We start from the raw sequence: 230,686 nt of genomic DNA on the forward strand, positions 1-230,686 counted from the left end.
ACCCGATAATGGCTGCCGGTACAACGGCTGCGCCGCTGCGGAGCGCAAAGCTTGCCGCCCCTTTCTTGGCTGAACCGGAATCGGAATTCCGCGTTCCTTCCGGGAAGATGCCCATTACATGTCCGCTGCGGAGCGTGTTAAGGGACGTCTTAATGGATTCTTTGCTTACGCCGCCACGTTTGACAGGAAAAGCGCCCACTTTCTTAATGAGCCAGCCCAGCACCGGAACGTCGAACAATTCCGCCTTGGCCATGTATCTTACCTGTCGTTTCAGCTTAATGCCGAGCGTCATGGGATCAAGCAGGCTGATGTGATTCGCGCAGAGCAGGACCCCGCCCTCCTTCGGCACATTGTCTCTTCCCACAATCTTAAGCGGGAACAGAATGGCATAAATCAGGCGAAGCAAGGCAACGCAAATGGCATAAATCATAGCTAATTTCTCTCCCCGTCAACATAAGTTCTGCAGTGGGAGACGATGGCTTCCACGGCCTGATGAATATCCATATGTGTCGTATCCAGAAGAATGGCATCTTCGGCACGGCACAGCGGTGAAATCTCACGGCCTTCATCAAGCCGGTCCCGCGCTGCGATATCGTGTTCAAGCTGCTGGAGAGTCACTGTTTCCGTATCCTTCAGTTCCTTATAACGACGGAGAGCACGCTCCTCCACACTTGCCGTCATGAAAATCTTCACTTCGGCATCCGGCAGTACGGTCGTACCGATATCCCGGCCATCCATTACGACTCCCTTGCGGAGCGCCATCTGGCGCTGCAATTGACTCAGTCTGGATCTTACACCTTCAATCTTAGCATACTGCGACACTTGGCCGCTGACCTGAAGACTGCGGATATGCGGGGTCATGTCTTCCCCATTAATCAGCACCTTCTGCACATCTTTCTCCGGGAGAAGCTCAATCACCATGCCCTGGACCTTCCGGTCCACCAGCTCATGCTCCTCCGCAGCTATGCCTTCACGAATCATATACCAGGTGATTGCCCGGTACATCGCACCCGTGTCAACATAGATGTAAGACAGCTCCCGTGCTACCAATCGGGCTACAGTGCTCTTGCCTGCCCCGGCAGGTCCGTCGATGGCGACGTTAATTCTGTCGTTAGTATGTGTACCCTGCCTGTCCAACGGGGCATTCCTCCTCAACTACTCTTCCGCAGGAAATATGCCTATCGACATGTCTCTCTAGGAACTTGCTGATATTATCAAGAAAAAAGCAGGCATTGCCTGCGACTTATAAAATTATACCACAGTTTAACACTCAGTGCAAAATGACTGTGAGGTTTTTTGGGGAGAAAAAAGCTTATATTGATGCCTTTTGAAGATTCCCGCGCAGCGGATCAGCGGTTGCGGAAATCAAATTGGCGTTCAAAACAATACCGGATAATTTTTTGGCGTTCCGCATCGGAAATTGCCGAGAATTTAACCATGACCAGATTCCGCCCGGTATCCAGCGGTTTCATCCGCACAATCTCCCCTTCAAAATGAACATGCTCTGTACTTCCGTTGCGGTAGGATACGAGCAGCCAGCAGACCAGCTTATCCGCCACCTTCAAAGTAATCTTGGCATCGCTTAAGAATGACGTTCCTCCGCCGCCGATATCCTCGGTACGCACCAGAAACCGGCTGCCCATGGCATCCTTCACAGCAAGCTCCAGTTCGGCATTGACACGGAAAAAGCTGCGCCGCTGAATTTTGAAGATGGATTCCGCCGCAGGCTTGCGCAGCCGGACCATCCGGATAACCTCTTCCTTGAACCCGGTCACATGGGTATTGAAGTAATTCTTGATGCCGCCCTCAGTAATGAAATAGACCGACAGCTCGTCACCGACGAACAGCTTCTTGAGCCGTCCGTTGCCCTCCTGCATAGGGATTTCTATAAGAAAGCTCTCATCCTCCATGTCGGCAATCCGCGCCCGGTACTCAGTCTCAGACTCCGCTGCATCGCTGGATGCTACCTGAAGGTATAAATATTCGTTGATTTTGGGATACAAACCAGTCACCGCCGCTTGAGTTAGTAATTAATGCTAAACCGATTATAGCATGGCCCCTCGCGGCTGGTCCTTATAATTTATAAAAGGCGCATTCCCGCAACCGGAAATACGCCAGTTCTATAGCATAGCTTGTCTCGCCGGGACGAAGAGCCCGGTTATTTATCCTGCGCTCCCGAAGAGGTTCGCACCTGCTCTACAGCTTCCTCATTACCGTCATCGGCATTCAGATAGATCCTGAACTGCGAGCCGTTGATTTTGCCGCCGAATTCATAAGTGAGCAGCTCCACCGCATCTTCATTCTCAATCCAGGCCAGCCGGTTGTACAACTCCTCGAACTCCGGATTAAGCATCGCTCTGGCTTCAGCCAGGGACAGCTTCGGCTTCGGCAATACACGCTTCTCCTTATGCTCCTGCACATAATCGCTGGCCTGGAAGCCTGTAGCTTCACCTGTGTCCAGCCCGACGCGCACGGTCATTTTCTCGGGATAGATCAGAACGCCGTCCTGGCTGCTGACGAAGGTCAGATTGCCCAGATTATCATATCTGTCCGCACTGACTGCGGTCATGCCGGGGTATCCCTTCTTCTTCAGGAAGCTGCCCGCCTTCTCCACCGCCTGCTTCATGGACACCTTGGCCGGACCCACCTCCCGGTTGTCGTTGTAAGAGATCAGCAGGCCGCCTTCCGCCGTGAAATCCATGGAGACCGGTTCCTTATGGTCACTGGATGTTACAGTGGCAGTATAAGAGGCCCACTCGGTTCCTTTGCCGTTCTCCTGAATCTTCACCTGAGCTTTCCCGCCCAGCCCGGCGAATTTCAGCGCCTTGGCTTTGACCTGCTCCCCTGTAACGGGCTTGCCGCCCAGCTTCTTCACCGAACGCTTGTCATAGATGCTCGCCACTGAAGGGCCATAATCCAGTTCCGGATAAGCCGCCACGCGTTTGTCAACGGTTTTGAACCCGTCTATAATCGTATTGTCTTCAGCCTTCTCCTCTGTGGCGAGTGCTGTCTCGACATCCATCCAGCGCAGCTTCTTGCCGATTACCTTGTCCTGAACCTTCTGCAGGTCCCTGGAGATTTCGGCGGAATTCTCGTAGAGTGTCTTCAGATTCGCCATCTCGCCCTCTGAGAGCGGCTTCTTGGTGAAATCACGTACCGCCGCCTTGTAAGAGAAATTTGCGATTTTGGAGAGGAATTCCTCCGTCTCACTGAACGGCAGCAATGTCAGCGGCAGCTGGTTAATCTCGTTCTGTGCCTCGCTGGTAATCCGCCATACATTGACCAGTCCCTTACGGTGCATTCCGTTGGAGGTGGTATTCACCGCAAGCGTATTCCCCAGCTCCCCGTGCAGCCGCTCCACATGAAAGGACAGATCATGGAACGCACGCTGATACTGATTCTCCGCCTTGATCAGAATAGAGTTCTTCTCCTGATTCTCCTGATACCCCCAGACCAGCGCTCCAAGCAGCAAGAGTGCGGTAAGCGGGAACATTATGGCACTTAATCTTTTGTACATAGGTCCGCATAACTCCTTTCGGTAGCTTATTGCCGTTAGTTTGACAATAACTGAGAAGTCTTATGCACCCGCTGTACCCAATAAAGGAAGTGAATACTTCCCACTTACACCCGTTCCTCGATTTCGAAGCCGCTAACACTGCTGCACAAACACTGCTTGAAGCCGGTCTGGATAACCCCCTGCTCCTTATTTCCTCTTAATATGTAGGTTTCACCGCACTGCTTGCAGACAATCCGAACTTTTACGCGCAAAAAAAGACACCTCTCTCCTTTCTGGAATTCCTGGCCTAACGGAACTGCCCTGTAGGATTAAGTGTGTCCATCTGTTTTATAGGTTAACCTCTTCCTCACGCTTCAAAAAACGAAACGGGGAACGGCTGTTGGCCCGCGCTACCTTCCCCATGCCTCCGTACCATAAGACGGCCATCAGAGGCACGATAAACCAGATCCAGTAGTTCGCTGTGGTGACCAGCAGAAAATCATAGATTCCATGCCACAGCCAAGGCAGCAGCAAGGAAATCAGCAGTATTCTTCTTGTCTTGACCCCGCCCGAAAACTTGGCTCTCCCCATATGATATCCCATAATCACGCCAAACATGGCATGTCCGGAGACCGGGAGCAGTGCCCTCAAAATCATGGAGCCGATTGAAGCATTGCTGTACCATGCATACATTACATTCTCTATCGTTGCGAAACCGAGCGAAATCGCTACGGCATATAGTATTCCATCATAAGGCTCGTCAAATTCGGTATGATTGTAAATCATATGGTACAGCACGAACCACTTCAGGGCTTCCTCCACACCGGCTGAGATCAAAAAGGAATCCACATACGGACCGCCGTCCAGACCAAGCACAAGGCCTCTCTGGATGATCATCACGGGGAAAACAACAAGCAGGCCAAGCAAAAACACCTTCAGCACCATATGGAGCGGTTCCTGATCATACTTGTCTTTCAGATAGAAAAAAGTCAGCAGCGCGAGTCCCGGTGCTACTGCTGACGAAATGACCGATAACAAAAGCACCGAATAGCCTCCCCTGCGCTAAAACCTGATTTTCTGCTGAATGGGGTTAAGAACCGCCCCGCCTATTCCTGGCGCTTAAAATGAGTGCATAACAGCTGTATGGCATTCTCCGCCATCACTGTCTTGCCGTATTCAGCCAGCACGGCCTGGGTCACCGGAGATGCATCTCCGAACTCTGCAAGCACGCCTACCAGCCCTGATAAGGCTGATTCTTCAAATTCCTTCGGGTCGAAGTAGAGGTACCATTTATCATTATAAGAATACAGTTGTCCTTGAGAAGTAATATTGCCGATGAGTACGTGAGCCGCTTCCACCAGAACCTCGAAATCGCGGAATGCATATACAATGGAGTCGCTTTGTTCAAGAGTAACTTCCATTTCGTAAATCTCTTCAGGCAATTCATCTTCCCCGGCCCCACCGTACTGATGGTGATCATATTTCCCCCGGGTCACTATAACGACCATGCCTTGCGCGGGCAATGCGAACACTTCCACGGCAAGCGGACCTGTGGCGTCAAATCCAAGCTCACTGTACGCCTGATCCATCATTTCCGTAAAAAGGTCGTGCACCTTGGGAACCTCCTGCCACATGTCTTCCTTCTGGATGCCCCGCTCGCTCAGGTCGTCAAAAGTGAGGAAAATCCGTATCTTATCTTGACTTAATCGCTCTATTCTCATGACAGGATCCTCCTTTTGCAAGCTCATTTAATATTAATGTATGATGAGTCCCGAGTAATGAGCCAAAAATGGTTACTATGTATGTATGTTATCATTTTGACGCTACAAATGCACGTAAATAAATATAGATTAGGCCCGATTTGCCGCCCATTATATGTAAAGCGGGACCGTTGAACTAAAAAAAAGAATCACTCCGGCGATGCCAGCATCGCCAAAATGATTCTGCAGCGGCTAAATCCGGTTACAAACCCGGTATGGCTGTATGAGTGTCTTTGAGAATCTGTTCTACCTCATGCTTCACATCGGGATTGCTGCGGATGAAATCCTTCAGCATGTTCAAATTCGATTCTTTGGACTTAAGGGATTCCTCTTTATGGGCGCTGCCGCCGGATACATGTGAGCCTGAAGGTTCATGGCTGCTGCCCGCAGCAGTGCTTCCGAAGCCCGTCATGGCCATTCCCATAATTTTATCCTTGGCTTTATCCGCTGCATTGTGGGAAGAACCGTTCGAGTTGAGCAGAGCAGACATCATGGCGCTGCGTTTTTTGGACATAATCATACTGGCGGCTGCCCCCATCAGCACTCCGCACAGAAATGACGAAGTATTCATATCTCTAACCTCCTTGTATGGTAAAATCATGCTTAGTGTTCGCGGAAAGACAGCGGCTCATACAGCCAAACAACAAGAAAGCGAGATGAAAAAAGTGGGTAAAGCAACAATAACGCTGCTCCTTGCAGCTTGTCTGCTGTCAGCTTGCAGCAGCGGCGGAAATTCGGGCAACCAATCCGCAGAGAATGATCCTAAGACTTCGGCAACCCAGCAGCCGGCGGCGGCTACGGCAACTACGGAAGCGTCACCGGAGGCAACTGCTTCGCCAGGCGCAACTGCATCGCCGGAGGCCGCACCTTCCGCCTCCAGTGAGGTGAACAGCCCCGCCGCACAGCCGACAACGGCAGCCAGCGCTGAAGAGGTACCGCTGCTGTACCATATGAACAAGAATTACGACATCATCCCGAACGATGCTGCCACTAACAAAAAGGTAGTCCTGCTGACCTTCGATGACGGGCCGAAGGAAGCGGAATTAATCAATCCGCTGATGGATACGCTGGACAAGCATAAGGCCAAAGCTATTTTCTTCGTCAACGGTTACCGGGTGAAGGAGCATCCCGAGCTGCTGGAGCTGATTCACAACCGGGGCGGCATTCTCGGCAATCATAGCTGGGATCACATTGTGCTGAAGGACAAGTCTGAAGCCGAAGTGAAGAAGCAGATTGAGGATGTTCAGAATATCGTCAAGGAGATTACCGGAGAGACGCCACACTTCTTCCGTCCGCCGCACGGCGCTGGCGGTGATGTAGGCAAGAAGATCGCTGCTGAGAACGGCATGCTCTATATGACCTGGTCCGTCGGTTCACTGGACTGGGAGATGAAGGCCAAGGACACGGGCAAAACGGAGAAGCTGATCACTAATGTGACCAGCCAGCTCCATTCCGGCAGCAACATTCTGATGCATGAGCTGCCCTGGACCGTGGAGGCGCTTGATACCCTGCTGACCACGCTTGAGGGCAAGGGGTACAGCTTTGTCGATCCTCGCAGTATTGAGCTGAAGATGCGCTAAGCTCTTCTGAATACGTCTGATAAGCTGGAAGAAACGGCTGTCCCGCAGGGGGCAGCCGTTTCTTCATGTCCGCTTGTATGTAGCTCTGCATTACACAGAATGTTGTTTCTCCCCGCTGCGCAGGGTCAGCACATGCATCTCGGCGGGACTGCCCCAGCGCAGCGGCAGATGTGCGGTGCCGTACCCCCGGCTGATCAGCATCTTCAGCGGCGGGAGGGCGGACTCTCCGGCCCGGGGAATTTCGTACATCCCCGCATTATATTTACGGTAGAACTCATCGGTATGTCTATTCCTCAGCAAGGGCAGAACGACCTGCCCGCCATGCGTGTGTCCGGCCAGAATCAGATCTGCAGGCACTTCCTGCTGCCGGGACAGCCAGAGCGGATCATGGACCAGGATCATCCGGAAAGCTCCGGCATCCTCTTCAGACACGCCGGGCAGAGACGAATAGGCCATCTTGCCCCCTTTTCGCGGAAAATCAACCCCCGTAAGGATAAGCCGTGCTCCGGCCCGCTCCATGGAATGGTTCTCGTCCTCCAGCAGCATGGCGCCGCTGCCCCGGATCATACGGTCCACCAGCGTGATATTCGCCCGGTAATCATGATTGCCGTGAACCGCATACACAGGCGCAATCGAGGCGGCCAGCGTCAGATTGTCCAGCAGGCGCTCGATGGGGCTGCCCTTCTCTGTCAGGTCACCGCCCAGCAGAACAGCGTCCACCTTCCCCCGCAGCGGGTTCAGCATATCCTCCGGAAGCCGGCGGCGGTGAATATCGGTGATGAACAGAATCCGGAAGCCGTCGAACGCGGCAGGAAGCCGTTCCAGCACAATATCCTCGGCTATAATCTGTTTCTTGAAGGCGGCAGCAACCATCAGGATGCCCATAACCCCCGCCACTCCCAGACACACGGCCAAGAGAATGAGCAGCCAGGTCAATTCCATAATTTTCTCAGTTCAGGTGCCCCCGCAAATCCCCACCAGAGCAGGAACCCGAGCAGCATAAGAAACAGGACAATCAGTGAATTCACGAACATTTTGCTGAAGCGGATTCGTTCCGACGGATAACTCTGCGTACGCGACGGGGTATCCTCCCCTTCCTGCTGCACCGCCTCACGCTCCGGCCTTCTGGAGGCCCTGCGGCCTGATAAGCGGTCCTTTCTGGACAAGGTTCCTGCCGCGACCACCGGATTGTCCGTCCGTTCTGCAGCTGTATTAGAAGCAGGGGTTCTTTTATTCGTTTGGACTGGAGGTTGTTCTTCACGCTTACGCTGTTTCTGGCGGGACCTCACCCGGCTTAATTGTTCTGTCATGATACCCTCCTGTAACGAATGACCATACCGGAGAACAAATCTATAAGGAAATGGCACAAGATCGGTGCCCACAGACTGCCCGAATGGATATAAATAAGCCCGAGACCATAGCTGCTGAGGAATACCCAGCCTGTAGGAAGCCAGTGGCGCAGATAACGGACATGAATAACGGCAAACAGAATACTGGTCCAATACGGTCCGAGGGAATGCTGGATCGCTCCGCGGAACAAAAGCTCCTCACAGACTGCCACCACCGCAGAAATGACAATAATATGCCACAAAGGCCGTTTGCCGAACAAAAGTTCATTAATTCCCCCGTCATCCATGGCATCCTCAGGAACAATATGGGTCAACAGGAAATCAACGGCAAGCATAATTACCGCAAGGCCAAGGCCCCAATACACGAAATGTAGACTCTCCGGAAAATTTAATATGTGAATAGGATTTCTTTTCTGCAATAATATCCATATCAAACCGATAAATAAGGTAAGGCCCTGCGTAATATACAGATTAATGAGTAACAGCTTGTCTGTTAACTGCTGTGGATCGGCCTTTTTAATTTTGATTTCACCCAATTTGAATTTTTTCATTATAACCTGCCTGTTCTATAAATGTTTTGACATAAGATAATTTACCTATACGAAGGAGCACCTAATCATGAACAGCCGTACCTCCCGCACTCAAATGTTGTACACACTAGGTTTTTTGTTTTTTCTAATATCCGCATTCGCTTCATTTTTTACGGGAGTAAAGGTTGGAGCAGACAAGACCGAGGCTAAATATGCACAGCTGGCCGGCGACAAAAGTGCCGAGGAATTCTCCGGCTCCTACCAGCAGCAGGATCTTGTTACCTTTTATCATAACGTATTTTTGCCGTATCGGGAATTCAAGCGCAATTGGAACGATCAGGTGGACAGTCTTGCACGCAGCACAGACGAACGCCAGAACGCGGCCACGCTGAAGAACCTGGGTCTTCTGGCAGACAAGCAGTATGACAAGGTGACCCAGGATTCGCTCTTCACCAATTCTCCGCTGCTCTATGAATCACAGCTGAATATTCTTAAGAGTCTCACGCTCTTCTCCCAGGCCTCGGGCAAGGTATCGGCAGGTGCTTCCGGCGCGGAAGCCGCCAAAATACTGAGAAGCGACAACTTCACCACCAGCGCCGTGAAGTTCGGCCTGCTGGCACAGAAGAACTTCTATGACTCCATGCTCAAATGGGGGTCAAAGACCAGCCCGGCCATTCCGCAGAAGTCCGGCGGACAGAAGACGCTCACCTTCATCCAGTGGAAAAAAATGCCGCTGCTGCTGAAGAATGCATCCATCGCCGACATGATGCTGAACCGCGGCATCTATGCCAGCTACGATCCCCAGGATATAACCGCCAAGATTGACGATATGATCTATTCCGGGACAGCCAGTTCGCTGAGACTGAATGATATTCAGTCCTCGGTCACCCTGCTCATCTCAACCGGTGCGGTGCAGGAGCAGGACTTCATCAAATGGCGGGAACAATATTACGGCAAGGAAATCATGCCGCAGCTCCCGTTCTTCTATGAGTAGGACCAGTTATTGCATCATAACGAAAAACACGGTTCACTTCAAGGCAGCACGAAACGGAAGAATAGTATTGACACACTTGGCATCACCATGTTACATTATGACAAATTAATCAAGCAAAACCGATGATGGAACAAAGATTACTTGCAGTCTTCAGAGAGCCGGTGGGTGGTGAGAACCGGTGGCGGACATTAATCTTTAGCGCTCCTGAGATATTGTATTGAACCTTGAGTAGATACAATCGGATCACTCCGTTACCAGTGTGGCCTTTGCAGGCCAATGAGGCTGCTTCTTAACCGATGCAGTGAATTAGGGTGGTACCACGACAACTCTCGTCCCTTACTACGGCAGTAGTATGGGGTTGGGAGTTTTTTTATTGCCCTATAGCGCCCGAATCAGGCATTTCTGCACGCTTTTTCTTTTATGCGACAGCGCGTTACTTCAGTGTTAAGCTAGGATCAGCACTTGTAAGATCAGGTACTGCGGATTACCCTACCGGGCAATCCTTGGCATATATATTAGCTTTCCCATTTGAAGGAGGACAAGAGACCATGTACAAAGTATTAGTATCGGACCCGATCAGCGATTTGGGTATTCAGCAATTGATGGACGCAAGCGATGTGACTGTAGACAAAAAAACAGGACTTAGTGAAGATGAGCTTATTGCAATCATTGGCGAATATGACGGCTTACTCGTTCGCAGCCAGACTACCGTAACGGACAAAATTATCGCAGCCGGTACTAATCTCAAGGTTATCGGCCGTGCCGGAGTGGGCGTAGACAATATCAAGCTGGAGGCAGCCACACAGCGCGGTGTAGTCGTTATTAATGCCCCGGACGGCAATACGATTACAACCTGTGAACATGCTTTTGCCATGATGATGGCCTTGGCCCGCCATATTCCTCAAGCTTATGCCAAGACAATCTCCGGCGTATGGGACAGAAAGACCTTCCTTGGCGTAGAGCTGCGCGGCAAAACACTGGGCGTGCTCGGAATGGGCCGGATCGGCAGCGAAGTGGCGAAACGCGCCAAAGCCTTCGGCATGGACATTCTGGCCTACGATCCGTTCCTCACGGCAGACCGTGCAGAGAAAATGGAAGTGAAGCTGGCCTCGGTGGACGACATTGTGCGCGGAGCAGATTTCATTACCGTTCATACCCCGCTGACCCCGGAGACCCGCCACATGATCTCGCGCCCGCAATTTGAAGTCATGAAAAAAGGCATGCGCATCATCAACTGTGCCCGTGGCGGTATCATTGATGAAATGGCTCTGGTTGAAGCGATTGACAGCGGCATTGTAGCCGGCGCCGCCTTCGATGTATTCGAGAAGGAGCCGCCAGCGGCGGATCATCCGTTCCTTACGCATTCTAAGATCATCGTAACTCCGCATCTGGGTGCCTCCACGATAGAAGCCCAGGAGAATGTGGCTATTGATGTATCGGAGCAGGTGCTCCATATCCTGCGTAATGAGCCGTTCATCAACGCGGTCAACATTCCGCCGGTTGCTCCAAGTGTGATGAACAAGCTGCAACCGTACTTCACGCTCGGCGAGAAGCTGGGCAGCTTCGCTACCCAGCTTACAGACGGAGCAATCCGTGAGATCCATGTCGAATATGCCGGCGATCTCTCGGATGTGGACACCCAGCCATTGACCCGTTATGTCGTTAAAGGTGTTCTCACCCGCCACTTCGCTGGTGATGTGAACATCGTCAACTCCATGCATCTGGCGAAGACCCGTGATGTGAACGTGGTAGTGACTAAGGCTTCCAAAACCAAAGGCTTCACGAATCTCATTACCGTGACGCTCAAGGCTGAGCATGACGAAGAGCGTCTGGTAGCCGGTACCCTGCTGCAGGGCTACGGCGAACGGATTGTACAGGTCAACAAATTCCCGGTGGATATCGCTCCTGAAGGGCATCAGATTGTAATCTCCCATAATGACAAGCCGGGGATTATCGGACTGGTCGGCACTCTGCTCGGGGAGAACAACGTCAATATCGCTTCCATGCAGGTGGGCCGTAAAATCGTCGGGGGAGCAGCCATTATGCTGCTGACCGTTGACAAGGCTGTTCCGAAGGAGGTCCTGGTTAAGCTGGCCGGACTGCCGGAGATCAACACCGCAGAGGAAATCATTCTGCTCTAGAACGCTCTAATATATCTTTTATGTACTATTAAGTAAAACACTCTAAAGGAGTACCGGCAGAAGCCGGTCACCCCTCTAGAGTGTTTTCTTTCTTTTAACCGGAAATGCGGAATGCCGGAACCTTCCGGCCGTCAATATCCGTAAAGCCGTATTTCTCCGCCAGGTCGCCTACTCTCTGGGGAATCCCCGTTATGGTCATCACTTCAGGATCAGCAGCGAGCGCGGCGGCTGCGCGTCCGACATAGGCTGTAGATTCGGTAGTCTGAAGCCCCTCCTTCTCCTGCCAGTGCGCTTCGTCTGTACCGAAGCTCTCCAGGACCAGCTCCGTCCGCATCCAGCCCGGAGACAGGGGAATCACCGCGATGCTATCCGCAGCCAGTTCAATGGATAACCCGTAGGCCATACGCACCAGCGCATTTTTGGACAGATCATAATAGAAGTTCCCCGTGTACTTGTACTCATCCCAGAAGGTGGTATGAAGAATCAGCCCCGTCCCTGCCCTTTGGCTGCGCATCAGCGGGATAGCGTAATAATTGGTCATCAGCTGTGCCCTGACACCTGCAGTGAACATGTTGTCCCAATGCTCAGGAGCCTGCTCCCAGAACGGGTCGTTCAGGATGGGCAGGTTATTACCTCCCCAGACGTTGTTGACCAGAATATCCAGTCTGCCCTGCTCTGCAGCAATCTGTCTGATGGCCGCCTCTGTCTCACCATCCTTCGTATGGTCACAGCGAATCGCTGCACCCGACCCGCCTGAACGCTGAATTTCGTCCAGCACACCTGCAAGAGTCCGCTCGCCAGCCCCCTGGGGTGTGCCGGCATTCCTGCCCGTAATATATACATAGGCGCCTGCTTCGGCCAGTTCCAGCGCGATCCCCCTGCCTGCCCCTCTGCTCCCTCCGGTTACTAGTGCGATTTTGCCCTGAAGATTAGTCATATGATTCGCTCCTCTCACTTGCTTCATTTCGTAATCATTATTAATATATACCTTATATATGACAACAACTGACATATATAATGAATCTATTCAGGAGGCAACCCATGAGAGCTGACCGTTTATTATCTATTCTGCTGCTGTTGCAGAGCCGCGGGAAAATCAGCTCCAGGGAGCTGGCGCAGACTCTGGAGGTATCCGAACGGACGATCTTCCGGGATATGGAGGCCCTTAGCTTCTCCGGCATTCCGGTTCTGGCTGAACGCGGCCGTGAAGGCGGCTGGAAGCTGGCAGAAGGCTACCGGACCTCCCTGACCGGCATGAACCCCAAAGAGATTGCAGCGCTTCTCCTGCCCGCTGATCCGGCGATTCTGCGGGCTCTGGGAATCCAGGAGGAATTCTCCTCGGCTGCCCGCAAGCTGCAGGCTGCCGCTACGAGACAGCTGGTCACTCCCTTCAGCTTCCTCAGCCAGCGGATTCATATCGACGGTGCGGGCTGGCATCCTTGCGGGTACGGTCGCTTCCTCTCTGCGTGAGGCTGCAGCATTATATGATTTCTTACAATAGACCAATTGCACTATTATCCCCTATAATATTACAATACACATCATTATTATTTAGGGGGAACTTACCATTATGGACTGGATGAACAAGCTGCCGTTGAAACAAAAGATTGTTACCGGCTGTTACCTGGTTGCCGCTCTATTCGCTGTCCCGGTGTTAATTACGCTGATTATCATGGACAGGCTGCTCATCGGCATCATTCTCGTGGCGATCCTGGCCGCACTGACTTACCCGCTTGCACGCTTCATTGAGAGAACGCTTACATCTTCGTTCGAGGACATTTCCAATGTGACGCACACGATTGCCAAAGGTGACTTCACCAGCCGTGCCGACGAGAGCGGCTCCATGGGAGACATCAGCCGTTCGTTCAACACCATGATTGATAAATTAAAAAAAATCCTCACCGACGCCTCCCAGATTACCCGCCAGGTGATGGATGCCAGCCGCGGGATTGAAGACAAGAATCAGAACCTGAAGTTTGTAATGGCACAGGTGGCCTCCTCCTCTAATGAGCTGGCACTGGGCGCCAATGAAATCTCAACCGATATCGCCGAGATGACAGAATCCATCAAGGATATTGAAACCAAAGTCTCCAACTATACCAATTCCACCAAAGAAATGAACAAACGCTCCGTACATACGCTGGAATTGGTCGAAAAGGGTCGGCAATCGGTAGATACTCAGGCAGAAGGCATGCGGAAGAATATTCAGGCTACCCAAAAGGTGGCGGATACCATTGAAGCCCTCTCCCAGAATGCCCGCGGGATTACGATGATTACCAAGACGATCACCGAGATTGCGGAACAGACCAATCTATTGTCGCTGAATGCTTCGATTGAAGCAGCCCGTGCAGGCGAGCATGGCCGCGGCTTCGCTGTAGTAGCCCAGGAGGTCCGCAAGCTGGCTGAGGAATCAACCGCTTCGACCAAAGAAGTATTCGGACTGGTCCGCAGCATTGAGGCGGATATCAAGCAGGCCATTGATAACATCGCTATCAACGAAGAGGTTGTTCAGGTACAGAATGAGATGATTACGGAGACGGCCCATATCTTTGCTCAGATCGTACATAGTGTCCAATACATAACCGAGCAGATCTCCTCCTTCTCAGCAGAGAGTGACCTCATGCTGGAGAGCGCACTTAAGATCTCCGGGGCGATTGAGAATATCTCAGCCATTACCCAGGAGACGGCCGCAGGCACGGAAGAGGTATCCGCAGCGATGAATGAACAGATTCACGCCCTGCAATCCGTAGCCGACGAGACGGAGAAGATGACCTCAGCGGTGTTCAATCTGCAAAAAACAATTCATATTTTCAAATTCTAGCATTCCCGAAGAGAGGCACGCCTGCAGAATTTTTTGCGGGAGGTGTCTCTTTTTTCAACAAAATAAAAGATTGTTATGTAATATTCACAAATTGTTGAAATTGTGCATAAGGCCTAAAATACAGCTTTGCACTTCTTTACAATTGATGCTTTATAACCAGATTCCGGCTGTTCATTCGTTTTTCAAGCGTTGTAATTCTTAAGACCTATTGGAGAATACTTCAGCCCTGTAATTCTAAACTATCCATGTCTCTTAGCAGCAATAGACGGATGCAATAAGTCTTTGGACTCAACCCGTACAATTTCAGCGGTTATTGCCTATTTGCATTTTAAGACTTTAGTCTTCCAGACGTACCCATTTTCAAAAGTTTGAAAATCTAAATATTTATCGGTTTTTTGATCTGAATATTCGTCAAATTCCGAGTTTCTTCTCCCAGGGGTTATTGACAAAAGCAGAGCGAGGAATATATTGTAAAGGAAAATTCTCCATTCATTGATTTATAACAACATACCGGGCAAAATTCTCCGAAAGGGAATGACGCAAAGCCATGGATCTACAGTCTCATTTCTATTAGGTGAGATCATGACTGCCAGGTTGCTGAAAAACTGTGAACGCCTGATTTTTGCGTTTTTTATGGTGCTTCGTGCAACAGACCTGTGCTCCTACTTTGAGTACAGGTTTTCTATTGCTGGCATAAACAAATAACAACTTGCGGGGTGGATGTTCTGAAGACAGTTGCAGATTTTATGGCGGAAGCATTACGTAATCTAGGAGTAACCCATTCTTTTGGAATCATAGGCAAATCTATTTGCCCCATCGCTTTGAAACTGGTTGACTATGGTATTGAGTTTATTCCCGGCCGGCATGAGGCGAGCTCGGGTTTTGAAGCCGGCGGTTATGCGCTAAAAACCGGCAGTCTCGGGGTTGCCTTCGGCACCTCCGGTCCGGGCGGAACGAATCTGCTTACCGCAGCAGCACACGCCAAGGCCAATAATCTCCCGGTCCTCTTTATTACCGGGCATCAATCCATTAAGGAGCTAGGCATTCCCCAATGCCAGGACTCCACTTCCTATCTGGCGGATTTGGCTGAAATGTTCAGACCCGCCACCCTCTTCAGCAAGCTGGTTGAACGCGGCGACCATTTCAGCACCATTTTCAATCATGCCCTGTCGATCGCCCTCGGTGACCGCAAAGGCCCCGTCCATCTGTGTATGCCGTTTGATGTCCAGACAGAGCGGCTTGAAGAATGCCGGATTGTTCTGCCGGAACGCAGTAAGCTCGTAAGCTATCAGAACTATGAACGGATTACTTCAGCGATCAATGCTTCAACCAGACCGCTCATCATTGCCGGCAAGGGGGTCAACCGCTCCGGCGCACATCAGGAATTAGTTCAATTCGCCGAGACCTTCAACATTCCTGTGGTTACCTCTCCCGGAGGCAAAGGGGCGATTGCTTATGATCATCCGCTCTACCATGGTCCGGTCGGAGTAGGAGGCTCTACACACGGGGATGAGCTCATGAACAACAGCGATCTGTTTATCGTCATGGGTTCCCGTCTCAGCGATATGACCATCTGTAATCTGAAGCCGGAGAATCACCCGCAGCAGTTAATCCAGTTCGATGTAGATCCGACCTTTGTCGGCAAAATCCTCACCTCACCGACCCTCGCTGTCGGCGGGGATGTACGGGACAACCTGGCGCTATATCTTCAGCTGGTGGACCCCTCAGCGGTAACCAGACATGAATTAGCGGTTCCTAACGATTACAATGATGAGCTGCCCGTGCTGACAGGACTCTCGCTGGCTTCGGTATTGAGCACGATGAGCGATTTGATTCCTTACAACAGCAGCGTGTTTGTTGATGACGGCAGCCATGGCTTCAATGCTGTGAAATGGTTCAATGTGAAGAAGCCCGGCAGTTTTATCTTCGATGCCTACTTTGCCTGTATGGGCAACTCCATTGGCATGGCGATCGGTGCCAAGGTTGCCGCTCCGGAGGAGACAGTCTTCTGCATTACCGGGGACGGCTGTTTTATGATGCTCGGAACTGAAATAAACACAGCTGTTTGCAAGGACATTCCGGTTATTTTCATCGTTGTGAACAATATGCAGTTGGATATGGCCCTCAAAGGGATGGAGAAAACAACCGGCAGAATTGATGGTACGATCTTCGAGGTCCCGGTAGATGCCGTGAAGTTCGCCGAGTCTCTTGGTGCAGCCGGCTTCCGCTGTGAGACTCAGGTCGAGTTCGCCGCTGCGATTAGCGAGGCTGTCGCCCTTAACCGGGTAGCCGTGATCGAGCTGCTGACCGACCGTGATGAAATGCCTCCTACGGCCCATCGCACACTGGATCTCACATAAGCCGTAGTATCATACAGAAGTCCTTAACTTACTATCAGGAGGCAGACGCGTGAACAAGAACATGAACAGCGGACTTGAACATTTCTCTAATCTTTCAGGGGATTATGGGGCCAAAGCCCTAGCACCAATCAAAGAGCATTTTCCGGAATTAGCCGAGTATATCATGGGCAATGCCTATGGTGATATTTTTCAGCGGACCACTATCGGATCGGATTGGAAAGAGATTGCTGTGATCTCTTCGCTGATTACGATGGGTCAGTATGAACAGCTCGGAGTGCATTATGTAATGGCGCTGCGGGTAGGCATGACCGTTGAGCAGATCAAAGGCGTGCTGCTTCATCTCGTCCCTTGTGTGGGGGCTCCACGGGTGATTTCAGCCTTCAATGTCCTGCTGGAGACCCTGGAGGAAGTGAGATAATCATCTGCACGATTTTACAAATTTCGACTTTCAGGTTGCACATTTAAGAATTATCTGGCAATGTTTTTAGGGTATCACCACTTACAATTAGGGAGAGATAAACAACATGGGACAATTTATTTTGAAGACTGACACTGCGAAGAAAGTAATCAATATCGAGCTGGAGGGAACCTTTTCTAACGAGGACGGGCTCAAATCCATACAGGCTTACCAGCAGACCATCAACCCGATTACCCCTGCTGAATATGCACTGGATATCGACTGCCGCAAGCTGAATGTAACCGCACCTGATGTTGTGCCGCTGCTTGAAGGCTGCTTCATCATGTTCAAGTCTGACGGCTTCCAGAAAGTAAGTCTTACACTGGAGAACAACCCGATCCTCAAAATGCAGCTGGCACGCCTGGGCCGCAAAGCGGGACTCGAAAACCTGGAAATCACTTCGACGACACAAGCTTGATTAACTAACTTGATTAACTAAAATTAAACCAAAATCAGCAGCTTGAAACGCATGACTTGGTTCATAACAGCAACTTCATGAGAAGTATCGCTAACCATACTTTTAGGAGGTTTACTATGGCAGGGATTCGCATTAAGGATATTGATATCTACCATCCAGGCAAAAGAATCGGCAATGATTTTTTCATTCAGCATTTTGACTACAAGGGTATTGATATCCGTGGACTGCTGGCTACTCTGGGCCGTGAGAACCGCTACAGCATCGACAGCCCGGATGAGAACTCCCTGACTATGGCTTTTGAAGCCGCGAGCAATGTTCTGGAGAAGACCGGACTTACCGGTCCTGATATTGATCTGATCGCTTACGCAAGCCAGACTCCTGAATATATATTCCCGACGAACTCATTGATGATTCACCGCTTAATTAACGGAGCTTCGCATACGATCTGTATTGACAGCAATGCCAACTGTGCAGGAATGACCGCTTCAGTTGAACAGGTCAGCCGCCAGATGATGGCGAACCCAAGAATCCGCCGCGCCCTGGTCATCGGCTCTGATTACGTTGCACCTCATGCCAATAAGAATGATCCGGTCTATTATGCGAACTTCGGTGATGCTGCTGCCGCGCTCATTCTGGAACGCGATGAGAATGCGGTGGGCTTCATTGACTCCATCTACCAGACGGACACCTGTGTGTACGGTAACTCTCTTTTCCCGGCAGAAGGCTTGGCACAGCTTGGGCGCACCGGTGTCGCTGCAGGAGAGTTCAACGTGAAGTTCATTCCGTTCGATGATTCCATCTGTGTGGACGCCGCTTCTGAATCCATCAACACCTTGCTTAGTAATAACGGAATCGCTCCTGAGTCGGTCAAGGCAGCCTGCTTCTCACAGCTGTCCCTCCCGAACATCAAGGCGGTCTCCGGCAAAACCGGCATTAACCCGGAGGCAGCAGTCTACATCGGCGATGAATTCGGCTACACCTCAACCAGCAGCCCGTTCATTGCCCTCCACAGAGCCGTCACCACCGGACAGCTTGAACGCGGAGACAAGGTCCTCTTCTGGACGGTAGGCGCGGGCTGGCAGAATGTCGCGTTCGTAATGGTGTACTAATCTTCTTCTAATTGAGATATGCAAACGGCCCGCAGCAGATTTCTGCCAGCGGGCCATTTGTGTTAGAGGGTACATTATGATTATCTTGCGTCTGCTTCAGGCTCCGTCCTGCTGCTTGCCTGCGTGCTTCTCCCAGCCCATAGTACGCGATACAGCATCCTGCCAGGCGTTGTAGCGGCGTTCGCGCTCTTCCGGCTCCATCTGCGGTGAGAACACCTTCTCGGCCTTGTTGAAGCTCTCCAGCTGCTCACGGGTCCAGACCCCCGAGGTCAGTCCGGCCAGCAGTGCGGCGCCAAGGGCTGTAGTCTCCGAATAGGTAGTACGTGTCACATCGCTGCCAAGAATATCTGCCTGGAACTGCATGAGCAGATTGTTGCGTACCGCACCGCCGTCCACTCTCAGGCCGGTGAGGGGCATCCCTGCATCCTTTTCCATCGCTCCGATCACATCACGGGACTGGAAGGCCAGCGATTCCAGCGTCGCCCGCACCAGATGTCCGGACGTTGTGCCCCGCGTCAAACCGAAGATCGCCCCCCGAGCGTACATATCCCAATAAGGCGCGCCCAGTCCGGTAAAGGCCGGCACCACCACAACCCCTTCGCTCTCCTCCACCTCACTGGCCTTCTCCTCCGAGTCTGCGGGAGCAACGATGAGCCCGAGCCCCTCCTGCAGCCACTGCACTGCCGCTCCAGCCACAAACACACTGCCTTCCAGCGCGTAATAGAGCTCATCACCCATGCCCCAGGCTATCGTGGTCAACAGACCGTGGCTGGACGCAACGGCTTCCGTCCCTGTATTCATCAGGATGAAGCAGCCCGTTCCATAAGTATTCTTGGCGCTGCCGGCTTCTAAGCAGGTATGTCCAAACAGCGCCGCCTGCTGATCGCCCAGCACAGACCGGATGGGGATCTCCAGGCCGAACCACTGCTTATCACATGCTCCAAAGTCTCCGCCGGACATCCTTACCTCCGGCAGAATGGAGCGCGGAATGCGCAGCGCATCCATCAGCCCTTCATCCCATTTGCGCTCATGCAGGTTGTACAGCATAGTCCGTGAAGCATTGGTAACGTCTGTCGCGTGTACAGTGCCTCCGGTTAGCTTCCAGATCAGCCACGTGTCTATCGTTCCCGCCAGCAGTTCCCCTTTAGCCGCCCGGTCTCTTGCCCCTGGTACATGGTCCAGAATCCACGCCAGCTTGGTCGCCGAGAAATACGCGTCGATGACAAGCCCCGTCTTGTCCGCAATCACTCCGGCCATTCCCCGGGACTTCAGCTCCTCACATTGCTCTGCAGTCCGCCGGTCCTGCCAGACAATCGCCGGATAGATCGGTTCTCCTGTCACTCTGTCCCAGATCAGCGCAGTCTCCCGCTGGTTGGTAATCCCGATAGCCGTAATCTGTTCAGCCGGTGCAGAGCTTGCTTCAATGGCGTCTCTGGCTGCAGCAAGCTGACTCTCCCAGATTTGCTCCGGGTCATGCTCAACCCAGCCCGGACGGGGGAAGGACTGCTTAATCTCATATTGCCCCTGCGAGACTGTTTCCGCCTCTTCATTGAAGAGAATCGCCCGTGAGCTGGTGGTACCTTGGTCTAAGGATAAGATCATAATGCCCAGCCTCCTGCAAGCCTTAGCTTGAAATATATGTTCCACGATGAACAAGATTAATGTAGTGGTTTCAACAAAAAGCACCTCTGCTCTCAGAGGCGCTGTCATGCATGGTCTCAGTTTACTGTTTTTCGACAGGAAGCCGCAGGGTAAATGTCGTGCCTTCTCCAAGCTTGCTGGAGGCGTAAATACTGCCGCGATGCGATTCGACGATATTCTTCACAATGGCAAGTCCAAGCCCGGTACCGCCCGTCTCCCCGCGCAGGCGGGCTTTGTCGGCTTTGTAGAACCTTTCGAAGATAAACGGCAGATCCTCGGGGTTAATGCCTGCCCCCTGGTCTCTGATCTGTATCTCTACATAACTCCGGCCTTCCAGCGTAGCAGTGTCCGCAAGGATGGAGATCCTCCGGTCCGCCGGGGTATGGCGGAAGGCATTATCCAGCAGATTGGTCAGCACCTGCTCCAGCTTGTCTTCGTCAGCAGCCTTAAGGAGCAGCTCCCGTTCAGGTAACTTCAGTTCAAGCATAATATCCCTTTCCTTGGCCCGGACCGAGAACTTGCGGTACACCCGTTCCAGCAATTCTCCCACATCCACCTGTGCCTTCAGAATGTCGGTATGTCCCGCTTCCATGCGGGCCAGATCCAGCAGATCCTTAACCAGACGTCCCATACGCAACGATTCATCGTGAATGACCTGAACCAGCTCGCTGCTCTCCTCCGGAGAGGAGGCCATTCCGTCCAGCAGCGCTTCGCTGTAGCCCTGCATCATGGAGAGCGGAGTGCGGATCTCATGCGATACATTGGCAACGAAATCGCGCCGCATCTTCTCCAGACGCACCTCCTCTGTCACATCACGCAGAACAGCAACGGCACCGCGCAGATTATCTTCGGAATAGAGCGGCGCCATGTGCACAGACCATACCCCTTGCCGGACATGGATATTGGAGCGCTCATCGCCCCCGCCCCTCAGTGTGCTGAAGAACAGCGGACGCAGCGGCGGCGGCACCTCACTCGAGGCGGCGCCCGGCGGCAATAGCCCGCTCTCCTCTTCCTGCTCCCAGGCAAGATCACTCCAGGTTTCCAGCAGGGTCTGTCCATGAGGATTGGTAAGAATGATCCGTCCTTCAATATCAAAGGTGATCACCGCATCGCTCATGCTGCGCAGGACACTGGATAAATGGCCTTTCTCGTTATTCAGACTGCGTATATTCTCTTCCAGCTCTGCAGCCATGTGGTTAAATGAGGTGGCCAGCTGGCCGATCTCATCGCTTGTAACCAGTGTCAGTCTGGTTCCGTATTCGCCGCGGCGGATATCGTTAGCAGCTTCAATGACTTGCTGCATCGGCTGTGTGATCTTCGTAAACAGGAATAATGCAAAGAAGGTCGTTAATGAAAACCCGATCATGCAGGTATACATGAACAATCGCTTAATCGCCCCGGAATTGGTGAAATTACTGTCGATATAAGGCAGCAGAAACAGCCCGAGTGTTATGAGCACGACAGCAACCAGACAGATGATCGTGATCCACAGCTTACCGACAAGGCTTCTCCAGAAGTTCACTTATTTAGGCACCTCAAGCTTATAGCCGACTCCCCATACCGTTGTGATCATAGCTGCCGATTCCGGGGATACCTTATTTAGTTTTTCGCGGAGACGCTTGACATGGGTATCCACGGTACGCAGATCTCCGAAGAACTCATAATTCCATACATCCTTAAGCAGTTCCTCACGCGAAAATACCTTGTCCGGTGAGATAGCCAGGTAATGCAGCAGCTCATATTCCTTGGGAGTCAGACTTACCTCCTGGCCGCCTGCGCTTACGCGGTGGGCATCATGCTCAATAATCAGGAACGGGAACACGATATTGTTGCTGGAATTGCTCTCTTTGGACAGAAATGCGGTTGCGGAAGAACGGCGCATAATCGCCTTGACCCGGTAGATCACTTCGCGCGGACTGAATGGCTTGACGACATAGTCATCTGCCCCCATCTCAAAGCCCTGTACCCGGTTAATCTCTTCACCCTTGGCTGTAAGCATCAGGACAGGGGTAGACTTCACCCCTCTGAGTCTGGTCAGCACTTCAATCCCGTCGATGCCCGGCAGCATGACATCCAGCAGAATCAGACCATAATCGTTCGCGGTTGCTTTGCGCAGGGCGATCTCCCCGTCTTCCGCCTCATCAATCTCATAGCCTTCTTTTTCAAGATACATTTTGAGCAGGCGGCGGATACGTTCTTCGTCATCCACCACCAGAATTCTATTCAAGTGCTCAGCCATTTACACAACAACCCCTTCATCAAATACAGTAGAACGTCACCCTGGATCATACGCGTGCCCGGAGAAGCAAAGGCTCATCAGTCCGTTCCCGCATATGAATGAAGTCCGGCAATCACCAGATTAACACCGACCAGGGTAAACATTACGATTAGAAAGCCGAGTACAGCGAGCCAGGCAGACTTGCGCCCCTGCCATCCGCGGGCCAGCCGCAAATGGAGATAAGCACTGTAGAACAGCCAGGTGACGAGTGCCCAGACCTCCTTGGGGTCCCAGCCCCAGAATCTGCCCCAAGCCACTTGCGCCCATATCATTGCAAAAATCAAAGCCCCCAGGGTGAAAATCGGAAACCCGATGGCTATCGCCCTGTAGGTAATTTCATCAAGATCATTCTCATCAATTCCATCAAGTACCGGATGAATGGCCTTGCCGAGCGGCTTACGCACGGCCAGCCGAAGAATACCATAGAGAAGCAACCCGGACAGCAGTGACCAGATCACGGTATTGAACTTGCGTCCTGCATTGACGCCGTTCATCCAGGAGGGCGCTTCAAACAAAGGCTTCTGCAACCCCAGAAACGGCTGGAAGCTCTCAATTTCACTATGGTAAGGTGCCACAATCGGCGGCATTTTATAACTCACTTTCTCTATTGTACTATCTTCCTGCCCGGGGCTGTCAATCGTTACGTTCGTACGGACAAAAATAGATTCATAGCCCGCACCGCGGAAGGCAAAAACAGATCCAAGAAACCCAATTATAACAATGATCGAGAACAGAGTAAATTCGATCAGCCGCTGCTGCTTGCGGTCACTGCGTTCCTTGCTGTCGAAATTCACAGTCCGCAGAAGGTACATCAGCCCGGCCGCGAAGCCGACAGCGAAGAAGGACTCCCCGAGCGCGGCAAGCGTGACATGAATATTCAGATAGATCGACTTGAGCGAAGGAATGAGCGGCTGCACTTCCTGTGGGAATACCGCCGCATAGGCCATCACAATAATCGAGATTGGAACCGCGAATACCCCGAGGATAATTTTGCGGTAGATCGCGAAGATCACAGTGAAGGCAACCATCACCATCATTGATAAAAAGGTCATGAACTCATACATATTACTTACCGGAATATGTCCGGCACCCATCCAGCGGGTAATGAAGTAAGCCATATGGCACAGCAGCCCGAGCGAGGAGGCGATAAAAGCAATTCTTCCCCACCTTGCGGTATGCTCCTCCGGCTTCCTGCCCGACCATCTGCGGCCCATGATAGCAATGGTGAACAACATGAAGGCACCGCTGTATAAGAAGAATGCGGCTATAAAGACGTCACTGCTGAAATCGAGTAAGCTCATGCCAGGCCTCCTCCGTTGTCCAATGATTTTTCATCGACTGTCATGTCTACCTTCTCCAGAATGGAAACGAGCTCACGGCGGAAGCCGAACCAGTTCTTGTTCGTATGGCCTCCCAGCACCAGTCGCCCGCCTTCAACGATCAGCCAGATACGTCTATGCTGCCAATAGAAGCCAAGAATCAGCCCCAGCATGACAATCCCCGCACCGATCCAGACAAAAGGCATAGCCCGGTCCACCCGCACATTGAGATAGGTCGTGGATTCCGAGAAATCAACATCACTCATGCTGCCGACCTCAAGCTCCAGGAACCGCGTACTGCCTCCAAGCTTGTCGTTGATAGCAGCCTGCTGGAATTGCTCCTTGTCTATCTGTTTCGGGAAATAGAAGTACTGTTGCCCTCCCGCCGGCAGTTCAGGCCCGCTTATAAGAAACAGAAACGCCGGAGCATTCGGATAAGGCGATTTGGATACCGGACGGCCTTCGTCATTCAATCCGAAATCCATATATTTCTCCTTAAGCTCAAGGGTATACGGTCCGGCCTTGAAGCTGCGCTCCGGGTTCTTCATATCCAGCTTGAACTTGCCATAGCTCTCTCCGGTCGCCTTATTCACCAGATAAGGCTGCACTGAACGCAGCACAGGCGTCAGATCATAGTCAAACTGATACGCTTTCAATCCTTTATAGCTGAGCGGAGAATTCACCTGAATATCATGCCTGGCCACTTCCGCAAGCTGTGGCTCCTTGGAGGGGTCGCCGCAATCAGCAGTACATTCATAGAGAACCGCCTTCGTCTCGTAGAGCTTCGGGAGAACCTTCCTGTCCCGGAATTCTTCGGGCATCTCTTCTGCGGTATAGAATTCTGCAGTGAACTTCTCATTCTTAAGGTACAGGCTGGTATCCGGTATCCTCACCGTCTCTCCCTGCGGAAAGGCAAGATGCTGGTCCATATTCAGTCCGGGAAGTCCCCTAGCAAGCACTGCGAGTAAAAAAATAATCAGGCCAATATGTATTACATAAGGTCCCCAGCGGCTGAAACGGTGTTTCTCGGCCAGTAAAGCGCCGCCATCCGTCCGGACGCGGTACCCTTTCTTCCTGAGCGGCTGCACTATTCGTGCCACCCATTCCTCCGGCTCCTGCTCAACCTCTGTACTCAGCGTCAGCTTTTGACGGGTCAGGAATTGGCGGTGCTTGCGGATCTTTTGCCGGGTTAAGGCCTTGTAGAGCGGAAGCACGCGGTCCAAGCTGCAAATGACCAGAGAAGCTCCGATCATGACAAGCAGGGTCACGAACCACCAGGATTCATAGGTATGCGAAAGGCCGAGTCTATAATATATATTCCCGGCTGTTCCATACTTTTCTTGATAATAGGTTGAAGCGTCAATATTCAGAAAGGTGCTCTCTTGCGGAAAAATCGTACCGAGCATCGCACCCAGCAGCGTCAGCACGATCAGGTAGATGGCTATTTTGACTGATGAAAAAAAGTTCCAGACCTTATCAATTACCCCCGGACTTACACGCTGGGAACGGCGGGCAACCCCATCGTAGCGCATCTCCAGGTTTTCGGAGGAATTCCATTCCTTCTCGTCCAGCGGCTTGCCGCAGGCTTCACAGAGAACAGTCCCAACAGGATTCTGATGACCGCATTCGCATTTGGTGTTACTGATCAGCGGCACATGCTCCTTCATCGTCCCACCAGCTTTCCGATTTGCTCCTCAAGCGAACTCAGATCCAGCTGGCCGATATGAATATTGTCCACCTTGCCCTTCGTATTAATGAAGAAGGTGGTGGGCAGCGGCGAAATCCCGTAGCTGCGGACAGCATCACGATTCTTATCCATCACAACCGGAAAATCAATGTCCACGAGCTTCACGAAATTGTCCACTGTCATCTGATCCTCGCCTACATTAACGCCTAATACCACTACGCCCTGATCTTTCCACTTCTCCCATTGTGCCTGCAGGGCAGGCATTTCCTTCACGCAGGGAGCACACCAGGAACCCCAGAAGTTAAGCACCACTGACTTCCCTTTGTATTCCTCCAGCGTATGGGTCTTGCCGTCCAGTCCGAGCAGTTCAAAGTTTGGCGCTTTTCCGCCTTCCTTGGGTTTGCCGTCCCCCCCGAACACCGAGGAGCTGATCGCATAACCCCCAAGCAGAACAATTAACAATAGTATCACGATTTGGATTGGCTTCCTGGCTTTGCCCATACAAGGGTGCCCCCTTCTGTGACGCAACTCATTACTTTAGTTGTCAGGTGTGAACATCCTATGAACATTATAACGAATATTGTCACAGTTTTAGGAGGGTTAATTGTGAACTTTATGTGTCTTTGCGCGTCTGATTGTCCCGCAGCATTCCGGCTTTGGCAATTTGCTGCAGATGATTGATCTCATCCTTGGTCAAATGGCGGTAGGAGCCGCGCTTAAGATTCTGGAGCATGATGTCTCCAAAAGAGATCCGCTTCAGACGGAGAACCGGATGCGACACCGCTTCAAACATCCGCCGGACCTGACGGTTGCGGCCTTCGTGAATGGTAATGCTGATAACCGCTTCCTTGTTGGCTTCATCAATATCCTTGTATTCGACCTCCGCCGGAGCGGTCATGCCGTCTTCCAGCTTAATGCCTGCCTTCAGCTTGTCCAGCGCTGTGCCGTGCGGCACACCCTTGACCGTGGCCAGATACGTCTTGGGCACATGATGCTTCGGATGCGTGAGCAGGTTGGCAAACTCACCGTCATTCGTCAGCAGCAGCAGCCCTTCCGTATCGTAATCCAGACGGCCTACAGGGTACACGCGCTCTGTAATGCCTTTCAGGTAATCCGTTACAACCTTGCGGCCCTTGTCATCCGAGGCGCTTGTAATTACGCCCTTGGGCTTGTTGAACATGATGTAGATCTTATTCTCGCCCCGGATCAGTCTGCCCGAGACTTTGATGATATCTGTTGCGGGGTCCGCCTTCGTGCCAAGCGTAGTTACGAGTTCCCCGTTGACTTCCACTTTACCGGCCAAAATCATTTCTTCACATTTGCGTCTGGACGCCACGCCTGCTTGCGCCAATATTTTCTGTAATCTTTCCATTTTCGACTACTCACCTCAGGTTAATGATAACCATCGGAGGCATAAATCACAAGATCATTCCATGGAAAAAATGCGCCGGGGCAAGTTTGGCTATGCGGCTCAACGACCAAAGGCGACATTTGATAACGTCCGGCCAGCTCCAGAATGAGTTTTCCTGCGGCAAATAACTGCTGCTGGCGTTCCGGAAGCTGCGGCATCTGGTCCGCCTCACCGTAGTTGCCTTCTAGACAAATATGAATATGCTCGGGGTCTGTCAGCAGCGGTGCAGCATAGACCGCCCCGCCCAGCCCGACCCAGAAGTCAAATCCTTTGCCGTTGATGGACGGACAGCGGGAATGATGCAGAATAAAGCCTTTGTATTCCACCCTTTGTCAGCCTCCCTCCGTTTGCTGAAATAGCATATGAAGGGAGGGGGCGGCGGGTGAGGATTGTTTGTTAAAATGTTTGGGGCGGCTGGGAGCCAAAGAAAGGGCGTTGACTAATCGTAACTCCGAGGAATGTTTGGACTTCCGGCCGCTGTTGTCTGCAGATTTCCTGATTAGACCGCTGTAAGCGGTTGAAATCCGCAGACAAAGGCGGTCGCTGACGCTCCTACAGTTCCAAAATCCCTCTCCGTTCCTCCGTCCACGCACGGGTAGACCTAATCACAAAAAGTCCTCACCTCCAGGTGGGGGTGAGGACTGTAGGGCAAGAGCAAGAGCAAGGGCAGGGACAAGGCAAGCGGCTGCCGGGCTGCGCTTGGGAATGAGCACTACCTTTATCAGGTGCATTAATACCCTTCATTTGCTCATCGGGCCGACTTTTGCTGGAATCAGGTGCATTAATACCCTTCATCTACCCATCGGGCCGACTTTTGCTGGAATCAGGTGCATTAATACCCTTCATCTGCTCATCGGGCCGACTTTTGCTGGAATCAGGTGCATTAATACCCTTCATTTACTCTCTCCTGAAGGCCAACAATTGGAAAAACGTATCTTAATTTATTAGTTTCGGGGAAATACGGGGAAGCAGGTGGAAAAAGAGCATTTAATTTGTTCAATTTACCAGCTCCATAAAGAAATACGAATAATTAAGTGTTGTTTATACAACTGCTGTTGCAGCAACGTGCATTTGTTAATCAGCAAGTGGAGGAATTCCAACTAATTTACTTCACTTATCTAGTTATCTAGCTACCCGAACACCAGCAGACATACAGCGATCGCCGCGATGAAGCCGACAATATCCGAGAACAAGCCTACCTTAAGAGCATAACGGCCGTTACGGATGCCTACGGCGCCGAAATAGACGGTCAGTACATATAAGGTTGTATCCGTGCTGCCCTGTATAGTAGAAGCAATCATTCCGATCAGGGAGTCCGGGCCATGGACGCGGATCAGATCCGTGGTATAGGCAAGTGATCCAGTGCCCGTCAGCGGGCGCAAGAGACCGAGCGGAAGAACTTCAGACGGAATACCAAGCCCCTGCATCAGAGGGCTTACAAAGCCCATGAGGAAGTCCAGCGCACCCGAAGCCCGAAAGACGCTGATCGCCACCAGCATACCTACCAGATGAGGGATAATAGCAATCGCTGTACCGAATCCGTCCTTCGCACCTTCAACGAACGATTCATAGACCGGAACCTTGCGGGTGAAGGCATACAGCGGGATAAAGGTAACCATTACCGGGATCGCCCAGGCAGAGATAAGACTGATCAGTTGTAACAAGGACGCCTCACCCCTTCACAGAAGAATGCGGGAGCGCCCCGCTCCCGTTCGCTGCCGCCGTGCCGTTCCTTAGGTGCGGCGGCGGTCCGGGCGGCCTGCGCAGCAGAGCCAGGCGGCGGCACAGCCTGTCCGCCGCAACAGCGGCAAGGGTAGCCACCGCGGTCGCCGCCAGCGTGGTACCCACAATGGCTGCCGGGTCCGCCGATCCGTAATTCAGCCGGATGGCAATCAGGGTCGCCGGTATCAGCGTGATGCTGGCGGTGTTCAGAGCGAGCAGCGTACACATGGCCGGCGTCGCGGTCTCCTTATCCGGATTAAGTGTCTGCAGCTCCTGCATCGCCTTAATCCCCATCGGTGTAGCCGCATTTCCGAGTCCGAGCAGGTTGGCGCTCATATTGGAGAGGATATAGCCGATGGCCGGATGGCCTTTGGGCACATCCGGGAATAGAAAGGATACTACCGGGCCCAGCACTCTGGCGATTTTTTTCAGCAGGTCGGCATCCTCCGCAATCCGCATGATTCCCAGCCAGAACACCAGCACGCTAATCAGCCCGAAGCTTACGGTAACTCCGCTCTTCGCACCGTCGAATACGGCGGCGGTGAATTCATTCATCCGCCCGTTGACCGCTGCGAATACGAACCCGATCAGGATCATCCCCAGCCAGATTCCATTTAACATACCTATCCCCTCCCCCGGTTCATTCTGAATACTGTTTATCTGTCTATCCGTTATTTCCGCTCAGTAGCAAGGCTCGCAGCGCGCTGCCGAATGCCTGCAGCCAGTTGCCCGCCGGATAAGCCAAGGCACTGGCCGAACTGTATTTTTTCACATACGCCGAAGTTTCCGGCGGCAGCTGATCCGGGGTATACACCGGAACCCGGCCGATCTCCTTGCCGCCCAGCTGGAGGATAATCACACCCTTTAGCCCGAAGCTAGTGCCGCCAGTATTGCCGCCCTTATTTACCCCGTCACCGCCGCTTGCTCCTGCTTTACCGCGCGTATCTGTAGCCGCTCCGTTACCAGCTTGCGTACCCGCTGCCCCATGCTCCCCGCTCAATACCAGCTTGTTGACAAGCCTTGCCTCTTCCCCTGCTCCGAGCGGATAAGCAAAGTCCTTGCCGGTCACCAGACTGTAGCCTTTGACGCCTTCTCCCCGCTCTACCAGCGTCTTCAGCGGATAATGGTTGAATCCGAAGTCCAGCAGCGAGGAATGGTCATTCCAGTCATTGCCGTCGTTCAGCGTAACGGCCACAAGCTGCTGCCCGTCACGTGTAGCGGAGCTGACCAGGCAGCGCAGCGCTTTTTTGGTATACCCCGTCTTCACCCCGTCTGCCCCTTCGTAGAGACGCAGCATTTTATTCTTGTTGCTCCACTTGTAGTCCCATTTCTCATAGGGATTGTCCGCCGTCTTCTCTTTGGTGGCTACAATCTCCTTGAACACCGGGTTATGCATCGCATACGCAGTCAGTACGGCCAGATCATTCGCGCTGGAATAATGGCCTTCGGCATCAAGCCCGTGCGGGTTGGCGAAATGGGTATTGGTCAAATTCAGCTCCTGTGCCTTGGCATTCATCAGATAGACGAATCCCTGCTCCGAGCCGCCGACATGTTCGGCAATGGCGGTTGCAGCATCGTTGCCGGAGCGCAGCATCAGCCCGTACAGCATATCTTTCAGCGTCATTTCTTCGCCCAGCTTCAGATACAGCGAGGAGCCCTCCTTGGCAAAAGCATTTTTGCCGACCTTGACCTTTGACGTAATGTCGCCGTTCTCTATTGCCACAAGTGCAGTCATTATTTTGGTCAGACTGGCAATCAGCATAGGCTCATCCCCGCGGCTGCTGTAGAGGATTCTTCCGGATGCTACATCAATCAGCGACGCCGCCCTGGCATGGGTAGAGATCGAAGTGTTCTCAGCCCGGATGGATGGCACCGGCACCAGCGCAAGCAGCAGCACGCACAATAGTAAGGACAGCAAAGATTTTCGGGTTAGTGTCTTCATGTTCATCCTCCGGCTTCTTATCCGTTCCTGGGGTAACGGTTCTTCAGTCTTGCCTGGTTGTACAAGTGTATGCGGGTCATGGGGCAGGTATGTCCTATCCTCTATTTGCCCCAAAAAAAGGGATACCACCCTGTAAGGTGATACCCCAAATATTTATACTCTATGGTTGGTTGCCCGTGAGCGAGTACCGGTTAGTGGGTGGACGGCTCGGTCTCCACTACCGTTTTGGTCACTTTGGCGCTGTGCACCTCTGCCCCCGCAGGAATGCCGCTGGGCTGGAACATATTCTGGATTTTATCAATCAGGTTAGGAGTGGCATCAATAATTTTCTCGAACAGATGGGTTTGATTATCGAGCGGCACAATATGTACCCCTTCCCTGCCAACGACCAGAAATGCGATCGGACGAATAGACACGCCGCCCCCGCTACCGCCACCGAAAGGAAGCATTTTGACACCGGACCCGCTGCCGTTTACGCCTGGAGCATCGTCCTCCACTCTGTAGTCACTGCCGCCTGCAGCGAACCCGAACGCCACCTTGCTGATTGGCAGAATGACACTGCCATCCGGCGTTTCTACAGGATCTCCAACAATTGTATTCACATCAACCATGCCTTTGATATTTTCCATTGCGGTCTGCATGAGACCTTGAATCGGATGATCTGACATTGTTTTTCTCCTCCTCGTGTGTATATAAATGTACCTGCAGTATTTATCTTGCCCACAATGGAATGGAGTATGTAGTTTTTTTATGAACGCTCCCGGCTCAGTAGTTTCTTCCACCGGCCCAGGCCGCCTTCTACCTTGGAGACACGGCGCAGCAGTAGCAGCCCTGCATACATGGCATATCCGGCCGAAAGCTTGCCTGTGCATACCGCTTCCGTTGCAAACGAAGGCTCATCCCGAAATACAGGTGCCACAAACATTCTCGGATTATGCAGCAGTCTGACGAAGGGCGATACCCAGCCGATCATCGTCCACTTGAGTCCCCAGAGTGCCCCTACCGCCGTTGCGGTTGCCGCAGCATCCCCCAGGGAGAAATCCGTTGACCAGTCCAGCTTGGTAATCTTCACATGGGATAAGGTGTCCTTCAACCATTTTTTGAGTCCCCGGGTGGCTTGCAACGCGGTACGTATATTTTTCAACCATTCCGTTACAGATTCCTTATCAACCTGGCTTTCCTTGTCACTGTCCAGCTTCACCGGGGCAATTCCGCTTTTTTCGACTTTGACCTTGATCCCCTGTTCGAGACTTTCAAATACCAGCGTCGGCACTTCATAATGAAATTTAACCAGCCCGAATACAGCCTTGATGTCAAATTCGATACGGTCATCCTTGCCCAGCCTGCATAAACGGAAATGAAAATGGATCGATGACGCCAGAACCAGCAGTAACAGCAGAATCACAAGCAACAGCAGGATTAATGGTATTCCCAGCCATAACGTCACAAGCTTAACCTCCAAGCAGCCTATAGAGTAATGTAATGTGGTGCCTCTGGATTAGTATGGCAATTGTGGCTGGATAAAATTCGGCTATTTCGCAAACATCTCCAAGAAAGTATATCTGTCTCCCCAAAAAATAAATGCCGCTGTCCCGGCGGGACAACGGCATATCTGTACAGCGGCAGTGCGCTGCGGTTATTCTTCCGGTTCATCAAAGGTCATCTGGCTGTCCAGCTTGCTGAACAGCAGCTGGGTTTCTTCTTCGAGACCTTCGGAGGTATCGAAGCTCGACGGCTCCGGCAGCTCCTTCAGACTGGCCAGCCCGAAGCTGTCGAGGAAGGATTTGGTCGTGCCGTACAGGATCGGACGCCCGACAGCCTCAGCCCGGCCCACTTCATGGATCAGATCCTTGTTGCCCAGTGTGTGAATCGCCCGTTCGGATTTCACACCGCGGATCTCTTCAATCTCCACTCTCGTAATGGGCTGGCGGTAAGCCACAATGGCGAGTGTCTCAAGCGCCGCCTGGGACAGCGATGACCTTGAAGGCGAATACGCCAGACGTTCGAAATATTGCGCATGCTCAGGAAGTGTCGCCAGCCGGTAATTACCGGCAATCTGCACCACCTGAAGGCCGCGGCTCTGCGAGAGGTAATCCTCCTTCAGGTCATCCAGTGCCCTTGTAGCCAGATCGGGCCGCTGCTCGGTAATCTCGGCAATCTGCCGGACCGACAGACCTTCATCGCCGGAGAGAAACAGCAGACCTTCAATAATTGATTTCAGCGTGTTGTAGTCCATTGACATCCTCTCCTCCTCTCCACTCCATTACAATATCGTCAAATAATTTCTCCTGATAGCAGAGAATAGCCTTCATCTTCATCAGCTCCAGGATCGCCAGGAAGGTAGCGACAATCTCATGCCGGTCCATCTCCTCATGCAGCAGGGACGAGAACCGCAGTCTGCCGCCCGTACCTTTGCGCTGCAACGCTTCCGATACTTCGCGAATCCGGTCCTTGACCGAAATCTCATCCCGGGTAATCCGCTGATAGGAGGTTCTCCGGGCGGCCTTGCTGAGTGCCTTGCGGAACGCAGCGATCAGGTCGGCGGTATGCAGACCCTTCAGCGTATGGTCAGTCTGCGCAGGAACAAAGGGGCCCAGATCCTCCGGCTCCTTCGTAAAAATTAGACTGCGCTCACTCTCCATATCCAGCAGCTGCACAGCAATGCTCTTGAACTTGCGGTATTCAATCAGTCGCTGCACCAGCTCTGCACGCGGATCATAGCCGTCATCCTCATAATAATCGAAATCCTCGATTTCAATTACCGGCGGCTTCGGCAGCAGCAGCTTGCTCTTAATCGACAAGAGGGTGGCAGCCATTACCAGAAATTCGCTGGTGATATCAAGTTCAAGCTCCTGCATCCCCTGCAGGTATTCCATATACTGCTCCGTGATCTCGCTGACCGGAATGTCCTGGATGTCGATTTCCGCTTTGTCAATCAGATGCAAGAGCAGATCGAGCGGACCTTCGAACGTCTCCAGCTTGTACAATACAGTCACGCGGTTTCCTCCAGCCCAAAAAAAGTAAAGTGCAGCGCCGCACGGACGCTACACAAGTAGAAAGATCTATGTTCATGCTTTCTTCTCATACCTATAAATAAGCACGACTTAGGCTGATCCGTCAAGAGGGGGATTATTTGAAAAGCTTGTTCAGGTTTGCCATTTCAATAGCGGCAGTCGCTGCATCCCAGCCTTTGTTGCCCGCTTTGGTCCCGGAACGTTCAATGGCCTGTTCAATATTCTCGGTAGTGACTACACCAAAAATCGTCGGCACACCGGTCTTGAGATTAATGGCCGCAACCCCTTTGGCCACTTCATTGCACACATAATCATAATGTGTTGTAGAACCGCGAATCACCGTACCGAGTGTGATTACCGCATCGTATTTGCCGCTTTCGGCCATTTTTTGAGCGATCAGCGGAATTTCAAATACCCCCGGGACCCAGGCAACATCCACTTCATCATCGGCTGCACCATGGCGTTTGAACGCATCGAGTGCGCCTGAGAGCAGCTTGCTGGTAATGAACTCATTGAAACGTCCAACGACAACCCCGTATTTCAAACCCTCAGATACTAAGTGTCCTTCAAAATAATTCGGCATAATACTCATCAACCCTTCGTGTATAGGATAGGTAATCTATGATTAAATTTTGGTATTCTCATTTTGTTCGATCTTGTCAAAATTCAGCAGATGGCCAAGCTTGGCCTGCTTCGTATGCAGATACTTGGTGTTGTCCTTGTTCTCCGGCATCTGGATTGCTACGCGCTCCACCACCTCAAGGCCGTAACCTTCCAGCCCCTTAATCTTGCGCGGATTGTTGGTCAGGAGCCGAATCTGGCGTATCCCCAGATCCTTGAGAATCTGTGCGCCGATGCCGTAATCCCGCAGGTCAGCCGCGAAGCCCAGCTTCAGGTTGGCATCCACGGTATCCAGCCCTTCTTCCTGCAGCTTGTAGGCGCGCAGCTTATTGATCAGGCCGATTCCTCTGCCTTCCTGGCGCATATAGAGAAGAACGCCTCTGCCGGCCTCTTCAATCTGGCGCAGCGCCGCTTCGAACTGCGGCCCGCAGTCGCAGCGGTGCGAATGGAACACATCGCCGGTCAGGCACTCGGAATGCACACGCACCAATACCGGCTCGCTACCAGAGATATCGCCCTTGACCAGGGCAACATGCTCCTTGTCATCCACTTCGTTAGTATAGGCAATGGTCTGGAAATCCCCGAAATCCGTCGGCAGATTCACCGCTACCTCGCGGGTAACCAGATGCTCCTTCTCATTGCGGTAGTGAATGAGGTCTTTGATGCTGATCAGCTTCAGATCGTGCTTCTCGGCGATCTCAATCAGGTCAGGCAGGCGGGCCATGGTACCGTCCACCTTCACAACTTCGCAGATGACGCCTGCCGGATAAGCCCCGCACATACGGGCCAGATCAACAGCAGCTTCGGTGTGGCCGGAACGCCGCAGGACTCCGCCCTTCTTGGCAATCAGCGGGAACATATGCCCCGGTCTGCGGAAGTCGGCCGGCTTCGCATTCGGGTCCAGCATCGCCTTAATGGTCTGGGACCGTTCTCCGGCAGAGATACCAGTAGTCGTATCTGCATGATCCACAGAAACGGTAAACGCGGTGCCGTGATTATCGGTATTCTGGCTAACCATCGGGTGCAGGTCCAATTCTTCAGCACGTTCCGCCGTAATCGGTACGCAGACCAGGCCGCGTCCTTCGGTAATCATGAAGTTAATAACCTCAGGTGTGGCACGCTCCGCCAGAGCGACGAAGTCTCCTTCATTCTCACGGTCCTCATCATCCACCACGATGACGACCTTACCGCGCATCAAATCATAGATCGCATCCTCAATCGGGTCCAGGACACTGTCCTTATTATTTTGCTGGCTCATATTGCTGTCCTCCTGATGGCTATACGCCGCCTGACGGCTGCCGTATGCCTAATCTATAAATTATACGAACCCGTTGGCCGCCAGAAAGTCATGGCTGATCTTCGAGCTTCCTGCATCGTCCTCATTGCCTGCTCGCGAACCGTAATGGAGCAGATGATCCACGTATTTACCCAGCACATCGCATTCGATATTCACACGGTCCCCCGGACGCTTGTGGGCCAGCACCGTTTCACCCAGCGTGTGCGGGATAATCGACACGGTAAACGTTCCGGCTTCCGTCATCACAACCGTTAGGCTGATGCCATCTATTGTAATGGAGCCTTTGGGAATAATGAATTTGAACAAGGCTCTGTGGTCCGGCGCAATCTCGAACACGACTGCATTCTGGTCACGCCTCACGCTGCGGATCTCGCCGGTTCCATCCACATGCCCTTGGACAATATGTCCCCCGAAGCGTCCGCCGGCAGCCATCGCGCGTTCCAGATTCAGTTTGCCCCCGGTGCGCAGCTCTTTGAGCGTGCTGTTGCGGTAAGTCTCGGGCATGACGTCAACGGTGAAGTGATGGTCTCCGAGTGAGGTTGCCGTGAGACAGACACCATTAACAGCCACACTGTCGCCGATCTTCAGATCTCCCATAATAAGCGAGGCTCCGATATTCAGCACCATCATCTCCCCGCCGCTAGTGACGCTGCGGAGGACACCCACCTCTTCTATCAAGCCGGTGAACATACCATCCCTCCTTCATAAATTGCTGTAATGTTAACGTACCGGAACACCGCTGATACACACATTATCTCCGAGCACTTCCACTTCCAATCCTTCAAGCGTAACCGCATCGCGCATCCGTTCCACACCGCTGAAATCGAATGCTCCCGCCGCATCCGCGCCGCCGCCTACAATCTTCGGAGCGAAGAAAAGCACGACCCGGTCAATAAGCCCCTGCTCCAGCATCGCCCCGTTCAGCGTACCGCCGCCTTCAAGCAGAATCGAACCAATCTCCATCGCTCCAAGCGCAGCCATTGCAGCCTGCAGATCAACCCGGGGACCGCTCCCTGCGGCAATCACCTGTACCCCTGCTGCAAGCAGCGCCGCTCTGCGGGCAGGATCGGCTGCTTCTGTAGTTACAACCACCGTGGGAGCCAGCCCGTCAGTGACTACAGCGCTGTCCGGCGGAAGCCGCAGCGAAGAGTCAATAATGATCCGGAGCGGGTTCAGTCCCGGCACATTCAGCCTCGTCGTCAGCGAAGGGTTATCGGCAATCACTGTATTCACCCCGACCATAATCCCCTGATGGCGGTGACGCAGGGTATGTACAAGCTCCCGGGCTTCAGCATTCGAGATCCATTTGCTGTCACCGGTCCGGGTGGCGATTTTGCCGTCCAGTGTGCTGGCACTCTTCAGGGTCACGAACGGCTGCTTCGTCAAAATATACTTGATAAACTTCTCGTTCAGCCGGGCAGCACGGCCCCGCAGCAGACCGACTTCGACGTCAATCCCCTGTTCGCGCAGCATCTCAATGCCCCGGCCTGCCACCTGAGGATTAGGGTCCTCACAGGCGACTACCACTCTTGCCACACCTTCGTCAATCAGACGCTGGCTGCAGGGCGGCGTAATGCCGTAATGGCTGCAGGGTTCGAGCGTAACATATGCCGTACTGCCTTTCGCTTTACCCGCCGCCATATTCAGGGCATGAACCTCGGCGTGTCCGGTCCCGCGCTGCAGATGGGTTCCAATACCGATCATGACGCCATCCTTCACGACTACGCAGCCGACCACCGGATTAATGCCGGTCTGTCCCTGTGCCCTCTCCGCCATATCCAGCGCAAGGGACATATAGAACTCATCATTCATCTTATCCATGTCTTGCCTCCTATCCCTGGCTGTATTCTCTATAATGTGTACAATCCAAACAGAAAAACCCGCCTTAATCTCCAGGAGGAGTTCAAGACGGGATATACGAGAGGTAACGGCAGCTAGAGTAAAAATATGCGTAAATAAACGCCTGGTCCCAGGCATTGTGAAAGTTCGCACATAATAATCGAAAACACTGCAGTCCGGCCGCCTACGAAGCGCGGCACGTGAATCTCTCCTTCTTCCATCCAGACTATACTGTCGGTCCCGGAATTGCACCGGGTCCACCGTCCGTATGAAGCTCATACGAATCGGGTAGCGGACTAAGCGTCAGAATCGGCTATACTCAGCCAGATCCAGCAGCATCACCGCCGGTAGGGAATCACACCCTGCCCTGAAGGATTGATCTATTCAGTTGAGTAACAAGTTTTGCCTACAACAAAATTATCACTTCGCTGCGTGAAATGCAAGTGTGTTTCGGAAATTTACTATATTTATGTAACTTAGTTCCCCTACATTCCTGACTCCCGCTGCTTGTCCGTTCTCAGCAGATCACGGATTTCTGTCAGCAGGACTACCTCAGGTGCCGGAGCAGGTGTCTCTACCACTTCAACTTTGACCGTTTCCTTGCGTCTGAACCGGCTGCTCAGCTTCACTACCATGAAGATCGAGAAGGAAATAATGAAGAAGTCCAGCACGGTTTGCAGGAACAGTCCATACTTCACATTGGCATCCCCGATTCCGAAGCTCAGCCCCTTCAGATCAACGCCCCCACTAATCAGGCCGATCAGCGGCATAATGATATCAGCCACCAAAGAGGTTACAATTTTGCCGAACGCTGCTCCAATGACCACTGCTACCGCCAGATCCAGCACATTGCCTTTCATGGCGAAGCTTTTAAATTCTTTCCACATCACGATGCTCCCTCCGAAACTTTGAATTTGAAATTATTATAGCATTTATAGATTGGTTTAAACACGCTGATGCGGAAAGTTTCCTTCCGCCGAACCAAAAGGAGTATGCCGGAGAATAGTCTGCGAGGGTGGCGCTCCCTGCTACAGCAACAGTCCTGCCACCGCAACAGTAACCTGCTTCTGCAAGTAAATGGAATAATGTATCTTAATTCGCCGCTTTTTGAAGAAGAGGCCTTAGCAAGTGGAAAAACAGCATCTGTTACTCGGAGTTTACTCAACTTCGGAAGAAGTGGGATGATTTAAGCTGCATTTTTCCAACTACTGTTTCACCAAAGCCCATTCCTCCATCAGCAAGTGGACAAAATCCAACTGCTATTTCCGGTCTCTTGCCAACTAAGCCTAGTCAGCCGTTCTCAACTCTATTTAAGACACACTTAAGATTTGAACCTGAAGCTTCATCGTCACTACGGTGAACATTTGGACTTTCGGCCGCTGTTTCTCCTGATTTCTTGATTGTAGAAACGACTATGCCGTCCTTCAAAAGCGCAGCATCCGCTTCCGCTTCAGTGAGAAAGATAAAAAAGCAGGCATACGAACGCGTACCGTCCGTATACCTGCTGCTAATCATGTCTATCTTTGGTTAACCTCTGGTCAATCGCTGATCTATCTCTGGTCAATCGCTGATCTATCTCTGGTCTATCTCCGGTCTGCCCTAATCCTGTTTGCGTGTTCTGCGGAATACCCGGCTGAGTATGAAGCCTGCGAGAATCAGGCCCATCCCTGTCAGGTAGATCGGCAGCGGGCTGCTCTCCCCTGTCTGGGGCAGCGTACCGCTACCATCTGTACTGGAGAGGGTTCCCTTAGGGACATCCTCATCTTCAGCGTCCACAGTGCCGAGCGGGAGGTCCTCATCAATAGCTGTCTCCGTCTCAGTTACAGTCGGCGCTGGAGTAGCTGACGCTGCCGGAGCCGATGGCTGCGCTGTTCCAGGCAGGCCCGGGCCGGCTGGAATCTCAGCATCGTCAATGATAATGCCTGGCGTAGACGTACCTGCCGGTGTAGGAACTGGTGTAAACACAGGGCCAATCGGCGGTGCTGTAGGAGCAGGAGTAACCCCTGGACCCACTGTATCTGTCGGCACTGGCGACGGAACTGTTGTCGGAACTGGAGTCTCTACCGGTGTATCCGTTGGTACCGGTGTGACTGCCGGTGTCGGCGTAGCGGTCGGCTGAGCCGCAAGTGTATTATACAGCGTCAGATTCAGAACGGCTGACGAGCCAATAGTCACCGGATGCTCGGTAGTATCCAGCACATAGCCCGCAGGCGCTACTGTTTCAATCAGGATATAGCTTCCCAGCCATATGTTGTTGAATACAGCACTGCCTGCCGCATCCGTGGTACGGGTATTCACCAGCACCCGGTCGCTTCCATTCAGGCGGTAGAGCTCATAGGTTGCTCCGGCCAGTGATTTGGTTGTGTCGCCTGCATCCAGCTTATGAATGTTCAGCGTACCTCTGACCCCGCTGCCGGTTCCAGATCCGCTGGATACACCTACAATAACCTCTGTAGTGGTATCCTTGTTGACAAGCTTAACGTTATTGCCGCTGAAGTTAACACTGTTGACCAATTTATCCCCTGTGTTCGCTACGATCAGCGATTGATATTCAAGCACATAAGCGGAATGAATATCCTGGAGGAAGCTAAGGACAAATGTCTGCTTGCCTTGTGCATCCGCACTTATATTCAAGCTGTAATCCGTATCCTTCACCAGCTTGTCGCCGCTCTTCGTGATCTCCCCGTTCGCGGATGTTACTGTGCGGTACAGTTGGAAGCTGTCAGGCAACAGGATCTGATTCGTGCTAGGTACGTCAGTAATAACGGCATTCTTGACATGGGACTGGGTGCGGTTGATCGCAATCGTCCAGTTCAGCTTATCTCCGTTCTGCACACCTTTTTTGAACACATATTCGTCCCCATGCGGGATGTCTACCACAGCCTTCAAGTCTTTGGAGACCTGCTTCGTGCCATCCAGCAGCTTCGCCGTATTGGCTACCTTGGTTCCAATCAGTTGTCCTGCCAGGCTGGTCTTGAATACCACATAATAAGGCGAATTAATGGCGTTGGCAAAATCAACCTTCAGCTCATTGTTACTGCCCACGCTATAGCTGTACTCATTCCCGTTAACCTCAGCACCGGGGCTATGGCTTCCGTCCTTCGCAATGTTCATCTTGAAGACCTTGAGTGAACCCGGCACCAGGGACTGTCCGTCGCCCAGTACATCCGTGACCCCGGGATCAGCGATGGCTTTGCTGTTGTAATTGACGCCCACAGTCCAGGTCAGCTCTTTGGAGGAAGCATCATAGGTCCCGGATTTGAACCCATTGTTCTTCACCTCAGGATTAGGAATGAACTTCCCGCTGGCTTCCGTCCACTGTGCTTTGTTCTGAGCGTCCTTCCAGTCAATCCGTGCGACATTGATGAAATCATTCGTATTGCCGGTAAGCCAGTCATTGCTGAATTCTGTCTGATAACTAATCGTATAAGTTCCAGTAACTGGTGAGTTGAACTTCACCTTGAAGCCATCGTTGGGCTTAACCGGCGAATTCACAAGCAGGGTATAGGCCGAAGGGTTAACCACTGTACCGGATAGGGTACGGACTACCAGTGAACCCGGGATAACTTTCTGTCCGCCCTGCGGAAAACTGTCGGTAACCACCACTTCGTTCATCGGATAATTATCGCCGTTGAATGTGATTTTCCAGTCTGTGGTGTGTGTATTGTAATTCACGCCGGACAGATTCTTATAGATAATAATAGGCCGGATCAGTTGAGTCGCCTTGCTGCTGTAGGTACTGTCAGAGACCGTGTTGGTGATCTTGGTATCGCTGAACACACGGTCTGCGGCTTTGGTCGTATATTCGATCAGATAAGCCGATTTCACTGTATTCTTGAACTCCAGTCTGAATCCATTGCCGGATGCGTCAGTAACAGGGGTTACAGTGTAGTCTGTACCTGCGGTCAGAGCCGTGCCTTTGGCTGCTTCTCCCGCTGAATTCAGGGTAACAGGATAAATCTTGACCGAATTCTCGACCAGCAGCTGGGAAGGATTGAACACATCCGTCAAAACCGCATTCTCCGGGGAGATCGTCCGGTTATTGTAATTGTATTCGATAGCCCAGTTAATGGTCTGAGTGCCCCAGTCATAGCGGACTGCTTTTTTGTTAAGGCTGCCGCCGCGTTCTATGACGACCGTATCCGAAGCGCTTACCGGGTCACGGCCATCTCCTGTGAAGGCTGCCGTATTGGTGAAGCTGGACAAGTTGTCATTGACTACCTGTGTCGTATAGGCAATGCGGTATGCTCCTGTAATCACGGGGTCTGTGAACCGGAGTGTCAGAGCTCCCCCGGAGATGTCCGCAGTGTATTTGCTGCTGTCTACAAGCTGGCCTTGCGTTACCGTGCCGTCTAGCAGAACATTCAGCTGGTACACTGCAAGGGTAGCCGTGCTGTCCAAGGACAGCCCTGCCGGGATCGGGTCGGTCACAGCCGCATGGCTGACCGGCTCCAGTCTTTTGTTAACATCGACCGTCCAGGAAATATGATCTGCGTTGAAGCCGCTGGAGATCCCCTTCTTGGCAATAGTCGAACCTACTGTAGGCTTGAACGATACCGTAATCGTCTGCACACCGCCGTTCACCGGGAACAGGATCTGCTGGACGATGCTGCCGCTGATCACTTTTTTATCAAATTGGGTATTAATACGTAAGGTGCCCTGAATATTGGCATGACTCTCAATGTAGTCGTTGAAGGTCATCACTACCTGATGTGTGGACTGGTTGACTGTGAAGGTACCTACACTCCCGTCCTCCGATTCCAGTCCGCCCTGAATATCATTGAACAGCTGGAATTGCTCAGGAAGCTGGAAGGTGAAGCTGTCTCCCTGGTTATAGCCATGGTCGTTCGGAAGCGCCCAGGTATAATCCAGCACCACTGTCGAATCCACATCGTAGACGCTGCCGGTCACCGTCTGGCCATCCGGACCATATACCGCCATGGACACACTGGTAATAATGTCCCTGTCCTGTTCAATCGCCGCCGCTGTAACCTGCTGGGTAAACCCCAGCCCATAGGCAAACTGTACAAATAACATCATCAGGACCACTGCCAGGCTTGTTCTTTTTTTTACCATTTTCCTATAATCCCCCGTTCTTTCGTTTGTTCTGAAGCAAGCATGCTAAAAAGATGGCTGTACGCACCGGTAAAGACACACTCCACCTGAAGTCTCGTTATGTATACGGGCTTAGAGTCCATCTTATGTAAATAAACCAGTAAACTTGACTTTTCTGTCCATTACATACGATATATACTTATATCACCTAAGAGTAGAACTTTAGAATCAGATATAATTAAATTTAAGCAAAAATATGTTTGGTAATTTATCTCAGGATTCAAGGAGAGATTCCAGTGAACCGGAATTTATTTTGGGACCGTCCCCATGACAGCGATTTCGTAATGCTCTCAGCCTCACATCTCATTGCCCTGTCTGTGATTGCCCTGTGCTGCCTGATGCTCTTCGCAGCCCGCTTCGCACTGCGCCGGCATTCCGGCCTGCGGCTATTCGTACGCCTGCTGCTGATCCTGCTGCTGGCCGCTTCCGAGACAGGCCTGCATGTCTGGTATCTCTCTCAGGATAGCTGGAGCCGCAGCTCCTCCCTGCCGCTGGAACTATGCGGGATTACCCTGCTCTTATCCATAATCATGCTGCTCACACGCAGCAGGCTGCTGTACAGCTTTCTTTATTTTGCCGGGATCGGCGGTGCATTCATCGCTCTGCTTACGCCTAATCTGGTCTATCCGTTCCCGCATTTCCGCTTCCTGCTGTTCTTCATCGCCCACGGTTCGATTATTCTCGCGTCCCTGTATATGACCTGGGTGGAAGGATACAGGCCTACCTGGCGGTCGCTGCTGTTCACTATGCTCTGCCTGAACCTTGTCGCCGCCTGTGTGTATGCCGCCAACGTACTGCTGGACTCCAACTATATGTTCCTGATGCGCAAGCCCAGCACCTTCTCGGTGCTCGATTATTTCGGCCCTTATCCCTACTATCTGCTGGTGGAAGAAGGCTTCGCCTTGGTCATCTTCCTCCTGATGTTTCTGATTTTCTTCAAGCTGCCGGAGCTGTACACCGCCCGCCGCGCCCACGCAGGGAGAAGAACCTTGTAGAGTTGGTTGTCCCGCTTCACGCCTACCTCCAGCGATACCAGAGGAATTAGCACCCAAAAAAGCACCCGGCTGGATAACCCAGCCGGGTGCTTTGGCGATACCGAGGAGAGAATAAATCTCCCCTTCGGCCTCTATAGCTTACTTGTATTATACTTCTACAACTTCAACGGTCACCATCTTGTCGCGGCCTTTGAAGGCGTCAACCTGGTCCATACCTTCAACCACTTTGCCGAATACAGTGTGTACTCCGTCCAGGTGAGGCTGTGGAGCATAAGCGATATAGAACTGGCTTCCGCCTGTGTTCTTGCCGGCATGGGCCATAGCCAGGGAGCCGCGCTCATGCTTGTTAGGGTTGATCTCACAGTTGATGGTGTATCCCGGGCCGCCGGCGCCGGTTCCGTTAGGGCAGCCGCCTTGTGCTACGAAGCCAGGGATGACACGGTGGAACAACAATCCGTTGTAGAAACCGTCTTTAGCCAGCTTCTCAAAGTTTGCTACTGTATTAGGCGCATCCTGATCGAACAAATCAATCAGTACCACGCCGCCGTTTTCGAGTGTAATTTTCGCTTGCTTAGCCATATGTAAATGACCCCTTTCGAAATGACAGATGTAGAACACTTTTATTAGTTTACTATGAAACGGGTCACAAAGCAAAGCAAGCGGGAAGTCTTCCCGCTTGCGGCTATAGGACTGCCCCTGCGGGCTTATTTGGCAACGGCCTGTTTGGCAATACGTGCAGGTACAAGGTCATTGGCCACGATATCCTGATGGGTCTCGCGGCGCACAACCAGATCACTCTGCCCGTTCTGTACGAACACTACCGCCGGACGGCGGATGCGGTTATAGTTGCTGGCCATGGAGTAATTGTAGGCGCCTGTGCAGGCAACAGCCAGCAAATCGCCGCTCTCCACCTTGGGCAGCTCTACATCCCAGATAAGCATATCTCCGCTCTCGCAGCACTTGCCGGCAATGGATACAGTCTCCTCGTTCGGCTCCGTCGCACGGCTCGCCAGCAGCGCTTCGTACTTGGATTCATACAAGGCCGGACGCGGATTATCCGTCATGCCGCCATCGACGGCTACATATTTGCGTACACCCGGGATCTCCTTGCTGGTCCCCACCGTATACAGGGTCGTTCCGGCATCGCCTACGATGCTCCGGCCCGGCTCCACCCAGATCTGCGGCAGCGCATCGCCAATGCCGGTGAAGTACGTCTTCACTGCCTCTGTAATCGCTGCGACATATTCCGACACTTCCAGCGGTGTATCGCCATCCACATAACGGATTCCGAAGCCGCCGCCCAGGTTGACTACAGGGAAGCTGATCCCCAGCTCTTCCTTGACTTTACGCGTGAATTCAGCGATCCGTTCAATGGCAAGCTGGAAGCCCTCAGTCTCAAAAATCTGCGAACCGATATGGGAGTGAACCCCCAGCAGGTTCAGATTGGCCTGGCTGTCTGCCTGTCTGACCGCTTCACTCGCCGAACCGTTGCCGATATCGAAGCCGAATTTGGAATCGGTCTGTCCCGTAGAAGCATACGCATGATGGGCATGGGCTTCCACCCCAGGTGTGACGCGCAGCAGAATGTCGACGGTCACTTCCTTGCGGGCAGCAATGGCCTGCAGCAGACGGAGTTCTACCAGATTATCGACGACAAAGCAGCCGATCCCCGCATCAATGGCCATTTCAATCTCATCCGGTGTCTTGTTGTTGCCGTGGAAGTGAATGCGTTCTGCCGGGAATCCGGCTTGCAGTGCGGTGTACAGCTCTCCATCGGAAACGACGTCCAGCGACAGCCCTTCCTCATCGGCCAGACGGCACATAGCCATCGTTGAAAAAGCTTTGCTGGCGTATGCCACCTGGAAGCCAAGACCCGACGCGGTAAATGCCTCCATGTATTCACGGCAACGGCGACGGACTAATTGCTCGTCCACTATATATAGCGGTGTACCGTACTCCGCTTTCAATTCTGTTACATCACATCCGCCGATCTCCAAATGTCCTGCATCGTTAATTCGGCTCGTCCCGTGTAAAAACATTGCGCAATCCTCCAGTTTCTGTGGAATGATCTGTTCCACCCTGTCTATTATATGTTTTGGAGCCCCGCAGCGTTCCTGAAAAAGGTCTCCAGAAATGAGATCCGGCTTATTACGGGGCTATTAAGTATATTCAGTATAACAGACAATGGGAACTCCATAGAATGGACTAATTTGCAGTTGTTTTGTATTTTCCTACGACTTGTGCTCATCTTCCTTGACAGGAGCCATACGGGTATTATCCCTTGTTTTGTTAAAGGATGGCCTTGTTTTGGAGCTGAGCACCGGCTGGCGCAGGAGAATTTCAGCCATGGCCTTTGCATTAAACGGTATAAACGGCCACATATAAGGAGAATTGTAGGAGCGGTGAGTGGTCAGCAGCACCACCAGCAGCGTCGTCCCGATCATGAAGCCGGGAATGCCAAAAGCAGCCACCGCGAGCAGCAGCCCCAGACGGACAATCCGGTTGGCCAGCCCCAGCTCATAGCTCGGTGTTGCGAACATCCCTATCGAAGCTACCGCCATGTAGAGCACCACTTCGTTCACGAACAATCCGGTCTGTACAGCGATATCACCGACCAGGATCGCTGCAATGAGCCCCATCGCGGAACCGAGCGGAGTCGGGGTATGCACCGCAGCCATCCGCAGCAGATCCACCCCCAGCTCAACGATCAGAAACTGGGCAATGAGCGGGAGGTTAGCCGACTTTTGCGGACCGATAAAGTCCAGCATGGGCGGCTTAAGCTCCGGATGAAGAACCATCAGCATCCATAGCGGAAGCAGGAACATCGAGGCAAAGATACCCAGGAAACGTACCCAGCGCAGATAACTTCCCATAAAAGGGGTCTGGCGGTTCTCTTCCGCATGCTGGCAGAGATCGAAGAAGGTTGTCGGCAGAACCATAACACTCGGAGAGGTATCGACAAAAACAACCACCCGCCCCTCCAGCAGATGGGAGGCCACAATATCCGGCCGTTCCGAATAGCGGACCAGCGGATAAGGGTTCCAGCCGCCGCCGACAATGGCCTCCTCAAGCTGCTTGTCCGCCAGGGGAATGCCGTCGAGATTGACGCTTTTCAGCTTATCGGTCACCGCCTGCACCTGGGTTTTGTCCACAATATCGTCGATATAGGCTAAGCAGACATCCGTCCGCGTCCGCCGTCCAATCTGGTGCATCTCCAGCTTCAGCCCGGGGTCGCGGATACGTCTCCGGACCAGGGCGATATTGCTCAGCAGTGTCTCCGTGAAGCCGTCTCTTGCTCCGCGGACCACCCGTTCAATCGTCGGTTCATCCGGGCTCCGGGAGGGATACGAACGGGTATCCATGATGATGACCTGCGTCTCCCCTTCAATGAAGAACACGCTCATGCCGGATAACACTTTGTTGATGCTCTCGCTGAGCAGCTCGCCTTTCTCAACCTGGACATGGGGAATATACTCGCTCATGAAGCTGGCGAACACATCGGTCGATAGATTATCCGGGGTCAAATAAGTCAGGCGCTTCAGAATTTCATCAATAATCGTGTCCTTGGCGAACCCGCTGATGCAGAGCAGCGCCGCACGGCGGCCGGCAAACGACATTTCCCTGAAGACGATATCAAAAGAGGAGCCTAGGCCCATGACCTCGGTCAGCGTTCTGTGGTTATCCTCCAGCACCGGCGAGATTTTGTCATGGCCCTGCCAGTACTTAATGGACTCCTCCAGAGAGTCGGACCGTTCATTGTCCCGTTTCTGCTGCAATAGATCCTGGGACTTGCTTGCGGAATCCGCGCCCCGTTTGGATTCGGCCTTCTTCGGGGCCGGCTTCTCCGGCTGCCTTGGCTGGCTGTTACGCTCCAGCTCGTCCTCTTCATTCTCCGGCTCTTCCTCATCATCCCCGAATAATCTGGCAAAAAAGCCTTTGTGGCTCTTGTCCTCCGTCTGCGCGCCCAGCTCATCCGAGGCTTCCGTATCCTGTTCCTGGTCTCCGGGAGCGGCAGAATCCCCAGAGTTATCTGCAGCCTGCTGCGAATCGTCTGCCGCTTGGCCTTCAGACCCGGCTTCAGCGGAATCTTCCTGCTGCTGACCGGACTTGCCCAGCTCATCTCCGGCTTCCAACTCCTGATGCTGTCCGTCCTCATTCCCGGAGCCGTTCCCAGCCTCTTCCTGCGCCCCGGCGTCATCTCCAAACAGACTGCTGAAGAACCCTTTGACACCTCCGCCGGACGCTGCCTGATCGTCATTACTTCCGGCAGCGTCACCTGTCCCGCTCGCAGCACTGGCCTCATCTTCGGCAGCAGCGTCACCTGTAATTGAGCTGTCCTTCGCGCCTGCGGCATCTGACCGATGTCCGGCGCTTGCCGCACCACCTCCGGCTTTCTTCCCGCCTTCAGCCCGTGCTGCACCAGCCCCACCGCTTCCGTCAGCATCTGTGCTGGCGTAGGCCGTGCTCTCCTCCGCGCCTACGGCATCAGCACTATGCCCCTCGCTCTCCTCGCCACCCACAGCATCAGCGAGATGTCCCTCGCTCTTCTCGCCACCCGCGGCATCTGCCTCATCTCCAGCGCTTGCCGCCCCGTCTCCGGATTCCTCGCCGCCTTCAGCCCTTACTGCATCTGCTCCGGCGCTGCCGGGATCTGACGCAGCATCCAGGCCCGATGGGCTCTCCTGCCCGCCCTCAATCGGGCGGGTCACGGCTTCAAGCTCCGCCGATGCCTCCATCTCCTGACCCCGGCCGCTCTTAGCCACCGGTGAAGGGTCGGCCTGCTCCGGCGCCTGCTCCTGTCTCTTTTCCAGCGCCGGCTTGCCTTGCTGTGAATCCGCCTTCACCTGATCACCGCTATGAATATACCTAACCACCCCGCCGCCTCCTTTTACTGTTGATAGACAAACCAGTCGAACAACGATCCCGCCACCTTGCCGCATACCATCGCCATCAGCAGGCCGAACAACATATGGGTCATATTCAGGCGTTTGGCCAATATAGGCAGGACGTTCAGCACCTCCGTCAGCGCAGCAGCCAGCATGCCGATGAATACTCCGTCGAACAGGCCGACCCCCAGCTCGATGAGAGGCCCCGCCGACATTTTCCAGTTCCAGAAATCACTCATGGTCCCCAGCAGCGAACCCCCGACCATGGCTCCTTCATACCAGTGAACCTTGTCGTAGGAAGAGGTCAGCTGCGCCAGCCGGGGAACCATATCCAGCACGATGAATAACGCGATCACCCCGCCGCCCACAGCAATCCCTCCGGCAATGCCGAGCAGCAGATGAAGTCCGAGCGATAATTGTGCAGTCATGCTCACTCCCCCTGGTTACCGGAGGTGCCGTCTCCGCGCCGCTGTGTTTTTCTGTACTCCTCATTGACTACATATTGGTCGATATTCTTCTGATACAGGAACATCTCCACCTCAAGGGGGGTCGGCTCCTCATTCCATTTCTTTTTGAACAGATGATTGAAAAAAATCACCATCCCAAACCCGATGCCCAGCGAGTAGGCGATCTGAAACACATAAGGATGCTCGTCCCTGCGGCCGGTCAGCATCTCCACAATCCGGATCTGCACCTCCTGCATGCTGACATCGGCATGGAAATTCATAATCGTCAGCGCCGAGCCGAAGAACAGCAGCAGCCACACTAATACGAACAGAGCCAGGGAAGGCTTGCTTGCCGTCGCAGGACCTTCAATCTGTACAATCGTCCGCCCTTCGCCGATCGGCTGAATCTCCGCATGGGGGAACAGCTCATGAATCCGCGGAATGACAGTCATCAGATCAATCAGAATCAGATTGCCGTCACTTTGCTGCGGCTGGATCAGAAGCAGCGAATATAGCGGCTCCCGCCACTCCGGCTCAGTGATCAGATAAGCTACATCACGCAGCATCACCCCATGGCCTTTGGGCACCGTAACCCGGTTCTTAAGCTGGATATAAATGACTGGAGCCGTGTGGTCAGGGTTCATCTGCGGCGCCTCCTCTAGTTAGGGTGTGAAGTAGGTGAAACGGGAAGAATAACGGTAGTATGGGAGAAAAGGCTTATTTTTACTCTTGAAGTCTGCAATTCATCTATACTTTGGGGACAAGCGAAACTTTTTCTGCAACCGGACCGTCTATATTAACAGTTATTTACATAGAGAGGATGGAAGTCCAATGACAAAGACATGGCGTGGTCCGTTACGGATGGTTATTACTGCATCTATGCTTCTGGCGTTCGTATCACCGCTTACCGCACATGCAGCAGAAGAGATTTATGTATACGATTCCTATACCAGCAAGAGCAGCGGTGTCCGGCTGTATTCGGTGAGTCAGGTAGACGGGGACAAGTACATCAATGCAGTCATTGCCCGGCAGCCGGACGGGACGTACGCCAAGTGGCAGGAGCCTTTTCAATATTTCCGGAAGAATGACAAAGGAATGTTGCAGTTAACGGGGAAGGATGATCCGGAGCAAGCTTATATGTACGATACACAGAGCCAGTCCATTGTGCGGCAAAGCGACTACACCCTCTCACCTGACGGCCGCTGGGGGATTCTGGAGCGTTCACGTTACGCGCGGGTTCCGGCTAATACATCAGACACCCTATATGAATACACAGCTAAATTTAATGATCAGTATCTGAGAAATACGGCAACCGGCAAAGTATCCGTCTATCATTCCACCACGAGCTACTATCATGCCTTATGGATTAACCACCATACCCTGCTTGAGAGCGGATATAATGAGGCTGCCAGGCAGAATGTAATCAGCACTTATGACCCGTCCACCGGGAAGCGGCACGAGCTGCTGAAGGGTACCCTGAACAACTGGAACCTGACGAAGGGCATCCTCCAATATGTCAAAAACGAACCAAAACGTCAGCCGTGGATCTACAGCCTGAAGGACGGATCATCACGGCTGGTCAAAGACTCTAGCGAACTAGAAGTCCTGTTCCCTGTCTCTCCATCCCCGAAGCCGGAAGCCTCCTTGCCGCAGGATATGGTGCTGAAGGACCTGCCTGTCATGGAGATGCCCATCACTTTAGCCTATGAATATAATGTGAATCTGGACGGGGCAAGTGTCGATGTATCCACGATATTCTCCAAGGGCGGACAAGACTGGATACCCGTGAAGCCGCTTGCCGCCGCCCTAGGCTGGAAGCTGGAAGTGATGAATATTACCCAGACGGGCGATCCTTCTGCCGCTTACATCTATAAGATTACGAACAACGGCAGAGCTGCGGTTCTTACGCCTGTGAACAGCTTCAATTTGGCCAGCAGGCTGTATATCGCACCGGCGCAGTTGAAGGAGCTCGGCTACAAGAGCATCAAGTTAACGCCTTACTTGAAGTAATAACGCGTTTCACTAGAGCATGAGTGTAATGACTCTATAGACTTACCCCTGTCTCCATAGCAAAAAGAGGATGTTCCCGGACGGCGCGGCCGTATAGGAACATCCTCTTTGTAGTGTGGCAAAGTCCTGGGGTCTGTCCCCTCAGACTGCGGCCATTCGGAATTTAGTTAGGTTTGAGTGTCTCCATCTGGCCCCTCTGCTGGTTGGAGATGAAGAACAGAGCCGTCCAAATTAAGGCGAAGCCAATGATCTGCGGCAGGGTCACGAGCTGGTGATATACTACCCAGTTGATCAGAATCCCTGTCATCGGGAAGCTAAGTTCGGCCAGCGTGGCTACCGAAGCCTTGGTGGTGTTCAGTCCCTTGTAGTAGAGCAGCATACTGAGCAGTCCGGGCAGCAATGCCTGCAGCAGCAGATTAATGGCTACAGCAGCCGAACTGCCGATTCCGCCGGTCATCTGCCACGGGGCGCCCTCCATGCTGGTAATCACGAACAATAACGGCAGCGCAAGAATGAAGCGCAGCGAGGTTACCGTCTCGTATTTCATCGAACCGAGCAGATAACGGCCCATTACCGTGGAGCCGCCCCATAAGGCGGCAGCGCCAAGCGCCATAAGACTGCCTACGCCCATGAAGCTGTTCACATGGCCGAAGGGAATCGTCCAGCCGAAGGTCAGCAGATAGGTTCCGGCCAAGGCAACGATAATCAGCGGTGCGAAGTTACGCGGCAGGCGCTCTTTAAGAATAACAGCGGCAAGACCAATGGCGAACAGGGGCTGAAGCTTTTGCAGCAGCAGCACGGCATTGAAGTCTCCGCTGGATAAAGCCTTGGTGAACAGAATCGTAGCTACGGCTGAGCCGCCCCATGATACAACGAGCAGCGCCGCAGTCTGGCGCAGGCGGACGCCCTTCAGCTCGGCGCGGTTGCGCCAGAGTACCGGAGCGGCCACCAGGAAGAGCACGACATGCTCAAGCAGCACGATCTGGGAGGAGGTCAGCGATTTCAGCAGGATAATCCGGAACAGCGGGTCAACACCCCATAACGCCGCTCCCAGAACCACCAGCCAGAACCCGCTGCGCACCGGTGCGGTGCGGACTCCTTGGGATGAAGCAGATACATTACTCATCGTTCATTCTCCTTGTCGATACAAACCCTCGATAAGAGACCAAAAGCCCCCGTGTCTCCTGGAAACAGGACAAACATCGGGGGCCATTATCAATAAAGACAAACGGAATACACCCGTCGCCTTTATCTTATGATCCTCTCCCATCCGGACTTTACCGTCGGCTCTGGATTGTCACCAGATCAGTCGCTCCTCTTGTGATAGAGTAACGAGTCGCGGGCTTAGTTCGCTTGAACATCACCGCCGGTCAGGAATTTCACCTTACCCCGAGAATCTTGTATTCTGTTATTATTTTCACAACCTCAGGATAACTCCGTTTCTTCATTTCGTCCAGCTTTTTATGAAAAAACATCAGAGTTTTTCATTTCACAATCATTCCAAGAACCATATTCTGCTTCATTTGGCAGAGACGCAGGCTTATTGTAGAATAGATCAGGATTGAATGCATTATCCTTAAGATCACTAATTGGCTTGGAGGTCACTGTGAAAAGATCATTTCTGACTAATCTGCTCTATTCCATTCTTGCCCTGGCCGGAATCGCCATTACCGGCTTCATCGCTTATGTTATCGCTTCATTTACCGGCGGGATGCTCTTCTATGCTCCGCTTGTACTGGTCATTGCTTCTGGACTGGCCTTATTCGCCGTGATCACTATCTTCGGCCTGTTCAGCAGGCGGCTGCGCCTGATCGTCCTGGCCGCTTTTGCCGGAATCTGTGTCCTGGCAGCTGCAGGCCATGAGATCAGAGAGTCTTATGTGAACAGCCTTGCTGAAGTAAGAGAGCCGGAGGTGGACCTGCACCAGTATGCGCCTTTTGAGGTGAATACCAAAGCTGCTGCCCTGGACCATAAGGCATCCTACCAGCTCACAGAGCAAATGCCCCGTCTGGATGGAGCGACTGCGCTGTATCCTCTGTATTCCGCTTTTGCACAGGCCGTGTATCCGCAGGATACCTATAACTCCAGCATCGAGCTTACCGGGAATGATCTCGTCCTGTGTACCAGCACCTCTGAGGCTTATAAGCGGTTGATCGCGGGCAACGCCGATATTATCTTTGCCGCTGCCCCTTCACTCGCCCAGACGAAACAGGCGAAGCTGGCGGGCCGTGAGCTGAAGCTGACCCCGATCGGGCGTGAAGCGTTCGTCTTCTTCGTCAACAAGCGCAATCCGGTGAACACCCTGACGACGGAGCAGATTAAGGATATCTATTCCGGCACCTTGACCAATTGGAAGCAGGTCGGCGGCAAGAAGGCATCCATCCGGGCCTTTCAACGCGAGGAGAATAGCGGCAGCCAGTCTATGCTGGAGCGGATCATGGAGGACCGCCAGCTCATGAATCCCCCGAAGGACAATGTTGCAGACGTTATGAGCGGAATTATCAGCCTCACGGCCAGCTACCGCAATTACAATAATGCGCTGGGCTTCAGCTTCCTGTTCTATGCCTCGCAGATGAATGCCAGCGATGAGATCAAGCTGCTGGAGATTGATAATGTCCCGCCTTCCAAGGAAAGCATCCGCAGCGGTGAATACCCGCTCACTACTGAGTTCTACGCAGTAACGGCAGGAAACACCAACCCGAATATCGAACCGTTCCTGGACTGGATCCAGTCTGCTGAAGGGCAGGAGCTGGTCGAGAAGACAGGGTATACTCCGGTGAAATAACGGACAGAGTACAAATCCCCTCTGCAACAAACAAGTGGAGAAAGGTATCCTAATTTATATGCTTTCCGAAATCGCAAGCAAGCAAGTGGAAAAACAACATTTAATCTTGTTGGTTTGGCCTCATTCGCTTAATTCTGCTTGTTTAAGTGCCATTTATCCATCTGTTATCCCGCCAGAGTTCATTCGTGCATCAGCAAGTGTATAAAATCCATCTAGTATCGGCTTGCATAGCCAATAAGCAGCAGACCCTCCGGGAAGTCTTTTCCGGTGAAGGGGCTGCTGCTTGTGCAAGGTGCTGCTATTCTATCAGGAATGATCACTCACCCTCTGTAATACTCAAAAATCCGTCTGCGCTTCGCTTCGTCCGGATCTTCCACTACATGTGACACCTTATCAAACACCATCGTAGCACGCTTCTCCGGTGTATACTGCGGCCAATCAAGCTCCGGCACAGCCGGATCTCCATGGTGGGCGAAGGCCGTCCAGGCCGCCCTCATCGCTTCCGCGACTTTGGCCATTTCCGGTGTCACACTCAGGCCGTATTGCTTCAGCAGCGGGAGATTATTGAAGACATACAGAATCTCCGCGCCGTGAATGGCCTTCTCCAGCAACGGATGTCCCGGGACCGTCCAATCGAACCGGTACATCCATACGGGAGCATGATCCAGCTGCTTCTCCGCGAACAAAATCGAGCTGGCCCAGAAGAACAGGTCGGTCAGCACCTCCGCCTGCCCTTCCCAGGTATGGCTGTAATCCGAAGTCAGCTCGGAGAGGTCCTCAATACCCATCAGCTGCTCCAGGGATTTGAGGGAACGCTCAAAGCTGTCGCCTCCCTGCCCCTCACGGAAGAACAGATTTCCTTCGTGCAGATTCGTTCCGATCAGTACCGGAATGCCGCTGGCGGCGCCTTCAACAATAGCCTGTGCCGGTTCAACCGGCAGGGTGGCCTGCTCAACTACCGGCTGGAAATACATGCTCATCGAGTCTCCGGACAGCTTATATGCCATCCGGGCTGCAGCTTCCATAATCTCCGCAGCCGGGAGTGTATGCAGCGGCTGCGTGTCACCGCCAGGCTGAAGGCCCAGCTCTGCCAGGAAGGCGGCTGCGATCTGTTCTCCCTGCTGGCTACTTAAGGTCTGTGCCGCCCCGCTCTCCATGATCGCCTGTGAGAAAAGTCCCTTCGCCGCAGGCATCGCCAGCAGTGCGGCAATGCTCATGCTGCCTGCCGACTCTCCGAACACCGTGACGCGCCCCGGATCACCGCCGAATGCGGCAATATTCTGCTGCACCCATTCCAGAGCGGCAATCTGGTCCAGGAGACCCAGATTGGAGCCTAGCCCCGCGCCCAGCGGGGACAGGTGCATGAATCCGAGCGGGCCGAGCCGGTAATTGACCGTAACCAGCACTACCCGACCGCTGGCGGCCATGCAGGTCCCGTCGAACATCGGCTGGCTGCCCGCACCGGTGACGAAGGTGCCCCCATGAATCCAGACCATGACCGGCAAGGCATCCTCCTGCTCTGTTGCCGGGGACCAGACATTGAGGTACAGGCAATCTTCGGAATATACCGGATTGCTGCCGCCAAACCGCGTACTGCTGGTGCTCACCGGCTGTAGGCTGACCGGCCCGAAGGACGTCGCCTCCCGCACCCCTTCCCAGGATTCCGGCGGCTGCGGCCCGCGGAAGCGCAGCTCCCCGACAGGCGGGGCAGCAAACGGGATGCCGCGCCAGACAGTCACTCCGCTGCCCTGTTCCCCCTTCAGTTGCCCATAGGCTGTATCCACCAGTTGTCCTGTCATTGCACTCATCCTTTTCGCTTTATTCCTCAGCTTTTTCTTCAACCACTACCTTGTAGAGCCCTGAGCGGAAGCGGAACCACTGAAAGATATGGGTCACAACCACTTTAAGCACGGCATAGCCCGGAACCGCAAGAATGATACCGAGTACACCGAACATTTTACCGGCAAAAATAATAACAAAAATAATCGTAATCGGGTGAATCTTCAGCGATTTGCCCATGATCTGCGGCGAGATAAACTTCCCTTCGATCAGCTGGACGGCAGTCCAGACAATCACCATCTTCAGCAGCATAAACGGCGAGGTTACCATCGCTACTACCAGCGCAGGTGTAATCGCTATAGCCGGTCCCAGATAAGGGACTACCGCCGTACATGCGGCAACGATAGCCAGTACCAGGGAATACTCCAGCCCGATAATCAGGTACCCGATATACAGCAGCGCACCGATACAACAGCTTACAATAATCTGACCGCGGATATACGAGGCCACCTGGCTATTCATTTCCTGCATGACCATCCGGGACTGCGGCTGCAGAGCGGTAGGAATGAATTTCATGAGGTAATCCGGCAATCTTTTGCCGTCGCGCAGCAGATAGAAGAGAATGAAGGGTGTAGTCACTACGGCCAGCACAATTTCGGTCAGCGTTCCTACGAAGTTGCCCACACCGCTGGCGGCATTATTCAGGAAGGTAGTGCCCCAGGCCGTCACTTTGCCGGTGATATCACTGAGATCCGTGCCTACACTACTCTGAATCTTGTTGAATAGCTCACTGCCTGTGAGCTGGAGGAACTCCTCCTGAATTTGCGTACTGTATTGAGGGAAATTGTCGATCAGTCCCATCAATTGGGTACGGATAATGGGAATCACCATAAGCAGGATCAGCGTGATAATTCCGGCAATGACGAGGTACATGATTACAATGCCGTAAGCGCGCTTCAGCTTGCTTTTCCGCTCCATACGGTCAACCAGCGGATTCAGCAGATAATAGGCGATCCCCGAGAGCAGCAGCGGTGCTGCCACCGTATGCAGAAGCACAGACAGAGGTTTGAACACAAACGGAATCTTTGAGAATATGAGCACCGTCAAACCAATCAGCAGCGCAATCAGAAGCCCCACCACAAACTTGTTGTTCAGAAAAAACCTTTTGAATTTATTCGGCCATACTTGCCGTCTCTCCATATCCTGCCGCCCCCTTGCTGCAACACTTACCTGTTTAAGTGTGATTAAATGCACTATGTATAAGCATAGTAATCCGGTGCCTGCAAGTCAAATTTCCGGCCTGTTCCTCCGGTTCCCCGCCCGCCAGACGCTTCAACGTAAATAACAGCCATTGTTAATATCAAAAGTCGCTCCGGTGTACGCCCTGGCTCTGCTGCTCAGCATAAAAGTTACCGTACCTGCAATATCCTCCGCCAGCAGCGGCTCCGGGGTTAATTGATGCTCCCGGTATTCCTGCTGCCTCCAGGCGGGGATATGATCCATCATGGGCGTGCTGGTCATCGTCGGGGCCACGGCATTCACGCGGATATAAGGGGCAAAGTTCATGGCGCAGCTTTTGGTCAATCCGAGGACTGCCGCCTTCGTCAAGCCATACACGGCATCGGAGCTGCCTTCCTGGCCGGATACGGAGGACATGTTGAGGATAACCCCCTGACGCTTCCGCTCCAGCAGCAGGCGCCCGAAGCCCTGCGAGCAATAGACATATCCTTTGATGTTGATATCCATCACTCTGTCAATCTCCTCCGGGGAATACTCCAGCAGACTGCGACCCAGATAGATGCCTGCATTATTGACCAGACCGCCCACATCAACATGCTCCTGCTGTATGTATCCGAAGAAGGCTTCCACCTCCACGTAATTGCTCACATCCAGCCGGTAGGTGTACAGCTTGTCTGAATCCAATTCAGCACGCAGCTCCTCCAGACGCGGACCATCCAGATCGCACGCAATCACTTCAGCCCCTTCCTGCAAGCTGAGCTTAACAATCGCCTTGCCGATCCCGGAAGCGGCTCCCGTCACAATCATCTTCATTCCCTGCAGCATCCATTAACTCTCCTTCATCTGATAATCCTCTCTAAATTAACCCCTTAATGAAACCGCAAATCTGCAATACTGCCTGTCCGCTTGAAGCCAATCGACTGATAGACCTTGTTGGAATCCGGGTTAGCGGCATCGGCATAGAGCATAGGGGTAAGGCCACTATTAAGCAGCTCTGCACATAATTCCGCTACAACCGCGCTGGCATAGCCTTGCTTACGGAATTCATGGGGAGTAAAGACCTCATTAATCCGCCCGTGTCTGAACGATTGATGGGCCAGATTCGCCATCGACACTGCCCGGCCCTGATCGATCCACAAACGTAGCTTACCAGAGTCTGTAACCTCTTTGGCATGGCCGAGGAAGTTCTCCGGTGCACTCTCTGTACCGAACACATCCTCCACAAAACGGGCCAAATACTCAGCAATTACCGGGATGTAACTCTCATCCGCTTGCACAAGCCTACCGCTGACATTATGCGGATTCTGCACTTGAGGGCAATGATAGGCTTCCATCAACATATGGACGCGGGCTTGCTTGCCGGTTCTCCTGGAGTAAGCCTCCGCAAATAGCCTGCCCGTCTCCGGGGTACCCGTAACTCCAGGGAATTCCCGGTCCGGCAGACTCTCCAACAGTTGCTGAACAAGGGAATTACGCTTCCCCGCGTCCATCTCTGCCGAGATCCACAGCCAGGGATTGAACCCCGCCGCATGGGCGAAGATCAGATCATCCTCGACCGTCTTGATCCGTAGCGCTTCCTTGTTCCCCGCGATCAGATGAATGAGATTATACTCCGCCTCTTCCTGCATGAATGCCTTGCTGTGCAGCACACTGTCATCCGGCCCAAAGCTTACAAACATCCGGCTTCCCCCTCTTACAGCTTTTCTATCTATTCTAAAGCTCCCCTTGGAAAAAATAAACAGCCCGCGCTGAATTATTCCAGCGGGCTGCATTAATCCTGCACTATCACTTCTTCTTCTTACCCTTTGCCCCCTTGGGCGTTGCGGCCTGAAGGCCTTCCTCATACGTATAGAGCAGGTTCTCTTCGAGCTGTTCTCCCTTTAGGACTTTACGTACCAGGCTTTTGGCAGATTTGGGGGTGATATCCCTGTACCATACACCTTCCGGGTAAGCAATTACGACACATGCATCCGAGCATCTTCCATTGCAGCGGGTGACTGTCGTATGAATCAGAGCATCTGCTCCCTGCTTCGTGATCTCATCCTCTATCGCTTCAGCGACCTCTTCTCCCTTGTGCTTCTTGCAGTCGCTTCCGTTACAGATCAGCAGATGGCTGACCGTTCCTTGCAGATTCCAAGTCGTCATGGACTTCCCGCTCCCCTCTACTACAACTATACCCTGCTTGTCTGTAACCCTAAACTTACCGCCCTTTTAGAGGATCGTCAATAGAAGGAAAGGCTGTTATACTAATATTGAGAATGATTATCAACTATGAAAAGAGTGACTCCCAACATGCACACGCCACATTCCGGAAGTACATTGCCCAATCCTCACAGCTTCTACATACCTGTACGTGTTACGGCGCTGGATAAGGCTACTTCTAGTCGGGAGGAGGCCAGCCGGCCCTGCTCTTCCCTGCTGGTTGTAGTTACCGGAGGCAGCGGGATGATCGAGCTGGACGGAGAACGGATTCGTCTGTCCGGCGGCCAGATCTTATGCAGTGACCGCTCTGCACAGATTATTCTGCCGCATAAGCTGCAGGGCGTGTGGATCGAATATGCCGTGATCCCCGGCAGCAGCAGCCACCGCTCCAGCCCGCTAAATAGCGGTGAACCGCTCCGCAGTTGTCCGCCCCATATTGGCGCACTGGCTGCACGGCTGCTGAGCGACTGGAACCAGCCGGAGCAGAACCCGCCGTTCGCTTTGCAGTACCTTTTCACGGAGCTGCTCTCGGAGCTATATAACAGTAATCCGGAATACACAGAACAGGCGGTCCACTGGCTTGACCTTGTGCTGCAATATATAGAGTCCCATTATAATGAGGATTTGACAAGAGGACAGGCCGCCGAGCTTGCCGGAGTGAGCCCGGAGCACTTCTCCCGCGCATTCCGTAAATCCACCGGCCAGACCTTTAATGAATATGTAACCCTGCTGCGCATCCGCAAGGCCCAGCAGCGTATCCTTACAGGTGCGCCGAATCTGAGCAGCCTTGCGCTTGAAGTCGGTTACAGCGAAGGAACTTATTTGAGCCGCAAGTTCAAGCAGGTCGTAGGAATCTCTCCTGCCGCCTACCACCGCAAGAACAAATCCGTAGTCTCGCTGAACTTCAATCACACCGCCAGCCTTCAGGCACTTGAAGTGGTTCCCCGTCTCGGTGCCTATTCGGCCTGGATGGAGAGAAGGCTGCCTGTTCCCTCAGGGCACAAGCTCCAGGATGAAGGCAGCAGCTCCACAGGTCTATACGACCGCTTATCCTCAGCCCGGCCGGATGTGATAATCAGCTACTCCTTGCCTGACAAGAACAAGCAGCTCCTGTCCGTAGCACCGGTTATTGAGATTCCCTTCATGCAGATGAACTGGCGCGAGCAGTTCCGGCTGATTGCCGAAGTAACCGGCCGTAAGCCGCAGGCGGATGCCTGGCTAAATCTCTATGATGAGCAATGCCACCAGGCTAACCAGCAGCTTGACCGCAGGATAGGCGGCCGGGGAACCGCAATCGTCTGGGAGCTTGGTGCAGAAGCAGCTTACTGCTTCAGCAGCAGCTATGGACGCGGAACACAGATTCTGTATGATGATCTGGGCTTCCGGCCACCGCTCAGCCTCGTTGCGGAGGGACTCGTGGATAAGGGGTACCTGGAGCTTGCCTTCACCGACATCGCCCGCTATCCAGCTGACCACATCTTTATTACCTCCAGTGCCGGAGCTGCGGAAGCGCTGGAGCCGCTCCGTTCCTTTCTTCACCCAGCTGACCATCGGCATATGGATGGCACTTCAGGCAGGAAGATCTACTTCCTGAATCAGCCGGCCATGTTCTACGGCTTCGACCCGCTCTCCTCTGAGGCCCAGCTCAAGGTGCTCCTGCAGGCGCTGACATCATAAATTTACATGGCAGGACATCACATTCAGCCATAGTGTAAATAGAGCAAACTCTGTAAAGTGTTATTGAGAATGATAATCGTTCTACATAAGGAGGCTACATCTTGAACCATCCCTATTCACGCAGTATTCATCTGAAACATTGGCTGTTCCTTCCGCTACTGCTGGCACTGACGCTAACAGCCTCGGCTTGTGGAAACAACACCTCTAACCCAAGTAACGGCGCTGCTGGAGCTCAGGCTACCGGGGCACCCGCTTCCTCCACGCAGCCTGACCAAGCTGAAGCCACAGCAGCTCCCGCGTTCCATACAGTGAAGACTGTTAATGGGGATATTGAAGTGCCTACTGCACCAAAGCGGATTGTCGCAGAAGAATATCTGGGCAGCCTGATTGCACTGGATACTATTCCAGTCGGCGCTCCCGGACTGACGCTTGAGAATATCTACTTCAAAGAGTCCCTCGCGGGAGTCGCGGATACCGGTACATACGGAAAAATGTCACCGGAGAATATCCTCGCGCTGAACCCGGACCTGATTATCTCCGGTAACGCAGACAGCTACGCGGCACTCAGCCAGATTGCCCCTACGGTCATTGTGCCGTACGGCGATTTGAAGAATGCCCATGAGGAGCTGACCTATTTCGGCAAGCTGCTGGGCAAGGAGCAGGAAGCTGCAGCCTGGCTGGCCGATTATGATAAGCGCATCGCCGATGCCAAGGCCCGGGTGGATGCTGCCATTCCCGCCGGTGCCACCTTCAGTATTCTGGAGCATTCTGACAAGTCCACCTGGGTCTACGGAGACAACTTCGGACGCGGAGGACAGCCGGTCTACCAGGCACTGGGACGCAAGCCGCCGGCAGAAGTGGCCGCTGAAATTATGGAGAAGCAGTGGGCTGAGTTATCCGCCGAGACGCTGGGAAAATACGCAGGTGATTATCTGGTCGTAACCGATAACACACAGACTGTGGAAGACTTCCAGGCAGACCCGATCTGGGGCAGTCTGCCGGCGGTCAAGAAGGGCAACCTCTATGTATGGAAGGAAGAGCGTTCCTGGTACTATGATCCGATAGCCGTTCTGGCTCAGACGGAAGAGCTGGCCGACTGGCTGACTTCGGCACAGTAAGAGAGTGATAATCAAGCTGTACGGAGGCCTTGAACGGCTTCCGGCAGCTTTTTTTGTTGTTTACCCTATCCATTATTGGAGATAATACCTGTAGCCCGCCTGCCGGACCCGGCAAATCAGCCTTGCGGAGCCTGAAGGAGATCGCCTCATGAAGATTATCAGCATCTATGCCCTGTTCGCTGTGCTTACTCTCTCCATGATTACACTGATTGATGTAATAGCGGGAATCCGCGTGACTGAATCCATTCACTCCCTCTCGACCATCTTTGCCACAACCACACTGCAGGAATTCATATGTATCATGATCTTCCTCATTCTCCCGTTCATTCAGGTTGCCGTTCACGCCTACTACCAGCGCCACCCGCGCCGCAAACCGTCCCAATAATGCTACCCGGTTAACGGTATAGGCCGAATCTGCGCCGGACCAGATGAATCAGCAGCAGCAGGATCGGGATAACCGCACAGAACACCGGCAGAATAGTCTCCAGAAAAGCCTTCCCGTCATTCATATGCTCCGAGTAATTCTGCGCGCTCACAAAAGAGCTGAACAGCATGACAACGCCTGCCGGAATCACCAGCCTCCTTGTGTCAGTAACCTTGAACAGATCGCTGGCTACAGCTACGGCGGCATAGCAGTAGACCGTCAGCTTGAAGAATACCCCGATAATCAGGGTAAGCATGACAAGCGCATCCAGGCGCTGGACGAAGTTGGCCACATTCACCAGGGTGATCGTAGTAAACATCGGAAAGGTTGTCCGGCTGTACAGATTCTCTCCAAGTACAGCCATTTCAATGGCATGTGTGAAGCTGAGCAGACAACCGCTTATGATGACAGCCACCATTCCGGTTTTCTTAACCTTCCGCGATCTGCTGAATTGGGGCAGGATCGTTGTGAAGCACATCAGTTCTCCGAACGGAAAGATCCAGATGCTGGGGTAAGCGGAATCCAGCGCTTCCACATAGTCACTCATATGTAGAGGGAACAGATTCTTGTACTCCACCAGCCCCGCAGCAATCACGGCAAGAATACAGATGCACCCCATAATAATTACGATCCACAGGAAAATCTCGGCAGTCCTGGCGAATACCTCAATCCCTTTGTTCAGGATGTACATTACAGCAATAATCATGATGGAATTAATGATAAGAATCGGTGTTTTGTCATAGGATGCCGTAATCAGCAAATCCCCGGCTTCCCGGAGATTTCTCGAGCCGTTATAGAGCAGCACCGGCAGAAACAGCAGACTTACCGGCCAGCCCAGCCAAGGTCCGAGAATAGTACGTGTATACCCGCTGATAATCTGGCCCGGGAACTGGAGATAGAGATGTGCGAACACCAGATAGAGCAAGACTCCTCCAGGAAGTGCAAACAGAACAGAGAGCCAGACCGCATGTCCGCTCTCAAGGCCAATAGGGACAAGTACGGCTGTCCCCAGCTCAAACAGAATAATCATCGCAAGCAGCTGGCTTGGGCCGACCACTTCTTTTCTCATACACCATTCACCTTATCTCTGCATTCAAGCTGCTTATTTACCTTCGGGAATATAGGGCTTCAGACTCATGCCTGTACTGCGGATATACCCTTTGATATGGAGGTCCAGTCTGCCTTGAGCGAAGAGCCTGCCCCAGTCTTTGTCAAGCGTCGCCCATACCTGAGGATTCTTCCGCTTCAGCTCGTTGCCGAAATTGAAAATATCACTTTCCAGCTCCTGCGCCTTCTGAAAAGCCTGCATCACTTCATCCCGCGTTTGCTTCTCAAGCTCCCGTTCGAGCTTCAAGATCTCTTCTCTGTTGCCGAGGTCCACGAAGCTGTCCGTTTCATTGACACTCCCTTCTTCAGCAATCGTCACATGGAAGACCGGAAGTCCGCCCTCCATGCTGGTCCGTACCTCCGTTCTTGAATAGATGACATTGACGGCGATGGATTCTTTTTTATACTCTGAATCAATGTTGATCACCGTTTCTTCTATTTTATCAAGCAGCCACTCCGTTCCCCGTGCTTCCGAATCCTTCATCCAATAGAGCAGCTTGCCTTGTCTGAACACCCCAAGCCCATTCATCATCGTCTTGGTAGGCGTCTCGGATTGCTCCAGATTGCTGTTTTTCTTCCCCTCTTCAGCATCGCCATTGATCTTCACCGCGTTGATCGTCAGATCTCCTTCACCTGTGATGCCTTTAATTACATCGAATACGCTGATGGTCCGGTTCTCTCCCCATACCCGGGAGGTATTTTGAGTTTTTTTGACCAGCCCCAGAGCCGGCAGACTCTCCACAGCCGTCAGCAGCTTCATCACAGATGCGGCATCGCTGCCACGGGCGACCAATATTGCCGAATTCAGGCGCAGCTCATGGGAACGCTCGAAGATATCGAACACATCGTTAATTCCACTCCGCGCCAAGCTCTCCCCCAGAACAATAAGCTGGGTATGGGCGAAAAAAAGCTGGCGCGTCACATGCTTGGAGGCCCGCCGCAAGGCGCCGAACATGGTTTTGTCTGTGGCAGATACGACGACAACACCAGGCTTCCCGCTGCCCGGTGACGCACTCGTCGCCGTTGAGGTAGGATTGACCAATTGAAAGGTCACCCGGTATTCATCAGTCTCCGGCACAAGGTCCATTCCTATGCCGCTCACCACGGCCAGTTCATTCAATTCCCGGCTGTTCCAGCATCCGCCGAGCGGCATTAGAATTACCGCTATGGCTATCAGGCGCAGCAGTCCCTTAGCGTTCATCGGATTTCCTCTTGGAGGCTCCTTTGGGAGAGGCGGAAGTGCTGCCGGTGTTGGTCTGCAGGCGTTTTCTCAGCTTCATGAAGCTGATGGGCGAGCGGATGAAGGTATCCTTCAGGTTCTCGGGCACAAACGGACCCATAGGTATCATGTAAGGCACTCCGAGGGAACGCAGGCTGCATAGATGGGCAATCAGCATAATCGTAAAAATAGCGATGCCATACAGTCCCATAAAGGCGGCGATGCCCATGATCACAAACCGCAGCATCCGGATGGAAAGTGCCATGTTGAAGGCGGGAGTGGCGAAGCTGGAGATCCCGGTAAGGGAGACCACAATGACCATAGCCGGGGAGACGATCCCCGCCTGAACTGCCGCCGTCCCAAGCACCAGACCCCCGATGATGGACACCGTCTGCCCGATCGGGGAAGGCATACGCACCCCCGCTTCACGGATAATCTCAAAGGTAATCTCCATCATGACCGCTTCTACAAAGGCAGGAAAAGGGACTCCCTCCCGCTGTGAAGCCAGATTGATCAGCAGCGGTGTCGGAATCATCTCCTGATGGAAGTTGAGCGCGGCGACGAAGATCGCCGGGCCATACATGGAAATAATCAGGCACACGAACCGGAGCATCCTTATCAGCGAAGAGATATCATACCGCTGATAATAATCCTCCACCGTGTGAAAGAACATGAAGAAGGTCGTCGGGGCAATCAGCACAAACGGAGTGCCGTCCACAAAGATCGCAATCCGTCCATCCAGCAGATTTCCGGCCACGCTATCAGGCCGCTCCGTATTATACAGCGTTGGAAACGGGGAATACTTGTTGTCTTCAACGATCTGTTCAATGTAGCCCGATTCGAGAATGGAATCGACCTTGATCTCCTGAAGCTTTTTTTTGAACACCTTAATCGTCTCTTCGTCTGCCACCCCATGGATATACATAATAGTGATATCAGTATGGGTGATATCGCCCAGCTTCATCGTTTCGGTCCAGAGATCGGGGTTCTTAATGATTTTGCGGACCAGGGCGATATTCGTGCTGATGGTCTCTGTGAAGCTTTCTTTGGAGCCGCGGATAGCGACCTGGGTCCCCGCCTCCGTAACGGGTCTGACCTCACCGCCGCAGGTGCTTCCGCTAACCCCTTCCCCCAGCCCGTTGATCAGAATAACCGTGTCTCCTGACAGCAGCGCTTCAAGCAGCCCGTTGATATCCTTAACCAGCTTCTCCTTGCCGATGCTGAGGGCATTCTCTTTGATATAGCTGTGCACTTCCTCCGGGGTTACCGCAAGCATCGCACCGTCATTCAAGGCTTGAAAGGACATTACATGGGAGATGAAGTCCTCCACCATTCCTCGGTCTGTAATGCCGGTCATATATACAGCAGCCACACGGGCTGATCTATTAATTAAATCATAAGTGCGTACAACCAGATCCGGACTGTTCCCCAGTCTGGCTTGAATCATGCGGATTGTCTCTTCCAGCTGAGTGGAGATCGGCGCATTATTGGCCTGCTGGCTAGTGCTGCCTGCCGTTTGTGCAGCATCAGCGGATTGTTGTGTACGGTTATCCATATCTGCACCTCCTGCCCTTACTATTCGCCCCCTATCCTTTTTTTATACAGCATATGGAATGTGTAAGAGAGGGCTGCTCTCATGCACAAATAAGCTGTCCCTCCTACGGAATAATCCGTGTAAGGGACAGCTTATGCAGGGGCTAACTAGGGGGATAACTAGTGGTTATCTGCTACGCCAAGCGCTTTATTCTTCTCCTTGAACCGGTCATTATGCGAAGAGACATAGGCTACCTTCTCAGCGTTAGGGTCAATATAGAGCTTCGCACTGTTCAGGGCAAGCACCGCATCCGTGAACGTTCCGGCAATCAGTCTCACCTTGCTCTCATAATCCACGAAGTCCCCGGCAGCGAAGACACCGGGCAGATTCGTCTCCAGCTTCCCGCTGACATTGGCGCACCACTCGCCCATATCCAGCCCCCAGTCCTTCAGCGGACCGAAGTCGCTCCGGAGTCCATGGTTGACAATAACGGCATCCACCTCAAGCTGCTCATGCTCACCGGTCTGAAGATGGCAGACGGTCACCTGATTAATCTGCTCGCCGTCGCTGCTGTGCAGCTGGCTTACCGCACACGGCACACGCACATCCACAGAGGAAGCCTTCATCCGGGCAATGTTCTTCTCATGTCCGCCGAATTGCTCCCGGCGGTGCACCACCGCTACACTTGCGGCAATCCCCTCCAGCTCATTCGCCCAGTCCACTGCGGAATCACCGCCGCCCGAGATCAGTACCCGCTTGCCGCGGAACGGCTCCAGCTCCTGCACGGTATAGTGCAGGTTCGTCACTTCGTAACGGTCCGCCCCCTCAATCTCCAGCTTCGCCATCTTCAGAATTCCGTATCCGATGGTGAGAATAACGGTCCGTGTCCAGTGCTGCTCGCCTGTTGCCGAAGTCAGGATGTAAGTTCCGTCCTCCTGCCGGGCCTGATGTACAATCTGCTGCCCGAATACAATGGTAGGATCGAAGGTGCGGGCCTGCTCCGCAAGCTGATCTATTAACTGGCGGCAGAGAATGGGCGTTACTCCTCCGACATCCCAGATCATTTTCTCAGGATAGATCAGCATTCTTCCGCCCAGCTCTTCCTTCGCTTCAATCAACTTCGTCTTCAGATCCCTCATCCCGCTGTAGAATGCCGTGTACATCCCTGCGGGGCCTCCGCCAATAATCGTCACATCGTACAGTTCCATTGATTCGTTCATATATTATCCCTCCAAGGTCTAGGTGTATTTAAGATTTGGTACGGGCCAGAAGATAGAGAAAATACGGAGCGCCGATCACCGCCACCACGATACCGGTAGGAATCTCGGACGGCTGCAGAATCCGGCGCCCGATCGTATCGGCCGCCACGACAAGCAGCGCACCGATCAGGGCCGACGCAGGCAGCATCAGCTGATGCTTCGGCCCCACCAGCCGTCTGGCCAGATGCGGGCCGACCAGCCCGACGAAGCCGATGCCTCCGCTTACGGCTACGCTGGATGCCGCAAGCCCGACCGCCGCCGCCAGCAGGCGGAACTGCTCTCTGCTCACATGGGCACCGAGTCCGGTAGCCGTCTGCTCACCCAGGTTAAGCACATTCATTACCCGTGCCTTATAGAAGACGTAAGGCAGGAGAATGACGATCCAGGGAAGCAGGGACAAGACAAACTTCCAGCTTGTTCCCCAGATACTGCCCGCCAGCCAGGTGGCGACGAACTGATATTTGTCCGGGTCGAGGCGCAGAGTCAGCACGATCATCGCGGCACTCATCCCTGCGGCCACTGCAACACCGGTAAGCAGCAGGCGGATCGGGGCAATGCCCTGATGCCGCTTGTAGGCAAGGGTATAGATCAGAGCGGCAGTACATGCCGCCCCGACAAAGGCAACGACAGGCAGCAGATAGACTGGTGCGGCCGAGGTCGTCGGATAGAATGACACCATCAGCATGACCATCAGTCCGGCTCCGGCATTGATGCCGAGAATTCCCGGGTCCGCCAGATCATTGCGGAAGACCCCCTGCATTACCGCACCGGAGACGGCAAGGGCTGTACCGATCAGAAGGGAGATTACAATCCGCGGCAGGCGGAATTGGAACAGGATCAGCTCCTGCTTATCCGTCCCCTTGCCGAGCAGCGTATCCAGCAGCTCAGACGGAGTTAATCGTATGTATCCTGTATTCATACTTATAATGAACATCATAATAATCAGAATGGCCAGCACGCCGAGTATCGTCAGGCCACGCTTACGCTTTGCCACTTCTGAGGAAGTCAGCTTATGACTCTGCATCCTTACAGCTCCCTTCTTTCTTTGCGGGCCAGATACAGGAAGAACGGCACCCCAATCAGTGCGATAATCGCGCCTACCGGCGTTTCATGCGGCGGATTGATCATCCGGGCAGTCAGATCGCCCCCCACAACCAGCAGCGCACCCAGCACCGCCGAGCAAGGAATGATCCATCTGTAATCCACCCCTACGAGGTAACGCGTCAGATGGGGAATGATCAGACCGACAAACCCTACGGCTCCTACTATAGCTACCGAGGCACCGGCCAGAATCAGAACAATCAGGGTACCGGCCAGCTTCACCAGCCCGGTACGTTGTCCAAGCCCCCGGGCAATATCCTCACCCAGGCTGAGCATCGTAATGGAACGGGAGAGAACAATGGCTCCGAGGATTGCCGCGCCCACCCATGGGGACATGATCTGGAGCTGTAGCCACTTGGTTCCGGCTAAGCCGCCTGCATACCAGAAGGCGAGATCCTGTCCGATTTTGAAATACAGCGCGATGCCTTCACTCAGCGCCGAGAGCAGCGCACTGAGCGCAGCGCCTGCCAATACCAGCCGGGCTGGGGTAAGTCCGCCCTTCGCCAGCGAACCTACGCCGTAGACAATACCTGCTCCGGCTCCCGCCCCGATGAAGGAATACAGAATAAGATACATGAACGACAGATTCGGAAAAAAGGCAAAGCAGACGGCGAGCGCAAAGCCTGCTCCAGAGTTAATGCCCATCAGTCCCGAATCCGCCAGCGGATTGCGGGTCATTCCCTGCATAATTGCCCCTGCCACAGCAAAGCTGGCTCCAACCATCACTCCGCCAAGCACACGCGGCAGCCTTAGCTCACGGATAATCTGATGTTCTGTAATATCGGGATTGAAATGAAAGACGGCGGTCCATACGACAGAAAGCTTAATATCTGCCGCCCCAAACGATACTGAAACAGCGACGCCCAGCGCCAGCGCAATCAGACCGCCAATTAGAATTAATGTTGCCGCCCAGGGACGGGACCGCAGCTTCAGCGGTTCTGCCTTCCGGTCCAGTCCGCTCCCGGACACTGCCTGATGATTCATGTTGGTCACCTGTTTCCGTGAAATTGATTCTCATTCTCATTATCATATTGTAAAGGAACAGGCCACTATTGGCAATGGACAAATGAAAAATAACAACAGCCTATCCTCCTGAACACATCCTGTTAAAGATGCACCGGGAGCATAGGCTGCCAATTGGACTTGCTGACATATAAGGGCAATGCCGGAAGGAAGGTATTATACCTTCTGAAGCGTGCCGCCGAATAATTTGCGTATAACGCCCTGCAGCTTGCCGATATGCGGCACGAAGAGGCTTTTGTCATATACATAATTGGATTGGGTCACCAGCTGTGAATAGATCAGGAACAGGTTCGAAGCGAGTTCCCGGTCAATCTGCCGCTCATGCCCGATCAGCAGACAGATCTCATCCAGTACCTCGTACAGCTCAAGCAGAGCTGCTTCGTTAATGGTTTTAAGACGCAGCGGTTCAAGGATTTCCGTGGCAATCGTGTCTATCCGCAGAATAAGGGCTGCCAGTCTATCGTTCACACGATCTCCTCCTGCAGTAACAGAAATAGTAAAAGCGCTTGCTTATTACCATCCTATGTCTGCCGGATGCCGGGCATGACTGTAGCGGCGAATGTCTATCTGTTATATTAATTTGGAGATCACGGTTCCGGCCAGCAGCTCCCCGAGTGTCTTGTCCAGCGGCAGCGACTTGTTGCCCAGACAGGTTCTGAGCGCGGTCAGCAGCACCCGGACATCATATTTACTCGGATGGACGGGAATCACTTCTTTCTCCAGCGCGAGCAGATTATATACTGCCATCATCGCGGAACGTACCGAATATTCCACAGTGAAGACGCAGTCGTCCGGCACTTCGGCGAACTGGCCGAGGAAGGCCAGATTCATGCTTCCCTGCGGTACAACCTGCGGACGGTCACCCGCCACGCGCGGCATGAACTGGGAGGTGATATAAGGCATCATGCAAGGGATCACGTTCGTGGTATGCTCCAGAATCTCCGGGATGCGGTCCTTCAGCCCCATATGATAACACAGCTCCTCCAGCAGCTCGCGGCCGGTACAATCGCTCATTTTCTTCTTAATATAGTCGCCTTCGGCATCCGGGAACAGGCCATACGCCCAGAGCACCTTGACGTTATCCGGCTGGTTGATGAAATGCGGCTGCTTCGGTGCGGTCCAGGACATCATCCAGCTGGAGTCCTTGATCGTCACTACCCCGCCCATTCCGGGAGCATCACCCGTGAGCTCAAGCAGATGCGGGAAGACAATCTCGTCATCGGTGAAGGTCATCGTGAAGGACAGCCATTTCGACTTGTCGATGTCTCCGCAGAATACCTCGGGATGGCCGAAATCAGGGGATTTGGCGGCCAGCTTCTCCCATAGACTCCAACAGCCACGCTCTGTGACGGACCGGTTCAGCACGGCCGGATGGTCCATATCGCCCAGGGTAGAATTCTCTGTCATTGAGCCGTTCGTAACCATCACCAGATCTCCGCGTGCTGTTGAAATAGTCTTAGGCGATCCGTTCACCAGGAGCTGAATCGCGGTTACCACCTTCTCGCCGCCGCTGAAATCAAGCTCCAGATCGGTTACCTGGTGACCCTTGTCGAAATGAACGCCTTCACGCTCCAGCCATTTCATCAGCGGCAGAATCAGCGAATCGAACTGGTTGTATTCGGTATGCAGAATGCCCTTTAACTGGTTCATGCCGGAGATCAGGTGCATAAACCGCTCCATGTAACGCTTAACCTCAACTACGCTGTGCCAATTCTCGAAGGCGAACATCGAACGCCAGAAATACCAGAAATTCGTCTCCAGGAAGCTCGGGTCAAGAAACTGCTCAATCGTCACCGCGCCAAGTCTGTCTTCAGTGGCAAGGGTCAGCTTGCCCAGCTGCAGCGCGTGTGCCGTTGAGAGTCCAAGCGTAGAGAAGTCTGCAGGTGTGCCTTCTTTCTCTACCAGGCGGCAATGCGATTCAATCGGTTCTGCCAGATTCAGCTCACGGAACTCATCCAGGACTGTCCGGTCCGGGTTGGTCAATGATGGAATGAAGCCGAACAGCTCCATGAAGCATTCAAAATGCTCCTCAATCTCGCGTCCGCCCCGGGCGCTGTAGCCGTCCTTCGCATTGCCTGCCCCGTCCATCGAACCGCCATATACTGCCGATTGCTCCAGAATGTGAATATTCCGGCCGGGCATGTGGCCGTCACGGATCAGGAATGCCGCTGCCGACAGGGAGCCGATCCCGCCTCCAACCAGATAAGCCTTGCGCGAAGCGATGCCTTCCTGAACCTGCGGATGTATTCTTTGATATGTACCCATGTGTCCTCTTCCTTCCTTGATGTGGGATAAGTGCCTGCTAACTGCCTTCACTATACCCACGGTGATCAATGAATTCTATGGACAGCTTGGAGTGACTGTATAGGGATTACACATCCGCCGGACATTGTGTCATTACTTGGCTGAATGAACAGCCGACTGATAATGCGCAAGCCCCCGGGCAATACTTCCATCCATAATCCGCGACACCTTGTCTACAATCACGGCCGGGTCTGTGTTCGCGCCTGCTCTGAGCCAGTGGATGATCTGTTCGAGGATCGCCAGTGTGTAGAAATCGGCTATATCCAGTCTGGCCTGTTCACGCACTTGCTCCGGAATCAGCTCTTGTCCCGGCCATTCCTGCGCGTCCAGCTCTTCCACTACCCGGATCATAACGCTATAGATTACCCCGTACAGGAACGTCTCCAGATGCTCGCGCCCAAGCGAATGGAAGGTGTTCAGACAGATGGTTTTGTTATTCACTGTGTATCGCAGGACACTAAGGAATCCTTGCTTCCAACCGGCCCAGCAGCAATATTGCTCAAGCCCTTCAATCACTTCGGACTTATAGATCCACCCGAGCAGCTCATAGATATCCTGAAAATGGTTATAAAACGTATGACGGGTCACCCCGCAGTCTGCGGTAAGCTGCTGGATCGTTATTTTGTTCAGCGGCTTAGTGAGCATAAGCTTTTTGAGTGACCGGGCCAAAGCGTTCTTCGTTAAAAGTGAATTGGACATCTCTTCCTCCTGGACTCTGGATTTGATATTCCAATTATAACCAATTATATCCCGGATTTCACCCTTACGACTCCGCCGCCTTAGTCAGTCACGCTCGCCGAACCGGACGGAATAGGTCTTATACCCGGTTTCATGAATCTCCAGGCAGTTCAATTGTTCCCCATATACGCAGCCGCCGTCTATTCCAATCTTATCCCCGAGCGGGCTGAACCAGACACCTGCCCCATCCTGCAAATCGAGTGTAGAGGTATGTCCGAATACGACCGTCTTCACAGTAGAAGTCACGGGATGATTATAGAAGGGCTCACGTATCCATATAAAATCATACTCCCGCTGGCTCCTCCAGTCCGCAAGCGAAGGATCGATCCCGGCATGTACGAACAGATGGGTGTCCGTCTCATAATAGAAAGGCAGCGAGCTTAAGAATTCCAAATGCTCTTTATATTCACTGCGCATATATTCCTTTATCTCCGCGTAATCCTTCCAGCCGGAATCCGGGTGCAGCAGGACCGACTCCCGGCCTCCGCAATAACTCAGCAGGGTATGGAAGCCCCCGCCCGTCATCCAGTGGGTATCCCGCTTATCATCTTCCCCCGTCAGCGCATCGCACGCCATCTGGTCATGATTACCCCGCAATACGATGGCTCCATGGTCTTCGGCGAGACGTTTCACCTGCTCAACCACCGCTCTGCTATCCGGCCCTCTGTCCACATAGTCGCCCAGCAGAATTAACTGATCCTCGGCGGGTCTGTAATTGGCCCTGCGCAGCAGCAGGTTGAATTCCTGTACACAGCCATGAATGTCACTGATCACTAATGTTCGGATAGCCGCTCCCCCTCTGCTTAGATTTCTTAGGCTCAGAGTAATCATTATACTTATAAAAGCGGAGCTCTGCATGGTCCGGCTGCTGAATTTGCGTATGGGCCGACTGCTGAAGGTATGTTTGCAGGCTGTTTTTTGCATGTTATTTGGCTTGCGGCGGATGTGGTTTGTATGGAAACTGAGGACCTCTGACCAATTTGGCAGAATGAGGTGCACTTTTGCTCCTCTTGGTCGACCGCTGCCCACTTTTGGCTGAATGAGGGGCACTTTTGCTCCTCCTGGCTGACCTCCGCCCACTTTTGGCAGGATGAGGTGCACTTTTGCTCCTCTTGGTCGACCGCTGCCCACTTTTGGCAGGATGAGGTGCACTTTTGCTCCTCTTGGTCGACCGCTGCCCACTTTTGGCTGAATGAGGGGCACTTTTGCTCCTCCTAGCCTACCTCCGCTCACTTTTGGCAGAATGAGGTGCACTTTTGCTCCTCCTCGCCGACCACCGACCACTTTTAGCAGAATGAGGTGCACTTTTGCTCCTCCTGTTCGACCACCGACTACTTTTGGCAGAATGAGGGGCACTTTTGCTCCTCCTCGCCGACCACTGCCTGAGGTGTACAAATCCCTTACTCTGGAGGAATCAGAGGGATTATTCCCTTTGATTTACTCGTATCTCCTGCTTCCGGAGGAATCAGAGGGATTTCTCCCTTTGATTTCCTCGCATCTCTTACTTCCGGAGGAATCAGAGGGATTTCTCCCTTTGATTTCCTCGTATCGCCTGCCCAGCCTGTGCCCAGAGTTTTCACTATGGAATGAATGGGGTGAAGGCTGTTTCCAGACTATCCCATGTATACTTATGAGTGTTCCATAAGGGTCCAATTTTCTATCCCCACCCAAACACCAAAGAAGCTCCCCAGCTTCGAATTAGCCGGGAAACCTCTTTGGATATTGCACTATTTGGATATCGCTCTATTTGGACATCGCTCTATTTGGACATCGCACTATTCCGTTTGTGTGGAAGTATGGTTGTGCACAGGCCGCCCGGCAGTGCTGTCCCAGCGCCATGACGCCTCATGCCCCTGCATATGCAGGCCACCATACCATTCGTCTACTCCTTGTACTTTTACCCGGTCAGCGTTTCCGGCCAACACCTGCTCTCCAAGCGGAGTCAGCATAACCGGGCGGCTCAGGAATTCAGGTACTTCCCTGTAGTCTGTCACTTCTGCCGTACCATCAATCACCAGCAGCGGATGCTCCCCGGCCGTCAGTGTGCGCAGAACTTTCCAATATTCAGTATCGCCCATCCCCAGCCGGTGCAGTTCATCCGTAACCTGGCGGAACAGCTTAAGCGGTGTATCCACTCCGTCCGCTACAGCTTGAAGGGTTGTCTGCTCAACAATACCGAGGCCGTTCTCTACCGAAGGCAGCCGTGAGAGATGGGCCTTGAAGGCATCATAGGCAAAAGAAAGCGCACCCTCCCCAAGCTCATCCCTTCTCTCCTCCAGCAATGCTGCCAGCTTCCCGGGATCTGCTGAGGCGTAAGCCTCCCACAGCAGGCTCCCGAGCTGAAGCTCCTTCTTGCCAAGGTTCTGCCAGGTCCCGGACAAGGTGCTAAGCTGATCCTTCGTAAGCTGTCCCAGACCATGGAACGGCTCAATTCCAGGGAATTCGCCGATGCAGAGCAGACTCAGCTTGGTGCGGCCAAGCTTGCGCCCCTTGAACCAATGCAGCAGATAGGCCAGCATACTCTGGTCAAACAGATCATGCTCGAACCACAGCACCACCTCATCATAACCGTGGAATCCGCCGACAATCCGCTCCTGCTCCGCACATCCTGTCATATACTCAGCCGCCGGAATGCCCAGTGTGGCCTCCAGAACCTCCGCCCGCACCCGCCGCTCCTGCTCTGAGGACAGATCTATGAATATCGGCCCGGCCGAATAGATTTCCCTCCAGACGAGCACATCTCCCTGGACAATCCCCTGCTTCAGCTTATCTCCAACCGAATCCCCATTCACAATATGCAGCATACGTTGTCCTCCCTCTTGTAACAGATGAAATGCAGCGGCAAGATCAGCAACGGGAAAAGCCCCCTTCAGCTTGCGTCTGCCGTCGTGCAGCCGTTTCTTCAGCGTCCCTGGCGGTATTCCCAAATACACGGAAATCTCCTGAAGCGAATAGCCGTAGAAATAGAACAACTGCAGCGGTACCCGCAGCTTAGCGGATAACTCTGCCACGGAGCTGTGCAGCACCCGGGTCCATTCTTTGCGTTCGGCAATTTCCGCAACGCCGGGAGTAGACTCCGCGACATGTGCAGCAGCCTCCATAGGCAGAAGTGCCAGGCGCTCACGCCTCAGCTGCCGGTGACACTGCCTGACTACAATCGTTTTGAACCATCCCGGAAACGCCGCCGGCTCCTGCAGGCTGCCAAGGTTCATATAGGCCTCAAGGAACGCTTCCTGCACCGCGTCTTCAGCAAGCTGTACATCTCCAAGCATGTCATAGGCCACAACGTAAGCCATCCCCCGGACATGCCCGCTAAGCTCCCGGAATGCCTCGGCATTTCCCTTCTGCGCTTCTTCAATCCACTGCAGCATAGGTCTCCCGAACCTCATTTCTGTATGTTTTAGATGGTTCTAATAATAAGTGCCCTTCCGGAGGCAAAAGGTTACATGATTTTATCACGATTTTGTCCCGCAGCTGGAACCGTCGATCCCCTCCACCCTCCCTTTATTTATTGACCAGTGGCAGGTTTATATTTTGGTAAATTTAATTTACATTAATTAAATTTAATTCGATTAATTTTTAATAGATTATGATACTATTATTTCATTTAGCAAGATTGTACAGGCCAAAACTGCTGCCGGGAGGATCTTTAGCACACCCCATGGCCTTATTCACCGGAGACAAAACCAATTTCAGGAGGCGCAACATTGAATCATACACCCGGCAAGCTTTTTCTCTCCACTCTAATGATCGTTACTGCACTTTACACTTCAGCAGGAACCGCCACGGTCAGTGCAGCACCTTCACTAACAGGCATTACAGGCCACTGGGCACAGGACGAAATTACGGATTGGATGGACAAAGGGTTCATTCAGGGATACGCCGACGGCAGCTTCAAGCCGGATAATAGTCTGAAAAGAGCAGAATTCATGGCGCTGATTAACCGTGCCTTCGGCTTCACTGAAGCTGCTCCTGTCTCCTATAAGGATCTCTCTTCAAGCAACTGGGCCTATGCCGAGGTTGCCAAAGCAGTGAAAGCAGGATATATCAAAGGGTACTCCGATGGTACAATCGGCAGCGGCAAGACCATCAGCAGGCAAGAGGCTGCTGTAATCATCAACCGGTTATTGAAGCTGGATGCAGGGAAGACCGGTACTCTTTTCTCCGATTCCAGGGAGATTGCTCCGTGGGCCTTAAGCTCTGTACATGCAGTTACCTCTACAGGAGTCATGAAAGGGTATTCCGAGGATAACAGCTTCAGACCCGGCAGAGATATCACCCGCGCGGAAGCGGTAGTCTCCTTGACACGGACCAAGGCCATTGAGGCCGCCCCTTCCAGTACCCCGGGCATTGACGATGCGGGCACGCCTTCGGCGACAGCTTCTCCTACAGCCAGTCCTACAGCTACCCCCACTGCCACTCCTACACCTGTATACAACGTATACGAGCCTTCTCTCCCAACGCCTACTCCTACACCAATACCTACAACAGTACCGGAACCTACTCCTATAGCGACACCGGCACCCACACCAGAACCGGTAGATCCGGGAGATACCTCCGCCCCTCTGCTAACCAGCGTAACTCATGGAGCGGTTTCTGTCGGAGATAATGTCTATGGCACAAGCAATGAAGCGGGTTATTTGTATCTTGTTCCTGCCACTGTGACTGTGACCACGGCGGGCTTGGAGAATTCCGTCCTTGCTGCTCAAGGTAAAAAGCTTGCAGTAACCGCCTCCGTCTACTCTTCACTGAACACGCAGGGCCTGCCCGCCGATGATTATGTGCTGTACGCTGTAGACAGCTCCGGCAATATTTCGGCCCCTTCCAGCACAATTGAGCTTACAGCAATTGAACTGACCATAGGTCTCCCTGTCTCCTTGACAGAGTCCAAAATCTATGATGGCACAGCTACAGCAGCAGTAACGGCGGCTTCGCCGCTTGGTATACTGAGCGGTGACGAAGTCGAAGTCCATGCCTCTGCTTCCTACGACAGCGCAGCACTTGGGGTGAACAAGGCGATCACCGTGATCTATACCTTAAGCGGAGCACAGGCAGCGAGTTATATTGCGCCCACTCCAACTATCGTAAATACGGGAAGTATCACGCTCAATCAGTTGACTATCGAGACCCCTGATTTGACCTTGGCGAAGTTCAAGGATGGAACTACGGCAGCGGCGGTAACCCCAGGCCAGCTCATCGGGATAGTCTTCGGGGATGATGTCAGTGTGAGCGCAATTGCCAATTATGATACCTCCGCAGTGGGTATGAATAAGACGATAACTGTAGTCTATACACTAAGCGGAGCCGACGCAGGGAATTATATTGCACCTGTGAACTACGTGGTCACCACTGGAGAGATTGACCGTGATCAGATCACCCGGACCAGAGTCTATGACGGAACTACGGCGGCGGCGGTGACTGCCGGTGCGGTTACCGGCATTTTCCCTGGGGATGATGTAACTGTACATGCTGCGGGCACCTATAGCGATGCCAACGTAGGCGTGAACAAACTCATTACCATCTCCTATTCCCTGACGGGGTTAGATGCGGGCAACTACTATCCGCCTGCCAGCTATACTATAAGTACCGGTATCATCACTGCATTGCAGTTGAACATTACCGCACCAGTTATCACGGAGTCCAAGCTCTTTGATGGAACCAGATCCGCTCAAGTCACTCCGGGCACGCTAAACGGAATTATTCCGGGGGATGATGTAACGGTCAGCGCAACAGCCACCTATAGCGATGCTGCTGCGGGGAGCGGCAAACTTATCACCGTGGTCTACACCTTATCCGGCAACGATGCCGGCAACTATCGGGCACCGGGGAATGATATGATCTCTACGGGTGTGATTGTAGCACCTTAGGTCAATAGGAAGTAACAAGGAATACACGGGTGAACGGAAGCAGCCTCGCCAGCCTTTTGAAGGACGCGGTACCGTTTCTGTAAATTATATTTAAATAAAAGCGTCCCGCGAGCCGTTGAATGGCTGGCTGGGACGCTTTTTGTGGTTGGGAAGCAAATACGGTAATAAAGAGCATCCGTGCAGCGGAGCTGCGCTGGGGATCAGGATAAATTTCATCTCGGTACGGACGGCTGTGGGTCTGGGATGAATTCCGGGGGGATGTAGTCTGCTAACCAGATATTATGATTGCCGTGGTAGAATTTAATCCCTTCAGCTGCTGCACGCCCGGCATCAATGGTTAAGATTACAGGTCTGGAATCCTTTCGTGCACCAACCAGTTTTGCTGTATCCGTGTCCACCGAGAAATGAACGTACTGCCTCTTCATCGGTTTCAGGCCTTCATGCAGAATCGTCTCCACCCATTGTCTGGCAGTCCCGTGATACAGTACCGGGGGCGGAGTCTCATTCTTCTTGGCGATCTTCTGGGGCACAGAGTGGCCGTACAGCGCCCTGATCTTGCCTTCCACCATCTCATGCCGTTGTTTAGCCGATGCTTCTATCATCTTAGCCAGATCCTCAGCCGTAACGGAGTTCCACTGCTGATCAAGGTGCAAGGCATTGAGCAACTGTCCGATCTCTACGAAGCCCTCAGGATCTAATTCCAGTTCATATTCCCAAGGCGCATGACGCAGCGCATAAGAAACCTCTTTACTGAGCTTTGAATAATCCATGGCCAGTCCCCTCACTAAAATGTCTTATTGGTGCCAAAAACAACCTATATGATTACGTATGTTTAAGAGTGTATCACATATTACGATGCCAACATAACACTGAGACATAACACTGAGAAGGCCATTAATGATCCTTTTGTAAGCGGGGCGGCTTGAAATTCAGTTACAGGTTTCGGTTACAGCAGTTACAGCTATCAGTTACAGGTGCTGCTACCAGTTACAGCAGTTGCAACTTTCGGTTACAGGTGCAGCTATCAGTTACAGCAGTTGCAACTTTCGGTTACAGGTGCAGCTATCAGTTACAGTAAGTGGAAAAGTGTATCTTAATTTACTCCTTTTTCCGGAATGGACCGAAGCAAGTGGAAAAACAGCATCTAATTTATTCGTTTTCGTGACTTCGGGTGAAATGGGCGAATTTAAGTGCCATTTTTCCAACTGCTGTTGTAGCAGGCCTCTATTCCCCATCAGTAAGTGGAGGAAATCCATCTATTCCCGGATCTCATAACCTCTGATTTGTTCGGATCAGCGAGAGTTTGTTCGGATCGCCAAAAGTTTGTTTCGATCATCAGAAATAGAAGGATAATTGATCGTGTGAGTGTAAGTATGAGTGTGAACATATCAATTCACTTCACGCGTCTATTCTTTACGCGCAAAAAACCGCCCCGGAAGGGGCGGTCCCTGCTGCTTCACATACACCTTGCCGTTCCTTGCACCCGTCACTGTACATCACATACTTGAATCACGCTCAAACCTTACTGGTAATCCTGCCCTCCGGTGGCTACCGCCAGCAGAGGGTGCTTGACCGCTGCACCGCTACCTTCGCTCTACTGCTGCATCCGACCGCCGCACCCGCGCTACTGCGCAATCTGCTCCCGGATGTTCGCGAGGATCTTCTTCTCCAGCCGCGACACCTGCACCTGCGAGATGCCAAGGCGGCTGGCGACTTCGGACTGGGTCTGATCGCGGTAATAACGCAGGTATACGATCAGGCGCTCCCGCTCGGTCAAGGCACCGATGGCCTCGTTCAAGGCCAGCTTGTCGAACCAGCGCTCCTGCGACTCGTCGGCAATCTGGTCGATCAGCGTGATCGGATCGCCGTCGTTCTCGAAGACGGTCTCGTGAATGGAGGTCGGCGGCTTGTTGGCCTCTTGGGCGAAGACGATTTCTTCGGGTGTCACGCCCAGCGCTTCGGCCACTTCACCGATGGTCGGCAGACGGTCGAGTGTCTTGGACATCTCATCCTTCATCTTGCGCACCTTGTTGGCCATTTCCTTCAGCGAGCGGCTGACCTTGAGCGTGCCGTCATCGCGGAGGAAGCGCTGGATCTCGCCGATAATCATCGGCACCGCATAGGTGGAGAACTTGACCTCATAGCTGAGGTCGAATTTATCAACGGACTTCAGCAGCCCGATACAGCCGATCTGGAACAAATCATCCGGTTCATATCCGCGGTTCATAAACCGCTGTACCACCGACCAGACGAGTCGGATATTGCAATTCACCAGCGTATCGCGGGCCGTATGGTCCCCGGCCTGACTGAGTGCGATTAGACGTTTGACCTCCGCATCGTCCAAATAGGTCGGCGGAGCTTTTTTTGACCCTGCATCCATGGCTCCAACCCCTAATTGTATAAAGCTTTTTTCGAAACGATGGTTTTCTTCATCGAGATGGAGGTCCCGCGTCCCGGCTCGCTGGTGACCTCGAATTCATCCATGAAGTTCTCCATAATGGTGAACCCCATACCCGACCGCTCCAGCTCCGGCTTCGAGGTATACAGCGGCTGCTGGGCCAGCTCCAGATCCTCAATCCCCCGGCCCTGATCCTCAATGGTCAGATGTACGGTCTCATTGTCAAGGGAAGCGGATATCGTGACAACGCCTGAGGGATCACTGTCATATCCGTGGATAATACAGTTGGTAACCGCCTCAGAGACTACGGTTTTCAGGTCATTCAGCTCCTCCATCGTCGGATCGAGCCGGGAGACAAACGCAGCCACCACTACACGTGCGAACGATTCATTCTCCGACAGTGCGGCAAACTGGACACTCATGAAGTTACGAGCTTCGCTACTAGTCATAACGCAACCTCCAAATCCGAGAGTGCGGCGCTCTCGTCGTCATATAGGGGCATGATTTTGAACAGGCCCGACATTTCCAGCAGGCGCTTCACGGGTGCGGTGGCATCGCAGACTGCCATTTTTCCGCCCTTGCTGCGGATCAGCTTGTACCTTCCGAGAATGACACCCAGCCCTGAGCTGTCCATGAACTGCAGGTCTCTCAGACTGAGGATCAGATGCTCCACCTGGCCCCGCATTATTGCTTCATCCATATCCATACGTACATAATCGGCTGCGTGATGATCCAGTTCCCCGGACAACCGGACAATCAGCACACCCCGGTGATGCTCCATCTCCACATGAGAATTCATACTTGCCACTCTCCTCTTCGTTGCTTGGACAACCGCCCTGTAACTTTTTAACTTTCCCCTACAAGGACAAGGTTTCTACACCGCAATTGAGGATTCCTGCCTCACGACAAAACTAGAAGAAAACCCCTAAGAACTTACACAAAGCACGCGATCAATCTACAAAATGCAAGAAATTAATCATTCGTAAACATAGAGCCCGTTGCCCGCTTGAACAGCTTCCACCAGCCTGCCTTGGCTACTGTTTCGCCTGCCTTCAGCTCATATTCCTTCAGAATACCGGTTCCCTGGTAGACTACCAGCTTGCCGACCGTCTGGCCTTCGGCCACCGGAGCCTTCACATGCTCATCCAGCACCAGCTCATGACGGATACCCTCCTGGGTAATTCCTTTGCGGAGCAGCACACTATAGTTCTCCTTCGCCACCAGCGGCAATTGCGTCTTCACGCCCTTCTCGATCCTTACCGTACCGATGGTGTCGCCTTCCTTGTGAATCGTATGCAATTTATATTGGGAAAAGAGGTAGTCGAACATCGCCGATACTTCACTGTTGCGGGTTTTGGTGTTCGGCTCGCCCAGCACCACCGCCACAGCACGCAGTCCGTCCCGGGCCGCTGTCGCGGACAGGCAGAACTTCGCTTCAGAGGTATAGCCTGTCTTCAGACCGTCAGCCCCTGTATAGAACCGCACCAGCTTGTTCGTATTGACGAGCCAGAACGGCTTGGGTGAATCCTTGCGCAGGTAATCCTGATAAGAGCCGGTGTATTTGATAATCTGCTCATGCTTCAGCAGCTCCCGGCTAATTACGGCAATGTCATGCGCGGAGGAATAATGATTCGCAGCCGGCAGGCCGTTGCAGTTGGCGAAGTGAGTATCTTTGAGGCCCAAGGCCTCGGCCTTCTGGTTCATCAGATCCACAAAGGCGCTCTCCGAGCCGGCGATTTTCTCCGCCATGGCTACAGAAGCGTCATTGCCGGAGGCCATCGCGATACCCTTCAGCATATCGTCTACCGTCATTTCTTCACCCGGCTCCAGAAAAATCTGCGAACCGCCCATCGACGCCGCATACTCACTGGTCCGTACTTTGTCGGTGAGCTGCAGCTTGCCTTCGTCCAGCGCCTCCACGGTCAGCAGCATCGTCATAATCTTGGTAATACTGGCCGGCGGAAGTTTATCATGGCTGTTCTTCTCGTAGATAACGGTGCCTGTATCGGCATCCATGAGAATGGCAGAACGCGCCCCCGGCGCCAGTTCAGCAGCGGCAGCCCCTCCGGCATTGCCGGAATTAGCGGTGCCTTTGGCTTTTTCCTCCGCCCAGGCTCCTGTTGCTCCTCCCAAAACCGATACAGCGATGCACAGCACAAGCATAATATAACGAATTTTCCTCACAATAGTTCCCCTCCTGAACATTAACCTTCATTTCACAGGTACTGTGTTCCAGTTTCGTCAGAAAGGCAGGAAATTATTCCATTTCACGCACAAAAAAAAGGGCTTCCCCCGGTATCTTCACAGATACTTGAGAAAGCCCCTTTCCGGTAAGGCTATGAATAGCTTAGCCGCCGATAGCCAAAGCGCTGAAAATAACAGGTCCCACCACTGTAGCAACGGAGCCGACATCCTGGTTCTCTACAATCAGCTGATAGTTCTGGACACCGGCCGGGACATTGATATCTACCATATGCAGCGAAATAATGCCGTCATCATTGAAAGTCTCCTCCAGCTCTACCCGTGCATAGAAGATTTCGGTGCCTGCCCGCCAGATGCGGACCAGCACATTGGGCGTATCCAGCGTAACATCCACGCCGATGGTGGCTTTCAGTTCAACCTTATTGGGGAAATGTCCTGGAACTGCGGGATCAATATAAACCGATGTTCCTGCAATCTGTATACCTGCCGGAGAAATAGGGACGGGGATGGAGACCCCGTTAGTAATAGGTGTAACTACGGATGCGTTATAATCCAAAAGTGTTTTGACCATGCGTTATCACTCCTTTTCATATTCTACTAAAGTATATGAAAGATATGAAAAAGAGCTTGTGCATTTCTATCACTAGTTTCACCTATTTTTTAGCGTGCGTTGCTATAATTCACGGCCGGACGGCTGCCGCCCTTATGCCCCAGATAGAGTCTGGACAATAAAGGAGAACGCACCGCCCAATTGGCGGCCAGCAGCGGCACCCCCACTCCAATCAGCGTAAAGGGCAACAGCCCGTAATCCGCCCCGAGGAGATATTTGAGCCCGTAATTCAACGGCAAATGCAGGTACATGATCGCAATGGAGTTACGTCCCAGGCTGCCCATCCAGTCCAGCGGAACAAGCTTCGAGAGACGGTACACCGCAGCGCAGATCGTCAATGAGATGAGCAGCGGCACGGCCAGATCGAGCAGCAGGGAAGTATATTCCTTGTATTTCATATTCAGGCTGTAGTGAAGCACACCTGACCGCTCCAGCAGCAGCACAAGAGCACATAGCGGAAGAAGCACCGGCAACGCCGAATAGCGGCGGATCAGCGCAGGGATCACCTGTTTGCCGTAGAATCCGATCGCATAATAAGTAATGGCGAGCAGGGACACATCTGCATTCCAGGGAAGATTGAAGTTCCTGAGCGCAGTCAGGGAGATGAGATGTGACAGGAGGTAAGCAGAAGCGATCAGGAGAAATTGCGTGCGGCGGGAATAACGGACAATGTATCCGAAGAGCAGCTGGGTGAACAGCAGGCAGGTGATGAACCAGAACACCCCGTAAGGGCCCGTGAGCGACAATCCCCCGTAGAGCAGTCTCGCTACATTCTCGGCGAATCCCCGTACACTGAAGTTGAACAGCAGCAGCACGGAAGCAATCAGGAGTCCGTAGGCAAAATAGGGAGTCATCAGCCCCTTGGTCCGTTTGGCCGCCCAGCCCAAATACCGTCCAGGTTCAACCGGCTTAAATACCAGTCCGCTCAGCATGAAGAACAAAGGCATCCGGAACCAGGACAGATAATGATTCGCTGCCGCATCGCCGGAGTGGCCCATTACTACAAATATAATACTGAATCCCTTGGCGGCATCAATCCATAATTGTCGTGGTTTGTTCACGTTCTCCTCCCATCTCCTCCCAAATCAGTTTTAATTTAATACAATTATAGAAGGGTTTATTTTTCTTTTCAAACTTACATGAAAAATTTCATCGGTATTCCTGAAAGTAAATTCACTTAACAACGCGGAACACTCTGCAAAAATAAGACGTTGTTCCTAGACGTGGGACACTGCCCCATCCGGGCTTCTCAATAGGGCTAAAGTCTGCGGTACGGTTCGGTTTTCCGATTACATTTGACCTACGCGGTGCACCCAGTCCAATTGTGTTCAGTTTTTCGATTACATTTGATCTACGCGGTGCACCCAGTCCAATTGTGTTTGGTTTTCCGTTAATGTTTGTTTTCGTATCCGATACAAGCAAAGGGCCACCCGCTGCCGGATGGCCCTAGTCACTGCAACTATGATTAATACAAATGGCAGGCCGCCTGATGGCCCGGACCCAGCTCCCGCAGCACTGGAGCCTCTGACTTGCAGCGGTCCATCGCATACGGACAGCGGGGATGGAAGGCACAGCCCGTAGGCGGCGTCTCCGGGTTCGGAACATCCCCGCTCAGAACGATGCGCTGCTTCTTCAGTCCCGGATTCGGCACCGGAACGGCTGACATTAATGCCTGTGTATACGGATGCAGCGGCTTGGCGAACAGCTCCTTGGTCGGCGCCAGCTCGACAATCCGCCCAAGATACATCACGGCCACGCGGTCGCTGATGAATTTGACGACTGACAGATCATGGGAAATGAACATATAGGTAAGGCCGTATTGCTCCTGCAGATCCTGCATCAGATTCAGCACCTGGGCCTGGATGGAGACATCGAGGGCAGATACCGGCTCATCGCAGACAATGAATTTCGGATTCAGCGCAAGCGCCCGGGCGATCCCGATCCGCTGCCGCTGGCCGCCGGAGAATTCATGGGGATAGCGGTGGGCCTGATAGGGGGACAAGCCCACCACCTCCATCAGCTGCTCGACCCTGCTTGTCAGCTCACCGGCGGGAGCAGAACCGTGGGTACGGAGCGGCTCCTCCAGAATACGCTGGACCGTCCAGCGGGGGTCGAGTGAAGCATAGGGGTCCTGGAACACCATTTGCATATCCGTACGGAACCGGCGCAACTGCTCGGTATTCAGGCTGCGCACATCGGTGCCGCCGAATATAATCTCGCCTTCCGTCGGCTCGATGAGCCGCAGGATGGCCCGGCCGGTCGTGGATTTCCCGCAGCCGGATTCGCCGACCACAGCAAGGGTCTCCCCTTGCTCCACGGATAACGTAATGCCGTCCACGGCTTTTACAGCACCGACCTGCTTCGAGAAGAAGCCTTTGCGGACGGGATAATGCTTCTTCAGATTGCGGACTTCCAGTAATGTGGTCATAATACCCCCTCCTGCTGCAGGATACAGCGGCATATATGGCCCGGCTGCACCTCTAGCAGCTCCGGAAGCTGCTCCCGGCAGCGGTCCACCGCTACCGGGCAACGCGGCGCGAACCGGCAGCCGGACGGCAGGTTGGCCGGATTAGGCACCTGCCCCGGGATCGAGCTGAGCCGCTCCTCGTCTCCCGCAAGCTGGGGCAGGGAAGCCAGCAGCCCGCGGGTGTAAGGATGCAGCGGATTGCTGTACAGAGTAGCCACATCCGTCTCCTCGACGATCTGACCGGCATACATAATGACAACCCGGTCACACATCTCGGCAACGACGCCCAGATCATGCGTGATCATCAGAATCGACATGCCTTCATTCTTTTGCAGATCCCGCATCAGATCGAGGATCTGCGCCTGAATCGTCACATCCAGCGCCGTAGTAGGCTCATCGGCAATCAGCAGCTGGGGATTACAGACCATCGCCATTGCAATCATAACCCGCTGCCGCATCCCGCCGGAGAGCTGATGGGCATACTGCTGCGCAATTTTTTCCGGCCGGGGAATCCCCACCTTGCGCAGCATCTCCACCGCCCGCTCAGCCGCCTCCTTCTTGCTCAGCTTCAGATGGTAGCGTGCGGATTCGGAGATCTGGCGGCCGATCTTGAACACCGGATTCAGCGAGGTCATGGGCTCCTGAAAAATCATCGCAATCCGGTTCCCCCGGATATTCCGCACCTCATTCATCGACATCTCCAGCATATCCTTGCCTTCAAAACGGATATGGCCGGAAGCAATCCGGCTGATCCGCTTAGGCAGCAGCTGCATGATCGAGAGTGAGGTAATGCTTTTGCCGCAGCCGGATTCGCCTACAATGCCCAGCGTCTCTCCTTTGCGCACTGACAGACTGATGCCGTCCACCGCACGGATTGTACCCGCCGCTGTCTGAAATTCGGTGCATAGCCCTGATACTTCCAGCAGTTCTGTCATGATTGCCCCTCCTTAAATATCCCCGCAAAGTGATGCTTTAGCTTCGATGATTACTCAAGTGCTTTGCGGGGGCCCCAAAATAAAAATCAGCTCTCTCTATCTTCCACGCCCAGATATTTAAGGGCCGTCAAAGCATATACCTTCGCACATTGGATAATCTGCCAGACGGGCGCTTTCTCATTGAAATTATGAATCGTAGACAGCTCGGCCGGGCCGTATTGCAGCACCGGAATGTTATGCGTCCGGAAATGGCGCGCATCGCTGGATGCCCATTGCAGCACGCCGTAGGCCTCTTCCCCGCTTACTTCGCAGATACTCTCCACCAGATCCTTGACCACCGGCTCCTCATTGGAGGTCCAGTTGGCATTCCCCTGGAAGCCGAAGCCCTTCACTTCCGACTCAATGCCTGCCTCCAGCAGCAGGGAGCGGGCACGGTCCAGCACATCGCGGTAATCTACCCCGAACGGGACACGGGAATCGACCTGAATCGTACAGCGGTCAGCCACCACATTCACCTTGGTTCCGCCCTGGATGGTTCCGATATTGACCGTCACATGGTCGAACACCTGATAAGCGAGTGAATCTTCTTCTTCGCTTCCCTTCACATAATCCTGTGAGATGCGGATAATGTCCTGGACTTCCTTGGGAATATCCACTTTAATATCCCATAACCGCTGCAAGGCTTCAATGCCTTTGGCCGCCTTGACTATGGCGCTGTCTCCGACCACCGGCGACAGACTGCCGTGACCCGGCGTACCTTCCACGGTGAATTCAAACCAGCAGCTCCCCTTCTGCCCGATGGTCGGGTTCAGCGGGCCGGAAGGCTCGGCGATCACCGCCGCGGTTCCGGTGATCAGGCCGCGTTCCAGCACCCAGGGCACACCCAGATGACCGCCCGTCTCTTCATCGGGCACGATCAGGAGGGACAAGTCGCCTTTGAGCGGAACGCCAAGCTTCGCTAACAGAGCGGTTACGTAGATTAATCCGGCCAGGCCCGCCTTCATATCTGAGGCGCCTCTCCCCAGCAGATAGCCGTCTACAATATCGCCGCTGAACGGATCAAAGTCCCAGCGCGACCGGTCTCCGGCAGGAACGACATCTGTATGTCCGCAGTAGATCAGCTTTTTGCCGGTCCGGTCCTCGGCCCCTGCACCCAGGGTAGACACCAGATTGAACATCGTTTCGGTGGCCGGATAGATCGAAGTGCCGATCCCTGCTTCATTCAGATAATTAATGATAAAAGCGCTGATCTCCCGCGAATCGCCCGGCGGATTCTCCGAAGGGAAACGGATAAGCTGCGAACACAGCTCCAGCAGCTCCTCCTGCCCGGCATCTATGGCCTCCAGCACTTTGCTTCTCCAGTCAGTCATCGTGTGAGTTCTCCTTTGCAGCCCCGGCACTGGCCGTTCAGACCAGGCACGGGGCTCCTCTGTATTGGTTATAGAGCAAACAGATTATTCTTGAATGGACAATGGATAGAAGCGGATCACTTCATCCGGGTAGAAGGCATAGCCGCTGATTGTATTGCTCATGCCTACAATGCGGTTGTATTCGTACAGGTACGCCCAAGGCGCTTCCGTTGTGATAATCTCCTGAGCCTGCTTGTAGAGTTCACTCCGCTTCGCTGCATCGGTCTCCAGATTCGCCTGGTCCCACAGCTTGTCTACTTCAGCATTCTGGTAGTTGATGTAGTTGGAGGAACCTTTGCCGTACAGCAGGAAGCCGAGATGGTAGCCGGGATCATTGACGAATGAAGTCCATTTGGAGATATAAGAGGTCAGATTGTTGGTCTTCTGCTGCTCCAGGAACTGGGCGCGGGCCAGCTTGTTGATCTTCATGGTTACACCGATTTTGGCCAGCTCGGCCTGAATCAGCACGGCATCATCTTCCCAGTCGTCGAACCCGGAACCGAGGGTGAAGTCGAAGGTGAAGCCTTTCTCATAACCCGCTTCCTTCAGCAGCTCCTTGGCTTTGTCAAGATTATGCTCGTACACAAAACCTGCATCGCTGAAGCCTGGCGTGTTGCTGGCTACCGCGCTCTTCATCTGCTTGGCCTGGCCGTACATCACACCGCTCAGCAGCTCATCGTAAGGGATGGCATAGTTGATCGCCTGACGGACTTTTACATTGTCAAACGGCTTCACCTTGTTGTTCATGGCGAAGAAGAGAATCCGGTTGCTCGCATTGGAAGCGACGGTCAGTGCAGAATTGCTCTCCAGTGAGGCTACATCCTTCGGAGGAATCTCAATCGCCATATCGACATCGCCTTTGCCCAGCAGCAGCACGCGGTTAGAGGCTTCCTTCGTGAACTTCAGGGTTACCTTGCCCAGGCTTGGCGCACCCTGCCAGTAGCTCTGATTCGCGGTGAAGACCGCTTCTGTTGCGGGGTCCCACTTCTCAAGCTTGAACGGGCCGGAGCCGGCGGCATTCGTCTTGAGGTAGTCAGCCCCCTGTGCTTCTACAGCCTTCTTGTCAACGATGGAGAAGGTGTACATTGCCAGAATCTGCAGGAAATTATGATTGGCATTGGTCAGCGTAACTTCTACCGTCGAGGCGTCTTTTACCGTAACGTTCTTGATCGAGGCCATTCCGTAGAGGAAGCTGCCGGAGCTTGATTTCGCCACGCGGTCAAAAGAGTACGCCACCGCCTCGGCATCCACCGGATTGCCGCTCTGGAAGCTCACGCCGGACTTCAGCTTGAAGGTATACACCGTGTTGTCAGCATTCACTTCCCAGCTCTCCGCCAGCATGGGCTTGATGTCTTCGGTATTGGCGATGCTTGCGCCGTTCTCGGTCTTGATGCCGTAGGTGACCAGCTGATCATAAGCGGCAAGCACGAGCGTATCGGAGGTCAGATCGTTGGCTTCTGCCGGGTCGAGCGTGGTGCCGCCCTCGGAGTAAGCCACGGTCAGATTCTTCTGGACCGGAGCAGCCGTCCCTGTGTTCCCTGTTCCTGCCGGAGTGGCAGCAGGGGTCTGCGGATTGGCGCTGCTGGCGCATCCGGCAAGCATGATCGAAAAAGCGACGAGTGTGGATAACAGTTTAACTTTTTTCATCGGGTAATTCCTCCCTTTTCTATATCCTGCCTGCATAACAACGCTGGTGCTGCTTGTGATCATCTGCCGCTGATGCTCCTGCGAGCCATGATCTATATTTATCGGGGGCTAAGCAGAGCAATCGGGGTTGTCCCCTGCTCCGCATTATTTGCCCGAACGCAACCGCGGATCAAGCACATCCCGGAAACCGTCTCCGAGCAGATTGAAGCCTAAGATGGAAGTGGCAATACCGAGTCCTGGAAAAGTAACCAGCCACCATTGCCCGGAAATGATGTATTCCCGGCCTTCGGAGATCATCGCGCCCCATTCGGCAATCGGGGGTCTAACTCCAAGCCCGAGGAAGCTGAGACTGGAAGCGGTCAGGATGGCGAAGCCCATCCCGAGTGTAGCCTGCACCATAAGCGGAGCCAGTGCATTGGGCAAAATATGACGGTAGAGAATCACCGAATTCTTCACACCGATGGCCCGGCTTGCTTCAATATACTCCTTCTCCCGGAGCGAGACGGTCTGCCCGAACATCAGCCGGGCAAATTCGGGGATGCCGACAATACCGACGGCAATCATCGCGCTGCTGAGACCGGCTCCAATCGAGGCGGCAATCGCCATCGACAAGACCAGGGACGGGAAGGACAGCAGTACGTCCATGAACCGCATGATGATGGTTCCGGTACGGCCCCCGTAATAAGCGGCTATTCCGCCCAGCGGCATCCCGATCAGAAAGGAGATCGAGACGGCGATCAGACCGGTCCAGATGCTGATCCGTGCGCCGTACAGCACCCGGCTGAGAATGTCGCGGCCAAAGTTGTCGGTGCCGAACCAGTGGCTGCCGGAAGGTGCCTGCAGCTTGTTAGCCATATCCGTGACGAACGGATCATGCGGAGCCAGCCAGGGGGCGAAGACGGCTACCACCGTCCAGATCAGGATAAAGGTTAACCCTATGGCCGCCAGGCGGTTGTGCAGCAGCAGGGATAATAATGTCCGGGGCTTGGCCGGGGCCGGTCTGCCCGGGCTGCCCTGTGCTGAATGTGCTGCAGTGCTCACAAGCAATCTCCTCCTCTCACACAAGCTGTTCTATTCATAACGGATTCTCGGATCAATGAAGCCGTAGATCAGGTCTACAGCCAGGTTGATTCCGCAGTAGAGCACGGCACTGACCAGGGTGAACGCCTGGATTGGCGCATAATCCGCCGCCAGTATGGAGTCGGTCACATAGCCGCCGATCCCCGGCCAGGAGAAGATGGTCTCCGTAATGACTGCGCCGCCCATCAGGAACCCGAATTGCAAGCCGAGCACGGTCAGGGTTGGAATCAGCGCATTGACAAGCGCGTGCTTGTAAATGACGGCTGATTCCCGCAGCCCCTTGGCCCGGGCGGTGCGGACGAAGTCCTGATCGACCACCTCCAGCATACTGGAGCGGGTCATCCGGGCGATGATCGCCATCGTGCCGGTACTGAGGCAGATGGCCGGAAGCAGCAGATGCGCAAGGCTGCTCCGCAGTGCGGCGATGTCACCGGACAGCAGACTGTCCAGCACATACAGTCCGGTGATATGCACCGGCGGGTTGAGGTCGCCGCTGATCCGTCCCATCGGCGCCGGTGCCCAGCCCAGAATGGAATAGAAAACATAAATGAACATTAACCCGAGCCAGAAGATCGGCACACACGCGCCTATCAGGGAGAATACGCGTGAGATGTGGTCGAGCAGCGATTCCTTGCGGGTAGCGGCGACAATCCCCACCGGAATGGCTACCAGAACCGCAATCAGAATGCTGGCCAGCGTCAGCTCAATCGTAGCCGGGAAGCGCGAGGCCAGATCGCTGGCCACCGAATGCCCGGTGTGATAGGCATAACCGATATCGCCTTGCAGCAATTGGCCGATATACGCGAAGAACTGGATATACAGCGGCTTGTCCAGCCCCATGTCCTGGCGGATCTTGTTCACAATCTCCTCCGGCGCCTGCTCTCCGGCCAGCATAATCGCAGGATCACCCGGCAGTACTCTCGACAGAATGAAGGTGATGACGATAATGCCGAGCAAGGCTGGAATCATCTGCACAAGTCTTTTTAGTGTATAAGCGAACAATGAATCAACCCCCTTACGACTTCTGTGCCAACCATGCTGTGAATCCGCTTTGTGGACGAAATTCCGCGCTCATGTCAGGTACAGCCTGTTACTGTGTCTTATTAAAGTGTTGAGCTAATTCTACATAGAATTTCACAACCCCTCTACGTCCCGTTCAGCTAAAAAAAGGCACAACCGTTTGTCGGTTGTGCACTATCAACCACTATTAATGTCACATTTACTGACACGTTGTTCCGCGAATCTTCCAATCTGGTCTATTTTTCCTGTAGGTAGTAGTAAATCAGGCACAAATGGCAGACGAATTGCTCGCGCGGATCATTCAGATCGAAGCCGGTAATATCCCGAATCCGCTCCAGCCGGTATTTAACTGAGTTGCGGTGGATGTACAGGCTGTTCGCGGTCTCAATCAGGCTCCCCCTGCACTCCAGGTAATGGTAGAAGGTCAGCAGCATATTGCTGTCATGCTCCTGGTCATATTGCAGCAGCTTGCCCAGCTTCCGCTCGAACAGACGCTCGAACCCCGGACCGCCCAGCCCCTCCAGCAGGTGGTAGACCTCCATCTCTTCATAACGGGTGATCCCGCCCGGACCCTGGCCGAGCCTCCGGGAGATCGACAGCGCTTTGCGCGCTTCGTTATAGCTGGTATGGATATCCCACAGGTACTCGGAGGTCCCGATGCCGCACCGGTAGCCGCTCAATCCTTCGGTCTTATCCTGCAGCCAGCCTGCCAGCGTCTTCTCCCACCGTTCCTCCGCATCACCGCCCGGCGTGAATTTGCGCCCCTCCTGCGTAGGCAGGAACAACACTGCCCTGCTCGAACGGTACTCTACGTGCGGGGTGACTCCGCGCTTCTTCGCTTCGCGCTCCAGCAGCCGGTTCACCGTCTCCTCACTCGGCGCCGTCTCGCCTTCAATAACGGCAACCTCCCACTTATGCTCAGGATTCATCCCCAGCTGTCGTGCCCGGCGCTGCACCTCATGCCTCGACGGCAGCGGCGGGGTCAGCAGTTCGTCGATGAAGTTGCCGCGCAGCCTGAATTCGGTATCCTCGGCAACCTTCCGCCGCATCAGCTCCAGGGCAAAGACGAGCCGGGCCTGTTCGATGCCCACTTCCTCCATATCATCCAGCTGCTCTTTGTCCACCAGCAGCCGGGCAACCGTCCGGCGGTCCACATGGATATTCCAGTTCAGCGGAGTACTGCTCTGCGACCAGTCGTAATCGGCCGGTGAGGACACAATGATCTTCCGGTCCGTATCGACGAGTGCAACCGGGGCTTTGAGGAAATCCGCCACACTGTCGCTGACCGCCTGGATTCCGCTATTCTCCAGGACCATTGTCGTCAGTGTGCGGTAGACCTCCTCCGCACGGCGCAGCAGCATCGCCTGCCGTCCAAGCAGCAGCTCCATGACCGGCTGGGTGATATCCGTATATGGAATCTCGGGCGGAATCTCCACAATCGGGAGACCGCAGGCATTGCTGGCCTCGATCGCTCCTTGGGGGATCTCCTTCAGGAAGCGGGCAGGCTTGATCGCCAGCGCCGCCGCACCCAGATTGTCGAGCGTGTAGATCAGCTCAGTCAGCAGCGAAGGATCATGCCGGATCGAATACGCTGTAGTCAGCAGCATGACCCCCTCGCTGATCCAGCCTTTCAGATCAGGAACCTCCATAATGTCCACGAACCGGACCACCCTGTCCAGTCCCTGCTCGCCGCTAATGACCTTCGCTTTTCCCAGAACAGAGAGCTCCATCAGCTCCCGTAGCGTTATTCCTCGTGTATTCAACCTTCCGCCTCCCTCTGCTGTCTTCAGTATTTCATGATTTTTCCTGAAATATGCCCTAAGCCATGCCGCCAGCTTACATTCGCATTCCAGATATTTTATCAGAGATGCCCGCTCCGCCACAGGAAATATATATCCAACTGCGTATAATATCGGATTTGCGCGCGGCTGGGGGTGCGATTGGTCAGCTTGTACGAGCCTGGTGAGGTGAGTGGGCCGCGTTCGGCCCGTTCAGAGGGATTTATCCCTTTGATTCCGGGCGGTGAGCCGTGATCGGCACATTCGGAGGGATTTATCCCTCTGATTCCGGGCGGTGGGCCGTATTCGGCACATTCGGAGGGATTTATCCCTCTGATTCCGGGCGGTGGGCCGTATTCGGCACATTCGGAGGGATTTATCCCTCTGATTCCGGGCGGTGGGCCGTATTCGGCACATTCGGAGGGATTTATCCCTTTGATTCCGGGCGGTGGGCCACAATTGGCTCGTTCAGAGGGATTTATCCCTCTGATTTCGGGTGGTGAGCCACAATTGGCTGTGGAGGTTCAGAGGGATTTATCCCTTTGATTCTGGGCGGTGGGCCGTGATCGGCACGTTCAGAGGGATTTATCCCTCTGATTCCGGGCGGTGGGGCGTGATCGGCACATTCGGAGGGATTTATCCCTCTGATTCCGGGCGGTGGGCCGTATTCGGCACATTCGGAGGGATTTATCCCTTTGATTCCGGGCGGTGGGCCACAATTGGCTCGTTCAGAGGGATTTATCCCTCTGATTCTGGGCGGTGGGCCGCGTTCGGCCGTTCAGAGGGATTTATCCCTCTGATTCCGGGCGGCGAGCCGCGTTCGGCGCGTTCGGAGGGATTTATCCCTCTGATTTCGGGCGGTGGGCTGCGTTCGGCCCGTTCAGAGGGATTTATCCCTCTGCTTCCGGACGGTGGGCCGTGTTCGGCGCGTTCAGAGGGATTTATCCCTCTGATTCCGGGCGGTGGGCCGTATTCGGCACATTCGGAGGGATTTATCCCTCTGATTCCGGGCGGTGGGCCGTATTCGGCGCGTTCGGAGGGATTTATCCCTTTGGTTCCGGGCGGTGGGCTGCGTTCGGCGCGTTCGGAGGGATTTATCCCTCTGATTCTGGGCGGTCAGCCGCGTTCGGCTCGTTCGGATCAGCAGCCTGAAATCCAAATGTTCAGTGCAGCAGTAACTACTCAGCATCAAGTACAACCTTAAGTGTGTCTTATGTAAATTAGCAACCATGAACAACGTCGCCCTGCGGGTGGGTACTGTAAGAACATCTGTGGTGCCAGACAACTTGTATAGCTAGCACCACGCACCAGTACATTGTATTCGGTTTTCTGTGAAAACACTTCTGGCACAACCTGCGATAAACACACGGCCTACGTGGCACACCCAGTCCAATTGTGTTCGGTTTTTCGATTACATTCGGCTTACGTGGCGCTCCCAATCCAATTGTGTTCGGTTTTCCGATTACATTCGGCCTACGGTGGCGCTCACAGTCTAATTGTGTTCGGTTTTTCGATTACATTCGGCCTACGTGGCGCTCCCGGTCCAATTGTGTTCGGTTTAATACGAAAATAAAAGTATCGGAAAATGCGCCGCAGACTGGATTTTGACAAAAAAAGACCCACCGCCCCAAAATAACGTTTCGTTTTTTTTGAAAAAGGGGAGACTATTGGATAGGATTTAATTGCACGCTATACCCTAACTGCTGGATATATTGCACGTACCGATCCAACGGGTTTTTCTTGGACGTCTCATCGCCTAGTGAGACGTCTATTTCTTGGTATAACCTTTTCTCCCGCATCAGGGCATGGAGGATTCGAATCAACAAATGTGCGGTGGCGACGTTTGCTTTTTTATCTCCTCGTCTCTTACGTATTCGTCGAAAGAATTGGCCGATCCGGTTCGATGAGTGAGAGTTCGCCCAAGCCGCCTGGCACAAGGCCCCTTTCAAATGCTTGTTCCCTTGCATCGTTTTTGACTTTTTTCGCTTTCCAGCGCTTTCGTTGTTCCCTGGACACACCCCCGCCCATGAAGCAAACTGCGCATCGCTCGGGAACATTTCCGCGACATGCGGCCCCACTTCTGCAAAGATGGTCACGGCAGACGTCCGCTCAATTCCTGGAATGGAGTCAATTTGTTCGATCATCTCCAGGTAGGGTTCTGCCTTCGCCTCGATTCGAGCTTCCAGCTCAGTGATCCGTTTCTCCAAATAGACCAAGTGGTCCCAATGGTCTCGAATCATCTCCCGATGATGACGGCGCAACTTGCCATTGAGCGCGTCTAGCAACTGCGGAACTTTCTTTTTTAAACGGGTTTTGACCAGGTTTTTAACGGTCACTTCGTCTACGACCTCGCCGTCCATGATCTTCTGGAGCAGGCCCCGTCCCGAAACCCCATATAGATCGGACATAAAGGTGGTTAGCTTGATGTTGGCATCCTGCAGGATTTTGTGAATGCGGTTTTTCTCCGCCGTCACCGCCTGCACCATCTTACTCCGGTAACGGGTCAAATCTCGCAAATCCCGGATGTCCTGTTCTGGCACCATACTGCCTTCAATGAGCCCGCAACGGTGCAATTGCGCTAACCAGCGCGCATCTTGCATGTCACTTTTTCGACCCGGCATATTCTTTACCCGCTGGGCGTTGGCCAAGACAAGATCACAACTGCCCTCTAAGATGTTCCATACCGGTTTCCAAAACACGCCGGTACTCTCCATCACCACTTCAAGGCAGCCGTGTTCATTCAGCCAATCTTGTAGGCCTAGCAATTCTTTGGTTGTCGTCCCAAAGGTTTTCAGGTGAGATTGTGGTTTCTGTTCGATCGGTCCTTTCAACACGCAGGCCACAACGGTTTCCTGGTGCACGTCTAGACCCGCGCAACACATACGTACAGCATCCATTCCAACCATCCTCCATCGTCAACTTACAAATCATGCGCTCGAGTGAGTGTAATTTAATACACGTACTTTTTGGGGGGTTACAATAGGCGATGCTCGAAAAGCGCAATAGAACGGTTTTTCGCACGGGGTGTATCCCAGTAACCGCGTCCGCCCTTTGATTTGTATATGTAGTGTTGACGACTACAGCATCTTTTAGAATGGATGCGACGGATGCCACCCACTTATTTTCATTCCTGGGGGTGACAAGGCCTCTGTCTTGTCATGCCTGTTTTTCGATTACATTCGGCTTACGTGGCGCTCCCGGTCCAATTGTGTTCGGTTTTTCGATTGCATTTGGCTTACGGCTACCCACCCGATCTAATTGTGTTCCGCTTTCCGTTAAAATTTGTTAAATAGATGCACAGACGACGTTCTGTTTTTAGGCGCGCTGCTCATTTTCATGCTGGAGTTGTGCCTTGAAAGACATGTTTGTTTTCACATACATTTGGCTCCGCGTACTCGTACCCGCATATTGTATTTAGTTTTTCACATATATTCTTCTATCCGTCTGATGTGGATAAGGGGGCATAGTGGGGAGAAGTGCTCTTTAAATGATCCGAAGGCCGCATGAGTAAATAAGGAGCCTAGAATTCCCTAACCATTCAAAAAAAGCGTCCCCCAGGTCTGAGCCAGGACGAACGCTTCGAAAGAGTGTGTCTGCGATTAAGCAGACTGCCTAAAATTCCAATTGAGAAATGTAAATTCGGAAAGTGTATAACAAGAGCTTAAAGATACCGGGCCACAAGGGACGGGGGCCCGGATAAATGGACACGCCTTCCGCTACACAGCTCTTGGGGGTGAGGCCGAGGCGGACGCAGCAGCAGCCGCACCAAGACAGAGTATGGGATCGAACGCACGGATGCCCAGCCGTTCTTCCAACTCTGCTGCCAGTCCAATCGTAGCGAAGCCGGTGCAGGCCAGGACAAGCGCTTCGGCACCGCGTTCCACCAGCCGGGCAGCTCCGGCCAGAGCGCCGGCCCGTCCGGCAGGCGTACCCAGATCCAGCGTAGTTGTAACGCCGTCAGGACGGTCCATGCCCAGATAAGCCCCGCCGAGAATGCTGCGGATCAGTGGCGGCACCTCTTCCAGAATGGTCAGCACACCGATCCTGCTGCTGTAGGCCAGGGCCATCAGGGCTGCGCAGGAGCCCGCCCCCAGAACAGGAACCCCCACCGCCGCCCTCGCCTCCGCCAGCGCCGGATCAGCGGCACAGCTGATGCCGATTGCAGTACACCCCTGCTGCTCCAGCTCCCGGGCCAGACTGATGATCTTCGGAATGGACTCCGCTTCCGTCTCCTCATTGAACACACCCCGGGGCTGATCCGGAATGCAGCGGCTGATCACCGGCAGACCGTACCGGCGCTCAATGAGTTCCCCGTGCAGCCGGATCGCGGAGTCCTCCTGCAGCGTAATTACACGTATGATTCCAAGCATTCCCATCTCCTCCTGCTCAGCTATAGTGTGAACGTCCAACAAACCCCCGCTTAGAGCAATTCCCCGGCACGCATAATCAGCTTATCATCAATATAGACATCCGGCTTCATGACCACGGCATCAATGTGAACGCCAGCCGCTACTACCCCGCCGAACGTATTATTGCTGCCAAAAGCCACATGGATGGTCCCATAGACCTTCTCATCCTCCAGCACCACACCTGTAATTCTGGCCTTGTTGTTGGTCCCGATGCCGAATTCGCCCAGCAGTCTGCCGTCACCGTCTCCAAGCATAGCCAGCAGCTTGCCGCCATTCTCCCCTTCGGCGCTCCTCAGGCGTCCCTGCTCCACCGTCAGGATCATCGGACTATCCAGTGCGCCAATGCCTGCAATCGAGCCGTCCACCTTAATCTGTCCGGTGGCTGTGCCTTCCAGCGGCGCAATATACGCCTCCCCTGACGGCAGGTTGCCCGACTCTCCCGGATTCAGATACAAGCCGGTGCTAAGCACACCGTCCCGGCCGTCAATGGAGAAGCTTAAGGATAGTCCATCCTTCTCCACCCGCACCCGGCTTCCCGCAGACAGCAGCGCAGCGACCTGCTCGGTCAGAGTCTTCACCTGCGCGTAATCGGCCGTGATAGCGCCGTGGCTGAACATATCATCCGTCATCCCCGGCATGGTCGCCACCCGGGTTCCCGCTGCGGCCGCCTGCTTGCGCGCCGCCGTATGTGTCATCGAATGTGTCGTAATACATACGGCCACATCCGCTTTGGCTATAGCTTCGGCAACCGGAGCCGGCGGCTCCTCCCCGGACTTGCTCCGCGGCTGCATAATCAGCAGCATGGATTCCGCCCCTAGCCGCTTGCCTGCTTCATAGACGGATTCGGCCAGATCCCGCTTATCATCGTCGGCCACTACAGCCAGCAGCTCACCGCTGCCTAGCCCCAGACAATCCTTAAGAACATTCATGCTGATCCGTATTCTTTGCTCACTCATCTTCATTTCCTCCCGGATTATACCATTTCTGCTACCAGCTTGCCCATCAAGGCATTGGACAGCACGGCAGGCACTCCTGCGGAGGCCGCCCACTGTCTATGCTGCTCCACATAACCCATACAGTCAAGCACTATCACATCCGCATGGTCCCGCAGACGTTCAGCAGCAGCGCGGAAATCCGCTTCTGTGCCGGTGTACGGTGAAGCCGCTGCGAACGGCAGCCGCATTCCGGCACCAGCGAATTTCTCAATCATACTGTCCTCCTGCTCCGGCAGCGGACCGATCAGTCCCAGGCGGCGCCCGTCCAGCATTGCCTGCACAACCGGAGGAATGATCCGGTCCGGTTCAATCAGATGGGCAACAGACGTACGCAGCCCCGGAAAAACACCGGTGCAAGCCAGCAAAATCGTCCGAATGCCTGCGGCTTCCATGGCATCAACCTTCCCTTGCAGCACGGATTGTATCCGCTCCCGGGAGATCACCGCAGCCGTTCCGTCTGCCATACGGGTTGTCAGCACATACTCCCCCGGGCCGGGACTGTAGTATTCACTGACCTGGGCAGCCGTGAATCCGTCCAGTACCCCGGACTGTATCAGCCCGGCCTTGCCTTCCAGATACTTCTCAATAATCGGCGCAACATCATTCCTCGGCGCTTGTCCAATCGTGATCAACCCGATATTCTTCATCCGCTTCCCTCCGCACGCTATTGGTATCCGCTGAGAATGTAATCGTAGAGCAGGCGCTGATTGAAGCTCAGCGCCTGCCTGTGAATCCGTTATCCTGTTAGCCAAAAGTTAGTGAGAGGCTACCGCCGGTTTACCCAGCGTCTGCAGCACTTTCATTGAACCGTACAGCTCGGTAATCTGTGCGAATTCCTCCTCGTTATAGAAGGAGCAGCTTCCTTGAGTGACTTCCTTGGCAGTCTCGATGGCGAAACGCACCGCCTGGGCAATATCCACCTCATGGCTGGCGCCGGTGCCGCAGCCGGGTACCATAGACTGGGCAGTGATCGCCAAGCCTACTACCGGAGCTGAGGTAGCCACCGCAGGCTGAAGAATCGAATTAATATGATACAGGCCGTTGCCGTAAGGCGTAATATCCTGAGTAGTCACTGGAAAAGTAACCGGATACTGTCCGGTCGTCATCTCCTTGATCCGCAGCAAATCTTCGCTGACCCGCAGAATGTAACCTTCCTTGACGGTAGGCGAGATGGCAATCCCCTTGTGATTCACCACGCGGTTGCCTTTGGTCGTATCAATAGACAGAATTGCTTCCATCTCCGGCAGCACCTCATGTTCATTCATCTGCAGAATATCCACAGGGGAATCCATGAAGTCCACCGGCTCATGCGGCAGAGTCGGGGCATCCGGGCAAATATGGGTGGTCACCAGTACATCGCCCTGCAATACATCCCCTTTGGCCTGCATGTCCGCCAGCTTCAGCGCCGATGCGATAGCCGCTACCGCGCCGTCTGCATCAGAGACAATTCCGATCCGGTTGGGACGCGCTCCGATGCCGCCAAGTCTGCCGACAATGCCGAATGTTGGTGCTGAACCGCCGCCAAGCTTGCCGGCGCTGCCCGGGATCGTGATTTTGACGAATTCTGTGCTGCCCTTGTCACCTTCCACCTTCTGAACCTCAACCTTAACCGCAGGATATTCTGCGAATAACTGCTTGACCTGCTTACCGTTAACATAAGCGCTGTCCAGTGCGTTCAAGACTGTAATCGTTTGATGAAGTGCCATTCTGATTCCTCCCCGGTTGCATGCTCATGTTTGTGATGTTTGCATTTATACTATCTCAAACCACAAAATGTCCACAATGTACCGCCCTGCCAAACGTAGACAGCATTTCTTGTCCTTTGCAGATAAACCTTACGTCCGAGGACACTCTTCCTACGGATGCCCGACGTCAGCCTTAGTACACCGCAACCAAATGGAAACGCCTATGCCATACTTGGAAAGACAGGTACCGTTTCAGCTAGTAAAATAAAGGGAATTGTCCCCAAATCGGCGAATAGTAAGAGATTATTAAGAAAGGCTACACCATCAGAATGTCAGAAAAGAGGTAAGTACATGAAGCGGGAACAGAAAGTACAACCAGAACAGCTCGATGAGATCATCGCTGAAGAAGCCCGGCGCTCCGGGTTCTCGGGGGTGGTGCAGGTCTCGCACAAGGAACAGACCCTCGCAGCAGCGGCTTACGGCCAGGCCAATATGGCGGAGGAACGGGGCAACCGGGTGAATACCCGCTTCGGGATTGCTTCGGGGAGCAAGCTATTCACAGCGATAGCCGTCTGCCAGCTGGCAGAGCAGGGCAAGCTTTCTTTTTACAGCAAAGTACTGGAGATCTTGCATGAACTGGAGTTTCCTTTGTTTAACCCGGAGATCACGGTACATGAGCTGCTGACGCATAGCTCGGGAATTCCGGATTATTTTGACGAGGAGACGATGGAGGATTTCGCTGCACTCTGGAACGATACTCCGATGTATACACTGAGGCGGCCCGTTAATTTCCTGCCCATGTTCGCGGCACTGCCGATGAAATTCAGTCCCGGCGAGCGGTTCCACTACAACAATGCGGGTTACATTATGCTTAGTCTGCTCATAGAAACGCTCAGCGGGATGAAGTTCACGGATTATGTGGAGCAGCATATTTTCCGGCCTTGCGGAATGCAGGATTCCGGTTATTTCGCCTTTGATGCACTTCCCGCCAATACCGCTCTCGGTTATATAGACAACGGTAACGGTCAAAATATCAGTAACATTTACTCTCTTCCGGTTGTGGGCGGCGGCGATGGCGGTGCTTTTGTCACAGCAGCGGACATGCAAAAGTTGTGGACAGGCCTGCTCTCGCACAAGCTGCTGCAGCCCGAGACGACTGCCCTGCTGCTCACACCGCACATTCATGTGGATGAGGACACCCGCTATGGCTATGGAGTCTGGATCTCGATGAGTAATAATGAGGTGTTAAAATACCATGTCATGGGCTACGATCCAGGCATCAGCTTCCGTTCCGCAGTCTATCCGGCAAACGGTGTAACCTTCACGGCTCTCAGCAACCATAGTGGAGATGTCTACCGGATGATGCTGGCCGTGGAGGAAATTCTGCCGCTGTAAAAAGGTGTGTCCGCACGGAGCAGCACACAGGATTATGAAATAAGTGGAATTTGTACACTTCCTTCCAGCCTATGGACCGCACCCCCTACAATAAATGGATAAACGTCACTTAATTTTACTGATTCCTCCTCTTAGGCGGGTATATTGAATAATTAAATGTACTTTTTCCAACTAAAAACCAATTATCGTTCATTCAAGGAAAATTAAATGCCCTTTTTCCACTTGCATCCTACGGGGTCTCCTGAACAACCCAACCAACCCAACCCAGATCAAACCAAACCAACCAAACCAAAACAAGCCGCACAACAGCAATTTGCTGATTGTACGGCTTGTTTGGTCATTCCTATGGAATTCATCTAACCGCTATCCGGAACGACGGAACCGGAGTCCGTTTTAATACCGCGTAACGCCGTCCTTGGTCACCAGTGCGAATACCAGCGGCTGCGGCGGAACCGGCTGGGCGGAGATGCGGTAAGCCTCCAGCACCTTGGCTTCGGCCTCCCGCACCTTGCTCTCACTGGCATCGTTCACATGCAAGACAGCCAATATATCGCCTGCGGCTACAGCGTCACCGACCTTCAGCGAGAGCTGGATGCCGACAGCCAGATCAATGACGGATTCCTTCGTCTCGCGTCCGGCACCCAGCAGCATCGCTGCTACGCCAATCTCTTCGGCCTGGATACTCTCCACATAACCTGCCGTTGCCGCCTTCACTTCGATGAACTTGCGGGCGGACGGCAGGGTGTCCGGCGATTCAATCTGTGTGACATCGCCGCCTTGGGCATACACCATCTGCTTGAACTTATCGAGCGCGCTGCCGTCTCCGATATGGGACAGCAGGATGGAGCGCGCTTCTGCTTCGTCCTTCGCCTTGCCGCCGAGGACAAGCATCTGGCTGCCCAGGATCAGGCAGACCTCCTGGAGATCCTTCGGCCCGTGGCCGTTCAAGGTCTCGATGCCTTCCCGGATCTCCAGGGCATTGCCGATGCCGAAGCCCAGCGGCTGGTCCATGTCGCTGATGACAGCAACGGTGTTGCGGCCAAGATGAGTGCCGATATCCACCATCGCCTGGGCAAGCGCGATGGAATCGTCCAGCGTCTTCATGAACGCGCCGCTGCCGGTCTTCACATCCAGCACGATAGCATCCGCGCCTGCGGCAATCTTCTTGCTCATGACGGAGCTGGCAATCAGCGGAATGGATTCCACAGTTGCCGTCACATCACGCAGGGCATACAGCTTCTTGTCCGCAGGCGTGATGTTGCCGGACTGGCCGATTACAGCCGCGCCGATCTCACCTACCTGGGCAAAAAAGCGTTCCCGGTCCATCTCCACAGAGAAGCCCGTGATCGACTCCAGCTTATCCAGCGTGCCTCCGGTGTGGCCGAGGCCGCGCCCAGACATCTTGGCTACCGGAACTCCGGCAGCCGCAACCAGCGGCGCCAGCACCACCGTAGTCTTGTCGCCCACTCCGCCGGTAGAATGCTTGTCCACCTTGATGCCCGCAATCGGGCTGAGGTCCACCTGATCACCGGACATTGCCATCTCCAGCGTCAGATCGCCGGTCTCCCGCGCGTTCATTCCGCGGAAATACACGGCCATCGCCCAGGCAGATATCTGGTAATCCGGGATTTCCCCTTTGCTGTACCCCTGGATCAGAAAAGCTATTTCTTCACGGCTGAGTTCGCCGCCGTCTCTTTTTTTCTGAATAAGATCAACAGCACGCATTATACCTGCACCTCACGGACAAAGGAGCGCACCAGTCCGATGAATTTAGGCTTGGTCAGGTTCGCCACTTTGACCACCTGCTCATGGGTCAACGGCTCCAGCTCATCCCCGATCGCCATATCGGTGATACAGGTAATGCCGAGCACACGCAGCTTGCTGTGGCTGGCTACGATCACTTCCGGCACGGTGGACATTCCCACAGCATCGCCGCCGAGATAGGCAAGCATTTTGAGCTCAGCCGGAGTCTCATACGTAGGGCCGCTGATACCGGCATATACGCCTTCCTGCAGGACAAGCGTTTCACCGTCCACCCCTGTTACATCGGCTGCAAGCTTTTTGGCAAGTGCGATATACTCCGGGTCATAGGCACGGGACATATCAGGGAAACGTACGCCCAGCTCCGGATCATTCGGTCCGATCAGCGGGTTGTCGCCGGTCATATTGAGGTGGTCGGTAATCAGCATCAGGTCGCCCGCTTTGAACGCTCTGTTCATTCCGCCGCCTGCATTGGTGATGACAAGTGTGCCTATGCCAAGCTTGGCCATTACATAGACCGGCAGCACTACTTTGCGCATCTCATACCCTTCATAATAGTGAAAACGGCCCTGCATGATCACAACATCCTTGCCTTCCAGCTTCCCGATCACAAACCGTCCGGCATGGCCTTCTACCGTCGAACGCGGGAAATGCGGAATTTCTTCATAAGGCAGATATACCGCATCTTCGATCTGATCGCCCAGGTCTCCAAGACCTGAACCCAGAATAAGACCGATGACCGGAGTATACGCGCCGAATTTGGATTGAATATAGGCAGCAGCTTCTTGAACCTGAGTGCCGTATGGGACGGTTGTTGATGTTGTCATAGGTTGATCCTCCCGGATATGAATTGTGTATTATAGGGTGTTCTATGGCATGAAGCAGATCTTACATTTTCGGTATAAAAGCCAGCACCAGCTTAAGGAACTGCTCGCGTACACGCTCCGCTGTCTCCATCACCTCTGCATGGTTCAAGGGCTGTTCTAGAATACCCGCAGCCATGTTGGTGATACAAGAGATCCCGAGCACTTCTATCCCCGCATGACGGGCTACGATGGTCTCCGACACGGTGGACATGCCTACGGCATCTGCTCCCTGGCGGCGCAGCATAACGATCTCAGCCGGGGTCTCATAGTTCGGTCCGAGCAGACCGGCGTATACCCCTTCCTTGAACTCGAAGCCCATACTTGCGGCAGCTTCCTTGGCGGCTGCAATCAGGCGCGGGCTGTACGCCGAAGACATATCCGGGAACCGTACGCCCAGAGCATTGTCATTCGGTCCGGTCAGCGGGTTGCGGCCGGTCAGGTTCAGGTGATCGGTAATCAGCATGAGATCGCCGGGTGTGTAATCGGTGTTGACTCCACCGGCAGCGTTGGTTACCAGCAGGCTGGTTACGCCAAGCTCTTTCATTACGCGTACCGGGAACGCTGTAGTCTCAGGACCATAGCCTTCGTACATGTGGAAGCGGCCTTTCATCATGACCACGCGGCGGCCTTCAATCATGCCGATCAGCAGCTCGCCTTCATGTCCTTCCACCGTGGACACCGGGAAATGGGGGATTTCATGATAAGGAATGACTACTTCTTCTGTGATCAGATCCGCCAGAACACCGAGGCCGGAGCCCAGGATCAGCCCGATTTCGGGGGCGACGGTACATTTATCTTTGATGTATACGGCTGCTTCTTGGATATGGGTTGAGGTTACTGTGGTCATGGGTTGGTTCCTCCTTGGGGTGTGTACAGATTGATCTAAATATATGAAAAAGATCAGTCGCCACTACGGTGGATATTTGGACTTCCGGCCGCTGTTGTCCCCAGATTTCTTGATTTATCTGCTGTCCGCAGTTGAAATCCGGTGACTGCTAATGCTTCCGAAGCGAGCTTTCCTGCGGAAAGCTTTCAGGCGGTCGCTACCGCTCCTACAGTTCCAAATATCCCCTTTGTTCCTTCAAGCTTGTTGGCTATTTCCTTAAGTTCATCTTGGTTTGATATTTAGACAAGCTCTGAAAGGAAGCTCGTCCCATACTGCGGCGCCTTCGCCCCGAAGTTATCGGCAATGGTGGCCGCCACATCAGAGAAGGTCTGGCGGATGCCCAGGCTGCCCGGAGTCTTGAATCTCGGGCTGTAGACCAGCAGCGGCACGTACTCACGCGTATGATCCGTTCCGGCGTGAATGGGGTCATTGCCGTGGTCTGCGGAGATGATCAGCAGATCATCTTCCCCAAGGGTCGAGAGCAGCTCAGGCAGCGCCTGATCGAATACCTCCAGCGCACGGCCGTAGCCTTCAGGGTCACGGCGGTGGCCGTACAGGGAGTCGAAGTCCACGAGATTGGTGAACAGGAACCCATTGAATGGCTTACGCAGCTCATCAATGGTGATCTGGATGCCGTGCTCATTGCTCTTTGTAGGGTACGTAGCCGTAACTCCTTCGCCAGTGAAGATATCATTGATTTTACCTACCGCAATGACATCCTTGCCAATATCCTCGAGTGCATTCATCACCGTCGGCTCCGGCGGCTTCACCGCATAATCATGCCGGTTCGGAGTACGCACGAAATTCCCCGGCTCGCCGACATAAGGACGGGCGATCACGCGGCCTACCGAGAATTCCGGGGCCATCGTCAGCTCACGGGCGATCTTGCAGGCGCTGTATAGTTCCTCTAGAGGAATGATATCTTCATGCGCTGCCAGCTGGAATACGCTGTCCGCTGAAGTATATACAATCCATGCGCCGGTCTTCATCTGCTCCTCGCCGTATTCCACGAGAATCTCCGTGCCGGATGCCGGCTTGTTGCCGATCACCTTACGTCCGGTGGCCGCTTCAAATTTCTCGATCAGCTCCGCAGGGAAGCCGTCGAAGTACGTATTGAAGGGAACCTCGATCTTCAGCCCCATCAGCTCCCAGTGGCCGGTCATCGTATCCTTGCCTACCGACACCTCCTGCATTTTGCCGTAATAGCCTGTAGGGGCTGCTACCGGTTCAAGCGGCGGGAGCGGAGCAATATTCGCAAGTCCGAGCTGCTGCAGATTCGGAAGCTTAAGACCCGGAACCCGTTCCAGAATATGTCCCAGCGTATGGGAGCCTGTATCTCCAAAATTAGCGGCATCCGGCGCTTCACCGATACCTACACTATCCAGAACAATAAATCCGATGCGTTTAAATGAGGACATTGCCGTCTTCACTCCTTCAGTAGTTTGCATAATCTTAGAGTCTGCTCTAAGCAGGAAGAAACTCCGGGAGAGCCTCTCCCGGGAGCTGTTTCTTCAGTATGATTCCATCATAACTTTCTTACTCACAAAAAGCATCTTTTTCCGTCGCCCGGCACTTCCAGGGCTGCCTCATCCTATAGATCCGGCAGCTTCGCCCGGGGATGGTGATTCTCGTAGACTTCCTTCATATTCTTGCGGGCAATTCCGCTGTAAATCTGCGTGGTCGATATATCGGAATGGCCCAGCATCTGCTGTACGGAACGCAGGTCTGCCCCGCCCTCCAGCAAATGCGCAGCGAAGGAGTGGCGCAGGGTATGCGGGGTAATGTCCTGCTCGATCCGGGCTTCACGCGCGTATTTTTTGATGATTTTCCAAAAGCCCTGCCGGGTCAGCCGTCCGCCCAGACTGTTCAGGAACAGCGCAGGCTCCTCCTGATTAACGCGCAGCAGCTTGTCCCTCATCCCCGAGGTGTAGCGGGCCACATTGTCCGCAGCGATCCTGCCAATCGGTACCACCCGCTCCTTGCCGGAGGCGCCGCTGCAGCGTGCGAACCGCAAGGCCGTGTTCACATCCTCCACATTCAGCGAGATCAGCTCCGTCACACGGATACCTGTTGCATAGAGCAGCTCCAGCATAGCCTTATCGCGCATCCCCTGGGGAGCGGCTTCATCTGGAGCAGCCAGCAGACGCTCGATTTCTTCAATGCTAAGAATCATCGGCGGCTTCTTGCTCGGCTTGATGGCCTCCATATCCAGAGTGGGATCTTGGCCGATCAGCCGTTCCTTCAGCAAATAATGAAAATAGGCACGCAGCGACACCGTATTGCGGTTCACCGTTGCCGCTGCCTTGCCCGCTCCGCGCAGGGAACCCAGATAGAGCATGATATGTGATCTTCTGATCTCTTCCCCTGCGGTCAACCCGCGTTCTTCCGTAAACTCCAGAAACTGCGAAATATCCCGTCCATAGGATTCCAGTGTACTAGGAGACAATCCTTTGTCCCCGGACAAATACTGCATAAACGGCTGCAAGTGTGACTTCATCAATTCACGCTCCTGTCATACTCAGGCTGCTTCATGCGGCTTCGCAGCGGGTTTAGGTCCAGCAGCCGGAACAGCCAAACGTTCCATGACATGCTATAGAAGGATTCGACAGTCCTCTTCCTTTATCCTTCAAGCGGAGCCGTTACTCCCCATACCAGTAGTAGAGACGCAGGCGGTCGGCGGCGCTAAGCCCCTGCTCACTATACTGGACATCCTGAAACGCCCGGACGGCTGTGCCTTCCGGAATTTCAACATTGCGGGCCGGACTGATCCATGCGCTGACCCAGCTCAAGGCATAATACAGCACACAGCTTATCGCAACCAGCAGGGTCATGAAGTACAGCCGGCGCACAGTTCGGGGCAGAGAAACAATCATCCGGACATTCCTCCTCAAAAGATGAGTTGATATAGCAGCTTGAATCTGCTTCGTACAGAACTCGTCCTTCACTGTATGCGCCGGAGGATTATGTTATGTATACTTAAGTGAAAAAGCTCCCTCCAGCCATTCAGCCGGGGAGAGCTTGCGCGGTAATTCCTCATCTGTATATGAGTTCAAGTTCTATATACGCTTATTCGGGAGTATTGCCTTCTGCATTATTCTTATCCCTGCAGCGGTAGCAAATTCCGTGAAAATCAAGTCTATGGTCAACGACCGTGAAATTATATTCCTTCTCCAGCCGCTCTTCCAGCGGTCCCAGCCAGTCCTCACGAATCTCATCCATGGTTCCGCATTGCACGCAGATCAAATGATGATGATGATGCTTCGCCGTATCCGTACGCAGATCATAGCGGGCAACACCGTCTCCGAAGTTGATCTTCTCCACGACATGAAGCTCGCTAAGCAGTTCCAGGGTACGATATACGGTGGCAAGACCGATCTCTGGGGCCTTCTCTTTCACTAGCATGAATACATCTTCAGCGCTTAAGTGATCATCCTCGTTCTCCAGGAGAACTCTTAAGGTCGCTTCCCGTTGAGGTGTTAGCTTGTATCCTTGGGATTGTAGTTGTTGCTTAATTTTGTCTATCCGGGCTTCCATTGTCTGCCTCCCCCTTGGAAAATTACCGCACCGGGCTTCAAGCCACTTCTTCCATTATAGGGGGATTGCGTTTGAGAAGTCAAACGCTTTTAGCACATGGAGAAGCACGCTCTGAATGTCTGAATAGTCTGGACGGCCTGAACCGTCCGGGCCGCTCCCTCACCCTGCCGACACCAGCATTGGCGTCACCCATCTCATCATCGTCGGCGTAACCCAGGCCTCGAATCCCGAGATCCCCATCACCAGCAGTGCCATCCCCAAGGAGAGCAGGGTATACATCAAGAAAGGCCGGGTCACCTGAGTGCGGCGCTGCTGTCCCAGCACCCGGCTGCGGATCATCAGCAGGGAGAACCCCAGGGCTGCCGCACTGCATACCAGCAGCACCGGAATCAGCACCAGATTATGCGGGGCCACAGAGACAAGCGCAAACAACATCCCGTGCCAGGAGTACTGGCTGACCAGACAGCCGACGGTGAAGCCGATCAGCACGCCTTTGAGGAAATCCAGAATCAGAATCCCCGGAAGGCCGATCACAGATAAGCCGAGAACCCAGATCAGGCCGACCCATTTCAGATGAAAGGCGGCGATACTCCAGTACGAATCCTGCGCGGCAGGCAGTCCCTGCTGGTCAACGGTCACGAAGAAGTTGCTTAAGTAATCCCCCAGCTCCTGCTGCTGATCCAGCGTAAGTGCAGTGACGATGAGCGCTCCGAATACAACCCCGACCAGAAATAATACCGCGACAAAAATATAAAGTGGCGTCTGTTCCTTCAGCATCAGCCTTAAACTGCGCACCCTGACATTCCCCTTTCCGGTCACATGTTACACCATATGAGGGAATGTCCCGATCTATGACTTGTCCTTAGGTCCTGATCACCTTGCCGTAAGTGCCTCCGCCTCCTGAGGAGAGCGCAAGCCCGCCTGTACGGGCAAGCACAATCAGCTCGGCAAGCTCCCGTCCGGCAACAGCAGCAAGCTCGGCTTCACCCGCCTGATGCAGAATATTCATCTCTGTGCCGAACGCCTCCAGCAGCGTATTCAGCTTCCGCTTGCCTAGCCCGGGAATGAACTCCAGAGGCACCTGATAATGATACGGCGGCCGGTGCTGCGGAACCTGGGGCAGCGGACGGTCGGCAATGTGCAGAATGCGGTCCAGCACGCCCTGCACCAGCTTCGGACTGCCGCAATACGGGCAGCGTTCTGAAGTGGCATAGGCCTCATCAATAATGCTGCCGCAGCCGCCGCAATACGTGCGGTGATATTTGCCCAGCCGGGGGTTCAGCCCGAAGTTGGCGCTGACCCGGCGTCCTTCCGAGCGCATCAGGGCCAGCTTCAGCTCCTGGAACGAAGGCTGCTGCATCTCAATCACATTATATTCGCGGCCGATTTTGCCGAGGGAATGGGCGTCGGAATTGGTCAGGAAGCTGTAGCGGTCAAGCTCCGAGATATATCCGGCCATCTCCGAATCCGCGCTGAGGCCAAGCTCCACTGCCGCGATGCGGTCCAGGTCGAATAATTCAGCCATCCGCTCCGCTGAGCAGCCGTATAACCCCTTGTGCGGGGTGAAAATATGTGCCGGAATCAGCAGCCCTCCCCGTCCCGTAATCTCGTCCTGCAGCTCCCTGGAGGGGGCATAGAGACGCTGGGAGCTGAGATTCACATTGCGCATATGGGCGCTCATCCAGCGGCTGAAATCCTCCATCGTCCCAAGGTCCGGCATGAAGGCCAGGACATGGCACTCCCGCCGCCCGGGCTCACGGATCTCGATCTCGGTCCCCAGGAGGATCGTTGTCCCCCTGTAGGCAATTCCGCCGCCTTGTGCTATCGTCATCTCCCCGGAATCAAGCGCAGCATGAATATCCCGCAGTACCCCCGGGGAATGGCTGTCGATGATGCCGATCAGGCCGATCCCCTTGCGCTCCGCCGCCTCCTTGGCAATCCCGGCGAAGGTCAGGTCGCGGCTGCCGCTGATTTTGACCGCCTGCCCCTCCGAAGTCCGCCCGATATGCACGTGCAGGTCACAGTATATGCTCTGAAGCGCCGCCTCTAGTGCCATTGTCCAGTCAGCGTATAGAGATGCCAGGCGTAGACAGCCATCATGGTCTTGGCATCGGCAATACGTCCATCTGCGATATATTGGTACGCTTCCTCTAGGGTAAGCTCGGAGACCTCCAGGAATTCATCCTCATCCAGTGCCATCTCACCCGGCTGGGCGTCCTCGGTCACATAGAGGTGAATAATCTCGTCGGCGAAGCCGGGAGAGGTGTAGAACGACTTCAGCAGCTTCAGCCCGCCGCTGTGGAAGCCCGTCTCCTCTTGAAGCTCACGGCCCGCAGCGGCCAGCGGATCTTCACCTTTATCCAGCTTGCCTGCCGGAATCTCCACTTCGGTCCGGTGCATCGGCTGGCGGTACTGCTCCACTACCAGCATTTTGCCGTCATTCAGCGCCAGTACGGCTACGGCTCCCGGATGCTTCACAACCTCACGGGTGGCGGTATTGCCGTCCGGCAGCTTCACGGTGTCTACCTGGAGAGATATAATGTTTCCGCTAAAAATCGGCTTCGTCGATAACGTTTCTTCATCCAAGGCGGGATTGCTGTTGATTTCATCTTTTTTCATAGATTGGTGGTCTCCTTTGGCATGGTTATGCATAGGGTGTATTATAGCAAACTTAAGAGGAAAGAAGGAATGCAGGCATGAATCATTGTCTTGTCCAAGCAAGCTCATCCGCAGTTACAATGGTAGGTAAACCGGAACAGATCAAGGCCGTACTGGCCGGGTGGATGAAGCAGTACGGGCGTGATATGCCCCTCTCCTACATCCTGCTGCTCCAGGCAGAATCGCGGATCACAGCTTCGAAGGCAGGATAATGCCGCATCGTATTGCGTTAAGCATATAGGTTATCTTTGAACAAGAAGGAGCTGTCTCCCGGTGAATCCCGGAAGCAGCTCCTTCTTTGTACTCCCTAGTCCCGGCAGGCTTCCTTAGGATTGCCGTGTGCCCTGCAAGGGCTTGAATCTTGATCAGCCTTTGAGACTCTCGGCTACAATTGCTACAACCAGGCGGGCCACCTTGACGATGTCTTCGGCCTTGATCCGTTCCTGCGTCGTGTGGATATCCTCATAGCCAACCGCCAGATTCACTGTCGGAACCTTCAGACCATTGAACACATTCGCATCGCTGCCGCCTCCGGAAGCGAACAGCCGGGTAGTCAGGCCAAGTGAGGTAATCGCACGGTCTGCCAGCTGTACTACAGGATCATTCCCGTTGAAGCTGAACGCCGGATAGATGATCTCACTGCGGAATTCGCTCTGTGCGCCGTTGTCACGTGCCGTAGTCTCCAGCGCCTCCCGCATAGAGGCAATCTGCAGTTCCACCTTCTCCTGCACAATGCTGCGTGCCTCCGCATCGAGCTGGACATGGTCGCAGACCACATTGGTCGGTCCGCCGCCGGCGAACTTGCCGATATTCGCTGTGGTCTCCTTATCAATCCGTCCGAGCTTCATGGCCGAGATCGCTTTGCTTGCTACCTGAATGGCGCTGATGCCATCCTCCGGGTTCACACCCGCATGGGCCGATTTGCCGAAGATCTGCATCGTTACCCGCGCCTGAGTCGGCGCAGCGATGGCGATGGCCCCCACTTCACCGTTGGAATCCAGCGCGAAGCCCATCTCTGCATCCAGATGCGCCGGGTCCATCGCACGGGCCCCCATCAGGCCGGATTCTTCGCCTGCCGTAATGACAAACTGAATCTGCCCGTGCGGGAGCTTCTGCTCCTGAATGACCCGGATCGCTTCGAACAAAGCTGCCAGTCCCGCTTTGTCATCCGCTCCGAGAATCGTGCTGCCGTCGCTTCTGATCCAGCCGTCTTCCCCCAGGGAAGGCTTGATATTCTGGCCGGGAACCACGGTATCCATATGACAGGTGAACAGCAGCTTCGGTGCGCTCACTCCGCTGTCCGCAGGCCAGGTCACGAACAGGTTGCCTGCCCCGTGTCCCGTTCTCTCCATGGAATCATCCTCCACTGCGCTCAGCCCCAGGCTGCTGAACTTCTCCTTCAGCACATCGGCAATCCGCCGTTCATTACGGGTCTCACTGTCAATACGGACAAGCTCCATGAATTCATTGATTAACCGTTCTTGTGATATCACTTGGACTTCCCTCTCTTTCGCGGATACGTTACAATGGTTGTACTGCGTTCAATATAGAGCCTACGCTCTTAACTTAAACTAATCTCAAAGGAGTCACTCATGCAACGACAAAAATGGTTCAAAATCATCATCTACATCATGCTGTTCGCCATGATCGCCTCTACAGTGCTGTTCGTCATCGAACCGTTTATGGCCGGTTAATCACGCTTAGCGCGTAAGTGACAGCGCCCGGGTCTCCCGGGCGCTGTTTGACTATGTCTGTATGCCTGTTCCTTACTCGGCCGAACTTACCGCCCCGGCAACCGCTTCATACGGGAATTGTTGCAGGAAATAAGGCAGCAGCTCGGAAGCCACCGTCTCTACGCTGAAAGAGCGCCCGGTGCATTCCGCAAGCGAAGTCACTCCGTATTCAGCGATGCCGCAAGGGATAATCCCCGCGAAGCCGCTCTGACCGATTCCGGCCGATACGTTGAAGGCGAAGCCATGGCTGGTGACAAAACCTCTGCGGAATTTACACTTGTTGAACTTGACGCCAATCGCACATATTTTCTCATCGCCGACCCATACTCCGGTATACCCCTGCTTGCGGGTTCCTGTAATCCCATAGCCCTCCAGATAGGCAATGATCACGGATTCCAACCTGCGCAGATACCCGTGCAGATCGACCTTGCCGTTCTCGCCCAGCTTCAGCAGCGGATAGCCGACGAGCTGGCCGGGGCCATGATATGTAATATCTCCTCCGCGGTCAATCTCAAACAGCGCAATCCCTTGTTTCTTGAGCTGTTCCCCGCTGAGGAGCAGATGCTCCGGATGATTCTGTGAACCGATGGTGTACGTAGGCGGATGCTGCACAAGGATCAGCCGCTCGGAGGCGGTACCTGCGTCAATCGCCTGTACCGCCTGCTTTTGCAGCTCCCAGGCCGCCCCGTACTCCATCAGCGGGAGATAGGTAACCTCCAGTTTGCTTAAGTTCAGGTCATCCATGATCATAAGGTCCCCTTTGCTTCTCATTCTCCCTGTCCCAGGAGTCCACAGCGGCCTTGATTAATTTGAATTAATTAGTACAGCTTCGTATCCGGCGTATACCCTTCCACGTTATCCTTCACGCGCTGCAGGAACCGTCCGCTGATGACCCCATCCAAAATCCGGTGATCCAGCGACAGGCAGATATTAGCCATCGACCGCACGGCAATCATATCATTGATGACGACAGGCTTTTTGACGATAGATTCAAAGGTTACAATCGCCGCCTGCGGATAGTTAATAATCGGGTAAGACAGAATCGAGCCGAATGAGCCGGTATTGTTCACCGTGAACGTGCCGCCCTGCATATCGTCCAGCCGCAGCTTGCCTTCACGTGTCTTCAGCGCCAATTCGTCGATCTCGCGGGCCAGCCCGGCAACATTCTTCTGGTCGGCCTTCTTGATGACCGGCGTCATTACGGAATCCTCCGTGCCTACGGCAAGCGAGATGTTGATATCGCGTTTGACGATGATTTTGTCAACGGCCCAGACCGAGTTCATGATCGGGTAATCCTTGATGGCACTGACAACAGCCTTCATCAGAAAAGCCAGATAGGTCAGGTTAATACCCTCTTTGCGCTTGAATTCGTCCTTCAGCTTGTTGCGAAGCACCACCATATTGGTCACATCAACCTCGATCATCGTCCAGGCATGGGGAATCTCCGAGACACTCTGGCGCATTCTTGTCGCAATGGTATTGCGGATCGGTGTAACATCAATCAGATATTCCGAGCTGCTGCCCCGTCCGCCTTCGATCTCAATCGTCGGAATCTTCGGTGATTCACTGAGATGCAGGCCGGAATTGCGCACCTGCTGATGCACATCATGAACCGGCTGGAACACCGGCTGCAGCGCTGCCGGTGCAGGAGCGGCGTCAGGTACAGGCGCAGCGGCGGGTGCTGCTGCGGGTGCTGTGGCTGCGGGTGCCGGCGGCTGAACGGCAGAGGCGCCGCTTGCAAGGAACGTGAGCACATCCTTGCGTGTGATACGTCCGCCCAGGCCGGTGCCCGGCACGGCCGCAAGGGAGATGCCGTGCTCGGCGGCCAGCGTCTGCACAGCCGGAGAGTAACGGGAGCGCATCGGAGCCGCGGAATCATAAGCCGCGGCAGCCGGTGCTGCCGGCCGCGCATCGGCGTGAGGCGGCTGCGGCGCGGTGCCGGATACTGCCGCAGGTACAGCGGCAGTTGCGGGTCTGTCCCCAGCCGCTGCCTGCGGCTGGGCGGCAGAGCTTGGCGCGGAGGCAGCGGAACCAGCCACTGCGATGCGGGCGATGATCTCGCCGACGCTGACCGTCTGGCCTTCTTCCGCGAGCAGCTCAACCAGCGTGCCGTCCACCGTAGCAGGCAGCTCCGCGTTCACCTTATCCGTAATCAGCTCACAGATCGGCTCATATTGCTCAATGGGATCGCCCGGCTGCTTCAGCCACTTCCCGATGGTTGCCGACACCAGCGATTCCGCGAGCTGCGGCATAATTACATCCGTCAGCGTTGTATTGTCAGACATAATGTCACTCCTTAAAGTTTGGTAAGCATAGGCTTCCTGAATCCGCTTCGACAAAACTGGCTTCGGAAGCAACGCTTAAGTTTGGTATGCCTATACTTCCTGAATTCACTTCGACAAAACTGGCTTCGGAAGCATACGCTTAAGTTTGGTAAGCCTATACTTCACGAATCCGCTTCGCACACAACTGGTCTCGGAAGCATACGCACGAAATCCTGCCTCAAATACAACATTCCACCACTTAAAGCGGCCAGAAGTCAAAAAAGTTGCACAAAAGGCAGCATTCCTCATCATCCAAGCGGATAAGCGTGTAAATTGTTGCAATTCATGCAGCAATCTATCCGCCCCACCGCTAATCCCGAATCTAAGTTGCAATAACTGCAACATTCATGCCCAATATACATAGCAGGGTGAGCTTAAGTGTGAGGAGCTCACCTGCTGTTCCGTATGTCAATACTCATGTTCCTATATCAGTACTCCGCCAACCGCAGCATCTCAGCCTTCACCTTGTCCTTGCTCAGCAGGAAGAACTTCTCCATCGGCGGAGAAATCGGCATCGCCGGGACGTCAGGCCCGCACAGGCGGAAGATAGGTGCATCCAGATCGAACAGACAATGCTCGGCAATGATCGCCGCCACTTCGGCGCCGATGCCTCCGGTCTTGTTGTCCTCGTGGATAATCAGCACCTTGCCGGTCTGCCGGACAGCCGCAATAATTGCGTCGCGGTCGAGCGGCTGGAGCGTGCGCAGATCAAGGATATGCGCGGTAACGCCATGCTCGCTCTCCAGCTCCTCCGCTGCCTGCATCGCAAAATGCAGCGGCAGGCTATACCCGATCACCGTAATATCGCTGCCTTCACGCAGGAGATTCGCTTCGCCGATAGGCACCGTGTAGTCGCCCTCCGGCACATCCCCCTTGATCAGCTTGTAGCATTTCTTGTTCTCGAAGAACAGAACCGGGTCCGGGTCACGGACAGCGGCCTTAAGCAATCCCTTGGCATCTGCTGCCGAATAAGGGGCCACAATCTTAAGTCCAGGTGTACCGAAGAAGATGGATTCAGGACACTGGGAATGATACAGTCCGCCGAAGATTCCGCCGCCGATAGGGGCGCGGATAACGATAGGACAGCTCCAGTCATTATTGGAACGGTAACGGATTTTGGCCGCTTCGCTGATGATCTGGTTCGTTGCGGGCAGCATGAAATCGGAGTACTGCATCTCGGCAATCGGCTTCATACCGTACATGGCAGCGCCGATAGCAACTCCTGCAATAGCTGACTCCGCAAGCGGGGTATCAAGCACACGTTCTTCGCCGAACTGCTCCTGGAGTCCCTTGGTGGTTGTGAACACGCCGCCCTTCACGCCGACATCCTCACCCAGCACGAATACCGACTCATCGCGCTCCATTTCTTCCTTCATTGCCAGCCGGATTGCATCAATATATTCCATCATCGCCATGGCTTAAGCTCCTCCCTTAAGGCCGGATTCATCGTACACATGCAGCAGCGTATCTTCCGGTTTCGGGAACGGTGCATTCTCCGCGTAGGTTATGGCCTCTTTCAATTCAAGATTATATTCGGCAGCCAGATCACGCTCCTGCTCGTCACTCCACAGACCGAGTCCGGTGAGATACGTGCGGAACGCGGCGATGCCGTCTTTTTTCCAGTTCGCATCGACTTCTTCCTGGGTCCGGTAAGCCAGATCATTATCCGAAGTGGAATGCGGCGAGAGACGGTACATCATCGCTTCAATCAAGGTTGGTCCCTCTCCGGCAACCGCACGCTCCCGGGCTTCCTTCACGACACGGTAGACCTCAAGCGGATCATTGCCATCCACCCGGATGCCGGGGAAGCCATACCCCAGCGCACGGTCGCTGACCTTGCCGCCAAGCTGCTTATGAGCCGGGATGGAGATTGCATACTGGTTATTCTGGCAAAATATAATGACAGGCAGCTTATTCACACCTGCAAAGTTACAGGCTTCATGAAAATCCCCCTGGTTACTGGAGCCTTCCCCGAAGGTGACAAAGGAGACGAACTTCTTCTTCTGCATTTTGGCCGCCAGCGCGAAACCTGCCGCATGTGGAACCTGGGTCGTTACCGGACTAGAGCCCGTTACAATGCGCAGGCGCTTGCTGCCGAAGTGGCCCGGCATTTGCCGGCCGCCGCTGTTGGGGTCCTCCGCCTTGGCGAATACGGACAGCATCAGCTCTCGCGTGGTCATTCCTACCGAGAGAACAAACGCATAGTCCCGGTAATACGGAAGGAAAAAGTCGTTCTCCCGGTCCAGCGCAAATGCAGCCGCGACCTGCGCCGCTTCCTGCCCGATGCCGGATACATGGAAGTTGATCTTCCCCGCGCGCTGCAGCAGCAGACTGCGCTCATCATATTTCCGTCCGAGCTGCATGAATCTGTACATATCAATAACCTGGCCGTCAGTGAGTCCAAGCTGCTTATGTCTGTTAACCGTTTCTACAGTACCTTGGGATTCCATATAAGAGGTACCTCCTAAAAGTTTGGTTGGTGTAAACCGTTCCGGGTCCGCAACCGTTCTGCCGGCTCGGAAGTGTTCACCTGGTGTGTTAAGCTATGACTCAGCCTTGCTTTGCCCTGATCCTATAACCAGGTACTAAATCCATTATAATCCCTTTCCCTCCAAAAAGAAAAGCCAAAATCACCCCACCACGCGGAGTCTTTAGGGTGAAACTGGACTCAGCTACTGTCCAGGGACCTAATATAGCCGGTATAGAGTCATTTAGGCGCTTCACGCGCCTTCAGCTCCTTCCGGCTAACTGTATAACCTCTGTATCGTATCCTAGTATCCGATTGCTCTTCCATCCACCGCCAGCATCGCTTCCCCGATAATCTCCGAGAGCGTCGGATGGGCATGAATCGCCTCTCCGACCTCCCAAGGTGTTGCATCCAGGAGCTGTGCCAAGGCGGCTTCACCAATCAGATCGGTCACATGCGGCCCGATCATCTGTACCCCGAGAATATCCCCGCTCTTCGCGTCGGCAACCACCTTCACGAAGCCGTCCTTCATTCCGTAGACAATCGCTTTGCCGATGGCGGAGAAGGGGAACTTGCCGGTCACGGTCTCGCGGCCGAGCTGCTTCGCTTCCTTCTCTGTATAACCGACACTTGCCACTTCGGGCCGTGTATAGACACAGCGCGGGACCAGATGGGCTTCATATGGATGGAGGGCTTCGCCCGCCAGATGATTGACGGCACGGATGCCTTCATGGCTGGCGGCATGGGCCAGCTGCAATCCGCCGATGCAATCCCCAATGGCATAGATATGCGGTTCACCCGTCTGCATATTGGCATTCACCGCAATGACGCCTTTGTCGTAGCGGATATCTGTATTTTCCAGTCCAAGATTCTCGATATTCGCCACGCGTCCGACAGATACCAGCAGCTTCTCGGCCGACAGACTCTGACTCTGCTCCCCCTTGCGGGCTTCAATCGTAATCCCCGTCTCCGACACCTTGGAAGTCTCTGCATCTACCGTGGTGCCGGTCAAGACCCGGACTCCGCGCTTCTTCAGCAGGCGCAGCAGCTCACGGGCCACCTCTTCATCCTCCTGCGGCAAAAGCTGGCCGGCAGCTTCGACTACAGTGACCTGCACACCGAAATCAGCCAGCATGGAAGCCCACTCCACTCCGATCACTCCGCCGCCCACAATAATCATGGATGCCGGCAGCTCCTCAAGCGTCAGCGCTTCCTCGCTGCTCAGAATTACCTTACCGTCCGGCGCAAGGCCCGGCAGAACACGCGGACGCGAGCCGGTGGCGATGATGAGATTCGTGGAGACCACGGTCTCCATCTCGCCATCCTCCATCTCCACGGCCACTGCGCCGCTGCGCGGGGAGAAGATCGACGGGCCGATAATCCGGCCCTTGCCTTTTACAATCTGAATCTTATGCTTGCGCATCAGATACTGCACGCCCTGATGAAGCTGCTCCACAACCGCTTCCTTACGCTGCTGCACTTTGGGGAACACCAGCTCTACGCCTGTTGTCTTTATGCCATAGCTTTCGCTCTCATTAATTTCCGCTAATACCTCTGCACTGCGCAGCAGTGACTTGCTGGGAATACAGCCGCGGTGCAGGCAGGTTCCGCCCAGCTTGTCCATTTCAATAACGACGACGGATTTGCCCAGCTGCGCAGCGCGGATCGCCGCCACATAACCGCCGGTACCTCCGCCAAGTATCGCCACATCACAGGTCATTGTCATGATATGTATCCTCCAGTCATTCCTCTAAAGTTCAGCCTAACCTATTATATTGTACTCTCTTTCGCTGGTAATACAAAACTTACAAACGTCATGTATGCATGGACTTTTGCAGATTGAAGCGTTATCATATGGGTAAATTCCAACGGCTGCGAAGAGGAGCGACTGTTATGAAACTGCTGATTTCACGCTTCATTGCCATCCTGATCCTGGTGATCCCCGGCCTACTGGCCATGACGGGCTTCCTGATGATGAAAGATGATCTGTTCAACTATTTCGCGATGCATGGTGACGACACGGTCGTACCGGACTTCGCGTGGCTGCATTTTGGCGGCGGACTGCTGCTGTTCCTGGCCGGAATGAGCTTCCTGGGCGGCTGGATTCTGACCCGCGACCGCAAGAAGAACTATGTGGGCCCCCGCTTCAGAGAGAAACAAAAAGCCGAGCAGCCCCCGTCCTAAGCCAACTTTTGTTCATAACATATAGAAGCAGGGGATGCCTCCAGCCATCATTGAACCGGCTGCGAGGCATCCCCTTGTTGTTAGCTATTGAACATTTAACTGGAGGACTCCCGATTCACACCAGACGCCGCGTGAACCGCACAATGTGCTCTGTGAGAATGCGCTACGAGTCTACGGCTCACAGGCTAAGAGTCTATCGCTCAAGGGTTACGAGTCCATCGCTCAGGCACTACAAGCATAACACTCATGCGCTACGAATCTATCGCTCATGCGCTGCGACTCTAACTCTCATTGCGTTACGAGCCTGTGACCCAAGCGCTAAGTGTAATTTGTACAACTATAATGCTCGATTTCGGTCCATGGAGAGGTATAGCTGCACTTCGTACACTTATAAATCACTACTTAGCGTATAAAGACTAATGTGCCCGATCTTAGTTGTAAGGAATACATCTATCCGAGCTTATTCGGTAATCCGCAGCTTTATAGCTGCACGAAATACAACTATCCGTGAGATTACAAGATACGAGATACGAGATACGAGATACGATTCACAGTATGCGGTACGATATTAGAGCTTACCAACAGCGCAATTGCACAATGTACAACAGAAAAGAGTAATATCAGGCAAAATTCAGAGGCTATTGCACTTCGTACAGCAGAATTCAGGCAAAACCCGCTTTTCACCCTAAATCATCAAAATCTAATGTACCAAATACAATAGAATGCAATTTCCCGCTGAAAAATCAGATGTCTATTGCACAAAATACAGTTACCTTATAAATCATGCGCCGCAGCTTCTGCATTCCGTTCGCCGTATTCACCAGTGTGAGCATTACCCCGCTTCTTCTTACTTACAACACTTTCCGTACTTACCTCACTTGCCGCCTTACGCACTTCCCCTTACCCTTCCCCTCACTCATGCCTCAGCTATGACTCACTCATGCCTCACCCATGTCTTACACATGCCTCAGCAATGTCTCACTTATTTCTCACTTATTTCTCACTTATTTCTCACTTACTTCTCCCTCATGCCTCAGCCGCTTCTTTACTCCCCCGCACCAGCTCGCTGTATAGGCCGCCCTGCTGGAGCAGCTCCTCATGGGACCCCTGCTGAAGCAGGCGTCCGCCCTCAAGCACCAGTATGCGGTCGGCAGCCCGGATCGTGCCCAGTCGGTGGGCTATGACGAAGCTGGTCCGGCCCCGCATCAGCGCCTGGAGGCCTTCCTGAATCTTGATCTCGGTCACCGTGTCGATGCTGCTCGTAGCTTCATCCAGCACCAGCATGGACGGATTCGCGAGAATTGCCCGGGCAATAGCCAGCAATTGCTTCTGTCCCTGGCTGATGCCGCTGCCGTCAACGGACAGCATCCGGTCGTAACCGTCCTGTAGCCTCATGATAAAGGCATGAGCATTGGCAAGCTTCGCCGCTTCCTCGACCTCTTCGTCCGTGGCATCCAGTCGGCCGTAGCGGATATTATCGCGGATCGTGCCTTTGAACAGAAAGGAATCCTGCAAGACGAAGGCCATCTGGCTGCGCAGGCTTTCCCGGGTAATCGTGGACAACTCCCGTCCGTCCAGCGTAATGCTTCCCCGGCTCGGATCGTAGAAGCGGGACAACAGGCCGATCAGAGTGGTTTTACCCGCCCCGGTAGGTCCAACCAGTGCAATCATCTCACCGGGCTTCGCTTCAAAAGAAATATCCTGTAGCGTATCCGCGCCCCCCTCATAGGAGAAGGACACGCCCGAGAATTTCACCGCTCCTTCCACATGCTGTAGCTTGACCGCCGCGCCTTCATCCCGGGCTTCCGTCTCTTCATCCAATACCTCGAACACCCGCTCCGCTCCGGCGATAGCCGACAGCAGCGTATTCCACTGATTCGCCAGATCGTTCAGCGGACGGGTGAACTGGCGCGCATATTCGGCAAAAGCGATAATAATCCCTACCGTCACAAGCCCGCGGATCGCAAGCAGCCCCCCGACTCCGGCAACGATAGCAAAGCTCAGGTTGTTCAGGCCATTCATCAGCTTGGGGATAAAGCCCGAAATTGCTTGGGCCCAGTATCCCGACAGCATAATCCGCGTATTGCGCTCCCTGAAGCCGGTAATCACCCGCTCCTCTTGTGAGAAGGCCTTAATAATCCGCTGCCCGGACAACGTTTCTTCGATGAAGCCGTTCAGTTCTCCCATATTGCGCTGCCGCTCCTTGAACAGCGGACCGGTCCGCCGGGTAATCCAGCGCATACCCAGCATCATCAGCGGCACTACAATGAAGGTCAGCAGCGTCAGCAAGGGACTGAGCCACAGCATTACACCGACGGTGCCGACCAGCGTCAGGATGCTGGAGAAAATCTGAATCGCCGAGCTGTTCAGCGTCGAGCTGATATTCTCAATATCGTTCGTGAGCCGGCTCATAATTTCTCCCTGCTGCCTGCGGTTGAAGAAGGAAATCGGCAGGCGGTGCAGGTGCGCGAACAACTCCGTCCGCATACGGTAGACCGTCTCTTGGGCCACTTCGATCATCCAGACATTTTGCAGCCAGGAGACCAGTGAGTTGAGCAGATAGACCAGAGCCAGTATCAGCAGGAAAATGCCCCAGGTTCTGCCTCCCGCCCCGCCCAGATAATCGTCCACCGCCCGGCTGATCAGATAAGGTCCGAGGAGCGACAGGCCTGAGCTTAACAGAACCATGAACAGCACCAGTACCAGCTTGGCCCTGTGCTCCGCCAGGTAATGCCATATCCGTCCTAGTGTGCCGGACCAGTTCTTAGCCTTGGCCTTCGGCTTCCGGCTGCCCATCGCCCCGAAGACTTTGGCCTCCCCGTGACCTACCTCCAGCTTCGGATAGCGGAACGGCTCAATGAGTGCTTTGAACATGCTGCGCCTCCCCTGTCTGCGATTGATAGATTTTGCGGTACAGCGCGGACTCTTCCATCAGCTCGGCATGGGTCCCTTGCGCAATCAGGCGGCCCTCATCCAGCAGCAGAATAAGATCTGCCGATGCGGTCGAGCTGATCTTCTGTGTAATCAGGAACGTGGTACAGGACATTTGTTTGAGCTCCGCCAGCAAAAGCCCCTCAGTCACCGCATCCAGCGCACTGGTGCTGTCATCCAGAATTAGTATCGCGGGTCTGCGAACCAGCGCCCGCGCAATCGTCAGGCGCTGCTTCTGCCCGCCCGACAGGTTGACTCCGCGCTGCCCGAGCTGGGTGTCGTACCCCTGCAGCAGCGCTGCAACCGTCTCATGAATCTGGGCCGCTGCCGCCGCCTGTTCAATGTCCGCCTGACTCGCCTGGTCGTTCCCCCAGGCAATATTTTCACGGATGGAGCCGGTGAACAGCAGCACCTCCTGCGGCACATAGCCAATCGAGCGCCGCAGTGCCTGTATATCCATTTCTGTGTGATTTTTTCCGTCCACCCGGATCATACCGCTGCCGCATTCATACAAGCGGGGAATCAGCGTGACGAGAGAGGATTTGCCGGAGCCGGTTGCCCCCATGATCGCTACACGCTCGCCCGGCTGCACGGTGAAGGAGATGTCCTCCAGCACCTTAATATCACTGCCCGGATAACTGAAGCTGACCTGCTGGAATTCAACCTTACCTTGAACAGCAGGCGCCTGATGGTCAGAGCCCATGTGGAATACACTCTGGCTCTGACCATGCTGTGAAGAAAGACCAGCTTGTACTGGCGTAGCTCCGTTCCCGGTCGTCATACCGAGCTCTCCCGGGCCTTCACTTGCCGACATCACTTCAGCAATCCGCACAGAAGAAGCCCGGGCGCGCGAGAAGCTCACCATAATCCAGGACAGTGCTGACAGCGCTCCCATGGTGCGCAAGGAGTAATTAATAACCGCAACCGTCTGCCCCAGTGTCGCATCCCCTGTGGAAATCTCGATGCGTCCGAACCATAACACTGCCAGAATCCCTGCATTCACGATGATCATGATGAACGGTGTCGAGGTCTCCGTCAGCCGCAGCGCAGCCACAGTCGATCTCATCAGCTCCCCGCTGAACGCAGCAAACCGGCCAATCTCATGGCCCATCCGCACAAATACACGAATCAGCCGGATACCGGTCAGATTCTCCTGAATGACCCCATTGACGCCGTCCAGCCGGTTCTGTACATTGCGGAACAGCTCAGAGGCCCGGCGCATCAGCCAGATCATGAAGATCACCAGAAACGGAAGCGTTACCGTAAGCAGCAGCCCCAGCTTGACATGCACCACGAGCGCCATAACCACGCTGCCTATCACAACCAGCGGAATACGGGTCATGAACCGCAGACCCATGAATATCGTATCCTGCAATTGAGACACATCACCGGTCAGCCGTGTAATGAGCGACGAGGTCGGGAAACGGCTGAATACATCGTAAGTGAAGGATTGTACCTTCTCATACAGCTTATCCCGCAGGTCGAACGCAAACCCCTGACTTGTATGAGATGCAAAAAAGGAGCTGAGTATTCCCGCAAGAAAAGCCACTGCCGCGCTCCCCACCAGCACACCGCCCCACAGCCAGACGACAGCCGTATCCTGCTGCCGGATACCGTCATCTATAATTTTGGAGATCAGCAGCGGCTGCGACAGCTCAACCGCCAGTTCGATCAGCATCATGACCAGCGCGGCAATGGCGGCGACACGGTATTTTTTAAGATAAGTGAATGTCAGCTTCATCGAAGATACCCCATTTGTTTATTCGTATAGCGCTTCCCGCAGACGGGTAGACATGGCAGAGCCTTGTCCCGACTTCAGAATAACCCGCCGCAGCGCCTTGTTGCTCCGTTCAAGCTCGGTCAGCTCAGCCAGCAGTTCAGCCAGCAAAATCTCCGTATCCGGGACCAGCTCCCCCTTCTCCCGAAGCAGGTCCACCCGCTCCTTGTATTGCTCCAATTTCTCTGTCACCCTGACCAACTTCCCTTCTGTTCACATCATTCACCTGCTGAAGACACAATTGGGTTCATTATATCACATCCCGGGCAGGAGCAATGTTTTCACTGGCACCCCCAGGCCCGAATATGATACTCTAGTAAGGTCGCCTTTTTCGGATGAATATTAGACAAGCTGAACAGCGAAAGGATAGATGGACATGGCACAGTTGTTTTTCAGGTATGGAGCTATGAATAGCGGCAAATCCATTGAGATTCTCAAGGTTGCACATAATTACGAAGAGCAGGGCAAGTCGGTGCTCCTCTTCACTCCATCCCTTGACGACCGGGACGAAGTCGGTTATATCTCCTCCCGGATCGGACTGCGCAAGCAGGCCATCCCTATCGACGAGAATACGGATATTTACAGCATCGTCAGCACCAGTCTCCCGAAGCCCCACTGTGTGCTGATCGACGAGTGCCAGTTCCTGAGCAAAGACTGCATCCTTCAACTGGTGCGTATTGTAGATGAGCTTGAGATTCCGGTGATGGCCTTCGGCCTCAAAAATGATTTTCAAAACAACCTGTTCGAGGGCAGCAAATATATGCTGATCTACGCCGACAAGATCGAAGAAATGAAGACCATCTGCTGGTTCTGCGCACGGAAAGCCACGATGGCGCTTCGGGTGGAGAACGGCAAGCCCGTATACAGCGGCAAACAGATTCAGATTGGCGGCAATGAAGCTTATTACCCGGTCTGCCGCAAATGCCACAAGAACCCTCCTTTGTAAAATTACCTTCCGATCCTATTTAGCCTATTGTTATGGATTTTAATCATTTTATAGAGAAAAACACAAAAACGCATCCCAGCCGGATCAGGCCAGAATGCGTTTTTGATTGTTCAGTCTAATGAATCGCTTGAAGCGCCTTGTGCTCATCTTCCTTATGGACATACAGCTCATGCTGTACCGTTGCCTTACCACCGAAGGCGGCGCGCTGGGTGGTCGCAGACATTCCGCCGTTCATCTTGGAACGGTGCGGTACGCCTGCTGCCGAGAGGCGGCTTTTGACTCTGAAATATTGTCCTTCGTCAAAGGTGGTGTATATTAATGTGCGCTCCCGCGGGATGAAGAAATGCCAGATGCCTTTCAGTACGCTTGCCATGCCCTCCCCTCCTGTCCCTGTGTAGCCCTCTAGTTCAAATAACGTTCCTGAAGAATCCGCAGATGATGCAGTTCATGCCCGATGATCAGACAGATCTGGGCTCTGACCGACATAGCTATGGCCCCGAAGCTGCCCGTGCGCGTATAGGCATCCTCTGTCAGACTGTCTATCAGCGCCAAGGTGGACTCCCGGACGATCCGGTAGTGCGCAATCATCTCCTGCAGCGTGAAGCGGTCGAATTCACCCGCAGCCGCATAATCATTCTCCTCATACCCCGGCAGCGGCGCCTGCTCTCCCCTGGCGAAACACAGCAAACGGTAGGACATAATGCGGTCGTTATCCGTCAGATGCCCGATGACTTCCTTGATACTCCACTTCTCCGGGGCATAACGGTACGCGCCTTGCTCCTCCTTCAGTCCACCGAGCAGAGCCAGTACCTGCCGGGTCTGCTCTCTTAGAATCACTTTCAATTCACCTTCTGGCGGGACCAGGGAAATATATCTGGACTGAAATTGGCTGTATTCGTCTTGTTCTGGACGTCCGATCATGGGAAAACTCCTCTCAAATACATTTTTTAAGAAATATTTGCCGGAAAGTGTCAAAAGCTGTTGTTGAATTTTATCCTATTATGTATAATATCAGGAAGTTAGCAACTTTGGAATTTGGGAGTGTAAGCATGTTGGATTTCGTGCTGTATATGGTATTTTCAATACTGGAAACTTACGCAATGTTTTATTTAGCTTTCAAAGTTTTCAAGATTGATATTTATCCCAAAGAAATGTTATTCGCTGGCGTACTTATGGCATTTGTATCGTACGTTCTCCGTAATGATTATGAATTGATATTAACAGATGTAGCTCTTCAATATCTGTTGACCTTCTGCTTTTTATGGCTTTTGTTTAGAATTCATATTTTTTATGCTGCCATTATGACAGGATTATCCTATTTATCGTATATGCTCATTCAATCAACCTGCTATTTCTTAATGAAATTGACTGGTTTATACTCTATAGAATTTCCATTTTTGACCGTTGGTGTTTATATTCTTCAAATGATTTCCGTTGTACTTACGATCATAATTGGTTTCAATATTGGTAAACATAGAAAGGGATTTGATTTCGTACCTGATAAACAAAACGTCAAAATAAAGATTGCCATTCGTGAAATCAAAATTTTCATCCTGAGTGCACCTGCTGTATTCATTGTTATACTAATGCTAATCCTAGCCCAAAGATATTCGCAGTATTTCTTCCTCATACCAATGATTTATGCCATTCTACTCTATGCTTACCTATATCTTTCATATAAAAAGGATCGAACTCACAATGAATTCATTAGCTAATAGAATTGCAATCGCGATCAAAAATGCAAATCCTGAGGAAACCCATTCAGTTGAAGTCATGCAATACTCACTAGGCATTATTTTAAACACACTGTTAATCATAGTGAGTACAGGATTCATAGGACTTATTTTCGGCCGTTTTGCAGAATGTATAACCTTTCTGTTATGCTTCTGCGTACTACGCCTCACCTCTGGCGGTTTTCATCTAAAAACAGCTATGGCCTGTAATGTTGTCACTACTTTATTAAGCACCTTACTGCCCTCTTTAATTACCTTTTCGCAATCAGCTCTTTTGATTGCTAACTCCATCAGTTTGATCATTGTCATTATATTTGCTCCAAACCCGGACCAAAATGCAAGAATTCCCGCTTCTATATATCCTATATTGAAGTTGGTTTCTATAGTAATGATATCCTCTAATTTTTTCCTTCAATCGGCTGTAATCGGATTGGCATTTTTAATCCAATCATTAACAGTAATTCCTTGGACAAGGGGGGACAACATTGAAAAAAATTATTGCTAAACAAGCCTCAGCCGTTCTTGCTGGATCTGCACGTTTCTTTGTTTCAATTATGAAGCCAGCCTTCCACAGCCCGAAAGCACCAAAAGAATTGCGCAAGTAATTGCAAGTAATCACACAAGGATGGGGAAAACATGCGTGTCTTACTAAACGACGGTTCCTCCCTTAGTATCGGGGAAGAAGATATATTGTATTTCTCCAACCATAAGAATACAATATTCGTCCATACGAAAGAAGGCGAATTTGTTCTCCCCACCACTCTTTCCGATTTATATGCAGCATACGGGGGCATAGGCTTTGAACGTCTTGACCGCAGTAATGTAGTGAACATTGGCAATATTGACGGTTATGATTCGGAACGGAAGATCGTTCTGTTCAATCAAGGAGAACAATTTGCTACTGTATCAGAATCCAATGAAGCCAGAATCAAGAAATACCTGAGCACACGCCCAACCGATGCATAAGGGACTTATCTTCTGTCCTTAAAGTGTCAAAAAAGAGCGATTCTCCGTTATTGGAGGATCGCTCTTTTTTGGCTCTGAGAAATTTCACCTTTTGAAATGATTTGATGGTCCCCCGCTTAAACAGCGGAGAGAACGGAACGACCCGCGTAAAAGCGTCAGCGGTCGCCTCTGTCCCCGGAACAACGGTCCGTTCGCGGAGCGTCCATCCAAGCGCTCACCCCTCTCCCCAACTCAAAATCAATTATTATCACATATTATCCAACTTATGTAAAGATAAATTCAGAGGGCGAATGACAGCAGACGGATTTTCTTCCAGATGGTACCATTTAAATAGATTCGTATCCTTTAAATAGATATCAAGCGTTCCCTAACACTCTCAACCATGATGGAGGAATTCAATGGAAACTTACTTTCATCCTTCTCCGCGCCCCTCATCACTTGAGCTATTGTCTGACGAACAATTAATAAACATCTATGAATTGGCGCTGGAAGCCAAGGCTTCACCTGACTTTATCCAAATTATCAAGAATGTCCTCACTGTACGGAATCTATCAGACAGAGATCATTACGATGCTTAACCTGTAGTGTTCCAGCCTTTGATCATTCACTATCCAGTCCTACCCTGTTTGTATTAGTATGTTGGCCCGGTACTGCCGGGGTAACATACTTTTTGTTATGCTGAATTGTTTAATTTTTATGTTAATTTCAATATCTTTCCGCTATAATATTCATTGTGTTTGTTACCTATTTTGACAACAGAAGGGATGAAAGATTGCATGAGGCATAATTTACAGCATTTGCTGCATAAAACGTTTCTATCTTCACTCGCACTTACTTTAACTGTATTGCCCTTAGGGGGAATGTATGCGGCAGCAGCCCCAGCCGGTTCCACGATGAAGCTGCGGATTATGGAGACTACGGATATCCACACCAACCTGCTGTCTTATGATTATTACAAAAGCTCCGCCGCCCTAACAGTCGGACTGGCCCGGACCGCCAATCTTGTGAAGCAGGCCCGCCAGGAGGCCGCCAATACGCTTCTCGTGGACAACGGAGATCTGATTCAGGGAACTCCGCTAGGAACGTACAAGGCGCTTGTCAGTCCCATCAAGGGCTCTGAGATCCATCCTGTATACAAAGCCATGAATCTGATGGGCTACGACGCTGCCACCTTTGGCAATCATGAATTCAACTACGGTCTGGATTATCTGGAGCAAGCGATCCAAGGTGCGAATTTCCCTTATGTTAACGCCAACGTGTATGTAGATGACAAAGACGGCAATCCCGATAACGATGTCAACAAATACAGCCCTTATAAAATTATTACGAAATCCTACAAAGACGAAGCCGGCGGCGTACAAACGCTGAAGATCGGTGTGCTGGGGCTGGTAACTCCGCAGATCACAGAATGGGATAAGAGCCATCTGGACGGCAAAGTCATTACCAAGGATATTGTAGCGACCGCAGAGAAGTTCATCCCGCAGATGCGTGCTGCCGGTGCGGATCTGATTATTGCGATGACTCACTCAGGCTTCAGCGGCAATGCCCAGCCTTACGTTAAGGCAGAGGACGCTATTTTCCCGTTGAGCAAGGTTGCCGGTATTGATGCTATTACCTTCTCCCACACGCACAAAGTCTTCCCTGCTGCCGACGAGAAGTCGCTGGATGTGCTCTTCAAGGATGCCTCTGGCAAAATCCTGCCCGGCGTTGACAATGCCAAAGGAACTATCAACGGTGTCCCTGCGGTCCAGGCCGGATACGGCGGCAGTAATCTGGGCCTGATTGATCTGACTCTGGAGAAATCGGAGGGCAAGTGGAAGGTCGCTGCCTCACAATCCTCCACCAAAGCCATCTATGATGCCGTGGCCAAAAAATCTACGGTAGACGCAGACCAGGCCATTGTTGATGCCGTGCAGGCCGATCATGAGGCAACGATTGCCTATGCGAACAGTCCGATAGGTACGACAACCGCGCCGATCTACAGCTACTTCGGGCTGGTGCAGGATGATCCGTCGGTGCAGATCGTTACCACGGCGCAGAAACAGTATGTAGAGAAATACATCGCAGCCAACCTGCCGCAATATGCGGGTATTCCGGTTCTGTCGGTCGGCGCTCCATTCAAGGCCGGACGCAACGGACCGGAAGAGTACACAGACATTCCGCAAGGGCCTCTGGCCATTAAGAGTGCCGGTGACCTCTATCTGTACGACAATACACTGAAGGCGATTCTGGTGAAGGGCTCGGTCGTCAAGGAATGGCTGGAGATGTCTGCCGGCAAATTCAATCAGATTGACCCGTCTAGAACAGAGGCGCAGGAGCTGCTGAACTCCTCCTTCGCGGTCTACAACTTCGACATCATCGACGGTGTAACGTATCAGGTAGATGTAACCAAGGCAGCCAAGTACAAGCCGGACGGCTCCGTGAATGACGCTTCCTCCAGCCGGATCATCAACCTGCAGTACAACGGCAAAGCGATTGATCCGAATCAGGATTTCATCATGGCCACCAATAACTACCGTGCAAGCGGCGGCGGGAACTTCCCTGGTGTCAAAGGCAGCAAATACATCATCGACTCACCGGATGAGAACCGCCAGATTCTGATGGATTACATTACGGCGAGCAAGACCATTAATCCGTCCGCTGACAACAACTGGTCGATTGCTCCGGTCCCGGGTAATGTGAAGGTTACCTTCACTTCATCGCCTAAGGCGGAAGTCTATGCCAAGACAACAGATAATATTGCCTATACCGGCCAAATGGATGACAAAGGCTTCGGCATCTTCTCCCTTGATGTAAGCAAATCGGTAACCCCTGAGGTTCCCGTGACTGATCCGCCTGCTGAACAGCCGGCAATTCCTGTATTCACAGATGTTCCTGTGACGCACTGGGCGGCAGGTTACATCAACAAGCTGGCTGAAGACAAGATCATCTCCGGCAAAACTGCCGATACCTTTGATCCGAACGGTCTGGTCACCCGCGCAGAATTCGCCAGTCTGCTGACCAAAGCCCTGAAGCTGAAGGTCAATGTCTCATCAGCCTTCACGGATGTACCAGCGTCTGCGTGGTATGCGGGGGCCGTTGCTGCAGCGCATGAGAACAAGCTGGTTAGCGGTGTAACCGCCAATACCTTCGCTCCCAATCAGTCCATTACCCGTGAACAGATGGCCGTTATGGTGAAGCAGGGGCTTGATCTGCGCGCTGGCAAAATATTAACCGCAGGTGCAGCGCTCCACTTCAGCGATTCTGCCTCCATCAGCGCCTGGGCGACCACCGCTGTAGCCGTCGCTGCCGATAAGAAGATTATTGCCGGACGCACAGATGGCAGCTTTGCCCCTAAGGCGACTGCTACCCGGGCTGAAGCGGCCAAAGTAATCTCCAATCTGTTATCTGCTTCTGTAAAGTAAACATTTCAATGAACAGATTACAAGGAAAAATCGCTGTAGTCACAGGGGCGAGCCGTCCCGGCGGAATCGGGGCGGCCATCTGCCGGGCATTGGCCGCTGAAGGAGCCAGCCTATTTTTCACCCATCTGTATGACTATGATCAAAGCAATAATCCAAGTGATGTCGATGAAAGCTGGCCTGAGCTTTTCGCTAAGGAGCTGCGCCAATTCGGTGTACAGGCTGGACATATGAAGCTGGATCTTGCCATGCCGGGTTCAGGCTCCTTACTGCTGGACGAAGCCAGCCAAGCGTTGGGTTCTCCGACCATACTCGTCAACAATGCCGCGTATAGCGTCGATGCAGATTTCAGACAATTGAACGAGGCGCTCATCGACGCACACTGTGCGGTGAATATCCGGGGAACATTCATGTTATCCGCAGAATTCGCCCGCAGATTCGAGGCAGAACACACTTCCTCTTCCTCCCCCGGCACGTTCGGCGGACGAATTATTAACCTGACTTCAGGTCAGGGGAAGGGGCCGATGCCCGGAAACCTTGCTTATGCTGCTACCAAAGGCGCCATCTCTGTTTTCACCGAATCTCTGGCCGCAGAGCTGGCACCGCTTGGCATCACCGTAAATGCTGTGGATCCCGGACCCACCGACTCCGGCTGGATGTCTGATGAGGTCAAGCAAGCGCTGCTGCCCCAATTCCCAATGGGCCGGATCGGTATTCCTGAAGATGCAGCACGCCTGATCACTTTTCTCGCCAGCGATGATTCCGGGTGGATTACCGGTCAGATCATTCACTCCAGAGGCGGTTTTTAACCAAACAGCAGCCGTATCGGACGCCAAAAAGCCATCCTCCGCATCAGTGTGGGGATGGCTTTTTGGGATATACGGTCTATTCGATAATTTCTGTCTTGAAGACATTCTCCAGCTTACCGCCGAGCCGCTTCTTGAGGGGGACCTTGATATCGCGTCCCAGCTCCTTGAAGAAGGTCTCTGCATCGCATTTCACGTTCTGGGCCAAGGCGATAACGGTTCCGTCGCCAACGATATTCTGGTTCACTTCAAGCGGTACATCCACTTCAATATCGTATTTTTTGCTGAGCGTCTTGATGTATCTTGCAAAAATCTCCAGCAGCTCATCGTTATTAAAATTCTCGATTGCAGCTTTTCCTTTGCTGGTAAACTTCATATTGATTCTCATGTTTCGTATCCCCTTTTCTGTCTAACCATTTGTAGTTTGTTTATGGATCAAGATGAATAGATGGCTGCAAGAAAGGGCAACATTATTCATTTTTGAAGCTAGCTAAGCCAGGCCCTTCTTTACTTATATACGCCCTTGATCTGCTGAACTTTGAACTGGGTGAATTCCTTCAAGGACTGAATAACCAGATCCTGTTCCTCTTCCTTCAGCTCATAAATGCCTTCACGCAGCCATTCTCCGAATAAGTACGCTTGGCGGCCCTGACGAGGCTGTCGGCGCAAGCTGTCCAGACTTCCTTCGAACTTATCGTTCAGCACATCGGTCAGGTTGTATTTCTCGATCTTCTCTATTACCATTCCTGCCCCATATTCCGTTTCATAAACGATAACTTCGTCAGAATCAAAGGAAACGTATGACGTTTCTTTGTCTTCCTTCGCCCGGAATTCCTTCAGCTTGTTGAACGCCGTTTCGTAAATGTAATCCTGGGACTGATTATGCTGTGGCAGCTTATATCCCTGCTTGAGCGTTTTGATGTATTCAATATCAGGCATATAATCTGCCAGATGATACATCCGGTTCTTAAGATCCCCACCAAGTGCCTCAATGATCTTATCGAGGTTATCCTTCAGCGGAATACTCTCCCCCCGTTCAATCTTACTGAGCTGTGAATAGCTGATGCCGCTCTTCTCTTCAAGCCCCCTTAGGGTTAATCCTCGGGCTTTGCGGAAGTGCCGGATGAAATTCCCCAGCTCATCGGGGTAATTATCGAAATCGTTCATAAGAGCCACCTCTACCTATATCATAACACAAGACAACAATTTGTGTTTCATAATAACAATTGTTTGTGTAAATTCTTTGGACGAGAATCATTAAATCCCCGGGATGGCCCCTTAAGTACAATATATGCGCTGGCACCCCGCTCTAATTGTATGGATGTAATTTCCATAATTGAGAACAGGTTTGTTCTGATTTCCTTATTCTCTCAAATACGTCCCATTCTTATCCGATAAAAACTAATGTAAACATAAAACCACAACTGGAGGAATGTTCATGTCTTACACAATGGAAGTCAATGTTGCCAAAAACCAGGTGATCGTTAGAGCTTATGGACTTACAGAAAGTGACGTACCTGCATACATATCCGATTTCGAGAACGCGCTGCAGAAGCTGAAGCCAGGATTCACCGGAGTAACCGATGTAACGGGTTCCCCGACAGTACTCTCGCCTGAAGTAGCCGCTCTGCTCGCCCCCACCGGTGACCGCGCTATTGAGGCAGGGGTTGGCGGCTGGGTATACGTCGCAGACTCCCCGGTATGGAAAATGCAAATGAAGCGATTGTTCGGCAAATTCGCCGTTCATTACCCTACCTACGAAGAAGCCGATGCTTACCTGAACAGCCTGGGCAACCAGGCGGTTAATTGAGAGATAGAACAGGGTAATTGAGACATACGCGAATTTGTATGGAGCTGGAGCAGGAATTAATTGAAAAAGTTAATATCATTGCATACAACTAAGCCCCTAAGAGGATGTCTCAGGGGCTCATTTGTTATAATTAAAATTCCTTTTCTGAATCATAAATTACATTTCCTGATTTTCGGGAACAGCCAATCCGATAACAAGCTGCTATAGATTCCACATGTAATGACCCAGGTGTTTTTTGAAAAAAGCCACTCACGAATGGGACCTATGTTAGCATACCAAACCTGAAACTGGCTCTCCAAGAGGTAGGAGTGTAAGGGATTGATTGGTATTAATAACTGGATGGTGCCAGCTATGCTTGCGTCGCCTTTTTCATATTCAAAATTTAAAATTTTAGCATTTTTTCTTTTATTATATAATAAATAACATCTTCTAGGAGTCAGAACCATGGACAAAATGAAAAAAGAGTTGGTATTAAATCTTTGGGGTGTTTCCTTAGTACTAAGTTTATTGTATAGTTTTTTAATTGTGAATGTAGATAATCAATTAGTGACTGAAGCACCATACGTAAGTGGTCCTGGTGGAGCAGTTATATTCGTGTATTTCTTTCTAATATTATACGTAATGCATCTTGTAATTAGCTTAGTTGGCTTTGCTGTTAAAAAAAGTACTAAGAGTTCTTTGTTTAAGAGACTCTTCTTTTTTAATGTCATAGGGCTAATTATAATTGGAATCGTTTATTTTATTGTTAAAGAAGGAATCGTATTCTTTTTGATTTTTTCTCTCGCCGTATACTCTCTAATCTCTGTAATCAATCATCGTATGGACTAATTGTCCGCAGTACAATTTTAATGTTTGCTCATAACTTGCCAATAAAAAACCGCCTTTTATTGGATTTTTGGAAACCCAATAAATAGCGGCATATATAGGTCATGGTAAAAAACATTTATCGGTATTCTTGCATTACCTCAAATATCGAAATCCCCCATTAAACCCTTCACTTATCCTTATCCTAACCCTTTCAAGACACCTTATGCTCAATCCGCAGCTTGTCGGCTACCATGGCAATAAATTCCGAGTTAGTTGGCTTGGATTTGGAGATATTAATGGTATAGCCGAACAGGAGGGAGATGCTGTCGATGTTGCCGCGCGTCCAGGCGACTTCAATCGCATGACGGATGGCCCGCTCTACACGGGAAGGCGTTGTCTTGAATTTCTCGGCAATGGCAGGATATAGCGTCTTGGTAATGGCTCCAAGGATCTCAATGTTATTATAGACCATGGTGATGGCTTCACGCAGGTACTGGTATCCTTTGATATGGGCAGGTACGCCGATTTCATGAATGATCGAGGTGATGTTGGCATCCAGATTCTTGCCTTTGGACAGCGGAACCACATTACTGGAAGATCTGGAAGAAGAATAGCCGGACATGCTTGCAGAAGTGCTCATGCTGCCCTGTGTGCCCACAAGCTGACGCACACGGTTCGCCAGAACCTCCATATCAAACGGTTTCAGAATATAATAAGAAGCTCCAAGCTGAACGGCCCGTTGGGTAATGTTCTCCTGTCCGAAGGCGGTCAGCATAATGATCTTGGGTTGAGGGTTCAGATCCATATCACGCAGGCGTTCCAGAACGCCAAGGCCGTCCAGATGTGGCATAATGATATCTAGAATAAGGACATCGGGAATTTTGCGCGCTCCGCTAAGCATCTGAAGCACTTCTTCCCCATTATAGGCGATGCCTGTCACGGTCATATCTTCTTGTTCGGTAATGTACTCGGCAAGCAAGTTCGTGAACTCCCTGTTATCATCGGCCAACAATATTTCAATATTCTGCACTGGCTGCTTCCTCCTCATTTATATCTGCTATTCAGAAAATAATGATCATCTTCTCTCCCTATAAGTTTCGACATCTGGATTGAATATCCTTCTGTCGAAAATTATTTTTCTTTATTTTTTTTGGACGTTGATTTATAATTAAATATTTTGTTTCACGATTCGATGTTAATCGGCGCTCTTCGACAAAAAAATCTTAAGGCTAAACCGCCTTAAGATTGTATTGAGGCTCCTGATCTTGTTGAACTACACCGGAATCCCTCAGCATCCATTCAATGAAGCAGCCATAACCCGACTTCGGATCATTGACGAATACGTGAGTTACCGCACCGATCAGCCGGCCGTTCTGGACAATCGGGCTGCCGCTCATCCCCTGGACAATCCCTCCGGTCTTATCAAGCAGACGGGAGTCAGTGATGCGCAGCACCATTCCTTTGGTCGCAGGAGTCTGCTGACGGGCTACATGGATAATCTCTACATTGAAGCGTTCGACCTGCTGACCATCGACTACCGTAAGAATCTGCGCCGGGCCTTCCTTCACTTCAGTGCTCATGGCTACCGGAATCGGTTCCTGATACAGGCTGTGCTCGGGATTGCGGGTCATTTTGCCGAAGATGCCGAAATCGGTGTTGCTCTCTACATTGCCGAGCACCTGGCTTTCCTTCAGAAAATGGGCCCGTTTCTCGCCCGGATCACCGTCCTGGCTTTTGGAGATGGAGGTGACACTGGACTGCACGATATGCCCGCTGCCCACAACGATTGGGGTTCCTGTGTTCATGTCGGTTATAACATGTCCAAGTGCCCCGTACACGCCTTGCTTCGGAGCATAGAAAGTGAGTGTCCCAACACCTGCCGCGGAATCACGGATGTAGAGGCCAAGCCGCCACACCTTGTCCGTGCGGTCATAGGCGGGCTTAAGCTGAGCTGTATGCTCTTTGCCGCCGCGTTTGTACACAATGCTTAGGGAATTATTGCTTTTACCTGCATGCTCTACCAGCTTCGCGACCTTGGATACCTCGTCCAGCTTCACTCCGTTAATGGAGATCATCAGATCCCCCGGCATAAGGCCGCTGTTCTCACCGGGTGAAGTCTTGGACTGCTCCGATACTTCAATCAGATGATGCCCTACAACCAGCACGCCTGCTGACTTCACCTTCACGCCAATGGTCTGGCCTCCGGGGATGACCTTAAGCTCACTCCCGGTCCCCTGTACCGCCTTAAGCGGCTGATGTTCAAGTGGTGCTGCCTGGATCTGCGCGGGCCCCGTTATGCCTGATAAGCTGAGAAAGAAGGCAAATAAAAGGCCGGGCAAAAACTTCCTGAGGTTAGGCTTCAATGGCTGTCACGCTCCCTTTTGCTTCTTTCGCTTGACGAAAAAGGTGGTCGCCAATTGCGTACCTATAAGATAACCTTGCCCCCAGGCTTTTATTACTGTCAATCATTGTCCCGCTTAGCTTACAGCTGCCTTGCTGGCCTCGGCCAGACCCAGCATCTCCTGTGCGTGATGCAATGTTTTTTCGGTAATTTCCACACCACCCAGCATCCGGGCCAGCTCCATCACCCGGCCTTCCGCCGAGAGGGAGTCCACTTCGGTCATCGTGCGTCCGTCTTCGACTTTTTTGACAATCAGGTATTGATGATCTGCCATACAGGCCACCTGCGGCAGGTGGGTAATGGAGAACACCTGGCAAGTGAAGGATAGCTTGAACAATTTATCTGCGATGGACTGGGCTGCACGCCCGCTGACCCCGGTATCCACTTCGTCGAAGATCAGAACAGGAATGGCATCATGCCGGGCAAAAATACTTTTCATCGCCAGCATGATCCGTGACAGCTCACCGCCGGAAGCGATTTTGCCCAACGGACGCAAAGGCTCGCCCGGATTCGGGGAGATCATGAACTCAGCGCTGTCGATCCCCTGCCGGGTCAGACGGTAACGCCGCCCTTCATACTCCATCCCGCGCGGGTCCTCGAGCGTATCCATCTTGACCTGAAGCGAGGTCCGCTCCATCTGCAGATCCTTCAGCTCACTCTCCACCTGGGAAGCGAGCTCCGTCGCACACTGCCGCCGCGCTGCGCTTAGGACCCGGGCCGCTTTCATTAAGGTGCTGAGCAGGCCATCGCGTTTGGCCGTTAATTTCTCAATGTATTCATCCTTATTCTCCAGAAGATCGGTCTCCCGCTGAATCTGCTCATAATATTCCAGAATCTGCTCCACGCTGTCCCCGTATTTACGCCGCAGTCCGGTGATCAGATCCAGACGGTTCTCAATGTCCTCCAGCCGGGCCGGATTGAATTCGATCTCTTCCCTGTAGTCACGCAGTTGAAACGCTACATCCTCCAGCTGGTAATAAGATGATTGCAATTGCTCGAAAACTGCCCTTAAGCCCTTCTCGTCATACCGGATTGCATCCTCCAGCTTGGAAATGACACTTCCAATGGACTCCAGCCCTTGCCTGTCATACAACAGCTCGTATGCGCCGGATACTGAATCCATCATTTTCTCACTGTGGGATAGTTTTACCCGTTCTTCGGCAAGTAATTCATCTTCTCCCGGTTTTAGTCCCGCAGCAGAAATTTCCTCAAGCTGAAAACGGTACAAATCCAGCATCTGATACGCTTTTTGGCTGGTTTCCTGAAGTTCCCGGAGTTCTTTTTCCACTTTGGCAAAGGCCGTATATTTCTCCTGATAATCCGCTTTGAGCGGACCAATCACAGCTTCTCCATAGGTATCCAGCAATCCCAGGTGACGTTCTGCCTTCAGCAGATTCTGATGCTCATGCTGTCCGTGGATATTGACCAGCAGCTCGCCGATTTCACGCAGCATGCTCAGGTTGACCATTTGGCCGTTCACCCGCGAGGTGCTTTTGCCCTGGGAGGTAATCTCCCGGCGGATCACCAGATGCTCTTCGCGTTCTGCTCCGATGCCAAGCCGCTCCAGCGTATCCCAGACCGGATGACCTCCCGGCAGACTGAAGAGCGCTTCCATTTCCGCCTTGTCACACCCATACCGGATAGAGTCCGCTGAACCGCGGCCTCCGGCAATGAGCGCAAGCGCATCAATGATGATTGACTTCCCTGCACCGGTCTCCCCTGTAAGGACATGGAACCCCGGATGAAAGTGCACATCCACCGCCTCAACAACGGCCAGATTGCGTATAGACAATGTTTCTAACACGATTACAGCACCCCCGAAAAGATGATCGCCTATCTCTCCATAATCAGTCTTACGATATATAGCCCATAATTTGTGCAATGACGTTCTTACTGTCTTCCGGCTGGCGGCAGATAATCAGGATCGTATCGTCTCCGGAGATGGTGCCCATAATTTGCGGCCAGTCGATATTATCAATCAGTGCAGCCACGGAATTCGCCGTTCCCGGAAGGCACTTCATCACGACGAGATTCGCGGAATAGTCGATCTGTACAAAGTTGTCCACCAGCACCCGCTTTAGCTTCTGGGTCGGGTTGTAACGCTGGTCCGTAGGCAGAGAATATTTGTAACGCCCGTCATCCATAGGCACTTTAATGAGCAGCAGTTCCTTGATATCGCGGGATACGGTAGCCTGGGTGACTTGAAATCCGGCTTCGCGCAGAGCTTCCACCAGATCATCCTGGGTTTCGATTTCCATTTGCGATATAATTTCTCTTATTTTGATGTGCCTGTGTCCCTTCATTGTTGCCTCCTGTATTTATATTGTGCTTAGCTGGATTCCCCGTCGTCCTTACCGAAATTGATCACATGAATGTTGGAATTCACCGTATCCACATACAATACACCGCTGCAATCCGGATAAATCAGCAGATAAGGAAGCAAGGTGTCGCGCAGGCCGCTGCCGGTGAATTCAAGCTCCTTGCGGGGACGCGACAGGATCACCAGATAGTAGTGCTCCTCATTCTTGAGGGCTACATAATCAATAAACAGCCTGCTGTACATCGGTGCGCCATTCACCTGAAAAGACAGCGGGATCTTCAGCTTGCCGCCGACCACCTCATAACCGGCATCCTCCAGCAGACCGATGCACGGATGGCGCTGGATCACCTTGTTGATCGGCACCCGGTCCTTCAGGAAGGACTGCGGAGATCCTTGCAGCCAGATGTAGATTCTGTAAATGATAAAGATTGCCGCCGCCAGTCCCATAAGTGCCACTACGGCCTTGTCCGAGCTCGCCACTCCCATCACCTCGGTGAATTATTCGCGTGAGGGCGGGTGAAATCCTGCAAATTCTTATTCTTGCAGCAAAAGAAACTCATCGTTTGGATGAGTTTCCCTGGTTCGCAGCGCTAAAGGTTGCATTCGCTTCCTTAATAACGGAATCGGCAAGCGCGGCGAAATTATTCGGCTGTGCTTCAGCCGCAGAAGGCTGCTCCACGGAAGTATCCTCCGCAGCTTCAGGCAGCAGCTTCCAGTGTGCCAGAAATTCGATATTCCCTTCCCCTCCGGTAATCGGGGAGAAGGTCAGCCCTTCCAGTCTGTAGCCCAGGTCAGCCGCCATAGAGAGCACGTTGACAAGCACTTCTCTGTGAACAGCCGATTCGCGCACCACTCCCGACTTGCCCACCTTCTCGCGGCCGGCTTCGAACTGCGGCTTGATCAGCGCAGCGATGTCGGCGGGGCGGTTCAGCAGCGCCTTAAGCGGCGGCAGAATAATCTTCAGCGAGATGAACGACACATCAATACTGGCAAAGTCAGGCACAGGCCCCTTGAGATCAGGCGGGGTCATGTAACGGAAGTTGGTCTGCTCCATGACAGTTACGCGCTCATCACTTCGCAGGCTCCAGTCCAGCTGATTCTGGCCCACATCAATCGCATACACATGGCTCGCACCATTCTGGAGCGCACAGTCGGTGAAGCCGCCTGTGGAGGAGCCGATATCCAGCATAATCCGCCCGTTCAGTACAATGCCGAACTGCCGCAGAGCCTTCTCCAGCTTCAGGCCGCCCCGGCTGACATAGGGATGCACCGCTCCCTTGACTCTCAGGACAGAGCTGCGCAGCACCTTCATTCCCGGCTTCTCGATCCGTTCTTCATTCGCCAGGACAAGGCCGGCCATTATGGCCGCTTTGGCCTTCTCCCGGCTGTCGTAGAACCCTTGTTCCACTAACAGTACATCTATTCTTTCCTTAGGGTGTTCCATGTTCATCTCCCGATCACTGCAGTCCGGCTTCCACCACTGTTGTCAGGAGGTGGAAGTTGACTTATAAGTATAAGTGCTGAGTGCCTTCATCGCCTTGATTCGCCCGCACAACGCTTCAACGGTCAGCCCTGTCTCCTGGCGCTGCTCTTTGATCGAGCCATGTTCGACAAATATATCCGGTATCCCCATCAGGTGGACACGGGCATCATAAATTTCGTGCTCCGCATAGAATTCCAGCACTGCACTGCCCAGACTGCCCGCCTGGCTGGCTTCTTCCAGCACCACCATGCTGGTTCCGGCATGTGCGAGATCCAGCAGCATGGAGTTATCCAGCGGCTTCAGGAAGCGGGCATTCACTACACCGACCTGAATGCCTTCACGCTTCAGCAGCTCAGCAGCCTCTTCAGCCACCTGAACCATCGGCCCGCAGGCAAGCACCGCATAATCATCACCGGCGCGCAGCCGCTCCCAGGTGCCAATAGGCAGACTGTGAAGCTCTGCATCCAGCGCCACGCCTGTGCCGTTAATCCGCGGATAGCGGAAAGCGATTGGTCCATCATCATAATCCAGCGCCGTCTTCATCATGTGGCGCAGCTCATTCTCGTCCTTCGGCATCATCAGCACCAGGTTGGGAATGTGACGCATGAAGGCGATATCGTAGACGCCCTGATGGGTCTCCCCGTCAGCGCCCACGAAGCCCGCACGGTCAATGGCAAACATAACATTGGCATTATGACGGCAGATATCATGAACAATCTGATCATACGCCCGCTGCATGAAGGTGGAATAGACGGCAAAGACCGGCTTCATTCCCTCCATGGCCAGCGCCGCACACAAGGTGGCGGCATGCTGCTCGGCAATCCCGACATCAATCATACGGCCCGGGAACTCCTTGGCGAACGGGAACAGTCCCGATCCGCCCGGCATCGCCGGTGTGACCGCAATCAGTCTTTGATCCTGCCGTCCGAGCTCAATCAGCGTTTCCCCGAAAACTTCGGTATACATCGGGTGGCTGACCGCCTCCACGGCCTTAAGGGACTGGCTTGATTCAATTTTGTAGGGCGAGATCGCATGTGATTTATAGAAGTCAGTTTCAGCCGGTTTGTAGCCCTTGCCCTTCGTCGTCAGCACATGAACCAGCACAGGCCCTGATACATTATCCGCCTGATGGAAGGTGTCGATCATCTTCTCCAGATCATGACCGTCCACGGGTCCCAGATAGGTAAATCCGAGTTCTTCAAACAGAACACCGGGTACCAGCATGTTCTTCAGACCGTCCTTCACATTCTGCGCAGTCTTCGCCAGACGACCGCCAATGGCCGGAATTTTCTTCAATAGACCTTCGACCTCGTCCTTGGCCCGCAGATAATGGCGGTCGGAACGGATCTTGCTTAGATAGTTATGCATGGCTCCTACATTCGGCGCGATCGACATCTCATTATCATTCAAAATCACCATGAGCTTGCGGCGCTCATGGCCGATATGGTTCAGCGCTTCGAAGGCCATACCGCCGGTAAGCGCGCCATCGCCGATCACGGCAATTACCTTATTGTCTTCACCCTTCAAGTCACGGGCCATCGCCATACCCATTGCTGCCGACAGAGAAGTACTGCTGTGTCCGGCTTCCCAGACATCATGCTCGCTCTCCGTACGCTTCACGAAGCCGCATAGTCCGCCCTGCTTGCGAAGTGTATCAAACCGATCTTGGCGGCCTGTCAGTATCTTGTGCACATAAGCCTGATGACCGACATCATATATCATCTTATCCCGGGGACTGTCATAACAGTAATGCAGGGCAAGCGTGAGCTCCACTACCCCGAGGTTAGATCCGAGATGCCCCCCTGTTACAGACAGCTTCTCGATCAGAAACTGGCGGATCTCCTCCGCAAGTGCAGCCAGTTCCCCGACTGATAGAGATTTAAGTTGCTGAGGATCATTTATTTGTGGAAGCAGCACGAGTATTCCCCGCTTTCCTAGATGTTGTAAAATATAAACCCCATTATAACACAAACGAAACGGCTGTCGAAACACAGCCGTTCCCGAAATTCCTCTAATGATCGCGTGACATCAGATAATCAGCAATCTCAAGCAGCCGGGAAGGGTCCTGGAACCCGCCCTCAAGAACCGCATTATGCGCCGCAGCCGTCAGCTGCTTCACCTCTTCACGTGAGGCCTCCAGGCCGATGAAGTAAGGATAGGTCACCTTCTGCTGCTTGACATCGCTGCCGGTTTTTTTGCCCAGCTTGCTCTCATCGCCAACCAGGTCAAGAATATCATCCTGGATCTGAAAAGCCAGACCAATCTGAGTCCCGAACCGGCGCAGCGCCTCCAGCTGACCTTCGTCCGCACCGGCAATTCTGCCTCCCGCGAGCAGCGAGAAGATCATCAGATCGCCGGTTTTGTGCAGATGGATATACTGAAGCTGATGCAGGTCGGTTAATCCCTGCTCGCCTTCCATATCCGCAACCTGCCCGCCGACCATTCCGCGCGGACCGGCCATCTCGGCCAGATCCTCCACGATGGACAGCACATTCTCCGCTGGAACGCCATGCTTGCGGGAAGACTGCACGACACTGTAAAAGGCATGTGTCAGCAGGGCATCTCCGGCCAGGATCGCCGCAGCTTCTCCGTAGACTTTATGATTCGTAAGCTTGCCGCGCCGGTAGTCATCATTATCCATGGCTGGCAGATCATCATGAATCAGGGAGTAGGTGTGCACCATCTCAATCGCTGCCGCTACGGGCAGTGCAGCTTCACGGCTGCCGCCCAGGGCTTCACAGGCGGCGATGACCAGCAGCGGACGCAGGCGTTTGCCGCCTGCCTGCAGCGAGTAGTCCATCGCCTCCCGGAGCACCTTAGGCACGATCCATTCCGCTGGGACGATTGCGCTCAGCGCCTCCGCCACCCAGTCGCACACTTCGGCAATGTACTGCTTCAGCGGTTCACGCGCCTGTGCCTCTGCCGGGCTGCCTGAGGGCAGAAACTCAGAACGACTCATCGCCATCGCCTTCCAGCCGGGCACCGAACGGCTTCTTGCGCAGCTCGCCATCCTCCGATGTGATCATCTCAATCTTGCGCTCCACTTGCTCCAGCTTGCTGCCGCAGAGCTGCGAGAGCTTCATTCCCTGCTGGAATAAATCAATCGCCTTCTCCAGGGGAACGTCGCCATGCTCAAGCTCACGCACGATACCCTCCAGGCGCTCCATGGCTCCTTCAAAATCCAGTTCCGCTTCCTTCGTCATCGTCTCTAACATCCTCCTTCATTCCCCATACATGGCAGTTCAGCTGTCCGTCATTAAGCTTTATGTTGACCACATCGCCAAGCTCTACTTCCTTCAGCGATTTGATTAAATGCTGTTCCTTCTCGTCATAGACGAGACTGTAGCCCCGTGACATGACCTTGAGCGGGCTGAGCGCATCCAGATGGCGCAGCTCAGCCCCGTAACGCGCGCGCTTATCGGCAAGGCGCGCCTGCATGGCCCCGGCCAGCTCACGGGTGAGGCTGTCCGTGCGCCGGCGGGCAGCGCTGACGCTGCTAAGCGGATGGAAGCGCTGCAGGCTCTGGTGCAGCAGCGCGCTGCGCCCCTGTGCGCGGCTGTGCCTGGCTTCGGCGGCGCGGAGCAGGGCCGCGCGCAGCATGTCCAGCCGCTGCGCGTGCTGGGCCAGCTGCCGGCGGGGGCCGGCCAGCGCCAGCGAGCGCTGCAGCGCCGCGAGGCGTTCGCCGCCGCGCTGCGAGCGGCGCAGCAGCGCTTGGCGCAGCCGCTGCCGGGCAATGCGCAGCTGCCCGGCCAGCTCGGCTGCGCTCGGCACGGCAAGCTCCGCTGCTGCCGTGGGGGTTGCTGCCCGGAGATCGGCAGCGAAATCGGCGATCGTGAAGTCGGTCTCGTGCCCGACGGCCGAGATCACCGGAATCCCCGATGCCGCAATGGCCCGGGCGACGGCCTCTTCATTGAAGGCCCACAGCTCCTCCAGGGATCCGCCGCCGCGCCCGACGATCAGCACATCGGCTTCGCCCATGGCGTTCAGGTTCTCTATGGCCTGCACAATGGACGGGCCTGCCCCCTTACCCTGTACGAGAACAGGGTAGAGAACAACCGCCACCTGCGGATAGCGGCGCTGCAGGGTGATGATGATATCCCGCACAGCCGCTCCTGTCGGTGAGGTAACCACACCGATCACACGCGGGTAACGCGGCAGCGGACGCTTGCGCTCCGCTGCGAACAGGCCTTCCTTCTCCAGCTTGCTCTTGAGCTGCTCGTAAGCCAGATATAGGCTGCCGATTCCGTCAGGCTGCATGTGTGTCGCATAGAACTGGTACTGCCCGTCCCGTTCATATACCGTCACATTCCCTCTGGCAATCACCTTGGTGCCTTCCTTCGGCACAAACGGCAGCCGTGAGTTATGCGAGGCGAACATGATGGATTTGATCCGGCTGCTCTCATCCTTCAGCGTGAAATACATATGCCCGCTTCCGTGATGGGTGAAATTCGAGATTTCACCGCGAATCCATACATCGGACAGCAGAGAATCGGAATCCAGCTTCATACGGATATACTTGTTAAGCTCCTTGATGGAGTAGATCTGCCGCTCTGCCGCCATAAGTCAGCCTACTTCAGGCCGTGACGGCGTTTGGCTGCGATCAGCGTGTTGCTCATCAGCATAGTGATCGTCATCGGCCCTACTCCGCCCGGCACCGGCGTAATATACCCGGCGACTTCCCGGGCGCTCTCATAATCAACGTCCCCGGCAAGCTTGCCGGTATCCAGACGGTTCATCCCTACATCAATAACAATGGCACCCGGCTTCACGAAGGAGGCGTCAATGAAGTTGGCACGCCCGATAGCGACTACCAGGATGTCGGCCTGACGGCTGAGTTCAGCCATATTCGCTGTGCGCGAGTGGCACATAGTAACAGTCGCATTCTCACGCTGGAGGAGCAGGGATACCGGCTTGCCGACAATATTGCTGCGGCCGATCACCACAGCATGCTTGCCGGAGATATCCGTGCCAGTCCGCTTGATCAGTTCAATGACTCCGGCAGGCGTACAGGGAAGCAGACTGTCATCCCCGATGACGAGATTCCCCACATTGACCGGATGGAAGCCGTCAACATCCTTCTCCACCGAGATGGCATCAATGACCGCCTTCTCTTCAATATGCTTAGGAAGCGGTAATTGCACGAGTATTCCGTCAATATCGTCACGGCTGTTCAGATCTGCCACCAGAGCCAGCAGCTCCTGCTGGGTTGTAGCGGCATCCAGCCGGTGCACCTCGGAATGGAAGCCCAGCTCGATGCAGGACTTCTCCTTGTTGCGCACATAGACCTGAGAAGCGGGATCTTCGCCGACCAGAACGACAGCAAGACCCGGCTTCACGCCGCTCTCTGCTAAGTCTGCAACCTCCCGGGCAATCCCGATCCGAATGTCGTCCGATACCTGTTTACCGCTGATAATTGCTGCTGTCATGTAAGTCTCTCCCCTTTTATCTGAATCAAGCTTTATGAGCCTGTTAAAACTGCCTGCTGCCTGCCCCTAACGGCCAGTCGGTTATAGCTCTGCTCTAAGCGTATCCACATCCTGAATCATTTTGCCGAGGACACCGTTCACGAATTTACCGGAATCGTCGGTACCAAAATGCTTGGCCAGATCAATCGCCTCATTGACGGCAACCTTGGCCGGCACATCGCTGGCGAAGATCATCTCGAAGGTAGCCAGACGCAGAATCTGACGGTCTACCCGTGACAGACGGCTCATCTGCCAGCCCTTGAGGTAATGCTCCAGCATATCGTCGATCGCCATTTTGTGCTCCCATACGCCGTTGACATGCAGAATGACATAAGCCTTCAGCTCAATCTCATCCGTAATGACGCGCTCGGTCTCATTCTCATCCGCCGCCTCTTCAATCAGCATCTCAACCGCCTCGGTAACCTCAACATCGTTCATTTCCATCTGGTACAGGCTTTGAACAATAATTTCTCTCGCTAAACGTCTCTTCATCTGTTCCTCCTAAGGTATGGTGTTTCATTTTTCAACTACAACTACTGGCCCTCACAACGCCCGCTTTAGAGCGATTCAAGTGCATTTATACCCTTCATTTCCTCGCAACGCCAACTTTGGAGCAATTCAAGTGCATTTATACCCTTTATTTCCTCACACTGCCCGCTTTGGAGCAATTCAAGTGCATTTATACCCTTCATTTCCTCACACTGCCCGCTTTGGAGCGATTCAAGTGCATTTATACCCTTCATTTCCCCGCATCGCCCGCTGTGGAACGATTCAAGTGCATTTATACCCTTCATTTCCTCACATCGCCCACTTGGGAGCCATTCAAGTGCATTTATACTCTTCATTTCCTCACACTGCCCACTTGGGAGCAATTCAAGTGCATTTATACCCTTCATTTCCTCACATCGCCCACTTGGCAGCGTGATAAATCTATTCCCAAGCTGCAAAAAACCGCGCAGCCTTTCTTCCGCAGGTCAGCAACTCAAAGTAACGGGTTCCAGGCTTCCGGGAGAAAGACTATCGCGGTTCATTTGAAGGGACGCCAGCGTCCGGACAGCCGGGCCACAATCTCCTGCCATTGAAACAGGGGACCCTGCGCGGTATCCTTTCTTTTGCCGAACGTATATCCGATGAACACTACCAGTGCAAAGAACAGCATATCCCAAAAACCGCTAATCAGATAAATCAATCCGAGAAAGACACCGAAGGTAACTCCGGTAATTCTACCCCCGTGACTTTCCCATACTTCTCTCCAGGACATAAGGGAAACCCACCTCTATTCCACTCGACTTTTGAAGCTTGGGGACTGTGTGAGGTTAGCAATGTATACGGACACATCTGCAACCGGAATCCCGGTTGTCTCCTGCACGAAATCATGCACCTGGCGCTGTACCTCCGTAGTAAGCAGGGGCAGCGAATGCTCGCCGTCGACTACCGCACGGATCATAATCTCAAGACCCGCCTGTGAGACACGGATACGCGATTTCAGGTCACGGATGCCCTTCACTTTGCCCGCTGCCTTCAGACTGAGGTTCTCAATCGTCTCCATTGAGATCTGAATATCCCCATATTCGGTACGCTGATCAACGGAGGGCAGGGAAGCACGGTCGCGGCGCAGGGAGATGTAGAAGAAACGGATGCTCAGCAGGAACAGAATGACCGCCACAGAGATCGCAGCGATATATACCGCCGGTCCGTCCTGAATTTCATACTTGTCCGGGATGACACCACTTAAGAGGAGGATGGCAATTACAGATAGTATTCCAATACTTAAGCTGTAAAGGAACAGCAGAAGCCTGTCCAGAATTTTGGCCACGAGTCTCACAACCTCCTTAAATTAAGGTAAACCCTCGACGTACTGCCCGAGGGTTTAGGAAAGAACAAAGCCTTTACTTCACACGGATAACCGCATCTGTATCTTCGCTCTTGTCAATGCTTGTATTGCTTTTGAACTGCACATCATGAATATGCACGTTCACTTCCACAACGGTCAGACCGGTCATGGTCTCGATGGAACGCTTAACGTTGCGCTGAATTTCAGCAGCCACTTCGGGAAGACGGTTGCCGTATTCAATGATCACGGACACATCAACCGCAGCCTCGCGCTGCCCAACCTCAACCTTAACTCCCTTGGACAGGTTCTTGCGTCCGAGAAGCTCCACGATTCCGCCGGCGAAACCGCCGCTCATTCCGGCCACACCTTTAACCTCGACGGTTGCCAAACCGGCGATAACCTCAATCACTTCAGGAGCGATCTGGATTTCACCGATTTCCGTACGTTCATATTCTGTCGGCAATGTACTCATTTTGGACTTCACACCTTTCCTGCAAAAAAAAGTTGTTGGTACACTTCAAGCGGGCAGTTCGCCTCTTATTAAACATACTATATCATTTGGCGAACTTTATGACAAACGATGAGAAGTCGTCCTAAATTTCATACTCTTCGAGGAACTTAATATCGAAATTACCGTCCAAGAACACCGGATGCTCCAGCAGTCTCTGGTGGAAAGGAATCGTAGTATGTATGCCCTCCACAGCAAATTCGGCCAGTGCCCGCTTCATCTTGGCGACCGCCTCATACCGCGTCGGCGCCCAGACGATCAGCTTGGCAATCATCGAGTCATAAAAAGGTGAGATCGTATAGCCCGGGTACGCCGCACTGTCCACCCGTACTCCAAGTCCGCCCGGAGGCAGATAGAAGCCGATTTTGCCCGGAGACGGCATGAAATTACGTTCAGGGTCCTCGGCATTGATCCGGCATTCGATCGACCAGCCGTTAATCACAATCTCCTCCTGGGTGAAGGAGAGCGGATTGCCTTCCGCCACAGAGATCATTTCCTTGATCAGATCCACTCCGGTAACCATCTCCGTTACGGGATGCTCCACCTGGATACGTGTATTCATCTCCATGAAATAGAACTGGCCGTCAGGTCCCAGCAGGAATTCCAGGGTGCCCGCTCCCGAGTAGTTAACCGCCTGAGCAGCCCTTACAGCCGCTTGGCCCATCGCTTCGCGGGTCTCCGGTGTCAGGATGGAGCATGGAGCTTCCTCCACCAGCTTCTGGCGGCGGCGCTGCACAGAGCAGTCCCGTTCGCCCAGATGGACTACGTTGCCGTGATTATCAGCGATAATCTGAATCTCCACATGCTTCATGCCGGTAAGGAACTTCTCCAGATATACCCCGGCATTGCCAAAAGCCTTCTGGGCTTCCTGCTGGGCTGCTGTAATCTGCTTCACCAGCGATTCTTCGTCCTCGGCGATACGGATGCCTTTGCCTCCGCCGCCTGCGGTAGCCTTGACGATAATCGGGTACCCGATATCACGCCCCAGCATCACCGCTTCCTCTATATCCCCGACAATCCCGTCCGAGCCCGGTATAATCGGAACACCGGCCAGCTTCATCGTTTCTTTGGCAACAGCCTTGTCGCCCATCCGCGTAATCGCATCCGGCGACGGACCGATGAAGGTAATATTGCAGGATTCACAAATCTCGGCGAAGTCCGCATTCTCGGCCAGGAAGCCATAGCCCGGATGAATAGCATCGCAGTCTGTCAGCGTAGCCACGCTCATAATATTGGTAAAGTTCAAATAGCTGTCCTTGGCGGGCATCGGTCCGATGCAATACGCCTCGTCAGCCAGGCGGACATGCAGGGAATCCCGGTCCGGCTCCGAATAGACAGCCACGGTGGAAATACCCAGCTCGCGGCAGGCCCGTATAATGCGGACCGCAATTTCGCCGCGGTTGGCAATCAGCACTTTTTGAATGTTCATGCGTTTCCTCCCAAAGTTTAGCGAAGCTTGCAAGCTCCTCCTAATTCTCGCGGCAATTATTCCGCTCTCACCAGAAACAGCGGCTGTCCGTATTCGACCAGCTGGCCGTTCTCAGCCAGGACAGAGACAATCTCGCCCTTCACTTCCGCTTCCAGCTCATTCATCAGCTTCATCGCTTCAATGATGCAGACCGTGGATTTCTCGCCCACCCGGTCTCCTACATTGACGAAGGCTGGCGTTTCCGGTGAAGCTGCGCTATAGAAGGTCCCTACCATCGGCGAGACGATTTTATGTAATGCGCCTTCAGCGGAGGGTGCTTGCTGCTGCGTGGCAGCAGGGACTTCACTGACAGCCGGAGGGGCAACAATCTGTGGACTTTGCGGCTGCGGGGCTGGCGTAAAGGGGTACGCATAAGGAGTCGCCTGAATTACTGTTCCATCAGCTTCAGAGCGATCCGGTTTGCGGATAGCCAGCTTCATACCTTCGCTTTCAATCTCCAGTTCGTGCACGGAGGAAGTCTGGTCCAGCAATTTAATTAATTCCTTAATCTCGCTTAACTTGAACATTGGGTAGTTCACTCCTTCAGCTTTCTCTCGAAGCCATTTTGGACGCGGGCTGTGCAGGGTACGTATCCGTTCTGACAAGCAAACCTGTGAGCCGGTCTGCCCCTGGTTCTCTTGAATCGGTGCTCTGTGTAACCGCTGCCTGCGCAATCTTCTTCTTATATGCATAGATAACTTTATGTATTATATCACAAACGCTAGAAATGGAAAGAGCCTGGGACGGCCCCGGGCTCTTTCGGCATTTTATTCTATTTTCTCTGATTTTATTCAGGAGACTTATTGCTCGGAGACGTATTGGACCTTGATCTTGTCCTGGGTTACACTCAATTCCTTCATTACAAAGTCCACGATACCGACAGCCTGCTTCACATCCAGCTTGTCGCTGAGTACAACGATGGTATAGGCGTCGCCTGCTTCTTCCTTCACAATCGCTTCCCCGTATTTCTGCTGGAGTTTCTCTTCGATTCCGGTGATTTTGGACTCCTTCTCCTCCAGCTTGCTGAGCTGCTCCTGAGCCATCGCATTCTCGGCAGGCGTCTTATCCATATCATTAATCAGCGCCAGCAGATCATTGTGGTCCTTAAGATTCTTCTGCTCCCGTTCGTACAGATAGTTGGTGAACAGGCTGCTGGCCGATACGCTCTGCGAAGCCACTTCGTCCAGAATAGCCTCGTCGTTCTTCTCCGGAGTCTTGGCGGAGGCTGCAGTCTCCTTGGTGTCTTTGGTGTCCTTGGCATCCTTCGTGTCCTTGTCTTTGTCGACTGTGGCTGATGCCGCTTTGTCTTCAGCTTTGTCTTCAGTTTTAGCCTTATCCTTGTCAGTAGTTCCGGTGTCAGCCACCACACCAGTGTCCTCTGTCACGGCTGGAGTCGTATCGTCTTCGGTTACAACTGCCGCTGTCTCTTCATCCTTAGCGGTCTTGCCGCTCTCATTCACAGTTCCCACTGCGATCCCTTTGTCGGTGCTGACTTCTTTGATGACAAGTCCGCTGTCCAGCGTAGTGGCCGTTCCGCCGCCCGCCCCGTCTTTCACTGTGTCCACCTGAATGCTGCCTGCCGTTTCTTTGGGGATAGGGGTGCCCGTGTCTTCCGTGAACAGGTAATATGCCGAGAGCACCACCATCAAACTGAGCATGGAAACCAGCCAAATCGTTTGTCTTTTGCCCTTCATTGTATATTCCTCCTAAAATGTTGTTGCATATCCTCCGTGACTGCCCTGGTACAAGACTTCCTTAGAAGCATATGCTTGGACTTTCCACAGAATGCCTATTCCTGCTTGCGCGGGACGACAGAGATTCGGTAGCTTGGCACATTAAGCCCTTTTTCCACCGCTTGTTCTATGAGGTTGCGTACAACTTTGTTCTCTGCCCCCTTGGCGACTACCAGCACACCGCGCACCTGGGGTTTGATCCGTTTGGTAATGATCGGAGTCTCATCGCCTGACTGGCTGTAGGTGACGATCTCCCCGTCCCTGGAATATTGCGTGGTATGGCGTTTGCCGCCGCTGGCATCCGTCTCCTCGCTCTGTTGCTGCGAATCATTCATATTGCGCTGCACAACTATTTCCTCTGTGGAGTCTACGGTGACCATAATATCTACTGTGCCGACTCCAACAATTTTCTCCAGGATTTCCTTCGTGCGGTTCTCCATCGCCAGTTCGAGGCCGTCAAAAGAATTAGCGTTCCCGGCCTCCTGCTGCATGACGGTCTGCGAGGTCTCGGTAACCGGCGGTTCACGCCCCGTGTTCTCGTTGTCCAGCTTCTTCACATTCACGAAGGAGTTGAACAGCATGATCGCTACACCCAGCAGGCCGAGAATAATCAGCCAGCGGAATGTGTGGCTGCGCTTCGGGCTGCCGTTTCCGCCTCCGGCCCACTGCTCCAGCTTTTTCATCCATTTGCCCATTGAATTCCCTCCTTCTCTTATGATTTCACAGTACCGGACCCGGTGCTCTGTACCTTGATCAGATCGGGGTCCAGGTTCCAGTTCTTCTCCAGCAGCTCGATAATGGTTCCTGCTTCCGTCCCTGCGGCTGAAGCCGCCGGATCTGACGGTTCTGCAACCCCCGGGGCCGCTCCCTGAGCTTCGCCATCCCCGCTGCCGTCCTCCAGGCTGACCTGGACCGGCTGGACAGGGTTAATCTGTATCGGACGGCCTGATGGAAGGGCAGCGGCACCAGAGCCCGGGACAGCGCTCTGAGCGCCGCTCTCCGCTGCCGGAAGAGCTACCGTGACCGAGGAGATCAGCGGCACATCCTTGCCGAGCGGAGCACTTGGATTCGGCCCCATAGCGAGGGCAACCGTAACCTTCACCCCGCCGATGCCGGTACTGCCGGCAATCTGGTCACGCATCTGGCCGGCAATCTCTTCGGCAGCCAGCTTCAGGCTCTGATCCTGTGCTCCGGCGGCAAGCATCCGTCCGTCCGCCAGAATCTTCTCCAGCGAGTCTGCGCCATCATCTTCCCCGGATAAGAGTCCCCCGCTTCTCTCCTGCTGCTGCATTGCCACGCTGAGCTCCTTGCTGGCATCCCCCTTCAGCAGAGAGACAAGCGGGCTGAGCATCGTCAGCAGCACCAGCAGACTAAGGACCAGTCGGGCGTAGCGTTCCATGGATTTGCTGGGCAGCAGCATCTCCACAAATGCAGCCATCAGCACTACCAGAATCAGCTCATGAAGCCAGCTGCTGAGCCAGGACATGGCGCACCTCCCTTGAAATGTGAGTTTCTACCGCATCATGACGGTCACATTGCCCGCAGTCAGCATAATGGTGACGGCCAGGAAGAACATCAGTGACACCGCAGCCAGCGCAGCGAAGACGTATATCATGCTTTTGCCGATCGTCTGCAGGCAGATTACAATCGGCGTCTCGCCCAGCGGCTGCATCACGGCGGCGGCCAGATTGTAGATCAGGGCGAGAATCAGGATTTTGATCGCCGGAAAAGCGCAGAGGAAGAGGATAATAATCACTCCCGAGAGCCCGATGGCGTTCTTCACCAGCAGCGAGGCCGAGATCACCGTGTCTGTCGCGTCCGCGAACATTTTGCCGATTACCGGTACGAAATTGCCTGTAATATATTTGGCGGCGCGAATGGTCACCCCGTCGGTTACCGAGCTTGTAATCCCTCTGACCGAGATCACGCCGAGGAAGACCGTAAGCAGCACTCCAAGCAATCCGGCCCCGATATTGCGCAGCAGGTTGGCGAGATGGGTCAGCTTGTACTTCTCCGACATTGCGCTCACCAGATGCAGCACCGCCGAGAAGAACAGCAGCGGGAAGACCAGGGTATGAATAAGTGTGCCTACGGTATGAATCATGAACACGATCAGCGGATGGGTTACCGACACCGTGACGATGTTGCCCATCGAAGCCAGAAGCGCGAACAGCAGCGGAATCATGGCCATCATGAAGTCGATCATCCGGTCGATGGCATCCTTGGCGTAGCCGATGGCGATGTTGAAGCTGTTGACAGCGATGACCAGCACAACCATGTAACAGAGCATATAAGCGATCCTGCTGACTGATTTCCGTTCAAAAGCGGTCTGAAGCGTCTCCAGAATCATGCTCAGCACACTGATCATCACAATCGTGACCAGCAGCTTGCCGTTGTAGAGCACCTCGTGCCACATGAAGTTGGTCAGGCCTGACAATACGCTTTTGAAGCTTAAGCCCTCATCTCCCGGCAGCAGCATATCCATCAGGGACGGGGTCCGGCCTTCGGGGAAAAATCCCCCGTAATCCTTCATCAGCTGATCCCAGTAAGACTCCACCTTATCCTTCGGCAGATTCTCGGCCTGCTGCCTTACCCACTGGTCCACAGGGGACGGTGAGCCTCCGCTGTCGCCTGAGGACGGGGCTGCCGGAGCCGGAGCGGCGCTTGAGGCGCTGGCGGTGTTTCCGCACAGCAGCAGCAGAAGCGCCAGCACAAGACACGGCAGAAGCAAGAGCAGCCTGTAACCTTTGGGCGGACGAAAAACACTGTGCTCCTGCATTCCCCTCACCTCCGTTTCCCTCCAACTTGTCCGGTTTCTCCTCTGCTTCAGGCCGGCAGCAGCTTCATCACCGTTTCGATAATGATGCTGATAATCGGCACGGCCAGCACCATAATCAGTACTTTCCCGGCCAGCTCTATCTTCGAGGCAATGGATTCCTGCCCGGCATCCCGTACGATCTGTGCCCCGAACTCCGCAATATATGAAATGCCGATGATCTTGAACACGGTTTTGATGTGGATCATTTCCATCCCGGAGGATTCCGCGACCCGCTCCAGCGTACCGAGAATCATTCCGATCTTGCCGATCAGGAACAGGAAGATCAGGATGCCTGCCGCCGTAGCGAGCAGGAAGGCGAATATCGGCTTTTGTTCCTTCAGTACGAGGATGAGGACGGTCGACAAGATGCCAATTCCCACGATTTGAATGATTTCCATAACGTCAGCCTATTGAAAAAGAAAAATCGTTTTGATTTCCTGAAGCAGTCCGTCCAGCATCCGGATGACCATAAACAGCACGATAATAAAACCGACAATCGTTACCCAGTGGGCGATATCCTCTTTGCCCATCTGCTTAAGCACCGTGTGGATCATGGCGATAATGATGCCGATGCCGGCAATCTGAAAGATCGCGTTGACTTCAATATTCATTCCTGGCACCTCGCTAAAAGATCAAAATGACGATCAATGCTCCAAGCAGCAGACCCAGGCTTTTACTCACTTTCTCATATTTGCCCTGATCTTCTCTGGCCGCTGTCTCCTCCTGCTTCAATTGCTGTAAAGCCAGTGCAATATGCGTACTCTGGTTGGACCGGTCACTGGTTCCGAGCGTGCAGCTTAGCTGCCGGACGATCTCCTTCTCCGTTCCTTTCAGCGATGCGCTGCTCCAGTGGGCTTCCATAGACCGCCGGATAGCTTCTTCGGCAGTGCAGTTCTGCGGAGGACTCATCTCCGCCGCTGCCATGAGGAAGAAGGCCTTCAGCGGCTCCTTCGTCTGCGTCCCGATCCGGCGCAGCGCCTCCGGCAGCGGCGTGTATCCATACTGGATCTCGGTCTCCAGCCGCTGCAGCGCTGCAATCAAGGCTCTGATGTGCCGGGGCCGGTCGGCATACTGGGCTGCCCGCTTGAAGCCGGCCAGCGTACCGGCCAGTACGATGAGTACTGCACCAAGCAGCTTAAGCATGGCGGTCACCTCCGCTCACCGGCTCCGCCCGGTCTTCCGGCGTCAGCAGCAGCGCCCGCTTCTGGGCGTCCAGAATGCGGAAGGACAAGCCCGACTCTGCGCGGTGCAGAATCACATACCGCTCGAACATGCGGTGCTCCAGCAGCCCGCCTAGCCCGGGCCGCCGGGCCAGCTCGGACACATCCTTGCCATGCGCGGAAGCGACCACCGAGATTCCCGCATGCAGCGCCTCTGTTACCGCTTCTGCATCCTCCATGCGGCCGATCTCATCGGCAATCAGCACGTCGGGCGACAGCGAGCGGATCATCATCATCATGCCTTCCGCCTTAGGGCAGCCATCCAGAATATCCGTACGCGGCCCGACATCGAAGGCGGGAATTCCCCGGCGGCTGCCGGCAATCTCAGAGCGTTCATCGACGATGCCGACCTTCAGCCCCGGACGGCTGCCCTCGCGGCCGCCCCGCCCTCCGGCCGAGAGCTGCCTGGCCAGGTCACGCAGCAGCGTTGTCTTGCCATGCTGCGGCGGGGACAGGATCAGCGTATGCATGACCCGCTGCCGCCCCCGGTCCAGCAGATACGGCAGCACTCCGTCGGCAATGCCGTGCACCTCACGGGCAATCCGCACATTGAAGCCGGTAATATCGCGCAGATGCTCAACCCCGCCTCCGCTTAGGACCGTCCGGCCGGAGAGGCCGATCCGGTGCCCGCCGGGGATGGTGATGAAGCCTTTGCGCAGCTCCTCTTCCATCGTATAGAGTGAATGATTGCTGATGAGGTCCAGCAAGCGGTGCGAATCCTCCCGGTCGGGCTTGTACGCCTCACCGGGAAGCAGGGTCAGACGGCCGCCAGCGCCGACAAAATGATATTTGCCGGAATAGTTAATCTCCAGCGGCCGTCCCTCACGGACACGAATCTCCTCCACCTTGTCCAAGAGCGCAACGGGGAGGCCGCCGAGCAGTGCTCTTACTCTCTCGGGAAACAACAGAAGCCAATCATTAGCCATACCAGGTACCCCCAAGCTGTCCTCTACTAAATAGCTTTATTCCATATTTATGCTTGTACTTGTAGTTTATGACTATCATCTATCATTTCTTCAGAATTCCGATTAAGAGAAAAGCCACCCCGCAGCCGATCCAGCCCAGCTTGCCCCATGACAACTGCTCTGCCATCCCTGTAAGCCCGATTGCCGTGGTCAGAACGAGAATTGTCGGTCCGACCAGCGCCAGCCCGGAATTGACGGCGAGCGCCTTATCCACCTGGTTCAGCTTCAGCATAATTATGGCAGCCGCAATCTCCACGCTGCCCGACAGCAGCCGCAACACCGCCATCCAGCTTACATACTTGTCCACATTTCCCCACTCCTTTGTTCAAATCTATGTTATCCATGGATATGCGGCGGCAGGCTGCTTTAGACAAGAAGAAATGATGGACACTAGCACATATTTCCGGGAGTGTGAAAGAAATCATAGTCCTATACGCTATAAAAAAATATCATCGGTATGATAAAATTAATTTTTCTTATATTAGGGCAAAGAAGGGGAGCACAGTCATGCAAGTTCGTAATTTAGTAGTACCGCTTGTATCAGGAACCATAGTCAGACAGGTAAAAGAAGTAGCCATTATCCTATTTTCAGCCTTCCTGGTAGCGGCGGGGCTTCGCCTGTTCCTCATTCCGCATCAGCTGCTTAGCGGCGGTGTAGCGGGAACGGCCTCTATCATCGGTTATGTGACACATCCAAAGTTTATCTCGCTGTATTATTTCGCCATTAACCTGCCCATCCTGGTCTGGGGGTTCGTTGCTGTGGGGAAGAAATACATCTGCTATAGCATGCTGTCCGTCCTCTCCACCACCTGGTTCCTGAACCTCATTCCTGCGGTGAAGCTGACCAAGGACCCGATTCTGGCCAGTATATTCGGCGGGGTGATTATTGCGGGCGGGGTAGGCTTCTCGCTGCGGGCGGGGGGCTCCTCCGGGGGCTTCGATATTCTCGGCTCTATCATTACCCGCAAGCGGGATATTCCTATGGGGACTGTGCTGTTCGTAATGGACGGTGTCGTCATTCTATGCCTGGGCTTCTTCAAAAGCTGGGATTCCGCGCTGTACGCGATGCTCTGTATCTTCGTCAAAAGCCGGGTGGTGGACATGATCCACATCCGCCATATCAAGCTGACCTGCTTCATTGTCACGAAGGAACGGGAGAAGATGCTGAACCGTCTGACCAGTCTGCCTCACGGCATCACGGTGGTTAATGCCGAAGGCGGGTACAGCCACGAGGGCAATACCATGCTGATGACCGTAACTACGCGCTACGAGCTGGCTGATCTGCGCAAGACGATTCTTGAGACCGATCCGAAGTCTTTTGTAAATGTGCTGGAGACGGTAGAGATCATGGGCCGGTTCAGACGCCTGAGCTGAGCAGGAGCGGGCTTACCGCATGTTCGCGGGAGCGCCCGGCAAGCAGGATATCCTGCGGCACAAGTGGAAACGGCTTTGCCGTCCTTTTATAAAGACAGTATTCGTTTCAGCGAGAAATAGAAGGATAAGTTATCGTGTGCAACATATAAATTCTATATTTAAACAAAAGAGTGCTGCTCCCGCAGAAGCGGGTAACAGCACTCTTTTTAATTTTACGATGGTACAGTGTATTCGGTTTTCTGTGAAAATACTTCTTGCACAACCTGCGATAAACGCACGGCCTACGTGGCGCTCACAGTCCAATTGTGTTCGGTTTTTCGATTACATTCGGCCTACGCAGCGCTCCCAATCCAATTGTGTTCGGTTTTCCGATTACATTCGGCCTATGCGGCGCTTCCAGTCCAATTGTATTCGGTTTTCCGATTACATTCGGCCTACATGACGCGTCCAGTCCAATTGTGTTCGGTTTTCCGATTACATTTGGCTTACGTAGCGCTCACAGTCCAATTGTGTTCGGTTTTCCGATTACATTCGGCCTACGCAGCGCTCCCAGTCCAATTGTGTTCGGTTTTCCGATTACATTCGGCCTACGTGGCACGTCCAATCCAATTGTGTTTGGTTTTCCGATTAGATTCGGCTTACGCCGTGCACCCAGTCCAATTGTGTTCGGTTTTCCGATTACATTTGGCCTACGCGGCGCTCCCAGTCCAATTGTGTTCGGTTTTCGCAAATATCCGGCCCATGCTCCTAATCCGTTGAGGACTCACCCGCCGCCAGAAGCCAAACAGGGATGCCCTCCAGCCTTCCTGCCGGAGAACATCCCTGATGTATGGTTATGCTATAGACTAGCCCTTCAGCGGCTTAGCGGCGGTCCTGCGGACCTCCAACGAAGGCCTGTTCTTCCGTATCCAGATTATACGCCGTATGCAGCGCCTGAATAATCAGCTGCAGGTTGCCGGATTCGATCACACAAGATACCTTAATCTCGGAAGTACTGACCATCTTGATGCTTACCCCTTCATTCGAGATCACCTCGAACATCTTGGCGGCAACCCCCGGATGACTGACCATACCGGCGCCGACAATCGACACCTTGACCAGACTGTCCTCGGAAGTTACTTCACGGTAAGGCAGCGCGCTATGCAGTCCTTCGATGACCTCTTTGGCCTTCACCAGATCACTGAGCGCTACAGTAAAGGAGAAATCAGCGGTCTCATTCTGCACCCCGCTCTGTACGATAATATCAACGTCCACACCCTCATCGGCCAGCTTGCCGAATACCTGGGCGAGTACACCCGGTACATCCGGTACCCCGAGAATACTGATCCGGGCCACATTCTTGTCATATGCTATTCCGCTTACTACCACACCCTGCTCCATGCTTGCTTCCTCCTTCACAACAGTACCTTCATTATGATTAAAGCTCGATCTGACGACCAGCTTCACTTGATATCGTTTGGCATATTCTACGGCACGCGGATGCAGCACAGCTGCACCGAGATTAGCCAGCTCCAGCATCTCATCATACGAGATTTCCTTCAGCTTCCGCGCCGTCTTCACAATACGCGGGTCTGTGGAATAGATGCCGTCCACATCGGTATAGATTTCGCAGACATCCGCTTTGATGGCTGCGGCCAGCGCTACCGCTGTGGTATCCGAACCTCCGCGGCCCAGCGTAGTGATCTCGCCATCCAGCGTCATTCCCTGGAAGCCGGCAACGATCACAATCTGTTCGCGCTCCAGCGACTCCAGAACACGGCGTGGAACGATTTCGCTGATCCGCGCACGGCCATGAGTCTCATCGGTACGGAACCCCGCCTGCCAGCCTGTATAGGAGACCGCACTCCGTCCCAGCCCGTGAAGAGCGATAGACAGAAGCGCTACAGAGATCTGTTCCCCCGTAGTCATCAGCATATCCATCTCCCGTGCGGGAGGCTGCCCGTTCAGCTGTTTCGCCTGATCGATCAGTTCATCTGTGGTATCCCCCATAGCGGATACCACCACCACGCAGCGGTGTCCTTCATCCTGCTTGGCTGCGATACGCCCGGCAACACGCTTCATGCGTTCAATGTCGCCGACGGAGCTGCCTCCGAATTTCATGACATAAAGTGACAAAGTTCCATTCACTCCCTATTTCGCTCTAAGTAGTAGCTTATATTTTGGTTAATGCTTTAACACAGTATAATACGAAAATCATACCATGCGTTAATGGTTTCACAAAATAAAATGCCTCCGCCGCAAAATGCGGGGAGGCCGGATGAAACCTGTGGAACCCTGAGCGGAAATCAGCTCCTACGCGCGGGAAATATATTTACCTTCGCGGGTATCAATCAGGAGAACATCTCCTTCATTAATGAAAAGTGGAACATGTACCGTATGACCGGTCTCCAGCGTAGCGGCTTTGGTTGCGCCTTGAGCCGTGTTGCCTTTAACGCCCGGTTCGGTCTCAGTCACCTTCAGCTCCACGCTTGTAGGCAGGTTAATCCCGAGGATCTCACCCTGGTAGCTGACGATGTTCACTGTCATGTTCTCTCTAAGGAAGTTAAGCTCCCATTCGAGCTGCTTGGCAGTCAATTCGAACTGGTCATAGGTTTCGTTATCCATGAACACATGCTCCGCACCGCTAGCATACAGGTACTGTACACCACGGTTCTCGATGATGGCGCGGCCAATGGTCTCGCCGGCACGGAAGGTGCGCTCAACCGTATTGCCGTTACGCAGGTTTTTCAGCTTGGAGCGGACAAAGGCTGCGCCTTTACCCGGCTTAACGTGCTGGAAATCCAGGACGGTGAAGATGTCCCCTTCTACTTCTACGGTCAAGCCTGTCTTGAAATCATTAACTGAAATCACAAAAAATCCCTCCTGGAATTGATAAATTAACTGAATAGTAATGTCTTACAGTACCGTATAATCCTTAGATGAATGAGTCAGCAGCGCGATGCCGCTGTCGGTAATGACGATATCATCTTCAATCCGCACACCGCCAAGGCCAGCGAGGTAGATTCCCGGCTCCACAGTGACGACCATCCCCGGCTGCAGCACTTCATCTGCCAGCTTGGACAACCGCGGCCACTCATGTACTTCCATCCCGAGACCATGGCCTGTGCTGTGGCCGAAATACTCCCCATACCCGTAACGGGTGATGATATCCCGGGCCAGGGCATCGCATTCGCGGCCGGTCATACCGGGCTTGATATGCGCCAGCGCGTGAAGCTGCGCTTCCAGTACAACATCATAGATTTCCTTCAGCTTGGGGTCCGGTGATCCCAGAGCAATTGTACGTGTTACATCCGAGCAATAGCCGTCCAGCAGGGCACCGAAATCGAAGGTGACAAATTCGTTGTTCCCAATAATCTTGCTGCTGGCAACCCCATGCGGCATAGCCGAACGCTCGCCGGAGGCGACAATCGTATCGAACGAAGACGAAGTCGCACCATGCGTACGCATGTAGAATTCCATTTCCAGATCGACATCACGTTCAGTCATGCCCGGCTTGATCACATTCAGGATATGACTGAACGTGGCGTCAGCCAGATCGGCCGCCCGCTGCATCACAGCCAGCTCTTCTTCGTCCTTGAACATGCGCAGGTTCTCAACAGTCTTGGACAACGGCACCATGACAGCCGGCTGCAGAGCCTCGGCATAGGCAGTATAGGCGCTGAAGGTCACATCATCCTGCTCGAAGCCCACCCGGGCTTGTCCGCCCTTCGGCAGCAGCTCACGTACTGTGTCGATGAATTTCGCTTCGTGCTGAACAACCTTGAGTCCGGTTACTTCTTCCGAGGCCTGTGTCATATACCTGAAGTCCGTCAGCAGATAGCTGTCATCCCCGGTAACCAGCACATAACCGGAGGAGCCGGTGAATCCGCTCAAATAGCGGCGGTTATAGCCGCTGGTTATTAACATCGCATCCAGTCCCTGTTCCTGCAAAACCTTACGCAGCTTGGAGACGCGCTTGTTGCCCATTTTCATTCTCCTCTCGAAATAGCCACATTGTATTTTAACATAGTGGCAGGCCAACTGAGAAGTTTTTTCGGAGGCTCAGGCTAGCTTGGTCTGCTGCTCGCGCTTGCGCTCGTCCGTGTACTCGATCGCCGCTGTATATCCGATGAATAGTCCCCAGAGCAGGAAGAGGCAGAATTCGCTGATCACCGTAGTCCACGGCAGCTTGAACGGCGGCTGGAGCAGGAACCAGCGGGAACAGGCCAGGAACAGGGCCGACCACCAGAGAATCCCATATAACATCCCCGGCCAAGGCCCGTTAAGCTTGCGGAATATAAGCACGTAGATCAGGGACGACAACACTGAGAAGGCGATAAAAAATAAATATCCGAGCAGATACCCGGCAGGCGTCAGCAAAAAATCATGCTTGAAAAAAGGCTCCGCCAAAAATCCTGGAATGACCTTGGTAAAATGCAGGACGTACATCAGCCAGTGCGCCCCTCCCCAGATCAAACCGGCGAAATAACCCAGTTCAATGGAAAAATAAAAGGGATTCGTCTGGACTGTCTTTTGCTTGCTTGAAGAACTCATAGAGCTCCCTCACTTTCGGTATGGGGTTAACCCGGTTTCCACTCCGCTCTCTATAGCTAGTATGTACAGCAAAAGGCAATCCAACTAGTAATGTGGTTAAAAATTAGTTACAATGTATTATATAAATCATATCAAAATACGGGAAGGTGAATTGGTTGTCCCAGGAAACTCCCAGTTACGGCGGCCAAGCCGTCATTGAAGGCGTCATGTTCGGCGGCAAGCATATCAACGTAACAGCCGTAAGACGGAAGAATCAGGAGATTACATTTTTGGAGGTGCCGAAGAGCGACAAGAGCTGGGTCCTTAGACTGCGCAAGATTCCGCTGCTTCGCGGCATTGTCAGTATTATAGATTCCAGCGCCAAAGGCTCGAAGCACCTGAACTATTCGGCTGAATCCTATGCCGAGGATGAGACGGAGCCGGAGGAGCTTGCGAAGCAGCAGGCCAAGGGCAAGGAGAAGAAGAAAGACGAAGGCTGGAGTCTTGGCATGATTTTCGGCGTCGCCGTGATGGGTATTCTCTCATTCCTGTTCGGCAAGCTGATCTTCACCCTGGTGCCGGTATTCGTCGAAGATTTTTTATTCAAGAATGTATTTGACAGCTATATTCTGCACAACCTTGTGGAAGGCGGCATCAAGCTGATCCTCCTGCTGGTGTATCTCTGGGCGATCTCGCAGACCCCGGTGATCAAGCGGCTCTTCCAGTATCATGGGGCTGAGCATAAGGTAATCAGCGCTTTTGAAGCCGGCGAAGAACTGACCGTACAGAATGTACAGAAATACAGCCGTCTGCATTACCGCTGCGGAAGCAGCTTCATGATGCTGACCATTATCCTCGGTGTCATTATCTACTCCGTCGTCCCATGGGATAGTCTGATGGAACGGGTGCTGCAGCGGATCATCCTTCTGCCGGTTGTCATTGGAATCTCGTTCGAGGTTCTGAAGGGCACGAATGCGGTAAGAGATGTTCCCGGCCTCAAGTATCTCGGGTATCCGGGACTGTGGCTTCAGCTCTTAACTACTAAGGAACCCAAGGACGATATGGTTGAGGTGTCGATCGCCTCGTTTAACCGGATGCGGGAGCTGGACGCCGCAATAGAAGCAAGAGGATATTCGGAGGCAAGTGTGTCAGGCGGCATTTTGGATCCTGCGAAAGGATGAGTGGCCAATGATCAGACATGCTTTGATTTTTTGGATTACAACAGCTCTTGCAGTATGGGGTTTGGTAGTGGATCTGATGGTACGCGGCATTGCGGCTCTGTCTTTCTTTATTTTCCCGCTCGTCCTGCTGGCGCTGCTATATTACGCCTACAAGGTGGCTCCCGGCAGAATGGGAGGCGGGCCCGGACGGCCGCGCACCAAGATCAAGCCTTCGGCCAAGACGATGTCCAAGGTTGCCGGAATCCGCAAAACCCAAGGCGTACCGAGTAAGCGCAAAAGCTATCCCTTCCAGGTGATTGAAGGCAGCAAGGGCAAGAATGACGACCAGCTTCCCAAATATCACTGAAAGCTAAATACAAGCTGCAAAAGGCATCTCCGCGTGGTTAAGACCACGTGCGGGATGCCTTTTTGGTTATCGCTTAGGAGAGGTAAGCTGACGGGATTGCTCCCGGATGTATGTAGGATATGCGGGCCGCCAATGGGTGAAGAAGTCTTCCCCCGCCAGAATGCCTGCGGTATACAGTGCATCACTCTGCTCCCGGGAGAGCCGGAACTGGGTGGTGGAGATGCCCAGCGTAGGAATTTTAACGGTACGCACGAACTTATCCGTCTCAATATACCGCTCGTCATGCGCAGACAGCATCGTCTCCACCATCGCCTGCAGCATACTGAACGGCCCGGTGATCTGATGCGCCTGCGGAGACGTCTTCCCGATCAGCTGGTAGCCTACCGTAGGCGTTCTGTGCTTGGCAGACTGGAAGCCGTGCTTCTTCTCCTCGAACAGCCAGAGCGGAAAGTTACTCAGCACCCCTCCGTCTACCATATAGATCATCTGCCCGGTAAAAGATTTCCCCCTTGCCGCCTCCCCGGCCAGCCGCAGGATCACGGGATCGAAGAAGTACGGAATGCTGCAGCTCATCCGCACCGCCTTGGCTACTTCGAAGCTGTCCGGTGCAATTCCGTACAGCTCCAGATCATCGGGCAGCACAACGATCCGCCCGCTTGTAATATCTGAAGCGATTACCCTCAGCTTGCCGCGCGGCAAATCACGAAAGGTAACCACCCCTTTCTCCCGCAGGAGATTGCGAATCCACGATTCCAGCGCCTGACCCGAGTACAGGCCCTTCTTCAGCAGCACACGCAAGGCCGGTCCGACGAAGGCTGTATTGAACAGCGCCCCCCTCGTCAGAAAGGAGGTGAACGGCGTCTGCCGGATGATCCGGCTCATCGCCTCCCCGCTGTAGCCCGCTGCCAGCAGTGAGGCAATAATAGAGCCGGAAGAGGTCCCCGCTACCCGCCCAAAGGTCCGCCCTGCCCGTTCCGTCGCTTCCACCGCGCCTGCGAGTGCAATTCCTTTGACCCCTCCGCCTTCAAAAACTGCGTTAATCTCCATACATGGCAAACCCCCGTTCCATAGATTGTATTGTTATCTATGAGCACGGGGGACTATTCATGACATGAGATTATGGCTTAACTTACACATTATTAATTCTTGAAATAAAAGCTGAGCAGTCCGGCCAGGCCATAAGGATTACGTACTACAATATCATTGGCCCGGAACAGAATACTGCCCGCAACCTGATCGTACTTCTCATTATACTTGAGCTGGTTGATAATCTGTTCCCCACTCTGCCATTCCGCAGTTTGCTTGGTATCTCCTACTTTGTAGGAGGCCAGGCCGATGTATAGCTTGACGTTCGTTCCAGTGACTTCGTTCACCCACCAGTCTACCAGCTTGTCGTAACGAGCAGCACTGAAGGAGAGACTCCAATAGACCTGCGGGGCGACGTAGTCGATCCAGCCGCTCTTGATCCATGTGCGCACATCTGCATACATGTCATCGTAAGCAGACACCCCGGCCGTAGTATCTGAACCACTGCTGTCCGCTTTTTTATTGCGCCATACCCCGAACGGACTGACACCATAAGATACTGACGGCTTCGCTGCATGAATCTCCTGCCCCAGCTGGCGGATGAACTGGTTGATATTATCCCGCCGCCAGTCTCCTTTGGTTGCAATGCCTTGCGAATTATAAGCCTTGAATGCAGGTTCATCAGCAAAGGCTACGTTGGAGGGATAGAAATAATCATCCAAATGCAGACCGTCAATATCATACCCTCTGACCACTTCCATCACGGTGTCAATGATATGCTGCCGCGCTTCCGGAACCCCCGGATTGATGTACAGCTTGTTCTCGGCTTTGACGATCCAGTCCGGATGCTGCTTGGCTACATGGTTAGGGGCAAGACCGCTCGTGGAGGCATCTGTCGTAGCCCGGAACGGATTGAACCAGGCGTGTAGCTGCATCCCCCGGCTGTGGGCACTGCTGACCATATACTGTAACGGATCGTAGCCGGGTTCCTTCCCCTGTGTGCCGCTAAGCACCTTCGACCAGGGAACAATCTGTGAAGGATAGAGCGCATCCCCGGAGGGTCTGACCTGCACGAACACACTATTGAACCCGGCAGCCTTCAGCTTGTCCAGCAAGCTGTCGAATTCCCTCTTCTGCTTGTCGGCATTGCCGGCAGAAGACGTTGAAGGCCAATCCAGATTATACACGGTGGACACCCAGGCCCCCTTCATTGCCTTACTGGTTTTGGCCCCGGGAATGGAGGGTACCGTTGGCGTTGGCACTGTCGGTATCGGCACTACAGGCGTGGGCACGGTAGGTGCAGGTACAGTCGGAACAGCCGGTGTTGAAGGTGTTGCCGGTCCGCCGATTTCTATATTTGAATATAAAGCAATATGCTTCGTAGCCTGGTTCCAGACCACCTGCAGCCCAAGCTGCTCGCTTACAAACCGCAGCGGAACCATTACCCGGCCCTGCGTAATCTGCACGGAAGTATCCAGACTTACCGAAGCCCCGTTAACGATAGCACTCTTGCTCCCGCTGGTCAGCTTCAGGACATCATTTCCCTTGCTGATGGTTGCTGTCTTGCTGGCCTGATCCCACTTCACACCGGCGCCAAGACCTTGGCTAATCACTCCGGCTGGCACCATCGTTACATTGGAACGCGTAATATAAGGCGGTACGTCACTGTTCAGGGTCTCTCCATCCAGTTCAATGGTAATCTGCAAGGAAGCCGCACGCGCACCAGGCGTCCACATAGGCAGACATAGCATAACCACTAATAATCCCACAATCCATTTACGGTAATTCATAATTCCTCCCAGGTATTGAAGTTATATGTAAACAAAAAAATGACCCTCTCGTCCTTGGATAAGGGAGAAGGCCGCTCTTTCGTAAACGGAATCCTTCCTTGATGAAAAAGGAACGGTATCCGTTTTGACGTAATAAAACTGGAAAGGTTGCGCTAATCAAACAAAAAAAGCCACATTTACGAATCGCTGGCCATCTCATGGTGAATATCGTATAAGGTCTGCAGACGCGCTTCATCCCGGCGGAAATACTCCACCAGCGTTTCGATCCGGGTGATGGAATCCCAGCTCAAATGATGCTCAATGCCTTCAACGTCCTTATAAATATGCTCTTGCTGTACCCCGATAATCCCGAGGAACTCCTCCAGCAGCTGATGGCGGTCCACAAGACGTTTCCCCACTTTTTTCCCTTTGCTTGTTAGGACAAGCCCACGATATTTCTCATAGATGAGATATTCGTCCTTATCCAGTTTTTGGATCATCTTGGTCACAGAGGAGGGATGGACTTCCAGTCCCTCGGCAATATCCGAGACCCGCGCATAACCCTTCTCGTCGATGAGCTTATATATGCGCTCCAAATAATCCTCCATGCTGGGTGTTGGCATTCTGGCTTACCTCTTTTCTATAATGAACGTAACGGTGGGACCGGGCCTTGCTCTAACAATGATACATGTTTCTGCCGCTCCTTGGCAAGTCCTGCCGCTCAGACTTACCTACGCTTAGCGATGTTTACCAGGATTCCAATCGCCTGCAGATCGGCACAATAAGGCTATCCTCATCCCTAAGGAGCGTGAAATGATGACCATAATAACTCCTGAACGCCCTCCTGCCAAAAAACAGCGCAAGCCCACCGGCCTGTTCATCCCGGAGCTAGTTTTTTTTGAACCTGACGCCCTGAACTATCCCAAAGGGGAACGGATCATGGAATGGGTCAAGTCCCGCAATATTCCCTACCGCATGACGACTTCGCATAACCGGATCACCAATCTGCCCGGCGAGACCGAGGTGGAGCAATACAAAATCGCCAAAAGAACGCTCGTAGTCGGTCTGCGCAAAACCTTGACCTTTGACCAGTCGAAGCCGTCTGCCGATTATGCGATCCCAATTGCCACTGGCTGTATGGGCCACTGCCATTACTGTTACCTGCAGACCACGCTTGGCGCCAAGCCCTACATCCGTGTCTATGTGAATACCGGAGATATCATGGATGCGGCCAAAAAATATATAGTGGAACGTTCCCCGGAAATCACGACATTTGAAGCCGCTTGTACCTCAGATCCGCTGGGGCTTGAGCATATTACCGGCTCCCTGACCGAATTGATTGAATTCATGGCAGAGGAGCCGCTCGGGCGGCTGCGATTCGTGACCAAGTACCAGCATGTCGAGCCCCTGCTTAAACTGAAGCATAACGGGCATACCCGGGTACGCTTCAGTGTGAATGCCGATTATGTCATCAAGAACTTCGAGCCTGCCACCTCACGGTTCGAGGAACGGATTGAGGCCGCCGGTCAAATCGCCCGTGCCGGTTATCCTCTGGGCTTCATCATCGCCCCTATTATCTGGCATGACGGCTGGAAAGCAGGCTATGCGGAGCTCCTGGAGAAGCTGGCCCATGCCCTGCCGCCCGGAATAGGCAACGGCTTGACCTTTGAAATGATCCAGCACCGGTTCACCAAAACAGCTAAGACCGTGATCGAGAAACGTTATCCGAAGTCGAAGCTGGAGATGGACATCGAGAAGCGCAAGAAGAAATGGGGCAAATGGGGACAGAACAAATATGTCTACCCTGACGAACAGCAAACCGCCCTGCGCGAATTCATCACAGAGCGGATTTTTGAGCATTTTCCGGAAGCGGCCATTGATTATTTCACTTAAGCTAGAAAATCAGCCAGCGCGGCGTGATTCCCTGCAGCCATATCGTAATGCGGAACATCTGATCGGTGAACAGCAAAATGCCCATGAACACCATCAGCCCGCCGCCCAGCTTCATCAGAAGATTAGAGTATTTCAGAATCTTCCGCGCGCCGCCCAGGAAAAAGGCCAGTCCGAAGAACGGCAGCGCAAAGCCGATACTGTACGCCGTAATCATGGTAAACCACGTTCCCGGATCACTGGCAGATAACGCGATAATCGCCGTCAGGATCGGCCCGATACATGGAGACCAGCCCGCAGAGAATCCAATGCCGAAGATGAAGGAGCCCAGGTATCCCGCAGGCTTCCATCTCAGCTCCAGCTTGCGTTCCCGGAGCAGAAACTGCGGCTGGAACACACCCAGCAGGAAGAGCCCCATCACAATGATTAAGACTGCCGACAACTGGCGGATCAGATCCCGCTGTTCATTGAAGAATTCGCCGAACAGCCCGGCTCCGAAGCCAAGGGTATAGAACACTGCCGAGAAGCCCAGAATGAAAGCCAGCGTATGCGAGAGGGTCCGGAGACGGACCTCTTTGCTGTTGCTTCCGCTCTTCAGCTCCTGCACCGATAATCCGGTAATATAAGATAGATATGAAGGATAGAGCGGCAGACAGCACGGTGATATGAATGACGCCACTCCGGCGGCAAAAGCGATTCCTGCATTCAGGTTGGACACTGGGCGCATCTCTCCTTCCATACTCGGGGTCACTTCGTATAGCAGTAGCTGTGATATGTAGTTGTGCTGAATCAAACCTACACCAACTGTACAATTTTGGTTTTTGGCTTACGCAGGCAGCCCTTTTTTGCCGATCAGCGTTAAGGTCAGCAGTGCAATCAGCAGCAGGACAATCGTGGCTCCCGGAGCCAGGTTCCATACGCCTGCGATTACAAGCCCGCCGATCACGGCAATCTCGGCAATCGCCACAGACAGGACAACCGAAGACTTGAAGCTCCGCGACAGCAGCAGGCTGATGGCTACAGGGATAGTCAGAAGCGCAGATACCAGCAGCGAGCCGACAATCTTGATCGCCGTACTGATCACAAGCGCGGTCAGCACCGTAATTAGCATATTAAGCAGCTTCACCGGAAGTCCGCTGACACTGGCCGCATCCTCCTCGAAGCTAAGCAGGAAGAATTCTTTGAAGAATAGGGTAACCACCACCACCACAGCAATCGTCACGATTCCCACCACAATAAGATCCATATTATTCAAAGTATAGATGCTGCCGAACAGATAACTCATTACATCTGCATTATACCCTTTGCCCAGGGTGAAAAAAAGTGAAGCCAGCGCTACACCGCCCGACATGATGATGGCAATGGACAGCTCGGCGTAGCTTTTATAAGCTTTGCGCAGCTTCTCAATCGCAAACGAGGCCACTACAGCAAAGATCAGCCCCGCTCCCAGCGGATAAAAACCGGTCAGGAAGCCCAGCGCTACCCCGGCGATCGTCACATGTGCCAGCGTATCTCCGATCATGGACAGGCGCCGCAGCACCAGAAAAACGCCGATCAGCGGCGCCGTAATCCCAATCATCAGCCCGCCGGCCAGCGCCCGCTGAAAAAAGTCACTAAACAGGATTTCCAAGATGTTTTTCTCCTTTTCCAATTAAAGCTATTCAAATAATGAAACCTATCAGGGCGAAACCTTTCAGGCGAAAGCTTTATCAAACCTTTTTCGATCCCTCCCAAACCCTCCCTTCGCCAAGGGAGGGCCCCAAGGGCTCTGCCCTCTGGACACCCGCTAAGGGCAATTGGCGTGGGAGGAGGGGTTGTCGCAGTTTAGGGACGGTGGTAATAAGAACGCTTTTCCTCCCTGCGGGATACGCTTCACAATTTGCGGGATCTACTTACGTTACAAGACTTTTCCGCCATATATTTAACCTGCTGGCCTTATCATGCCACTCTACTATCTTATTTCCATAGATACAGTAAGGATGAAGCTGCGTTCGTAGCGAATAATTAGAGATAAGTGCAGTCTGTGCAACTAAAGACAGTAAAACGGAAGGCTTTCCTCTTCTAATTGTATTCTGTACAACTATTTTTGCCCGGATGGCCGAAAATCCAAGTACGGAAGCATTTTAATTGTACGAAATACATCTAAACATAGTTTTGGCGGCGCATCCGACGATTTAGTTGTACAAATTGCAATTAAGCCTACCCTTTCCCCCTAATCTAGGCACAGCAGACCCTCAGCAAGTGAGGAGTTAAAAGTAATCCTCACACGTTTAAATCTGATTGCAGAATGTACAACAGAATCATCATTTTTGAGCGTATAATCAAATTCTGTTGTATTTCGTACAATGGATGTTGGTATAAGGGCTGGAAAAAGGCCCATTTCAAAAAATCTAATGTACAAACTGCATCAGAACAGTAAAAAGGACAGAAATTCGTGCAATCTACTGTACAAAATACATTAGGCTGCGGTTCGAGCGGTTGAACCGTTTAATAATCAGGGTAACTATCCTGTTATCAGCCAATTTCAACGCTCAGGACAATGTGTGCTGTAAATTATCGACAGCGCAGTCCTGGGCATCATGGGAATGGCGGCAGTAGAAATTGATCTTACCGTTCTTCTGGACCGGCTCGCTGCCGAGATAATTCTTCATCATGTCGATATCATGCGAGACCATCAGGAAGGTCATGTGGTGATGTGCGTGCATGTGCATAATCAGCTCGAAGAATCCGGCCTGTGTCTCGGCATCAATACCGACGGTAGGCTCATCCAGAATCAGCAGATCCGGATGGTTGATCAGCGCGCGGGCCAGGAAGACACGCTGCTGCTGGCCGCCGGACAGCTGGCCGACTCTTTTCTCGGCGATGTCCTGAATCCGCATCACTTCAAGCGCATCCTCACATTGTCTATGCTGGGCTTTGGATACACGCCGGATCAGGTTCTTGTTGTTATACAGTCCGGACAATACTACCTCACGCACGGTGGCCGGAAACAAAGGGTTGAACGCATTCTTCTGCGGCACATAGCCGATGCGTTCCCAGTCCTTGAACTTCCGCACCGGCTGGCCGAATAATTTGATCTCCCCGCTGGTCGCAGGCAGAAGCCCGACAATCATCTTAAGCAGCGTAGTCTTACCCGCCCCGTTGGAGCCGAGGATACCGAGGAAATCCCGCTCTTTTACCGTATAATTCAGATTATGGATGACCTTCTGCTCACCGTAAGAGAAGGACAAATCCTGTATTTCGATCATATGCTGATGGCAGTCCAGGGATACCGGTTGCATGTAAAGTACCGCCTTTCACTTATACTTTCCTTTTTATTGTAAGGCCAGAATGAGATTTTGCAAATTTTTCTCCATTAGCGTGAAATAATTGTCCCCATTCTTCTGCTGGGCCTCGGTCAGCCCTTCTACCGGATTCAGTACCATCGTAGACACGCCAGTCTCACTTGCCAGTGTTTTGGCCAGCTTATCGGACACCAGCTCCTCGAAGAAAATATAGCGGATGCCCTCTTCCTTAATCAGTGCCGCCAGCTTGACCAGATCCTGTCCCCGCGGCTCGGCATCCGGTGACAGCCCCATAATCGCGTGCTGCGACAGGCCGTAGTCACGTGCCAGATACGAGAATGCCTGATGAGATACGACAATCTCCTTGTTAGGCAGTTTGCCCAGCTCTTCAGTGAACTTATCATCCAGCGCACTTAGACGGTCTGCAAGCTTCTGGTAACGCTCTTCATAACCTGCTGTATGTGCGGGATCAACAGCCTGAAGACTGTCCTTGATATTCTTGGCCATGACAAGCGCCGACTTCGGACTCACCCAGGTATGAGGGTCCGTATGCAGGCTGTCGCCATGTTCTGCTTCTGTTTCTTCTTCACCGTGGCTGTGATCATGCCCGTCTTCCTCGTCGGTCATAATCAGCTTCACCCCTTTGCTGACTTCCACGGCCTTGGCTTCACTGTCACTGTCAAGGCTTTTGAGGAAATTAGGCACCCAGCCTTCAAGTCCTGCTCCGTTATAAAGGAACAATTGTGCCTTAGAAGTATTAATAATATCCTGGCTGCGCGGTGTCCAGTCGTGCGGCTCTACCCCAACAGGAAGCAGATTGATCGCGTTGATATCTTCCCCGCCGATTTCATTAGCGAATTCATATATGGGATAAAAGGTAGTAATAACATTAACTTTCCCCTCGGTGATGCTGCCGCTGCTCTTAGGTCCGCATGCGGCGAGTGCCAGTACAAGCAGCAGGACAGCGGAGGACAACAGCCCTTTTTGTAAGCTTTTATACAACATTTCTCTATCGACCCCTTAAATCGTAAATTTTACTATTAGAATTATAATAGTAATGGTTACGATAAGTCAACTCCGATCTGTAAGCACAGCAATCCCCGCTGCCTGGTGCCTGCGGGGATTGCGCTTATCTTATCTAATGCGGTTAGGCTCAGCCTGCCTTTACTTCACAATGGCTCCATTCGGCATACTGTCCGGTACAGTAGCGATCGTCAGCTGCTCGCCCTTGGAAGCGGCCAGGATCATGCCCTGCGACAGCTCGCCGCGCAGCTTCACCGGCTTCAGGTTCACAATACAGATCACCTTGCGCCCCACCAGCTCCTCCGGTGTGTAGAACTTCGCAATGCCGGATACGACCTGGCGCTGCTCGTATCCAAGATCGAGCTGCAGCTTCAGCAGCTTGTCCGCCTTCTTCACCGGCTCGCAGGCGATGACCTGGGCTACGCGCAGCTCTGCTTTGGCGAAATCGTCGATGCCGATTTCTTCCTTATGCTCCTCTTCCTCCGGATCGGCACCCGCCGCTTCCGGGGTCACAGCAGCCCCTGCAGGCGCAGCTTCCGCAGCTGCTTCTGCAGGCTTGCCGGCTCCCATCGCTTCGGCGATGTACGCCACCTCCTGCGCCACATCCAGGCGCGGGAAGATCGGGTCGCCCTTCACAAGCTTGGTTCCCGCTGGAATCAGGCCGAAGGATCTGCCGCTCTCCCAGGTGGTCAGCTCGCCCGGCTGGATGCCAAGCTGCTCCCAGATCTTCGCCGGAGCGCCGGTCAGGAACGGCTGGAGCAGAATGGACGCGGTGCGCAGTCCCTCTACCAGATGTCTCATCACCGAAGCCAGCTCACCGCTGCGGCTCTCGTCCTTGGCGAGTACCCATGGCTGGGTCTCGTCGATATATTTGTTCGTCCGGCTGATCAGCGCGCCAATCGCAGTCAGGGCTACGGAGAATTCCATCTTCTCCATCGCTTCTTCTACCTTGGCATAAGTGTTCTGTACGGCCGTCTCAAGTTCACCGTCAAACGGGGTTACCTGGCCAGCGTAAGCCGGAAGCTCGCCGCCGAAGTATTTCTCCACCATCGCTCCGGTCCGGTTCAGCAGATTGCCCAGGTCATTAGCCAGATCGTAGTTAACGCGGTCCACGAAGCTCTCCGGCGTGAAGGTTCCGTCCGAGCCGAAGGGAACCTCGCGCAGCAGGTAATAACGCAGGGCATCCAGCCCGTAGCGGTCAATCAGGGTAACCGGATCAACCACATTGCCCTTGGACTTGGACATTTTACCGTCCTTCATCAGCAGCCAGCCGTGTGCGAAGACCTTCTTCGGCAGCGGTTCACCCAGCGCCATCAGAATGATCGGCCAGTAAATCGTATGGAAACGGACAATTTCCTTCCCGACGATGTGCACATCCGCAGGCCAGAACTTATCATAGAGGCTGCGGTCTTCCGAGCCATAGCCAAGAGCAGTAATATAGTTGGTAAGCGCATCAATCCACACATACACCACATGCTTCTCGTCACCCTTTACCTTCACACCCCAGTCAAAGGTTGTTCGGGAGACGGCAAGATCCTCCAGACCCGGCTTGATAAAATTGTTAATCATCTCATTTTTGCGCGATTCCGGCAGGATAAACTCCGGGTTCTCCTCGTAGAACTGCAAGAGGCGGTCAGCATATTTGCTCATGCGGAAGAAGTAGCTCTCTTCCTTGACCAGCTCTACCGGATGGCCGCTGTCCGGGCTTTTGCCGCCGGTAATCTTACCGTCTGAGTCACGCTCAATGTCTACGAGCTGGGTCTCGGTGTAGAAGGTCTCGTCCGAAATACAGTACCATCCTTCATATTCCCCTTTGTAGATATCACCCTGCTTCAGCAGGCGGTCAAAAATATCAGCAACCACCTTCTTGTGGCGATCCTCAGTGGTACGGATGAAGTCATCATTGGAGATGTCCAGCTTCTTCCACAGATCCTTAATGCCTACCACAATACCGTCCACGAACTCCTGAGGGGTCTTGCCTGCCTTGCCTGCCTTCTCTTCAATCTTTTGCCCATGCTCGTCTGTTCCTGTCAGATAGCGCACCTCATAGCCGCGCAGACGTTTGTAGCGGGCCATAGCATCACCAGCTACTGTCGAATACGCATGTCCAATGTGCAGCTTGTCGCTCGGATAATAGATCGGTGTTGTTAGATAAAAGGTTTTGTTCTCACTCATTCTGTTGTCATCCCTTCGTTATACCATCTCGTATTTACATATCCTGACGCAAAAAACTCCCGCCCCTATATGGGGCGAGAGTATACTCACGCGATACCACCCAAAGTTCCCCGGCTCCTCACAGAGCACAGGCTTCGCCAGTCCCTTCTCGGAACTGTCCATTAACGCTGGAACACGCTGTTATCTTACGCAGCCGTGACTACCGGCTCCCGCTCGAATACAGATCCTCCCGGACCATATTCAATCTGGCGTCCCATACCGGCTCCCAGCAGCACCCGGCTCTCTGTAATGGTCGTCCACATCTACTCATCCGTTCCTCGGAATATTACTTATTATTCAAAATATACCCATCCAAGCTGTCCATGTCAAGTCGTATGCAGCGGCTTGTTCCCGGAGGATTGCTCCTCGCGGGGCGGCACCGGGTCAAGCCCCCCCGGATGGAAGGGATGGCAGCGGGCAATCCGCCGCGCAGCCAACCACGAGCCCTTCAGTGCACCGTGAACCTCGATGGCCTCCAGCGCATATGCCGAACAAGTAGGGTAGAACCGGCAGGTTGCAGGCTTCAGCGGCGAGATGAACTTGCGGTAGACCCGGATAGGGGCCTGTACCGTTCTTCGTAAGGTAGCCATATTCAGTGCCCCTCTTTGCCGTGAGTCGCCACAGCCGGCACTTCTTCTCTTCCCTGCTCACAATCCTTACAGTAACCGAACACCTCAAATTTATGCTTGACCACCCGGAACTGATCGGGCGGATCTGTTAGATTCATCGGACAGAACTGAATCGGGTAAGTCTTCATGCATTGAAGACAAATCATATGATGGTGATGGTGATCCTGACTGCAGCTTGCCTTGAATTTGACACCTTCCTCAAATACAATCTGCTCCAGTACCCCAAGCTCCTCCATGACACGCAGGTTGCGGTAGACCGTATCGAAGCTGAGCCCGCTGTACTTGCGGCCCATATGCTCATATACATCCTTCGCAGACAAATATCCCGTATTCTCGCCGAATAATCTGGCAAGCGTCTTGCGCTGATCGGTGATTCGCAGCCCCTGCCCCGACATGGCTTCCAGTATTTGATCTGTCGACAGCATTCGCTCATCTCCCATGAAATTAGGTCGTTTGTATTGCACTCTCTTTATAATGCCCCAAAAGCACTGCCCCGTCAATAAAACTGCCTTCGAGCTCCCGTATCCACAGATCTGCATCAGAAAACAAAACGGCAGCCGTTCCATCAGGAACGCTGCCGTCTGTGCTATAGAGAATATTTATTTCTTGGCCGGAAGCGGAGTGAAGACGAAGTTAACGGGCAGATTACTGCCGGAAGCCACGGAGAAGACAAGCTCCACTCTTCCTTCGTATTCTCCGGTACGATAGACTACCGCATTCATGTCCGACTTATCTAATTTGCCCTTGTTCGGCAGATTTACAATCGTGCCGTTCACCAGGACAGATCCCAGATAACCGCCTCCACGAGGGTTGAAGGTAATCAGGGTGTTCGCCGCAACTCGTTCCAGGACAATTTTGTACAGCACGCCGAAGTTACCGGCATTCGAGGCTGTAGTTTGGTTCATCGGGTCAATGCCATCCAGGTTCTTGTCGTTGACGTTATCGCCCAGAATCAGCTTGGATTGTGTGGCACCCACCAGATCCGTCACATTCATGATGCGCGTAGAATCAGGAAAGGTTCCCCGGGTATGCACACCATCGCGGTCGAGAACAGGCAGGTATGGCAGCTCAGCGACCGGATCTTTGGATTGTTCCACCATCACTACGTTGTATTGCACCGGCAAATCACTGAACAGATCCGCACTAAGCGATAGTACTTCTTTGGGCTTCATGGCAATCTTGTTCAGATCAGTCATAATAGGGATGCTTTGACCCGGCTGCAGGGTAATTTCTGATTGGGTTGCCCCTGTTACCATGGAATCAAAATATTTCTGAATCGAAATCTTACCCGTATATTCCGGTGATACAACCGGACCGGCAATACCCAGGTACTGGATCTTAATTGTCGTCGGATACAGGTTGTTGTTCGTAGCAATTACGTAGAGCTTCTGTCTGGTAGCCATATTGTTCATATGGTGCACAAGGAAGCGAGTATTGCCTACAGAGCTCTCACGGTACAGTACACCCTCCGTATTAACGGTCTCAGGACTGTTACTGCGGATCAACAAGTAGCCTTCGGACGACAGCGTATACGGCAGGTTAGGAAGCGCCGGGATCAGTCCCCCGTCCATGCTGATGATATCCCCCGGAATGGTGAACAGCTTCGTTACTTCATCCTGCGTATACAGTTGTTCACTGGTGATTGTAATCGTCTTCTCAAAAGTACTGCTAAGACCATGCTTATCCGTAACCGTCAGCTGAATAGACGTCGGGCCCGGGTTAAAGTAAGCCAGGGCCCGGTTGTTCCAGGTGACCGTCAGCTCTTCATTCTCAGGATCATAGCTGGTATCCGTCAGGGTTACCGGCTCACCCATTTTGTATTCTTCTTTGTCTGTTGTGAATTGAGCCACTGGCGGCTGGTTAGGCTGCAATACCTGGATCGTTACCGGGTAAGGATCACTCCACAGGTTATTCGCATCACGCACAGAATAAGTAATCGTATAGAATCCCGGCTGATCATACACATCCATCTTGTTGCCGCTCCACAGCTCTTCAACAATAGGAACACCGTTTGGTGAAGAACTGGTGGTCAGATAATTCACTGTAGTCTCACCGGCATAGATTTCCTTCGGCTGAACGGTGAAGGAGGCTGTCGGCTTCGTGTTCAGCGTCAGAATAACCCGCTTCTGCACATTGTCAACGGTGTAGGGAATTTTGAGTGCAGAGGTTATAGAGGTTAACGGAATCATGAAGGTGCCTTTGAACTGGTAAGCAGGACCCTTCATGGTAACCTTGGTACCATCGACTGTGTATATCTTGCTGTCCGTCTTAAACCGCATAATGCTCGTGCCTTTGGTCACAATAACCTCTTTGGTCTTGGCGTCATAAGTGAAGGCAACGCCGACCATCTCCACCATTGCCCGAATGGATACATACGAGACACCATTCTTCACAGCCATTGGCTGATTGGCAGTGTACGGGGTACCATTTCTGAACATCTTGTTGCTGTTCATCATCAGGATCAGCTGGCCTCCGCCTGTAGAAGAGGTAGTCATACCTGGAGTGGCAACCGGCGGAGTAGCTGTAGGCATTGCCGCATCCGTTGGCATAGTACCGTCAACAGGAGCAATAGTAGCCTCAGGAGCTACAGTAGCCGCCGGAATCGGTGTTTCCGATACTCCCGCAGCTGGTGTTGCTGTAGGAACAACTACTGCCGGAACCGGTGTTGGGGTTGGAATCACTGTACCTGCTGGCGGCTCGGTAACAAGCGGCGGCAGCGGATCTGTTGCCTCAGGCTGAAGCGGTGTTACCTCTGTGTCTACCGCTGCGCCCACATTCTCGGTTGTTGTAGTCTGTGTGCTGACAGGCGCTGCAAAAGCCGGAACGGCTGCCACGGACTGCGACACAGCCAATACTGCCACTAAAAACATTTTTTTCAAATTCATTGTACGACTCCTTCTGCTCCCATTTGTAGTGTATAAGGCAGTATCTTCATTGCTTTCTCTCCACCTTATAATCCCCGCAAAAACGCAACCGCCCTTCGCAGGACGGCAGTATATTTTGCCACGTTCATTTTACAAAACATAGTATTAGACGCAAGGAACAGCGAAAAGTTTCATTCCATGTAAAAGAAAATCAAAGATTATCCATTAATTACTAGATAACATCCAATATGTTGACACAAAAAAACGATTGCCCTCTCCCGGGACAACCGCTATTCCTTACATCCTTACTATGAACTAACGGACTTCAGCCGTCCTGTACTTGCTGCGGTATTCTTTGGGCGTCATTCCCGTCTGCTTCTGGAATACCTTGGTGAAATAACGACGTTCCTGATAGCCGACCCCGGAGCTGATAACGGTGATGCTTTTATCGCTGCTTGATAGCATGAATTTGGCCGCTTCAATCCGCTGCTGCGTGATATACTCCACGAAGGTCATCGCAAAATGGTTTTTGAACAACAGGCAGAAATAACTGCTGCTGATGCCGATCCTGTTCGCTACCTCGTCGATGCCCAGGTCAGCATTCAGGCGCTCCGTAATGTATTGTACGGCTTGATTCATGAGCTGCTCCGGTGTTTTTTTGACGGTATCCTCAGCCGCAGGAACTTCCTGGAACAACGGAATGCTGTTATACAATTTATCCTTGTACTGCTTGCTGCGGATAAGGGCGCCGATCTCCCGCACCTTGTCACCCAGCTCCCCGTAGTGGATCGGCTTACAGATGTACTCCTTCACGCCCAGACGGATTGCTTCACGTGCATAATCGAATTCCTGATATCCGCTGAGCAGCAGCACTTCGCTCTCCAGCCCCATCTCCCGCAGCTTCCCGATGAACACCAGGCCATCCATCACCGGCATACGGATATCGCAGAGCACCAGATCCGGCGGCTGCTCCTCAGCCATGCGCAGAGCTTCCATTCCGCTGCGGGCCATCCCCGCAACCTCCATCCCCATGTCCTGCCAGGGCAGAACTCTGTTCAGATTATTCAGGATAGGCGCCTCATCGTCAACCAATAATACTTTTAGCATAATGATCTTCCCCCTGCCCGTATTTTGGGATGACGCACTGGATGATCGTTCCTTCACCTGGACTGGCACATATGAAAATCCCGTACCGGTCGCCATATTCTATACGTATGCGGTCTGCGACACTGCGGACTCCCAGCCCCCGCCGTTCGAGATGTATACCCTGACCCGGCTTACCCTCCGGCTTCTGCTCTGCAGTATCGTTCACCATATACTGAAACATGGACAGCTGGGACGGAGTCATCCCGATCCCGTTATCCTGTATCCGCAGAATCAGATTACCTTGGGTCTCCCAGACCTTAACGCTCAACAAACCCTTGTACCCGATCCCCTCAAAACCGTGCTGAATGCTGTTCTCCACCAGCGGCTGGAGCGTAAGCTTCAGAATCCCGCAGCCCAGCAGCTCTCCGGGAACCTCCAGCTCATAATCGAACAGATCCTCGAACCGGAATTTCTGGATGTCCAGATAATTACGCAGATGCTTAATCTCTTCCTCCAGCGTAATTTCATCCCTGTCCTGAATGCTGATCCGCAGGATGCTAGCCAGCCGGTATACCATCTCACTGACCTTACGGCCTTCATTCTGCACAGCCAGCACATTGATCGACTCCAGGGTATTGAACAGAAAGTGCGGCTTGATCTGCGCCTGCAGCACGCGCATTTCCGCCTGGTTCTTACGCTGCTGCTCGACATGAACCCTGCTGAACAGCGTGTTGATTTTGTCCATGAGATCATTGAAGCCTCTGGCCAGCAGCGTCATTTCATCATTGCCCTTCTCCTCGACACGGGTCATAAGGTCCCCGTCCTCCACCCGGCGCATGAAGCGCACGATCACAGCAATTCCTCCTGTAATCCGGTTCATGAAGAACAGATTGAAGATGACGGCTCCGAGCAGGCACAGAAACATCACGATGACGAACCAGCGGGCAAATACTGTTACCTCACGAGACAGGGAGCCCCAGGAAGTGACGGAGACCAGGCTCCAGGGATAGTCCTTCAGATGGTATACCGACAGAATGCTCTTGGAGCCGTCGAACTGTGTCTTGAAGCTCTGAAAACCAGGCTTGAACGTTATATCCTTCGTGGTGAAATCACGGAAATCCTGTCCGTCCAGCTTCCGGTCCGGGTCAAGGAGAATCATCCCATCATCGTTAACCAGCATGAAAGACACCTTCTGGTCGGTACCCCCGATCTTAAGATTGCGGAATATCGACTCGAACTCCCAGTTCTTGATCTGGACGACCAGAATGCCGATGTTCTGAAAGAAGCTAAGCTCCTTAATCAGCCGGATTTGCGTGAACACAGCCTCCGTCCCCGTCAGTTCGGGATACTCATGCGGTGCCAGCCATTTCGGGACCCCGTTAAGCTTCATAACCTCCTGGTAAAGCTCGCTGCCTTTGAATTTATCGTAGGGAAGTGTGCGGAAGTTCTCTTTATTGAAGACCGATACGATCTCCGAGCTGCCTTTGCCATTGAAGTTATACAGGAAGGCATAGCTGATCGACGGATGATTATAGAGCAGACTGCGGAAGTTGCGCTGGCTGGCGTTCAGACTAAGCTGCTCGGCATCGGTCAAATCCTGTGTGGAGGGATCATCCGCGCTCAGCGCCATATGAAACACCGAGGTCGCAATTCCGTTGTCTGTCACATTGTCCATATCCTTGAACACACTGGAAATACTGTAACTGATCGCTTTTAGCGAATATTCGGACTGCTGGCTGTACTTCTTCTCTATCGAATTATAAGTGACAAAGAACATAATCATGCCAAGAATGAATAACGGAATGATAATCAGGCCTAAGAATGCCGTAAATAATTTGTAGCGCAGATTCATCGGCCCGGACTCCTGACAAGAATGATGTTATCCTTTTACACTGCCTGCGGTAACGCCTTCAATAATCTTCTCCTGCAAAATGGCATAGATCACAATCACCGGAACCACACTGAACACAATCCCCGCCGACATCTGAGCGTAATTCATCTGATACTGGTCGCGGAATTGGACCATGCCCACAGGGAGCGTGCGCAGCTCGTCATTGGAGAGGAAATAGTTGGCCAGCAGGAACTCGTTCCAATTTCCCAGGAAATTAACAATGAATACCGTAACCATAGCAGGAACTGTCAAAGGTACAATAATTTTAGCAAAGATACCCGGGGCCTTCAAGCCATCCATGACCGCCGCTTCTTCAATTTCACTGGGCAGTGAACGCATGAATGCCGCCAGAATAATAATCGTGAACGGAATTGCATTGGCAATGTAGGGAATGATCAGCGCCCAGTGCGTATTCAGGATATGCAGCTTGCGGACAATCGTGTAGATGGGCAGCATCAGCGCGTTATTCGGAATCAGCATCCCGATCAGGACCAGCGCGAACAGAATCTGGTTCCACTTACCCTGGCGCATCCGGGTGACCGCAAAGGCAAACATCGAAGCCAGCAGAATAGAGACCACAGAAGCCAGAATCGAAATATATAAGCTGTTGAAAAAATAAGTGCTGATCTTGGCGTTCACCCAGGCTTCCACATAGTTGGAGAATTCAAAGCTCTTCGGGATGCCAAAAGGATTCAGGGCAATCGCATTGTTATCCTTCTTCACCGAGGAGAACAGGACGAAGAGGAACGGGAACAGCACAATAAGCAGATACCCGAGCAAGGCGATGTGCGGCAGACTTTTCTTCAGAGCGCGCGGCATCAGTATTCAATCCTTTCCGTACGGCGGGCAAACACCAGCTGGTAGAGAGCGGTTACCACGAGCGTGAACATGAAGATCAGAACGGCGATGGTATTGCCATACCCGTATTTGAAGTTGGTAATCGCATATTTGATCATGTAGGTGGCCATCACCTCTGTTGAACCTGCCGGACCGCCTTTGGTCATGACAATGACGATATCAGCTGCCTTCATCGCTCCGGCAATCGACAGCATAATCACTACCGAGATAATCGGAACAATCAGCGGCAGAGTGATGCGTGTGGCCCGCTGGAACCCCGTAGCGCCGTCTATCGCAGCAGCCTCGTCCAGTTCACCGGGAATGGAGAGAATGGCCGCCAGCACCATCACAATGTAGAATCCGGTCCACTGCCAGGCGTTCGTAATCAGAATTGACAGCATGGCGAAGCGTTCATCCGACAACCAGTAGACAGGCTCAATGCCGACAAGGCCAAGCACTTTGTTGAACAAGCCAATATTCGGCTCATAGATGAAGCCCCAGAGAATCCCGATAACCGCTGTAGACATAATGGATGGCATGAATACAGCCGTTTTATACAGCCCTTTCAGCTTCTTCACATTAGCGATCAATAAGGAGAAGAAGACAATCAGCGGCACCTGTACCCCTACGGAGAACAGAATGAACCAGCCGTTATTTTTAACAGAAACCCAGAAGCGTTCATCTCCCAGGGCTTTTTTGAAATTATCCAGTCCGGCGTATTTGACCGTATCGGATACCCCATTCCAGCTGGTGAAGCTATAGTAGATGGAGCTGAAGATGGGATAGATGAAGAACATAATGAACAGAACCAGTGCCGGGATCACAAACAGGATGAACACCAGAGGGTTTCTCAGTGCCTTATTCATAACTACCTCCAAATTGCTTAGACATCACTCTACCCCACACAGTGGGGCTATAGCTTCGAGGCTTACTCAGATACTTTGCGGGGACCCCGAAACCTATATCTCTTTAAAAATGCACCCTGGAGCAAGCACCAGGGTACATTCCATTTACCGCCTGTTATTCAACTGCTGCGTTGGCCTCTTCCTGTATCTTCTGCAGGGCATCGCCCATCTTCTCAGGAGTCGTCTGCCCGCCAATCAGGCTCTGAATCTGGATATTGCTGATCTCAGTGGTCACATCTGCCTGCACCAGGGAGTCAAAGGCCGGGAAGGAAGACTGGGAGCTGTTAAGCACCGCTACAATCTCACTCATCAGATCATCCGTAATATTCTTATTCAGCACAGCCTGATCAACCTTCATAGCCGGCAGTACCCCGTCTTCCACCAGACCGCGCAGCTGCATTTCTTCATTGAACATATTCTTAATGAAGGATTTGACCGCCGCAAGCTTGCGCTCATCTTCACCTGCTGAAGCCGAGAAGCCATAACCGTTGTTCACATCACGCATTAGGGCAGTCTGGTCGCCTACTCCTCCGTCAACCGGCGGAATATTGAAGAAGCCGACTTTGCCAATCAGACCTTCTCCGGATTGTCCAGCCTTGAATACGGAAGACTTCCAGGTGCCATCATACATCAGGATCGCTTCACCGCTGGTGAACTGGGTTGTATATTCAGCATACTCGAAGCCGAGCTCGCCCTTCTTGAAGTATCCCTTATCCACCCATTCCTTGTATTTCGCCAAGCCCTTGATCACATTCGGGTCATTCCACTTCGCTTCACCGGTAGCGAACTTGGCGGTAACATCCGGTCCGGCATACCGGGACCAGAGATGGTTCGCAAGCATCAGCGGTACCCAGCCTGCCTTGGAAGCACCGGCAAGCGGCACTTTACCGTCAGCCTTGATATCAGCCAATTGCTGCTCCAGTTCGGCGAAGGTGGCAGGAGCCTTCCAGCCCTTACCGGTATAGTACTCTTTATTATAGAAGAAGCCTTCACCTGAGCCGCCGATGGGCAGGCCATAGATTTTACCTTCATATGTGAACGGGTCCAGATTGGAGAACTTATCCTTGATGCCTAATTCATCGAGAATCGGGGTCAGATCAAGCAGCTTGCCTTCTTTGGCATAGATCTTAGAATCCGGACTGCCGAACAGGTCGAAGATCTCCGGCGGATTGCCGGCCGCCATTTCACCGCGCAGCTTCTCCTTACGGTTCACATCCGAATCTACACCATCCAGCTTGAAGGTGAGTCCAGGCACATCCGCCTGCACTTTGCCAACCACATCCTCCAGAATCGCCAGCCGTTTCTGCTTGTCTGCACCTACCTGGGTATGACGTACTGTCATTTCAAAAGGCTCAGCGCTAACCGGTTCTTCCGTAGCTGCTGCGGTGGTAGCAGCCGCCTCATTGGTCGCAGCCGCTTCCCCTTTGTTGTTGGCCGCATTATTTTTCGTGTCTCCACAGCCAGTCAGCAGTGCTGAGGTAACAAACATCAGGGACAATAGCAGTGTTAAGCTTTTTCTCATTACGGGTGACCCTCCCTATTTAGTGGTTTCCCTTACAATTCTAATTATAGGAAATCAACTGGGTAATCGTAAGGTTAAGATTCATCTTCAATAGGGATAAAATCCTCTAATGTAAGCGAAACCAGTCAGGTTTAATGACATCAAAAAAGCGAAGCTTCTCAAATGGAAGCTCCGCTTGTTCATTATAGGTATGAGATTATACCAGAGCAGACTGGTTGCGGCCTTCTTCAATCAGCCGGTACGCACGCTGCACTTCCTCGTCGGAAGGTGATTCCACCCCTTCAAGCTCGTAGGGACGGTTCAGCTCCTTCCATTTGTAGATGCCCATCACATGATAAGGCAGGATTTCGAATTTCTCTACTCCATTCAGCGTGCCAATGAAGCGGCCGAGATTCTGCAGATCCTCTTCCTTATTGTGAATGCCGGGAACGTACACATGGCGAATCCACATTTTACGGTTATTATCTGATAGCCAGCGGGCCAGCTTCAAGGTACGATCATTGGATTTACCGGTCAGCTTGATGTGAGCTTCATCATCAATATGCTTCAGATCCAAGAGTACCAGATCGGTAACATCCAGCAAATCGCTGATTTTGGAGCCGTCATTATAGCCGTTGGTATCGAGCGTGGTATGCAGGTTCCAGCGTTTCTTCACCTCGGTGAATAACTGTTTGACGAAATGCGCCTGCAGTGTCGGTTCACCGCCGGATACCGTAAGCCCGCCGCCGGAGGATTTATAATAATTCAGGTAGGGCTCGATTTCCGCCAGCACTTCCTCGACGGTCATTTCCTTGCCTTCATTCAGTTCCCAGGTATCCGGGTTATGGCAATACTGACATTTAAGCAGGCAGCCCTGCATAAAAAGCACGAAGCGGATACCCGGGCCATCCACCGTTCCAAACGTTTCCAAGGAGTGGATATGTCCTTTAAGCATGAGATGTCATCCTTTCAAAAAAACCTTAAAATTTTAATGAATTTTTAACAAGAGTTTACCGCCCTCTTTCAAGGGCGGCAGCTCCTTCATTATCTCAATTCTTGTAGAGCAAGAACCATTCTTACATGGAATCGTGGAACGTACGGTTGATAACATCCATCTGTTGTTCACGGGTCAGCTTGATGAAGTTAACAGCATAGCCGGATACGCGGATGGTCAATTGCGGATAGTTCTCTGGGTGATCCATAGCGTCAAGCAGTTGCTCACGGTTAAATACGTTAACGTTCAAGTGCTGAGCGTTATTGTGGAAATATCCGTCCATCATGAAGACCAGGTTGGACTTACGGGAATCTTCGTCTTTACCCAGCGCCTTAGGAACGATGGAGAAGGTGTTGGAGATACCATCCTGTGCATCGGAGTATGGCAGTTTCGCAACAGAGTTCAGGGATGCCAGGGCGCCCTTCTTGTCGCGTCCGTGCATTGGGTTAGCACCAGGAGCGAATGGTTCGCCTTTTTTACGTCCGTCTGGAGTTGTACCAGTCTTCTTGCCGTATACAACATTTGAAGTGATTGTCAGTACCGATTGAGTCGGCACAGCATCACGGTAAGTTTTGTTTTTGCGGATCATCGACATGAAGGTTTCAACCAGCTCAACTGCGATGTTGTCAACAGCATCGTCGTTGTTACCGTAGCAAGGGAACTCACCTTCAGTTTCGAAGTCGATGGCAATGCCTTGTTCGTTGCGGATCGGTTTAACCTTCGCATATTTAATTGCGCTCAGGGAGTCAGCAGCAACGGACAGTCCGGCGATACCGCAAGCCATTGTACGCAGAATGTCGCGGTCATGCAGCGCCATTTCGATACGTTCGTAGGAATATTTGTCATGCATATAGTGAATGATGTTCAGCGTGTTGACATAAGTCTTAGCCAGCCATTCCATCATTGGTTTGAAACGTTTCATTACTTCATTGTAATCCAGATATTCGGAAGTAATCGCCGGATATTCAGGACCTACCTGAGCGCCGGATTTCTCATCCACACCACCGTTGATAGCATACAGCAGAGCTTTTGCCAGGTTGGCACGGGCACCGAAGAACTGCATTTGCTTACCGATACGCATTGGGGATACGCAGCAGGCAATCGCATAATCTTCGCCCCAGTATGGACGCATTACATCATCGTTCTCATATTGGATGGCACTGGTTTCGATGGAAACCTTGGCACAATATTTCTTGAAGCCTTCCGGCAGCTTCTCGGACCACAGTACGGTCAGGTTAGGTTCCGGTGCAGGTCCCAGATTGTACAGGGTATGCAGGAAGCGGAAGCTGTTCTTGGTTACACGTGTTGTACCGTCTTCAGCCATACCACCGATGGATTCAGTTACCCAAGTAGGGTCGCCGGAGAACAGGTCGTTATAATCAGGCGTACGCAGGAACTTCACGATACGCAGCTTCATTACGAAATGGTCAACGATTTCTTGAGCTTGTTCTTCAGTAAGAGTGCCTTCTTCAAAGTCACGTTGTACATAGATGTCGAGGAAGGAGGATACGCGTCCAAGGGACATTGCCGCACCGTTCTGCTCTTTCACTGCTGCCAGATAACCGAAGTACACCCATTGTGTAGCTTCTTTGAAGTTCATAGCGGGCTTAGAAATATCCATACCGTGAGCTGCAGCCATTTGCTTCAGTTCGCCAAGAGCGCGCATTTGCTCGGACAGCTCTTCACGAAGACGAATGACGTCTTCTGTCATGGAATCCACTTCAAGCTCAGTCAGCTGTTGCTTCTTGTCCTTGATCAGGAAATCAATACCGTACAGAGCAATACGGCGATAGTCGCCGATGATGCGTCCGCGGCCATAAGCATCAGGAAGACCTGTGATTACACCGGATTTACGCACAGCTCTCATGTCTGGTGTATATGCATCAAATACGCCTTGGTTATGCGTTTTGCGGATGTTCGTGAACATGTCAACGATATTCTGCGGAAGCTCGAAGCCGTAAGCCTTAGTAGCGTCGATCATCATCTTGATACCGCCGAACGGTTGAATGGAACGTCTGAATGGCGCATCAGTCTGAACGCCTACAATCTGTTCCTTGTCTTTGTCAATGTATCCCGGGTTATGGGAAGTAATGGTGGAGACAGTATCGAGGGAAACATCCCATACGCCGCCTCTTTCTCTTTCTTCCTTGCTCAGTTGGGAGATAATCTTCCACAGTTCAGTAGTATTGCTGGTAGGACCTACAAGGAATTCTTCGTTTCCTTCGTAAGGCTTGATGTTCTTGGCGATAAAGTTGTTAACGTCAACTTTCTTAGCCCATGTACCTTTTGCAAAACTTCTCCAGCCCGACTTAACCTCTTGTACTTCTTTTTCAATCACCGACATGCTAAATCCCTCCATTTATATTTAGTATATTTGTAGAGATCGCGGGCTTGAAGGTTAATCCCGTGTCTCGTGATCCCGTAGCTACTGGTTGTTATAAAATTCACAATCGTGACTGTATAACTGGGATCTTTGTTTATATAAACATTTTAGTTTATTTTCTGAAAAAGGACTGTGACAAATATCACTCTTTCGGTGATATTTGTCACTTCCATCCAGTCCCATATTAACCTTTAACCTTATTCTTCGCCAGGCAACCGTTAATTAATTATCGAATTTTCCGTAGAATGCGTTGCGGTATACATCGGCAAGCTCAGATACCAGCGGCATTTTAGGGTTGGCAGTTGTACATTGGTCTTCAAATGCACGGTCAGCCAGGTAATCTACACGGGATTCAAAGTCCTTTGGATCGAAACCAAGAGCCGAGAAGGATTCTTCGATACCGAGTTTTTTGTTCATGTCGCGGATGGCATTGATCAGGCTGGTTACGCCTTCTTCGGTTGTACGAGCCGGCAATCCGAGAATACGGGCGATTTCGGCATACCGTTCGTCAGCTACAAAGTGCGAATATTTAGGGAACGAAGCGAACTTCGTAGGCTTCTTGGCATTGAAGCGGATAACATGCGGCAACAGGATCGCATTAGTGCGGCCGTGTGCTGTGTGATACTGTCCGCCCCATTTGTGGGCCAAGCTGTGGTTAATCCCCAGGAATGCATTGGCAAATGCCATACCGGCAAGTGTTGAAGCGTTGTGCATTTTCTCACGGGCCAGCTTATCGCCTTGCAGTGCGGATTTCTCCAGCCACTGGAATACCAGCTGAATCGCTTTGATTGCCAGACCATCGGTGTAGTCACTGGCCATTACAGATACATAAGCTTCGATCGCATGTGTCAATACGTCCATACCTGTATCGGCAACAGCGGTCTTAGGCAAGCTGTATACAAACTCCGGATCAATAATTGCTACATCTGGAGTCAGCTCATAATCGGCCAGAGGATACTTCGTATTATTGCCTGTTGTCTTGTCTGTGATAACTGCGAACGATGTAACTTCAGAACCGGTACCCGAAGTTGTTGGAATCGCAACGAATTTCGCTTTGTTGCCGAGCTTAGGGAATTTGTATACCCGTTTGCGGATATCCATGAACTTCTGCTTCAGACCGTTGAAGTCTGCATCCGGATGTTCGTAGAACAGCCACATTCCCTTGGCAGCATCCATTGGGGAACCGCCGCCGAGTGCAATGATGCAGTCCGGCTGGAATCTGTTCATCATAGCCGCGCCTTTTTCTACAGTAGTGGTCGACGGGTCTGGTTCAACTTCAGAGAATACTTCGATCGCTACAGGAGTCTGACGTTGACGCAGGTAGTGCTCCACTCTTTCAACATAGCCCAGCTTCACCATCATAGGGTCAGTGATGATTGCTACACGAGTGATGTCAGGCATTTTAGCCAGATACTGAGTGGCTCCCTTTTCGAAGTAAATCTTGTCAGGTACTTTAAACCATTGCATATTCACGGTACGACGGTTCACCCTTTTCACGTTGATCAGATTGATTGCAGTCACGTTCTGCGATACAGAGTTGCGTCCGTAAGATCCGCAGCCCAGTGTCAATGAAGGGATATTGGTGTTGTAAATATCGCCGATTGCGCCGTGTGTTGAAGGCGAGTTGACGAGAATACGTCCGGTTTGCAGACGGTTCGAGAACTTCATGATAACTTCTTCGTTGTTCGAGTGAATCGCCGAGCTGTGGCCCATGCCGCCGAATTCAACGATTTCAGCTGCGCGTTCGATACCCTGGTCAGCGTTCTTCACTTTGTAGCAAGCCAGAACAGGACTCAGCTTCTCAGCGGACAGCGGATATTTCGTACCTACGCCTTCAAGCTCAGCTACCAGGATCTTGGTTCCGGCTGGAACCTGGATACCGCACATTTCAGCGATCTTCACAGCGGATTGACCGACGATTGCCGGGTTAACCGCACATTTCTCTACGTTCATTGCGCCGCTTGTCAGCTTGGCAGCCTCTTCTTTGTTAACAAAGTAGCAGCCGTTCGCAATCATCTTCTTCTTCACTTGGTCGAAAATAGCTTCTTCAATGATAACCGCTTGCTCGGAAGCACAGATCATGCCGTTATCGAAAGTCTTCGACAGGATAAGGTCAGTAACAGCCTGATCAATGTCAGCACTCTTCTCAATGAAGGCAGGTACGTTACCAGGACCTACGCCGAGTGCCGGTTTGCCGCAGCTGTAAGCTGCCTTGACCATTGCCGATCCGCCGGTTGCCAGAATCAGCGCAACGTCCGGATTGTTCATCAATGCGTTTGTTTTATCCATTGTAGGAAGTTCAATCCATTGGATGAAGTTCTCAGGTGCGCCGGCTGCTACGCCTGCATCATGCAGAATTTTGGCTGCTGCCGCACTGCACTCTTGCGCTGACGGGTGGAAACCGAATATAATAGGGTTACGTGTCTTAGCGGAAATCAAAGCTTTAAACATCGTGGTGGATGTTGGGTTGGTTACCGGTGTGATACCCATAATGATTCCGACTGGTTCAGCAATCTTCTGGAAGCTGTCATAAGCGTTATCCTCAATAACGCCTACAGTCTTGTCGTACTTAATTCCGTGCCAGATATATTCAGTGGAGAAGATGTTCTTCGTGATTTTGTCTTCGTATACTCCGCGTCCTGTTTCTTCAACAGCCAGTTTTGCCAGGTACATATGCTTGTCGAGTCCAGCCAGTGCCATTGCATGAACGATTGTGTCTGTCTGCTCTTGATCCAGGCCCATGAACGCTTCGTGGGCTTTCTTTGCTTTATCCACCAAAACCTGAATGTACTCTTCAGCGGTGGTTTGTTTCACTTGGGCGGCGACTTCGTTTTTAACTGCCATCTCCCTCGTCCTCCTGTCAATTTTTAGGTTGTTTCTTTCTATACATTTATCTTAGCACATCCGTTTCACCTTGTATAGTGAAATCTTTCACAAAGTTTAAAGTTTTTTTTGAGTTGTTTTCAAAGCGCTTTCATTCGATCATATACCGGTATTTCTTCCATATTATATGTAATATTTAATTGATATTTGTCTGTTCTGCGAACTGCAATCCTCCAGTTCCATCTTTAGTGTGTTCATTCTCGATCCATTCTCGCTTTTCTCCCGATTGTCACCTCTAAATAATGGTAACCGTATCCAATTATTCAATAGATATTTTGCCCCCGCGTTCATCCAGGTACACTATGCCCAAATTATAAATATAAATTACAGCGAGAAGTGTAAGGATGATTGATCAAAAAACAGGAGACGGCATCGCTGCCGTCTCCTGCTTGATTATTATCGCCGGGTACTACTCCACTTTGATGGTATCGAAGAATTTCTTCTGCACCGTTGAAGCTGCGGCATCTAGCTGCGCCTTGGAGTCCGTGCCTTCCTTGGCGAACAGCTCCTGAATCACGTTGGACATCGTCGCATAGTAATCCTGGGTATTGTACTGGGCTTCAGGCTTGCCGTCCAGCAGTGCCATAATGTCCGTATTATATTGATAGACAATGTCGGAGTACTTGTCGTATACCGATTTGGTCTTCTTGCCGAACTCGGAATCCGCAGCATAGTAATCGAGCAGCGGCGGAATAAAGTATTTGCCGTCCGCCTTGCGCTGCTGCAGAATCGCATCAAGCGCCTCCAGGCCTTTGTCAGAGAAGTAATCGAAGGTAATGTATCGGAAAGCCATCTCCTGCTCATCCTTGGTGGCGTTCGGGTTAATGACCAGATAATCCCCGCCGAGTACACCGGTATGCTTGCCGCCCTTCTCAGCCGCCGGCATCGGATAAGTCAGAACATCCTCAGGCTTCAGTCCGCCCTGATTGAGCGCCTGTTCAATGACACCGTCTGATCCGGCCATAACCATCGCTGTGCGGCCCTGCTGGAAGGCGCCTACCGCATCGCCCCAGCCAAGCGCCCAGTCCTGGGGAACCGCTTTGGCTTCCCATCTCAGCTTCTTATAGAAGTCCAGCGCTTTGATACCGGCCTCGGAATTGAAGGTTGCCACTACCTTGCCGCCTTCAATCTTCTGAATCTCCCCGCCTGCTTCGAACAGGAAGTTGGTCCAGTTCCAGCCTGCTTCGTTGCCTTTCCCCATTGGAGCAATACCCGAGATTCCCTTTTTGGGATCTGCTGCTCCTTTGGCCGTGTTCAGCATATCCTCCCAGGTCCAATCCATTGCCGGGACGGCTACACCTTTGGCATCGAGCATCTTTTTGTTAATCATTGTTGTCGTGACATAACCCTTCTGCGTTACACCGTACACCTTGCCGTCAATAATGAACTGGTTCTGCAGCACAGGATTGATCTGATCCTTGAACTCATAGTTGTTCCACAGATCCGTAACATCGGCGACCCAGCCCTTCTCCACCAGGAATTTTGCTTCGGTCGCATAGGTATTGAAGAAGGTAGGCGCTTCGTTCGCAGCCATCTTCACACCGATCTCACTTACATTATACTGCCAGTCATCCTTGACAATCTCCACGTTCGGATAGACTTCCTGGAACCGCTTGATCTTGTCATCCTCCTGCGCTCTTACCTCGGTCAGGTCAGGTGTGGGATAGTGGATTTTGATTGTTACTTTTCTCTGGGTGATATCATCAACCGGCGCCTCTGTAGGAGCAGTGGTTTCTTTTGACGCAGTGGTCGCCGCAGGTGCAGGTGCCCCATCTCCTCCATTTGCCGCCGGCTTGTTCCCGTTATTATTGCCGCCGCAGGCGGACAATAACGTTCCCGTCACCAGGAGACAGGCTAACACGCTGGAAAATTTACGCATTGAAACTCCCCTTTTCCATTCATAATGTACTTACAAATTCATCTTAAAAGAGAAACCGTTTGCAAACGAGGTGTAATCATATTACTTTCATGTGCAGGTATACGATCCGGTGCGCACTATAGCCTCTTCCTGCTCATCCTTTGACCGCCGACAACGATACCCCGCGCATAATGAACTTCTGGAAGATCAGGAAGACGAGAATCGGCGGCAGCGACACCAGGAACAGGATGGCGAATTTGATGTTCGTATTCAGTGCTTTTACATTGATAACGTACTTATAGATCGCAGTTGCCAGTGTATATTTGTCCTCACTGTGCATCACAAGGGACGGCCAGAACCAATCGTTCCAGGCTGTGGAGAAGATAAAGATCGCCAGCGTTGCAAATATCGGAATGGACAACGGAACGGCAATCGTGAAGAAGCTTCTCGGCTCCGAGGCCCCGTCAATCCGCGCGGCTTCAAGAATCTCCGGATGAATCCCGTCGAAGAAATTCTTCAGCAGCAGGAAGAAGAAGGTATTCGCACCCGCTGGCAGCCAGAACGCGGCATACTGATTGAGCAGCCCGAGTTCCTTGAGATTGACAAAGTTCGGAATCATATAGCTGGTGGCCGGAATGAACAGCGTCATCAGGAAGAAGAAATAGAAGGCCTTCCGGTAAGGCACATTCATCCGCGAGATGCTGAAGGCGGCCAGTCCCAGAACCACCAGGGTAGCTACCATATTTCCGGCGAAAATATACAGCGTGTTCCGCAGGAACATCGGCAGGTCGATGTAATCCAGCGCATCCTTAAGGTTGGCGAAATGCCACTCCTGCGGGAAAAAATGCGGCGGGAAGGAATTGACCTCGACGTTGGACTTAAGTCCGTTGAACATTGTCATGAGTATGGGATACAGCATGCTGAAAATCATTAATAAAATGAAAAACACCATGATTCCGTATACGACTCTGTTGCTGGTCTTCTTCAGATCGTGTTCGGAGAGAATCCCTCTGTCTGCGCTCTTCATCCTAGTTGTCCTCCTTGTTAAGCTTGAACTGTACAATGCCCAAACCGCCCAGAACAACAAACATCAGCATCCCCAGCGCAGTCGCCGTACCATAATCCAGTCTTGTAAAAGCATACTTCACAATGAGCAGCGCATAGGTCAGCGTCGCATTGTTCGGCCCTCCGTCGAGCAGGGCCATCTGCGACTGGTAGCCTTGAGAGGTAGCAATCACCTGCAGAATCAGCATCAGCAGAATCAGATTGCGCAGCGAAGGCAGCGTGATGTGGCGGATACGCGCCCAGACTCCGGCTCCGTCAATCTCAGCAGCCTCATACCAGTCCCGGGGAATACTTAGCACCGCAGCGAGATAGATCAGCATCCCCGAACCGAACTGCTGCCAGGTCTCCATGAATACCAGTGAGATCATCGACCACCGGGTATCCGTCAGGAAGGCGATCTGCTCTGCCCCCGTGCTGCCAATTACCGCATTAATCGGTCCTACGGGATCATACAGCCACCGCCACAGCCCGTACAGGACTACAGCCGGCATTACATATGGCAAATAGGCGGCCACGCGGACGAATCCGCCGAATTTCCGCAGCTCAGAGATCGCAATGGCAAAAGCAATCGGGACCCAGAAGCCGATCACCATGCAGAGCAGCATGTAGTACAAGGTGTTTTTCACAGCAATCAGCACATCCGGGTCGGTCAGCGCCCTCGCATAATTGTCCATTCCGACAAAGGTATTTCCTTTGACAAAATCTACGGTGTAGAAGCTGTACAGGAACCCTTTGAAGATAGGCACCCACATAAACATGATGAAAATAATCAGCGCGGGGATAAGAAACATAAAGCCCCAAAAATTCTTTTTCCAGCGGTTCTGCTTGTACGGCTTACTCTCTAGCTCCGCTGGCAGGTGATCATGTAACGCAGCAGACTGGTTCATTGCAGCTCCCTCATTCCTGTCGTCTTTCAGCACTTGATAGGAAAGTGCCTCCTGTCTTCATTGTAGGAAATGAGGGAGAGAGTTAACATGTCTATATCTATGGTAATCGTAAGCGTTCTTACTTCTTCAGTTCACTGGGGCTGATACCGTAGTATTTTTTGAAAATCTTGCTGAAATGCTCCGGCGACTCGTATCCTACCCGCTCCGCAATCTCATACCGGCGCAAATCGGTACTCAGAATCATCTCCCGGCTGTCCTCCATCCGCAGCTTAATGACATATTCCCACAGGTTGTAGCCTGTATTCTTCTTGAACAGATAACTCAGGTAGTTGGGGCTGACATGATTCTTCTTCGCCACCTCGTGGATGGTCAGACCCTTCTGGGCATAATTCGCGTCAATATACTCCTTCGCCTTCTGCACAATCAGGTTGCTGTGCGAATGCAGCTCCTCGGGCGATGGATCAGCGGCATAGTTATTCCAGTTGAAATCCCCGTAGTAGAACACATAATGATCGGCATGCTCGTTGTTCCAGAGAATGGCCTTCCCGGCTTGACGGTTCAGCACATCCATGAAGCTAAGCCCCTTCAGAATCTGGCTGATGCCAATGACGGCATTCAGCTGCAAATAGCGGTGAATATTGAAATGCAGGCTGCGTCCCAGCACATCAAGCCGGCTCACCTGGCCGGTTGCCGGTTCCTCGTAGCTCTGCTCATCCCATTGAATGATCACTGTAATCTCCCCGTCCGGGGAGTAGAAGGCTGTGGAATTCCACTCCTGATCCAGCAGCTCCTTGGCGATATTCAGGGCCGCGTAGCGCAGCAGATTGTGGTCGCGGGGGGTATATTTCTGCTCACGCCGATCTTCCGGCAAAGGAAGCTTGATTCTGATCACGGCAAAAAACGGGCCTTGCAGCCTCAGCTCATCCAGCTTGCGCAGCTTCTCCTCAGTTCCCAGCACCGCCGCAGTTTCCGCTAGCAGCGTATTCAACAGCTCGCTATATTCCGGAAGCGGCTCCTCCAGGCGGAAGCTGTCTCCAGTCCCATCCATATAGGTAGCCAGCTCCTGTGACGGTTTATCCATCTTGAGGACGACACTGCGTACTGAATCAAGGAACTGTTCACTGTTCAGCGGCTTGATCAGATAATCCTTGGCTCCCAGCCGGACAGCCATCTGGGCATATTGAAAGGTCTCATGCGCAGAGATGACGATCGTCTGCATCCAGGGTTTGGCCATTTTGGCATGCTGCATCAGCTCGATCCCGCTCATCGCGCCCATCTGTATATCAGTGACGAGCAGATCAATCTCCTCCATCCGGATACAGTCCAGTGCCTCAAAGCCGCTGCTGGCAGTGTAAATATGGTCGATATCCAGCCCGGAGGCAGCCAGCAGGCTGCTCAGTCCTTTGCAGATCAGCGGCTCATCATCCACAACCAATATATTGAACATAAGGTTCTCTCCTCTACTCTATAGTCTCTGACTTCGGAAGTGTCACCGTCACCACGGTTCCCCCGCTGACGCGCGGCCCATAGCTGATGCCGTAATCCGGGCCGAAATGCAGATGCACACGCTGATGGATATTGCGTATACCGTATCCGCTGACCGGGTTCGGACTGTCATCATTCAGCACGTGATCAATGGCCTTGTAATCGACCTGCTTATAACCGTTATCCTCGATGGTAATCAGAATCCCATCCTTCCCCAGAACGGAGGTGATGATGATTTCGCCGTCCTCGCCCATATTTTTGACCCCGTGAATAATGGCATTCTCAATTAGGGGCTGAAGAGTGATCTTGGGAATCAGATTGCTTGTGGTCTCAGGAGCGATGTTCCAGATTACAGCAAACACATAATCGTACCGGTGCTGCTGGAGCTTGATGTAGGCACTGGCATGTTCAAGCTCCTCTTCGAGCGTGATCAGCTCCCGGCCCCGGCTTAAGCTGATCTTCATCAGCTTGGATAATTCCTTGATCATTTCCGCAGACTCCACGTTGCCCTCCAGCGAGCTTTTCCAATAAATACTCTCCAGGGTGTTGTACAGTAAATGCGGATTAATCTGCTGATAGAGGAGCTGGAGCTGCGCCTCCTTCTGCTTGATCTCCATCTGGTATTTGTACATAATCAGGCTGTTGAGCCTGCGGGCCATGTCGTAGGTAGACGCAATCAGCACACTGACCTCATCGTTGCTTCCCCTCCGGGGAGTCTCGGGCACACGGTTGCCGGGCTCATACTTGCGCACAAAAAAAGCCAGCTTCTGCAAAGGAGTCATCAGCGAACGCCAGAAGTAGGTAATAATAATCAGTCCGAACAGCGCGTACGCCACCGTTATGTATTGAATGACACGTTTCATTTCGTTCTGCTGCTGGAGCAGCGACTTGACAGGCACCTTGTACACCAGCTTTTGCTCAAAGGCATGATTGTTGTTCACCACATAGATGAAATCATCCGTGATGATATCCTCGGTCCCCTCGGGATCTCCCGCCTTGGAGCCGTCCGGTAGCGCAATCATCTCACCCGTAGAATTCGTTGTAGAGGCCAGTACGCGGTTCTCCATATCCGTCAGATAGATTTCCCCGTCGGGCAGAGAGATGGATTTGAGCGACTCGCCGATCTTCGATTCCATCTTGGTCACGACCAGCACGCCGATCGTCCCTTCTCCCCGGTAGATATTATTGACTGCCCTGACATAAGTGAGTGTCCTCAGATTCTCAGCCTGCGGGCTTAACTTCTCAGTGAACATCAGATAACCATGGCCCTTCTGCTGCACCACTGGTTCAAACCAATACGGCATTTCCCCCTTGGAGAAAAAATAAACCCCCGCCTTCTTCACCTGCGGAAAATTGGGGGCGAAAAAGTAGTAGTTATCCGGATCATACACGTACAGCGAATAGTAAATTCCGTCGCCGCGTTCCGCTCCCTGCGAATAGCTGCCCAGCAGCTTCTCTATTGTCTCATAACGTTCCACGCGCTCCAGCACCGTATCATTCCCGCTCATATTGAGCTGCTGCAGGACCGGATTCTGGATGACGGTGGTCGTTATTTTGTTAACCGTATCAATATCCCTGTTAATGATCGCGAAATTCTGCTTGTTCAGCTCCACATAGGCATTGGTCACATGGCGTTTGAGAATCTCCTCCGCCTTATAGTTGCCGTAGCTGTTCAGAATCAGGATGGGCGAGATCATGATCAGGAACAGCAGGATCAGCTGCTGCTTGACGTTCAGCTTAACGATGGGTTTAATAAGCATGGACAACATCTGGATTCACCTCCAGTTTCAATAATACAAGTGGAAACGGCGTTGCCGTCCTTTTAAAGGACGGTACCGTTTCAGCGAGAAATAGAAGGATAAGTTATCGTGTGAAACATATACGTTCTTATATTTTAACAAACCTACAAGCGCTTACACAGGTTTATTTCAAAGTTCTTTATGTCCGTTTGTATGGAGTTTCACCATTGCATCAGCCATAAAATAAAACCAGCCAACACACGAACATACCGTGTTAGACTGGTTTTTACTGAATAGTACTTATAGCTGGCGTTCCTGCTTCTAGAGTTCATCCTCTATCCTTCTCAAAAAAGCAAGCACAGCCACAATCATCTGCTCCAGCCCCTGTGGTTCAATCGGAAAATGGCCTGCGCCTTCTAGAATCACAACTTCTTTTCTGCTTTTGAGATGATCGTAAAACGGTTTACTGAAGCGGTAAGGAGTCATGGGGTCTAATTGAGGATGAACGAGCAATACCGGACAACCCTCAAAATTCTGAGGCTGAATGACCGGTTTCATATTCAAAAACGTTCTTAGTAAGCGTAAAGGAATAGATGTGCCTGCTGCATGGGGATCATTCATAATGAGTCTGGTCAGCTCGGCGTTGTTCGTAATCCATTTCATCCGATTGATTATAGGAAGAATCCTTGTTCATGAATAAGCTGTTCCTCTCTCACGTGACCGGGATTTCTTTTTCCATAATGTAATCATCCATGACGAAGCCGTTCCCGATATCCGCCACTTGTTCCCTAAGGGTCCGAAAGCCTTTTCTTGTATAGACCGCAATACTGGATTCATTATCACGATTGACCGTTAGCCAAATATGAGTCAGGTTCCGCTCCTGGCACAGCTTCTCCAGGAAGGCCAGTGCTTGACTGGCATAGCTGCGGCCCCTGTGCTCCTTGCCTATATAGAACTTGCTAAGGAAGAGCTTCCCTTCGTCTTGTCTGGCCGACAGATACCCCACCGTGGAGCCTTCCCCATTATGGATTAAGTAATATTCGTAACCCTGATCATGGATCTGCTGCGTAATCGCTGGAACCGACTGGTACTTGCCAAGCATATACTCGATCTGCTGAGAAGTAATAAGGGTGATATAATATTCGCGCCATATCTGTGCCGCTAACTGGGCAACCTCAGCAGTTTCTTCCGCTGAATGCACACGTAGAAATCTAAGCTTCATAATATGTACCTCCTTTGGGCGCGGACATAGCAGCCGATGCTCATGCTCTGGTGTAACCGTTCAATTGCAGCCAGGAGGCGCAGGCATCTGTCCAGGTCCGGGTATGAGGCTCTTCGGTGCCAAGCCCAATCCCATGTACGCCATGCGCATAAATGTGCAGATCGAACGGAACACGGTGACGGCTCAGCCCTGCGGCGAACAGCAGGCTGTTCTCTACGGGAACAGAAGCGTCATCCGAGGTATGCCAGAGGAATGTCGGCGGAGTCTCTGCGTTCACCTGGAACTCACTGCTGAGCCGCAGCGGCAATTGCTCATCCGGGGTAGCTCCCAGCAGGTTCTCCTTCGAGCCCTGATGCGTTATCCCTTCGGTCATCGAGATGACCGGATAGCACAGGATCAGGCGGTCCGGACGGCTTGACAGCCTCTCCAGCGGCTCCGGATGATCGGGATTTCCCAGATCATATAATACCCCGGCTGTCGAAGCCAGATGTCCGCCGGCAGAGAAGCCCAGAATGCCGAGACGGTCCGGGTCAATGCCGTATTCGTCCGCCCGGAAGCGGATCGTGCGCAGCGCCCGCTTCGCGTCCTCCAGCGCACTGGGGTATTGGTAAGGTGCTACACGATAGCGCAGCACGAATGCTGAGATTCCCAGAGTATTGAGCCACTGTGCAACCGGGCCGCCCTCGTGATCAGCCCGCATCGCATACCCTCCTCCCGGACATACCAGCACAGCAGCGTTCTGCTTGCCGCCCACCAGATAAGGTGTAATCGCAGGCTGGTCTTCTTCACTGTCTCCAAGCGCTCCAGGCGCACCTTCCGGCCATAACAACAACGTTTCCATCATCATCCCTCATGCTTTCCTTCTATAATAGAATAGATAATAGAGGACAATAGCTCCTCAAGGGCCATTCTATCAAGGTCTTACAGTTCATGCAATCCGGAGATTACCAGATCAGCATCCTTCAGCACTTCAGGCTTACCGATGCCGACGACCTGCATTCCTGCAGCCTTGCCGGCGGCGACTCCGGCCTCGGCATCCTCGAATACCACGCAGTCCTCCGGCTGAAGCCCCAGCTCCCGGCAGGCGGTCTGGAACACCTCAGGGTCCGGCTTCGCCCGGGCTACCTTATTGCCGTCAACAACAGCGTCGAACAGCCCGGCGATATTCAGTTTATCCAGGATAAATCCGGCATTCTTACTGGCGGAACCGAGGGCAATAGCCACACCCCGTGCTCTGAGTCCGCTCAGGTAAGCTCTGACGCCGGGCAGCAGCTCCGATTCATCCAGAGACGAGATGTACTCTACATAGAGACGGTTCTTCTTATCTGCCATTGCAAGCTTCTCCGCTTCATTGAATTCCCGGCCGCTGATCGCTAGCAGAATATCCAGGGATCTCATCCGGCTGACCCCCTTGAGCCGTTCATTGTGTTCTTCCGTGAACTGGAATCCAAGCTCTCCGGCAAGCGAACGCCAGGCCAGATAGTGATACTTCGCAGTATCAACAATTACACCGTCCAGATCAAAAATAGCACCCTTCATATGCTCCAGCATCTTTTATATGTCCTCCTCCCAAAATACAACAATCCGCAGCTCCATCCCCGGCAGGCACAGCTCAGGTGCGCCGCCGAATCCGGCGAAGGCTACCGCTTCACTGTTGCCTGGCGCTGCCGTAACCACGATCGCTTCCCGGCCAATCTCCAGCCGGAAGCTGCTGCCGCGCAGCACAAGCGGCACCTGGACAGACTTCCACGCCTTCGGCAGTGCCGGATTCAAGGTAACCGTCCCCCCGTCATATTGCACACCTGCGAAGCCAAGGACCGCGGCCATCCATGCACCCCCATTCGCCGCCGGATGAGTCCCGCCAATATAGAGGTCACCGACATATTGCTTCGATTCACCGGTAAGATCTACCGTGGCTGTGCGCATGAAATACGGATATCCCCAGTCCGGTATGCCGATGTCCGCTGCGGTAAGGGCGTAGATACACGCGCTTAAGCTGGAGCCGTGCTCGGTGCGCGGCTCATAGAATTCCCAGTTGGCCTGTTTCACTTCCCGGCTGAACTTCCCTTTGAACAGATTCAGCATCAGCACGACATCCGCCTGCTTCAGTATTCTGGTAGTGGTCGCCAGCCCGTTGCCCCCGCCCCAGTATTCATGAGGGTGGATGACCCTTGATTTCAGCTCAGCCAGTGTTACCTCCTCCAGCTTGAAATAGCGGTCAAATTGTTCGATCAGCAGGCTGTCCGGGTCCGGCTGCGGAACATACAACTGCTCCAGCATCTCTGTGAATTCAGCCAGGAACGGCCCGCCTGCAAACGATTCAGCCAGCTCCGCATACACAGCGGGATAGTTGTCCTCCAGCAGCTCCGCTGCCCGCAGGGCAATCTCCAGGGCTTCCTGCACCAGGGCATTCGTGAAGGCATTATTGTTCACCCGCTCATGATATTCATCCGGTCCGGTGACATCCAGAAGCTCATAACGTTTTTTCAGCGGATTATAGTAAGCATAGGAGTAGTAAAAGCGTGCGCACTCCCAGATCACCTCTGCCCCGCCGTCCGCCAGTATACTGTTATCCCCCGTGAACTTGATATACTCCCAGATCCCGTGCACAACATCTGCACTGATATGAATCTGCTTATCCCGGAAATAGGTCCGCATCGGACGTCCGGTAAATACATCGTTCACATTGAACAGCGTGCAGGCATCGTCACCCGAATCCTGGCTCTCCCAGGCATAAAATGCGCCCGTATATCCATACTCCGCCGCCTTCCGGCGGGCACCGTCCAGCGTATGGATGCGGTACATCATCAGATTGCGGGCGATGCCGGGATCACTGTGCAGGAAGAACGGCAGCATGAACATTTCCGTATCCCAGAATACCGCGCCTTTATAGACCTGGCCGGACAGACCGCGGGCCGGAATGGATACCTTCTCCGACATCGTAGGTGCAATGATCAGCAGCTGATAAATACTATACCGCAGCGCGAGCTGCGCCTCTTCATCTCCCACAATCACACAATCGCTGCGTGACCATCTCTCCTCCCACTTCTGCCGGTGAGCCTCCAACAGTCCGGCATATCCCTCCCCGGCTGCACTCCTGACTGTTGACACCGCCGCTTCCCCGGGGTCGCCTTCCGCATCAAGACCCGTGAATACAGCCACATATTTGATCCACTCATAGGTCTCACCCGCCTTGGCGTCAAAAGAAAGATGACGAAGCGCCAGCTCTGGGTCCGTATCTGTATTTACTCCCATGCGTATGTCCATGTTATTATCCGTGCCGGTATCCGTTACCCGTTCCGCTAAGCCGAACTCAGCAAGCTCCGCGACCGCCACCGGCAGCCGCAGCTCACCGGTAACCGCCGTTGACAGCAGCGCCCCGCTGACGGACTGTATCCGCTGCTCCAGCAGATGGGGGCCGTTGATATCCCACACTCTACTATCCATTCCTGTCTTAATCTCAACCCGGCAATCTACAGTGCTGTGAACCGTCCATTTGGCAGCCAGCACATGCAGCTGATCCATACTGACGAACCGTTCGGCAGTCAGAGTCAGCCTCCCGCCTTCACGGGTACTGAACACCGTCTCCCTCCGGTGGACTGCTGAGCGGAGATCCAGACTCTGGGTATGAGCCAGCGGTTCTGTCTCCAGCACACTAAGTACTTCTCCATCACAGCTGATGACCGTGTACAGTCCATTGGGAGCGTTCACCGGCTCGCGCCACTTGTCACCCGACCTGTCATATACCCCGGCCAGAGTAACGGCCGTAAGCTGCTCCTTGCCGTATTCCTCAAGCACTCCCCGGAAGCCCATATATCCGTTGCCGGTCATATATTTGTTGCCGTTGGTCGTGATCCTGTCAGACTCGAAGCTGTGCTCGCTTACTATCCAGTTCATCACGCCATCATCCCTTCACCCAGCGGAAGCTCAGTACCGGCTTCGTCCACTATCACCGGCTGATCATAGATCAGAACTTCCGTGCGTCCGCCATCGACAGCTCTGAAGCCCACCGAGTCTTTATTCACCGTGATGCCCAGCAGTACCCCCTCGTACCTCACCTGGAAGCTGTAAGAGGTCCATTGCCGGGGCAGCGTTGGTCGGAAGGATAGACAGGGGCCATCGGAACGCATGCCGCCGAAGCCGTACACAATGTTCATCCAGGCTGCGGCGATCGAAGTGGTATGCAGCCCTTCTCTGGTGTTGCGGTTATAGTTATCCAGATCCAGCCGGGTGGCGAACTCGAAGAATTGGTAGGCTTCCTCCGGCTTACCGATTTCACAGGCCAGAATCGAGTGAATGGATGGCGAGAGCGAGGACTCATGAATACATCTGGATTCATAATATTCGTAATTCGCCAGCTTGGCTTCTCTGGAGAACTCCCCGTTATACAGGAACATGAACATCAGCACATCCGGCTGCTTGATCATATCGTAACGGTACAGGCGGTCGTATGACCAATTGGAGTATAACGGGAATTCGGTGACTGGAATCGAATGAATGTCAATATGCGGCATATCAAAAAATCCGTCATGCTCCTCATACACGCCGCTCTCCGTGTCCAGCGGAATCTTCATGTGTTCGCGTTTATTGTCCCAATCGGCCAATTCCTCATCACGGAGCGCGGTTGCGGCAGCGACGGCGGCATACTCATCCGGCACCTTCTGCTTCATCTCGGCAACCGTATCCAGTGTGAATTCAAACAACTTTTTCGCCATCAGATTGATATAGCAGTTATTGTTGACCATCAGCTGGAATTCGTCAGGTCCCATTACGCCAAAATATCCGTATTTCCCGCTGCGTTGTCCCCACTGGCCGCGGGAGGCGTAGAAACGGCTGATCTGAATCAGCATCTCGGCCCCTTTGCTGTAGAGGAATTCCCGGTCGCCCGTATTCTTCACATAATGCCATATGCCGTAGGAGACTGCCGTCCCGACATGAAGCTGAAGGTTGGAGTGCTGCCACAGGTCACAGCTCTCCGTCCCGTCAATCGTAGCAATCGGATAGAAGGCGCCTTCGCAGTCTACCTCCTTCCCGCGCTGCACCGCCTCCGGCAAAGTCTTGTAGCGGAATTCCAGCAGACTGCGGGCAGCCTTGGGATTATTGAACAGATAGAACGGCAGACAGTAAGACTCCGTATCCCAGAAAGCAAGCCCCCGGTAGGCTTCCCCCGTTAATCCTTTGGCACCGATGTTGTAACCGGGATGATCCCCGTGATAGGTCTGAACTAACTGAAAGATACAAAAGCGGATGCCCTGCTGATTCTCAGGGTCTCCTTCAATGGTGATATCGCTGGTGGCCCAGATGCTGCTCCAATAAGAGGCTTGATCGGCGAACACCTCATGCTCCTCCAGCCGGTCAGCCGTTGCTGCAAGCTCCATCCCTTCTGTCCAGAGACCCTCCTCTGTCCGTGACGCACTGCTGTCAGCCACGTGGACTGCGAGCTTAGTGAACGAAGCAGGCTCTCCCTGAGACAGGTCAAGCGAGAATGTCCGGCCGATGAACCGTTCACGCTCCACAAGCTCTGTATTTACAGGCTGGGAGGACTTAAGCACAAACCCCGAGAACAGCTTATTCCTGGTGGTCAGCGTACCTGCCATAATAGCCGTAACTGCCCCTTCTCCGCCGCTGCGCAGCCGCTTCCACATGCTCTGGCCGCGTTCCTCATGAACCATCCCGAAATCAAGACCCGTGCAAATATCCACAGTGCCCGTGAAGTTAAGCGGCTCGAAGGTGACCTGCTGTAGCCCCAAATGAGACATCGTCATACTGACCAGCCGGGTGAAGCTGACCTTTAGCTTTTTGCCGCCCGCCAGATGCCAGATGAATTCCCTCTTATAGGTTCCGGTCCGCAGGTCCAGTCTGCGGGTATAGTCCTTAACGTTGCTGCGGGCCAGATCCAGTGATTCACCATCCACCGCTATCCGGGTATACAGCCAGTCCACCGCATTGACCATATAACGCAGCGACCGGATGATCCCCTTGTAGTGGTTGCCTACCTCCATCTCTTCATTCAAGCCGTTGAAATAGCTGCCCGGCAGCGAATCCCCGCTATAGCCCTCGTCCGCATACCCCCGTACCCCCATATACTCGTTGCCCAGTGAAAAAATCGATTCCGAAGTCCGGTTGCGTTCCGGATCAAAGCCTTCTTCAATAATTGCCCATGGATCGACCTTCAGATATTTATCAGCTACTTTTGCCATTTACGAACTCTCCTTCCCTAAGGGAATGCTCCGCCCGTCCCGCCGTTTGTCCACGGAAGCACAGACGCTCAGTTTCAGAGTATCTCTAAGCTCCTTCTGGACCAAGGTCTGTGCGTAAGAGAGTTATGTGTATTTTTACGGAATGCGGAAATCTGTGACCAACGCAAAAAAGCCGCTTGCTCCCAGGATCTATCCGGATTAGGAGACAGCTGCTATAATATTCTGTAAAACAGGGGAATTGAACCCGTTCTGGGGCGAAAATACACCAACTCTCACACAAATGAAGTGAAAATTATCACAATGTTAAAAATTCGACACTTTTGACGGGAAAATATTTACCCATAATGAGGAATTTCAAGGTATAATTAATTTAAAATTTACTGAAAAACTGAGGGAATAAAGGGGATGTCGATTATGATAAAGGAACATTATAATGTTATCGAAGCCCGCGGCAATACAAACTGTTTCTCCGAACAGAACTTTAACCGGCTTTTGGTCACAATGAAGGAACGCATGGTCCCAGAGGGTTCTCACCTGTTTTGGGAAGGCGACTTTTCGGATAAATTGTTTTATATCAAACGTGGACGAGTGAAATTAACCAAATCAACAGACGAAGGCAAAGAACTGATTCTGTATATGTATCAGGCAGGTGACATGGTAGGCCAGGCAGACCCGTTCTTCAGCACGAAGCATAGCTTCACAGCAGAAGTTATTGAGGAAAGTGAGGTTGGCGTTATCGAGCAGAAGGATCTTGAGATTCTGATCTGCCAGCACTGCGACTTCGCGATCGACTTCATGAAATGGATGGGCATTCATCACCGTCTCACACAGACGAAATTCCGCGACCTTATGATGTACGGCAAACCGGGTGCACTCTGCTCCACACTGATCCGTCTGGGCAATACGTATGGCGAGAAGACCGGCGACAGCATTCTCATCAACAAAAAAATCACCCACACTGATCTCTCCAACATGATCGGCGCTACCCGTGAGAGCGTCAACCGCATGCTGAGTGATCTGCGTAAAAAAGACGCGGTAGAGTATGAGAATGGCATGATTGTCATCAAGGATCTCGCGATGCTTCAGGAAATCTGCCATTGCGAATTATGCCCGAATGAAATCTGCCGAATTTAATTTCCTATCAATAATACCCTCTATTCACCTCATTGAAACATATCTGACCCCATAAATTTAATAGAGTGGTCGAAGGCGCCCTGTCCGGCGTCTTTTTTTCTTGTCTGAAGATGAATTCACCGCTCTAGAGGCACATCCTATGTACCTTTTACTTCCCAATTATCATAATATTCTGGTGCTAAAGGCAGATCCTCACCCCTCAGGAACTTCGCAGCATATACGGCTAGCGGAGAAGCAGAATCTAGGGTTATTCTAGTGATATCCACCCATTCCGCCCCACGGGAATCCTGTTCTTCGAACATTGAAATAGCAACAGGCCCCTCTTTCCCGGTCAATTCAACCTGATATAGGGCTGTCAGATGGTGCATATGCGTAAAGTTATCTTCGTTATACCGGATAAAGAAATCGAAAGTGCCCAGGTTCTGTTGTACCTTTACTGTATAACCAGTCTCTTCGATGAACTCTCTGATCAATCCGTCAACCAGTGATTCACCAGCCTCCAGTCTTCCCCCCGGCAGATCGTATCTTCCGCTATACGGGCCTCTTCCTTTATGAATTACCAGCAGCTTGCCTTTACGCTGGCAAATTCCATATACGCCAAAATGGTTAAAGCTTTCCATCGCAGCCCTCTCCTCGGTTCATTTTCTGGATTGCTCCCCTTCATTAGTAAGCTATACCCACACGAGCTCTTATGAAATCGCTAGCTTCAACTTGACTATAGGTGAATTCCGCTGTATCTGCTACAGATATTTCAGTACCGCCTTGGGGTAGAATGTCTTGTCTCACCCGATAGGTTCCCAAGCGTTCTCCGTTCTGCAGAGCGGTTGGGCACACAATGGTCCAATTAAGGTTCGATCGCTCCAGCAAACGATAGGCTTGTTCATGTTCTTCTGCGGCACGGGTAGACCTGCGTTTAGATTCGCTGGATTGGTAACGCAGGAGTTCAGGCGAAAGCTCACTTTGGAGTATACCCGCAGTTCCTACGGTAATAATGCGCTCTATTCCTTCCTGATACATGGCTGCAATGATAAAAGGCATACTGTCTGAAAGCGTGGTTGTCCCATCGGTGTTCAATGCACTAATAACTACATCATTTCCCTGCACTGCCCGGGCGACATCTTCTTGATTAAGAACATTACCTTCGATGATCGTCAGGTTGGCATGGAGCGGCTGAACCTTCTCCGGCGTGCGGACCAACACTGTCACATGATGTCCATCCTGAAGAGCATGGGTAACAATGTGGCTTCCCACCCGGCCGGTGGCACCAAGAATCAATATATTCATATGAAAATAACCTCCTGGTAAGAATTATCCCTATTATAGCAGGGATAGAGCGACAAAAAGCCCCGCAGCCATATTCCGGCTGCGGGGCTTTTTGTGAATCTAGCTTATTTTCTTAGTCTGCATATTAGCAGATACGTTACGCGGAGTTCGCACAGGTGAGATCAGCCAGTAGGCCATGCCGACGAATACACCGCCGCCGATGATATTGCCTAGCGTAACAGGAATCATGTTGTGCAGCCAACCGGCGATGCTGACGGTCTCAGGATGATTCGGCAGCAGTACTGCCACGCTCAGCAGCGTCATGTTCGCTACACTGTGTTCATAGCCGCTTGCGATGAAGGCGAACAGACACCACCAGATCAGCACCAGCTTCGCCGCTTCACTCTTGGCGCGGGAGGACATCCAGAGCGCCAGGCAGACCAGCCAGTTACAGAGAATGCCGCGGAAGAACAGCTCCGAGAACGGCAGGCTCATCTTCTTGGCTGCTGCCGCGAAGATCAGATGCTCGGCAGGCGCTGCCTTGAAGAGACCCGATCCCTGAATCAGCAGGGCCAGAACTACTGCACCGGCTACATTACCGAGGAATACCAGGACCCAGTTCTTCACGGTGTCCCAGACCGTAGTTCTCCCGGCAAGCGTGCTTACCGTGAAGAACATATTATTTCCCGTGAACAGCTCTGAGCCTGCGAATACAACCAGGGTTAGGGCAATCCCGAAGGATGCGCCCATTATCAGCGGCTGGAACGGTGACTTGATCGCAGCCAGCGGCGCCCCCAGCGAGAAGATCAGAATAATACCAATACCTACATAAGCTCCTGCCAGGAGTGCCGCCAAGAAATACTTGGGCAGGCTCTCATTCATCTTGTCGCGTTTGCCTACGGCTGTCTCAACGATATTCTCTACGCTCTGCGTAAACATATCAGCACCTGCTCTTCTTTAAATTTATAGCCTTGCTACTGCCGCAGGCAAAGTGACCTTGACGACTCCGCCATCCACGGCTACCGGATAGACTTCGGCCTGGCCCTGGTCCGGAGCCTGAACCTCTCCGGTGCGCAGATCGATTTTCCAATCATGCAACGGATCATACAAATAATAGCCTGATACTATCCCCTCAGCGAGCGGGCCGCCCTTGGGGTGGGGACTGTGGTTCTTAACGGCATATAAGGCGCCAGCCGATGTGCGGAATATGGCTAATTCCACCTCTCCTGCATTCACTACCCGGCCAATCTGGGGCATGAAATCTTCCACAGCTCCTACTGTATACTCCCGGTTACTCCGTTCCATTATGCTCTCTCCCTCTCCCCTTAAGACTATACCTGTGTCTGTTCAAACAACGCGGTGCGGGTGTTTTTGTCATCCAGCATTTTTTTCCATGGATCACTGACCTGTGCCAGGGCAAAATCTATACGTGCCGCCAGCTCCTTACGGTTGTCGTCACTGCCCATGACTACAGTCTGGATATGCTCCAGGCCCATACGCTCTACCCATTCAGAGGTTCTCTCCAGGTAATTCCCCGTTTCACGGTAATACTGGATGACCGCGGAGCAGACCTCAACCAGCTCTTCGTCGGTTTTCACCTTGCAGAAGGCATCCGCAATCCGCGGCTTAATCCCGCCGTTGCCGCCGATGAACACTTCCCAGCCGCCGTCATTGCCGACAATGCCGATATCCTTCGTGCAGGATTCCGCACAGTTGCGCGGACAGCCGTTCACCGCCATTTTGAACTTGGCCGGCATATCCAGCCGCTCATACTTACGCTCCAGCATAGCGCCCATGCCCATGGAATCCTGTGTGCCGAAGCGGCAGAACTGCGAACCTACACAGGTCTTCACCGTGCGCAGGGATTTCGCATAGCCATAGCCGGACGGCATATCCAGCTCCTCCCATACCTTCGGTACATCCTCTTTTTTGACACCTATCAGATCCAGGCGTTGACCGCCCGTCACCTTCACAACCTTCACATCATATTTCAGGGAAACATCGGCAATCCGTTTCAAATCCTCGGGAGTGGTAACCCCTCCGTACATCCGCGGGATAACCGTATACGTTCCGTCCTTCTGAATATTGGCGCTCATCCGTTCATTGACGAAGCGCGATTCCTTCTCGTCCTCATGGGTGTCCGGATAGATCATGCCCAGATAATAGTTCACCGCAGGACGGCATTTAGAACAGCCTTCCGCTTGCTTCCAGTCCAGCACATGCATCACTTCTTTGGTGGTTTTGAGGCCTTTGGCTGTAATCTCCGCTACAATCTCATCCCGGCTTAGCGGGGTACAGCTGCAGATGCCTTGCTTGGCGCTTTGCTGGAAGCTGTCTCCCAGAACGAACTGCAGAATCTGCTCAACCACAGGCTTACAGCCGCCGCAGGAGCGGGTTGCACCCGTACAAGCCTTAATCTCATCCACTGTAGTGAAGCCGTTCTCTGTAACTGCATCCACAATAGCCTTTTTGGTAACCCCGTTGCAGCCGCAGACGATTTCTTCATCGGCCATCGCTTCAACGGACATCCCCTTCTTGGCTCCGCCTCCGCCGCAGCAGCTGGTGCCCATAACCTCATCGTAGATCTCATTGGTCATCTCTGTGCCGTTTTTCACAAGCTTCTGCAGACTGGCAGATTCCGTAACATCACCGAACAGTACGGCACCGACAATTACATTATTTTTGAGCAAAATCTTCTTATACGTTCTCTTCCATTCATCCTTGGCAGAAATGACCGTATGCTCTGCTGTTTCGGTGAATTCTCCTGCCGAGAATACATCTACCCCGGAAATTTTGAGCTTGGTTGCAACGACCGAACCTTCATACCCTGGAGTCTGTACTCCCGATAAATGCTTGGCCAGAACCATGCCCTGCTCGAAAAGCGGTGCTACTAATCCGTAACAGGTGCCCCGGTGTTCTGTACATTCGCCGACGGAATACACATCAGCCATAGAGGTCCGCAGGTAATCGTCAACCACGATCCCGCGGTTAACCGTAATGCCGCTGTCCTTAGCAAGCTGAACGTTAGGTTTGATGCCGACGGCCATAACCACAAACTCTGCCGGCAGTTCACTGCCGTCACTGAAGCGCAGACCCGTAACCCGTTCATCGCCGGTCAGCTCAACAGTCTGTTTGCCCATGGCAAACTTCACACCCTGACGCGTAAGCTCTGCCTGCAGCATGGATGAAGCCGTGCGGTCCAGCTGCCGCTCCATCAGATCCTCCAGCAGATGCACAACGGTAACATCCATGCCCAGATTGACAAGACCCTTCGCTGCTTCCAGACCAAGCAGTCCTCCGCCGATCACAGCCGCCGTGCGGTACTGCTTCGCTGCTTCCAGCATAGCATCGCAATCCGCGATATCGCGGAAGCCGACGACCCCATCCTTGGTGCTGCCGGGTACGGGCAGAATGAAGGAATTCGAGCCTGTTGCAATAATGGCTTTGTCATAGGGAACAGCCATCCCTGTATCTGTAATAACCTGTTTGGAATTCTCATCAATACGGACAACTGTTGTTCCTGTATGCAGTGTAATGTGATTATCTTCATACCATCCGAGGTCATTCAGAATAATATCCTCAATGGTTTTACTGCCTTCAAGTACATAGGACAACATAATCCGGTTATAATTGGGATGCGGCTCACTGCCGAAGACTGTAATATCATAAGCCCCGCCCAGCTTTAGAATCTGCTCAATAGTGCCTACTCCCGCCATGCCATTGCCAATCAGCACTAACTTTTCTCTTTCCGCTGCCACTGGTAGACCCTCCTTCAGAAACTCTGGTTTCTACTAATACTTACCTCATAGTGAAATTATACTGCCCCAAATTCTATGGCAAGTGTGACCCCAGTCACACTAGATGTGAAATTTTTCACAACAAGTAAAAACGGCTTTTCCGGTTCTTTTAAAGGATAAGTTATCGTGTGCAACAACTAGATTTTTATATTTTAAAATAAGCAGATCTCTATGCCTTTTCGCACAGAAATCCGCTTATCCGCTACTCTCTATTCCATTATCTCAACACCAGAGCAATCTCCAGCTTGTCCTGCGGCTTCAGCTTCATGTCCACTCCATTTCCCAGCAGAGCTTTATCATTGACCTTCAGCCTCCATTCTTCACTGCTGAGCGGGGTATATTCCATTACAGTGAGTACCGTCCGGTTATCATCCGCAAGCTTAACCATTCCACTGTTCTTCATCAGTGCTCTTACTGACATATCCTCTACAAAGGGAAGAACATGAGAATGCGTCAGCTCAGGCTGCTCGCTCCCCCCGTTCACGGTAATGATGACAGGATAGAACACCGTTCCTATCGCAGCCGGCCTTGCCGCTATAACAATTGCTGCCCCCGGCTCTACGATCGTGTTCAATTCTTGAATGCTTTTGCCGTTCACCTGGATCTCCCAGCTCATACCCGGATCAAGTGCAACCTTATTCACCTCAAGAATACTGTGCCCGTCGGCTGCCAATCTAACAACGCCGCTCTTCTTGAACAGCTCTACTATTGAAATACCTTTAACATAGGCTTCGTTAAGCAGTCTGACAGAGCTTCCGGCTAATTCACTTTCACCCACCAGCACGGAAAAAGTTAATCCTTCGCCCCTGTTACTGCTCCCTGTATTCCCTGATCCGAAGCCGCAGCCGCTTGCCGTGGCAAGCAGGATAAGGCACAGCAACAAGCGCATCCATTTCGTGGACATTCCACGGCACCGCCTTCATATGTATTCTCCCTGACTGTTTAAGAATACCGCATAGGAGAAGGGTTCTCAAATTATTTCTGCTGGGATTGCCATGACTCCAGAGAATGTTTGCCTCCGGCCGCTGTTGCCACCAGATTTCATGATCAAACCGCTGTTAGCGGTAGAAATCCGGTGACTGCTGGTGCTTCCGAAGTGAGCATTCCTGCGGAAAGCTTGTAAATAACAATCTTCGGCATATTCTTCCATATTATTAGGTCTCATGCTATAATCGCAGAAGCAATAGAAGGCTTACAAGGGCGGTCGGCTAATCTCCCGGAAGGGAGGTGAGGCCAATGGAGGTTTATCAAGCGTTGTCATTGATGTTCATGTTTGGCATGTTCATTATTGCTCTGCTTAACTACCTCAACAAGAAATAGACCGCCCTGGTCCAAGGATGCGGTCTGTTTCTGCTAAACCATATTCCAAGCCTCCGCCCTTAAAAGCGGCTGTTGCAAACAGGGAGTCGTGTTGGTCGCACGGCTCTCTTTGCATTGTGCGCTGTTTCTGAATCGAGTATACCACAGTGACCGATGAATGTTAACCGGTTCTATTGATACCGCAGGAACAGGATGTTATTCTCCAGATGCACATGCTCGAAGGTCATGCCTTCCAGCTCCTCAAGGCGGGCATAGGTCAACCGGTAAGTCGTGCAGGCATGGGCAGGCGGTGTGTAATCATTCGTGACTCTGCGAAGCTCGCGCAGAATCTCACCGGCGCCGTCATGCTCTTCTTCCAGATTGTGCAGCAGTCCGCGCAGCTCAGCAAGTCCTTCTTCACTTGGATTCTGAGTGTAGGCCAGCATTTTAGGGAATTCGCTCTCTTCTTCCTTCGCCGTATGCTGCAGCAGCTCTTCACGCAGCAAGTTGAACAGACGATGCATCTCACCCAGATGCGGTGAATCATCTCCATGAACCCGGAAGACCTTGGTAACATTCTGGCTGATTAACGGAAGCTCTTCACGCAAGTAACGGTGATGCTTGTTCACGATATAATTCACCAGCTCCTCCGAGGAAGCTTCGTTCCAGGCCGTATCTTCTTCCAGCACCGGATGCTCATCCTGAAGCTTATTGAGATCCTGAACCATTGCTTCCGGGTCAAGCCCCTTCTCGGCAGCGGCTTCAGCCAGCGGCTTCGCACCTCCGCAGCAGAAATCAATCCGCTTAGCCTTGAAGTAATCTGCGGCCTTAGGGAACTGAAGGACAATATCCCTTACCATTGCTTCCGAAGTGAACCCCGATTGAATTGTTATATCGTTTAATTGATTGGACGCCATTGTTGGCCCCTCCTCATGTTTAGGTATAGGTTTTTTGTTGCTGATTACCTTTACACCTTAACACTGGCGGTAGGCCAAACTAGTGATTGTACGCACTGAATATAACAAATTTTAATGAACACAAATTTTCAACTCTCCGGGCAGAACGAGACATAGAGAGCAGCACTCTCCCATTCAGATGATCTATTGTACTGTCGCCTGCATGTAGGTCCGTTTGCCTTGTGCATCCTTCAGATAGGGGCCAAGTCCGGCGAACCGCGAATGATCCACATATACACCTGTCATCCATCTGCCTTCGGTCAGGCCTCCATTCCACTGCAACACCAGATCGGGGGCGGAGATCCATTCCTGGTACACTCTGATATTCTTGTCCTTATATTCTTTGGCGGGTTTATTGAGCTCCATTAGGGGGGCCTGTGTCAGATAGGTGGGCACGAAATAGACAGAAATCAGCTCCAGATCCTCCTCACTCAGAAAAGCCTCTTCACCCAAATAAGGCTGGAGCAGCAGGGTATTCTCATACATCGACCAGATCACTGCCTGGAGTACCATGCTCTGGCTAATTCCATTATGAAAAGTAAACCGGCGCTTAGGGCCGGAAGCCTCCCCTTCCCCATCCGTGACGGGTTCCAGGCAATGCCTCTCACAGCCGATACATTTCCAGCCCGACGGACCTTGAATCCATTTCTGAAATACGCTGCCGCTGTCATTGTCCCCTTTGTATAGTGAAGATATAATCTCATAGGGTACACCAATCCATGCATCCCATAGAGAAGCGGGGAGATGGCTATGAAGCATGAACAACACCTTGTCATAAATTAGCTGCACTCTGATCGAAGCGGTCTCCAGTTCGGCGACATCCTTTTTTCCATAGGTTATTTCCCGGGAAAACAAGGTGATGGTCATGATCCTCGCCTCCTAAAAGTTTTGTGTGCTTAAACATCCTGTGAATCAGCATCGTTCAAAACTTGCATCGAAAGCATCTTCTTGATCCTGAGCGCTATACTTACCAACATCATTTATTCTTTGCTCTTGGGCTTTTCCTACTTTTGTTAACGCTTCCACATCCGTAATATTAGTTTGTTCTATTATATTACACAGGTTTGGCCTAAGTGCAAGTCTTATTTGACTAAACAGAACATAAAATTTGTTAAAAATGCAAATTCAGGCTGCTGTTAACAAAGAATAAACCCCTTACCGGCTTCCCGGCAAGGGGTTGTCATCAAAACTCGTTACTATTCAACCCAGCTCTCGGCCCAGGACTGAATTTGCTGCATGACCGGCTCAAGCGCACGGCCCTTGACCGTTAATTCATACTCAATCCGTACCGGAGTCTCCGGGTATACATGACGGACCAGAATACCTTCACATTCCAGATCCTTCATGCGCTCGGACAGCATCTTATCGCTCATTGACGGAATCAGCCCGGAAATATCCTTGAACCGCTTAGGGCCGCTCATCAATGTCTGAATAATAAGTCCATTCCAACGTTTGCCCAGAAACGAAAAAGCCGTTTCAAATCTCGGGCACATCGTAAGTGGATGTTCTTCCATGGTTATCACCTCTCACATATGAAGCTTACAATTAGTTAGTATATATAATTTTACCACATTTATTCTGGAATGAACATCGTTTACCAAAAAAAAGTTCATTAACCACAACTATTATATCCCGTTTGTCAATCCTTGGTGTCTGCTGCCTTCTCCCTTAGCTGAATGGCCTCCGTAACCACATAGGCTAGGTCGTCATTGCTGTACAGGGAAAGTACGCCCAGCACCGTATCATCCGAAATATATCCGGCTTCCTCCTCAGACACCGTCAACGCCAGCGCTCTGGCCAGTGCCTGATTGCCCTCCTGCTGCGGATAGGCCTGCAGATACAGGGCGTGCGGGTCCAGCCGGTTATTCACACACCACTGGGCAAACACCAGAATCATCATTTCCTCATCCCGCTTATAGCTCTCGATAATCCGCTCTTCCATTGACTTGTTGTCGTAATCCTCCATGTTGTTCTCCTCTCTGTTGCGAGTCCGGTCTCAACGGCTTAGCTTCGCTGCCAGCTCATGGCTCGGTAATACGGCCGATGCAGATATGCCGCATTGCTCAGGGGTCGCTATATTGCTCAGATAATGGTTGACCACTCCGCTGAAGCCTCTGCGCTCCAGCACAGTATCCCAGCTGCCGAAGCTCTGCGTGCGGGGCAATGAACCCTGCTCATATAATATAACCCGTTCCATATCCGTCACCTCAACGGATCTGCCGTGCCCGTGCAGTTCAAGCTTCTCCAGATCGGCCCCGGCATCCCGGACCATGCTGTAGTGGCCAGTGGTCCCGTTACTCCAGCCCAGCATCCCTGAAGCCTGCAAAAGCCTGTCATCAGCATCCGCCTTCAAGCTGCCGTGAAGCAGTTCATAATCACCGCCGGACAGCCAGAGCAGCAGATCCAGCATATGGATCAGGTCATCATGAATCGTCTCATGACTGCTATTCTGCTGGGGCTTCGTCCGGTGTTTGACAGCACTGCACTGGCTGATGCCTCCCGCCTTATGCAGCCAGGATTTGGCCGCCGCATACATCGGGGCATAGCGGCGGTTGAATCCCACTCCCAGCAGCAGCCCCTTATTCTCTGCAAGCTCTGCCATCCGCCGGGACTCTTCCAGATCATAGGACAGCGGCTTGTCCACATATACGGACACCCCCTGCTCCAGGCAAGAGGTAACGATTTCATAATGCGTAGTTGTGGGGCTATGTACGAATACCGCATCCAGATCCCAGGACAGCAGCTCCTTCAGTTCGGTGGTTCCTCTCTGAAGGCGATAAGCCTGAACGGCACGCTCTACCGTGGCTGTAGAATGACTGAGTACCCCTACAACCTCCGTCTGATCATGCCGGGAGAGCAGCGGTAAATAAACTTTACGGGCAATATCGCCGATGCCGATCATTGCCACTCTTTTACGGACAGGACTATTCATTAAGGCATCTCCCTTCCTACTTGGGGGTGATTTCTATCCCTTATAGGTGTATTATACCGTGACAAGCTGCCGGGACAATGATCTTTGCTTCAATAATTACTTTTTTTTCAGTATGATGAGATGAATGGAGAGAAGAAGGGGCATAGTACAATGAGCAAATGGCTAACGGTTATTCTGTATGTTTCGTGCATCATCCTCGCGTTTATCTACAGGTATGATATTCTGGCCTGGCTCAAAGAGGATCATAATTTGGTTTGGTCCATGCTCGCCGCCACCGTACTGGCGCTGTTCCCGGTCCTGCCCTACAAGCTCATCATCGGTCTGTTCGGATATGCCTATGGAAGCCTGAACGGTGCCATAATCTGCTGGATTGCCACGACTATAGCTGCTGCCCTTGTATATGGGTTCGTAAAATATATGTTCCAGAACCAGTCTATAGCTTATCTGAACAACCTTTCCGTGCTGGATAAATTCACCGCAGCTGTGCAGCGGCGCCCTTTTGCCTCCGTAGTGATCGCCCGGCTGGCGCCGATCATTCCGCAGATGGCCGTGAATATCTATGCCGGTGCTGCCGGACTGCCGTTCTGGAGCTATCTCGGAGCCACCGCTCTCGGCAAAATCCCCGGCATCGCCCTATACGCCTTCCTCGGAGGACAAATGTTCCAGCATCCGCGCAGTGCAGCCCTGGCTGTCATTGTGTACCTTGCGGTGCTGAGCGTTGCCGGATTATCCATGCGTCCGCGCTCTTCTGCCGGCCGCTGAGCCAGAAGAATCTCCGGCATGCTGGCAGTGAGCCTCTGTTTGATTTATAATTTGATTGTGATCTATTTAATTGCATTCTACAGATGGAGGGATAACAATGAGTGAATTTCAACCTGATTCTATAAACTTCAAGACTGAACAAGCCACCTTCGCCGGTGGATGCTTCTGGTGCATGGTATCCCCTTTTGAAGAACTCCCCGGTATCGTTGAGGTCATCTCCGGCTATACAGGCGGACATACCATAAATCCGACATACGAAGAGGTCTGCTCGGAAACGACGGGACATGTCGAGGCTGTGCAGATTACGTTCAACCCGGATATCTTCCCATACAGCAAGCTGCTTGAGCTGTTCTGGCAGCAGATTGATCCTACCGATGCGGGAGGACAATTCCATGACCGCGGCACCTCCTACGGGACGGCCATCTTTACCCATTCAGAAGAGCAGCGGCTGCAGGCCGAGGCCTCCAAGGCAGCCCTTGCGGCAAGCGGGCGCTTCTCCGCGCCGATTGTGACTCCGATTCTTCCGGCCAAGCCGTTCTACCCGGCGGAAGAATATCACCAGGGCTATCACCACAAGAATCCGGGCCATTACAAGCGTTACCGCAAGGGCTCGGGACGGGAAGATTTTATCGAAGCCCACTGGACGCACAAGGAAGACCCTAAGAGCCTGAAGGAGCGTCTGACCCCGCTGCAGTATGAAGTGACACAGAACAACGCTACGGAATCCCCTTTCCGCAACGAATTCTGGGATCATCACGGGGACGGGATCTACGTCGATGTTGTATCCGGTGAACCGCTGTTCAGCTCACAGGACAAGTACGATTCCGGCTGCGGCTGGCCGAGCTTCACGCGTCCGCTCCGTGACTATGCGGTCAAGGAGAAAAGCGACCTCAGCCATCTGATGGTCCGCACCGAGGTGCGCAGCAAGGTTGCTGATTCCCATCTCGGTCATGTCTTTAATGACGGTCCCGGTGCGAACGGACTGCGCTACTGCATCAATTCAGCGGCCTTGCGTTTTGTTCCCAAAGAAGATCTGGAGAAGGAAGGCTACGGCGAATACCGTGTTCTTTTCCAGCATGCCTGATATAAGTGTTCAAGGCGTTACATCTCCATAGTTACAGCTATATACTTCAGCCAAAAGCCTCCAGCCCAGTAATCAGGGTCTGGAGGCTTTGTGTTATACATTACCGCCCGATGCGGTTATTTAATATTATCCTTGTCAAGCTCATTCTCAGCTGGAGCTGGAGCCGCCGCCTCTGAAGCCTCTGCGGGCGGGTTCAGCCGCTCCCGGTTCAACTCACGGTTGTTCTGGCGCATCTGTTCACTCTGAACCTGCGCCCGCCGCTTCAAGCTTCTCCGTAACCAGAGGACGATTGCCGCCACCACCCCGCCCACAATCAGCACAGGAAGTGCAGCCGCCAGCACAACTACAAGCCACTGGAACATCACAGACAATGCCTTCATGCTGCTCTTAAGCGCTTCCGAAGCCCGTTCAGCAAGCGGTCCCTGAGCCTTGGTCTGCGTGACGGCAAGGCTCTCTTCCGTCTGGTAGAGGCGAAGCTCCACAGTCGAGAAGGATACATTCTGGTCGATATAACGCATTCTGCCCTTGATCTGTTCGATTTGTTCCTGGATTGCCCCAAGCTGATTGGCGAATTGTACGAGATCTGCCGGTTTGGTCGCTTTTTTCATAAAATCAATATATTGCGTCTCCATCAGCTGCTTGGCCTTGAGCCGTGACTCCAGATCCACATATTCTTCCGAGACATCCTGTCCCTGAATGCTTCTCTGCAGCACATCATGCTTCACCTTCTCCAGATTGTTCAGAAATGAAGAGAAGCCCGACGCCGGCACCTTAAGGACGAATGTTCCGCCCTGTTCGTATTCGGACATATTCTCCGAGAATTCAATAATATAGCCGCCTGCGAGTGTAATCATATTCCGCACTTCTGTCTGTGCCGCCCCGTAATCGGGTACCTCCATATTGAGGTTAGCCTTATAGATCAGCTTCTTGTTCAGTCCTGCGACCACATCGGTTCCGGTGAATCCCGCTGAAGCGTCTGCCTGCTGCTCTGCTCCCGGTTTAGGCACCGCCGGATTCGCACCGCCGCCTTGCTGTCCTGCCTGATCATTAACAGCGCCCGCAGTATTGGCACTCTCTTCACTGACTTCCTTGGCCGCCGGTACGCTGTCCGTTGAACCATCTGCCTCCGATTCAGAGGTGAGTGAATTTGCTAACGGTGCTGCCGAATTCGAATCCCGGTCCGCCGCACCGCAGCCCGACAGAACCACCGCCATTACCAATAAACACAACAAATAATGCAGACCCCATTTTCGCATGTTCATTCCTCCAATAAATGTAATTGTATAGCGCTTCCAGTATGCAGCTTCCGCAGCGAAAGGCCGTTCTCTCTCTCGGGTCTCCTCCGCGCTTATCCCTTTGACGTTCCAGAAGCTGGAAAGTTGCAGCCCAATTCGGAAAATAACAACCAGAACCGCTGCGTTCTGCAGGGTCCTGTTTGCGTAGTACGGCTTTATTTGTTACAATTACGAGATAAAACGGCAAAAAAACACCAAATACCCCTATTCTATTCGACTAGAATAAGGGTAGGGCACTGTTCGGACAAGCTCCACCTTGCCGGGCAGCTGTATTCAGTTCTTTCTTGCCGGTTTATGTTGCCTACAACTATAAGAGGAGGTGAACCCTCATGGCAAAAGACGTATTGTGCGCAGTTAATTCTTGCACCTACTGGGCTGAAGAGAACAAATGCAACGCCGAGTCCATCTTCGTTGCTTACCACAGCTCCAAGCAGCCTACACAATCTGAAGAAACAGATTGCAAAACCTTTGAAAGCAAATAATGAATGAACAATGAAGGGACCCTCCACGGTTCCTTCTTTTCCTGTTCTCATTCTATCAAGAATGAGAATTATTATCAAGTGTTTCCGGCAAAAAACAAAACCACTGGAACCGGGATGTCATCCCGTTTGCAGTGGTTTTTCTGTACCCTTAAGCAGCCGTCCACTGCTTATAGCTTTTTAACGGCTAACCGCACCGTTCTTCTCTCTTACCAGAACCGCAGCCTTCACCATATTGCGCAGTGCCGCTGTAGTCTCCTCCCAGCCCCGCGTCTTCAGTCCGCAGTCGGGATTAATCCAGAACTGCTGGACATCCAGCACGCGCAGCGCACGTTCGATAGCCGAAGTCATCTCCTCTACAACAGGTACGCGCGGACTGTGGATATCATACACACCGAGTCCGATGCCTTTATCATACTCCTGCTCCTCGAAGCTGACGATCAGCTCCCCATGGCTGCGCGAGGTCTCAATCGAGATCACATCCGCATCCATGGCCGAGATCGAACCGATCATGTCATTGAATTCGCTGTAGCACATATGGGTGTGCACCTGGGTCGTATCCTTGACATGGTTCGTGGCCGTCCGGAAGGACTTCACCGCCCAGTTCAGGTAGTATTCGTGATCTCTCGCCTTCAGCGGCAAGCCTTCGCGGATGGCCGGCTCGTCGACCTGGATCATCTCGATGCCTGCCTCCTCCAGTGCAGATACTTCGTGGCGCAGGGCAAGGGCGATTTGTCCCGCCACCGCCTCGCGGCTGAGATCGTCCCGGACAAACGACCAGTTCAGGATTGTGACTGGACCGGTCAGCATTCCCTTGACAGGCAGCTTCGTCAGCGACTGGGCATATAGACTTTCCTTGACGGTCATCGGCTCGATAAAAGCAACATCGGCATAGATAACCGGCGGCTTCACGCAGCGTGAGCCATACGACTGAACCCAGCCGCCTGCGGTGAAGAGATAACCGGCCAGCTTCTCTCCGAAGAACTCCACCATATCCGTGCGCTCGAATTCACCGTGTACCAACACATCCAGACCAAGCTCCTCCTGAAGGGTAATGGCTTCGGCAATCTGGCGCTTGATGAACAAGTCATAACGCTCCTGGTTCCAGACTCCCTTACGCCATTTCAGGCGGGCCTGGCGGACTTCGGCGGTCTGCGGGAAGCTGCCGATGGTTGTTGTCGGCAGCAGCGGCAGGCGCCACTTCTCCTGCTGAACCTTGACGCGCTCTGCAAAGGGAAGGCTGCGGCGGTCCGGCAGCTGTGCCAGGGAACGCACCTGCTCTGCTACATCCTCACGCCCGCGCTCTGGAAGGGCGCGGAATACAGCCAGCACCTCACGGCTGCGGTCCAGCTCAGCGGCGTAACGCTCTTTCCCTTCGCTTGCGGCTGCCGCAATAAGCACCAGCTCCGCAAGCTTCTCATTGGCGAACGCCAAGGCATTCTTAACCGCTGTCTTGAGCTTAGCCTCTCCTTCAACCGTGACCGGAACATGCAGCAGGCTGGAGGCTGGCTGGAGAATCAGCCGCTCCTGAGGCACATATTGCTGCAGCTTGGCAACGAGCTCCAGCTTGGCATCAATATCTGCCCGCCAGATGTTGCGGCCGTCAAGAATACCGGCGCCGAGCGTCTTATCCTGCGGCCAGCCCAGGCGTGCAACCGACTCCAGATTCTTGCCGCCGTCATGGACGAGATCAAGGCCAATCCCCTGCACCGGCAGTGCGAGCAGCGCTTCAAGCGGCTCCGCAGCTTCGAAATACGTCTGCAGCATAATGTTAAGGCCTGGCACAGCGGCGCTGATGCCGCCGTAGATGTTCTCCAAGAGAGCGATCTCCTCTGCGGTCAAGCCGGTCACTATCGCCGGTTCATCAATCTGTACCCAGGCGACTCCCTCTGCCTGCAGCTCCTGCAGCAGCTGTACATACAGCGGGAGGAAACGTGCAGCAACGGCTGCGATGTCTGCGGCCGGGAAGCCTTTGGACAGCTTAAGGAAGGTATAAAGTCCGACTATAACCGGTTTGCCCTCGATGCCTGCCCGCTCTTTGGCGAAACGGTAAGCGGCCAGCGGCTTATTCTCTGTCAGCGCAGGGGTTAGACTGCCGATCTCGGGAACGATGTAATGGTAATTCGTATTGAACCATTTGGTCATCTCGCAGGCTGTAGCCCCGGCATTCCCGCGGGCCATGGCAAAGTATAGGTCAAGCGGAATCTCGCCGCCCTTATATCCGTAGCGCTCCGGTACTATACCGAACATCGCGGCAGTATCCAGTACATGATCATAGAAAGTGAAGTCCCCCACAGGAATCAGATCAATTCCGGCCTGCTGCTGGGTCTGCAAATGCTGAAGCTGAATCTCCTCCATCTGCGAGCGGAAGCTCTGCTCATCAATTTTACCGGCCCAATAGGCTTCCAGCAGTTTCTTCCATTCACGGTTCTTGCCGATTCTCGGATAACCGAGGCTGCTTGTCTTTAATCCCTTGCTCATAGGTGTCCACTCCTCTTATATTGTTCTTTCGCTTATGCCTGTAACCCTTAATCTGATGCCATCTTACTGCACGGATCCCGCGCCCGGCAACAGATTCCGGCGATTCCAGTTATACAGATTCCCTATAGCGGAACAGCAAAAAGCCGCACTCTCCACGAAGGAGGTGCAGCTTAAGCTGTCCGTACCGCCCGAATCAGAACCAGACCAGGTATACCACACCTGCAAGTACAATCCGGTAGATCGCGAAGGGCAGCAGCTTGACCCGGTTGATCAGCTTCAGGAAGAAACGCATCGACACCAGCGCGAACACGAAGGCGCTGATGAAGCCGGCAACGAAGAACGGCAAGGCGTCCAGCGTGAAGTACTGCCAGTTCTTCAGCAGGGAGATCAGGCTGGCTCCGGCCATAATAGGCACGGCCATAATGAAGGTGAAATCGGCCGCCGCCCGGTGGCTCATGCCCAACAGAACACCGCCTGAGATCGTCGAGCCCGAACGCGAGAAGCCCGGCCACAGGGAGATACACTGGATCAATCCGACCGATAGCGCCTGCCTATATGTAATTTGATCGACACTCTCTGTGGTGGTGATTCTGGGTGCAAACCGGTCGGCACAGATCATAAATATAGCCCCGACCACAAGTCCAATCAGCACGGTAGAGGTGGAGAACAGATGTTCATCAATATAATCCTCTAACAGGAAACCGAAGATTCCGGCAGGAATCAGTCCTACAATGACCTGAGCCAGCTTCAGCCGGCCTTCGGCAGGTGCCGGGGGCTGTCCTTCAGGGACTACTGCCAGTTCCTTGCGGCTTAATCTCTTCAGCCCGAGCAGATCAATGAACCGGTTACGGAAGATGATCACTACCGCCAGAATGGAGCCGAGCTGAATCACTACTTTGAACGTGTTCGCCGTATACTTTCCCAGGAACTCCTGGGATTTGAGCCACATATCATCCACGATGATCATGTGGCCCGTCGAGGATACCGGAGCAAATTCGGTAAGGCCTTCTACAATTCCCAATATAATTGCTTTGACAATGGTCAACAGCTCCATGGTTATCCTCCTTTGATTGGTCTTCTTAATAACTGTAAACATCCACAGCTATTTCTGAAACTTACAATTTTCCCGGCAGAACCACTATTGCTCCCGGAGCATACATCATACTAAAAGAAGATTAGCGGGGTGTACGCATGGTATTCACGGTTATGCAGCTGATTGGCGGCATTATACTCTCTGTAGGCTGGATTCCACAGATTGTACAGATAATCAAGACCAAGTCTGTCGCAGACCTTAGCCTGAAGTCCTACCTGCTGATGCTGCTGGGCATCCTACTAATGGAAGCTTATGCGGTTCAATTGGCCGCGCAGGGGGTTGGACTTGCTTTTCTGATCACCAATTCCCTGTCGCTGGCAGTTGTGTCCATGGTTGTCCTTCTGATTCTCCGCTACCGGACCCGCAGCAAATAGAGCAATACTGTACCTGCGTTCCGGCCCGATGTGCGATATACTTTCTATAAGAAGTGAGCGATTGGGAGGTTCAGTGTAATGAAGCAGAATAAATATGATGACTCGGGTTTCTTTGAGAATTACAGCTTAATGCCGCGCTCCACGGGCGGACTGGAGTCTGCCGGAGAATGGGATACCTTCCGCGGGATGCTGCCTGAGCTGTCAGGCCAGCGGGTACTGGATCTCGGCTGCGGCTTCGGCTGGCACTGCCGGTATGCCCGGGAGCAGGGAGCTGTTTCTGTGGTGGGCATAGATCTCTCCGCCAATATGCTGGAGCGCGCTAGAGCCATGACCAGCGATCCGAAGATTGAGTATCTTCAGCTGGCGATTGAGGATGCCGCTTTCAGCGCAGATCAATATGATACCGTTATCAGCTCGCTGGCGATTCACTATATTGAAGACTTCGGCAGTCTCTGCCGCCAGGTGCAGTATTGCCTGAAGCCCGGAGGAGCCTTCGTATTCTCGGCCGAGCATCCGGTCTACACCGCGCTGGCTGCGCAGGATTGGCACTACAGCCCGGACGGGCAGAAGCAGCATTGGCCTGTGGACAACTATCATCTGGAGGGGCTGCGGCAGGCCAACTTCCTCGATCATGAAGTGGCCAAATACCACCGGACCACCGCCACCTACCTCAATACGCTGATGGATTCCGGCTTCACCTTGAAGCGAATATCGGAGCTGCAGCCTACGCCTGAAATGCTGGAGAAGAATGCAGCCTGGCAGGAGGAGACCCGGCGTCCGATGTTCCTGCTGCTGTCTGCGGTGAAGCTGTAACGAACAGGAAGCTTATGTGTTGCGGGGATGGTACCGTTTCGGCAGGTTTTTCACAAAAAAAAGACCAGCCGGACTTAAGGTCCGCTGACCTTTGATCATCCCCGCGTATTACGGAGTTTACACTGCATTGTTTACATTAACCTTGTTATCCTGAGTCTTGGCTAGTGCGGACTGAATCTTCGGTGCTTTGACCCGCTTCGGTCTGCCCAGAGAAGTTGTAAAAGTGATTACATAACCGGCGACTACTACAGCCATCACTGTATACAAGGTTTCTCTTACAGGCATATAGAAAAGGGACAATGCCAGTACGATTACATCCATCAGGATAAATACGGTTCCCACCTTAATTCCCTTCCACTCACTGATCAGCAGCGACAGAATATCGTCACCGCCGCTCGCCCCGCCGCCTCGCAGGACCATTCCCGCTCCAAGACCTGTCAGTACACCGGACAACAGTGCCGCAACCGGCAAGTTATCCTGCAGATCAATCACCCATCCGGAATAACGTTCCATCAGTCCGTAGAATACCGTGAAGGCTATGACGGAGATGAACGTGTTCACCACGAAGGATTTTCCTTTGAAGATGATTGCGATTAAGAGTACTGGAATGTCCAGGACCAGAATGGTTAGTGATGGCGAAATCCCCAGTACATACTTGCCTAGCAGCGACAAACCTACGAATCCGCCTTCGGTCAAGTGGTTCTGATAATTGATGTGATAATACGTAAATGCAAGCAATAATGTTCCAGACAAAATAACAGCTAGTCGAAGCGGCAAACCCATGCCACTGTCTTGTTTCCTCATACTCGGTCTCCCCTTATCGTAAATGGCGGCTAGACGTCCCACCAGCCTCTACGACGGGTTAAACCGGAGGTGTTGCTCCTTCGCATACAATACTCCCCTTCCCTCGCAGAGACGGCCTCGTCAATGAACAACGATTCGCGCACATTCTACAGGGAAGCTAAGTGTAAGACAGATCATAACGTTTCCAAATCGTCCTTTGGGGAATCGTCCTTCGGGGACACATGGTATCCTGATCCTTTCTTTAGTTTGATATGTTCTGAATAGATTATACCACGCGGAGGGGCCATTCTAAACAGTTTCCAGCAAAAATGGGCAATCAGCCCTGATGCCTTAGCAGACGGTTAACAGTCTCGCGGCGGACACCGATCAGTTGTCCGATCTCTTCCTGTGTCAGCAGATCTGTTAGCTGGGCGCCATGTGAATATTCAGTCAGCCAGCGGGTCAGCAGGGCCATCCGCTCCCCCGGCGTTCCAACCGTGAGATGGTCGAGCCTCGTCTGCATGAACCGGACCTTCTCCTGAAGCAGGAGGGCGACCTCCATCACCTTATCGGGGTCCTCCCGCAGCTCGCGGTACCACTCCGCAGCCGGAATGAGCTCGACTTCACTTTTCATCATCGCCACTGCTGTGCCATGCGCCTCCTTCGGCGAAATGAGGGAATGATGCGGGACCGTCTCACCCGGGTATAGCAGGTTGAACAGTACCATGTTCCCGTTCTCATGCAGTCTCGTGACCTTGAACAGCCCGCTCTTGACCTTGAACAGGTTTTGGCCGCCATCTCCCTGCCGGAACAAGACTTCACCTCTGTGCAGAATCATTTCGCATTCTCCTTTACCTTCTCTGTATGTATACTTCTGATTATACCGAAATACGACAGTAAAATGGAGTGGCAAGCAAAGAAACCGCCGGGAAACAGATGAAATTCTCTGCTTCCCGGCGGTTCCGGGGATAGACATGATCCATTATTTGACCGCAATCGGCTTCTTCCAGAGTCCCAGCATCAGCCCGGAGATGACGGAACCGATGATTACGGCCAGCAGGAACAGCGCCGCATTGTTGGACAGGAAGGCTACGAATACCCCGCCATGCGGTGCGGGAACATTGAGATTCCACAATTGGGTAAGTCCGCCGGCCACCGCTGAACCGATGATGCAGGAGGTGAGCACCCGCAGCGGATCTGCCGCAGCGAACGGAATTGCTCCCTCAGTGATGAACGACAAGCCCAGTACATAATTCGTTAAACCGGATTTACGTTCAGTCTCGGTGAATTTGTTCTTAAAGAATGAGGTAGCCAGTGCAATCGCCAGCGGAGGCACCATCCCTCCGGCCATAACAGCAGCCATCATCAGTCCGTTCGTGTTGCCGCTGGAGGCGAATACGCCGATAGCGAAGGTATAAGCCGCTTTGTTGAACGGGCCGCCCATATCAATGGCCATCATACCGCCAAGCACCAGGCCCAGCAGAACCTTGTTGCCTGTGCCCAGGTGATTCAGCGTATCTATCATCCCTGTATTGATCCAGCTGAATACCGGATTGAGCAGATATAACATGACTGCCCCGGTAATCAGCAGGCTGAACACCGGATACAGAAGGATCGGCTTCAGACCGTCCAGGGTACGAGGCAGACCGGAGAAGGCTCTGCGAAGCATAATTACGACATAACCGGCCAGGAATCCGGCAGCCAGGCCGCCCAGGAATCCGGCGTTGGCATTCAGGGCCATAATCCCGCCGACCATACCCGGCATAAGCGCAGGGCGGTCACCAATGCTCATCGCGATGAATCCGGCAAGAATGGGAATCAGGAAGTGGAAGGCTCCGTCACCGCCCCCGATGGTCTGGAGCAGCTTAACCAGCGGATTATCCACACCGGCAACCTGTTCAATCAGGAATGAGATAGCCAGCAGAATACCTCCGCCGACCACGAACGGCAGCATATGCGAGATGCCGTTCATCAGGTCCTTGTAGATTTTGCTTCCAATAGAACCGGACTTCACGGACGCTGTCCCCTCTTCATTGCGGCCGGAGCCGCGGTAGATCGGCGCGTCTCCTTTGACAGCGATGCGGATCAATTCCTCTGACTTACGGATACCGTCACTTACCGGGCGCTGGAGTACCGGCTTACCGTTGAAGCGCTCCATCTCCACGTTCTTGTCGGCGGCAATAATGACTCCGCTGGCCCGGGCGATCTCGTCCGCCGTCAGCACATTCTGCGCACCTTCCGAGCCGTTGGTTTCGACACGGATATTAACTCCCATCTCCTTGGCCTTCTTCTTAAGGGCATCTTCTGCCATGAAGGTATGGGCAATTCCTGTAGGACACGCTGTCACAGCAACCACGAAGCTCTGTGAATCCGGATTCCCTGTAATCATCCGTGCCGGTTCCGGCGCCTGAGCGGCGGCTTTCGGTGCAGCCTTCACAGCAGATGCCTTGGCTTCCGCTTCGGCCTGGGCTTCTGCCTCCGCTTGCTTGGCATCGAACAAGGCGGTCACTTCAGCAGGAGTCCTGGCTCCCATAAGCTGTTCGATGAACTCGCTTTCAATGAGCAGCCTGGACAATGCTGCGAGTGTCCGCAGGTGCATATTTCCAGCTCCGTCCGGTGCGGCGATCATGAAGAACAAGTGAGC

The 230,686-nt window shown here is 52.8% G+C and carries 214 protein-coding genes, 3 riboswitches and 1 other annotated feature (2 of these 218 running past the window's edge); of the genes, 39 read left to right on the top strand and 175 right to left on the bottom strand.

The window, feature by feature from the left end:
* The 8 genes from KDC22_RS21000 to KDC22_RS21035 form a co-directional block, all read right to left on the bottom strand.
* On the bottom strand, positions 1-430 hold the 5' portion of the coding sequence (locus tag KDC22_RS21000; protein WP_173129159.1) for a lysophospholipid acyltransferase family protein. The gene continues 158 nt to the left of window position 1, outside the view; the window shows 430 of its 588 coding nt (coding positions 1-430); its start codon is at positions 428-430; its stop codon lies beyond the left edge, outside the window.
* Between the two features lie 2 nt (positions 431-432).
* Entirely contained in the window at positions 433-1,137 is a 705-nt protein-coding gene (gene cmk, locus KDC22_RS21005; RefSeq protein ID WP_211720215.1) for a (d)CMP kinase, read from the bottom strand.
* A gap of 212 nt (positions 1,138-1,349) precedes the next feature.
* The gene (locus KDC22_RS21010; RefSeq protein ID WP_211720216.1) at positions 1,350-2,003 is read right to left on the bottom strand and encodes a flagellar brake protein; all 654 of its coding nucleotides are present in this window, start codon (positions 2,001-2,003) and stop codon (positions 1,350-1,352) included.
* A 155-nt stretch (positions 2,004-2,158) separates the two neighbouring features.
* Positions 2,159-3,517 carry a germination protein YpeB gene (ypeB, locus tag KDC22_RS21015; protein ID WP_173129168.1) on the bottom strand — a complete coding sequence of 453 codons (1,359 nt, stop codon included), beginning with the start codon at positions 3,515-3,517 and terminating at the stop codon, positions 2,159-2,161.
* Positions 3,518-3,621: 104 nt separating this feature from the next.
* Complete coding sequence (locus tag KDC22_RS21020; RefSeq protein ID WP_173129171.1) at positions 3,622-3,768, bottom strand: hypothetical protein; 147 nt, start codon at positions 3,766-3,768, stop codon at positions 3,622-3,624.
* A 76-nt stretch (positions 3,769-3,844) separates the two neighbouring features.
* Entirely contained in the window at positions 3,845-4,540 is a 696-nt protein-coding gene (gene prsW, locus KDC22_RS21025; RefSeq protein WP_173129174.1) for a glutamic-type intramembrane protease PrsW, read from the bottom strand.
* Positions 4,541-4,602: 62 nt separating this feature from the next.
* The gene (locus tag KDC22_RS21030) at positions 4,603-5,217 is read right to left on the bottom strand and encodes a genetic competence negative regulator (RefSeq protein WP_173129177.1); all 615 of its coding nucleotides are present in this window, start codon (positions 5,215-5,217) and stop codon (positions 4,603-4,605) included.
* A 241-nt stretch (positions 5,218-5,458) separates the two neighbouring features.
* A complete protein-coding gene (locus tag KDC22_RS21035) occupies positions 5,459-5,827 on the bottom strand; it encodes a hypothetical protein (protein WP_173129180.1) in 369 nt (122 codons plus the stop codon).
* Positions 5,828-5,921: 94 nt separating this feature from the next.
* Here KDC22_RS21035 and KDC22_RS21040 point away from each other — a divergent pair, with 94 nt between their 5' ends.
* A complete protein-coding gene (locus tag KDC22_RS21040) occupies positions 5,922-6,836 on the top strand; it encodes a polysaccharide deacetylase family protein (RefSeq protein ID WP_425517067.1) in 915 nt (304 codons plus the stop codon).
* 90 nt (positions 6,837-6,926) lie between these two features.
* Here KDC22_RS21040 and KDC22_RS21045 read toward each other — a convergent pair whose 3' ends face one another.
* From KDC22_RS21045 to KDC22_RS21055, 3 genes are read right to left on the bottom strand one after another with little or no spacing between them, the layout of a single operon-like run.
* On the bottom strand, positions 6,927-7,778 hold the full coding sequence (locus KDC22_RS21045) for a metallophosphoesterase (RefSeq protein ID WP_211720217.1): 852 nt from the start codon (positions 7,776-7,778) through the stop codon (positions 6,927-6,929).
* Positions 7,769-8,146 (bottom strand): hypothetical protein, encoded by a 378-nt coding sequence (locus tag KDC22_RS21050; RefSeq protein ID WP_173129189.1) that lies wholly within the window; start codon positions 8,144-8,146, stop codon positions 7,769-7,771. The genes KDC22_RS21045 and KDC22_RS21050 overlap by 10 nt, the downstream gene beginning before the upstream one ends.
* Positions 8,143-8,736 (bottom strand): CPBP family intramembrane glutamic endopeptidase, encoded by a 594-nt coding sequence (locus KDC22_RS21055; RefSeq protein WP_173129192.1) that lies wholly within the window; start codon positions 8,734-8,736, stop codon positions 8,143-8,145. The genes KDC22_RS21050 and KDC22_RS21055 overlap by 4 nt, the downstream gene beginning before the upstream one ends.
* A 67-nt stretch (positions 8,737-8,803) precedes the next feature.
* Here KDC22_RS21055 and KDC22_RS21060 point away from each other — a divergent pair, with 67 nt between their 5' ends.
* Together KDC22_RS21060 and serA are read left to right on the top strand one after the other, a co-directional pair.
* Positions 8,804-9,709, top strand: coding sequence for a hypothetical protein (locus tag KDC22_RS21060; RefSeq protein ID WP_211720218.1), 906 nt, complete (start codon positions 8,804-8,806; stop codon positions 9,707-9,709).
* Positions 9,710-9,822: 113 nt separating this feature from the next.
* Positions 9,823-10,049, top strand: a binding site (T-box leader).
* Positions 10,050-10,257: 208 nt separating this feature from the next.
* Positions 10,258-11,850: a phosphoglycerate dehydrogenase gene (gene serA, locus KDC22_RS21065; RefSeq protein WP_211720219.1), complete on the top strand. Its 1,593-nt coding sequence runs from the start codon at positions 10,258-10,260 to the stop codon at positions 11,848-11,850.
* Positions 11,851-11,944: 94 nt separating this feature from the next.
* Here serA and KDC22_RS21070 read toward each other — a convergent pair whose 3' ends face one another.
* Positions 11,945-12,787 (bottom strand): SDR family NAD(P)-dependent oxidoreductase, encoded by an 843-nt coding sequence (locus KDC22_RS21070; protein ID WP_211720220.1) that lies wholly within the window; start codon positions 12,785-12,787, stop codon positions 11,945-11,947.
* A 104-nt stretch (positions 12,788-12,891) separates the two neighbouring features.
* Here KDC22_RS21070 and KDC22_RS21075 point away from each other — a divergent pair, with 104 nt between their 5' ends.
* The 6 genes from KDC22_RS21075 (at position 12,892) to KDC22_RS21100 (ending at position 19,015) form a co-directional block, all read left to right on the top strand.
* Positions 12,892-13,320, top strand: a complete 429-nt coding sequence (locus KDC22_RS21075; RefSeq protein WP_211720221.1) for a helix-turn-helix transcriptional regulator — start codon at positions 12,892-12,894, stop codon at positions 13,318-13,320.
* Positions 13,321-13,420: 100 nt separating this feature from the next.
* The gene (locus KDC22_RS21080; RefSeq protein WP_211720222.1) at positions 13,421-14,671 is read left to right on the top strand and encodes a methyl-accepting chemotaxis protein; all 1,251 of its coding nucleotides are present in this window, start codon (positions 13,421-13,423) and stop codon (positions 14,669-14,671) included.
* Between the two features lie 503 nt (positions 14,672-15,174).
* A riboswitch (cyclic di-GMP riboswitch) is annotated at positions 15,175-15,273 on the top strand.
* Positions 15,274-15,387: 114 nt separating this feature from the next.
* Positions 15,388-17,031, top strand: a complete 1,644-nt coding sequence (locus KDC22_RS21085) for a thiamine pyrophosphate-binding protein (RefSeq protein ID WP_211720223.1) — start codon at positions 15,388-15,390, stop codon at positions 17,029-17,031.
* 49 nt (positions 17,032-17,080) lie between these two features.
* Positions 17,081-17,449, top strand: coding sequence for a carboxymuconolactone decarboxylase family protein (locus KDC22_RS21090; RefSeq protein WP_211720224.1), 369 nt, complete (start codon positions 17,081-17,083; stop codon positions 17,447-17,449).
* A 106-nt stretch (positions 17,450-17,555) separates the two neighbouring features.
* Complete coding sequence (locus tag KDC22_RS21095) at positions 17,556-17,906, top strand: hypothetical protein (protein ID WP_173129213.1); 351 nt, start codon at positions 17,556-17,558, stop codon at positions 17,904-17,906.
* Positions 17,907-18,022: 116 nt separating this feature from the next.
* Positions 18,023-19,015: a 3-oxoacyl-[acyl-carrier-protein] synthase III C-terminal domain-containing protein gene (locus KDC22_RS21100; RefSeq protein WP_211720225.1), complete on the top strand. Its 993-nt coding sequence runs from the start codon at positions 18,023-18,025 to the stop codon at positions 19,013-19,015.
* A gap of 96 nt (positions 19,016-19,111) precedes the next feature.
* On the opposite strand, the gene glpK is transcribed toward KDC22_RS21100, so the two are convergent.
* The 21 genes from glpK to KDC22_RS21205 form a co-directional block, all read right to left on the bottom strand.
* Positions 19,112-20,617, bottom strand: a complete 1,506-nt coding sequence (glpK, locus tag KDC22_RS21105; protein ID WP_211720226.1) for a glycerol kinase GlpK — start codon at positions 20,615-20,617, stop codon at positions 19,112-19,114.
* 121 nt (positions 20,618-20,738) lie between these two features.
* Complete coding sequence (locus KDC22_RS21110) at positions 20,739-22,178, bottom strand: HAMP domain-containing sensor histidine kinase (protein ID WP_173129222.1); 1,440 nt, start codon at positions 22,176-22,178, stop codon at positions 20,739-20,741.
* The gene (locus tag KDC22_RS21115; protein WP_036727360.1) at positions 22,179-22,895 is read right to left on the bottom strand and encodes a response regulator transcription factor; all 717 of its coding nucleotides are present in this window, start codon (positions 22,893-22,895) and stop codon (positions 22,179-22,181) included.
* Between the two features lie 77 nt (positions 22,896-22,972).
* Positions 22,973-24,235 (bottom strand): cytochrome c biogenesis protein CcsA, encoded by a 1,263-nt coding sequence (ccsA, locus tag KDC22_RS21120; protein ID WP_173129225.1) that lies wholly within the window; start codon positions 24,233-24,235, stop codon positions 22,973-22,975.
* Complete coding sequence (gene resB, locus KDC22_RS21125; RefSeq protein WP_246552806.1) at positions 24,232-25,920, bottom strand: cytochrome c biogenesis protein ResB; 1,689 nt, start codon at positions 25,918-25,920, stop codon at positions 24,232-24,234. The genes ccsA and resB overlap by 4 nt, the downstream gene beginning before the upstream one ends.
* Positions 25,917-26,441, bottom strand: coding sequence for a thiol-disulfide oxidoreductase ResA (gene resA, locus KDC22_RS21130; protein ID WP_173129228.1), 525 nt, complete (start codon positions 26,439-26,441; stop codon positions 25,917-25,919). The genes resB and resA overlap by 4 nt, the downstream gene beginning before the upstream one ends.
* 112 nt (positions 26,442-26,553) lie before the next feature.
* Entirely contained in the window at positions 26,554-27,312 is a 759-nt protein-coding gene (locus tag KDC22_RS21135; protein ID WP_173129231.1) for a pseudouridine synthase, read from the bottom strand.
* 20 nt (positions 27,313-27,332) lie between these two features.
* Complete coding sequence (locus KDC22_RS21140) at positions 27,333-27,677, bottom strand: peptidoglycan recognition protein family protein (protein WP_173129234.1); 345 nt, start codon at positions 27,675-27,677, stop codon at positions 27,333-27,335.
* A gap of 804 nt (positions 27,678-28,481) precedes the next feature.
* Positions 28,482-29,015, bottom strand: a complete 534-nt coding sequence (locus KDC22_RS21145) for a spore maturation protein (protein WP_281424926.1) — start codon at positions 29,013-29,015, stop codon at positions 28,482-28,484.
* A gap of 7 nt (positions 29,016-29,022) precedes the next feature.
* Positions 29,023-29,694, bottom strand: a complete 672-nt coding sequence (locus tag KDC22_RS21150) for a nucleoside recognition domain-containing protein (protein ID WP_211720227.1) — start codon at positions 29,692-29,694, stop codon at positions 29,023-29,025.
* A gap of 43 nt (positions 29,695-29,737) precedes the next feature.
* Positions 29,738-31,021 (bottom strand): D-alanyl-D-alanine carboxypeptidase family protein, encoded by a 1,284-nt coding sequence (locus tag KDC22_RS21155; protein ID WP_246552808.1) that lies wholly within the window; start codon positions 31,019-31,021, stop codon positions 29,738-29,740.
* A gap of 185 nt (positions 31,022-31,206) precedes the next feature.
* Positions 31,207-31,683, bottom strand: a complete 477-nt coding sequence (ytfJ, locus tag KDC22_RS21160; RefSeq protein ID WP_173129246.1) for a GerW family sporulation protein — start codon at positions 31,681-31,683, stop codon at positions 31,207-31,209.
* Positions 31,684-31,763: 80 nt separating this feature from the next.
* Positions 31,764-32,462: a DUF2953 domain-containing protein gene (locus tag KDC22_RS21165; protein WP_211720229.1), complete on the bottom strand. Its 699-nt coding sequence runs from the start codon at positions 32,460-32,462 to the stop codon at positions 31,764-31,766.
* Between the two features lie 189 nt (positions 32,463-32,651).
* Positions 32,652-33,251: an SMC-Scp complex subunit ScpB gene (gene scpB / locus KDC22_RS21170; RefSeq protein WP_173129253.1), complete on the bottom strand. Its 600-nt coding sequence runs from the start codon at positions 33,249-33,251 to the stop codon at positions 32,652-32,654.
* Positions 33,220-34,011: a segregation and condensation protein A gene (locus KDC22_RS21175; protein ID WP_173129256.1), complete on the bottom strand. Its 792-nt coding sequence runs from the start codon at positions 34,009-34,011 to the stop codon at positions 33,220-33,222. The genes scpB and KDC22_RS21175 overlap by 32 nt, the downstream gene beginning before the upstream one ends.
* 133 nt (positions 34,012-34,144) lie before the next feature.
* The gene (ribH, locus tag KDC22_RS21180; protein WP_036698212.1) at positions 34,145-34,612 is read right to left on the bottom strand and encodes a 6,7-dimethyl-8-ribityllumazine synthase; all 468 of its coding nucleotides are present in this window, start codon (positions 34,610-34,612) and stop codon (positions 34,145-34,147) included.
* Between the two features lie 42 nt (positions 34,613-34,654).
* Positions 34,655-35,908 (bottom strand): bifunctional 3,4-dihydroxy-2-butanone-4-phosphate synthase/GTP cyclohydrolase II, encoded by a 1,254-nt coding sequence (locus KDC22_RS21185; protein ID WP_173129259.1) that lies wholly within the window; start codon positions 35,906-35,908, stop codon positions 34,655-34,657.
* A gap of 60 nt (positions 35,909-35,968) precedes the next feature.
* Positions 35,969-36,637: a riboflavin synthase gene (locus KDC22_RS21190; RefSeq protein WP_211720230.1), complete on the bottom strand. Its 669-nt coding sequence runs from the start codon at positions 36,635-36,637 to the stop codon at positions 35,969-35,971.
* 30 nt (positions 36,638-36,667) lie between these two features.
* Positions 36,668-37,768 carry a bifunctional diaminohydroxyphosphoribosylaminopyrimidine deaminase/5-amino-6-(5-phosphoribosylamino)uracil reductase RibD gene (gene ribD, locus KDC22_RS21195; protein WP_211720231.1) on the bottom strand — a complete coding sequence of 367 codons (1,101 nt, stop codon included), beginning with the start codon at positions 37,766-37,768 and terminating at the stop codon, positions 36,668-36,670.
* 223 nt (positions 37,769-37,991) lie between these two features.
* Positions 37,992-38,165: riboswitch (FMN riboswitch) on the bottom strand.
* A 106-nt stretch (positions 38,166-38,271) separates the two neighbouring features.
* Positions 38,272-38,673, bottom strand: coding sequence for a large conductance mechanosensitive channel protein MscL (gene mscL / locus KDC22_RS21200; RefSeq protein ID WP_211724130.1), 402 nt, complete (start codon positions 38,671-38,673; stop codon positions 38,272-38,274).
* A gap of 712 nt (positions 38,674-39,385) precedes the next feature.
* Positions 39,386-42,862 carry a collagen binding domain-containing protein gene (locus tag KDC22_RS21205; RefSeq protein ID WP_211720232.1) on the bottom strand — a complete coding sequence of 1,159 codons (3,477 nt, stop codon included), beginning with the start codon at positions 42,860-42,862 and terminating at the stop codon, positions 39,386-39,388.
* A 275-nt stretch (positions 42,863-43,137) separates the two neighbouring features.
* Between KDC22_RS21205 and KDC22_RS21210 the strand changes: the two genes are divergently transcribed.
* On the top strand, positions 43,138-43,896 hold the full coding sequence (locus KDC22_RS21210) for a YwaF family protein (RefSeq protein ID WP_246552810.1): 759 nt from the start codon (positions 43,138-43,140) through the stop codon (positions 43,894-43,896).
* 147 nt (positions 43,897-44,043) lie between these two features.
* On the opposite strand, the gene KDC22_RS21215 is transcribed toward KDC22_RS21210, so the two are convergent.
* The 5 genes from KDC22_RS21215 to KDC22_RS21235 form a co-directional block, all read right to left on the bottom strand.
* Complete coding sequence (locus KDC22_RS21215) at positions 44,044-44,475, bottom strand: peptidylprolyl isomerase (RefSeq protein WP_173129271.1); 432 nt, start codon at positions 44,473-44,475, stop codon at positions 44,044-44,046.
* 125 nt (positions 44,476-44,600) lie between these two features.
* Positions 44,601-45,935: a diaminopimelate decarboxylase gene (gene lysA / locus KDC22_RS21220; protein ID WP_173129273.1), complete on the bottom strand. Its 1,335-nt coding sequence runs from the start codon at positions 45,933-45,935 to the stop codon at positions 44,601-44,603.
* A gap of 192 nt (positions 45,936-46,127) precedes the next feature.
* On the bottom strand, positions 46,128-47,771 hold the full coding sequence (locus KDC22_RS21225) for a spore germination protein (protein WP_246553763.1): 1,644 nt from the start codon (positions 47,769-47,771) through the stop codon (positions 46,128-46,130).
* A 1,013-nt stretch (positions 47,772-48,784) separates the two neighbouring features.
* Positions 48,785-49,210 (bottom strand): stage V sporulation protein AB, encoded by a 426-nt coding sequence (locus KDC22_RS21230; RefSeq protein WP_173129276.1) that lies wholly within the window; start codon positions 49,208-49,210, stop codon positions 48,785-48,787.
* A gap of 2 nt (positions 49,211-49,212) precedes the next feature.
* Entirely contained in the window at positions 49,213-49,872 is a 660-nt protein-coding gene (locus KDC22_RS21235; protein ID WP_173129278.1) for a stage V sporulation protein AA, read from the bottom strand.
* Between the two features lie 187 nt (positions 49,873-50,059).
* On the opposite strand from KDC22_RS21235, the gene KDC22_RS21240 reads away from it, so the two are divergent.
* A complete protein-coding gene (locus tag KDC22_RS21240) occupies positions 50,060-51,238 on the top strand; it encodes a hypothetical protein (protein WP_211720233.1) in 1,179 nt (392 codons plus the stop codon).
* 163 nt (positions 51,239-51,401) lie between these two features.
* On the opposite strand, the gene KDC22_RS21245 is transcribed toward KDC22_RS21240, so the two are convergent.
* On the bottom strand, positions 51,402-52,364 hold the full coding sequence (locus KDC22_RS21245) for a DMT family transporter (RefSeq protein ID WP_173129284.1): 963 nt from the start codon (positions 52,362-52,364) through the stop codon (positions 51,402-51,404).
* Positions 52,365-52,492: 128 nt separating this feature from the next.
* A riboswitch (FMN riboswitch) is annotated at positions 52,493-52,639 on the bottom strand.
* A 205-nt stretch (positions 52,640-52,844) separates the two neighbouring features.
* Here KDC22_RS21245 and KDC22_RS21250 point away from each other — a divergent pair.
* Positions 52,845-54,023, top strand: coding sequence for a PstS family phosphate ABC transporter substrate-binding protein (locus KDC22_RS21250; protein ID WP_211720234.1), 1,179 nt, complete (start codon positions 52,845-52,847; stop codon positions 54,021-54,023).
* 320 nt (positions 54,024-54,343) lie between these two features.
* On the opposite strand, the gene KDC22_RS21255 is transcribed toward KDC22_RS21250, so the two are convergent.
* From KDC22_RS21255 to KDC22_RS21275, 5 genes are all read right to left on the bottom strand, one after another.
* Entirely contained in the window at positions 54,344-55,822 is a 1,479-nt protein-coding gene (locus KDC22_RS21255; protein WP_211720235.1) for a carboxylesterase/lipase family protein, read from the bottom strand.
* Between the two features lie 19 nt (positions 55,823-55,841).
* Positions 55,842-57,002, bottom strand: a complete 1,161-nt coding sequence (locus KDC22_RS21260) for an AI-2E family transporter (protein ID WP_173129289.1) — start codon at positions 57,000-57,002, stop codon at positions 55,842-55,844.
* 132 nt (positions 57,003-57,134) lie between these two features.
* Complete coding sequence (locus KDC22_RS21265) at positions 57,135-57,866, bottom strand: SDR family NAD(P)-dependent oxidoreductase (protein WP_211720236.1); 732 nt, start codon at positions 57,864-57,866, stop codon at positions 57,135-57,137.
* Between the two features lie 44 nt (positions 57,867-57,910).
* A complete protein-coding gene (locus KDC22_RS21270) occupies positions 57,911-58,720 on the bottom strand; it encodes a GNAT family N-acetyltransferase (protein WP_211720237.1) in 810 nt (269 codons plus the stop codon).
* Between the two features lie 106 nt (positions 58,721-58,826).
* The gene (locus tag KDC22_RS21275) at positions 58,827-59,186 is read right to left on the bottom strand and encodes a (2Fe-2S) ferredoxin domain-containing protein (protein WP_173129297.1); all 360 of its coding nucleotides are present in this window, start codon (positions 59,184-59,186) and stop codon (positions 58,827-58,829) included.
* Between the two features lie 174 nt (positions 59,187-59,360).
* Here KDC22_RS21275 and KDC22_RS21280 point away from each other — a divergent pair, with 174 nt between their 5' ends.
* The 3 genes from KDC22_RS21280 (at position 59,361) to KDC22_RS21290 (ending at position 62,423) form a co-directional block, all read left to right on the top strand.
* Positions 59,361-60,920, top strand: coding sequence for an AraC family transcriptional regulator (locus tag KDC22_RS21280; protein WP_211720238.1), 1,560 nt, complete (start codon positions 59,361-59,363; stop codon positions 60,918-60,920).
* Positions 60,921-61,021: 101 nt separating this feature from the next.
* On the top strand, positions 61,022-62,038 hold the full coding sequence (locus KDC22_RS21285; RefSeq protein WP_246552812.1) for an ABC transporter substrate-binding protein: 1,017 nt from the start codon (positions 61,022-61,024) through the stop codon (positions 62,036-62,038).
* Positions 62,039-62,186: 148 nt separating this feature from the next.
* Complete coding sequence (locus KDC22_RS21290) at positions 62,187-62,423, top strand: YczF family membrane protein (protein WP_211720239.1); 237 nt, start codon at positions 62,187-62,189, stop codon at positions 62,421-62,423.
* Positions 62,424-62,433: 10 nt separating this feature from the next.
* On the opposite strand, the gene KDC22_RS21295 is transcribed toward KDC22_RS21290, so the two are convergent.
* The 11 genes from KDC22_RS21295 to KDC22_RS21345 form a co-directional block, all read right to left on the bottom strand.
* Positions 62,434-63,531 (bottom strand): GerAB/ArcD/ProY family transporter, encoded by a 1,098-nt coding sequence (locus KDC22_RS21295; RefSeq protein WP_211720240.1) that lies wholly within the window; start codon positions 63,529-63,531, stop codon positions 62,434-62,436.
* A gap of 33 nt (positions 63,532-63,564) precedes the next feature.
* The gene (locus KDC22_RS21300; protein WP_173129309.1) at positions 63,565-64,770 is read right to left on the bottom strand and encodes a Ger(x)C family spore germination protein; all 1,206 of its coding nucleotides are present in this window, start codon (positions 64,768-64,770) and stop codon (positions 63,565-63,567) included.
* A complete protein-coding gene (locus KDC22_RS21305; RefSeq protein ID WP_211720241.1) occupies positions 64,760-66,343 on the bottom strand; it encodes a spore germination protein in 1,584 nt (527 codons plus the stop codon). The genes KDC22_RS21300 and KDC22_RS21305 overlap by 11 nt, the downstream gene beginning before the upstream one ends.
* Positions 66,344-66,501: 158 nt before the next feature.
* Entirely contained in the window at positions 66,502-67,542 is a 1,041-nt protein-coding gene (locus KDC22_RS21310; protein WP_173129314.1) for an NAD(P)/FAD-dependent oxidoreductase, read from the bottom strand.
* 28 nt (positions 67,543-67,570) lie between these two features.
* Positions 67,571-68,605: a FecCD family ABC transporter permease gene (locus tag KDC22_RS21315; protein WP_211720242.1), complete on the bottom strand. Its 1,035-nt coding sequence runs from the start codon at positions 68,603-68,605 to the stop codon at positions 67,571-67,573.
* 2 nt (positions 68,606-68,607) lie between these two features.
* Entirely contained in the window at positions 68,608-69,666 is a 1,059-nt protein-coding gene (locus KDC22_RS21320; protein WP_211720243.1) for a FecCD family ABC transporter permease, read from the bottom strand.
* Between the two features lie 195 nt (positions 69,667-69,861).
* Positions 69,862-70,173 carry a hypothetical protein gene (locus tag KDC22_RS21325; protein ID WP_211720244.1) on the bottom strand — a complete coding sequence of 104 codons (312 nt, stop codon included), beginning with the start codon at positions 70,171-70,173 and terminating at the stop codon, positions 69,862-69,864.
* Positions 70,174-70,275: 102 nt separating this feature from the next.
* Entirely contained in the window at positions 70,276-71,970 is a 1,695-nt protein-coding gene (locus KDC22_RS21330; RefSeq protein ID WP_211720245.1) for an oleate hydratase, read from the bottom strand.
* 132 nt (positions 71,971-72,102) lie between these two features.
* The gene (locus KDC22_RS21335) at positions 72,103-72,708 is read right to left on the bottom strand and encodes a TetR/AcrR family transcriptional regulator C-terminal domain-containing protein (protein WP_211720246.1); all 606 of its coding nucleotides are present in this window, start codon (positions 72,706-72,708) and stop codon (positions 72,103-72,105) included.
* 84 nt (positions 72,709-72,792) lie between these two features.
* Positions 72,793-73,521, bottom strand: coding sequence for a metallophosphoesterase family protein (locus tag KDC22_RS21340; RefSeq protein ID WP_246552814.1), 729 nt, complete (start codon positions 73,519-73,521; stop codon positions 72,793-72,795).
* 1,001 nt (positions 73,522-74,522) lie between these two features.
* Positions 74,523-76,118, bottom strand: a complete 1,596-nt coding sequence (locus KDC22_RS21345) for a sigma-70 family RNA polymerase sigma factor (RefSeq protein WP_211720248.1) — start codon at positions 76,116-76,118, stop codon at positions 74,523-74,525.
* A 336-nt stretch (positions 76,119-76,454) separates the two neighbouring features.
* On the opposite strand from KDC22_RS21345, the gene KDC22_RS21350 reads away from it, so the two are divergent.
* Entirely contained in the window at positions 76,455-78,614 is a 2,160-nt protein-coding gene (locus tag KDC22_RS21350; protein WP_211720249.1) for a YDG domain-containing protein, read from the top strand.
* A 212-nt stretch (positions 78,615-78,826) separates the two neighbouring features.
* Here KDC22_RS21350 and KDC22_RS21355 read toward each other — a convergent pair whose 3' ends face one another.
* The 19 genes from KDC22_RS21355 to KDC22_RS21445 all read right to left on the bottom strand — a co-directional run bounded on the left by KDC22_RS21355 (position 78,827) and on the right by KDC22_RS21445 (position 101,270).
* Positions 78,827-79,384, bottom strand: a complete 558-nt coding sequence (locus KDC22_RS21355; protein ID WP_211720250.1) for an RNA 2'-phosphotransferase — start codon at positions 79,382-79,384, stop codon at positions 78,827-78,829.
* A gap of 854 nt (positions 79,385-80,238) precedes the next feature.
* Positions 80,239-80,994 carry an RNA polymerase sporulation sigma factor SigF gene (gene sigF, locus KDC22_RS21360; protein ID WP_173129352.1) on the bottom strand — a complete coding sequence of 252 codons (756 nt, stop codon included), beginning with the start codon at positions 80,992-80,994 and terminating at the stop codon, positions 80,239-80,241.
* A gap of 11 nt (positions 80,995-81,005) precedes the next feature.
* The gene (spoIIAB, locus tag KDC22_RS21365; RefSeq protein ID WP_173129355.1) at positions 81,006-81,461 is read right to left on the bottom strand and encodes an anti-sigma F factor; all 456 of its coding nucleotides are present in this window, start codon (positions 81,459-81,461) and stop codon (positions 81,006-81,008) included.
* A complete protein-coding gene (gene spoIIAA, locus KDC22_RS21370; RefSeq protein WP_173129358.1) occupies positions 81,458-81,811 on the bottom strand; it encodes an anti-sigma F factor antagonist in 354 nt (117 codons plus the stop codon). Before spoIIAA ends, spoIIAB begins: the two co-directional genes overlap by 4 nt.
* 173 nt (positions 81,812-81,984) lie before the next feature.
* On the bottom strand, positions 81,985-83,175 hold the full coding sequence (locus KDC22_RS21375; protein WP_173130145.1) for a D-alanyl-D-alanine carboxypeptidase family protein: 1,191 nt from the start codon (positions 83,173-83,175) through the stop codon (positions 81,985-81,987).
* A 184-nt stretch (positions 83,176-83,359) separates the two neighbouring features.
* Positions 83,360-83,785 carry a hypothetical protein gene (locus KDC22_RS21380; protein WP_173129361.1) on the bottom strand — a complete coding sequence of 142 codons (426 nt, stop codon included), beginning with the start codon at positions 83,783-83,785 and terminating at the stop codon, positions 83,360-83,362.
* Between the two features lie 89 nt (positions 83,786-83,874).
* Complete coding sequence (locus KDC22_RS21385) at positions 83,875-84,885, bottom strand: acyltransferase family protein (protein ID WP_211720251.1); 1,011 nt, start codon at positions 84,883-84,885, stop codon at positions 83,875-83,877.
* A gap of 404 nt (positions 84,886-85,289) precedes the next feature.
* A complete protein-coding gene (locus KDC22_RS21390; RefSeq protein WP_173129368.1) occupies positions 85,290-86,252 on the bottom strand; it encodes an ABC transporter ATP-binding protein in 963 nt (320 codons plus the stop codon).
* Complete coding sequence (locus KDC22_RS21395) at positions 86,249-87,226, bottom strand: ABC transporter ATP-binding protein (RefSeq protein WP_211720252.1); 978 nt, start codon at positions 87,224-87,226, stop codon at positions 86,249-86,251. The genes KDC22_RS21390 and KDC22_RS21395 overlap by 4 nt, the downstream gene beginning before the upstream one ends.
* 86 nt (positions 87,227-87,312) lie before the next feature.
* Complete coding sequence (locus tag KDC22_RS21400; RefSeq protein ID WP_173129374.1) at positions 87,313-88,596, bottom strand: M20 family metallopeptidase; 1,284 nt, start codon at positions 88,594-88,596, stop codon at positions 87,313-87,315.
* A gap of 84 nt (positions 88,597-88,680) precedes the next feature.
* Positions 88,681-90,282 (bottom strand): ABC transporter substrate-binding protein, encoded by a 1,602-nt coding sequence (locus KDC22_RS21405; RefSeq protein WP_211720253.1) that lies wholly within the window; start codon positions 90,280-90,282, stop codon positions 88,681-88,683.
* 144 nt (positions 90,283-90,426) lie between these two features.
* Positions 90,427-91,323 carry an ABC transporter permease gene (locus KDC22_RS21410; protein WP_173129380.1) on the bottom strand — a complete coding sequence of 299 codons (897 nt, stop codon included), beginning with the start codon at positions 91,321-91,323 and terminating at the stop codon, positions 90,427-90,429.
* A 30-nt stretch (positions 91,324-91,353) separates the two neighbouring features.
* Positions 91,354-92,364 carry an ABC transporter permease gene (locus KDC22_RS21415; RefSeq protein ID WP_173129383.1) on the bottom strand — a complete coding sequence of 337 codons (1,011 nt, stop codon included), beginning with the start codon at positions 92,362-92,364 and terminating at the stop codon, positions 91,354-91,356.
* Between the two features lie 254 nt (positions 92,365-92,618).
* Positions 92,619-94,145, bottom strand: coding sequence for a PucR family transcriptional regulator (locus KDC22_RS21420; RefSeq protein WP_173129386.1), 1,527 nt, complete (start codon positions 94,143-94,145; stop codon positions 92,619-92,621).
* Between the two features lie 1,679 nt (positions 94,146-95,824).
* On the bottom strand, positions 95,825-97,057 hold the full coding sequence (locus KDC22_RS21425; RefSeq protein WP_211720254.1) for an IS110 family RNA-guided transposase: 1,233 nt from the start codon (positions 97,055-97,057) through the stop codon (positions 95,825-95,827).
* A gap of 819 nt (positions 97,058-97,876) precedes the next feature.
* Positions 97,877-98,530 carry an aspartate/glutamate racemase family protein gene (locus KDC22_RS21430; protein ID WP_211720255.1) on the bottom strand — a complete coding sequence of 218 codons (654 nt, stop codon included), beginning with the start codon at positions 98,528-98,530 and terminating at the stop codon, positions 97,877-97,879.
* 50 nt (positions 98,531-98,580) lie between these two features.
* Positions 98,581-99,525: an aminopeptidase gene (locus KDC22_RS21435; protein ID WP_211720256.1), complete on the bottom strand. Its 945-nt coding sequence runs from the start codon at positions 99,523-99,525 to the stop codon at positions 98,581-98,583.
* A 17-nt stretch (positions 99,526-99,542) separates the two neighbouring features.
* Positions 99,543-100,211 carry an AroM family protein gene (locus tag KDC22_RS21440; protein WP_173129399.1) on the bottom strand — a complete coding sequence of 223 codons (669 nt, stop codon included), beginning with the start codon at positions 100,209-100,211 and terminating at the stop codon, positions 99,543-99,545.
* Positions 100,212-100,319: 108 nt separating this feature from the next.
* A complete protein-coding gene (locus KDC22_RS21445; protein ID WP_211720257.1) occupies positions 100,320-101,270 on the bottom strand; it encodes a DUF1177 domain-containing protein in 951 nt (316 codons plus the stop codon).
* Between the two features lie 330 nt (positions 101,271-101,600).
* Here KDC22_RS21445 and KDC22_RS21450 point away from each other — a divergent pair, with 330 nt between their 5' ends.
* Entirely contained in the window at positions 101,601-102,644 is a 1,044-nt protein-coding gene (locus tag KDC22_RS21450) for a serine hydrolase domain-containing protein (RefSeq protein ID WP_211720258.1), read from the top strand.
* Between the two features lie 393 nt (positions 102,645-103,037).
* On the opposite strand, the gene KDC22_RS21455 is transcribed toward KDC22_RS21450, so the two are convergent.
* The 10 genes from KDC22_RS21455 to KDC22_RS21500 all read right to left on the bottom strand — a co-directional run bounded on the left by KDC22_RS21455 (position 103,038) and on the right by KDC22_RS21500 (position 112,310).
* Positions 103,038-104,369: a pyrimidine-nucleoside phosphorylase gene (locus tag KDC22_RS21455; RefSeq protein WP_211720259.1), complete on the bottom strand. Its 1,332-nt coding sequence runs from the start codon at positions 104,367-104,369 to the stop codon at positions 103,038-103,040.
* Positions 104,369-105,232, bottom strand: coding sequence for a purine-nucleoside phosphorylase (locus KDC22_RS21460; RefSeq protein WP_211720260.1), 864 nt, complete (start codon positions 105,230-105,232; stop codon positions 104,369-104,371). The genes KDC22_RS21455 and KDC22_RS21460 overlap by 1 nt, the downstream gene beginning before the upstream one ends.
* A gap of 61 nt (positions 105,233-105,293) precedes the next feature.
* Complete coding sequence (locus KDC22_RS21465; RefSeq protein ID WP_173129414.1) at positions 105,294-106,118, bottom strand: purine-nucleoside phosphorylase; 825 nt, start codon at positions 106,116-106,118, stop codon at positions 105,294-105,296.
* 278 nt (positions 106,119-106,396) lie between these two features.
* On the bottom strand, positions 106,397-107,575 hold the full coding sequence (gene deoB / locus KDC22_RS21470) for a phosphopentomutase (RefSeq protein WP_211720261.1): 1,179 nt from the start codon (positions 107,573-107,575) through the stop codon (positions 106,397-106,399).
* Positions 107,576-107,748: 173 nt separating this feature from the next.
* Positions 107,749-108,654: a site-specific tyrosine recombinase XerD gene (xerD, locus tag KDC22_RS21475; RefSeq protein ID WP_173129421.1), complete on the bottom strand. Its 906-nt coding sequence runs from the start codon at positions 108,652-108,654 to the stop codon at positions 107,749-107,751.
* A gap of 142 nt (positions 108,655-108,796) precedes the next feature.
* Positions 108,797-109,030 (bottom strand): DUF4227 family protein, encoded by a 234-nt coding sequence (locus KDC22_RS21480; protein ID WP_173129424.1) that lies wholly within the window; start codon positions 109,028-109,030, stop codon positions 108,797-108,799.
* 193 nt (positions 109,031-109,223) lie between these two features.
* The gene (fur, locus tag KDC22_RS21485; RefSeq protein WP_211720262.1) at positions 109,224-109,691 is read right to left on the bottom strand and encodes a ferric iron uptake transcriptional regulator; all 468 of its coding nucleotides are present in this window, start codon (positions 109,689-109,691) and stop codon (positions 109,224-109,226) included.
* A gap of 159 nt (positions 109,692-109,850) precedes the next feature.
* Positions 109,851-110,486, bottom strand: coding sequence for a stage II sporulation protein M (spoIIM, locus tag KDC22_RS21490; protein ID WP_246552816.1), 636 nt, complete (start codon positions 110,484-110,486; stop codon positions 109,851-109,853).
* 67 nt (positions 110,487-110,553) lie between these two features.
* Positions 110,554-111,747 carry an endonuclease Q family protein gene (locus tag KDC22_RS21495; protein WP_211720263.1) on the bottom strand — a complete coding sequence of 398 codons (1,194 nt, stop codon included), beginning with the start codon at positions 111,745-111,747 and terminating at the stop codon, positions 110,554-110,556.
* Positions 111,738-112,310 (bottom strand): NUDIX hydrolase, encoded by a 573-nt coding sequence (locus KDC22_RS21500; protein ID WP_173129434.1) that lies wholly within the window; start codon positions 112,308-112,310, stop codon positions 111,738-111,740. The genes KDC22_RS21495 and KDC22_RS21500 overlap by 10 nt, the downstream gene beginning before the upstream one ends.
* Before the next feature lie 77 nt (positions 112,311-112,387).
* Here KDC22_RS21500 and KDC22_RS21505 point away from each other — a divergent pair, with 77 nt between their 5' ends.
* Positions 112,388-112,561, top strand: coding sequence for a hypothetical protein (locus KDC22_RS21505; RefSeq protein ID WP_173129438.1), 174 nt, complete (start codon positions 112,388-112,390; stop codon positions 112,559-112,561).
* Positions 112,562-112,714: 153 nt separating this feature from the next.
* On the opposite strand, the gene KDC22_RS21510 is transcribed toward KDC22_RS21505, so the two are convergent.
* On the bottom strand, positions 112,715-113,842 hold the full coding sequence (locus KDC22_RS21510; RefSeq protein WP_211720264.1) for a M20/M25/M40 family metallo-hydrolase: 1,128 nt from the start codon (positions 113,840-113,842) through the stop codon (positions 112,715-112,717).
* Positions 113,843-113,941: 99 nt separating this feature from the next.
* Here KDC22_RS21510 and prli42 point away from each other — a divergent pair, with 99 nt between their 5' ends.
* Positions 113,942-114,043 (top strand): stressosome-associated protein Prli42, encoded by a 102-nt coding sequence (gene prli42 / locus KDC22_RS21515; RefSeq protein ID WP_173129444.1) that lies wholly within the window; start codon positions 113,942-113,944, stop codon positions 114,041-114,043.
* 72 nt (positions 114,044-114,115) lie between these two features.
* On the opposite strand, the gene lipB is transcribed toward prli42, so the two are convergent.
* From lipB to lpdA, 5 genes are all read right to left on the bottom strand, one after another.
* On the bottom strand, positions 114,116-114,826 hold the full coding sequence (lipB, locus tag KDC22_RS21520) for a lipoyl(octanoyl) transferase LipB (RefSeq protein ID WP_425516958.1): 711 nt from the start codon (positions 114,824-114,826) through the stop codon (positions 114,116-114,118).
* Positions 114,827-114,900: 74 nt separating this feature from the next.
* A complete protein-coding gene (locus KDC22_RS21525) occupies positions 114,901-116,367 on the bottom strand; it encodes a dihydrolipoamide acetyltransferase family protein (protein WP_211720265.1) in 1,467 nt (488 codons plus the stop codon).
* Positions 116,368-116,834: 467 nt separating this feature from the next.
* Positions 116,835-117,821 carry an alpha-ketoacid dehydrogenase subunit beta gene (locus KDC22_RS21530; protein WP_173129450.1) on the bottom strand — a complete coding sequence of 329 codons (987 nt, stop codon included), beginning with the start codon at positions 117,819-117,821 and terminating at the stop codon, positions 116,835-116,837.
* A gap of 3 nt (positions 117,822-117,824) precedes the next feature.
* The gene (locus KDC22_RS21535; RefSeq protein ID WP_211720266.1) at positions 117,825-118,856 is read right to left on the bottom strand and encodes a thiamine pyrophosphate-dependent dehydrogenase E1 component subunit alpha; all 1,032 of its coding nucleotides are present in this window, start codon (positions 118,854-118,856) and stop codon (positions 117,825-117,827) included.
* 321 nt (positions 118,857-119,177) lie between these two features.
* Positions 119,178-120,599: a dihydrolipoyl dehydrogenase gene (lpdA, locus tag KDC22_RS21540; RefSeq protein WP_211720267.1), complete on the bottom strand. Its 1,422-nt coding sequence runs from the start codon at positions 120,597-120,599 to the stop codon at positions 119,178-119,180.
* Positions 120,600-120,766: 167 nt separating this feature from the next.
* Between lpdA and KDC22_RS21545 the strand changes: the two genes are divergently transcribed.
* Positions 120,767-121,057 carry a DUF2627 domain-containing protein gene (locus KDC22_RS21545; protein WP_211720268.1) on the top strand — a complete coding sequence of 97 codons (291 nt, stop codon included), beginning with the start codon at positions 120,767-120,769 and terminating at the stop codon, positions 121,055-121,057.
* A gap of 1,026 nt (positions 121,058-122,083) precedes the next feature.
* On the opposite strand, the gene KDC22_RS21550 is transcribed toward KDC22_RS21545, so the two are convergent.
* The 3 genes from KDC22_RS21550 to KDC22_RS21560 are packed head-to-tail and all read right to left on the bottom strand — an operon-like array spanning position 122,084 to position 125,957.
* Positions 122,084-123,931 carry an ABC transporter ATP-binding protein gene (locus KDC22_RS21550; RefSeq protein WP_211720269.1) on the bottom strand — a complete coding sequence of 616 codons (1,848 nt, stop codon included), beginning with the start codon at positions 123,929-123,931 and terminating at the stop codon, positions 122,084-122,086.
* Positions 123,912-125,729 (bottom strand): ABC transporter ATP-binding protein, encoded by a 1,818-nt coding sequence (locus KDC22_RS21555; protein ID WP_211720270.1) that lies wholly within the window; start codon positions 125,727-125,729, stop codon positions 123,912-123,914. Before KDC22_RS21555 ends, KDC22_RS21550 begins: the two co-directional genes overlap by 20 nt.
* 18 nt (positions 125,730-125,747) lie before the next feature.
* On the bottom strand, positions 125,748-125,957 hold the full coding sequence (locus KDC22_RS21560) for a hypothetical protein (RefSeq protein ID WP_211720271.1): 210 nt from the start codon (positions 125,955-125,957) through the stop codon (positions 125,748-125,750).
* Positions 125,958-126,141: 184 nt separating this feature from the next.
* Between KDC22_RS21560 and KDC22_RS21565 the strand changes: the two genes are divergently transcribed.
* Positions 126,142-126,711 (top strand): thymidine kinase, encoded by a 570-nt coding sequence (locus KDC22_RS21565; protein WP_173129472.1) that lies wholly within the window; start codon positions 126,142-126,144, stop codon positions 126,709-126,711.
* Positions 126,712-126,826: 115 nt separating this feature from the next.
* Here KDC22_RS21565 and KDC22_RS21570 read toward each other — a convergent pair whose 3' ends face one another.
* Together KDC22_RS21570 and KDC22_RS21575 are read right to left on the bottom strand one after the other, a co-directional pair.
* A complete protein-coding gene (locus KDC22_RS21570; protein ID WP_211720272.1) occupies positions 126,827-127,084 on the bottom strand; it encodes a hypothetical protein in 258 nt (85 codons plus the stop codon).
* A gap of 29 nt (positions 127,085-127,113) precedes the next feature.
* Positions 127,114-127,632 (bottom strand): DinB family protein, encoded by a 519-nt coding sequence (locus tag KDC22_RS21575; RefSeq protein WP_211720273.1) that lies wholly within the window; start codon positions 127,630-127,632, stop codon positions 127,114-127,116.
* Positions 127,633-128,409: 777 nt separating this feature from the next.
* On the opposite strand from KDC22_RS21575, the gene KDC22_RS21580 reads away from it, so the two are divergent.
* The 5 genes from KDC22_RS21580 to KDC22_RS21600 all read left to right on the top strand — a co-directional run bounded on the left by KDC22_RS21580 (position 128,410) and on the right by KDC22_RS21600 (position 133,620).
* Positions 128,410-128,949: an accessory gene regulator ArgB-like protein gene (locus KDC22_RS21580; protein WP_211720274.1), complete on the top strand. Its 540-nt coding sequence runs from the start codon at positions 128,410-128,412 to the stop codon at positions 128,947-128,949.
* A 131-nt stretch (positions 128,950-129,080) separates the two neighbouring features.
* Positions 129,081-129,410 carry a LytTR family DNA-binding domain-containing protein gene (locus KDC22_RS21585; RefSeq protein ID WP_211720275.1) on the top strand — a complete coding sequence of 110 codons (330 nt, stop codon included), beginning with the start codon at positions 129,081-129,083 and terminating at the stop codon, positions 129,408-129,410.
* Between the two features lie 398 nt (positions 129,411-129,808).
* Entirely contained in the window at positions 129,809-129,988 is a 180-nt protein-coding gene (locus tag KDC22_RS21590; protein WP_173129495.1) for a sporulation histidine kinase inhibitor Sda, read from the top strand.
* 198 nt (positions 129,989-130,186) lie between these two features.
* Complete coding sequence (locus tag KDC22_RS21595) at positions 130,187-132,814, top strand: bifunctional 2',3'-cyclic-nucleotide 2'-phosphodiesterase/3'-nucleotidase (protein WP_425516959.1); 2,628 nt, start codon at positions 130,187-130,189, stop codon at positions 132,812-132,814.
* A gap of 8 nt (positions 132,815-132,822) precedes the next feature.
* Positions 132,823-133,620, top strand: coding sequence for an SDR family oxidoreductase (locus KDC22_RS21600; protein ID WP_211720277.1), 798 nt, complete (start codon positions 132,823-132,825; stop codon positions 133,618-133,620).
* Between the two features lie 76 nt (positions 133,621-133,696).
* Here the strand turns inward: KDC22_RS21600 and KDC22_RS21605 are convergent, their stop codons facing one another.
* Together KDC22_RS21605 and KDC22_RS21610 are read right to left on the bottom strand one after the other, a co-directional pair.
* Complete coding sequence (locus KDC22_RS21605; RefSeq protein ID WP_173129503.1) at positions 133,697-134,005, bottom strand: hypothetical protein; 309 nt, start codon at positions 134,003-134,005, stop codon at positions 133,697-133,699.
* Positions 134,006-134,124: 119 nt separating this feature from the next.
* On the bottom strand, positions 134,125-134,784 hold the full coding sequence (locus KDC22_RS21610) for a helix-turn-helix domain-containing protein (RefSeq protein ID WP_211720278.1): 660 nt from the start codon (positions 134,782-134,784) through the stop codon (positions 134,125-134,127).
* 271 nt (positions 134,785-135,055) lie between these two features.
* Between KDC22_RS21610 and KDC22_RS21615 the strand changes: the two genes are divergently transcribed.
* Together KDC22_RS21615 and KDC22_RS21620 are read left to right on the top strand one after the other, a co-directional pair.
* Complete coding sequence (locus KDC22_RS21615) at positions 135,056-135,427, top strand: hypothetical protein (protein WP_173129509.1); 372 nt, start codon at positions 135,056-135,058, stop codon at positions 135,425-135,427.
* A gap of 444 nt (positions 135,428-135,871) precedes the next feature.
* A complete protein-coding gene (locus KDC22_RS21620; protein ID WP_211720279.1) occupies positions 135,872-136,255 on the top strand; it encodes a hypothetical protein in 384 nt (127 codons plus the stop codon).
* A 190-nt stretch (positions 136,256-136,445) separates the two neighbouring features.
* Here KDC22_RS21620 and spo0A read toward each other — a convergent pair whose 3' ends face one another.
* The 27 genes from spo0A to KDC22_RS21755 form a co-directional block, all read right to left on the bottom strand.
* The gene (gene spo0A / locus KDC22_RS21625; RefSeq protein WP_173129516.1) at positions 136,446-137,264 is read right to left on the bottom strand and encodes a sporulation transcription factor Spo0A; all 819 of its coding nucleotides are present in this window, start codon (positions 137,262-137,264) and stop codon (positions 136,446-136,448) included.
* A gap of 199 nt (positions 137,265-137,463) precedes the next feature.
* Complete coding sequence (gene spoIVB, locus KDC22_RS21630) at positions 137,464-138,597, bottom strand: SpoIVB peptidase (RefSeq protein WP_173129519.1); 1,134 nt, start codon at positions 138,595-138,597, stop codon at positions 137,464-137,466.
* Positions 138,598-138,711: 114 nt separating this feature from the next.
* Positions 138,712-140,439: a DNA repair protein RecN gene (gene recN, locus KDC22_RS21635; RefSeq protein ID WP_211720280.1), complete on the bottom strand. Its 1,728-nt coding sequence runs from the start codon at positions 140,437-140,439 to the stop codon at positions 138,712-138,714.
* 49 nt (positions 140,440-140,488) lie between these two features.
* Positions 140,489-140,938 carry a transcriptional regulator AhrC/ArgR gene (gene ahrC / locus KDC22_RS21640; protein ID WP_173129525.1) on the bottom strand — a complete coding sequence of 150 codons (450 nt, stop codon included), beginning with the start codon at positions 140,936-140,938 and terminating at the stop codon, positions 140,489-140,491.
* A gap of 26 nt (positions 140,939-140,964) precedes the next feature.
* Positions 140,965-141,435, bottom strand: coding sequence for a hypothetical protein (locus KDC22_RS21645; RefSeq protein WP_246552821.1), 471 nt, complete (start codon positions 141,433-141,435; stop codon positions 140,965-140,967).
* Positions 141,436-141,511: 76 nt separating this feature from the next.
* Positions 141,512-142,399: a TlyA family RNA methyltransferase gene (locus KDC22_RS21650; protein ID WP_211720281.1), complete on the bottom strand. Its 888-nt coding sequence runs from the start codon at positions 142,397-142,399 to the stop codon at positions 141,512-141,514.
* Positions 142,400-142,441: 42 nt separating this feature from the next.
* Positions 142,442-144,355 (bottom strand): 1-deoxy-D-xylulose-5-phosphate synthase, encoded by a 1,914-nt coding sequence (dxs, locus tag KDC22_RS21655; protein WP_211720282.1) that lies wholly within the window; start codon positions 144,353-144,355, stop codon positions 142,442-142,444.
* A 94-nt stretch (positions 144,356-144,449) separates the two neighbouring features.
* Positions 144,450-145,397, bottom strand: coding sequence for a polyprenyl synthetase family protein (locus tag KDC22_RS21660; RefSeq protein WP_211720283.1), 948 nt, complete (start codon positions 145,395-145,397; stop codon positions 144,450-144,452).
* On the bottom strand, positions 145,384-145,641 hold the full coding sequence (xseB, locus tag KDC22_RS21665) for an exodeoxyribonuclease VII small subunit (RefSeq protein ID WP_173129540.1): 258 nt from the start codon (positions 145,639-145,641) through the stop codon (positions 145,384-145,386). Before xseB ends, KDC22_RS21660 begins: the two co-directional genes overlap by 14 nt.
* On the bottom strand, positions 145,613-146,998 hold the full coding sequence (xseA, locus tag KDC22_RS21670) for an exodeoxyribonuclease VII large subunit (RefSeq protein ID WP_173129543.1): 1,386 nt from the start codon (positions 146,996-146,998) through the stop codon (positions 145,613-145,615). Before xseA ends, xseB begins: the two co-directional genes overlap by 29 nt.
* Before the next feature lie 8 nt (positions 146,999-147,006).
* On the bottom strand, positions 147,007-147,864 hold the full coding sequence (gene folD / locus KDC22_RS21675; RefSeq protein ID WP_211720284.1) for a bifunctional methylenetetrahydrofolate dehydrogenase/methenyltetrahydrofolate cyclohydrolase FolD: 858 nt from the start codon (positions 147,862-147,864) through the stop codon (positions 147,007-147,009).
* 81 nt (positions 147,865-147,945) lie between these two features.
* Positions 147,946-148,395: a transcription antitermination factor NusB gene (nusB, locus tag KDC22_RS21680; protein ID WP_173129550.1), complete on the bottom strand. Its 450-nt coding sequence runs from the start codon at positions 148,393-148,395 to the stop codon at positions 147,946-147,948.
* A gap of 65 nt (positions 148,396-148,460) precedes the next feature.
* Positions 148,461-148,799: a hypothetical protein gene (locus KDC22_RS21685; protein ID WP_211720285.1), complete on the bottom strand. Its 339-nt coding sequence runs from the start codon at positions 148,797-148,799 to the stop codon at positions 148,461-148,463.
* A 131-nt stretch (positions 148,800-148,930) separates the two neighbouring features.
* Complete coding sequence (locus tag KDC22_RS21690; protein ID WP_173129556.1) at positions 148,931-149,164, bottom strand: DUF2273 domain-containing protein; 234 nt, start codon at positions 149,162-149,164, stop codon at positions 148,931-148,933.
* Between the two features lie 15 nt (positions 149,165-149,179).
* A complete protein-coding gene (amaP, locus tag KDC22_RS21695) occupies positions 149,180-149,719 on the bottom strand; it encodes an alkaline shock response membrane anchor protein AmaP (RefSeq protein WP_173129559.1) in 540 nt (179 codons plus the stop codon).
* 73 nt (positions 149,720-149,792) lie between these two features.
* The gene (locus KDC22_RS21700; RefSeq protein ID WP_173129562.1) at positions 149,793-150,209 is read right to left on the bottom strand and encodes an Asp23/Gls24 family envelope stress response protein; all 417 of its coding nucleotides are present in this window, start codon (positions 150,207-150,209) and stop codon (positions 149,793-149,795) included.
* Positions 150,210-150,330: 121 nt separating this feature from the next.
* The gene (gene accC, locus KDC22_RS21705; RefSeq protein ID WP_173129565.1) at positions 150,331-151,674 is read right to left on the bottom strand and encodes an acetyl-CoA carboxylase biotin carboxylase subunit; all 1,344 of its coding nucleotides are present in this window, start codon (positions 151,672-151,674) and stop codon (positions 150,331-150,333) included.
* A 56-nt stretch (positions 151,675-151,730) separates the two neighbouring features.
* Positions 151,731-152,240, bottom strand: a complete 510-nt coding sequence (accB, locus tag KDC22_RS21710; protein WP_173129568.1) for an acetyl-CoA carboxylase biotin carboxyl carrier protein — start codon at positions 152,238-152,240, stop codon at positions 151,731-151,733.
* A gap of 273 nt (positions 152,241-152,513) precedes the next feature.
* The gene (locus tag KDC22_RS21715; protein ID WP_173129571.1) at positions 152,514-153,407 is read right to left on the bottom strand and encodes a SpoIIIAH-like family protein; all 894 of its coding nucleotides are present in this window, start codon (positions 153,405-153,407) and stop codon (positions 152,514-152,516) included.
* Positions 153,408-153,502: 95 nt separating this feature from the next.
* Positions 153,503-154,141: a stage III sporulation protein AG gene (spoIIIAG, locus tag KDC22_RS21720; protein WP_173129574.1), complete on the bottom strand. Its 639-nt coding sequence runs from the start codon at positions 154,139-154,141 to the stop codon at positions 153,503-153,505.
* A gap of 17 nt (positions 154,142-154,158) precedes the next feature.
* Complete coding sequence (gene spoIIIAF / locus KDC22_RS21725; protein WP_211720286.1) at positions 154,159-154,932, bottom strand: stage III sporulation protein AF; 774 nt, start codon at positions 154,930-154,932, stop codon at positions 154,159-154,161.
* 27 nt (positions 154,933-154,959) lie between these two features.
* Entirely contained in the window at positions 154,960-156,225 is a 1,266-nt protein-coding gene (gene spoIIIAE / locus KDC22_RS21730) for a stage III sporulation protein AE (protein WP_173129580.1), read from the bottom strand.
* Between the two features lie 47 nt (positions 156,226-156,272).
* On the bottom strand, positions 156,273-156,662 hold the full coding sequence (gene spoIIIAD, locus KDC22_RS21735; protein ID WP_173129583.1) for a stage III sporulation protein AD: 390 nt from the start codon (positions 156,660-156,662) through the stop codon (positions 156,273-156,275).
* A gap of 9 nt (positions 156,663-156,671) precedes the next feature.
* Positions 156,672-156,875 (bottom strand): stage III sporulation protein AC, encoded by a 204-nt coding sequence (gene spoIIIAC / locus KDC22_RS21740; RefSeq protein ID WP_020426549.1) that lies wholly within the window; start codon positions 156,873-156,875, stop codon positions 156,672-156,674.
* 13 nt (positions 156,876-156,888) lie between these two features.
* Positions 156,889-157,407, bottom strand: coding sequence for a stage III sporulation protein SpoIIIAB (spoIIIAB, locus tag KDC22_RS21745; protein ID WP_173129586.1), 519 nt, complete (start codon positions 157,405-157,407; stop codon positions 156,889-156,891).
* Positions 157,400-158,410: a stage III sporulation protein AA gene (gene spoIIIAA / locus KDC22_RS21750; RefSeq protein ID WP_173129589.1), complete on the bottom strand. Its 1,011-nt coding sequence runs from the start codon at positions 158,408-158,410 to the stop codon at positions 157,400-157,402. Before spoIIIAA ends, spoIIIAB begins: the two co-directional genes overlap by 8 nt.
* 82 nt (positions 158,411-158,492) lie before the next feature.
* Complete coding sequence (locus KDC22_RS21755) at positions 158,493-158,756, bottom strand: YqhV family protein (RefSeq protein WP_425516960.1); 264 nt, start codon at positions 158,754-158,756, stop codon at positions 158,493-158,495.
* Positions 158,757-158,956: 200 nt separating this feature from the next.
* Here KDC22_RS21755 and KDC22_RS21760 point away from each other — a divergent pair, with 200 nt between their 5' ends.
* Complete coding sequence (locus KDC22_RS21760) at positions 158,957-159,823, top strand: YitT family protein (protein ID WP_173129592.1); 867 nt, start codon at positions 158,957-158,959, stop codon at positions 159,821-159,823.
* An 861-nt stretch (positions 159,824-160,684) separates the two neighbouring features.
* Here the strand turns inward: KDC22_RS21760 and KDC22_RS21765 are convergent.
* The 4 genes from KDC22_RS21765 to KDC22_RS21780 form a co-directional block, all read right to left on the bottom strand.
* Positions 160,685-161,938, bottom strand: coding sequence for an aspartate kinase (locus KDC22_RS21765; RefSeq protein ID WP_211720287.1), 1,254 nt, complete (start codon positions 161,936-161,938; stop codon positions 160,685-160,687).
* A gap of 177 nt (positions 161,939-162,115) precedes the next feature.
* On the bottom strand, positions 162,116-162,673 hold the full coding sequence (efp, locus tag KDC22_RS21770; protein ID WP_173129598.1) for an elongation factor P: 558 nt from the start codon (positions 162,671-162,673) through the stop codon (positions 162,116-162,118).
* Between the two features lie 45 nt (positions 162,674-162,718).
* On the bottom strand, positions 162,719-163,789 hold the full coding sequence (locus KDC22_RS21775) for a M24 family metallopeptidase (RefSeq protein WP_173129602.1): 1,071 nt from the start codon (positions 163,787-163,789) through the stop codon (positions 162,719-162,721).
* Between the two features lie 75 nt (positions 163,790-163,864).
* Entirely contained in the window at positions 163,865-164,356 is a 492-nt protein-coding gene (locus tag KDC22_RS21780) for a YqhR family membrane protein (RefSeq protein WP_173129605.1), read from the bottom strand.
* 206 nt (positions 164,357-164,562) lie between these two features.
* Here KDC22_RS21780 and KDC22_RS21785 point away from each other — a divergent pair, with 206 nt between their 5' ends.
* Together KDC22_RS21785 and KDC22_RS21790 are read left to right on the top strand one after the other, a co-directional pair.
* Positions 164,563-165,516, top strand: coding sequence for a DUF1385 domain-containing protein (locus KDC22_RS21785; protein ID WP_425517068.1), 954 nt, complete (start codon positions 164,563-164,565; stop codon positions 165,514-165,516).
* A gap of 7 nt (positions 165,517-165,523) precedes the next feature.
* The gene (locus KDC22_RS21790; protein WP_173129609.1) at positions 165,524-165,862 is read left to right on the top strand and encodes a hypothetical protein; all 339 of its coding nucleotides are present in this window, start codon (positions 165,524-165,526) and stop codon (positions 165,860-165,862) included.
* A gap of 66 nt (positions 165,863-165,928) precedes the next feature.
* Here the strand turns inward: KDC22_RS21790 and KDC22_RS21795 are convergent, their stop codons facing one another.
* The 3 genes from KDC22_RS21795 to mntR all read right to left on the bottom strand — a co-directional run bounded on the left by KDC22_RS21795 (position 165,929) and on the right by mntR (position 169,280).
* Positions 165,929-166,909: a patatin-like phospholipase family protein gene (locus KDC22_RS21795; RefSeq protein WP_211720288.1), complete on the bottom strand. Its 981-nt coding sequence runs from the start codon at positions 166,907-166,909 to the stop codon at positions 165,929-165,931.
* Between the two features lie 92 nt (positions 166,910-167,001).
* Positions 167,002-168,678, bottom strand: a complete 1,677-nt coding sequence (locus KDC22_RS21800) for a family 10 glycosylhydrolase (RefSeq protein ID WP_211720289.1) — start codon at positions 168,676-168,678, stop codon at positions 167,002-167,004.
* A gap of 176 nt (positions 168,679-168,854) precedes the next feature.
* Complete coding sequence (gene mntR, locus KDC22_RS21805; RefSeq protein ID WP_042215975.1) at positions 168,855-169,280, bottom strand: transcriptional regulator MntR; 426 nt, start codon at positions 169,278-169,280, stop codon at positions 168,855-168,857.
* Positions 169,281-169,479: 199 nt separating this feature from the next.
* On the opposite strand from mntR, the gene splB reads away from it, so the two are divergent.
* Entirely contained in the window at positions 169,480-170,550 is a 1,071-nt protein-coding gene (gene splB / locus KDC22_RS21810) for a spore photoproduct lyase (protein ID WP_425517069.1), read from the top strand.
* A gap of 1 nt (position 170,551) precedes the next feature.
* Here splB and KDC22_RS21815 read toward each other — a convergent pair whose 3' ends face one another.
* The 27 genes from KDC22_RS21815 to KDC22_RS21945 all read right to left on the bottom strand — a co-directional run bounded on the left by KDC22_RS21815 (position 170,552) and on the right by KDC22_RS21945 (position 207,497).
* Complete coding sequence (locus KDC22_RS21815) at positions 170,552-171,265, bottom strand: cytochrome c biogenesis CcdA family protein (protein WP_173129615.1); 714 nt, start codon at positions 171,263-171,265, stop codon at positions 170,552-170,554.
* 108 nt (positions 171,266-171,373) lie between these two features.
* A complete protein-coding gene (locus tag KDC22_RS21820; protein WP_211720290.1) occupies positions 171,374-172,177 on the bottom strand; it encodes a metal ABC transporter permease in 804 nt (267 codons plus the stop codon).
* A 901-nt stretch (positions 172,178-173,078) separates the two neighbouring features.
* A complete protein-coding gene (locus tag KDC22_RS21825) occupies positions 173,079-173,828 on the bottom strand; it encodes a metal ABC transporter ATP-binding protein (RefSeq protein ID WP_173129618.1) in 750 nt (249 codons plus the stop codon).
* Between the two features lie 33 nt (positions 173,829-173,861).
* Entirely contained in the window at positions 173,862-174,836 is a 975-nt protein-coding gene (locus KDC22_RS21830) for a metal ABC transporter solute-binding protein, Zn/Mn family (RefSeq protein ID WP_211720291.1), read from the bottom strand.
* A 159-nt stretch (positions 174,837-174,995) separates the two neighbouring features.
* On the bottom strand, positions 174,996-177,029 hold the full coding sequence (gene metG, locus KDC22_RS21835; protein WP_211720292.1) for a methionine--tRNA ligase: 2,034 nt from the start codon (positions 177,027-177,029) through the stop codon (positions 174,996-174,998).
* Between the two features lie 365 nt (positions 177,030-177,394).
* Complete coding sequence (yidD, locus tag KDC22_RS21840) at positions 177,395-177,658, bottom strand: membrane protein insertion efficiency factor YidD (RefSeq protein WP_211720293.1); 264 nt, start codon at positions 177,656-177,658, stop codon at positions 177,395-177,397.
* Positions 177,659-177,660: 2 nt separating this feature from the next.
* On the bottom strand, positions 177,661-178,122 hold the full coding sequence (locus KDC22_RS21845) for a Fur family transcriptional regulator (protein ID WP_173129630.1): 462 nt from the start codon (positions 178,120-178,122) through the stop codon (positions 177,661-177,663).
* Between the two features lie 174 nt (positions 178,123-178,296).
* Positions 178,297-180,582 (bottom strand): stalk domain-containing protein, encoded by a 2,286-nt coding sequence (locus KDC22_RS21850; protein WP_211720294.1) that lies wholly within the window; start codon positions 180,580-180,582, stop codon positions 178,297-178,299.
* Between the two features lie 294 nt (positions 180,583-180,876).
* Positions 180,877-181,668 (bottom strand): response regulator transcription factor, encoded by a 792-nt coding sequence (locus KDC22_RS21855; RefSeq protein WP_173129635.1) that lies wholly within the window; start codon positions 181,666-181,668, stop codon positions 180,877-180,879.
* On the bottom strand, positions 181,646-183,499 hold the full coding sequence (locus KDC22_RS21860; RefSeq protein WP_211720295.1) for a cache domain-containing sensor histidine kinase: 1,854 nt from the start codon (positions 183,497-183,499) through the stop codon (positions 181,646-181,648). Before KDC22_RS21860 ends, KDC22_RS21855 begins: the two co-directional genes overlap by 23 nt.
* A gap of 27 nt (positions 183,500-183,526) precedes the next feature.
* Positions 183,527-184,357, bottom strand: coding sequence for a carbohydrate ABC transporter permease (locus tag KDC22_RS21865; protein WP_211720296.1), 831 nt, complete (start codon positions 184,355-184,357; stop codon positions 183,527-183,529).
* On the bottom strand, positions 184,357-185,241 hold the full coding sequence (locus KDC22_RS21870; RefSeq protein ID WP_211720297.1) for a carbohydrate ABC transporter permease: 885 nt from the start codon (positions 185,239-185,241) through the stop codon (positions 184,357-184,359). Before KDC22_RS21870 ends, KDC22_RS21865 begins: the two co-directional genes overlap by 1 nt.
* 154 nt (positions 185,242-185,395) lie before the next feature.
* Positions 185,396-186,802 carry an extracellular solute-binding protein gene (locus KDC22_RS21875; protein WP_173129647.1) on the bottom strand — a complete coding sequence of 469 codons (1,407 nt, stop codon included), beginning with the start codon at positions 186,800-186,802 and terminating at the stop codon, positions 185,396-185,398.
* 196 nt (positions 186,803-186,998) lie between these two features.
* Positions 186,999-187,736 carry a pyruvate formate-lyase-activating protein gene (gene pflA / locus KDC22_RS21880; protein WP_211720298.1) on the bottom strand — a complete coding sequence of 246 codons (738 nt, stop codon included), beginning with the start codon at positions 187,734-187,736 and terminating at the stop codon, positions 186,999-187,001.
* A gap of 121 nt (positions 187,737-187,857) precedes the next feature.
* Positions 187,858-190,119 (bottom strand): formate C-acetyltransferase, encoded by a 2,262-nt coding sequence (gene pflB / locus KDC22_RS21885; protein WP_173129653.1) that lies wholly within the window; start codon positions 190,117-190,119, stop codon positions 187,858-187,860.
* A 261-nt stretch (positions 190,120-190,380) separates the two neighbouring features.
* A complete protein-coding gene (gene adhE / locus KDC22_RS21890; RefSeq protein WP_211720299.1) occupies positions 190,381-193,002 on the bottom strand; it encodes a bifunctional acetaldehyde-CoA/alcohol dehydrogenase in 2,622 nt (873 codons plus the stop codon).
* A 448-nt stretch (positions 193,003-193,450) separates the two neighbouring features.
* A complete protein-coding gene (locus tag KDC22_RS21895) occupies positions 193,451-194,920 on the bottom strand; it encodes an ABC transporter substrate-binding protein (protein ID WP_211720300.1) in 1,470 nt (489 codons plus the stop codon).
* A 133-nt stretch (positions 194,921-195,053) separates the two neighbouring features.
* A complete protein-coding gene (locus KDC22_RS21900) occupies positions 195,054-195,926 on the bottom strand; it encodes a carbohydrate ABC transporter permease (protein ID WP_211720301.1) in 873 nt (290 codons plus the stop codon).
* Between the two features lies 1 nt (position 195,927).
* A complete protein-coding gene (locus KDC22_RS21905) occupies positions 195,928-196,755 on the bottom strand; it encodes a carbohydrate ABC transporter permease (protein WP_173130163.1) in 828 nt (275 codons plus the stop codon).
* Positions 196,756-196,969: 214 nt separating this feature from the next.
* Entirely contained in the window at positions 196,970-198,298 is a 1,329-nt protein-coding gene (locus KDC22_RS21910) for a response regulator (protein ID WP_211720302.1), read from the bottom strand.
* A gap of 13 nt (positions 198,299-198,311) precedes the next feature.
* Positions 198,312-200,105, bottom strand: a complete 1,794-nt coding sequence (locus KDC22_RS21915) for a cache domain-containing sensor histidine kinase (protein ID WP_211720303.1) — start codon at positions 200,103-200,105, stop codon at positions 198,312-198,314.
* 291 nt (positions 200,106-200,396) lie between these two features.
* Entirely contained in the window at positions 200,397-200,738 is a 342-nt protein-coding gene (locus tag KDC22_RS21920) for an alpha/beta hydrolase (protein WP_211720304.1), read from the bottom strand.
* A 49-nt stretch (positions 200,739-200,787) separates the two neighbouring features.
* Positions 200,788-201,297 carry a GNAT family N-acetyltransferase gene (locus KDC22_RS21925; protein WP_211720305.1) on the bottom strand — a complete coding sequence of 170 codons (510 nt, stop codon included), beginning with the start codon at positions 201,295-201,297 and terminating at the stop codon, positions 200,788-200,790.
* A gap of 40 nt (positions 201,298-201,337) precedes the next feature.
* A complete protein-coding gene (locus KDC22_RS21930; protein ID WP_173130166.1) occupies positions 201,338-202,138 on the bottom strand; it encodes an alpha/beta hydrolase in 801 nt (266 codons plus the stop codon).
* 80 nt (positions 202,139-202,218) lie between these two features.
* The gene (pgmB, locus tag KDC22_RS21935; protein WP_211720306.1) at positions 202,219-202,848 is read right to left on the bottom strand and encodes a beta-phosphoglucomutase; all 630 of its coding nucleotides are present in this window, start codon (positions 202,846-202,848) and stop codon (positions 202,219-202,221) included.
* A gap of 3 nt (positions 202,849-202,851) precedes the next feature.
* Positions 202,852-205,194 carry a glycosyl hydrolase family 65 domain-containing protein gene (locus KDC22_RS21940; RefSeq protein ID WP_211720307.1) on the bottom strand — a complete coding sequence of 781 codons (2,343 nt, stop codon included), beginning with the start codon at positions 205,192-205,194 and terminating at the stop codon, positions 202,852-202,854.
* Positions 205,194-207,497, bottom strand: coding sequence for a glycoside hydrolase family 65 protein (locus KDC22_RS21945; RefSeq protein WP_211720308.1), 2,304 nt, complete (start codon positions 207,495-207,497; stop codon positions 205,194-205,196). Before KDC22_RS21945 ends, KDC22_RS21940 begins: the two co-directional genes overlap by 1 nt.
* Before the next feature lie 414 nt (positions 207,498-207,911).
* Here KDC22_RS21945 and KDC22_RS21950 point away from each other — a divergent pair, with 414 nt between their 5' ends.
* Positions 207,912-208,631, top strand: coding sequence for a Crp/Fnr family transcriptional regulator (locus KDC22_RS21950; protein WP_216857174.1), 720 nt, complete (start codon positions 207,912-207,914; stop codon positions 208,629-208,631).
* A 137-nt stretch (positions 208,632-208,768) separates the two neighbouring features.
* On the opposite strand, the gene KDC22_RS21955 is transcribed toward KDC22_RS21950, so the two are convergent.
* The 6 genes from KDC22_RS21955 to KDC22_RS21980 form a co-directional block, all read right to left on the bottom strand.
* Positions 208,769-209,251 (bottom strand): NUDIX hydrolase, encoded by a 483-nt coding sequence (locus tag KDC22_RS21955; RefSeq protein ID WP_173129685.1) that lies wholly within the window; start codon positions 209,249-209,251, stop codon positions 208,769-208,771.
* 43 nt (positions 209,252-209,294) lie between these two features.
* Positions 209,295-209,915 (bottom strand): NAD(P)-dependent oxidoreductase, encoded by a 621-nt coding sequence (locus tag KDC22_RS21960; protein WP_173129688.1) that lies wholly within the window; start codon positions 209,913-209,915, stop codon positions 209,295-209,297.
* Between the two features lie 99 nt (positions 209,916-210,014).
* Positions 210,015-210,833, bottom strand: a complete 819-nt coding sequence (locus KDC22_RS21965) for a formate/nitrite transporter family protein (RefSeq protein ID WP_173129691.1) — start codon at positions 210,831-210,833, stop codon at positions 210,015-210,017.
* Positions 210,834-210,857: 24 nt separating this feature from the next.
* Positions 210,858-211,199, bottom strand: a complete 342-nt coding sequence (nirD, locus tag KDC22_RS21970; protein ID WP_173129695.1) for a nitrite reductase small subunit NirD — start codon at positions 211,197-211,199, stop codon at positions 210,858-210,860.
* A gap of 26 nt (positions 211,200-211,225) precedes the next feature.
* The gene (nirB, locus tag KDC22_RS21975) at positions 211,226-213,652 is read right to left on the bottom strand and encodes a nitrite reductase large subunit NirB (protein WP_173129698.1); all 2,427 of its coding nucleotides are present in this window, start codon (positions 213,650-213,652) and stop codon (positions 211,226-211,228) included.
* A gap of 256 nt (positions 213,653-213,908) precedes the next feature.
* Positions 213,909-214,595 carry a hypothetical protein gene (locus tag KDC22_RS21980; RefSeq protein ID WP_211720309.1) on the bottom strand — a complete coding sequence of 229 codons (687 nt, stop codon included), beginning with the start codon at positions 214,593-214,595 and terminating at the stop codon, positions 213,909-213,911.
* Positions 214,596-214,960: 365 nt separating this feature from the next.
* On the opposite strand from KDC22_RS21980, the gene KDC22_RS33480 reads away from it, so the two are divergent.
* Positions 214,961-215,011 (top strand): putative holin-like toxin, encoded by a 51-nt coding sequence (locus KDC22_RS33480; RefSeq protein ID WP_233277556.1) that lies wholly within the window; start codon positions 214,961-214,963, stop codon positions 215,009-215,011.
* 170 nt (positions 215,012-215,181) lie between these two features.
* Here KDC22_RS33480 and ric read toward each other — a convergent pair whose 3' ends face one another.
* From ric to KDC22_RS22005, 5 genes are all read right to left on the bottom strand, one after another.
* Positions 215,182-215,877 carry an iron-sulfur cluster repair di-iron protein gene (gene ric, locus KDC22_RS21985; RefSeq protein ID WP_211724136.1) on the bottom strand — a complete coding sequence of 232 codons (696 nt, stop codon included), beginning with the start codon at positions 215,875-215,877 and terminating at the stop codon, positions 215,182-215,184.
* 213 nt (positions 215,878-216,090) lie between these two features.
* The gene (locus KDC22_RS21990) at positions 216,091-216,813 is read right to left on the bottom strand and encodes a hypothetical protein (protein ID WP_211720310.1); all 723 of its coding nucleotides are present in this window, start codon (positions 216,811-216,813) and stop codon (positions 216,091-216,093) included.
* Positions 216,814-217,142: 329 nt separating this feature from the next.
* A complete protein-coding gene (locus KDC22_RS21995) occupies positions 217,143-217,460 on the bottom strand; it encodes a winged helix-turn-helix transcriptional regulator (RefSeq protein ID WP_173129707.1) in 318 nt (105 codons plus the stop codon).
* 125 nt (positions 217,461-217,585) lie between these two features.
* A complete protein-coding gene (locus tag KDC22_RS22000; RefSeq protein WP_173129710.1) occupies positions 217,586-217,912 on the bottom strand; it encodes a hypothetical protein in 327 nt (108 codons plus the stop codon).
* A 30-nt stretch (positions 217,913-217,942) separates the two neighbouring features.
* Positions 217,943-218,878, bottom strand: coding sequence for a Gfo/Idh/MocA family protein (locus KDC22_RS22005; RefSeq protein ID WP_173129713.1), 936 nt, complete (start codon positions 218,876-218,878; stop codon positions 217,943-217,945).
* A gap of 150 nt (positions 218,879-219,028) precedes the next feature.
* Here KDC22_RS22005 and KDC22_RS22010 point away from each other — a divergent pair, with 150 nt between their 5' ends.
* A complete protein-coding gene (locus KDC22_RS22010; protein ID WP_211720311.1) occupies positions 219,029-219,640 on the top strand; it encodes a TVP38/TMEM64 family protein in 612 nt (203 codons plus the stop codon).
* A gap of 97 nt (positions 219,641-219,737) precedes the next feature.
* Entirely contained in the window at positions 219,738-220,724 is a 987-nt protein-coding gene (gene msrA, locus KDC22_RS22015) for a peptide-methionine (S)-S-oxide reductase MsrA (protein ID WP_211720312.1), read from the top strand.
* 116 nt (positions 220,725-220,840) lie between these two features.
* Here the strand turns inward: msrA and KDC22_RS22020 are convergent, their stop codons facing one another.
* Positions 220,841-221,980, bottom strand: coding sequence for a DUF4349 domain-containing protein (locus KDC22_RS22020; RefSeq protein ID WP_246552823.1), 1,140 nt, complete (start codon positions 221,978-221,980; stop codon positions 220,841-220,843).
* A 368-nt stretch (positions 221,981-222,348) separates the two neighbouring features.
* On the opposite strand from KDC22_RS22020, the gene KDC22_RS22025 reads away from it, so the two are divergent.
* Positions 222,349-222,501: a DUF1540 domain-containing protein gene (locus tag KDC22_RS22025; RefSeq protein WP_076079942.1), complete on the top strand. Its 153-nt coding sequence runs from the start codon at positions 222,349-222,351 to the stop codon at positions 222,499-222,501.
* A gap of 177 nt (positions 222,502-222,678) precedes the next feature.
* Here KDC22_RS22025 and metE read toward each other — a convergent pair whose 3' ends face one another.
* Together metE and KDC22_RS22035 are read right to left on the bottom strand one after the other, a co-directional pair.
* On the bottom strand, positions 222,679-224,979 hold the full coding sequence (gene metE / locus KDC22_RS22030; RefSeq protein ID WP_211720314.1) for a 5-methyltetrahydropteroyltriglutamate--homocysteine S-methyltransferase: 2,301 nt from the start codon (positions 224,977-224,979) through the stop codon (positions 222,679-222,681).
* Between the two features lie 193 nt (positions 224,980-225,172).
* A complete protein-coding gene (locus KDC22_RS22035; protein ID WP_173129725.1) occupies positions 225,173-226,033 on the bottom strand; it encodes an undecaprenyl-diphosphate phosphatase in 861 nt (286 codons plus the stop codon).
* Positions 226,034-226,170: 137 nt separating this feature from the next.
* Here KDC22_RS22035 and KDC22_RS22040 point away from each other — a divergent pair, with 137 nt between their 5' ends.
* Together KDC22_RS22040 and KDC22_RS22045 are read left to right on the top strand one after the other, a co-directional pair.
* Complete coding sequence (locus KDC22_RS22040) at positions 226,171-226,446, top strand: PQ-loop domain-containing transporter (RefSeq protein ID WP_173129727.1); 276 nt, start codon at positions 226,171-226,173, stop codon at positions 226,444-226,446.
* 78 nt (positions 226,447-226,524) lie between these two features.
* The gene (locus tag KDC22_RS22045; RefSeq protein ID WP_211720315.1) at positions 226,525-227,259 is read left to right on the top strand and encodes a class I SAM-dependent methyltransferase; all 735 of its coding nucleotides are present in this window, start codon (positions 226,525-226,527) and stop codon (positions 227,257-227,259) included.
* A gap of 117 nt (positions 227,260-227,376) precedes the next feature.
* Here the strand turns inward: KDC22_RS22045 and KDC22_RS22050 are convergent, their stop codons facing one another.
* From KDC22_RS22050 to KDC22_RS22060, 3 genes are all read right to left on the bottom strand, one after another.
* Entirely contained in the window at positions 227,377-228,063 is a 687-nt protein-coding gene (locus tag KDC22_RS22050; RefSeq protein WP_173129731.1) for a YitT family protein, read from the bottom strand.
* A gap of 316 nt (positions 228,064-228,379) precedes the next feature.
* Positions 228,380-228,880, bottom strand: a complete 501-nt coding sequence (locus KDC22_RS22055) for a Crp/Fnr family transcriptional regulator (RefSeq protein WP_173129734.1) — start codon at positions 228,878-228,880, stop codon at positions 228,380-228,382.
* A gap of 144 nt (positions 228,881-229,024) precedes the next feature.
* A protein-coding gene (locus KDC22_RS22060; RefSeq protein WP_211720316.1) for a PTS fructose transporter subunit IIABC crosses the window boundary here: on the bottom strand, positions 229,025-230,686 show its 3' portion. The gene runs 288 nt beyond the window's last position; 1,662 of the gene's 1,950 nt are visible here — the last part of the coding sequence; its start codon lies beyond the right edge, outside the window; the stop codon is at positions 229,025-229,027.

Origin of the sequence: Paenibacillus tritici, from assembly GCF_018207515.1 — a bacterium.
Taxonomy (GTDB): Bacteria; Bacillota; Bacilli; order Paenibacillales; family Paenibacillaceae; genus Paenibacillus_AQ; species Paenibacillus_AQ tritici.

What these genes read in the sequence shown, in the direction of transcription:
- KDC22_RS21565 (WP_173129472.1), top strand. Translation starts at nt 126,142, where the DNA reads ATGGCACAGTTGTTTTTCAGGTATGGAGCTATGAATAGCGGCAAATCC.
- KDC22_RS21930 (WP_173130166.1), bottom strand. Translation starts at nt 202,138, where the DNA reads ATGGAAACGTTGTTGTTATGGCCGGAAGGTGCGCCTGGAGCGCTTGGA.
- KDC22_RS21150 (WP_211720227.1), bottom strand. Translation starts at nt 29,694, where the DNA reads ATGTTAAATGGAATCTGGCTGGGGATGATCCTGATCGGGTTCGTATTC.
- KDC22_RS21550 (WP_211720269.1), bottom strand. Translation starts at nt 123,931, where the DNA reads ATGTTCAAAGCACTCATTGAGCCGTTCCGCTATCCGAAGCTGGAGGTA.
- KDC22_RS21900 (WP_211720301.1), bottom strand. Translation starts at nt 195,926, where the DNA reads ATGAAGAGCGCAGACAGAGGGATTCTCTCCGAACACGATCTGAAGAAG.
- KDC22_RS22005 (WP_173129713.1), bottom strand. Translation starts at nt 218,878, where the DNA reads ATGAATAGTCCTGTCCGTAAAAGAGTGGCAATGATCGGCATCGGCGAT.
- KDC22_RS21615 (WP_173129509.1), top strand. Translation starts at nt 135,056, where the DNA reads ATGTCTTACACAATGGAAGTCAATGTTGCCAAAAACCAGGTGATCGTT.
- spoIIIAA (WP_173129589.1), bottom strand. Translation starts at nt 158,410, where the DNA reads ATGGCTAATGATTGGCTTCTGTTGTTTCCCGAGAGAGTAAGAGCACTG.
- resA (WP_173129228.1), bottom strand. Translation starts at nt 26,441, where the DNA reads ATGGGCAAAGCCAGGAAGCCAATCCAAATCGTGATACTATTGTTAATT.
- KDC22_RS21910 (WP_211720302.1), bottom strand. Translation starts at nt 198,298, where the DNA reads ATGTTCAATATATTGGTTGTGGATGATGAGCCGCTGATCTGCAAAGGA.
- KDC22_RS21760 (WP_173129592.1), top strand. Translation starts at nt 158,957, where the DNA reads ATGCAAGTTCGTAATTTAGTAGTACCGCTTGTATCAGGAACCATAGTC.
- KDC22_RS21605 (WP_173129503.1), bottom strand. Translation starts at nt 134,005, where the DNA reads ATGAGAATCAATATGAAGTTTACCAGCAAAGGAAAAGCTGCAATCGAG.
- KDC22_RS21135 (WP_173129231.1), bottom strand. Translation starts at nt 27,312, where the DNA reads ATGGAAAGATTACAGAAAATATTGGCGCAAGCAGGCGTGGCGTCCAGA.
- KDC22_RS21715 (WP_173129571.1), bottom strand. Translation starts at nt 153,407, where the DNA reads ATGAAGGGCAAAAGACAAACGATTTGGCTGGTTTCCATGCTCAGTTTG.
- spoIIAB (WP_173129355.1), bottom strand. Translation starts at nt 81,461, where the DNA reads ATGACTAGTAGCGAAGCTCGTAACTTCATGAGTGTCCAGTTTGCCGCA.
- KDC22_RS21775 (WP_173129602.1), bottom strand. Translation starts at nt 163,789, where the DNA reads ATGGGCAACAAGCGCGTCTCCAAGCTGCGTAAGGTTTTGCAGGAACAG.
- spoIIIAC (WP_020426549.1), bottom strand. Translation starts at nt 156,875, where the DNA reads ATGAATATTGAAGTCAACGCGATCTTTCAGATTGCCGGCATCGGCATC.
- accC (WP_173129565.1), bottom strand. Translation starts at nt 151,674, where the DNA reads ATGAACATTCAAAAAGTGCTGATTGCCAACCGCGGCGAAATTGCGGTC.
- KDC22_RS21435 (WP_211720256.1), bottom strand. Translation starts at nt 99,525, where the DNA reads ATGAGTGAGCAAAGAATACGGATCAGCATGAATGTTCTTAAGGATTGT.
- glpK (WP_211720226.1), bottom strand. Translation starts at nt 20,617, where the DNA reads ATGATCTTATCCTTAGACCAAGGTACCACCAGCTCACGGGCGATTCTC.
- metG (WP_211720292.1), bottom strand. Translation starts at nt 177,029, where the DNA reads ATGAGTGAGAACAAAACCTTTTATCTAACAACACCGATCTATTATCCG.
- KDC22_RS21905 (WP_173130163.1), bottom strand. Translation starts at nt 196,755, where the DNA reads ATGTTTCTTATCCCCGCGCTGATTATTTTCATCATGTTTATGTGGGTG.
- KDC22_RS21355 (WP_211720250.1), bottom strand. Translation starts at nt 79,384, where the DNA reads ATGGATTATTCAAAGCTCAGTAAAGAGGTTTCTTATGCGCTGCGTCAT.
- KDC22_RS21965 (WP_173129691.1), bottom strand. Translation starts at nt 210,833, where the DNA reads ATGTTTACGCAGAGCGTAGAGAATATCGTTGAGACAGCCGTAGGCAAA.
- mscL (WP_211724130.1), bottom strand. Translation starts at nt 38,673, where the DNA reads ATGTGGAAAGAATTTAAAAGCTTCGCCATGAAAGGCAATGTGCTGGAT.
- KDC22_RS21185 (WP_173129259.1), bottom strand. Translation starts at nt 35,908, where the DNA reads ATGAGCCAGCAAAATAATAAGGACAGTGTCCTGGACCCGATTGAGGAT.
- KDC22_RS21030 (WP_173129177.1), bottom strand. Translation starts at nt 5,217, where the DNA reads ATGAGAATAGAGCGATTAAGTCAAGATAAGATACGGATTTTCCTCACT.
- KDC22_RS21275 (WP_173129297.1), bottom strand. Translation starts at nt 59,186, where the DNA reads ATGACGACTTGGAATCTGCAAGGAACGGTCAGCCATCTGCTGATCTGT.
- nirD (WP_173129695.1), bottom strand. Translation starts at nt 211,199, where the DNA reads ATGGAACGGAGTAACCGGGAGTATACAGTAGGAGCTGTGGAAGATTTC.
- KDC22_RS21295 (WP_211720240.1), bottom strand. Translation starts at nt 63,531, where the DNA reads ATGAGAAAAGAAGTGGTCGGCCCAAGCCAGCTGCTTGCGATGATTATT.
- KDC22_RS21980 (WP_211720309.1), bottom strand. Translation starts at nt 214,595, where the DNA reads ATGTCCACGAAATGGATGCGCTTGTTGCTGTGCCTTATCCTGCTTGCC.
- KDC22_RS22010 (WP_211720311.1), top strand. Translation starts at nt 219,029, where the DNA reads ATGAGCAAATGGCTAACGGTTATTCTGTATGTTTCGTGCATCATCCTC.
- KDC22_RS21115 (WP_036727360.1), bottom strand. Translation starts at nt 22,895, where the DNA reads ATGGCTGAGCACTTGAATAGAATTCTGGTGGTGGATGACGAAGAACGT.
- KDC22_RS21290 (WP_211720239.1), top strand. Translation starts at nt 62,187, where the DNA reads ATGAAGATTATCAGCATCTATGCCCTGTTCGCTGTGCTTACTCTCTCC.
- pgmB (WP_211720306.1), bottom strand. Translation starts at nt 202,848, where the DNA reads ATGCTGGAGCATATGAAGGGTGCTATTTTTGATCTGGACGGTGTAATT.
- KDC22_RS21460 (WP_211720260.1), bottom strand. Translation starts at nt 105,232, where the DNA reads ATGACAACATCAACAACCGTCCCATACGGCACTCAGGTTCAAGAAGCT.
- KDC22_RS21875 (WP_173129647.1), bottom strand. Translation starts at nt 186,802, where the DNA reads ATGAGAAAAAGCTTAACACTGCTATTGTCCCTGATGTTTGTTACCTCA.
- KDC22_RS21860 (WP_211720295.1), bottom strand. Translation starts at nt 183,499, where the DNA reads ATGAATCTGCGCTACAAATTATTTACGGCATTCTTAGGCCTGATTATC.
- KDC22_RS22020 (WP_246552823.1), bottom strand. Translation starts at nt 221,980, where the DNA reads ATGCGAAAATGGGGTCTGCATTATTTGTTGTGTTTATTGGTAATGGCG.
- adhE (WP_211720299.1), bottom strand. Translation starts at nt 193,002, where the DNA reads ATGGCAGTTAAAAACGAAGTCGCCGCCCAAGTGAAACAAACCACCGCT.
- xseA (WP_173129543.1), bottom strand. Translation starts at nt 146,998, where the DNA reads ATGGCGGCAGAGCGGCAGATCTACTCCATCAAGGAGCTTAACAAGTAT.
- KDC22_RS21300 (WP_173129309.1), bottom strand. Translation starts at nt 64,770, where the DNA reads ATGAACGCTAAGGGACTGCTGCGCCTGATAGCCATAGCGGTAATTCTA.
- KDC22_RS21235 (WP_173129278.1), bottom strand. Translation starts at nt 49,872, where the DNA reads ATGAACCCTGACCACACGGCTCCAGTCATTTATATCCAGCTTAAGAAC.
- KDC22_RS21495 (WP_211720263.1), bottom strand. Translation starts at nt 111,747, where the DNA reads ATGGCACTAGAGGCGGCGCTTCAGAGCATATACTGTGACCTGCACGTG.
- KDC22_RS21870 (WP_211720297.1), bottom strand. Translation starts at nt 185,241, where the DNA reads ATGAATAAGGCACTGAGAAACCCTCTGGTGTTCATCCTGTTTGTGATC.
- KDC22_RS21825 (WP_173129618.1), bottom strand. Translation starts at nt 173,828, where the DNA reads ATGCAACCGGTATCCCTGGACTGCCATCAGCATATGATCGAAATACAG.
- KDC22_RS21100 (WP_211720225.1), top strand. Translation starts at nt 18,023, where the DNA reads ATGGCAGGGATTCGCATTAAGGATATTGATATCTACCATCCAGGCAAA.
- spoIIIAG (WP_173129574.1), bottom strand. Translation starts at nt 154,141, where the DNA reads ATGGGCAAATGGATGAAAAAGCTGGAGCAGTGGGCCGGAGGCGGAAAC.
- KDC22_RS21650 (WP_211720281.1), bottom strand. Translation starts at nt 142,399, where the DNA reads ATGGAACACCCTAAGGAAAGAATAGATGTACTGTTAGTGGAACAAGGG.
- KDC22_RS21990 (WP_211720310.1), bottom strand. Translation starts at nt 216,813, where the DNA reads ATGACCATCACCTTGTTTTCCCGGGAAATAACCTATGGAAAAAAGGAT.
- KDC22_RS21070 (WP_211720220.1), bottom strand. Translation starts at nt 12,787, where the DNA reads ATGACTAATCTTCAGGGCAAAATCGCACTAGTAACCGGAGGGAGCAGA.
- metE (WP_211720314.1), bottom strand. Translation starts at nt 224,979, where the DNA reads ATGAGCAAGGGATTAAAGACAAGCAGCCTCGGTTATCCGAGAATCGGC.
- KDC22_RS21270 (WP_211720237.1), bottom strand. Translation starts at nt 58,720, where the DNA reads ATGTTTGTAAGCTTTGGGCCGGATGACAGTGTGCTGCACAGCAAGGCA.
- KDC22_RS21335 (WP_211720246.1), bottom strand. Translation starts at nt 72,708, where the DNA reads ATGTCCAATTCACTTTTAACGAAGAACGCTTTGGCCCGGTCACTCAAA.
- KDC22_RS21060 (WP_211720218.1), top strand. Translation starts at nt 8,804, where the DNA reads ATGAACAGCCGTACCTCCCGCACTCAAATGTTGTACACACTAGGTTTT.
- pflB (WP_173129653.1), bottom strand. Translation starts at nt 190,119, where the DNA reads ATGTCGGTGATTGAAAAAGAAGTACAAGAGGTTAAGTCGGGCTGGAGA.
- KDC22_RS21425 (WP_211720254.1), bottom strand. Translation starts at nt 97,057, where the DNA reads ATGGATGCTGTACGTATGTGTTGCGCGGGTCTAGACGTGCACCAGGAA.
- KDC22_RS21580 (WP_211720274.1), top strand. Translation starts at nt 128,410, where the DNA reads ATGAATTCATTAGCTAATAGAATTGCAATCGCGATCAAAAATGCAAAT.
- spoIIIAF (WP_211720286.1), bottom strand. Translation starts at nt 154,932, where the DNA reads ATGTCCTGGCTCAGCAGCTGGCTTCATGAGCTGATTCTGGTAGTGCTG.
- KDC22_RS21525 (WP_211720265.1), bottom strand. Translation starts at nt 116,367, where the DNA reads ATGTCTGACAATACAACGCTGACGGATGTAATTATGCCGCAGCTCGCG.
- KDC22_RS21795 (WP_211720288.1), bottom strand. Translation starts at nt 166,909, where the DNA reads ATGGAGATTAACGCAGTTTTTGAAGGCGGAGGGGTCAAAGGAATTGCA.
- mntR (WP_042215975.1), bottom strand. Translation starts at nt 169,280, where the DNA reads ATGCCAACACCCAGCATGGAGGATTATTTGGAGCGCATATATAAGCTC.
- KDC22_RS21450 (WP_211720258.1), top strand. Translation starts at nt 101,601, where the DNA reads ATGAAGCGGGAACAGAAAGTACAACCAGAACAGCTCGATGAGATCATC.
- KDC22_RS21595 (WP_425516959.1), top strand. Translation starts at nt 130,187, where the DNA reads ATGAGGCATAATTTACAGCATTTGCTGCATAAAACGTTTCTATCTTCA.
- KDC22_RS21590 (WP_173129495.1), top strand. Translation starts at nt 129,809, where the DNA reads ATGGAAACTTACTTTCATCCTTCTCCGCGCCCCTCATCACTTGAGCTA.
- KDC22_RS21610 (WP_211720278.1), bottom strand. Translation starts at nt 134,784, where the DNA reads ATGAACGATTTCGATAATTACCCCGATGAGCTGGGGAATTTCATCCGG.
- KDC22_RS21390 (WP_173129368.1), bottom strand. Translation starts at nt 86,252, where the DNA reads ATGACCACATTACTGGAAGTCCGCAATCTGAAGAAGCATTATCCCGTC.
- lpdA (WP_211720267.1), bottom strand. Translation starts at nt 120,599, where the DNA reads ATGACAATGACCTGTGATGTGGCGATACTTGGCGGAGGTACCGGCGGT.
- KDC22_RS21690 (WP_173129556.1), bottom strand. Translation starts at nt 149,164, where the DNA reads ATGTCCTGGAGAGAAGTATGGGAAAGTCACGGGGGTAGAATTACCGGA.
- serA (WP_211720219.1), top strand. Translation starts at nt 10,258, where the DNA reads ATGTACAAAGTATTAGTATCGGACCCGATCAGCGATTTGGGTATTCAG.
- KDC22_RS21785 (WP_425517068.1), top strand. Translation starts at nt 164,563, where the DNA reads ATGTTCGGCGGCAAGCATATCAACGTAACAGCCGTAAGACGGAAGAAT.
- KDC22_RS21440 (WP_173129399.1), bottom strand. Translation starts at nt 100,211, where the DNA reads ATGAAGAATATCGGGTTGATCACGATTGGACAAGCGCCGAGGAATGAT.
- KDC22_RS21095 (WP_173129213.1), top strand. Translation starts at nt 17,556, where the DNA reads ATGGGACAATTTATTTTGAAGACTGACACTGCGAAGAAAGTAATCAAT.
- spoIIIAD (WP_173129583.1), bottom strand. Translation starts at nt 156,662, where the DNA reads ATGGAAATCATTCAAATCGTGGGAATTGGCATCTTGTCGACCGTCCTC.
- KDC22_RS21205 (WP_211720232.1), bottom strand. Translation starts at nt 42,862, where the DNA reads ATGGTAAAAAAAAGAACAAGCCTGGCAGTGGTCCTGATGATGTTATTT.
- KDC22_RS21830 (WP_211720291.1), bottom strand. Translation starts at nt 174,836, where the DNA reads ATGTTGTATAAAAGCTTACAAAAAGGGCTGTTGTCCTCCGCTGTCCTG.
- KDC22_RS21155 (WP_246552808.1), bottom strand. Translation starts at nt 31,021, where the DNA reads ATGAACATGAAGACACTAACCCGAAAATCTTTGCTGTCCTTACTATTG.
- accB (WP_173129568.1), bottom strand. Translation starts at nt 152,240, where the DNA reads ATGTTCAAGTTAAGCGAGATTAAGGAATTAATTAAATTGCTGGACCAG.
- scpB (WP_173129253.1), bottom strand. Translation starts at nt 33,251, where the DNA reads ATGGACTACAACACGCTGAAATCAATTATTGAAGGTCTGCTGTTTCTC.
- KDC22_RS22025 (WP_076079942.1), top strand. Translation starts at nt 222,349, where the DNA reads ATGGCAAAAGACGTATTGTGCGCAGTTAATTCTTGCACCTACTGGGCT.
- KDC22_RS21850 (WP_211720294.1), bottom strand. Translation starts at nt 180,582, where the DNA reads ATGAATTTGAAAAAAATGTTTTTAGTGGCAGTATTGGCTGTGTCGCAG.
- KDC22_RS21535 (WP_211720266.1), bottom strand. Translation starts at nt 118,856, where the DNA reads ATGGAATCCCAAGGTACTGTAGAAACGGTTAACAGACATAAGCAGCTT.
- KDC22_RS22000 (WP_173129710.1), bottom strand. Translation starts at nt 217,912, where the DNA reads ATGGAGGATTACGACAACAAGTCAATGGAAGAGCGGATTATCGAGAGC.
- KDC22_RS21780 (WP_173129605.1), bottom strand. Translation starts at nt 164,356, where the DNA reads ATGAGTTCTTCAAGCAAGCAAAAGACAGTCCAGACGAATCCCTTTTAT.
- KDC22_RS21940 (WP_211720307.1), bottom strand. Translation starts at nt 205,194, where the DNA reads ATGAACTGGATAGTAAGCGAGCACAGCTTCGAGTCTGACAGGATCACG.
- resB (WP_246552806.1), bottom strand. Translation starts at nt 25,920, where the DNA reads ATGAAGGAGCATGTGCCGCTGATCAGTAACACCAAATGCGAATGCGGT.
- KDC22_RS21915 (WP_211720303.1), bottom strand. Translation starts at nt 200,105, where the DNA reads ATGTTGTCCATGCTTATTAAACCCATCGTTAAGCTGAACGTCAAGCAG.
- KDC22_RS21660 (WP_211720283.1), bottom strand. Translation starts at nt 145,397, where the DNA reads ATGAGTCGTTCTGAGTTTCTGCCCTCAGGCAGCCCGGCAGAGGCACAG.
- xerD (WP_173129421.1), bottom strand. Translation starts at nt 108,654, where the DNA reads ATGAAGTCACACTTGCAGCCGTTTATGCAGTATTTGTCCGGGGACAAA.
- KDC22_RS21945 (WP_211720308.1), bottom strand. Translation starts at nt 207,497, where the DNA reads ATGGCAAAAGTAGCTGATAAATATCTGAAGGTCGATCCATGGGCAATT.
- KDC22_RS21255 (WP_211720235.1), bottom strand. Translation starts at nt 55,822, where the DNA reads ATGACAGGACAACTGGTGGATACAGCCTATGGGCAACTGAAGGGGGAA.
- KDC22_RS21575 (WP_211720273.1), bottom strand. Translation starts at nt 127,632, where the DNA reads ATGATCGGACGTCCAGAACAAGACGAATACAGCCAATTTCAGTCCAGA.
- KDC22_RS22055 (WP_173129734.1), bottom strand. Translation starts at nt 228,880, where the DNA reads ATGATTCTGCACAGAGGTGAAGTCTTGTTCCGGCAGGGAGATGGCGGC.
- KDC22_RS21375 (WP_173130145.1), bottom strand. Translation starts at nt 83,175, where the DNA reads ATGCTTGTGCTGTGCATCGCTGTATCGGTTTTGGGAGGAGCAACAGGA.
- ytfJ (WP_173129246.1), bottom strand. Translation starts at nt 31,683, where the DNA reads ATGTCAGATCATCCGATTCAAGGTCTCATGCAGACCGCAATGGAAAAT.
- KDC22_RS21305 (WP_211720241.1), bottom strand. Translation starts at nt 66,343, where the DNA reads ATGGATAACCGTACACAACAATCCGCTGATGCTGCACAAACGGCAGGC.
- yidD (WP_211720293.1), bottom strand. Translation starts at nt 177,658, where the DNA reads ATGGCTACCTTACGAAGAACGGTACAGGCCCCTATCCGGGTCTACCGC.
- KDC22_RS21330 (WP_211720245.1), bottom strand. Translation starts at nt 71,970, where the DNA reads ATGGGTACATATCAAAGAATACATCCGCAGGTTCAGGAAGGCATCGCT.
- spoIIIAE (WP_173129580.1), bottom strand. Translation starts at nt 156,225, where the DNA reads ATGCAGGAGCACAGTGTTTTTCGTCCGCCCAAAGGTTACAGGCTGCTC.
- KDC22_RS21685 (WP_211720285.1), bottom strand. Translation starts at nt 148,799, where the DNA reads ATGAAGGGTATAAATGCACTTGAATTGCTCCCAAGTGGGCAGTGTGAG.
- KDC22_RS21075 (WP_211720221.1), top strand. Translation starts at nt 12,892, where the DNA reads ATGAGAGCTGACCGTTTATTATCTATTCTGCTGCTGTTGCAGAGCCGC.
- ccsA (WP_173129225.1), bottom strand. Translation starts at nt 24,235, where the DNA reads ATGAGCTTACTCGATTTCAGCAGTGACGTCTTTATAGCCGCATTCTTC.
- msrA (WP_211720312.1), top strand. Translation starts at nt 219,738, where the DNA reads ATGAGTGAATTTCAACCTGATTCTATAAACTTCAAGACTGAACAAGCC.
- sigF (WP_173129352.1), bottom strand. Translation starts at nt 80,994, where the DNA reads ATGGATGCAGGGTCAAAAAAAGCTCCGCCGACCTATTTGGACGATGCG.
- KDC22_RS21345 (WP_211720248.1), bottom strand. Translation starts at nt 76,118, where the DNA reads ATGCTGCAGTGGATTGAAGAAGCGCAGAAGGGAAATGCCGAGGCATTC.
- KDC22_RS21050 (WP_173129189.1), bottom strand. Translation starts at nt 8,146, where the DNA reads ATGACAGAACAATTAAGCCGGGTGAGGTCCCGCCAGAAACAGCGTAAG.
- KDC22_RS21505 (WP_173129438.1), top strand. Translation starts at nt 112,388, where the DNA reads ATGAATCATTGTCTTGTCCAAGCAAGCTCATCCGCAGTTACAATGGTA.
- lysA (WP_173129273.1), bottom strand. Translation starts at nt 45,935, where the DNA reads ATGTTTTTACACGGGACGAGCCGAATTAACGATGCAGGACATTTGGAG.
- lipB (WP_425516958.1), bottom strand. Translation starts at nt 114,826, where the DNA reads ATGGATGACCTGAACTTAAGCAAACTGGAGGTTACCTATCTCCCGCTG.
- KDC22_RS21260 (WP_173129289.1), bottom strand. Translation starts at nt 57,002, where the DNA reads ATGGAGAGACGGCAAGTATGGCCGAATAAATTCAAAAGGTTTTTTCTG.
- KDC22_RS22035 (WP_173129725.1), bottom strand. Translation starts at nt 226,033, where the DNA reads ATGGAGCTGTTGACCATTGTCAAAGCAATTATATTGGGAATTGTAGAA.
- spoIIIAB (WP_173129586.1), bottom strand. Translation starts at nt 157,407, where the DNA reads ATGCTTAAGCTGCTTGGTGCAGTACTCATCGTACTGGCCGGTACGCTG.
- KDC22_RS21700 (WP_173129562.1), bottom strand. Translation starts at nt 150,209, where the DNA reads ATGAGTACATTGCCGACAGAATATGAACGTACGGAAATCGGTGAAATC.
- KDC22_RS22045 (WP_211720315.1), top strand. Translation starts at nt 226,525, where the DNA reads ATGAAGCAGAATAAATATGATGACTCGGGTTTCTTTGAGAATTACAGC.
- KDC22_RS21045 (WP_211720217.1), bottom strand. Translation starts at nt 7,778, where the DNA reads ATGGAATTGACCTGGCTGCTCATTCTCTTGGCCGTGTGTCTGGGAGTG.
- KDC22_RS21500 (WP_173129434.1), bottom strand. Translation starts at nt 112,310, where the DNA reads ATGAAAAAAGATGAAATCAACAGCAATCCCGCCTTGGATGAAGAAACG.
- prli42 (WP_173129444.1), top strand. Translation starts at nt 113,942, where the DNA reads ATGCAACGACAAAAATGGTTCAAAATCATCATCTACATCATGCTGTTC.
- folD (WP_211720284.1), bottom strand. Translation starts at nt 147,864, where the DNA reads ATGACAGCAGCAATTATCAGCGGTAAACAGGTATCGGACGACATTCGG.
- KDC22_RS21865 (WP_211720296.1), bottom strand. Translation starts at nt 184,357, where the DNA reads ATGCCGCGCGCTCTGAAGAAAAGTCTGCCGCACATCGCCTTGCTCGGG.
- KDC22_RS21400 (WP_173129374.1), bottom strand. Translation starts at nt 88,596, where the DNA reads ATGACTGACTGGAGAAGCAAAGTGCTGGAGGCCATAGATGCCGGGCAG.
- KDC22_RS21570 (WP_211720272.1), bottom strand. Translation starts at nt 127,084, where the DNA reads ATGGCAAGCGTACTGAAAGGCATCTGGCATTTCTTCATCCCGCGGGAG.
- xseB (WP_173129540.1), bottom strand. Translation starts at nt 145,641, where the DNA reads ATGACGAAGGAAGCGGAACTGGATTTTGAAGGAGCCATGGAGCGCCTG.
- KDC22_RS21465 (WP_173129414.1), bottom strand. Translation starts at nt 106,118, where the DNA reads ATGACCACAGTAACCTCAACCCATATCCAAGAAGCAGCCGTATACATC.
- KDC22_RS21230 (WP_173129276.1), bottom strand. Translation starts at nt 49,210, where the DNA reads ATGACTGCACAATTATCGCTCGGACTTCATCTGCTGCTCGGCATTGCC.
- spoIIAA (WP_173129358.1), bottom strand. Translation starts at nt 81,811, where the DNA reads ATGAATTCTCATGTGGAGATGGAGCATCACCGGGGTGTGCTGATTGTC.
- KDC22_RS21790 (WP_173129609.1), top strand. Translation starts at nt 165,524, where the DNA reads ATGATCAGACATGCTTTGATTTTTTGGATTACAACAGCTCTTGCAGTA.
- KDC22_RS21895 (WP_211720300.1), bottom strand. Translation starts at nt 194,920, where the DNA reads ATGCGTAAATTTTCCAGCGTGTTAGCCTGTCTCCTGGTGACGGGAACG.
- ahrC (WP_173129525.1), bottom strand. Translation starts at nt 140,938, where the DNA reads ATGAAGGGACACAGGCACATCAAAATAAGAGAAATTATATCGCAAATG.
- KDC22_RS21950 (WP_216857174.1), top strand. Translation starts at nt 207,912, where the DNA reads ATGATAAAGGAACATTATAATGTTATCGAAGCCCGCGGCAATACAAAC.
- KDC22_RS21545 (WP_211720268.1), top strand. Translation starts at nt 120,767, where the DNA reads ATGAAACTGCTGATTTCACGCTTCATTGCCATCCTGATCCTGGTGATC.
- KDC22_RS21530 (WP_173129450.1), bottom strand. Translation starts at nt 117,821, where the DNA reads ATGGCGATGATGGAATATATTGATGCAATCCGGCTGGCAATGAAGGAA.
- KDC22_RS21455 (WP_211720259.1), bottom strand. Translation starts at nt 104,369, where the DNA reads ATGCGTGCTGTTGATCTTATTCAGAAAAAAAGAGACGGCGGCGAACTC.
- KDC22_RS21600 (WP_211720277.1), top strand. Translation starts at nt 132,823, where the DNA reads ATGAACAGATTACAAGGAAAAATCGCTGTAGTCACAGGGGCGAGCCGT.
- KDC22_RS21855 (WP_173129635.1), bottom strand. Translation starts at nt 181,668, where the DNA reads ATGCTAAAAGTATTATTGGTTGACGATGAGGCGCCTATCCTGAATAAT.
- KDC22_RS21585 (WP_211720275.1), top strand. Translation starts at nt 129,081, where the DNA reads ATGCGTGTCTTACTAAACGACGGTTCCTCCCTTAGTATCGGGGAAGAA.
- KDC22_RS21920 (WP_211720304.1), bottom strand. Translation starts at nt 200,738, where the DNA reads ATGAAATGGATTACGAACAACGCCGAGCTGACCAGACTCATTATGAAT.
- KDC22_RS21190 (WP_211720230.1), bottom strand. Translation starts at nt 36,637, where the DNA reads ATGTTCACCGGCTTGATAGAAGAGGTGGGTGTCCTCCGCAGCGTCACT.
- KDC22_RS21555 (WP_211720270.1), bottom strand. Translation starts at nt 125,729, where the DNA reads ATGAAGCTGACATTCACTTATCTTAAAAAATACCGTGTCGCCGCCATT.
- ribH (WP_036698212.1), bottom strand. Translation starts at nt 34,612, where the DNA reads ATGCCGAATTATTTTGAAGGACACTTAGTATCTGAGGGTTTGAAATAC.
- KDC22_RS21430 (WP_211720255.1), bottom strand. Translation starts at nt 98,530, where the DNA reads ATGCTTGGAATCATACGTGTAATTACGCTGCAGGAGGACTCCGCGATC.
- KDC22_RS21080 (WP_211720222.1), top strand. Translation starts at nt 13,421, where the DNA reads ATGGACTGGATGAACAAGCTGCCGTTGAAACAAAAGATTGTTACCGGC.
- KDC22_RS21955 (WP_173129685.1), bottom strand. Translation starts at nt 209,251, where the DNA reads ATGGAAAGCTTTAACCATTTTGGCGTATATGGAATTTGCCAGCGTAAA.
- KDC22_RS21320 (WP_211720243.1), bottom strand. Translation starts at nt 69,666, where the DNA reads ATGAATCATCAGGCAGTGTCCGGGAGCGGACTGGACCGGAAGGCAGAA.
- KDC22_RS21245 (WP_173129284.1), bottom strand. Translation starts at nt 52,364, where the DNA reads ATGAGTAATGTATCTGCTTCATCCCAAGGAGTCCGCACCGCACCGGTG.
- fur (WP_211720262.1), bottom strand. Translation starts at nt 109,691, where the DNA reads ATGGAAGCCCGGATAGACAAAATTAAGCAACAACTACAATCCCAAGGA.
- KDC22_RS21445 (WP_211720257.1), bottom strand. Translation starts at nt 101,270, where the DNA reads ATGGCACTTCATCAAACGATTACAGTCTTGAACGCACTGGACAGCGCT.
- KDC22_RS21315 (WP_211720242.1), bottom strand. Translation starts at nt 68,605, where the DNA reads ATGCAGAGTCATAAGCTGACTTCCTCAGAAGTGGCAAAGCGTAAGCGT.
- KDC22_RS21845 (WP_173129630.1), bottom strand. Translation starts at nt 178,122, where the DNA reads ATGCTGTCGACAGATCAAATACTGGAAGCCATGTCGGGGCAGGGGCTG.
- KDC22_RS21480 (WP_173129424.1), bottom strand. Translation starts at nt 109,030, where the DNA reads ATGATTGTTTCTCTGCCCCGAACTGTGCGCCGGCTGTACTTCATGACC.
- KDC22_RS21995 (WP_173129707.1), bottom strand. Translation starts at nt 217,460, where the DNA reads ATGGAAGAACATCCACTTACGATGTGCCCGAGATTTGAAACGGCTTTT.
- nusB (WP_173129550.1), bottom strand. Translation starts at nt 148,395, where the DNA reads ATGAAGAGACGTTTAGCGAGAGAAATTATTGTTCAAAGCCTGTACCAG.
- KDC22_RS21800 (WP_211720289.1), bottom strand. Translation starts at nt 168,678, where the DNA reads ATGAATTACCGTAAATGGATTGTGGGATTATTAGTGGTTATGCTATGT.
- KDC22_RS21035 (WP_173129180.1), bottom strand. Translation starts at nt 5,827, where the DNA reads ATGAATACTTCGTCATTTCTGTGCGGAGTGCTGATGGGGGCAGCCGCC.
- deoB (WP_211720261.1), bottom strand. Translation starts at nt 107,575, where the DNA reads ATGTCCTCATTTAAACGCATCGGATTTATTGTTCTGGATAGTGTAGGT.
- KDC22_RS21240 (WP_211720233.1), top strand. Translation starts at nt 50,060, where the DNA reads ATGACAAAGACATGGCGTGGTCCGTTACGGATGGTTATTACTGCATCT.
- KDC22_RS21310 (WP_173129314.1), bottom strand. Translation starts at nt 67,542, where the DNA reads ATGAACGAATCAATGGAACTGTACGATGTGACGATTATTGGCGGAGGC.
- ypeB (WP_173129168.1), bottom strand. Translation starts at nt 3,517, where the DNA reads ATGTACAAAAGATTAAGTGCCATAATGTTCCCGCTTACCGCACTCTTG.
- KDC22_RS21395 (WP_211720252.1), bottom strand. Translation starts at nt 87,226, where the DNA reads ATGACAGAACTGCTGGAAGTATCAGGGCTATGCACCGAATTTCAGACA.
- KDC22_RS22050 (WP_173129731.1), bottom strand. Translation starts at nt 228,063, where the DNA reads ATGAGGAAACAAGACAGTGGCATGGGTTTGCCGCTTCGACTAGCTGTT.
- KDC22_RS21380 (WP_173129361.1), bottom strand. Translation starts at nt 83,785, where the DNA reads ATGGTCAAAACACTTTTGGATTATAACGCATCCGTAGTTACACCTATT.
- KDC22_RS22040 (WP_173129727.1), top strand. Translation starts at nt 226,171, where the DNA reads ATGGTATTCACGGTTATGCAGCTGATTGGCGGCATTATACTCTCTGTA.
- KDC22_RS21960 (WP_173129688.1), bottom strand. Translation starts at nt 209,915, where the DNA reads ATGAATATATTGATTCTTGGTGCCACCGGCCGGGTGGGAAGCCACATT.
- KDC22_RS21265 (WP_211720236.1), bottom strand. Translation starts at nt 57,866, where the DNA reads ATGCTGCAGGGAATGAAGATGATTGTGACGGGAGCCGCTTCCGGGATC.
- KDC22_RS21925 (WP_211720305.1), bottom strand. Translation starts at nt 201,297, where the DNA reads ATGAAGCTTAGATTTCTACGTGTGCATTCAGCGGAAGAAACTGCTGAG.
- KDC22_RS21055 (WP_173129192.1), bottom strand. Translation starts at nt 8,736, where the DNA reads ATGAAAAAATTCAAATTGGGTGAAATCAAAATTAAAAAGGCCGATCCA.
- pflA (WP_211720298.1), bottom strand. Translation starts at nt 187,736, where the DNA reads ATGCTTAAAGGACATATCCACTCCTTGGAAACGTTTGGAACGGTGGAT.
- KDC22_RS21215 (WP_173129271.1), bottom strand. Translation starts at nt 44,475, where the DNA reads ATGGCTAAGCAAGCGAAAATTACACTCGAAAACGGCGGCGTGGTACTG.
- KDC22_RS21405 (WP_211720253.1), bottom strand. Translation starts at nt 90,282, where the DNA reads ATGAAAAAAGTTAAACTGTTATCCACACTCGTCGCTTTTTCGATCATG.
- KDC22_RS21620 (WP_211720279.1), top strand. Translation starts at nt 135,872, where the DNA reads ATGGACAAAATGAAAAAAGAGTTGGTATTAAATCTTTGGGGTGTTTCC.
- ribD (WP_211720231.1), bottom strand. Translation starts at nt 37,768, where the DNA reads ATGGATAAGATGAATGATGAGTTCTATATGTCCCTTGCGCTGGATATG.